Genomic DNA, 174,470 nt, shown 5'->3' on the forward strand with positions numbered 1-174,470 from the left:
CCTAATTTCGTTTTGATTAACTTAGATTCTGTTCTCATTTTTCTGACAGTTTAAAGGGTTTGACTTTAGATAGTTTGCACTTCTAAGTTAACCCAACTGTCAGATTAAGTCGGAACTACTACATTTTAGGAGATTTAAATTTCCCACTGCACTTTGTGTTTTTAGTGTTGAGGCTGCTTGCTTTATAGAAGTTAATATTTTAATTTAATTGAAGGGTTTCCCTGTCATCTGATCCACTCTGATCGATAAGCCCACTTGGAAATCCTAAAAGTTGTTGAGTTCTTATAGGTACTCAAAGGGCATTCTATCTTATTGAAAAATTATGTCATATATTAAATCGCTCGTCGGATTTACGGCATTCTTATTCCTGTTTTTAGCGCCCTCCTTGGATTTTGCACAAATCAATTCAGATACATGCAAGTGCGTTTCTAAATCTTTAGATTCAATCAAGATATTCAAAAGCAAGGGTAGGGCTAAATCAAGTGTTTTAAAGACAACCGAAAAAGGTGATGCTACTGTTTTTACTAATGAAATTGTAGTCTCCAACGACAACGACGCGCCTAATCAAGATGGAGGTGGGGTAGATATACCAATTAGTCGTTTGCTGGAGAAAATCTTTCCGGACCTGCTGTGGATTCTTTTTTGGATCCTACTGTTTTGGATTCTCAGAAGTCACATACACTCATTCTGTAAAGGAATTATTTTAAGAATGAGACAGGGTTCACGATTTAAATTTGGTGCCTTTGAAATTGATAGTATATCTGTTTCGAATAGCAGCGGAACGAGTAACCCTTTATTCGAGGTTACTAAAGATGACAATCAGCGAACTTGGGGCCACTCTCGTGATAAAATTTATGCGCAGTCTCATGGTGTAATGTTGGTTCATAGAATAATGAAATCAAATGAACCCGATCAAATTTATGATCTTATCATGTATGTTATACCCCATTCGAAAAGTACGTTGTTTGGTGTTAAAAGTGTTCAATATTTTTTTGGTGAGCATTGGGGTAGTAAGATTTATGAATCTTTCGATAGGGCAAATGGGTTTCCAATTGCGACAAGTGCGTATAAGCCATTTTTATGTTATGCAAAGCTAAATTTTAGTGATGGGGAAAGTGCAATTGTGCATAGATACATTGATTTTGAGCTTGGAGACGTGGCACCATTTTCTATTGATTCTGATGAGGGAAAGTCAAATAAAAAATAGATCTAATGATATTTATTTGCTACAGTAAAGCCGACTCTATCCGAGTATCAGCATTTGTTAAACAGCTTCTTGAAGAACAAATTTCTATTTGGTATGATAGCTATTCGATAAATCCGGGACAAGACTTTAGTAAAGAAATTCAGAATGGAATTAGTCTATGTTCATCCTTTTTGGTTTTTCAGACGTCGTCTTTGTCAGCGAATTCTACGGGAGTAAAAGTTAAGGAGATCAAGTTAGCTGTTAATAAAGCTCTTGGTGACCCGAGTTTTAAAATAATAAGGGCTTTGCTTGATGAAAACACCTTTGATCCGTTTGGTGGAATTGAACATCGTACTTTTGACTTAACTTGGTTTGACCATCGGCATCCATTATTGCAGCGTAAGAGATTAAGGGCTTTTACTGATTATTTGAGAAATTTAGATTAACGGGGTTTGCATCGCAATAGACAGTTAACTTGGCCAGCGCATGTTGCTAGGCTTTCATGGACTCAAGGGCAGTTTTCTCGACTAGAGGTTGTTATATGTTGAAATGGTTGATCCGATTTTCTTTAGTCGCCGAGACAGTTTTCTCAATCGGCGTAGAGAATAGAGATAAGCTGTATATGCAAGTCTTTTTTCGTTAATAATCCGGTCATAGTATCTTTGGCAATCTTCTAATAGAAAAATATAGTCAAGAGACCCTTGCTCTGATTTATTTGCAACGCACAATTTTCTCAGCGGTACTATTAGATGGTTGATAATATTTATCGGTTGTTGTGCATCAGCCATGCTTGCCCAATTTTGAAATAACTGATCGCAGTCGCTGTTAAATTTTGTTTTCTTTATTTGATGTTTTTTGTCTTTGGCTAGGTGAAACTCGATTTCATGCCTTTCTCTTGTGTTACGAAGGAGTTTAAAACTCTCGATGAATTCGAGGCTAAACTTATTGCGATTTGAAATGAATTTTTCGAACGTTTCGTAGAGATGAGGATTAATGAAATCAAGATAGTCAGTTTCGTCATTTAATTCCTTTAGTAATTTGGTGTTTTGAACTACTACAATTTTGTATAGGTCACCTTTGTATATCCATTTTATAGAGCTAGCATTTAAATTGGAATAAAGCGTTCTTCCGACGTTTTGCTCGTAAGGATGAGAGATTTTGAGCAGTAAAGTCTTTAAATCTTTTATCTGTTTTTCAATAGGGTCTTGAAGCTCCGTTAGACCATCAAGAAGGTATTGACGTAACTCAAGTAATTTTTTTCTTTCTGCATCTTTTATATGTGCTCTTTCTTTTAAGAAAATAGCAATGGAAACCCCCGCTGCAGCGAGAATTCCAAAGAAATTTGAAAGAAAGTCTAGAACAGAGAAACCTCCGCCAATGAATTCTCCTGTTTGAAAATAGAAATTCATGATGTTTAATTTATGGGTACAGTCCCCGGTGTTTGGGATGCGCCGAAAATTTCGATTTCAAGTTCTTTGTAGATCGTTGTTTCGGGGGTGATAAGCGGTGCTAAAGTGTCTCTTACAAAAGCACATTTATTGTTGCCCGCCTGACTTAGCCCAAGAATAGTTTTTAAGCCGACATAGATTTCACCACTTGCAGATTTTATGTCGTCAATGGAGTTTTTTCTTGTGACACTTGCATCAATTGCGTTTTTTTTTGATTTCAAGCAGTCTGGTATTAGCTTCTCTTTATTTACTGAGTGGCAAAGTTTTGTTATGATTTCATCATCGAAAAGATAGGACTCAATGTGTCTGCGTTTGGATGTCTTAATGCCTTTGCGTAGCAACTCCTGCACTTCACTAGAGCTCCTTTCGTCTAAGTCAATGAACTTGATGATTGTAGATGCTTTTAAAATATTGGAAAGCACCTTCATTGATTGGTTTTCTATGTTTTCTAACTCGGTGCTTGATCCAATGGAGATGAATTTTGTGTCGTGATACCGTTTTTCAAATATTATTCCGTAGATCTGTGCATCAAAGTCTTTGTATCTTCTTCCCTGTGACGTCCCCTCGCAAAAAACAAGTCTTTGAGGGGCTATCAATTTGGAGAAATCGGCGATGGCCAGGTCGAAGAATTTGTCCCAGACTGCCTTAGTCGTTGGTGCCGGAGTGATAACCTCGGTTAAATCGAAGTCTCTATTATCAAAGTCAAGAAAAACAACTGTACCAGGTGTCTGCTTTTCAATTTCTTCAGCTTCCCTTAGCATGCCAATTGAATGAGTTGATATCCATAGTTGGGACTTGGTAGGAATTAATTTATATAATTCTCTAAGTACGCTTGATTGAAGTCTTGTATGCATGTGTGCTTCAGGTTCGTCAATGCAAAAGATAGCGTCTGGATAGTAAACGGATTTTATAATCAGATCTAGAATTAGGTCGAAAACCGATTTTTCTCCTGCAGACAAGTTCTTGTAATGAAAATCTTTGGAAGCACCTTTTTCAAAATAGAAGCTCCCATTTGTTAACGGCTCACCTATTGAGCTTAGGTTTAGGTCATCAAAGACGTAAGAGAGAGAAGTTTTGATTTGTCCGATCAGTTCATCTCTTAGTTGAGCGACCGTTTTTGTGTCGCTAGCTGTGGTATAGACGCCTGCAATTGTTTGGGCGATAAGGCGTTGATAATTTTCGGAAACAGTTTGGTCGTTCTGAGCGAGATTTTCGCTCTTTACCTTCATGGTCGGATCGGATTGTTTATTTAAGTTGGTTACAGTGAAATCTGGTTCATTTCTATATGCAGTTCTGAAATAGAATTTTCCTTTTGAGGTGTTTGTCACTTGCGAACCATAGAACTCTACGTTGACTTTGTTTTCGTACCAGTTATCTGCCGTGCCTGCCTTTTTTTCCTTTTTCTCATAGTAATCTTGGCTTCCTATTTGATTGAATGTAGCGAGTCTATACCAATGATGAAGCGCTTCCAATAGTGAAGTTTTCCCACTGCCGTTGGGACCAACTAAGATAATTAACTTGGCGGATTCGGGGATATTTGTAACTGTTAGATCAGTGAATCTCTTCAGGTTATTGATTTTTATAGTCTTGATTTTCATAGGGTCGGTTGAGCGTTTGAATGATACTCTGGTAATGAAACTATAGTTTGAGCGTAATTTGATTTGGGTGTTTTACTTGAATCCTGGTTAAGGTGCAAAAGAATAGCGCTCTCCCGGGGAAGGAGGTTGGGTGCAACGAATCGCGTAGAATAAACAAGCCCACTGCCTAAAGCAAATAAAAAACAACTCTGGTTTAACTCCAGACTCCAAGTGGGCTGAACAACGGCAGAACGCCGTTGCTCCAAGGAATTGGTTATACTAATATAAGGATAGCATTCATAAAATCAACAGCCAGCTTCCTGCGCCTGTCGCCACCGTGCCGACTATTTTCCCAATCACCCCAACGGTTTTCCCAACATCTGTTTCAGCACATCAACAACGTTCATCGCCATCCATCCGCAAAGCGCGTGAGGGCATTTCCCTCCCAACAAACCTACCCCTCAAACTTCCGCACCACCCCACGCATAAACTCCGATATCAACGTGTTATACACGCGCTCACCCTTCTTCAATGTCTTCGCCACCGCCTGCTTCTTCGCCTCGTCTTTCACAATGGCACCAGCATAGCGCTGTGCGTTGGCGAAGTTGAATTCGCCCTTTCGTTGCTTGTCGGTGCGCTTCACTTTGCGGGTGTTGGCTTTCTGGCTCACAAAGGTGCGACCGTTGTAGTTCTTGAACACAAGGTTCCCCAGCATCCCGCTGAGTCCCCTCACAATGATGTTATTTCTGGATTCGGCCATGCAAGGAAGATACAACCCAGATGGCTTTAAGGAAAGTACCTCATTCAAATATTGTTCGTTAAATAAATGTTTACACATCGTTTATAATCCGTTTACTATTCGATTATGATTCGTATTTGGTCGATGAATAAACGAAGGATAAACGAACAATAAACGAAGAAATCAGCTTCGAGCCTACTGTGATACAGCTTCCTGGGTGCTTCCTTAGCACTAGCCCGGGGCTCCCGTTTCAGGGATCATTCCCGGCTTCCGGCCCAGTCCATATCAACCGATCGGGGAGTGCATTCGCCTGCCAGCCATGGCGTCGAAATTGGCGGGCAGGTGTTGGTGGGTGAGTTTGCCGGGTTCTTTTTTATGCGCACATGTTTTTTCTACTTTTAGACTCAAGACTCACGACTAAATACTCAAGACTAAACCCCATGATCAGACCTCGAAAAATATTCCTGCTTGTGCAATTGTCATTGTTGCCCGCGCTCACCTTTGCAGTAGTAAAAGTTGCGGGCCTTCTAAACCTGCAAGGCGACGACCGCACCCTGTTGTTGGCCGGCATTGGGGTGATGTATGTGTCGCTGATGTTGTTTTTGATTTACGACACCAACAGACGCTTCAAAGCCATTGAGTTCGGAGCGTCGCTTCGCGTGAGAGGTTTTTTCTGGCGGCTGCCAGATGTGCCGTTGGCGGAGATTGCTTTGTTTAAAGAAGAGGTCACTTCGTTGGAGTCTAAGAAGAATCGGCAGTTTAATTTGGTGCTCATCGATCGCGATGAGCGGGAGAGGTTGTCGCTTGAGTCGATGGTTTATGGTGGGGAAACGCTTGCTCGTTTAAAAGCATATCTTGTGGAGCAAGGTGTTGCTGACGCTGGTGTTGAGACTATTAAGGATCAGCTTGCGCAGATTTGGGGGGTTATTAAAAGTTTATTTAGTTCTAAATAATGTTGGTGCTGAGCGTTTGGTGAGATAGAAGCGATCCTGCTTGGAGGTTTTCTCGCATTTCATAGCCCGCTCCCGGGCCGCGGGGGCCCCGCATGCCCCTATCAGGGCTAGACCCGACCCGCACATGCCATGACCAGGCCAAAGGTCGGCTCAGGCCCAGATAGAGGCATGCTGGAGGGTGGTGTGGGTGTGTGGTGTGGGTGCGTGGTGCGTGGTGTGGGTGCGTGGTGAGTGATGTGGGTGTGTGGTGGGTGATGACTATTTTTTTTTGATGATCGCAGTTAGGACAAGCGTCTATACTTCAGGCGAAAATGCTTTACGGTATTGCCTCAATAGGATTTCTCTTTTGGAGATTTGCCGGAAACTTCTGTATGTTTGCGGCGAAAAGAAATATTGGCGTTGTGAGTAAAATGATGAGTTTGGCGTAGCATATCAATATTTCTCTTTCAAAAAATCCCCTCTTTTTTCAGAATACATATTTGGAATCGTTTGCGAACGATGTTTCAGCACATGCCTTTTTGTGTTGGTGCTAGTCGTTGTGCAAATGAGGCGGAGCATACTTCAAGTCATCATAAATTTTCAGCGTTCATGCAAGTCAGATTTAGTGTCTTTTTCTTTCTTCTCCTGGTTTTGAGAGGACATGCACAAAACATCAGTGTCGATCCCTATACGGGTGGTGCGTCCACAACGGTGCCGCTGTGGACGCTTGTGTCGGGATCGCTGTCGTATCCTATTGTGCTCACCAATACTTCGGACGGGCTAAAGGTTGGCGACTATGTGGGGGCGATTGGGATAGGGTGGCGAATTTCGACGGGGTCGATCGCACGGTCGGTGAGAGGTGTTCCCGATGATGCCTCCACGGCCACAGCGCAAGGATGGCTGGTGAACAACACAGCGGCCACCATTGGTGGTTTCGTGCCCACGGCCGATGCAAACCTGACCGATTTTGCCGATGAAACAGCAGACTATAATTTTCTGAATGCGCTTGGCGGCTTCTCCGGCACAGTTGTTCGCGACACCGAGCCGGACATGTATTACATCAACGCCGCAGGCCTGAGCGGCACCTTCACATTCGACAACGCTGGGCAGATTGCATTCCTGGAAAAATCTGATTACAGGGTGACCTATGTCAAAGATGCAGCAGGCAAGATTATTTCGTTCAGTGTTGTGAATGAGGCAGGTGTGACCTATTCTTTTGGGATGCCCATAGGCATGAACAATACAGCAACCAGTGACGATGAAAGCAAAATCAATCACTTCAAATATCAATACAACCTTCGACGGGCCTCTTCTGGCTACAATGCCAAGTGGTGTTTAACAGCCATGGAATCGGCAAACGGCGACAAGATATCGTTTGAATACTACACTCCGCTTTCCACGCTTACTTTTGATGGCGAAACCATTCTTTTGCGTTCGGGTAGTCAATCCAACAATGTGTATGCGTCTGTCTACAACACAAACTCCGGTTCGGTAGCAAATTTTAAACAATATGAAACGCGCATCATTGGCCGGCAAGACCCACAATTCAGCAAAGCCATTACCAGTTCGGGTAGGGTAGAGATACTAAACTCAAGCATAACACTTCCTTCCGGTGAATACAGCTTCACCCAACCGCTTGTGGGCGGTGTGGTGGTCTATGGCGAGCGCGTTCAAAATAAAGATGTGATGATACGGAAATTCTTGTTTTCGCAAGAAGCCATAAACGCAGAGCATATTGTGTTGAGGTCCATCACGGAAGTGGGGCCGCATCTTTCAAAGCCACCCATAGTTTTTGACTACTACGGTGTGAATTTTACTACAAAAACATTAGACATGCTTGTCAGCCCCGACGAGGCAGACGCGTTTGACCACGTGGACGAGTATGGCTACCGCAACAGCAACGGAACCGCCGATCGGAAATTAAAAACGTTCACGTATCCAGGCAAGGATGGGGCTGATAGGCATCGTAACAAACCCATTTCCAGCTATGGTCAGGAGCATTACGAAACCGGAGGTCTGTATTCAGAACAGATGGACTTAGGTAGCCTGTTAGCACTAAACATAAGCCAGGTTCAGTTGCCCACCGGTGGGGTGAAACGCATTTTTTATGAACCCAACCTCTATAGAGACGTGTTGGCGCAGCAGAATTATTACGGTGGAGGCATTCGGGTAAGTCGCCTGGAGGTCCACGACGGTATTGACGCCTCGAAAGATATAGTGACAAACTACACCTACGAAAAAGCCAACGGTGTGTCTAGTGGTGTGCTACTGCATAGACCACTGCGGGCGTTCACCATCAATTCGCACACCGACCTGGTAACAGGCGTGAAAACGTACTACGACGCACTGGTGTCGGGCGGCTTTTCAGCAGAAGAAATCGTGAAGCGTACCACAATCATAGCCAACGGTGAAGCGCTTAACAGCGACAGTCATCCGGGCTCGTGGGTTGGCTATAGCGAAGTGACCATAAGCCAGCCAGGCAATGGAAAGACCGTTTACGAATTTAACATTCCCATACCGTTTGGCACGACTACGGCCACCGACTGGGAGGCCTCGAAAACCCGCGTTGCGCGGAGTCATCCCACTGGCGAATACAGCACCACAGCACGCGATATGGGGCCGATCACAGGCTACTACGCCTATCCGTTTGCCCCCAATCCGAACAACTATGTGAATGGTCAACTTAAGACCGTTTCGGTCATTGACGAGGCGGGTAAGACCCTTCAGAAAACGGCGTACGAATATACCGTTCCACCCGCCCCAGTTAAAGTGTATGCACTTCGGTTTGACCAATATAAAAATCCCATAACCTATACGGTTGTCAAGGAAATAAATGGTGTGCCCACCAACACGTATCCTACCGGCGAGTTCCCGATGTTTTTGTATAGCCGATACGAGATCAATACAAACACCCGCTCGAGGGTAAAGAAGATAACGGTGACGAGCTATGATCAGGCGCCCGCTACCGGTTATACAGAAGACGTTAAGACATACGCCTACACCGGAGCCACACAAGATCGCCTTTCGTCGATCACGCAAACCGGAAGCGATGGCGTGGAATATGTGACCCAGTATAAATATCCTGCCGACTATACTATAACCGGTGCCTGGACACAGCAGTATAGCCGGGTGAAGGCCATCGCCAAGCTCAAAGACAAGAATATCATAGTGCCGATCGAAATCTGGAGCACGAAAAAGGAGGGAGCAGAAACACCGGCAGTTACCGGTGCCAACCTGACGACCTTTGAATACAACGCCGCCACAGACAATGTCTATGCAAAACGGGACTATGTGTTTGCTACCCGCGATGCAGTCGCCTCCTTCACCCCATCGTCGATTACCAACAACGGCACCATCACTACGTTTACGTTTGATAGCACGAAATACAACCAGTACGTTGATCATCTGCACCACGACAGTCATGGGCAGGCGGGTAGCACGTTGTCGTATACCAAGGACAAGTCGGCCGTGCACACCTATGCAAGCAATGGACTGGTACAATTGTCGATCAGCAACGCACTGGCCGATGAGGTTGTGTATTCTGACTTTGAAGGTTCAACAGGTTTTGACTTCACTACGACCAGCAGCGCTATCGCTTTGGGACGCATAGCCGGCAAGGCATTAAATTTATTGCCGGGCTCAGCGAACAAATTGACAAAGTCATTGTCGAAAGGCACAGGCTCCAGCTACATTTTCTCTTGTTGGATCAATGCCACCGCAACGGGGGCGCTCACGATTCGCATTAACGATGGTGAACACACGCAAGCCACAGGCACAATAAACTTCATCAACACCAGCGGAATTTGGACATACTACACCACCGTTATTAATACCAGTGCATTCAATAGCACCATTACGGTGGATGCAGAAACTTCGGTGGCTGTGGCGGTTGATGATGTTATGTTTTTTCCGGAAGTGTCTTCTTGCATAGCATCCTTGTATGGTGCGGGAGCCGCGAAAATAGCAGAAACAGATGTCCGTGGCGTGAGCAGGTTTTATGAATATGACGAGATCTTCCGGTTGCTGCGCGTGCGCGACAAGGATGGCAACATTGTCACATCCTATACCTATGGTGCGGGCAACCAGACGCCGGCTGTAGTTCCGAACGCCTATATAACAAATGGAACGGCGTTGAATCAGAGTGACGCCATCGTTGGCGAAGCTACCACATTCAATGTATATCCCAACTATCCGAGCTACTCGGGGGCTCAGTATAAAATCAAAATCGTTCCACTGAGCGCACACATTGCCGACAGAACGCTCGTCACGAATTTTAATTCCGATGTCATCGTTTCCAACACGTCTGTAATTTCCCATGTGTTTACTACCGCGGGAAGATATATGGTTAATGTGCAAGTGGTTTATCAAGGCACTACGCTGACATCGAAGAGCCTTCTTTCCATCACGGTCACGCCACCGCCAATCGCGGTAACCCTGTGCGCAAACCGCCCGCAGGAAATAGACCGCTGCGGCACCACGCCTTTGATCACGGGTTGTGTGAGCAACACCACTGGCCTTACGATGAAGGCAACGCCCCTAAGCGGAGCCGGACCCTACAGCTATGCGTGGGAAGGAGAGGGCATACCCATCGACAATGCCACCGCGGCAACCTATAGTTCATCCGACTACCTCACTAAGCCCATTGAATATCGTTGCAAAGTGACAGACGCGAACGGAAGCACTGGCTATGCATACTTTAAGATTCGCACCTACCTAAGCAATCCAAATTGCGCAACCACTCCAGAAAATTAGTCTGACGGAAATTATGACATCGCATCAACCTTCTATCATCAGGCTGTCTTGTACCCAAAACGAATCCGGTATGCAAAGATTTATATCGCTCATCATCACATTCACATTGTCACTGTTCACCATGGTGAACGCCTTCGCTCAGGTGGAGATTTTAGGAAGCGCGCATCCCGATACCAACGAAGCGAGCTATGCCTATACACTCTATCAACCTGAGGGGCCTACGCTTTACACGAAACCTGCCTACAGCATCACCGGCACAGGCGGCGGCACGGTGCTGAGCACAGGGCCAGGACCGGAATATGCCACCTCCATAAAGTTTACAACGCCAGGCAGTGCCACGCTGTGGTTCAAAAACGGCACCACGGTAATTGCCAGTCTCAGTCTCACCATTGTCACTGTGCCGACACCTCCAGCAATAACGCCCATCGTCTCGTGTGGATCTACCCAGGTGAATCTGCCGGCACCCGCGGGCGGCGTGACATACTATTGGCAAACGCTGGCGACAGGAAAAAGCACCACGGATACAGCTCCCTTTAAAACGGTTACAACGGCCGGCACCACGCTCTACATTCGTGGGAAATGGAATGGCTTCAACAATTGGGGCGCGTTGTCGACCGTGAACCCCACGGTATCGGTCATGCCCACGGGAACTGTAACGGGACCACAGCCTTTTTACAGCACCGGGACCGGCACATTAAGTTTGAGCATGCCAAATGGTGGTGCGGTCGAGAAATGGCAAAAACGTGCCGCTTCGCCTGCGGGTGGTGCCTGGGTGGATGTGCCCAATTCGGCCAGCCTCACGTCGTTGGCATTCTCCAGTGTGGACGAAAGCACTGAGTTTCGGGCATTGATGGGCAACGCTCCCGGGTGCACCGGCGTGCCTTCGGCGGCGTTTACGGCTACCGTTGTGCAGCAGAATTTTGAAGGAAGAATAACGGGCACCAGCCTGGTGCGCACCACGACCAACACCGGTACACTACAACTTGTAAATTGCACGGGCACCGTGGACGAGTGGCAATTCAGCGACAACGGCAGAAATTTCCAGACCGACGGTGGCGCCGGAAGCACAACACACCCATTCTCTAATTTGGCGGCGTCGCGCTACTATCGCGTGAAGGTGAGCAAGAAAGGAACACAGTCTTTCACACCCATCTTTGTGGTGAATTGGGCGCCGGCCATGACGGAAAACCTGGCCGCCGGCAACTTTGTGATAGCCGAGGCGGTGCGAGTTAAGGAAACATTCGAATCGAACATCAGCACACTGCCACCGACGAAAAAGTCAAGCTCCTACACATTCTACGACGGCGTGGGCCGCCCTGTGCAGCAGGTAGCAAAAAGTGCGAGCCCCTTGCAAAACGATGTGATCGGCTTTTCGGTCTACGACAACCTTGGTCACCAAACGAAAACTTACTTACCCTATACGGGCACTGGCAGCACGTATTATTCTCAGCCGGCAACTGCCCAAGAGGACTTCTATGATAACCCCACCAGCAAAGTGGCCATCGATGACAAACCCTTTGCTGAAACAAAATTCGACGGTTCGCCCCTTGATCGTGTCATTGAGCAAGGCCGGGCCGGAGCATCGTGGCAACTCGCAGGCGGACACACGCAACGCGTGCTGCATCGCTCCAACACCGCCAGCGAGGTGAGAATTTGGAAAGCCGATGCCACCAGTTCGGGCTACTATGCCGAAAATACGCTACGCGTAACAGAAGTTACCGATGAAAACAATACCCAAACCATTGTCTATACCGACAAGCGCGGTTTGGTGGTGAAGAAGAAAACACAGGCAGATAACAACGTCTGGCTCACCACGCTCTACATCTATGACGCAACTGGCCATGCTAAATACGTTTTGCAACCCGAGGGTGTGAAACAGTTGGGAGCAGCCACCACCATTTCGGCAACACTGCTCACACAACATGCCTTTCGCTATACCTATGACATCAAAGGAAGGGTGGCCGAAAAGCTTGCTCCCGGCGTGTCGGCCCCGGTTTATGTTGCCTACGACCCGCTTGAACGACCCGTGCTGATGCAAGACGGAAACCTGCGTGCCACCAACCAGTGGATGTTTGTGAAATATGACGGCAAAGGCCGACCAGTGATGCAAGGTCTATACACCAACGCTACGCAAACCACACAAGCTGCCATGCAGACCTTGTTGGATGGCCTCTATGCATCGGGCAATGCGACCTATCCAGCCAACGCATGGTTTGAAGAACGCGGCGCAACACTGCACGGCTACACCAACGTGAGCTTTCCCAAAACAAATGCCGACAACAGCGCCATCGCCGTGCTGACCGTGAACTTCTATGACAGCTACGACTTTGACGACGCTGACGCCACGGCCGACTTTGGCTATGTGGGCCAGTCGCTACCGAACGAAGAAACCCAACCCCAGGGCAACGCCTATGCGCTCCCCACAGGTTCAAAGCGCCTTGTGCTGGGCACAACAACGTGGCTCTACAGTTATGTGTTCTACGATCAGTATGCCCGCCCCATACAGGTGCGCACCAACAACCACCTGAATGCCACGGTCGACAACCTGGAAACGGTAGTCTATGATTTTGAAGGAAAGACCCTTTGTAAGAAAACCTTTCACAAAGCCGGAACCTCACAAACAACGGTCATCAACACGTATGAATATGACCCCGCCGGCAGGCTGCTGAAAGTGAGCCAGAGCAACAACGGCGCGGCGGATCAATTGCTGGCGCAATATGAATACAACGAGTTGGGTCAGGTGGTTGACAAAAAACTGCACAACACCGGCAGCACAAACTTTCTGCAGAGTGTGGACTACCGCTACACCATTAGCGGCACGCTGAAGTCGATCAACAATGCACAGTTGACTGCGAACAGTCAGAACGACGAAACCAATGACTATTTTGGCCTGGAGCTGCTCTATGAAACACAAGACGCAGATCTTAACAACACCGTGCTTTTTAACGGCAACGTGAGTGCCGTGAAGTGGAAGGGCATGGGGGCCGCCGAAGGCGCCGACAACCAGAAGGGCTATGTCTATAGCTACGACAAGGCGGGACGTCTGCTTGCCGCCACCTCGAAGATGTCTGCCGGAAGCACCTGGAACCAGGAAACCAATGTGCACGACGAAACGATGACCTATGATGACAATGGAAACATTAAGACGTTGAAGCGCAACCAACGCAAACACACCCTGACTGGAACCACGGCGAGCTATGTGTCGGAAATGACCGACGACCTGACCTACACCTATGCCGGCAACACCGTGAGCAAGGTAGAGGATGCTATCGCGTTTGCCGCCGGACAAACCGGGTTCAACAACGGATCAACAGTAGCCACAGAATATACCTACAACAACACCGGAAGCCTGACGGCCGATCTGAACAAGGGCATCAGCAGCATTGCCTACAACGAGCTTGGAAAACCTTCGCTGATCACCTTTGCCGACACACGCAAAGTGGCCTATACCTACGACGCCGCCGGCACAAAGCTGACGGTGAAAAACTACGCCGCAGGGTCGTCGACCCCAGCGAGTACCACCGACTATGTGGGTAGCTTTATGTACGAGAACGGCGTGCTGTCTATTTTTGGATCTCCTGAAGGCCGCGTGGTGAATAAGGCGGGTGTTTTGGAATATCAGTATGCCATCCAGGATCATCAGGGCAACACGCGTGTGGTGTTTACTTCGGCAACAAGCGCACCCGACAAAACGGCTTCGTTTGAAGGCGACACCAACGATGGCTCAGGCTCGCAATATACAGTGGATACAAATTTCATTGTTTCGTTTGTTGGAGCAAACCACACCACCGGCGGAACGAAGGTTGTGAAGATGAACCAAACCAACAAAATTGGTCCTTTGCGTAGCCTTGCGGTGTATCCTGGCGATAAAGTGGATATTGATGTGTGGGAGTATCACGAAGGCACAAGCGGGTTTGGAACGGTGAGTACGCCGGCCACCACGCTGGTGACCATGATTGCCGGTGCGTTTGGAGGCGCCCCTGGAGGCGCGGGCGAGAGCGGGCTGATCTACACCGGTGTGAACGACGCCGTAGCAGTCTTTGGCACAGCCGCCAATCCGGGCGACGCGCAACCGGCCGCTTTCCTGAACTACATTCTATTCGACAAGAATTATCACGTGCTCGACATGGGCTGGCAGCCAGCCCCGGCCACTACGTTCACCAAACAACAAATCACCTTTCCGACACTGAAAATCAAGGAAGAAGGCAAGCTTTTTGTTTATCTTAGCTATGACGACGAATCAAGTAACTGGGTGTATTTTGATGATCTCAGGGTTGCCCAAACCAAAACGAATGTAGTTCAGTACAATGAATATTATCCGTTCGGTTTGCAAGCCGGCACAAGTTGGACCAGAGCAGACAATAAAAATAACTTTTTAGGGAATGGAGGCACGGAGGTGAATGCAACGACAGGGCTGTATGATCTGGCTTATCGAAACTATGATCCAACGTTAGGCCGTTTTCATCAGGTTGATCCGTTGACGGACTCCTATCTGGATTTTTCGGGGTACAACTACGCTATGAACGATCCCGCAAACTTGAATGATCCATTGGGCGATGACCCCGGAGGATATGACAACGGCAGACCCGGTGAGAAGGCGCTGCGCAGGATTGAGAACCTGGGCGGGCACTGGAACTTTAATGGGGTGAACGGCCACCAATCGACTTCGTTTTCGGGCTCTGGGGCGAGTGATTTTAGTGGCGGCGTATATGTCGGGTCAGACCGATGGGAAGTAGACAGAGCGCAGGCGTTGTATCGACAGGATGTGCTGGCACTGGCCAAAGCGGGTAACGTCGCAGCGTTGCGAGCGTATACGGAATGGTATGGCATAGAGTATGAGAAGTGGGATCGTGTATACGAGACGACGACAGCGAGTGGCGTGAAGGACGAGGAGTATTTGTATAGCTATTGGAAGCCTGCGAGTGAGCAGGGGGCGTGGTTTCAGACACACCACACAGGCATACTATATTCAAAAAATGAAACTAAAGCATATAAAGATATTTGGAAGGATAGTTTTGATTCTAAAGGGAACGTCACTCGCGAGAACCATGCATGGATAACCGATAAGGGGGTTTTGGTTTTACCTACATACAACAATACTTACAATAAATCGGACTTCACCGTCCTTCCGACAAAGCAAATGGATGGAAAATGGTATGTTGAATACAAAAATGATTGGCTTAGAATTTTAGGGTCGATACACACCCATCCTAATAATTGGAAGAGCGGAATGAGTAACACGGATCAGTATTTGTTTTTTAAAGGACCTGCCTTTGCGTTGGATCACCAAAATCTCATGGTAGGTTGGATTGGTCCCCAAGGTGAGTTTAAGTTTGGAGACCTTATGACACATGACACATTCAAAGATTCAAATTTTTCTATCATAAGCAACCTTGCTGGAATTTTGAAAACGCTAAAGTAACTTTACATGAAAAAAATAAATTCTGTTGCGATTATTTTTATTGCTATTGTGTTGAGCGGTTGTGGCAAAAGAGATGACGTGGAGAGCGCGGGTAATTCTCTGATAGAAATTCATTTGCCAAAGCAAATGCATTTTAGAAATGCGAAAGTTATCCGTCACCTGAAAGAATACATAGAATCAGATTCTTCTAGACAATTTCCCAAGGTATATCAACTTCTGGTGGAGGAGAAGGATTTTAAAACAACCATAACTATTAACTCGACAATCTATTATGATGCCCTGGTTAGATTCTCGGTGGTTGGGTACTTCTTGCTTGATGGGAATGTTGTTGTTGTGCGGTCCAGGTTGGGAAGCCTATACGATCAAGATGCTGCGTTTCTTCAACAGCTTAAGGATTTTCTTTCTGCTAACAATATCAGTGATGCTTTTTTTGAAGAGCCAGGCTTCACTTATGATTCTCAAGTGTGGAGAGTTGAGATTGTGGATGATTCCGTTTCCTTGGAAAAAGGCGTTAGAAATCCTGACGTCCGCTATGTAGGCAAGATTGATTTTACGTTGCCTAAATAAAGCCAATGGACGAGAAAGGCTGAAAAGTGAAAGTTAAAATCATGATGTTCAGAAGAATAGCAATATTTGCGGGATGTATTTTGTTCTCAAGTTGTAATAAAGCACCCACTAGTGTCAAGGTAAATTACGTGGTTAGCAACTTGAGAGCCGATGTCAGGTTAGTTGTTGAGAGTTACATCGATTCAGTCAATTTCGAGAGGGAGCAGAATCAGAAGTATCATTTTTTTAGAATGGTGGTAAGGGAGACTGATAGCCAAACTAAATTTAGAATTTATCCTGAGATTTACTTAAGCTCGTTGGTTAAAGATCCGCCGTATCAATATCTGACTCTTGGCGATAATACGATTGTAGTGAATAGCGGAATGGAACGATTTACCGAGAACGATACGTTACTGAAGATGTTTTTAAAGAGTGATACATTGAACTTGATAAATGACCTCAACGACGATGGAGCGATAGATCCCAACTATCAACACCAAACATTTGATCCAATCACCTGGGAAATAACGGTAAACGGCGATTCAATTGCAGTAGATAAAACGCCTAACGCAATGCTTAGAGGTGTAATTTTTTTACCATCGAAATGATAAAGTTCGAGAGGCATGGGTATTTGATTTTTTGTCTAACCGCGATAGGGAATTAAACCGATGTTACAGATAATCTTTCTTTTTTTGTCTCTGGTTCCCGGGCAGGAACCACAAGAATTCAGAGCCCTAAGATTTCTTCATAGGGGGCCTAACGACGTTCCTATTTATGATATAACAATCACAGAAAGAAAACTCCCTGATTCGTCCTTCTTTGAAAGTTTTGTAGTTGTCGATAAGAAGATTTTTGACCAAGTAGAGTCTTTCTATTATAAAGAGGATACACAGTTGAAGGAATTCCAAAAAGTCGACACGTATAATTTCAGAATTGAACGAGTTTCGGGCAGAGATACAGTGTTTTACTTATTGTCAGGGCAGAAAAATTCAGTGAGGTATTTTAAGAAACTTAGATCTTGTGTCTTAAAAAAATCACCTCCTTCGGAGTTGGTTGAGGAGTTGGATGTTCTTTTGGACAGGATTGATGACAAGGGGAGGAAGAAGTAAAGCTGTTCTGGCAGGTTAATACCGGCGTATCGTGAACGAACTAGCTGAAGGAAACTAAGGGAATGTTGGAATTCAATGAATGTTGTTATGAAAAGTAGAAATGGACTTACTGTTATAAATATCAGCTTAGTCATTTGTTTGTTGGCAGCGGTGATGGTTGATTTTTGGTTATCGCGGTTTGGACAGGCGTTTATGTTTCAGGCGAAAATGCCTCGGGGGATTACGATTGAGCATGACAAGCTTCAAGGATATAAAATTTTGGAAGAAGGATTTATTCATATCCTTGACGACCGCACAATTCATGGCAAGGATACCCTTGCGGCAATCTTAGCGTATCACGCAACTGAGTCTAATGTCTTCGTAAAATCAAAAACCACCACGGGTAAGATTATATACCTAGACATCCATTTGTTGTCGTCAGCTGATCCGGAACTAAAATATGAACTAACGGAATATAAGAATACCGGCAATGAAGAGTGGATCGATATTTCGAATAAGCAAAGCATCCGACCCGTTGTGATTTTTAGAAATGCATTGGCAAGTATAACGTTCCTATTGTTCATAGGTAAACTATTCAGATGGATCAAGTCAGCATTTTTTTCGACAACACTACCTTGATGTAGTCTCTTCGGGCAAAGCCATCAAAGACCAACTCATGCACCTAGAGCCTGCCTTGAAAATCCTTTCCCCTTCGAGCTAGTCTTTCGCCAGACCGGCAAAGCACACCCCCAACGTCACACCCAACCCCCACACCCACACCTCCCTCCAGCATACCTCCATCAGGGCCTGAGCCGACCTTTGGCCTGGTCATGGCATGCGCGGGTCGGGTCTAGCCCTGATGGAGGTATGCGGGGCCACCGCGGCCCGGGAGCGGGGCTATGAAAAGCGAGAAAACCGCCAAGCAGTATCCATACTATCTAACAAAACGTTCAGAAAAAAAGAAAGCCGTCTCGAAGAGACGGCTTTATATTTCTTATTAGGTGACTAACTACTTTCCATAACCAAGCACCTTCAACATACTCTCACTACTCTGCTCCGGAGCAAACAACTCCGTAGTAATCACCCCATCCTCATCCCGATTCACAAGCACATGCTTAGGTGCAGGAATAAGACAGTGCTGAATACCCCCATAACCACCAAGCGACTCCTGATAAGCACCCGTGTGAAAGAAGCCAATATACAACGGCTCTTCATCCGTAATCATCGGAAGAAACACTTCGCCGGTGTGGGCTTCAGAATTATAGTAGTCCATGCTATCGCACGTCAACCCACCAATGTTCACTTTGTGATAAGGATCGTCCCACTTATTGAGAGCGAGAAGAATATACTTCTGGTTCAGGCCCCACGCATCGGGCAAGTGCGTAATAAACGAGCCGTCGATCATATACCACAGCTCTTTGTCGTTCTGCAGTTTCTGGTCTACCAGCGAATAGAGCACGGCGCCGCTTTCGCCAACGGTGTAGCTGCCGAACTCGGTGAAGATGTTGGGCACGGGCACGTTGTTTTTGTCGCAGATCCACTTGATGTTTTCCACGATTTGTTCAATCATGTACTTGTAGTCGTAGTGGAAGGTGAGCGATGTCTTGATGGGGAAGCCGCCACCGATGTCGATGGAGTCAAGCGAATCGCAGATCTTTTTCAGTTCGCAATATTTGAAGATGAAGCGGCTAAGTTCGCTCCAGTAGTAGGCGGTGTCTTTGATGCCGGTGTTGATGAAGAAGTGCAGCATCTTGAGCGATACTTTGTCGCTCTTCTCGATCTTTTCTTTGTAGAACGAATTGATGTCGCTGTAGCGGATGCCGAGGCGTGAGGTATAGAACTCGAACTTGGGTTCTTCGTCGGCGGCCACGCGGATGCCCACTTTGTAGGGCACTGTCACGTTCTCTTCATAGAAGTCAACTTCGCCCAGGTTGTCGAGAATGGGAATGCAGTTGTGGAAGCCGTCGTTGAGCAGTTCGCTGATGTATTGGCGATAGAGCGGCATCTTGAAGCCGTTGCAAAGAATGTAGGTGTCTTTGCTCACTTTGCCTTGTGCGTGCAGCGAGCGCACAATGGGAATGTCGAAGCTCGACGATGTTTCCATGTGCACGTCGGTGTTCTTCAGCGCCTCCTGCATAATGAAGGAGAAGTGCGAAGACTTGGTGCAATAGCAATAGGTGTATTTGGCGTTATACTTGAAACGTTCCATGGCGTTGTTGAACGTGGCCTGGACGTAGCGAATGTTTTCGCTTATGCGGGGGAGATAGGTTAGTTTAAGCGGGGTGCCATATTGTTTGATGATGTCCATCAACGGCACGTCGTTAAACAACAACTCGTGGTCGCGCACCTTAAATTCTTTCTGGGGAAACTCAAAGGTTTGCTCAATCAGCTCGCGGTAACTCTTCATTTAAATCGTGGAATCTTTATTGGTTAACCGTGAATAAAAAGTTATGTTTCTATTAATTACTCAGGTGGCTTTCTTTCTGGTGTTGCCCGTTGGGAAAGAGGTGCAATATTGTGATAAATTTGCCATCTTTGCAATACACATTCTGAACCCATGGTTAATCGTTTTTCCTTCTGCATTGTTAAACCGGTACCCGCCGGCATGCATGCTTTGCCCGACTTCTAGCGGGCTGGTGAGGAAATCTTGTGCTTTTGTTTTAAAACGAATAACCATTTCATTCAAAAACCTTAATTTATATTCCTGTGAAAGCGTTGAAGATCATCGAAGTAAAGTCAGAGATCGGTGCCGGCACCCGAGGTGCGAGCCTGGGCGTGGAGGCCATTAAGATCGCCAGCCTGGACCTGGATTCCGATTTCTTTAAGCAAAACGAGTCTGTTGAAGTTGAACACGTGAACGATCTCCTGTTCGACGGCGCCAAACACCCCCACGCCCGGTTCATAGACGGTGTGATGGTGATGGAGGAGCGCGTGTGCCTGGAAGTATATGAAACCATCTGGGAAGAATATTTTCCCATCATCCTCTCGGGCGACCACAGCACCGCCTATGGCACCATTGCCGGCATCAAAAAGGCCGATCCCAAAGCCCGCCTCGGCGTGATCTGGATCGACGCCCATGCCGACATCCAAACCCCCTTCACCTCGCCCTCGGGCAACATGCACACCATGCCCCTGGCCATGGCCTGCGGCATAGACAACCTGGAGTGCAAGGTGAACGACCCCAAAGGCGAAACCCTCGACTATTGGGAACAAATTGAAAACGTGGGCATGCCCGGCCGCAAGGTCTATCCGGAAGACATCGTGTTCATTGCCGTGCGCGACCTCGAAAAATCGGAGAACTACCTCATCAACAAATACAACGTCAACTACATCGAAGCCGAAGAGGTGAAAGCTGGCCCGGCCAAAATCGCCGAAAAGGCCCTGAAGATGCTCGACCACTGCGACCTCATCTATGTGTCGTTCGATGTGAGCGCCCTCGATCCGTCGGTGTCTACCGGAACCGGAAGCCCCGTGGCCAACGGCCTGTCGGTAGAAGAAGCCAAAATCCTGAACGTGACCCTGGCCAAAAGCCCCAAGGTGTGCGCCTGGGAAATAAGCGAAGTGAACCCCACTTTGGACACCGAAAACCGGATGGCCGAAAGTGCCTTCGAAATCCTGCAAGCCACCTCGCAAGCCGTGTTGGGCCGCCCTGTGCTGGCACAATAAGGCAAACCTGAAGAATTTATATAGCGCGAAGGCGAGCCGATGAATCGGCTCGCCTTCGGTGTTTTTAGGGGCTATTTCTTGGGCTGAGGCTCCAGCAGGGCCACATATTCTTCGATGGTGGTCATGATGTTGCTGCGGATGATGGGGTCGGTGAGGAACTTGGGGATGCCGATGGGCTTGGACAGGATTCTGTAAATCACCTTCACGTGGTTGGGTCCGATCTGCTCCAGGGTCCAGCTGCCCGACAGTTGCATGCGGGTAACGCCGTCGCGCTTGGGGGCCAGGGTTTCGTTGGGCTTTGAGTTGAAGGTGACAAAGAGCTTGCGGCCGGGTATGAGCTCCGTTAGTTTATATTCCAGGAAGTGGTCCTGGTCGCTCACGGGCCAGGGAATGTCGTGATAGGAATATTCCAGCCAGGTGGCGGTGTCGGGTTGGGGATAGACCTTAAATTCCGACACATGGCTTTGCCAGTCCTTTATTTTCTTTTCGTCCTGAATGAGGTGGAGGCCGGCAAAGATGGTGTTGTGAAAAAAGAACTCGCCCTTCACTTCGCGCGCCTTAATGGGCGGCTCCGACCCGGGGTAGGTGATCCAGCGCTCATAGATGGTGATGGTGCCATCCTTTTTCACTACCGTGAACCCTTCTTTGTCTTTGTCCTTGTCCTGTGCCGCCAGGTTGAAACTGAGGGCGAAGCATGCCGCCAGGAAAAAACCGACTGTAAAACTGTTGTGCATAGTGCGTCTTTAACTGTCCGCATGCCTGGCTGCGGATTTAAAAAAATCTGTGAAGTGAAAGCCTCTCCGCGGTTTGTTTCGAAAAAAAATCCGCGGCTGCCCAAGCCGAACGCATGGAAACGTTGTTGTTCCGCTGCTTCAGGATGGATTGTCAATATAACGACGGCCTTCCGGTTCATTGTGCAGGGAATCGACGGAGCTTTAAAAAACCTCCTTAAACTTCGGCCTTTTTCCTTAATTTCGCCCCAAAATTGAAGTTTATTCTCTATTAATACATTCCAATCATGAGCCAAAACGGACCGATTTCCACCTTTATCGAAAAGCATTATCTACACTTCAACTCCGCCGCACTGGTGGATGCAGCAAAAGGCTACAAAAAGCATATTGCCGAAGGCAAGAAAATGATGGTGACACTTGCCGGCGCCATGAGCACCGCCGAACTGGGCCTGAGCTTTGCCGAAATGATTCGCCAGGACAAAGTGCAAATCATATCGTGCACCGGCGCCAACCTCGAAGAAGACATCATGAACCTGGTGGCCCACTCGCACTACAAACGCATTCCCAACTACCGCGACCTCACCCCCGAGCAGGAGTGGGACCTGTTGCAGAACCACCTGAACCGCGTAACCGACACGTGCATTCCCGAAGAAGAAGCCTTCCGCAAATTGCAGAAGCATTTGTATAAAGTGTGGAAAGATGCCGAAGACAAAGGCGAACGTCTTTTCCCCCACGAGTTCATGTTCCGCATGCTCAACAGCGGCGACCTGAAAGAAGAATATGAAATCGATCCTAAAAACTCGTGGATGATCGCCGCCGCCGAACGCAACATGCCGATGGTGGTGCCGGGTTGGGAAGATTCGACCATGGGCAACATCTTTGCTTCATACGTGTTCACGGGCGAGCTGAAAGCCTCGACCATGAAGAGCGGCATTGAATACATGGCCTGGCTGGCCGATTGGTATATCAAAAACTCGGGCAAAGACGGCATCGGCTTCTTCCAGATTGGCGGCGGCATTGCCGGCGACTTCCCCATTTGCGTGGTGCCCATGCTGCACCAGGATCTTGAAAAAGACAACGTGCCATTCTGGAGCTACTTCTGCCAGATCAGCGACTCCACCACCAGCTACGGATCGTATTCGGGCGCGGTGCCCAACGAAAAAATAACCTGGGGCAAGCTCAGCATCGAAACACCAAAGTTCATCGTAGAAAGCGATGCCACCATTGTGGCGCCGTTGATGTTCGCCTACGTGTTGGGATGGTAAGCCACAGCAATTGACACAATCGTAATTTCATCGCAGAAGCGCGGAGGTGCAAAGAGAAAGGCGTGATAGCATTTACCTTTGCGCCTCCGCGGCTTTTACGGTAACAGCATAGACATGAATCTCGACCAAACACTTCGCACTCAAATACAAAACGCCGTCACGGCCCTGTTCAATCAGACTATCGACGCCGTGCAGGTGCAGCCCACCAACCACGAGTTTGAAGGCTCGCACACGCTGGTGTGTTTTCCCTTAACCAAACTGTCGCGCAAAGGCCCCGAAGAAACCGGCCGCCTCATTGGCGACTACCTGGTGCAACACTCGGGCATGGTGAACCGCTTCAACGTGGTGAAAGGATTTTTGAACCTGGTGCTGAACGACGCGGTGTGGGTAGAGGTGTTTCAAACTATTTTTGCCAACCCCAACTATGGTCAGCTGCCGCCCAACGGGCAGGAGATCATGATCGAATATTCGTCGCCCAACACTAACAAGCCCTTGCACCTCGGGCACTTGCGCAACAACTTTCTCGGCTACAGCGTGGCAGAGATTTATGCGGCCAACGGTTTCAACGTGCACAAGGTGCAGATCATCAACGACCGCGGCATCCACATCTGCAAGTCGATGGCGGCCTGGAAACTTTTTGGCAATGGTGAGACACCGGAGAGCACAGGCGTGAAGGGCGATCACCTGGTGGGAAAGTATTATGTGAAGTTCGACAAGGAACTTAAAGTTCAGGTCAAGCCCATCATCGAAACCATTGAAAGCGGTGTGGTGGAGGGCTTCAGCAAAACCGAAACCGACCAGCTGCTGGCCTGCAACAAGCAGATAGCTGTTCTTCAGAACAAACTTCAAACAGAAGCCGTCGCGGTTGACCGTGCGGCCATTTCGGCCCTGGGCGCGGGTGTTGAAGAATCGTTCGCGCTGGCGCTGGCAGAGAAGGCGACGTGGAAGGATGTGCTGAAAAATCTGAGTGCAGAAGACACCGGCGATGTGCCCGCAAAAGACATTGAACAAAAGCTGAAGAAGCTTCAGGCGCTGTTGAAGAATGTGATTTCTCTGGAAGAGAAAATTGCTGAACAAAAAGCCGCCATAAAAGAAATTGCTCAAAACAAAACCGCCATCATGGGCATTGCCCAGGACATGTTGCGCAAGTGGGAGCAGAAAGACGAAGAAACCGTGGCCCTCTGGAAAACCATGAACGGCTGGGTATACAACGGCTTCAGCGCCACCTACAAACGCATGGGCGTTGACTTCGAAAAGCTCTACTACGAATCGGATACTTATCTGTTGGGCAAACAGGAAGTGTTGAAGGGCGTGGAGAAAGGTTTGTTCTTCCAAAAAGAAGACGGCTCGGTGTGGGTTGACCTCACCGCCGAGGGGCTCGATCAGAAATTGTTGCTCCGCTCAGACGGCACGTCGGTGTATATGACGCAGGACATTGGCACGGCCATTCTCCGCTTCACCGACTTCCCCAAAATTATGGGACAGGTATACACCGTGGGCAACGAACAGGAGCATCACTTCAAAGTGTTGTTCATCATCCTGAGCAAGCTCGGGTTCGAATGGGCCAAGCGTTGTTTCCACTTGTCGTATGGCATGGTAGATTTGCCCACGGGCAAAATGAAATCGCGCGAAGGCACCGTAGTAGACGCCGACGACCTGATGCAGGAAATGGTTGACGAAGCCGAGGTGCTTACTCGCAAGCTGGGCAGGATCGAAGACCTGAGCGAGGACGAAGCAAAACAATTGTTCGAGATGATCGGTCTTGGTGGTTTGAAGTTTTTCTTGCTGAAAGTAGATCCGAAGAAACGCATGTTGTTCGACCCCAACGAGTCCATTCAATTGCAAGGATTCACCGGGCCGTTCATTCAATACACACACGCCCGCTGTCGCTCCATTGGGCGCAAAGCGGAGAGCATGAATCTGGTTTGTACCGAAGCCGATTTGAGGCTGGTGCACACCCTTGAACCTGAAGAGCGCGAAGCTTTGGTTGTGTTAAGTTTGTTTGAAACTAAAATCCGCGAGGCAGCCCGCGAATATTCGCCGGCGGTCATTGCCAACTATGCGTTCGATCTGGCCAAGGTTTACAACAAATTCTATCAGAACATTCCTGTCTTCAACGAGGCAGACCAGGTCAAGCTCAAATTCCGGGTTGCGTTCACCAAGGCCATTGCCGATGCCATTGGCAAGGCCATGAACCTGCTGGGCATAGCGGTGCCCGAAAAGATGTAAGGCGCAAGGGCCGCGCCTTGGGGAGCGGCGGCGTCACTTCTTCGGTTACCGTTAATTGTGATGAAAGGAATCCCGCATGTGCGGAACAAATCGTAAATTTTGCTGTTCTTATAAAAAGCACTACCCTATGAAAACCATTCTTTTTTCTATCCTACTTTTTCTTCCCACTATGGCATCTTCTGTTTATGATTTCAAGATGAATTCGATCGATGGCGATGTCATTGATTTTGCCAAGTACAAGGGCAAGACCCTGCTCATTGTGAACACGGCGTCGAAGTGCGGCTTCACCCCGCAGTATGCCGACCTGCAAAAGCTGAACGATCAGTATGGCAGCAAGGTGACCATTCTCGGTTTCCCGGCCAACAACTTTGGTTCGCAAGAGCCCGGCACCAACACCGAGATTGCATCGTTCTGCCAGAAAAACTATGGCGTCACGTTTCAGATGTTCGAAAAGGTGTCGGTGAAAGGCGACGACCAGTCGGCACTCTTCAAATTTCTGAAAGACAAGACGGGTGAAGAACCCAGCTGGAATTTTTGCAAATACCTGGTGAAACCCGACGGCACCGTGAAGTTCTTCGCCTCTAAGGTGAGCCCGTTGGACAAACAGATTTTGGATGAGATTAATTAAAGCCGGCGTTATTGTCGTTATCGGGATGGGACTTGCCGCATTTATTTCAGGAAAACTATCGTCTGGCAAACCCGGACCGGTGACAGGAACAATCTACGATTTCAAAATGACCGCCCTCGACGGACACGAAATTGATTTTTCGGTCTATAAAGGCAAGACCTTACTGATCGTGAACACCGCCTCCAAGTGCGGGTTCACGCCTCAGTATGCCGACCTCGAAAAGATTCACGAAAACTATGGCGACAAGGTGGCGGTGCTTGGCTTTCCGGCCAACAACTTCCTGTGGCAGGAGCCCGGCAGCAACGACGAGATTGCTACTTTCTGCGAAAAAAACTATGGCGTGAAGTTTCAGATGTTCGAAAAAATATCGGTGAAAGGCCGCGACAAACACCCGCTCTACAAATGGCTTGAGGCCAAGACGGGCGAAGTGCCCTCGTGGAATTTCTGCAAGTTTGTGGTGAACCCAGACGGCACCGTGGTGAAGTTCTTCCCCTCGAAAGTAAGCCCCCTCGACAAGCAGATTGTCGACGCCCTGGGGCTGTAGTCTTTCATTCGCCAATCCAGTTCAAGTTATCTACCACAACGCCCCATGCTTTCCCTTTCCATAAAAGAAGACTTGCAGCAGGCCTGCCGCCACTATGCCGAACAGCGTTTGGCCACGGCACGCCAGGCCATGGACCACGCACAGGAAGCCGCCAACGAAGAAGGCAAGAGCAGCGCCGGCGACAAATATGAAACCGGTCGGGCCATGGCGCAGATCGAGCGCGACAAGGCGGCACAGCAGGCGCACGAAGCACAGAAGCTCCTGCAAATCATAAACCAGCTCAACCCAGCCCTGCACCACGACAAGGTGGCTGCGGGCAGTGTGGTGGTCACCACGGCCCACACGTTCTATCTCGCGGTGGGCATTGGCAAACTGCTGGTTTCGGGCACCGAATTTCTGGTGCTGGCCCCGGCATCGCCCCTAGGAAAATCGCTGCTTGGGCTGGCCGTGAACGACGCGTTTACGTTCAATAACCAGCGCTACACCATTCTTCAGATTCTGTAGGGCAAAAGCCTGCGCCGCGTCGCGGGAATTGAATTATATTCGCCCCATATTTCCGAACGTCATGGATATTAAAATCTGGTTACAAGCCTTTCGCCTGCGCACGTTGCCGCTGTCGCTGTCGTGCATTGCCATGGGCGGGTTTCTTGCCGCTTCGGCAGGCGCTTTCCGCTGGAACATCTTCCTGCTCTGCGTGCTCACCACCATCTTCCTGCAAGTGCTCTCTAACCTGGCCAACGACTATGGCGACTCCGTGAACGGTGCCGACCACGCCGGTCGCAAAGGGCCGACACGTGCCGTGCAGAGTGGTGCCATCTCGGCCGGGCAAATGAAAACGGCCGTCGTCATCTTTGTGGCCTTGTGTCTTTTTAGCGGCGTCAGTTTGTTGCTGGTGTCGTTCGGGTTCAACTGGAATGCCATCCTGTTTTTCTTTGGCCTGGGCGTGCTCAGCATCCTGGCAGCCATTGCCTACACCGTAGGAAAAAGACCGTATGGCTATGTGGGCCTCGGCGACTTTTCGGTACTGATCTTTTTTGGTCTTGTGGGCGTGATGGGTTCCTACTATCTGTTCACACAACAACTCTCGTGGCGCGAAATATTGCCCGCCCTCAGTTGCGGCCTGTTCTCTATCGGCGTGCTGAACGTGAACAACATCCGCGACATTGAATCAGACAAAGCCGCAGGCAAGTTCTCTATCCCCGTGCGCATTGGCCGGAGCAATGCAGTGGCCTATCATTGGATCTTGTTGATTGGCGGACTGCTGGCGGCCACGGTCTATAGTGTGCTCACCTTTCATTCCGTATGGCAATTTCTGTTTCTTCTTAGTCTGCCGTTGTTCATTCGCAACGGCGTTGCCGTGCAGCGAAAGCCTTCCCACGAACTTGATCCTTACCTGAAACAAATGGCACTGTCCACATTAGTGTTTGTGCTGTTGTTTGGCGTAGGGTTGTTGGCGAGTTGACGATTTCGAAATGTGATGGTGTGATCGTGACCAAAACGCTCCGTTCGGGAACGATGTGCTACACATTCATCGACTATCGTACTGGCTCTATCGTACTAATAATACTTGCCCCGACCGCTTCCCTCTGAACGTTGCTGGCTCACCGGTTCTAAACACACCTTTGATCGCCCATGTATACGACCCCGGAGGCAATGCCTTTCCTTCCGACATTCCATTCCATCCTCGATCGGTTGCCTGCTCCACATCGTCGGTTTGGAAAACCCTGCTTCCCGACATATCGAAGATCACCAGGTTGATTTGCGTGAGCGCCTCGCTGCGGATGCGGAACACGTCGTTGGTGCCATCGTTGTTGGGAGAGAAGAAGGTGGGGATGAACAGATCGGAAGGTTCGTCGAGCACCGTGATGGTGAAGGTTTGCGCACCACTCACATCGATGCCGCCGCGTGCCGTGCCAACGTTGTCGCGCAGCACAACGTTGCAGGTGATGGTTCCTGAAAAGTTATCGGCCAGTGTGAAGTCAAGGTCGCCATTGGGGCGAAGGGTTGGACCGGCAGTGAAGAAGCGCGTCTCGTCGGGCGTGATGGTGAACGTGAGTGCCTGACTCGCTTCGTCAGCGGGGCCTGCGCTGATGTTGGTTGCCCAGTGGGCGAATGTATGCTGTGCTGAATTTTCTACTACCGTCATGTCTGTTCCTTTTGTGAACGAGGGTGCATCGTTCACACCAATCACAGATATTTCTGCATGCACGGGTAAGCTTTGTGTTAAGCCTCCATACACGATATACGTCAACGTACGCTTGTCGTGCAACGCAGGGCTTTCGCTGGTCGATCCAAACTGAAGCGTTCTCAGCACCCGTGTGTAGACTGCCGCCGGTGCGCTCCCGCTGAGGGTCAATTGTCCCGTGGCAGTGTTGAACGATGTCGCCAACTCTGATGCTGCAACAGACAGAACATCACCCGCCACAAATCCAGCGGTGATGGTTACTGTAACTTTTTCTACACGCCCATAACCAAGCGCAGGCACGCTGGCGACGGCAACGGGCGGTTCACCTTCCACAAATTCGGTGAGGTTGGAAACGATTTGCACGATGGGCGCAGGGTTCACCAGAACAGCCCCGCCGTGGTGTGCGCCAGCGGCAATGCTTCTCACATTTTTAATAGGCGGTGCAGGGTCAGCATCGTCGCCCCACGAAACCACGTTCCCGTTTGCCAGCAGCGCCATGTTGTTGCGCCCGAATGCCGACAAGGCAATGACGTTGTTGAGACCGGTGGGAAGCGCAGTTTCGGCTGCATCGCCCCAGGCCAGCACGGTGCCATCGGCTTGCAGTCCCAACACATGGTTGGCGCCCGACGCAATGGCTACGATGTTGGTCCACGGTGGCGAAGTGAGGTTGCCCCATGTCATCACGGTGCCGTTGTCGAGCAATGCGGCGCTGTGTGCCATGCCACCGCTGATCATTTTCACATGCTGCAATGATGCGGGCACAGTGGTTTGACCGGAATTGTTTTTACCCCAGGCCACCACGGTGCCATTGGCCAGCAACGCCAGGCTATGCGCCGTGCCACAGGCCACTGCTTTGGCGGTGGTGATAATGGAGGCGTTCAACTGCCCGTCGGCATTGGCACCCCACGTCTGCAACGTTCCATCGGCTTTCAGGGCCACGGCGTGCGCGTTGCCGCAGGCCACTTGTTTCACATTGATGAGCCCTGTGGGAACGGTGAGCGCGGGCGCGTTGCCAAACCGTTGAACGGTTCCGTCGGCGTAGAGCACCACCGTGAATTTGTCGCCTGCGGCGAGTTGGCGAATGTGGCGCTCGCTGGCGGGATAGGACTGGCTTGTAGAGTCACGCCCCCAGAGCGTGAACGCTATTTCGTTGGAGGTGAGTGCAAGCGAGGTGGCTGGCCCCGCGGCAACGGACAGGATGTGATGCAACGTGTCGGGAGTGAGCGTTTGACCAAATTCAGTTTGCATGGGCGTGTTGAAACGTACGCCACCCCAGGCCAGAACATGCCCGTCGCTTTGCAGCGCGAGCGTATGAAAATAGCCGGCGGCCAGGTCGATCACGTTGGCCAGCGCCTGGGGAATGTCGAGTTGGTTTCCCTGATAGGGCCCCCACATGGAAACCGATCCGTCGGGGCGGATTGCGGCACCAAACTGATCGCCCACTTTGGAAGCCACTATAGGGCCTAGCGTTGCCGGCGCATTTGGGGTGAACGACGGCGCGCCCCAGGTCACCACCGTCCCATCGGACTTGAGCGCAATGATGTTGGTCTGCAGTGCATCAATGGCCACCACACCCGACTGGGCTGCCAGGGGCACAGCGTAACTCACGTTGTCAGTCATCAGCACGCGGCCGTCGGCGGTTAGCACCGCCGTTACTTCTCCACCCGCTGCAATGTCTATAATGTTTTGATAGGCCGACACATCGGCTTCACCGTGCACATTGAAGTCGGAGATTGCCACGACTGTGCCGTTGGCCAGCAGCGCCAGGCGATGGATGTCGCCGATGGCGGTTTTCTTCACGTTGGCGAGCGGGCCCAGCTGCAGTCCGTTGCCCCATTCCACAAGCGTGCCGTCTGCTTTCAGAGCCATGATGCGGTCGGTGGCGAGCGACACTTGTTTGATGTCGGTGGCTTGCACGGGTATGGGCAGGATCAGGTCGCCTCCCAGCAGGCTTCCATCAAAGCCCCAGCCCGAAAGCTGCTGGCCGTTTGCCAGCGGCACAATCGCGCACAACAAAGAGAGCACGCCGAAAAACTTTGTGAGCAAGGCAAGAACAGGAATGGATCTGTTGGATTGCATGAGTGTGATGTGCAGGGCTGTTTTCATGGCGGGAACGATTTGGTTGACAGGCGCAAGGTTAGTGTGCGCCACTGCAATTATTTTGCGGTTTGTGAAATGCCCGAAAAAAAGATGGATGCTGTGGGAAGCGTTTTTCGTAGTGCGAAATAGCTTTGCATCCGTATCTTTGGTCTCATGGATCGACAGCCTTATTGGTCGGCATTTGGCGAAATTCTGCTCTACCTGATGGCAGGTGTGGTTTTCGTTCTCGTCACGTTGCTGGTGTCGCGCGCCATTCGCCCGCACCGGCCCAACGCCGAAAAATTAACCACCTACGAAAGCGGGGAGGAGCCGGTGAGTTCGCCCTGGTCGCAATTCAACCTGAGGTTCTATGTGGTGGCGCTCATCTTCCTGTTGTTTGAGGTGGAGATTGTTTTCCTGTTTCCCTGGTCAACCGTGTTTGCCAACAAAACGCTGCAAGCGGAAACCAACGGCGCGTGGGGCTGGTTTGCCATGGGAGAGATGCTGGTGTTCATTGCCGTGCTGGCCCTGGGCCTGGCCTATGCCTGGGTGAACGGACACCTCGATTGGGTGAAGCCCGAACCCACCCCCACGGCGTTTGAATCGAAGGTGCCAAAAGCACTCTACGATGCCGTGAACGAAAAATATAAGAAACACGAAAAGCCTTCCTGAGGCGACTGCGGAAAACGAGCTATGGGACTACTGGATCAACGCTTTGAACATGGTGGTGTGATTGTGACACACCTCGACGATCTGCTGAACTGGGCGCGCCTGTCGTCTATGTTTCCCATGACCTTTGGCCTGGCCTGCTGCGCCATTGAGTTTATGAGCACGGGCACCACAGTCTATGACATGGACCGCTTTGGCATGGCCCCACGCTCCAGCCCACGCCAGGCCGACGTGATGATTATTGCCGGCACCGTCACCTTCAAGATGGCCGACCGCATCAAACGTCTCTACGAACAAATGGCCGAGCCGCGCTACGTCATCTCCATGGGATCGTGCGCCAACTGTGGTGGTCCCTACTGGCAGCACGGCTATCATGTGGTGAAAGGGGTGGACCGCATCATTCCCGTTGACGTGTATGTGCCGGGTTGTCCGCCGCGTCCCGAAGCCCTCATTGGTGGCTTCCTGAAGCTGCAGGAGAAAATCAGAAACGAATCGCTGGTGGCACCCAAGGCCATCGAAAAACTATTGAAGAACGAAACTGCACATGCCAGTATCTGAGTCCATACTAACCCTGGCGCAGGCCGCCTGCCAACACACCCCTCCCGTGGTAGACGAGCAGGCATCGCCCAAGGCCCTGATCGTGGCTGCGGCCGACCTGCTGGCAGTAGCTCAGCAGTTGCATGCCTCGCCCGAAACCTATTTCGACATGCTGTCGTGCGTGACGGGCATCGACAACGGTGCGGCGGCCGGCACAATGGAGGTGGCCTACAACCTCTATTCCATTCCCTTCAACCTTCATCTCATGCTGAAGGTGGTGTTGCCCCGCGACAACGCAGAACTGCCCACCCTGACCGGCATTTGGAAAACGGCCGACTGGCAAGAGCGCGAAGTGTTCGACATGTATGGCATCCGCTTCACGGGCCACCCCGACATGCGCCGCATTTTGATGCCCGAAGATTGGGAAGGGCATCCGCTGCGAAAAGACTACAGCCACCAGGGCTACTACCGCGACATTAAAGTAGCCTACTAGCCATGCCTACCGACAACATTCAATACAAGTCGCACCCCGACAACCTCACCCGCTCGGTTCCCTACAAGTTCAACGCCGAGAACCTGCGGTCGGAAGAGATGATTGTGAACCTGGGCCCGCAGCATCCGTCCACACACGGCGTGTTGCGCCTGGAGGTGTTGATGGATGGCGAGATTGTGAAAGACGTGGTGCCCCACATCGGCTACCTGCACCGTTGCTTCGAGAAGCACGCGGAGAGCTTGCCCTACAACCAGGTGATTCCCTTTGTGGACCGCCTCGACTATGTGGCGTCTATGAACAGCGAGCATGCCTATGCCATGGGCGTGGAACGTTTGCTGGGCATTGAAGGACAATTGCCCAAACGTGTGGAATATGTTCGGGTGATGGTGGCGGAGCTGAACCGCATTGCCTCACACTTCATTGCCATTGGAACCTATGGCATGGACATTGGCGCGTTCACGCCATTTTTCTGGCTCATGCGCGACCGCGAACACATTCTGCGCATGCTCGAGTGGGCTTCGGGTGCCCGCTTGCTCTACAACTACATCTGGATTGGCGGCCTGTTCTACGATCTGCCAATTGGCTTTGAAGAACGCTGCCAGGAATTTATTACCTACATCCGCCCGAAGCTTGTGGAACTGGACACGGTGTTGTTGCAAAACAAAATCTTTGTGCAGCGCACGGCCAACGTGGGCGTGCTTCCGCTCGACCTGGCCATCAACGGCGGGGTTACCGGCCCCATGCTTCGCGCATCGGGCTTGCGTTTTGATTTGCGTCGCGTGGATGGATACTCGGTCTATCCCGAACTTGATTTTGAAGTGCCCGTGGGCGAAGGCAAGATGGGCGCCGTGGGCGATTGCTGGGACAGAACCAGCGTGCGTGTTCAGGAGATACATGAGTCGTTAAAAATTCTGGAACAGTGTGTGGCCAAACTCACCGGCGAACACAAACGCACCCGCGACTTCGACCCGCAGGCCATGGTTCCGAAAAAGATACGCCCCAAGGCACAAGACTTGTATGTGCGGGCCGAGATCCCGAAAGGAGAGCTTGGATTTTTCTTCCGCGCCGATGGCAAAAGCGACGTGCCCTTCCGGTGCAAGTGCCGCTCGTGCAGCTTCGTGAATCTGTCTGTGCTTCCCGAGATATCGAAAGGAATTTTAATAGCCGACCTCATCGCCATCATCGGTTCCATTGATGTGGTGATGGGCGAAGTGGATCGCTAAACCCAACGCTGCCATGCTGAAGATCATCACCGCGCAACAGACCAAGGCGCTGGATGCGCACACCATTGCGCACGAACCCATTGCATCCATTGACCTGATGGAACGAGCCTGCCGCGCATTTGTGACGTGGTTCACCCAACGCTTCGACAACAGCCACACCGTGGGCATTGTGTGCGGCACAGGCAACAACGGCGGCGACGGACTGGGCATTGCGCGCTTGTTGCAGGGATGGAACTATGCCGTTACGGTTTGGATTGTGCGTGGCTCGGTGGCCGAGTCTAACGACTTCAAGACAAACCTGGAACGCCTCAAAAACACACGCATCAAAATTCTGGAAATCACCGAAGCACCGGAGTGTTCTGTTTTTGCGGGCAGCGATGTGTTACTCGACGCCGTGTTTGGCTCGGGCCTGTCGCGTCCGCCCGAGGGTGTCTATGAACGGGTGATTACCTGCATCAACGCCACTGCCACACGCCGCATCGCGGTCGACATTCCTTCGGGGCTTATGGCCGACCAGCCCACCACCGGAGCGTGTGTGGAGGCGCATGCTACCGTCACGTTTCAACTTCCCAAGCTGTCGTTTCTTTTTCCTTCTTCTCATCGCTTTGTGGGCGACTGGGCGGTGGTTGATATTGGGTTGAACAAGAATTTTATTCGCGAACTGCCCGGCGACCATTTCCTTCTTCAACAAAAAGATGTGCGCAAACAGGTGAAGAAACGATCTACGTTTGATCACAAGGGCACCTATGGTCATGCCTTGCTGGTGGCTGGCGCGCGTGGAAAAATGGGGGCCGCTGTGCTGTCGTCGCGCGCGGCGTTGCGGTCGGGCGTGGGGCTGTTGACGGTGCACGTTCCGCAGACCGGTGTCGACATTTTGCAAACGGCCGTGCCCGAAGCCATGCTGAGCATTGACGCGCATTCGGATTTTTATACCGCTCTCGAAACGGCCGATCGCTTCACCGCCGTGGGCATCGGGCCGGGGCTGGGCAAAAGCCCGGAAACGGTGAAGGCTTTGAAAAAGCTTCTTGAAAACTTTCAACATCCCATGGTGCTCGATGCAGATTCATTGAACATCCTGGCCGAAAACCGCGAACTGCTGCACCTCGTTCCTCCCGGTTGCATTCTCACGCCTCATCCCAAAGAATTTGAGCGCATCGTGGGTTCGTGGCAAACTGATTTTGAGCGATTGCAGAAGCAAAAACAGCTGGCAGCGCAGCTGAACGGGGTGGTGGTGTTGAAAGGTGCGTACTCCAGTATCGTTGGACCGGACGGAAAAGTATATTTCAACCCCACAGGAAATCCCGGAATGGCGACCGGTGGTAGCGGAGATGTGCTCACTGGTATATTAACCGGGTTGCTGGCCCAGGGATATGCTACTTTAGCGGCTGCGCAGGTGGGCGTCTATCTGCACGGCCTGACCGGCGATCTGGCGGCAGGCGAGAAGGGCATGAACAGCCTGATTGCCTCCGATCTTATCGACTTTCTGCCTGAGGCCTATCGCAGGTTGGGATAAAGGCCCTAAAGAAATGGGAATTATTTTCAGGTACGTTCAAACCTTTTACCCATTCTGTGCATCTAAGACGTAATAAACCCAGAAACTTTCCGTTGCGCGGAAACTTTGGACTGAAATTTGTCGTAACAAGCATATAGAATAAACTTATACCAATGCGCGTTTTTACCCTTTTCATCGTACTCATCCTGGTAGCAGGGTCCTTTTTCGGGCACGCCCAGGCCAGCTTCGACGGAGGTGTTCCCGAACGTCAGGACCTGGCCAAGTCTATCCAGATTTTCCCCAACCCCGCAGTGGACTTCGTGCACGTTCGTTTAGAAAACGTGAACTTCAGCGAAGTGAAAGTTTCCCTTCACAACATTATCGGCAACGAAGTGTCTATCGAATCTGAAATGGTAGACGAACACGAGATCCGCATCCGTGTGAAAGACCTCGACACTGGCTACTACCTGCTCGCCCTGAAAGACGATCATGCCAAGCTGAGAGGTACTTATAAATTTCTGAAGCGCTAAGCCTGTTCAGGCCAGCAGTTCCTTCAGCTTCTTCCCAAAATTTCTGATTTCTTCTTCCGTCGTATCAAACGAACACATCAGTCGTGCTTCGGATAGTTTGTCGTTCCACACATAGAAGAAATGTTCTTCCTGCAATTTCGGAATCACCTCGGTGGGCACAATCATAAAAATGCCATTGGCGTCTACACGTTGCGTGATGATGGCCGATGTTTTCCGGATTTCGGCTTCCAGCAACTTCGCCATGGCATTGGCGTGTGATGCATTTTTCTTCCACAACTCATTCGACAACAAGGCGCTGAACTGCGCGCTGATGAAACGCATCTTCGAGTGAAGCTGCATGCTTTGTTTGCGTATGTATTTAAAGGTCGTGGCCAGTTCAGGGCGAAAGAAGATCACGGCTTCGCCAAACATCATCCCGTTTTTGGTTCCACCAAACGACAGCACATCCACACCGGCATCGCGGGTGAAGGCGCGGAAGTCGGCCTGTAGGCTGGCGGCAGCATTCGAGATGCGCGAGCCGTCCATGTGCAGGAACAGGTTGTGTTTGCGCGCCACGGCCGACAAGGCTTTCACTTCTTCGATGGAATAGACCGTGGCATATTCCGTGGTTTGCGATATGGAGATGACGCGCGCCTGCGGGTGATGCTGGTCGTCGATGCGCTGTATTTTTTCTTCTACCTGGCTTGGGTAAATTTTTCCATCTGTGGTGGGGATGGTGACCAGTTTGCACCCCATAAATTTTTCGGGCGCAGTCGATTCGTCCACGTTGATGTGGGCGAGGTCTGAACAGATGATGGAGTCGAACGAGCGCGTCATGGCGCTGAGGCCCATCACGTTTGCACCGGTGCCGTTGTAGGCAAAGAACACTTCAATGTCGTTGCCCAGCAGTGCCCTGAACTTTGCCACGGCTTCTTCGGTGAAGACGTCGGCGCCATAGGAACCCTGGTGGCCCCGGTTGGCGTTGATCAAAGCTTCCATGATGTCGGGATGAACACCGGAATAGTTGTCGCTGGCGAAAGTGTGCTTCATGGGGTCACGTTGTCGTTTTAGAATTCGGCGTTGCCGGGGTAGCGCGGGAAGGGGATCACGTCGCGGATGTTGGTCATGCCCGTCACAAACAGGATGAGGCGTTCGAAGCCCAACCCAAACCCGCTATGGGGTGCGGAACCAAACTTGCGCAGGTCCAGATACCACCAGAGATCTTTTTCGGGGAGGTTCAACTCATTCACACGTTTCAATATTCTGTCGTAGCGTTCTTCGCGTTGCGAGCCGCCGATAATTTCGCCTATGCCGGGGAAGAGCACGTCCATGGCGGCCACGGTTTTGCCGTCGTCGTTCTGGCGCATGTAGAACGATTTGATGTTGGCGGGGTAGTCGAACAGGATCACCGGTTTCTTGAAATGCTTTTCCACCAGGTAGCGTTCGTGTTCCGACTGCAGGTCCACACCCCAGCTGTCGATGAGGTATTGGAATTTCTTTTTCTTGTTGGGGTTCGAGTTCTTCAGCACGTCGATGGCCTCGGTGTAGGACAACCGTTGGAAATCGTTTTCCGCCACAAACTTCAATCGTTCCAGCAGGCTCAGTTCGCTGCGTTGGTCCTGCGGTTTGGCCTGTTCTTCTTCGAGTGCGCGTTTGTTGAGGAACTCGAGGTCGTCGGCGCAGTTGTCGAGCGCATAGCGCACCAGGTATTGCAGGAAGTCCTGCGCCAGCTGCATGTTGTCTTTCAGTTCATAGAATGCCATTTCGGGTTCTATCATCCAGAACTCGGCGAGGTGGCGCGTGGTGTTGGAGTTTTCGGCGCGGAAGGTGGGGCCAAACGTGTAGATCTCGCCCAGGGCCAGGGCATAGGTTTCGCCTTCGAGCTGGCCCGACACGGTGAGGTTAGTTTCGCGGCCAAAGAAATCTTCCTTATGGTTCACGTGGCCCTGCTCGTCGCGGGGCGGGTTGGCCTGGTCGAGCGTGGTGACGCGGAACATGGCGCCTGCGCCTTCGGCGTCGGACCCGGTGATGATGGGGGTGTGGATGTAGGAGAAGCCCCGGTCGTTGAAAAATTTATGAACGGCAAACGCCATGGCATGCCGCACGCGCATGACGGCGCCAAACGTGTTGGTGCGCGAGCGCAGGTGGGCTATTTCGCGGAGGTATTCCAGGCTTGGGCGGTTCTTGAGTTGCAGGGGATAGGCCTCGGGGTCGCAGTCGCCCAGAATTTCGAGCGATTTCACTTTCACTTCCACGGCCTGGCCTTTGCCCAGGGAGGCAATCAGTTCGCCGTCAACCGAAATGCAGGCGCCGGTGGTGAGGCGTTTTTGCGTGCTTTCGTCAAGCGCATTGAGTTCGACCACCGCTTGCAGGTTTTGGAGGGTCGAGCCGTCGTTCAGGGAAAGGAACTGACTGTTTCGAAAACTCCGTATCCAGCCGTTCACCGTGACCGATTGGCCGGTGGGGGCGGTGGCAAGCAATTCCTTGATCTTGGTGCGCTTCATGGTAAAGTAGTGTTAAGGCGTAAACTGTGAAAGGGTGCAAAAAAACGAAAAAGCAGGTGATTTTCATAGGGCTTTCCATTCGTCGGAAAGTCTGGCACGACATTCGCGACTGTGCAGTATTTTTCTAACTTTGTACAAGTACAGTAACGCAAACGATCAAACGGGGAATTTCTATTCATGCAAAAGCTTGGGTTAAACCAGTCACTACAACAAAAGCTATCGCCACAGCAGATACAATTCATCAAGCTGTTGCAGGTGCCAACCGCCGAGCTGGAAGGAAGAATCGAGGAGGAGCTTGAAATCAATCCGGCACTGGAAGAAGGCGAAGACCAGGAGAAGCCCGAAGAGAGCACCAACGAAGCCGACGAGTTTCCCGAAAGCCCCGAAGGCCCCACGTCGTCGAGCGAAGACGACGTTGATATCCAAGACTACCTGCGCGACGACGACTATAGCGGCTACAAAATGCAAGGCGACGGCGACGAAGACGAAGACAATCGCGAAATGCCCATCCCCATGTCGTCATCGCTCCACGAGCAGCTGATGAGCCAGCTCGACTTTATGGGACTGGACGAACGTCAATATGCCATCGGCAGACAATTGCTGGGCAGCATCGAAAGCGACGGCTACATCCGCCGCGACCTCGACGCCATTGTGAACGACATGGCGTTCTCGCAAGGCATTGAAACCACCGCCGAAGAAGTGGAACAGGTGCTGAAGAAAATACAAACCTTCGATCCTCCCGGCATCGCCGCGCGCAACCTGCAGGAATGCCTGCTGCTGCAACTCGACCGCATGGACAATGGCCACGACATTGATGTGGCTGTGGCCAAGAAGATCATTTCCGAGTGCTACGAAGAATTTACAAAGAAGCATTACCAGAAAATACAAAAGAAGCTCGACACCGAAGACGAAGACTTTGTGCGCGACGCCATGGAACTGATTGTGAAGCTGAACCCGAAGCCGGGTGGCGAAAGCACAAACACCGTGGTGAAAAACCAATACATCATTCCCGACTACATACTCACCAACAACAACGGCAAACTCGAGTTGTCGCTGAACAGCCGCAATGCTCCCGAGCTGCGCATCAGCCGTTCGTATACCGACATGTTTAAGGCCTACGACAAGAGCAACAAGAAAGACAAGAAGCTGAAGGAGGCTGTCACGTTTGTGAAACAAAAGCTCGATGCGGCCAAGTGGTTTATCGACGCCATCAAACAACGCCAGCAAACGTTGCTGCGCACCATGAAGGCCATCATCGATTTTCAATACGACTTTTTCCTGGAGGGCGACGAAACCAAGCTGAAGCCCATGATCCTGAAAGACATCGCCACCATGATCAGCATGGACATCTCCACGGTGTCGCGCGTGGCCAGCAGCAAGGCCATCCAAACCGAGTTTGGCATTTTTCCGCTGAAGTACTTTTTCTCCGAAGGCATTGCCACCGATTCGGGCGAGGAAGTGAGCAGCCGCGAAGTGAAACAAATCATCAAAGACATTATTGAAAGCGAAGACAAAGACAAACCTTTTTCGGACGACAAACTGGAAACCATTCTCAACGAGAAGGGCTATAACATTGCACGCCGCACGGTGGCGAAGTATCGCGAGCAACTGAACATTCCGGTGGCCCGCTTAAGAAAGGAGATGTAGTGTGAACGGCGTGGCGCGGTTTATTTCCTTTGTGTTTCATCCGTTGCTGCTGGCAACGTATATGTTCACCTTGTTTGCCCTGGTGTTGCCCTGGGCCTTCAGTCCCCTGAAAGAAGACGGTCATTTCAAATTTGTGATGCTTATTTTTTGCGTCACCTTTGTGTTGCCGTCGCTCAACATCGGGCTGTTCAAAGCATTCGGTTCCATCAAGTCGATGGCCATGGAAGATCGGCGCGATCGTGTGATACCCTTCATTTTTGTCACCATTCTCTACAGTGCCATCACCTACCTGTTTTATTCCCGCACCCGCATTGGCATTCACGACAGCTTGCTGAAGTTTCTCATCATCATCGATGTGCTCATGCTGGTGGGAACCCTGGTGACGTTGTTCTATAAAGTAAGCATCCACACGTTGGGCATGTGGGGCCTGGTGGGCATTCTGCTGCCGCTGAACAAAGTGGCGGAAGACGGCTCGTTGTTCTATCCAACCATTGCCTGCATTGCGTTGGCGGGTGTGGTGATGTCGGCACGGCTGCAACTGAACGCGCACACCCCACGCGAAGTGATGGTGGGAAGCATTCTGGGATTGGCCACCGGATGTTTGTCGGTGTTCTTCCTGTTTTAGAAGGGTTCAGATTTCACAGAGCACCGTTACAGGATATTTCTTTGCCCGAAAGGTTTCTATGTATTTTTCCTGATCATCGAAATGCCTTTCAAGTCCCTCAAAGGAGTTTTCGCCTCCCAGAGAGCCCATCCATTTCAGACCCGATACGATCCTCAATGTTCCAATGTTTTCAAATTTGTCTTTGAAGGTGAGAAGGTCTGCATGGGGAATGGAAATCAAGTGCAAGCCAAAGCCCACATAGTGTTGGGTGCCTACAAATTTCCAGATTCGTTCGATGCCGGGTTGAGCAGCTTTTGCTTGCTCGGGATCAATGCTTGAACTTATCTGGTGGCCCAGGATGTCGCAGGTTAGCACATTGTTGATACTGGGTTTGCGAACTGCGTTGTAGGTTGTGAAGGCAAATGTATAGGAACATACACCTCGGTAGTTGCTGACGGAAGAGCAGATCACCACGCGGTAGCTGCCATCACGGTGTTGAAAGGTGAGGAGGTCGTCGTCGGCGAAGCATAGGTTGGTGACCTTCCTGTACTTTTTCCGGCTCCTGATTTTTTGATTGACCTGGCTTATCTTTTTCCAAAGTCTTTCCAATTCGCGCTTCCTTGCCTTACCCAATGACGGATCTTCGCTTTCCCAATCGCGCACACCAGCGCCTTTGTCGATGACTTGCCTGACAAACTGAAGACGTGCGGTGGTCATCAGGCCAAGTTCCCAATAGGCCAGGGCACAGCTGGTCACATAGATCTCATGGTCGAAATCGTCAAAGGTGTCAGTATCATCCAGCGGAAACTCAATCGCGATTGTGTCAGCATCGGCGCCGCCATCATACCGGTCCATGATGCCCCAGTAAGTATCATGAGCAGTGTCGCCGTCTATGATTTTCACGCCGTCGGTGGCCATTGTCTTGTGGTTTTAAATTGACCTGATGTCCTTAAATCTTGGAATTTTTAGTTTAAATTCAACATCATCAGCAGGATTTTTAAGACAGACGCCAACCCAACCCGACTGCCCTATGGACTATAAATTTATTTCCTACAAACTTGATGGTGGTGTGGCCAACATTGCCCTTAACCGCCCGGAAGTCTACAACGCGTTGAACGACGAGATCACGTTCGAGCTGCAGGATGTTTTGAAGGTGGTTGCCAAAGATGCGCAAGTGCGCGTGGTGGTGCTCACCGGCGAGGGAAAAGCATTTTGTTCGGGCCAGGATTTGAAGGCCGCTGCCGCACACCCAAACCGGTCGTTCAAGGAGTCGCTCGACAAACGCTATAATCCCATCGTGAAGGCTATGCGCCAGTTGCCCAAGCCCATTGTGTGCCAGCTGAACGGTGTGGCCGCAGGAGCGGGGTGCTCGCTGGTGCTGGCGTGCGACATTATTGTGGCCGCCGAGGAAGCCACACTCATTGAGGTGTTTGTGCAAATTGGGTTGGTGCCCGACTCGGGATCGTCGTTTTTCCTGCCGCGCCTCATCGGCATGGCCAAAGCGTTTGAGTTGTGCAGCATGGGCTCGAAGGTGACGGCCAAAGAAGCCGTGGCCATGGGGCTTATCAATAAAGTTGTTCCGACCGCCGAACTGGCGGGCGCTGTGAAATTCTATACCGACTATTTTGCGAACGCGCCCACCAAAGCCATTGGCCTCATCAAGCGCATGCTCAACAAGTCGGCCACCGCATCGCTCGACGACATGCTGGAGTATGAAGCCTATTGCCAGGAGATTGCCGGCAGCACGGCCGATCATCACGAAGGCGTGAAGGCGTTTATTGAAAAACGGAAGCCGGCGTTTGTCGGAAAGTAAGAAAGAGTAAACAGTGTAGCCCTTGTGAATGGGCTTACAAATATTTTTCAACATCGCTGGCGGTGATCTCTTCGCCGCTCATGATGACCAGTCGTTCGGTCACGTTGCGCAGCTCGCGGATGTTGCCGGTCCAGTTGTGAGCCTTCAGTTTTTCGAGGGCATCGGGTTGAATGGTTTTGCGACGGGCACCATATTCTTCGGCAATGTCGTCGAGAAATTTATCGGTGAGCAGGGGAATGTCTTCGCGGCGCTCGTTTAGTGCGGGCACTTTGATGACGATGACGCTGAGGCGGTGATACAAGTCTTCGCGAAACTGGTTGGCCTCGATCTCCTTGCGCAGATCTTTGTTGGTAGCGGCGATGACGCGCACGTTCACGGATATTTCCTTGTCGCCACCCACCCGGGTGATTTTATTTTCCTGCAACGCTCTCAACACTTTTGCCTGTGCCGAAGCACTCATGTCGCCGATCTCGTCGAGAAACAAAGTGCCGCCTTCGGCCAGTTCGAATTTGCCCAGGCGTTGTTTGATGGCCGAGGTGAACGATCCTTTTTCATGACCAAAGAGTTCGCTTTCGATAAGCTCTGAGGGGATGGCCGCGCAGTTCACTTCAATGAGCGGGCCGTTGCTGCGTTTGCTCTTCTCGTGTATCCAGCGCGACACCAGTTCTTTGCCCGAGCCGTTGGGGCCGGTCACCAGCACACGCGCATCGGTCTCGGCCACTTTTTCAATCATCTCCTTCACGTGCACGATGGGTGCTGACTCGCCGATCATCTCGAAGCGTCGCGATATTTTTTTCTTCAGCGACTTGGTTTCGCGCACCAGCAACGTTTTGTCGAGCGCGTTGCGCAGTGTGATTTCCAACCGACCTAGGTCAAAGGGCTTTTGCAGAAAATCGAACGCGCCTTTTTTCACAGCTTCCACCGCCACGTCGATGGTGCCGTGCGCAGAGATGACGATGAAGTTGGTGGCGATGCCGTTTTCTTTGGCTTTCTCCAACACTTCGAGGCCATCCATTTTGGGCATCTTGATGTCGCAAAGACAGAGGTCGAAGTTGCCCTGCTCAAGCTTCTTGTAACCTTCCTGGCCGTCGCCAGCTTCTTCTACGTCGTGGTCTTTTTCTTCCAGTATTTCCTTGAGGATGGCCCGTATTTTCTGATCGTCTTCGATGATGAGTATTTTCGACATTGGTGTTTCGTTATGCGCGAGTTGTGGTTTAAAAATAGAAAAACCTGTCCGCTTTTTTGAAACGGACAGGTTTTAAAATAAAAGCAAGCCTGTAAGCCGGGTTTTGTTCCCCGACGAATCGGGGCCCTTATCATTTATCTGGTCACAACATCGCTGTCGTGATCAATCAGTCTACCCACCCCGGTTACGCCCATTGCTGAGCGAGGAACGGGCCGTTCCTACCCGGGGCCTATTTGACCTTTCAACGCGTAAGGTTTACCCTGCACCGTCTGTCGCCAGCCGGCCGGTGAGCTCTTACCTCACCTTTTCACCTTTTCCCCGACAAGTCGGGGTAGTTTGTTTTCTGTGGCACTGTCTGTCTCCGCTCCGACGAATCGAAACAAATCCTTCCCGTTAGGAAGTACGCTGCCCTGTGTTGCCCGGACTTTCCTCCCCCCAACCAAAGTCAGGAAGCGATAAGGCGGCTTGTTTTGTGTAAAGGTAGTGGTTCGGAGGGGACATAAAAAAAGGCCGACGAGTGTCGGCCTTGGTTTGTGTGATCGATGACTAGTTCATGCTTTCTTCCGGTTCTTCACTTTCTTCGTTCATAGGTTCGTCAATCGTTTCTATCGGCCCTTTGTCGTCCTTAAAGTAGTAAAGCACAAATCCTAAGATTGCGCCGCTCACCAGGCCGCCGACATGCGCGGCGTTGTCGACGCCACCGGCCAAACCCATGACGAGGTTGATGCTTACATAGATGCCAATCAGTATGAGGATGAGCCTCTTTGACCCCCGATAAGCGTCGGTCAGGAGCAGTGAAAGTATGGCGCCGTGAAGACCGAAGATCGCACCGGATGCCCCAACGCTAAGGGTGTTTGTATACCACACCATGCTGGCGATGCTGCCGGCTAAACCCGCAACGATGTAGAGCACAGCGTAGCGTCGTGGACCCAACGTGGGTTCGAGAAACGTGGCGGCAAGCACAAGACCGTAGATGTTGAGCAGCAAATGCATGATGCCACCGTGCAGAAACATGCTGGTGAGTAGCCGCCACCAGTCTCCATTCACGGTTTCATATCGCCGGTTCGCACCCCACGCCAGCAAGTCCGCACCGCTCGGGGAGAGGATGTTGACGCCCGCGAACATCATGGCGACAAAAACAAGAATGTTGAGATCGATGATGATGCTGGTGGCAAAGTGTGGTGATCGTGGAATCAAATACTGAAACATCTCTTTTACATCATCTTCTTTTGGCTTTTTGCCTTCGCGTTGCCTTTCCAGTTCCAGTTTGCTGAAGCGCGGCCACAGCAGGACGAGCAGAAATATGACGAGCCCGATGCCATACGATCCAAAAATCCACGCGAGTTTGTTTCCGGTTCTTTCGGCAAACGAATTGTGCTGGGGTTTCAGTATGATGCTGTCTTCTGCTGTCTGTGTATCTAAGGCACGGGCTACAGCGGCTTGAAAATCTTCACGGTCTTTGCTTTTGGGCAGGCGTTCGAAGTAGGTGACGTCGCTAAAGTTGTAGTTTTTTAACTCGTCCATGCACGTGGCATGAAAGTCTGTGTAGATTTTCTCTTTTTCTTCGGGTTCAAGCCGGTTGCTAATCTGTTTCCTGAACTTCACTCCATACCAACAGGAATGGTTTTTAATTTTTTGCTGCGATGAATCCTTCACGATAGGGAAAGCAAAGAACAGCGCCATATCAAAGTTTTGATTGTTTTTGCCGCTGGTGCTGAAGTCGGCATACATCCCGCCTCCAGGCACGGCGACCTCAAAATTTTTGAGTGTGTAGTATCTTTCTTTTGGCAGTCGCTCAATGTCTTCAACGGTATTCACAGACAACAATTTTCCGGTTGCTGTGGTGACGTACTCTTGCGAGATCAAAAGTGTCGCCGTCATAGTGACCCAGGCGATGAACTGAAAGAGAAATCTTCGCCGGTCCGTTTCTTTTCTGAAGATGAGCACGCGCAGTTTTGGGCGGAGCCAGATCGTTATGGGAATCCAGGGGAACGCTATAGGTGCCCAGATTGCCCATATATCTTCCTTGATCAATTCAAATTGTATGCTGGTGAAATAGTGTAGCAACGATAGGAGAACAATTGAGCCAAGGGAGATGTACAGGAATGTTGGAAGGATGTGCCTGAATTTGAGATTGTAATCTTTCATGGATTAGAAAAACGGAATGGGTACGACATGTGATGACGGCAGGGTTTTTATAAACGGCCGCGTCTGATCAATAGGGCGTTAATGTTTCAGGTGAGCGATAGTGACAAGGAGAGAAATTACAGGCCACCGCAAAATGGATTGCGATGGCCAGTGTTGTCTAGTGAATATCTTTTCCAGTTAATTTCAATTCATAATGATCTGCCAACTGTGCCACTTCCTGGATCATTTCCCTGATCTGGTCTTGCGATACGCTTGATGTGAGGCAGGATGCTTCCACTTTCAGGAAGCCCTCTTCGAGCACAAATTTGCTGAAGTCGAAATTGGCGTTTTGTTCCATGAGCAATTTGAGGTCAAGGCCGGGATTGTATTCGCATACTTTTGATGTGAAGATGGCCTGGTCTCTGCCCGACACGGCACTGACTTGCCGGATGGCAAGCACCGTTTGGTAACGACTGCCGTTGATGGGGACCACGACAACCGATTTGGTGTGATCGTAGTCGGTGAACTGGCCGCCGATTTGTTCGGCGTATTGTTGAACGTAGTTCATAATGTCCATAGTAGGCTCTGCTTTAAGTAGTATGGAAGTTATGAAAATCAGCGAAGCGGCGGAACACTCGTGCATTAATTTTATTTCCAACATCAAATCAAAACGCTAAACGCTTGCCACTCAGAAGGCGAGGGCATGAAACGACACGCCCTTGGAAGAAAACTCCAGCGTAGGCGCAGGAAGCTTGATCATGCTGGCCACAAACAGCAGGGTGTTCACCAGCTTCGACCGCGAATGGATGGCCCGCAAGTCAATGTCCAACCCAATGTAGTATTGACGGTAGGGTGGGGGGAATCCGGCCGCCACGTTTTCTTCGGTGCGGGCATAGACCATGCCTTCGGCGCCGTAGCCCGCGGCCAGGTTCAGCCACTTGGGAAACTTCATGAACTTGTCCACGTCCACAGAGAGCCAATAGGTTTGGCCGTTGTAGTCTTTCAGAATTTCGCTGGGCATGCCGTCGCCCAGGGTGTTGGGCCGAAGGGCGGCGAAATCGGTGCGGCGAAACGAGAACTTTGGAAAGATGCGTGGCTCTTTCCACAAACGCGATTGTCCCAGAAAGAAGGCAGCGCCTGCAGCGTCGGCAATGAGGTCGCCGGCCGAGGCGCCATAGGCCTGCGAAAAACCGTCGAAGATTTCGATGGGCACCATCACGCCAAAACCCACCAGGGCTCCCACAAGGTCGGCCTTCGAAGGTTTTACCTGGCACCAGCGCAGGGCGCGCGACGTGCCATAGCTAAAATAAAATGCAGAATAGAAGTGCCCCATTTTGTCGACCTGTTTCCATTCGTCGTTGTCGTCGAAGAAGCGGAACGATTGGTGGCCTGCATCCTGATACCAAAGGGCATTCAAGCCAACGAGTGTCACGCCATAACCAACGCTCGATCCAATCACAAACTGGCGCAGGCGTTTTTTGTTCACCTGCGTGGTGTCGGCCCGTTGTGCGTGGGCCACGATGGAGATGGTCAATAAAAAAAGAATAAGCCTAGTCCGTGCCATCTTCCGGTTTTAGGGCGTCCTTGTTCAGTTGGGCGTTTTCCTGTTCATTCTTTTTTCGCTTGCGCGATGAACGGAACAGGTCTCTCACTTCGTCGAAGCTTTGGGTGTGGATGAGGCTGGCGCCGGTGGTCATGGCCGTTTGGTTGTTCACCGAACTGAGAATGGGGTTGGTGTTGGTGCGGCTATACATCTTCACGCGAAGTTTGCCGTCGGCCGTGAGTTTGTAGTCCACGGTCCAGTCACCGGCCACGTTCGATGGATTGGGTTGGGTGCCGTTGGTGTTTTGGGTGGCGTTGTTAAACGTGCCGTCGCCCGTCACGCGCAGGCGGCCGTTCATGAAGGTGTAGGAGAACCGAAGCTGGAACGTGTTGAACGACTCCTGGTCCATCGAGGCAATGTCCACGTCGATCTCCAGGTTTTCATCCACCTGGCTCATCCAATAGCTGAGCTGGTTCGAGAGTAGTTCGCTGAGACTGCTCACCACCGAGCCGCTGGTGTTGAACGATTCGGGTGGCGAAAATCTACGGAGCACGATGAGGCTGAACACCTGGCGCTTCAATTCCTGTTCGTCAAGTTTATTTTTGAAGGCGGTGAACTGCAGGTTCAGGTTCACAGCGCCATTTTCGGTGATCACGTTTTGCGGAAGGTCTTTCGCTACAATATCAAAGTTGATGAGGGGTGACAACATAGGCCCAGTGAGCGCCAGCAACACCTGCACCGGATATTTGCGTCGCAGCTGTGGCGAGTTGGCCACGGATGGATCGTTGACCAGAGGCAGGAGCGAGGCCAGCTGGTTGTAGGACGCATTGATGTCCATCACCGCCTGATAGGGATCGCCAAACCACGTGATGCGGCTTCCTTTCTGAATCTCAAATTCTTTGTTAATGATGTCGTAGAGCGTGAAGTTATACCAGCCTTCGGTGAATTCGAAGGGGCCATACATGTTGAACTCGCCTTTGGTGTCCATCTGCATTCTCAACTCGCCGTTGCCGCGACCGCGAATGATGTCGCCGGCTTTCAGGTCGAAGATAATTTCACAATAGGCATCGGGTGTCACGTCAAGGTTCAGGTCGAAGGTGATGCCGGTGAGGTTCACTTTCTTGCTCACGTGTTTCTCGATCTTCTTAGTGAACGTGGTGTCGGTGAAGTTCACAAAGTTGATAAACTCTTTTTGATCGGTAGACGACGTGCCCCCAATGGGAACATACACTCGCGTGTTTTTCTCCGTCCGTGCCGACGAGGTGATTTTCAGGTTCGACAAAGGCCCGCTGAAGTTGAGGTCGCCGCTGGCATAGGCCTGGCCATAGAAGAGGGAGTTGTCTTTCAGGGTGGTGTTAAGCACCTGCAGGTTTTTGAACGTGGCATCCATGGCAATGGACATGTCGCGGAAGTCGCGGTGGCTGATGGCGCCTTTCAGCTTGCCCTTGTTCTTGAAGGCGTCGGTCAGTTCAATGTCTTTGAAGTAGATCGAGTTGTGTGTGAGGCCCACGTGGCCCGTCATGGCATAGAGGGTCTTCAGGTAGTTGATCATGATCTGGCCGTCGTGCATCGTTCCCTCACCCTCAAACACGGGCGACTCCAGCGGCCCGGTGATGGTGAAGTCGCCAGAGATGGTGCCGCCGATGTTGCTGAAGATGTCTTGCAGGAACGGCTCCACAATCTTCAGGTTTGCGTTCTCAAGTTTTGCCAGAATGTTGAGCGGCGATGTTTTATCGGAAGGTGTGTAATTGCCCGTCACGTTCAGGATGCGCTTGTCCATGCGGTCGATGAACAGGTCGATGTCGAACTTGTTTTGGGTGGTGTCCCACTGGTTGCGCCCGGTGATGTCGCCGATGAGAAATTTGTCGATGGTGAGGTCGTGGATGCTGATGCTGTTTTGCAACGACGGGTTTTTGTAGTAGTTGCTCATGTCGACCTGCGCGTCCATCACGCCCGTGAACTTGAGGTTGGTGAGCACGTTCAGCAGGGAGAGGTCGAGTTTGTCGATGCTAAGCGAAAGCAGTTTGGAAGGGTCTTCCGAAATTTTCCCATGCAGGTCTATGGACTGATCTTCGTTTTGAAGAGCGAGGTCGTGGAAGCTCCAGTCCTTGTCTTTCACCAGCACGCGGTTGTTGGGAGCGAAGTGCCACTCGCGTTCCAGCACCTTCACCACCGACGGGTCCATGGAGAGCATGGTGCTGTCTTGCAGAAAATCTACGGCGCCCTTTAATCGAACGTAGTTGCTCTGGCCTTGTTGATCGGCGTCGAGGTTGAAGTCGATGTGGCTTTTGTTCCAGATGGCTTCCAGCAACAGTGCTTTTGTTTTCAAATTTTTGTTCACCTCCTGCTCTTGCGAGTTCACGGTGGCCATGGCCAGCACGCTGGTGCTGTCGGCAATTTTGGACGCAGTGAAATCCACTTCTGTTTTCAGGAACAGAACGTCTTTGTAGCGCAGCGTGTCGAAGTGGGTGTAACCCTGGAAGATGGTGGTGTAGCCGCTGGTGAATGTGCCATCGATGGTTGTGTTTTTCGACAGCTCCAACGGAATGCGCAGCACCGGCACCAGCGGGTCGATGTCTTTGATCTTGATGTTTATTTTCGCCTGGTAGGATTTTGGGCGATAGTTTTTCTTCCGGTAATAGTTGCGCGTGGCCTGCTCGTTGTTTTTGATGTTGAGCGAAATTTCTTTCGACAGCGTTTGAATGTCGCGGTAGAGATCGGAGAAATAATAGTTGCCCCGCACTTCGGCATCGGCCAGCGATGTTTCGAGTATGAAAGAGCGTTCGTCTTTGGTGCGTTGTGCGTTGAGGTGGATGGTTTCGAGCGAAAGCGATTCGTGGTTGTAGTCGATCTGAAAGTCTTTCAGGTCGGCGGTGCCCACCAGCGAGTCGAGCGTGAGGCCCTGGATGTCGGCCACGATGTTGGCGTGAAGAAAGATGCTGTCGCGTGTGAGTTTTAGTTTATGCAGGAAGGCAGTGTCGAGCACGGCCTGCACAATGATTTGATTTTTGCCTTCGCGCAAGTCTACCGAACCACGGGCTTCGATCTGCAGATTGGGATCGTCGATCTTCACAAAGCCGTTGAATCGCTCCGACGCAAAGCGTGCGTTGGTTTGAATGTTTTTATAGTCGTAGCCACGGAAGCCGAGGTTGAATACTTTTCCATCGAGTTTGAAATCGGCGGTGTGTTGGGTCAGTCCTTTGCCGCGCACCTGCCCGTTCATGCTCACGGTTTGGAAGGTGGCCGTGTCGCGGAGGTATACGCCAAGTTTGAAACGGTCAAGCGAAAGCCGTCCGCTATATTCCGAATGGTCGATGTCGGCTTCGTTCACTTTCAAGTTGATGTCGGAGTTGATCACGCCGAGCTTGCCCGAGAATTTTCCTTTCGCCACAAAGTCGTTGGGGTAGCCGAGGAACTGTCCATCCATCACCATCTTGCCCATGGGCAGGAGGCGGTCCATGGTGTTGTCATTAAACAGGAAAGAAAAGTCGCGCGGGTCCACCAATGAATTTTTCAGGTTCACAATCATGAAGGTTTCCATGATGTTGGGCAGTCCATCCATATCCAGCGAACCGGCGAGGTGCGAGTTGCCGATGTCCACCTTCATTTGGGTGAACTTGAATTTGTTGAGCCTGCCGTTGAAGATGCCGTCGAGCAGGAACGGCTGTTGTATTCGTTCCACCCCCGGCATAAACAGCGCCAGGTCGCGCGGGTCTATGGTGGTGTTGTGCAGGTTGGCGTGAAGCCGCACGTTGTCGTCGTAGATATAGTTCAGGTCGCGCAGGGCCTTGTATTTGAAGATCACGGTGTCGCGCACGGTGCTGCGGCCGGTTTGCAGATCGAGGCCCACAAATTCCATCGATGTCTGGCAGATGCGGAAGTAGGTGGAGATCTGCTTCACAGTGAACTTGCTTTGCAGATCCTGGGCAATGAGTGTTTTCAGGTTAAACTCCGTGGTGTCGCCCAGAATGAAGAAGCCCTCCAGTTGCCCCTCGTCCACGCCCAGTGAAAAGTGATTATAGTCGAACCCCGATTTGATGCTGTCGTGGTCCTGGTTCACAAAGGTGAACTGGCTTTCGTTCACAAACGCCTCGCCGATGTTGATCTTGGGTGCTTTGCCGCCGCCCCCGCTGCCGGCATAGTGAGCGTTGATGTTGGCAATGAACACGTTGATGTTGAGGTCGCGCGACGAGTCGGACTCGTCTATTTTGGTGAGGAACACATGGGCGCTGTCGAGGTACACGCCGTCGATGTTCACGTTGCGGTCTTCAATGAGTTGGCTCAGTTTGAAGTTGATGAGGATCTGCTTGGCGCTGATCATTTTGTTGCCGGCCGGATCGTAGACGGAGACGTGCTCCAGTTCCAGGCGGTCGAACCAAAGCATGTGAAAGTTCTCGATGGTGGTGGGGAAGCCGGTCATCCGGGTGAAATCGCCCAGAAACTTGCCGATCAGGTAGTTTTGCACCGGGGGCATTTGCAGGATGAGGAAGGAAGAGATCAGGAGGAAAAGGATGGCCGTGACGGTGTAGGCCAGTATTTTCTTAATCCTATTTTTGATACCTTGCAGGTTCATTTGTCAACATATGCATCCCGTTATCCTTGCCATTGAGTCTTCTTGCGATGAGACTTCTGCCTCCGTGATACTAAACGGCAAGGTACTTAATAATATTATCGCCACCCAGGCAGTGCACCAAAAATACGGCGGTGTGGTGCCCGAGCTGGCGTCGCGTGCCCACCAGCAAAACATTGTGGCGGTGGTGGACGAAGCTCTCCAAAAATCGGGCCTCACCCAGCGCGACCTTCACGCGGTGGCGTTCACCCGCGGTCCGGGCCTGATGGGCGCGTTGCTGGTAGGTGTTTCCTTTGCCAAAGGCCTGGCCATGGCCCTCAACATTCCCCTCATCGAAGTGAACCACATGCAGGCCCACGTGCTGGCCCACTTTATTGATCCACCCCAACCCGACTTTCCGTTCCTGTGCCTCACCGTGAGCGGCGGGCACACCCAGATTGTGCTGGTGAAAAGCCATCTGGACATGACTGTGATCGGGCAAACACAAGACGACGCCGTGGGCGAGGCGTTTGATAAAGCCGCCAAAATTATGGGGCTTCCCTATCCCGGCGGCCCGCTCATCGACAAGTATGCGCAGCTGGGCAATGCAAACGCTTACAAATTCTCCGAAACCAATATGCCGGGTCTGGACTTTTCGTTCAGTGGCATCAAGACGGCGTTCCTCTATTTTCTGCGTGACGAGAAACTGAAGAACCCCCGGTTTGTGGAAGAAAATGTGAACGACATCTGCGCCAGCCTGCAACGCCACCTGGTGAACATGCTGATGACAAGGCTCGTGCAGGCCGCCGAGCAAACGGGCATCCGCGACATTGCCATTGCCGGGGGCGTGTCGGCCAACGCCGGGCTGCGGAAAACCTTGAAAGAAGTAGGAGAAAAGAAAGGTTGGCGTATTTTTATTCCCGCATTGGAGTATTGCACCGACAACGCCGCCATGATTGCCATGGCTGCACATTTTAAATACCTCGACGGCAACTTCAGCACCTTGGACGTGGCGCCCCTGGCGCGGATGCCGATTTGAAAAAGGAACAGGAGAGGGGAACGGCGCGATGCGGAATGTGACGACACGAAACAATTCAAAAAGCTGATAGTCCCTCATGCAATCACCCTTCAACATCGGCGACACGCTGCACTACCGGAAGGTGGTGACGCCCGAAGATGTGGCCGCTTTTCACGGCAAGGAAGTGCACCCGGTCTGCTCCACCTTTGCGCTGGCCCGCGACATCGAGTGGACCTCGCGGCAATTTGTGTTGCAGATGTGCGACTCCGACGAAGAAGGTGTGGGCACGATGCTGACCATAACACACCAGGGTCCGGCCTTTGTGGGCGACGAGGTGGTGTTCACAGCGCGCATCCTGCACCTCGAAGGCCACGAGTTGCGTTGCACATACGAAGCCCGGGTGGGCGATCGTTTGATTGCGACCGGCGAAACGGGTCAGAAAATTATGAAGCGCTCCCGGCTGGAAGCGCTTTTCAACAAAAGATGACGCCTGCGGGCGAACCAAAAGGTTTATGAAACAGAGATTCTCGAACGATATCAACATCAAGAACCGCCAGGCCGGGTTTGACTATGAGTTGCTGGACAAATGGGTGGCGGGCATGGTGCTGACAGGCACAGAAATAAAATCCATTCGCGAAGGCAAAGCCAATCTTCAGGACGGATATTGTTACCTTAGCAACGGAGAATTGTTTGCCAAGGGAATCAACATAACGCCCTATGCCCAAGGCACACACTATAATCACGAGGCAACGCGCGAACGCAAGCTGTTGCTGAAACGATCGGAACTTAAAAAACTGGAAGGCAAAGTGGAGGAAAAAGGCTTAACCCTTGTTCCCACCCGCTTGTTTATAAATGACCGTGGCATAGCCAAATTGGAGATCGCGCTGGCCAAGGGAAAGAAGACGCACGATAAGCGCGACAGCATCAAAGAACGCGATGCCAAACGCGAACTGCATCGGCTGAAATTGAAATGAAGTAGCAACCTAGACTCTCTCGACATACATGGAATTACTGGACTATGGCGTATGCCGTCTCAGCGTCGTGCCCGTTCGGGCCGATGCCGCCGACAAAGCCGAACAGGTAACACAACTTCTTTTTGGCGACCACTATGAGGTGCTGGAACAAACCGGCGACAAGAAGTGGCTCCGCATCCGTGTCCACTTCGATCAATACGAAGGCTGGATCGATGCCAAACAGCACCACACCATTTCGGCCGACTACTTCGAGTATCTCACCCGCGCCGAATTCAAGATCACCACCGACATCACCACCAGCATTCTCTACAACAAAAGTCCGCAGATCATTCTGATGGGCAGCATGATTCCCATCTCCAGCTCCGAGCTGTTCAAGATGGAAGAACAGTTTGCCTTTAACGGTGAAGCCAAGAACGTGGGGCAAAAACGTGAGTTCGAGTTTGTGCGCAGCGCCGCGCTGAAATACCTGAACACACCCTATCTGTGGGGCGGCAAAAATCCGTTTGGCATCGACTGCTCCGGCTTTGTGCAGATGGTGTTCAAAATCTCCGGGTTCCGCCTGTTCCGCGACAGCGGGCAGCAAGCCAACCAGGGTAAATCTGTGAAAGAACTTGGCGACAGCAAACCCGGCGACCTTGTGTTCTTCAAAAACAAAGACAACAAAATCAACCACGTGGGCATTTTGCTGGAAGAAGACAAGATCATCCACGCGTCGGGCCGTGTGCGCATCGACCACCTCAACGACGAGGGTATCCTGAACGTGGAGTCAAAAATCTACACACACCAGTTCGCGCACGTCCGCCGTATCCTTGCCGATTGATAAGGCCTGGCACTGCTTGTGGCGGCCGGTCAAATAGCACCATCCGGTCGCCTAAACTTCCCTGTCGCGTTGTTTGGTAGCAAGATTGGTTTTATCTTACCATCCTGAAGCCGGGCAAAACATGCGTTTGCGCGGTGGTGATACGGGTCCTCTACTAAACAATTTTCGCGATGAGCAGTAGGGTATTGGTGCTGAATCAAGACAACAGTCCGCTGATGGTATGCTCAGTGGAACGGGCGTTCATTCTTGTTTTTTTGAACAAAAGTGAACTGGTTCGCCCAGCAAACGGTCACCGGTTGCATACCGTGAGTCAAAGCTATCCCATGCCATCTGTCATCCGCCTGAACCGATATGTTAACGCCCCCTACAAGGGCGTTAATCTTACCCGGCAGAACATATTCAAACGCGACAACTTCGAGTGCCAGTATTGCGGCACACGGCGCGACCTCACCATCGACCACGTGGTGCCCCGCGCCAAAGGCGGTGCCGACACCTGGACCAACCTGGTGACCGCCTGTAAAAAATGCAACGCCAAAAAAGGCGACTTCACACCAGAAGGCGCCGAGATGCCCTTGCGCAAAAAGCCTTACAAACCTTCTTACGCCATCTTCCTAAAAGACCACATGAATGGTCAGGCCGGGGAGTGGGACACTTTTTTAACCGGCCCGCACAGTCTTTGAAATTTCTCTACTAACCATGTTTAATCTTCAACACAAAACCGCACTGATCACAGGCGGAGGCAGTGGCATCGGAAAAGCGATCGCCGAATTATTTGCCGCCCAAGGTGCCCATGTCTTCATTCTCGAACTGAGCCAAGCCAATGCCGACGACACCGTGAAGGCGATCGAAAGCAAAGGCGGCAAAGCCACCGCGTTCGCCGTGAACGTGGCCGACCAGGAACAACTGAAAACCGCCGCCGCCGCCATTCAAAAAATCACCGGCCGCCTCGATATTCTCGTGAACAGCGCTGGCATCTCACACATCGGCAAACTGGAAACCACGTCGGCCGAAGACATGGACCGGATTTTCCAGGTCAACATCAAAGGTGTCTACAACGCCATGTATGCCGTGGTGCCGCACATGAAACAGCAGGGTGGGGGCGTGGTCCTCAACGTAGCCTCGGTTGCCTCAGGCCTGGGGTTGGTCGACCGGTTTGCCTACTCCATGAGCAAAGGTGCCGTGGTGAGCATGACCCTGTCGGTGGCCAAAGACTACATCAAAGACAACATCCGCTGCAACTGCATTTCGCCCGCGCGCGTGCACACCGCCTTCGTAGACAACTTCCTGGCCAAAAACTATCCCGGACAGGAAACCGAAATGTTCGAAAAGCTGTCGAAAACACAACCCATTGGCCGCATGGGCAAACCCGACGAAGTGGCTTCACTCGCCCTCTACCTGTGTTCGGACGAAGCGGCATTTGTGACCGGCAGCGACTATCCCATTGACGGCGGATTTATTAGATTGAACACATAGACCGCGTGCCCCACGCGCACAGCCCTGCCGTGGTAGACATTGCCGGACATAAAAAGAACCTTGGTTCTTTGAAGACGAATACTTTTTTTTAAACCTATTTGAAAATTACAGCGATATGAAACTATTACGTTTCGGCAAACCGGGCCAGGAAAAACCCGGCGTGCTGGTGAACCACGAAATTCTTGACGCATCATCGTTCGGCGAAGATTTTGGAGAAACATTTTTTGAAAACAACGGCTTGCAGCGCTTTGCCGAATGGCTGAAGACGCACCAGGCAAACCTGCCGAAGGTGACGGCGGGTGTGCGCTTTGGAGCACCGTTCACACGCCCATCCAAAATCATTTGCATCGGTCTCAACTATGCAAAACACGCGGCTGAATCGAACATGCCGCTGCCCTCGGAACCCATCGTGTTTTTTAAAGCCACAACGGCCCTCGTTGGTCCCGACGATGACCTGGTTATTCCGCACAACAGTGTGAAGACCGACTGGGAGGTGGAGCTGGCGGTAGTGATCGGCAAGAAGGCATCATATGTGAAAGAAGCCGACGCCCTGCACTATGTAGCCGGCTATTGCCTGCACAACGACTATAGCGAACGCGAATACCAACTGGAGCGCAATGGCCAGTGGGTGAAAGGAAAAAGCTGCGACACCTTTGCGCCCCTCGGCCCTTACCTCGTCACACCCGACGAAGTGGGCGACGTGAATAGCCTGAGCATGTGGCTGAAAGTGAACGGCAAAACCATGCAGGACGGCAACACCGACGACCTCATTTTTAAAGTTCCATACCTGGTGAGTTACCTCAGCCAGTTCATGACCCTGCTCCCAGGCGACGTGATCTCCACAGGCACACCGGCCGGCGTGGGCCTTGGCTTCAAACCCCCGATCTATCTCAAGGCAGGCGATGTTGTTGAGCTGGGCATACAAGGCCTGGGCGAACAGAAACAGACCGCCCGGAACTACGTGCCACAATAAAAAAACGCCAACCCTACAACCACAACCAACCCTATGCCTATTCTCAACACCAACACCGTGCAAACGGATCAAACCCAAACGGGCAAATCGTATCTGCTACCCTTCATATTGGTGACCAGCCTCTTTTTTCTCTGGGGCCTGGCCAACAGTTTGAACGGCACGCTCATAAAACATTTCCAGACGGCCCTGAACCTGAACCGTGCCCAGGCGGGCATTGTGGATTCGGCGTTCTATATCGGTTATTTTGTGATGGCTCTTCCCGCGGGACTTCTGATGAACCGAATCGGCTATAAGAAGGGCATCCTCATCGGGTTGTTTCTCTATGCCATCGGAGCATTCCTGTTCTACCCGGCAGCAGAGATGCGCGTGTACGGCTTTTTCCTTTTTGCCTTGTTTGTGATTGCCTGCGGGCTTGCCTTCCTGGAAACAGCGGCCAACCCCTATGTCACCGTGTTGGGCAACCCGGCCACTGCCGACAGTCGCATAAACTTCTCGCAATCGTTTAATGGTCTCAGCATCATTCTTGGACCGGTAGTGGGCAGTTTGTTTATTTTTTCCACGAAAGAATATACCAACGAAATGCTGGACGCTATGCCCACAGCACACGCGGAGGCTATACGCATTGCCGAAGCACAGTCGGTGCAGTTTCCGTATCTGGTCATTGCCGGCATAGTGTTGTTTGTGGCCATCTTGTTTGCCTTCACCAAAATGCCGGAGATTTCTACGGCAGCCGAAAAGGAGGCATCGTTCAAAGGGATCTTCCGTCATCGTCACCTCGTGTTTGGGGTGGTGGCACAATTCTTTTACGTGGGCGCACAAGCATCGCTGTGGGGTTATTTTGTGGACCTGAAACTGGGCATGGCCAAGTTCGAAAACATTGCCGTGGTGGAATGGCTCTATCGCCTTTCGGGCGACATGACCCCCACGCAAATAGCGAGCTTCCACGCATCGTTTGCCCTTGTGTTGTTTATGATCGGTCGTTTTGTGGGCACATGGCTGCTCACCAAGTTTAAAGCGCACTCATTGCTGGCGGTCTATGCCGCGGCGTGTGTGGTGTTGCTTGTCTACGGCCTGCTGGGTGAGGGCATTGCGGCCATCGCGGCCATCACATGCACCTACTTCTTCATGTCTATTATGTTTCCCACCATCTTTGCACTCTCGGTTAAAAATCTGGGCGACCAGGTGAAGCTGGGGGCGGGGTTGGTGATCATGGCCATTGTGGGTGGCGCAGTGTTGCCCCCGCTCACGGGACAGCTGTCGCAAACCAACATGCAGCACGCACTCTACATTCCGTTGGTGGCCTTTATTGTGATTTTCTTTTTTGGCGTGCGCGGCTACAAGGTGAAAGCCTGACCGTGCATCGGTTTGAAAACGATCTAGAAAGGCGTAGCAGAAAACTGCTAAAAGCGTCGTGGGAAATGAAGAATCTGTCCCTATATTCAGGGATGTGATGGATATGGTACGCCTGAGGATTCTTTTTTTAATGATGGTGGTGGCCGGTGTGATGCCGGCCGCTGCCCAAACTGTTTCACCCGCCCAAAAGCTTCATGATGCAGCGCTGGCGATCCGGCAAACGGATCCCGCAAAGGCCTATGCCCGGATGAAAGAGGCAAAAGACTTTGCCCTCGCGCAGCATGACATGGACACCTACATTGTTTGTGTTTATTCGCTCTCCATCCTCGCGACCGACAACGCCAGCCAGGCCGAAGCCCTTGTGTTTTTGAAAGAAGCCCTGCGCCGCGTAGGCAGGAAACAGGATTTGCCCACGGCCAAACTTCACTATGCACTGGCCGAGCTCTATGTGGAAGCCGTGCACCAGTTCGACTCGGCACTCTATCACTATGAGCGCGCCAAAATTATCCGCAAAAACATTATGGGCGAAGCCAACGAAAGCGTGGCGGAATGTTATCACCAGCAAGGCGACGTCTACAAATATTATGTCTTCGATTTTCAGGAAGCCGAGAAGAGCTATGAAAAAGCCCTGCTCATTCGCGAACACATGGACGAGAAGGAGCGGAGCCGGCCGCTATACAACTTCGAACTGGCGCGCAACTACTACAGCCTCGCCACCACCAACCGCTCTCAACAGGACTATGAAAAAGCCATCGCCTATGGCATGAAGACCATTGAGCTGGTGAAGAAAATAAACAACCTCGATTTCCTGGAGCGTTCCTATGCCATCGTGGCCAACATCTATCGCGACCGTGGCGAGTTGAAAGAAGCGGCGGTGTATTATCAGAAGGCCATAGACCTCAATCCGAAAAGTGGCAACGGCCCCTCTGCGCTGGCCTCACACTATCGCGGCATGGGCGAGATGCTGCGCAACGACTCCGCCTTCGATCAGGCCATTGCAAAGTTTTTGAGCGCACAGGCACTCTATCACCGCATTGGCGAAACCAACTCGGTGTTGTATGTGGAATGCCTCTATCAGATGGCGATTGCCTACTATCAGAAAGGCGATTATGAACAGGCCATGAAAAACTTCCGGCGCATTCGCACCACGCTTCAACGCATGAACATGCTGAGCGGCCGCCCCGCCATGGAAGCCACCCTGGGGCAGGGCGACTACCACCGGATGATGAATCATCCCGACTCGGCGTTGTATTTCTATCAGCAGGCCATGACGTTTGCTGTGCCCGCGTTTCATTCGCGCCGCGTAGAAGACAACCCCGACGCGAAGGCCATTGGTCTGCACTATTTTGTGTATCGCGCGCTAAGCAAAAAAGCCGAGCAGCTGATGGAGCGCTACACGCAAACCAAACAGCCACAACTTCTGCAAACGGCCTTGCAATGCTGGATGCTGACGGAAGAACTGGTGAAGCAAGGAAGGAACATGCTAGACCTCGAAGAGTCGAAGTGGAAGTATACAGACTCGAACTATAACGTGTATGAACAAATTCAGGCCACGCTCTACGCGTTGATGAAGGAGAGCCCGAACGATTCGCTTCTCAATCTTTCGTTCCGCTATTTCGAGCGCAGCAAAACGCACAGCCTCAACGCCATGCTGGCCAAGGCGCGCATTGTGAGCGCCGTCAACACCACCGACAGTCTCTTCAACCGCTACAACGCACTGACCCGCGCACTCTTTAGCGCCGAAGATGCGCTGGCCCGGGAAACCGAAAAAACAAATGGCCAACGCGTGGAAGAACTTCGCCAGGAAGTGGTGGCCGTGGACCGGAGAATACAGGCGATCAAACCGATACTGGAAGAAAAATATCCCGGCTATTTTTCCGCGACAGGCGAATATCCGGTGCCGTCGCTCGACAAAGTGAAGGCCCTGGCGCGTCAGGAAAAAAGCGTGGTGCTGGAATATTTCTGGGGCAGCAAGAACGTGTATGCGCTGGCCATTGACGGCGAACAGGCCATGTTGAAAAAAATCGGCAACTCCGACAGCATTCAGACCGTCGTTAAAAAATTATTGACGCATTTTTCCACCGAGCACTCCAGCCTGAGCCCCGACGTGTTTCGGAATTTTACGGCGAGTGCCCATCAGTTGTACACCATCCTGGTTCAACCCTTTGCGTCCAGGTTGTCGCAAAAAGAACGCATTCAGGTTGTGCCCGATGGGCCGGTGAGCCAGATACCGTTTGAAGTGTTGTTGCTGGAGCCGTCGCAAAGTGTCGGTGTGGACTATCGATCATTGTCTTACCTGGTCAAGCACTATCCCGTGGGCTACACGTATTCGGCCTCGCTGCTGATCAACAGCAAAAAACGGACGGTGCACAATCCGAAAGTGTTGGCCATGGGGTTCACCGGGGGCAACCGCCTAGGTGCGCTCACCGAAAACCTGACGGAGATTGGTGGCACGGAAGATGAACTGAAGGCGTTGGAGAAACGCTTTGTGGACGGCAAATTTCTGAGCGGTCCCGAAGTGACAGAGACACGTTTCAAATTGCTGGCCCCCACGTTCGACATCATTCACCTCGCCATCCACGGCAAAGGCAACACCGACCAGAACTATTCGGCTTCCCTCTATTTCCGTTCGCGCTACGACTCCCTCGAAGACGGCGAGCTGCACGCCTATGAACTGTATGGGCTGAAACTGAAAGCCAACCTCGCCGTGCTCAGCTCGTGCGAGTCGGGCATCGGCAAAGCCTATCGCGGCGAAGGCATGATCAGCATGGCCAGCGCCTTTGTGTTTTCGGGGTGTCAGAATATTTTGATGAGCTTGTGGAAAGTGCACGACCAGGCGGCCGTGGACGTGATGGATAATTTTTATGGAAGCCTGCAAGACGGATTGCCCATAGACGGTGCGCTGCAGCATGCGAAAAAATTATATCTGGAAAAGGGAGACGAAATCACTTCCGACCCGGCCATCTGGGCGCCGCTGGTGGCCTATGGCGATTTGAACCCTGTGTTTGAAAGCAACAGGAGCAGAATCTACGTGGCGACGGCGGTCGTGCTGTTGATTCTGCTCCTGGTGTTTATAGGATTGAAACGGAGATATTAACGCATGGGATCTTTTGGATTTTTTGGGGGAGGAAGGTCGCCGTTGAAGGAGCTTGTGTAGCTGATGTTAGTGAGCGACGGGCTGTTTTGTTTGTGATATACCCTGCTGATGCGATCGCAGTCGTCCAGGTCTTCGAGCCGCTCCATGAAACTCACCATGTATTCGAAGAAACACTTCATGTGGTGAATTTTAAGAACTCTTTCTTCTTTTTCGTAGATTCTGAGGAAGGGATTCAGATCGAGTTCAAATTCGAAGGCATGATTGTGTTTGTGATTGTCATGATTTTCATGATCGTCATGTCCCTTTTGTTTTGCGTCGGCACTTTCTTTCTTAAGGGTTTCTTCACTTTTCTTCAGGGCGTTCACGTGTAAGGTAAACTCTATAAAGTCGGAAGCCCTTGAAACGTCCTGTTTGGTCATCTTCATGGGTTTAAGGGGATTTGTTTTATGGGGTTGTTAGTTCAGTTTCTCCAATAGTTCTTTCGCCTTTGATGCATACGAATTTTCTGTCCCCTCAATTTTCTTCAATAGTGTTCGTGCATGTTGCACTTCGCCCCGCTTCAGATAGCAAAGACTGAGGTACCACTGTGCGGGCACGTCCAGTCCGTCGTATTCGTGATTTAAAGTAATGAAATTATTTTCGGCTTCTGTTATATGCCCGAGCATTAAATTTGTGTTGCCCAGCAGCATGAGCACTTCCGGTTCGGGATGCTGCACATAGAGTGCTTCCAATTGTTCTGCGGCTTTTGCATAGTCTCCCTGCTCATAGGCCTGAAAGGCTTCGGCCCGTGGGGTGGTGGCTTCGGTGCCGCGCACGGTTGGCTCAAACACATTGGGGTAGGGCTTGAAATAGCTTTGAAAAAGTTGCTGCGGATCGTCGGGGCGGTTCACCAGAAACGTGACGATGGCCAGCGTGCCGGCCAGTGCTGCCGCGAGATAATACCATTTGAATGAACGCGAAGCGGGTGTTTGCTGGTCGATATTGCTTTCGAGTGTTTTCAGGAACGTCAGATTTTCGCGAAGCCCTTGATGGCGGATGGCGCGGATGAGCACCTTCTCCTGGTCGAACAATGTTTTGAATTGCACGTCCATAGCCACACGCTGCATCACCTGTTCTTTCTCCACGGCGGTGAGTTCGTCGTCGAAGTATTTTTCCACCAGGAGGATATCGTTTTCAGTAGCCATGGTTTACAACATTTTGAGGTTTTGTCATTTCGATTTCAAAGAGCTTGCGCAGGCGGGCCATACATTTGCACTTCTGATTTTTTGCCGTCTCGCCGTTTTTGTAGTGCATGGAGCTGGCGATCTCGGCGATGCTTTTCTTTTCGTAGTAGAACAACTCGATGAGTTGCTGGCAAGGTTGCCCCAGTTTGACGAGCGCTTTTTTTGCAAATTCAAAGAAGGAGTCGTCAGTGCCCTGACCGGATTCGTCGGCCACATACTCGTTCAGCCAGGTCTCCTGGTTGATGGGTGTGTAACGTTTTTCTTTTCGCATATTCTCAAGCGCTATATTTTTTCCAATGCCAAACAAATAGGTCTTCACGCTGCTCACAAGGTGTTCCAGTTTGCCTTGCCGGATGTTGTCGTAGAAAATGAGAATCGTGAGCTGGTAAATGTCCTTCCCATCGTCTGACGAGCAATGATACTCTTTGCTGATCCACTGCAGGAACTCCTTCCGGTGCTCCTCATAAATCACGCCCAGCTCGGCCTGACCACCAGACCGTATCTTTTCTATGATTTCATTTTGCAACATCGTGACGGCCTTTATGTAAAAGAAAGAAATTGGTAACCTTGGTAAGTGAATTTTTTTCCATACTTGATTCAAATGAGTTAAAAAAATCTCGTTCGCCTTTGCGGCACTACGGCCCGGGCATCACGGTAACAAGGGAAATCCATGACTACCTTCGAACCTAGTCAACTACGATACCATACGCTCCTGCAAGGTTGTATCAAAACTACGCGGTAATATAATCATAACCACGCGGCCTGCGGAAGAATAGAATGGCCTACACCCCGGCTTTGTTCCGCGTATCATCCTGTCCCTACGTTGTGTGGCATCGTCACCTTCACGAACGGACACAGATCAACAAGGGGATCATTTTGCCGGCCGGTCTCCGATTCCCGGTCCCTTGTCCGTTTCGCTAAAAAAATCCGGATAGCCTCTGGCCAGCCGAAACCAAACGTAAAATACTGACCTGTACCCACATATAAAGATATAAAATGCTCTGTATACGGTTGGATATGAAGGCTCCCGGACAAATTTCAAAATTTTTTTTGGTTGGGAGGGTTACGTCGCACCCCTTTTTTCATGAAAGGGCAAAAGAACAACCTAACCATTAAATGTCATGAGCTCCTTCACATCAAAAGAAAAAGAAGTACTGTCCCTGATCTCCATCGGTTTAACTACGAAAGAGATCGCGTCACGCCTCAACATCAGCCATCACACGGTGGAAACGCATCGCAAGAACCTGTTGCGCAAGAGCGAAGCGAAAAATTCGGCTCAACTCATTCAGAAGGCTTTCGCACAGCAAATGATCCTCGGATAATTCAAAAAACAAAAGAGACTTATAGTTTAAGTGGCTTTAATCTACCAAGACTCTGAATCGCGTTGTGTATCACCACTGTTGTGTTAACACTTTGGTTGTCTGTTAGTTCTCTAAAAAAATATCCTCTAGTTGGGCTCCCGCAGGCCTGGACGTTGAACTCCAGGCCTGCTTTTTTGGTTAATGAAAATACCGATCGGTATAATTATTGAAATTACCCGTATCTTTGCCGCCATCGGGGTGTAGGTGCCCCGAAGAAGCCGACATTTGGTCTAAAGAAGGCAGCATCGTAGTTTCGCCGTTTCTTTTTTGGAGGCCGCACGTTCGGCGCCGAGAAAGGATGGGCAATAAAAATTAATGGAAGGAGTATTAACCACATATGCATATGCAACAACGAAGAGTAGTGGTCACCGGCCTTGGCGCACTGGCCCCCCTGGGAAACACCGTTCCGGAATTTTGGAACAACCTGGTGGCAGGAAAAAGCGGCGCGGCCCTCATTACAAAATTCGACACCACCAAGTTCAAGACGAAGTTTGCCTGCGAGCTGAAAGGCTATGACCCGCTGCAACATTTCGAAAAGACCGACGTGCGCAAGATGGACCCGTTCACGCAATACGCGCTCGTGTCGACCGCCGAAGCGCTGAAAGATTCTGGACTGGAGTTGGACAAGGTAGATAAAACCCGTGTGGGTGTTATCTGGGGCTCGGGCAACGGAGGCTTTCACACCTTTCAACAGGAAATGATCGAGTTCGGCCGGGGCGACGGAACACCGCGCATCAATCCTTACTTCATTCCCAAAGTGATTGTCGACATCGCGTCGGGATGGATATCGATCAAATATGGTTTCATGGGCGTGAACTTCACCACGGTGTCGGCGTGTGCAACATCAACCACGGCCATCATCGATGCCATGAACTACATTCGCTGGAACAAGGCCGACATCATTGTGACCGGCGGCTCAGAAGCTGCTGTGAACGAAGCGGGCATTGGTGGCTTTGGCGCCATGAAAGCGTTGTCGACACGCAACGACGATCCCCAGTCGGCATCACGTCCGTTTGACGTGGGGCGCGATGGCTTTGTGATGGGCGAGGGCGCAGGCGCGCTTATTCTCGAAGAATATGAACATGCCAAACGACGCGGTGCCAGGATCTATGCCGAAGTGGCCGGCGGTGGCATGTCGGCCGATGCCTATCACCTCACAGCCACCCATCCCGAAGGGGCCGGTGCGCAGCTGGGCATGAAGTGGGCGCTGGAAGATGCCGACCTCAAACCCGAAGATGTGGACTACCTGAATCCTCACGCCACCTCAACGCCTGTGGGCGACGAGAGTGAAATGAAGGCCGTGTCGAAGTTCTTTGGCGAGCATGCTTCCAAAATGCACATCAGTGCCACCAAGTCGGCCACGGGCCATTTGCTGGGCGGCGCAGGAGCGATCGAAGCCATCATTGCCATCAAGGCTGTTCATGAGGGCGTGATTCCACCCACCATCAACACCGTGGCCGTGGACCCCGACATTCCGAAAGGGCTCAACATTGTGCTGGGACAAAAAGTGGTGAAGCCGGTGAACGTGGCCATGAGCAACACGTTCGGCTTTGGTGGTCACAACGCCACCGCGGTGTTTAGAAAAGTGTAGTCAAAACGAAAGTATCTTAAAATAAGAAACCCCGTCGCGTGTAGTGACGGGGTTATTTTTTTATAGAAGTCTGTGCAGCGATGGCTTCTGCGAACGCTATTTGCCCCGCAGGCTGTTCATCACTTTGTTGGCAAACACAAAGTCGTCGAGCTCTTTCACGCCCGAGTGTGTGATGTCGGTGTTGGCGCCTTCCCAGAGTTTCACGCCTTTGTAGAGGAACATGATTTTCTCGCCGATGCCCATCACGGAGTTCATGTCGTGTGTCACCACAATGGTGGTGATGTCGAGGTCTTCGGAGAGGTCAAGGATGAGCTCGTCGATGAGGATGGACGTCTGGGGATCGAGGCCCGAGTTGGGTTCGTCGCAGAACAGGTAGTTGGGATTGTTCACGATGGCGCGGGCAATGCCCACACGCTTCTTCATGCCCCCGCTGATTTCGGAGGGCATCTTTGAATTCACATTTTCGAGCCCCACCCGTTTCAGACAGAAGTTGACGCGTTCGAGTTTTTCTTCCTGTGGCATTTTGGTGAGCACGTCGAGGGGAAACATTACATTCTGCTCCACGTTTTTCGAATCGAACAACGCGCCGCCCTGAAAGAGCATGCCCATTTCGCGGCGTATTTCGATTTTGGTTTCGCGATCGCTACCATAGAAGTCGCGGCCGTCATAGAACACCTGGCCATAGTCGGGTTTGGTGAGACCCACGATGCTTTTCAGCAAAACACTTTTTCCGGTTCCGCTGGCGCCGATGATGAGGTTGGGCTTGCCCTTTTCGAACGTGCCGCTGATCTCGTTCAACACTACTCTTTCGCCAAACGTCTTGGTTATGCTTTGAATCTTTATCATATCGAAAGAAGGAGTTGAGCCAGTAAATAGTCTGCGATGAGCACGGCAATGACGCTGCTGGTCACGGCCTGGGTACTGGAAATACCGACTTCGAGCGCGCCGCCTTGCGTGTTATAGCCTTTGAACGAAGAGATGGACGCCACCAGGAACGCGAACACCAGCGATTTGATGAGCGCGAACACCACGGTGAATTCGTTGTAGCTGGAGCGCAGACCATACACAAAATCGTTGGGCGTGATGATGCCCGTGAGAGTGCCCACCAGGTAGCCGCCAAACAGCGCGCATACACCGGCCGTGATCACCAGCATGGGATACATAAGCACAGAGGCAATAATTTTCGGGAGCACGAGGTAGGAAATGGAGTTGATGCCCATCACTTCCAGGGCGTCTACTTGCTCGGTGATGCGCATGGTGCCCAGGCCGCTGGCCATGCTCGAGCCCACCTTGCCGGCATAGATCACGGCCATGATGGTGGGCGCCAGTTCGAGGATCACCATTTCGCGAACCACCTGCGAGATCACGTATTTCGGGATGAAGTCGCTCACCATGTTGAAGGCGGTTTGCACGGTAGTTACCGCACCAATAAACGTCGACACCAGTGCCACCAGAAAGAGGGAGCCGATGCCGATGGTCATGCACTCGTCCAGCACAAGCTTATAGTAGGTTTTGAACGATTCCCGGTTGACAAACAAGCTGCCGAGAAAAATGAAATACTTTCCAATCTCTTTAATCATAGATGCGACAAACGAAGGCAATTACTACCTTGCGAAAGATACCCAAAAATCTAACATTTAACGTTCATGAACAAACTCATCGTGGTGACCGGCGGCACGCGGGGAATAGGCCGGGCCGTGATCGAAACGTTTGCCCGTCAGGGTTTTGACGTGGCCACCTGCGCGCGTCAGCAACCGGCGCTCGACCAACTGAAACGCGACGTCGAACAAGCCCATGGTGTGACGGTCTATACGCAGCCGGCCGACCTGGCCGACCGGGCACAAGTGAAATCGTTCAGCGCATTTATCAATGCCCTGCAGCGTCCTGTGGATGTGCTGGTAAACAACGCCGGCTTCTTCGTTCCGGGCCAGATCATTGCCGAGCCCGATGGCGTGCTCGAGAGCATGATCAACGCCAACCTCTACAGTGCCTACAACATGACACGCGGATTGATCGGCAACATGCAGCAACACGCATCGGGGCACATCTTCAACCTGTGTTCCATAGCCAGCTTCATGGCCTATCCGAATGGTGGGTCGTATGCCATTTCGAAATTTGCCCTGCTGGGATTTTCGAAATGCCTGCGCGAAGAACTGAAAACCACGGGCATCCGCGTCACGGCCATCATGCCCGGTGCCACCCGCACAGAGAGCTGGGATGGAACATCGTTGCCGGACGAACGCTTCATGAAATCGGAAGATGTGGCCGAGGCGATTTATTCGGCCTATGCTCTGTCGGGACGGAGCGTGGTGGAAGAGATTATTATCCGGCCACAGTTGGGCGATTTGTAAAGTGATTTTGGAAATGGAACGTTTGAATTGAACATGGAAATCAACTATCGAAAAGGCGATGCCACGAGCCCGGTGGGCGATGGCAACAAAATAATTGTTCACGTTTGCAACGACATTGGCGGATGGGGCAAGAGTTTCGTGATGGCGTTGTCGAACCGCTGGAAAGAACCCGAAGCCGAATACCGGCAATGGGCAAAGCGCGGCGAGAATTTTGCGCTGGGTCAGGTGCAATTTGTATCGGTGGAACCCAACGTTTGGGTAGCGAATGTGATTGGTCAGCGCGATGTGAGAAAAGACAGCGAAGGCAATCCACCCGTGCGCTATGAAGCGATCGGTGCGGGCCTTCAAAAGGTGGCAGACTTTGCCAAAGCACACGCAGCGTCGGTGCACATGCCGAGAATTGGCTGTGGCCTGGCTGGCGGAACGTGGGATAGGATGGAGCCTGTGATTCGTGAGGCGCTGAGTGATGCTGGTGTGGAGGTTGTGGTGTATGATTTTGAATGAGATCATCTTCAAGCGTCTGGGCGGAAAGGCCGTTGGCAAAAAGCGAAGTTTTGTTGTCGCGTTAGGCTAATTAAAATTATTTGGAGAGAAATTGTGACGACGGCACAGTTTTGACGTTATATCCCGACATGATATTTTTCGTATGAAAACAAATTCGCTGATAGAAACGCCTTGCACCGAAGACTGGAATAAAATGAAAATCGGATTGGCGTCCCGGCACTGCGAAAGCTGTTGCAAAGACGTTTACGATTTCACTGCCATGGAGCGGGAGGAGATCATTCTTCATCTTATCAAAAATGCGGGGAGCAGGGTTTGTGGTCGTGTTCGGAAAGTTCACGTCGCTATAGCTACCAGGAGTTGAGCATCACCATCGATAGTTTGCTTGAGAAGAACAAGAATACAAACCTGGCATTCTACATTCTAACCATTGGAAGCTTGATGCTATCGGGGTGTGATGATCGAAATGAGAAGCGCATCGCCGCCGTTGCACAGGCGTCACAGCAACCGGTTAAGGCCGATAACGAAACACGGCCTCAATCATGCGCTAAGGATTCGGTGCTCGTTCGGGAGACGGAGGAAACTATGCTCGTAGGGATGATGACGGTGGTGCCCGAAGACGAAAATACAGATGAGCCCAGAACATTTGTAATGCAGATGCCCGAGTTTAAGGGTGGCATGGAAGCGTTGAATCACTTCATTCAATCCAATTTGAAATATCCGGAATGGGAACGCAAGAATGGAATTGAGGGAAACGTGTTTGTTTCGTTTGTCATAGAACGTAGCGGAAAAATATCGGACGCCAAAATAATAAAATCAGTCGCAGGCTCAAGAGGCTTTGATGCGGAGGTGTTGAGCGTCATTTCCAAAATGCCGCCATGGACACCTGGAGTTGACTATGGCAGAAAGGTTGCTGTGCGGTATGTATTGCCCATGAAGTTTGCGCTGTAGTATTTTTTTTCGAGGCTTCAATTTTTCGATGGATGTGAAATGAACGAATCGGAAAAGATGAGTGGAAATATTTCAGGATTTCGCTTTGTGTGTTTGTTCTCCATGATGGTGCTATGCTTCAGCATGCACGCGCAGGAACAAACCTGCAGTAATAAGACTCGATTCAATTGTTTAAAGATACTTAGGTAAGATAACCTCGGTTGACATTGGTGGCATGTTATTTGATTCTTGGTAACTCAATCCATTCAAGATCCAGATGCAAATTAGATTTCTCGCCGCTTTTGTTTTGTTGTTCTTTTTTTATGCATCGCATGCACAGGAAGGAGAAATTCTTGTTGATGGCGTTGCATTAGATCTTCGAGAACCTATGACCTCTTGTTTTCAATTCGCGCCGTTCAAGGCAAAACTAACTGGAGAAGGTGAAAAATATTTGGATACGTTTGCCCATTTTTATGAGGGGCAGACGGCAAAAAGCAACCAGACTATCGTTTTCGACCTTGGTGTTTCGCAGGAGGAAAGACAGCAACATCCAGACCTTGTGATGCGGCGGGCAAAGGCTGTGCGTCGCTATTTGTGGAGGAAAAATAAAATCAACTTGTTAGCGTTTAGAGTACGGATCATCGAAAAGATGACCACGACTTGCTATGCATATATCGGAGCCGAGCCCCGAGGCGAAAGACGGAAACTCAAGTGAGTGATCGTTGTGTTTTTTCGTCGCGTTGTGAAACGATGTGCACCTATCCTTCCAAACTTTTTCGAATCTCCGCATCCTTCTCCACACTATTCATCTTCTTCTTATCCATCCAATTCCACCACTTTAATTTCTCCGGGTCCTGTTTCTTATTCACCGTGTTGGCATAATACACGGCGCAACGAAACGTATAGAGCATGCAGATGTCCTGCACCTGGCCTTTTTCGTCGTTGTGTAATACGTAGAGGGCTTCAGGATTTTGGCCTTTCAGATCGGCCACCGATGTGATGCCCATGCGCCACAAATCGCCGGCCACTGCTTTGCCCACGCCCGGAATTTGTTGGAGTTCTTTGAGTGCTGTTTTCTTGTCGTTCATTGCCTGAAAAACTTTCTATTCCATCGGTGTGCAAATCTCAACCAGAAATCCGTCAAGGTCGCGCACATAGGCCACGGTTTGGCCGTGCGATTTCTCGGCCGTTTTGGCGACCAGCGTTGCGCCTGCTTTGAGGGCTTTCTGAAGAGTGCCTTCTACATCGGCTGTGGTGAAGCCGATTTCAAAGCCAAACGGTTTGTTGCCGGGGCTGCTCACTTCAAAAGGGTCGGCGAAGTTGCTTTGGGCTTGCGGGATGGAAGCGAACGACAGTGTGGTGGCACCCGTATTCAGTTCTCCGTAAGCATCGCCGACAATGAATTTGCGCGTGAGGTCAAAGGCTTTCTCGTAAAATTCAATCGACCGCGTAACGTCTTTCACATAGAGAATGGTATAGCCGAAGTGTATCATAAAAGTTTATTGTTTTAGTGAAGAACATCCCTGTCAAAGATGTTCGTGAGCTGTGCTGCAAAGGTGGCAAAGTACGTTAAAAGTCGCTTCGTAAAAATCCGACAAAATTTTAGCGGATTTCAGACAGGGTGAGGCCGGTGTATTGCTTCACGTCTTTCAGCAGGTGCGTGTGATCGTAGTAGCCGGTGTCGAACGCCACTTGTGCGAAAGTGGATTGGGGTGACGTCTTGATCTTAGCGAGGGCGTTCTGGAAGCGAACCTGCTTACAAAGTTCTTTCACGGTGCAGCCTGCGTGTTGCTGAAAATAGCGCTCGATGCTTCGTTCCGTTACATAGTGCTGTTGAGCAAGCTGCTGAATGGAAATGTTCCCGCCCGCGGCATGGATGGTGTCGATCACCGCCGGCCATCGGCCGCTGTCGAGATGCAGGCGTTGAAGAAAAAAAGTATTCAGTTTCTGAAGAGAGGCGGGTGTCACGTCGTGAATCTCCGGAAGCTTGAGCTCGTGTTCACTGAGAAACAACGATTCGTCGGATGTTCCTTTGAGGGGCATGCCGGTGAGTGTGGAGATGCCAAAGGGTTTGAAACGAATGCCGAGTAGGTGTGCGGCGGGAGCGACGCGAATTTGTTTGAAGCGGGTCATGATGCCTACCAGGTAGCGTTGTCCGTGGCGGAACACTTCATCGCCGCCTTCAACACTTGCGCCGAGGTTAAAGATGATGTCGGAGCAGCCGTCGGAGAAGATGGTGTTGGTTTGGGGTGCATCACCGTTTTGCATCGTCCAGTAACACACGATGTGCGGACGGAGCAAAGGGTGCGGTTCGAATTCGCGGTAATGCATGGCCGCAAGATAAATCTTTTTGGAAAGATGTCCGGCATGAACGGACCGACCGAATTTGGTCGCCGACCATGGGGCACCGTCATACGACCATCAAAATGACCGGCAATGTAATTTTTAGGTGAACTGTGGTGAGATAGCGTCAAATTCATAGACCCCTTCTTAGGGTTCAAAGCCTGTTCCGTCGTCTTTTCATACGATAGCGGCGCGCTCTTTTGAGTGCTCTGCTCACAGGTTTCTTCACAATCAACAACCGAAAACGATACGTATGAAAATAGTTGCCAGCTTCTTGTTAACGATGTGCATGCTCGATGTGTGTGCGCAATGGAAACTCACGCCCGCACAAGCCGCGCGGCGCGACAGCATCAACCGCATCACAGAACAAGACTATCGTCAGATGCTCGGCCAACTACACATCGATTCCACACGGCGCGGGCCGTCGGGCAACCCGCAGGCTCCCAACGCCGCCAATGTGGACGAAGCCAAGGCCACACCCTATACCACGCTTCCTGATCCGCTGATTTTTAAGAATGGAAAGAAAGTGACCACGCCAGCCCTTTGGCAAAAACGTCGTGCCGAGATTGTAGAGGATTTTGATCGGGAAGTATATGGCCGCATGCCAACGCATGTGCCAAAGGTGCGTTGGGAAGTGGTGAGCACCGTGAATGAAACGGTGGGCGGTGTTGCCGCCATCACAAAGAAGGTGGTGGGCCATGTTGACAATGCGTCGTACCCCGCATTAAGTGTAGCCATCGATCTCACGGTGACCACACCCGCCGAATCCAAAGGTCCTGTGCCGTTGATGATGGAATTCAGTTTCATTTTTCCGCCGGGCTTTCAGCCGCCACCTCCGCCGCCGGGAACACCCGTGGTGGTGGACTGGAAACAGCAAGTGTTAGAGAAGGGCTGGGGCTATGCCGTGCTCATCCCCACAAGCTATCAGGCCGACAACGGCGCCGGCCTCACGCAGGGCATCATCGGGTTGACCAACCAAGGCCAGCCGCGCAAGCCCGACGATTGGGGAGCCCTTCGCGCGTGGGCCTGGGGTGCCAGCCGCGCGCTCGACTATCTGGAGACGGACAAGGCCGTGGATGCAAAACAAGTGGGCATTGAAGGGCTTTCGCGCTATGGTAAAGCCACGATTGTGACCATGGCCTACGACCCGCGGTTTGTCATCGCCTTTGTGGGATCGTCGGGAGCGGGAGGAACAAAAATATTGCGTCGTGTTTTTGGCGAACAGGTCGAGAACCTGGCCGGCTCGGGCGAGTATCATTGGTTTGCCGGCAACTTCATTAAGTACGCTGGCCCGCTCACGCCCAACGACCTGCCTGTGGATGCACACGAGCTTGTGGCGCTGTGTGCCCCGCGGCCGGTGTTCATCAGTGTGGGGTCTCCCACGGTGGAGGGGCAGTGGGTGGATGCCCGTGGAATGTTTCTGACGGGCGTACATGCCGGACCGGTTTATACGTTGTTAGGGAAGAAAGACCTGGGAACGCTCGTCTTTCCCCCGCAGGAAACCGGGTTGCTCAGTGGCGAGCTGGCGTTTCGTCAACACGCTGGCGGGCACACCACGGCGCCCAACTGGGCCACATTTTTGAGATATGCCGATCGTTATGTGAAGAAGAAGTAGGCAGAGGTGGGCACTCAACGTATCGGCTGCGTTTACTTTTGTGATTCCCCGATGGCCGGCCGTAACCTTTGGGCAAATGCCGAGTATTTGATGGAGTTGCTGTTCTGTCCACTACAGGAAATCGCAGGTTGAATCCGGAATAGCGACAATTCGATTCTTCCGGTTCCCTCGATCCGTTTGTTAAAACTTAATTTGAGAAACCGACATCGTTAAGACGTGACCATGCCCCTAAACAAAATACCCTTATGCTGAAAAACTTCTTCACACTGGCCATCCGAAACTTGCTAAAGCGCAAACTGTATTCGTTCATCAACATTTTTGGTCTTGCCATTGGCGTGGCCGTGTGTTTGGTGATTTTGAAGTATGTTGAGTTTGAGTTGAGCTACGACAACTATCACACCAACGCTCCCAACGTCTACCGCACCACCACCTCGTCCTATCGCGCCGGCGAATATCGTGGCACCGGCGTCATCTCCGGCTATGCGCAGGGGCCGTCGTTGTTGAGCGACATTCCCGAAGTGAAGCGTTACATCCGAACGCACCCCATGTATGGCGGCGCCGTGGTGAGCTACAAACGCGACAGCGGCGACCCGTCAACGTTTCACGAAGAGCAAATGCAGTTTGTTGATTCCACGTTTCTCGACGTGTTCACCTGCACGGCCCTGGAAGGCGATCTGAACACAGCCCTCGACAAACCTGCATCGGTTGTGATCACCAAAAAGATGGCGGAAAAATATTTCAAGAAGGGTGAAGAACCGTTGGGAAAAATATTGAAAGTGTCGGGCGGATGGGCCGACGGCGAGTATGAAGTGACGGCCGTGATCAACGACGTGCCGGGCAATTCGCACTTCCTGTTCGAGTTTCTTTTTCCCATACACAACCTCTTGCTCAACGGACAATACAAACAGGACAACGGCTGGGGCTGGAACAATTTTGTGACCTACGTTGAATTGCATGCTCACACCAACGCCCAACAAGTGGAAGCGAAATTGCCCGCATTCATCGATAAATATCAGGGCAAAGACCTGGCGGAATCCAACAGCAAAAATGTGCTGAAGCTTCAACCGATCCGCGACATTCATTTGAATCCCGGTTTGGATTTTGAATCCAGTGCCACGGTGAGCGTGAACACGATTTACTTCTTTTTGGTGATTGCCATTTTTGTGATGACCATTGCGTGGATCAACTACATCAACCTGTCGACGGCGCGGGCCATGGAACGTGCCCGTGAAGTGGGCATCAAAAAATCGGTGGGCGCGCATCGCCGCCAATTGATCTATCAGTTTATTTTTGAATCCGTGTTGGTAAATTTTATCGGGGTGGTCATTGCCACGCTTATGGCCATCGGCTTGTTGCCGCTGCTGGGCGAACTGGTGGGCAAGAATCTGGTGTTTGATTTTGGTGACTACCGTTTCTGGGCGGTGCTAACGAGTTTGTTCCTGTTTGGCTCTTTGGTGTCGGGACTTTATCCGGCCATTGTGCTGTCGTCGTTCAACATCACCGAAGTATTGAAAGGAAAATCGGAGCGCGCCAAAGGCGGCTTCTCGCTGCGCAAGGTGTTGGTGGTGTTTCAGTTTGCCTCGTCGCTGGTGCTCATCGCGGGCACCTTCGCCATCTATCGCCAGATGATGTTCATGAAAAATCAGGACAAGGGTTTGACGATGGACCAGATGCTGGTGGTGAATGGCCCCAGCGTGGTGGAACAAAACACGGTGCGTGAGCGACTGAAGTCCCTCAAAAATCAATTGAAAGAATTGCCCGGTGTGCTAAACGTTGCCACCTCTGCTTCTATTCCCGGAGCAGGGCACAACTGGGGCACCGGCATGCGCCGCGACGGCACGCAACAGGAAGAAAGCAAAGACGGCAAGATCGTTTGGATTGATCCCGACTTTATAGATACCTATGGCATCACGTTGCTGGCCGGCAAAAAATTTGACCCGACCATCAGCTCCGGTATGCGGGCGGTGCTCATCAACGAAGCTGCCCTCAAAACATTTGGCCTTGGCACCGCCGAAGAGGCCATCGAAAAGCGCATGATCATTGGTGGCGACACCACCGAGATTTTGGGTGTACTAAAAAATTATCATTGGGCCTCGTTGAAGACCGAACACACGCCGTGGCTGTTCAAGGCCGACACCATTTCCGGAAAGTACTACACCATACACATCAACAGCGCCAATATGCAAACCACGGTCGCCAAGATTGAGTCACTCTATAAGGAAGCGTTTCCCGGAAATCCTTTTGATTATTATTTCCTCGACGATTTCTTCAACTCTCAATACAAAGGCGAGCAGCAGTTTGGTAAAGTGTTCAGTTTGTTTTCCATGCTGGCCATTGTCATTGCGTGTTTGGGATTGTGGGGATTGGCATCGTTCACCACGGCGCAGAAGCTGAAAGAGATTGGCATACGCAAAGTGCTGGGTGCTTCGGTGGGCAGCATCATGTCGTTGTTGTCGTGGCAGTTTTTCAAGCTGGTGCTCATTGCCAGTGTCATTGCTATACCGCTCACGTGGTATGGCATCAGTGTGTGGCTTGGTGGTTTTGCTTTCCGCATCGGGCTGCAATGGGATTTGTTTGTGGTGCCGGTTTTGATACTCAGCATCATTGCCCTGGGCACGGTTAGCCTTCAGATCTTCCGTGGGGCAAACATTAATCCTGCAAAGATCTTAAGGACGGAATAAAGAAAGTCTCATTCATGCATGGTGACGTGACGTCACTATAAAACAGAAAGTAGCGCCCCTTTTGGAAGCGCTACTTTTGTTTTGATCCTATTGTCAACGTTTGGGTTTTATCAATTCCACGTTGTCATCACTTTGATTTCTTTGGAGTCCGCACTTGTCCACGCGTTAAACCCGGTGGGGATGGATTCAAAGTTCACACGTTTGGTGATATAGGCTTGTGTGTTGAATTTTTTCTCGCGCAGCACCTTCATCACAAACTGAAAATCTTCGAGCGTGGCATTGCGGCTGCACATGAGCGTGGTTTCCTTGGCGTGGATGGACGGATGATGAAAGGCCAGTTCTCCTTTTGTCAGCCCCACAAGAATGTAATTGCCGCCATGGCGCATATAGTGTATGCCGTTTTCAATGGCTTGCTTGTTTCCCGTGGCATCAAACACGGAATGGACTAGGTTGCCGTGTGTCAGTTCTTTAATTTTTTCAACGGGTTCCTGCAGGGCATGAATGAAATGGTCTGCTTGAAACTGTGACTTCGCGATCTCCAATCGTGTTTCGTTCACGTCGATCACAAACACGGTGGCGCCGATGTATTTTGCCAGCTGAATAATGCCCAGCCCGATAGGCCCGCAGCCCATCACAACAATGCTATCGCCCGCTTTGGTTTGGGCACGACGCAAGGCATGTGCACCGATGGCCAACGGTTCGATGATGGCAATCTCATCCAGATCAAATTCATTTGCGGGCAACAACAAGCGCGAGGGAATGGATATAAATTCCTGCATGCCGCCGTCGGTGTGAACACCCAACACCTGGATGCGTTGACAGCAATTTGTTTTGCCCGCCAGGCACGCCACGCATGAACCACAATTCACATACGGAATGATGGCTACTTTATCGCCGGCGCGCAATCCCTGTGGGTTATTTTCAATCTCCACCACCTCGGCAGCCAGCTCGTGACCCAAAATTCTTGGATACGAGAAGAAAGGTTGATTACCCTTGAAGGCATGCAGATCGGTGCCACAAATGCCCACACGATTCACCTTCAAAAGCGCATTTCCGTTTTCGAAACCTGGTTTTTCTTTTGTTCCGCTTGAAAGTTGCTCAGGATTTTGGCAAATAATGTATTTCATACACTTTTTTATATATTTGGTTGTTCAAACGTTTGAACAAAAGTATTCAACCGAACGGCATTAACCAAACCACTGTGGTATGAAAGGTTTTTTGCCAGATCCTCTAACGTTGTGTTGCGTGGTGAATTTCCTGGCGTCCTCAAAAAATGAGACGACGCTTATGTAAAATATTGATAACGAACTGTTTGAACTTGTTCAAACGTTTGAATAAGATATGAAGAAAAAGGCTACCATAGTAGACATTGCAAACAAGCTGGGCATCACACCGTCGGCCGTTTCGAAGGCACTTAGCGGCCACCCGCGCATTAGCGACGAAACAAAGCTGGCGGTGATCGCGGCGGCCAAAGCGCTGGAATACACGCCCAACCATATGGCTATGGGGCTTCGCAAAGGAACGAGCGGGCTGATTGGCATTTTGGTGCCGGCCATTCACTACAGCTTTTTTGCCACCGCCATAAAAGGCGCCGAAGAGGTGTTGAGTCAGGCGGGTTATAACGTCATCATTGCCCAATCGAAAGACAACGCGGCGCTGGAGCGGAAACAACTTGAAGGATTGGTGAGAGCACAAGTGGAAGGGATCATTGCATCGATGGCTATCGAAACAAAAGACTTTAGCTTTTACCAAGAGCTTTCGTTCGACATACCACTGGTGCTCTTTGACCGCACGTTCGAAGACGACAATGTGAGCACGGTGATTGTCGATGATTTTGCAGGCGCGGTGAAAGCTGTGGATCACCTGGTGGAGATGGGCTACAGCCGCATTGCACACCTGGGAGGCTATGCGCACATTCTTCCGTTTGGAAAACGCATTGAAGGCTATAAGAGTGCCCTGGCAAAACATGGGCTTCCGTTTCGAAAAGAATATTTGTTTCAATGCGCCCCCAACAAAGACGAAGGCGCACAGGCAACGGAGCGACTGTTGCAACTGCCCGAACCACCCGATGCTATTTTTGCCGCCAGCGACTACCTGGCCTTTGGCGCCATCAAGGCCGCAAAAAAACAGGGCCTTCATGTTCCCGATGATTTGGGGCTGGTGGGCTTTAGCAACGAAGAGTTTTCGGCGCAAGTGTCGCCGTCGATCACCAGTGTCGATCAGTTCAGTGAGGCGATGGGGGCATCGGCTGCAGAGTTGCTGGTCCGGCAGATGCGCGAAGGAAAAGGAGGGAAGGAGTTTATTGCGCAAAAGCGGATTTTGTCGCCCAAGCTCATTGCACGCGAGTCGTCGCTTCGAAAGGTGAAGACAACCCTTCACACCCCCTAACATCACACACTCATGCAAAGCAGACTCATCTACGCTTATGATCTATCGGCCGGTCTTCGCACCGTCCAACACAGCGCCGGAGGCCACAACATGGAATTCTGCAAGCAGGACTGTTATCATTTCACACAGCGAATCTTTTTAAATAATTTTTATCCCGATGCAACGGTGCACGGGGCTATCTTTAGTCTATGATAAAACCTTACCCGACTCTCGTCAAGTACTTTTCTAAAAGTGTTCTTGTTGCGCTGGCGTGGCTATGTACCACCGGCGCCTTTGCGCAGTCCGATCTCAAACTGTGGTATGACGCCCCGGCCCGAAACTGGAACGAGGCGTTGCCCATTGGCAATGGCCGTTTGGGAGCAATGGTGTTTGGCACCGTGAAGGAAGAGCGCATTCAACTAAATGAAGCAACCCTCTGGTCGGGCGGCCCTGTTAACACAAATCCCAATCCGGCGGCGCCAACCTACATAGACGACATTCGCAAGGCGTTGTTCAGTGAAGACTACAAACGCGCCGAAGAGCTTACGAAAAAAGTGCAGGGACTTTTCACGGAATCGTATGAGCCCCTGGGCGATTTGATTCTCAAATACAATGTAGAAGGAGAACCAACTGCTTATTATCGTGACCTCGACATCTCCAATGCCATCGCCACCACATCATTCACCGCGAATGGCGTAAAGTATACACGCGAGGTGTTGTCGTCTGCGCCACAGCAAATCATCATCATGCACCTCACGGCCAGCCAGAAAGGTGCATTGAATTTTGAGGTGGGCACCGAAAGCCCGTTGTTCTATACCAATGAAAGCATGGGCACAAACGAGTGGGCCATGCATGGACGTGCCCCGTCGCACACCGATCCAAGCTATATGCAAACCATGGAGCAGGCTGTGATCTATAACGATCCGGAACATTGTCGTGGCATGCGCTTCGAGCTTCGCGTTAAGGTGAAGAACCTGGATGGCGAAGTGCGTTCCTCACCAACGGGCATTGTGGTGCGCAACGCCAGCGATGTTGTGTTATATGTGTCTGCAGCCACGAGCTTCAACGGCTTTGATAAATGTCCGGACAAAGAAGGAAAAGACGAGCGTAAACTTGCGGAAGAGTATTTGAATAAGGCATGGCCGTTAACGCTAGAGCAAATAAAGGCCAGTCACCGTCAGGATTATCATAGCTATTTTAATCGTGTGAGCCTCGTGCTCAACAACAATCCCGCGGTGACATTGCCCACTAACACGCGACTGGCAAAATATACCAAAGGCAATCCTGACCCGGCGTTGGAAGTGCTTTACTTTCAGTTTGCGCGCTACCTGCTGATCTCGTCGTCGCGAACCGCCGGTGTGCCGGCAAACCTGCAAGGCATTTGGAACAACCATGTGCGGCCACCGTGGAGCAGCAACTACACCACAAACATCAACACCGAGATGAACTATTGGATGGTGGAGTCGTGTAACCTGTCGGAGCTGCACGTGCCGCTGCTCGATCTTATTGAAAAACTGGCCATCACCGGCAAACAGACAGCAACCAATTTCTATCGCGCACCGGGATGGGTGTTGCACCACAACACCGACATCTGGGCGACAACCAATCCGGTGAGCGGAAGTCCGTCGTGGGCCAACTGGCCGGTGGGGAGCGCATGGCTTTGTCAACATTTATGGGAACACTATCAATTTACTGGCGATGTGGAATTCCTGAAGCAGGTGGCGTATCCGTTAATGAAGGATGCTGCCATCTTCAGTGCAAGCTGGCTGGTGGAGGATGGTCAGGGACATCTTGTGACGGCGCCATCAACATCGCCCGAAAATGAATTCGTTACCGACAAAGGCTTCAAGGGCAGCGTGTCGGTGGCAACAACGATGGACATGTCCATTATCCGCGACTTGTTCTCGAACACCATTGCCGCCACGCAGGTATTGGGAATTGACGACGATTTCCGCAAGACACTCGAAGACAAACACGCCAAACTTTTCCCGCTGCAGGTCGGCAAGAAAGGAAACCTGCAGGAGTGGTATAAAGACTGGGAAGATGCTGATGTGCACCATCGCCACATCTCGCATTTGTTTGGTCTGTTTCCCGGTCATGAGATCTCCCCCATAAAGACACCCGTGTTTGCCAATGCGGCACGCAAGACCCTGGAGCTTCGCGGCGACGGTGGCACAGGATGGTCGAAGGGCTGGAAGATCAATGTGTGGGCCCGGTTGTTAGACGGCAATCACGCACACAAATTAATCCGCGAGCAACTCACTCTCACCGGCGTTGAAGGAACAGACTATTCCAACTCGGGTGGCACCTATCCGAACTTGCTCGACGCGCACCCACCTTTTCAGATTGATGGAAATTTTGGCGGAGCGTCAGGCATAACAGAGATGCTGTTGCAAAGTCACGAGGGAACAGTGCATCTTCTGCCGGCATTACCCGACGTGTGGGCATCCGGAAAAGTGGAAGGCCTGAGAGCACGTGGCGGATTTGAAGTGACCGTAGAGTGGAGCAATCACAATCTCGCCACGGCGAATATCAAATCATTGAACGGCGGACGTTGCGCGGTTCGCACGGCGAAACCCATCAAGGTGCAGGGCGCTTCGGCAAAGTCGGAGAAGACGGCCTTCGGTTATGTGACCACGTTCGCGACACAAAAAGGAAGCATCTATAAAATCAAAGCAAACTAATGAAAACAACAGCAATGGCCCTGGCGCTCTCGGCGCTTTTCCTATCGGCAGGTCTTTCTGCGGACGCACAGTCCACGGTGTTGAAGGTGCAGGCAGGCCAGCCGAAAGCGGAAATACAATCCACCATGTGGGGAATATTTTTTGAAGACATCAACTTCGCCGCCGACGGTGGCATCTACGCGGAATTGATCAAGAACCGGTCGTTCGAGTTTTCGGATCCGTTGATGGGGTGGAAGCAATATGAGAGCGATCGTTTTTCGCGCAACAAACAATCGGGAAGCATCCTGATTATTAATCGCGTCCAAGAGAACGCAACTAATCCGCACGTTGCGCGGGTGAGTGTCAACACCGATAAAGCGTTTGTCATTTCCAATGAAGGTTTTCGCGGCATCGGCATCAAGAAGGACGCGCAGTATGATTTTTCCATCTGGGCCAGTCAGCAAGAGGGAAGTGAATCGAAATTGCTTTTCGAAGTGAACGCGCAGGGAAAAGTGATCGGGCAGGCTTCCGTTACGATTTCGGGGAAAGCATGGAAAAAATACACCGCCAGTTTCAAAGCCACAGACACAGCCGCCAAGGCCCAGGCCACCTTGCACTTCACAGGCAAGGGCGTGACCGACATCGACATGGTGTCGCTGTTTCCACAAGACACCTGGAAGCAACGCCCCGGCGGATTTCGTTCGGATCTGGTGCAACTGCTGGCCGACATGAAACCTGGCTTCATCCGTTTTCCCGGTGGCTGCATCGTGGAAGGATTTCACCTGAGCACACGCTATCAATGGAAAAAAACCATTGGCGCTCCCGAAGAACGCGAGAGCATGATCAACCGCTGGAACACCGAATTCAAACATCGTCTTGCGCCCGACTATTATCAGTCATTCGGCGTGGGCTTCTATGAATATTTTCAGTTGGCCGAAGACATTGGTGCATCGCCATTGCCGATCCTGAGTTGTGGCATGGCCTGTCAGTTCAACTCGGCAGAAGTGGCGCCGCTGGATGCGCTTGATCCTTATGTGCAGGATGCGTTGGACCTGATTGAATTTGCCAATGGCCCGATCGATTCTCCCTGGGGAAAAATACGCGCCACTATGGGCCACCCGGCCCCGTTCAACCTGAAGTTCATTGGCGTGGGCAATGAGCAGTGGGGCGAGCAGTATATTGAACGCTACAAAATTTTCACGGCGGCCATCAAATCAAAATATCCCGACATCAAAGTGGTATCGAGCGCCGGACCGTTTCCCGAAGGAGAGCTGTTTGCTTATGCATCGAACGAGTTGAAGACGTTGCATGCCGATATTGTAGATGAACACTACTACAACAATCCACAATGGTTTTTCAAAAACGCAGGCCGCTACGACAACTATGATCGCAGTGGACCAAAAATATTTGCCGGCGAATTTGCCGCGCAAAGTGTAGGCACCACCAGCCCCGAGAATAAAAACAACTGGCTTTGCGCATTGTCGGAGGCCGCCTTCATGACCGGCCTTGAACGCAACGCCGACATGGTGACGATGGCGTCGTATGCACCGCTCTTTGCCCACGCCGAAGGCTGGCAGTGGACACCCGACCTGATCTGGTTCGACAACCTGAATGCCTATGGAACCCCGAACTACTACGTGCAGAAGTTATTCAGCACCAACAAAGGAACAAACGTTTTGCCGGTGTTGCTCAACAACCAACCCGTAGAAGGTCAACAAGAGTTATATGCTTCGGCCGCGTGGGACAAGAACACGAAGGAAATTATTGTGAAGGTTGTCAATGCCGGCACGACGGCAACCAAGACCGAGTTTGTGTTGGAAGGATCAGGTAAATATGCAGCGACGGCAAAAAAGATCACACTGGTGAATGCAGACCCCAACGCCGTGAACAGCTTCGAAAGTCCAAAGCTGATTGCGCCGCAGGAAAGCACAACACCCGTGGCCGGAAAGAAAGTGAGTGTGTCGCTGGCGCCCCAGTCGTTTACCATTCTGAAAATACAAGTGAAATAGCATTTCCCGAACAACGTGGAGCATCATTGCAGCTAAATAAAATATACAGTATGAGAAAAATGCTACCCTTATTGTTGCTGTTGACAGGTTTAGTTTCTGTGAACGCGCAAACGGTTTATCAACCCACGTGGGAATCGTTGAAGCAGTATCAATGCCCGGAATGGTTTCGCGATGCCAAGTTTGGAATTTTTATTCACTGGGGTGTCTATTCCGTGCCCGCCGTGTATAACGAATGGTATGCGCGCAACATGTATGTGAAAGACACCGATGAATTTAAATACCACATTGGTAAATATGGATCGCAAGCCAAGTTCGGGTATAAAGATTTTATCCCGATGTTCAAGGCGGAGAAATTTAACGCCGATGAATGGGTGAGCATCTTCAAACGCTCGGGTGCCAAATACATCGTGCCCGTGGCCGAGCACCACGATGGCTTTGCGATGTATAACACGGCGTTGTCGCATTGGAATGCGGTTGAGATGGGACCCAAGCGCGACATCATCGGCGAATTGTCGGTGGCGGCACGAAAACAAAATCTGATCTTTGGCCTTTCGTCTCACCGCATCGAACACTGGTGGTTCATGAACGGTGGCACACGCTACGACTCCGACGTGCGCGATCCGGCGTTCAAGGATTTTTATGGACCTGCCCGCGAAGAGAGCGACACGCCCTCGCCCGAATACATGAACGATTGGCTGCTGCGGAATGTGGAACTGGTCGACAAATACAATCCACAACTTTTCTGGTTTGACTGGTGGATAGAACAACCGGCAATGGACCCCTACCGGAAGTCGTTTGCTGCTTACTACTACAACAAGGGCAATGCATGGAACAAGGGTGTGGTGATAAACTATAAGAACAATGCCTATCCCGAAGGCACGGCGGTATACGACATCGAGCGCGGCAGCAGCAAGGCCACACGCAAGTTTCCGTGGCAGACCGACACGTCTATCGGAAAAAAATCGTGGGGATACATTGAAGGTGAAGAGAACAAGGACGCCAATGAACTGATCGACGCCCTCATCGACATTGTGAGCAAGAATGGAAACCTGTTGCTCAACATCGGCCCGCGCGCCGATGGCACAATCACCGAAGGCCAGCAGAAAGTGTTGCTCGACATGGGCCAATGGCTTGAGGTGAACGGCGAAGCGATCTTTGAAACACGTCCCTGGAAACTATCGGGCGAAGGCCCAACCGAAAATCCGGACGAGCATGTACAATTCAATGAGTATGCCTTTAAGGGCTATACCCCAAGCGACATTCGCTTCACCGAAAAGAACGGAACGTTATACCTGCTTGTGATGGGCGTGCCACAAAAAAACATTGTCGCCAAGGCGCTGGGACAAGCAGCAAAAAATGGAATCGTTAAAACCATTGAACTGCTGGGGAGCAAGGAGACCGTGACCTGGAAACAAGCCGATGCAGCGTTGACGATTGTACCGGCAAAGACCTATGGCACAACGCATGCGGTGGTGTACAGAATTCAGTTTCGATGATCCGGAACAACAAGACCTCAACCCGGTGACGCGAGTTTCACCGGTTGATTGGGTTATAATTCGTTTGGTAAAAAATCCCCTTTGGAAACGAAGGGGATTTTCTTTTGCGCGCCGCGTGAAGGATGGTAGCGAAAAGCCCGAAGTGCGGTTGGTTTTGGGGCGACGGACTTGTAGCGGACAGCCTGGCCCACCGCCAACTGGCGGAGGGGCACGCCCACATACATTTCGCCTTAGAGCAATGGCTCGAGCACTTTCAGCACCGTGTTCGCGACAATTTTATGTCCTTCCACATTGGGGTGGATGCCGTCGGGGTTGTTGAGTTTTTCGTTGCCGGCCACGTCCTGGAGCAGGAATGGGATGAGCGCGGCGTTGTTTTTCTTGGCCAACGCGGGAAATATTTTTTGAAACTTGGTGGTGTAGTCAGGGCCCATGTTGGGCGGCACCATCATGCCAGCCACCACGATTTTGACGGCCGGATTTTTTGTTTTGACTTTGTCGATGATGGCCTGCAGGTTCTTCTGGGTTTGGTCGAGCGGTAATCCCCGGAGGCCATCGTTGGCGCCGAGTTCGAGCACAAAAACGTCTACGGGCTGGCGTAGCACCCAATCCAGACGGCTGATGCCCCCTGCCGAAGTTTCGCCACTGAGGCCTGCATTGATGACTTTGACGGACTTGCCTTTTTCGGTGAGTTTCTTTTGGATGATGGCCGGAAAGGCTTCTTCGACCGACAGACCGTTGCCAGCGGTGAGGCTGTCGCCATAAAAAAGAATAACTTTAGCAGGGGGAGCGGCCGAAAAGAGGGCCAGCAATGAAATAATCAGTAGCTTTTTTACGACCATATTTGTGAAACTCCGGTGGGTTTCCGTTTAAAAGTGAAACAATTTTAGCCTAATAACGCTTAACAACCAGTATTTGATCCAACAAAAATCATGTCAATCATCCTTCACGCCGAGCATTTAACAAAAGTTTATAAGTCTGTGGACCGCGAGCTGACCGTGCTCGACAACGTTTCGTTTTCCGTGAACCAGGGCGATTCGATGGCCATCATCGGTCCCTCGGGCAGCGGCAAGACAACACTGCTGGGCCTGTGCGCCGGGCTGGACACGCCCTCTTCGGGCACCATTTCGGTGATGGGCTTCAAGCTCAACGCCATGAGCGAAGACGATCGCGCCTACCTGCGCAACCAGTATGTTGGGTTTGTGTTTCAGAATTTCCAGTTGCTCTCCACGCTCACGGCACTCGAAAACGTGATGGTGCCGCTGGAGCTCCGCGGTGTGCGCGATGTGGCACCCAAGGCAAAAGAATTATTAGGCAGGGTTGGGTTGGCCGACCGCTCACATCACTACCCGGCGCAACTGTCTGGTGGTGAGCAACAGCGTGTAGCCCTGGCCCGTGCCTTCATGACCGATCCGAAAATATTATTTGCCGACGAACCTACGGGCAACCTCGACGAAGAAAATGCACGCATTGTGACCGACCTGTTGTTCACAATGAACAAAGAAAACGCGACCACGCTGGTGCTGGTGACGCACAACCTGGAACTGGCCCAGCGCACCCAGCGGATTTTGCGCATGCGCGGCGGCAAGCTGGTGGAAGAAATTCACCAGGTGCAAACGGTTTGATTCACGGTTCCTTAGACTTTCTATTTCGCCTCCATGATCGAGTATATCATTAAACTGAAACGCGACACGCGTTCTATCTTCAGAGACCGCTGGGTTTGGCTGATGGCCTGGCGCGACGCAAGGCATAACTTCTCGCGCCTCCTGCTGTTCACGGCGTCGCTGGTGACGGGTATAGCCGCCGTTGTGGCGCTGGACTCTTTCAATCACACCCTGCAAAACGACATCGATCGCAATGCAAAAGAACTGATCGGTGCCGACCTGGTAGTGAACGGCGACAAGAAATTTGACGGCAAAATCATGGCCGCGTTCGACTCCACAAAACTGGAACAAGCCAGCGAAGCCGACATGGCCTCAATGGTATTGTTTCTGAACAACGGCCAGTCGCGGTTGATACGCCTCGTGGCCCTGGACGGACCTTTTCCATTCTACGGAAACATCCAGACAAAACCAGCCGACACCTACGACAAGGTGAAAACCGGAAACTTCGCGATGATGGACGAAACGCTGGCCAGCCAATATGAAGTGAGCTCAGGCGATTCGATCCGCATTGGACAGAGCGTGTTTTCGGTGGCGGGAGTGGTCACGGAAATTCCTGGCGGCGGGGGCATCATGGCGTCGTTCACACCGTCGGTCTACATTTCGATGAAGAATCTAGACTCCACAAAGTTGGTGCAATATGGAAGTCGTGTGAACTACAAACGGTTCTTCAAAACGCATACGGAAGCCGAGACAGAGACGATCATTAAACAACTCGACCCGGTCATCAAGAAAGCAGGCTATTCCTATGAAACTGTGCAACGACGCAAGGAGGGATTAGGCCAGGGCTTCTTGTCCATCTATCGTTTTTTTTCATTGCTGGCCTTTGTCGCCTTGATTTTGGGTTGCATTGGTGTGGCCAGTTCGGTGCACATCTATGCGCGCGAGAAGCGTGAAGAGGTGGCTGTGCTGCGGTGCGTAGGATCGTCGGGATGGCAGGCGTTTAATATTTATTTCATCCAGATTTTTGTGCTGGGTATTTTGGGAAGCATTGTGGGCTCGTGCATTGGTGTGGGCATTCAACAGATACTACCTTATTTTCTGAAGGGCATCATTCCGTTCGAAGTAGGCTTCTCGCTGTCGTGGCCGTCGTTGGTGATGGGGCTGGTGATTGGCACACTGGTGTCGGTGTTGTTCTCCATACTGCCGCTCATATCGGTGCGCTTTGTGCCGCCGCTCACGGTGTTGCGCACGGCCTCTGAAGCCGCCGGCAAGTTTTCGAAGACACGCATCGTGACGCTCGTCCTGATCGCGATTTTCCCAATGGCCTTTGCGGCCTATCAAACCAAAAATATGTTGACGGGACTTTTCTTTTTCCTGGGCCTGGTGGCCGCGTTGGCGTGCCTGACGGCAGTAGCGATGGCGTTGTTGTTTCTGGTCCGGAAATTTTTTCCCGAACGCGCCGGGTTCATCCTGCGGCATTCATTGTCCAGCCTGTTCCGTCCCAATAACCAAACACGCGTGCTCATGGTGACCATTGGATTGGGGGCGTTCATCATTTCCATCCTCAACATCGTGGAGCAAAGCATGCTGGGACAGGTGGAGTTTACAGGACAGGAAAATCAATCGAACACCATTCTCTTCGACATACAACCCCAGCAAAAAGACGGTGTGTTGAAGTTGATGGAAGACAATAAATTGAAAGTGAACCAGGTGGTTCCCATCATCACGTGCCGCCTCAGCGAACTAAAAGGCAAGTCCACAGAAGTGTTGCAAACCGACACCACCGACAAGATTCCCAACTGGGCGCTCACCCGCGAATATCGCGTGACCTATCGCGACAGCCTTACACACTCCGAAGAATTGATAAAGGGAGAGCTTCAACATAAAAAGCAAGGCAACGATTCGATATGGGTCACGATATCTGAAGGCATGGAAGAATCGCTCGACGTGACGCTGAACGACTCGCTTGTGTTCGACGTGCAGGGCGTGCTCATGAAAGTGCGCATCGCAGGCATCCGCAAAGTGGACTGGCCGAAAGATCCACCCAACTTCATCTTTGTGTTTCCCAAGGGCGTGTTGGAAAATGCACCGCAGATTTTTGTGACGGCCACGCGCATCAACGAACAGCAACAGGCCAACGCCTTTCAGCAGCAGTTGGTGATGCAATACCCCAACGTGTCGCTCATAGACCTTCGCCTGATTTTGAGTACGGTAAATGGCCTGTTCGACAAGCTTGGGTTGGTGATTCGTTTCCTGGCGTTGTTCAGCATCATCACGGGGTTGATTGTGCTGGCCGGCGCGGTGGTGAACAGCAAGTTCCTGCGCATTCGCGAAAACGTGTTGTTGCGCACCATCGGCGCCCGCACATGGCAAATCACAAAAATCACGCTCATCGAATATGCCTGGCTTGGGTTGTTCTCTGCTTTGACGGGCATGATTCTGTCGCTGGGCGCGGGCTGGCTATTGACAAAATTTTTCTTCGAAATCACGTTTGCCTTCGACTGGCTTGAGCTTTCCATCATTGCCTTTGGCGTCGTTTTTCTGACGGTGGCCATCGGATGGTTCAATTCGCGCGAGGTAATCAACACGCCGCCGCTGCAGGTGTTGCGAAAGGAAGGGTGAAATCGAATGCAAAGGGCTTTGCAGCAGATCGGGGCCAGCCTAAACCGGCGCCTCGATTTAACTGCCCCAAAGCTGGCGCGGCCTTAGAATCTTTGGGCTTTAACTGTTAGCTTTGCCCCCTAAATCATAAAGTCTTGAACTATCTTTCTGCAGAGCTGATTGCCAAAACGTATAATGACCGTTGGTTATTCAAAGAAGTGTCGGTGGGCATATCCCAGGGCGAAAAGCTGGCCCTGGTGGGGAATAACGGCGTGGGCAAGTCAACCCTGCTCCGCATCCTGACCGGCGAAATCCAACCCGATGCCGGCAAAGTGAGCGTCCGCAATGGCATTCGCCTGGGCTTCCTCACCCAGCAACCGTCCGTCGACGGCCAGCTCACTGTGAAAGACGTGCTCTTCAGCGACAGCAACGAAGTGGCTAAAGTGGTGAAAGAGTATGAAGACTGCATTCATCATCCCGACACCTCGCCCGAACGCATGCAGGCCGTGCTCGAAAAAATGGAAGAGCTGAAGGCGTGGGACTATGAAAACAAGGTGCACGAAATCATCGAAAAGCTCGGCGTGCCCGACATCGATAAAAAATTCGGAGAACTGAGCGGCGGTCAAAAGAAACGTATATTCCTCGCGCAACTGCTGTTGCTCGAACCCGATCTCATCATCATGGATGAGCCCACCAACCACCTTGACCTCACGGCCATTGAGTGGCTTGAAAATTATTTGTCGGGCCAGAACATCACCCTTATCATGGTGACCCACGATCGTTACTTCCTCGACAACGTAGCAACTGAAATCATTGAACTCGACCGCGGCCAGCTGTTCCGATACAAGGGCAAGTATGCATACTTCCTCGAAAAGAAAGCCGAACGCGAAGAGATATTGAAAGTGGAAGTGACCAAAGCACGCAACCTCCTGAAGAAAGAACTGGAGTGGATGCGTCGCCAGCCTCGCGCCCGCGGAACTAAATCGAAATATCGTGTTGAAGCCTACTACGAATTGGAGAAGAAGGCCTCACAGGATTTGAAAAAAGACAAACTGGAACTCGACATCAAGGAAGCGCGCCAGGGCGGCAAGATTTTGGAAGTGGAGCACATGGCCAAGAAGTATGGCACACTCCCCATCGTGAACGATTTTTCGTATGTGTTCAAGAAGTCTGACCGCATAGGCGTGGTGGGCAAAAACGGCATTGGCAAGTCCACATTCCTCGACATGCTGATTGGCAAACAAAAACCCGACAGTGGAGAAGTGATGCCGGGGCTCACGACAAAGTTTGGATACTTCACACAGGAATCTATCGCCCTCAATCCGGCCAACCGGTTGATTGAAGAAGTGAAAGAGATTGCCGAATTCATCACGCTGGCCGATGGCTCAACCGTGTCGGCCTCAAAGTTCCTCGACATCTTTTTGTTCCCGCCCGAGAAACAATATAACTACATCAACAAACTGAGTGGGGGAGAAAAGAAACGCCTGCAGCTGTTGAAACTGTTGGTGACCAATCCCAACTTCCTCATCCTCGATGAGCCTACCAACGATTTTGACATTGACACATTGAACGTGTTGGAAGACTTCCTGGAGAAATTTTCAGGATGCCTTTTGTTGGTAAGTCACGATCGTTATTTCATGGATCACCTGGTGGATCAACTTTTTGTTTTCGAAGGTGATGGCAAGATAAGACTCTTCAACGGCAACTACTCCGACTATCGCGATTGGCTGGAAGATCAGCAAGCCGCCGCTCCGGATGCGAAACCGGCAAAGATTGAAGCCCCTGAACCAGCACCGGTTGTTACAACCGAAAAGAAAAAGGCCACCTTCAAGGAAAAGCAGGAGTATGAAAAACTGCAACAGGAAATTGAAGCGCTGGAAAAGAAAAAAGACAGCATCAACGCCCAGCTAAACGCCGGAAGCAACGACCACCAGCAATTGATTCAATGGGGCGAAGAGCTCCAGAAGACCATCGACAGCATTGAAGCAAAAACCTTTCGCTGGCTGGAGTTGGCAGAGATCATGGGATAAGAAATACAGACACGCAGGTGTTAGGAAAGGCAACGACGCGATCGTTGCCTTTTTTTGTTATAGACAGGGATGAATTATGCGAACGGACGTATGAAGGGTTGGCAACTGTTGATTTGACGGAACGTCTTCCTAAATTGTCTGTGACAGGATCGGCACGATCGGTGCCTTTAAAAATGTTTATGCTTATGAAGACAACGTCATCCATTCTTTTTATGCTGGTGTGCGCCGGATCAATGAACGCCCAACCTGGTTCAAAGCCCCCGGCCACCGCGGCGTTGCGTTTTCATAGGGTGCAGATTGCTTCTGAAAATTTTGAGTCGGCCGAAGTATTCGACGTCAACAACGACGGCCAACCCGATATTGTGTCGGGAAGCTATTGGTATAAGGGCCCTGCGTTCAAGCAAAAATTCTTCATTGGCGATGTGAGACGCGAAGGAGAATACTACGATGACTTCTCCACCATTCCCGTGGATGTGAACGAAGACGGCAAAATGGATTTTGTGACCGGTGGTTGGTGGGGCAACAACATTCGCTGGCGCGAGAACCCCGGCAACGAAGGCCCTTGGACAGAACACTCCATTGCCACCACCGGCAACGTTGAAACAACACGCGCTTGGGATGTGGACGGCGACGGCATCCTCGAACTGGTGCCCAACACACCGGGAAAACCGCTGGTCTATTATCAGAAACAAAAAGGGACAACAACATTCACAGGCCACAAAGTAGTAGACGAGCACGGTCATGGCCTCGGCTTTGGCGACGTGAACGGCGACGGCCGTGGTGACTTTGTCATCAGCACAGGTTGGGTTGAAGCTCCCGCCACCAAGGGAGGCACGTGGACGCTGCACAAAGAGTTCGACCTGACCCATGCAAGCATACCCATCCTGGTGACAGACGTGAACCACGATGGTCGCAGCGACTTGGTGGTGGGCCATGGTCATGACTACGGTCTGTTGTGGTACGAACAGAAATTGGAAAAGGGCATCCGGAAATGGATCGAACATCCCATAGACTTACTCAACTCACAATACCACACCATGCTGTGGACCGACCTCGACAACGATGGCCGTAACGAACTGGTTACCGGCAAACGCTACCGTGCGCACAACGAAAAAGATCCCGGCTCGTTCGACGATCTTGGTCTCTATTATTTTGTGTGGAATGGTGAAAACTTCACCAAGCAAGTGATAAGCTACGGACCGTTTGGCGAAGGCAAAGGCACGGGAAATTATTTTGCCGCCGCCGATGTGGATGCCAATGGATGGAAAGATATTGTAGTGGCCGGAAAGGAAGGCCTCTTCGTGTTCTACAACCAGGGTTGGAAAGACAAGTGATAGTGAATGGTTAGTCGTCCCCGATTAATCTTTCGGCTGTGCGTTGCCAAGCTGGCTGTTCTTCTTTCCATAAAAGAAATAGATCGCCAACCCGATGGCCAGCCAAACCACTAGGCGGATCCACGTGTCGCGTGGCAAAGAAACCATCATGGCCACACAAGTGATGATGCCCAGTATAGGAACAACCGGAACCCACGGGGTGCGGAAGGCGCGCGGCAACTCCGGCTGACGATAGCGCAGAATGATGATGCCCAGACAAACCATGATGAACGCGAGCAACGTGCCAATGCTGGTCATCTCACCCACCACACGAATGGGTACAAAGCCGGCAAACAAACTGATGAAGGCTCCAAGAATGATATTGCCTTTGTAGGGCGTTTGAAATTTGGGATGCACTTCCGAAAATAATTTGGGCAACAAACCATCGCGGCTCATAGAGAAGAACACACGCGACTGCCCCAGCAAGTCCACAAGGATCACAGACGTATAGCCAATGATGATGGCCAGAATAATGGCCTGGCTCATCCAGGCATAGGGCGTGTTCTCAATGGCAATAGCAACCGGCGCAGCGCTGTCTTTAAAGGCCGTGTAATGCGCAAGCCCCGTCATCACAAAACTAAACAACCCAAACAGCAACGTGCAAATCACCAGCGAGCCAATGATGCCGATGGGCATATTGCGCTGTGGGTTCTTCGCTTCCTGCGCCATGGTAGCCACAATGTCGAATCCGATAAAAACAAAAAACACCACACCCGCGCCGCGGAAAATTCCGCTGATGCCAAACTCACCAAAGGTGCCGGTGTTAGCGGGAATGTAGGGCACATAGTTATCGGGATTGATGTATGCCCATCCTAAAGCAATGAACACGATCACCACGCCGATCTTTAACGAGACCACAATGATGTTAAACAAAGCCGATCCCTTCGTGCCCCGAATGATGAGGGCCGTGATGAAAATGATGACGAGCACGGCAGGCACATTGATCCAGCCATTCACCACACTGCCGTCGGCAAGCGTCACGGTTTCGAAGGGAGAATGCACGAGCTGTGCCGGGAAGTAAAGATTATATTTGGCCAGAAAGCGCACCAGGTATTGCGACCAGCTGATGGCCACCGTGGCGGCACCAACAGAATATTCAAGTACGAGATCCCACCCGATGATCCAGGCAAACAATTCGCCGAGCGTGGCATACGAATACGTGTAGGCGCTTCCTGCCACGGGCACCATAGACGCAAATTCAGCATAACAAAGAGCACTGAAGGCGCAGCCCACCGCCGCAATGATGAACGACAACGTCACGGCCGGACCGGCGTGGTTGGCGGCGGCAATGCCCGTGAGCGAGAACAACCCTGCACCAATAATCACCCCAATGCCAATGGCAATGAGGTTCACCGGGCCAAGGCTCCGTTTCAAGGTTGATGTTCCCGTTTCGGCAGCCTCGCGCTGCAAGAGTTCAATGGATTTCCGGATCATGACGCTACAAATACCCCGTATTAGAAGGGATGCAAAAATAGTCTATAAGCTTGATAGACTTGAATCATTTCTTGCAATAGTTAGGGCAAAAACAGCAAAAACTATCACACGTCGCAACACCATACAGGTAGGTACAGGATGAAGTAAATTTCTTTAAAAAGCATATTTGATTTATAAAGTCTCGCCATACTGCGGGCTCATAAAATTTAACTATGGAAATCGACTCGATTGAGCTATTTCGTTCGGGTGGAAAGCGGGGAGCCACAATCGCCCGGAAGCACTACGCGGAGGTTGTTCAGCTCATCCTGGCCCGGATCGCCACCACCGACGACGGTGCCGTGCCGCTGTCCGACCTGATCGAACATGCACAACACAAGCTCCTCTTTGGAGGCGATATTCCCTGGTATCTCATCAACGTTAAGCAAGACCTGGAGGAAAGAGGCATCCTGAAAACCCATTGGGATCATCTGCGCATGCCCTACATCCGCCTTGGCGGACACTACAAGAAAAACATGGCGCAATGGAAGCGCGTCACGCAGATCGAATTTCCGCCGGCGTCAACGTCCTGAAGCAAGCATCACCATTAAAAATGATACCCATCGCGCGGAGAAACATTGTGCGTCACCGATCAAGGTCTGCGTTTACCGCCCATTGCCGTCGAGGTGAAAAGTGTTTTCGATTTTTTTATATTACCATCTAAATCAACAAAACGAAAATGAAGCACAGCCTGCTAATGCTTTTCCTGCTTATGACGCTGCATTCCTTTGGACAACGAATAATGCCCCTCTATGAAGGCGCGATCCCCAACAGCAAGCCCACAAAAGACGTGGAGAAAACCTCGATGAGTGGCGACATAAAAGTGGTCGATCATATCTCCATCCCAACCCTCACGATTTATTTGCCCGACGAAAGAATCGCGACCGGCACGGCCGTTATCATTTTTCCGGGTGGCGGCTATTGGGTTAACGCCATAGCACACGAGGGAACAGACGTGGCGCGAAAATTCACCGACGTGGGTGTAGCGGCGGTGGTGGTGAAATACAGAATCCCCAGCGACGAAACCATGGTGAATCGCGAAATCGGCCCACTTCAGGATGCACAGCAAGCCATGATCGTGGTGCGTCAACACGCCGACGAATGGAAGATAGATTCACACCGCATTGGCATCATGGGTTTTTCAGCCGGCGGCCACCTTGCATCCACCGCAGGAACACATTTTGAAAATCCCGTCGTAGACAATCCAGCCAAGGTCAGCCTGCGTCCTGATTTTATGATTCTTGGTTATCCCGTGGTCAGCTTTCAGGACAGCATTTGCCATCGCGGCTCCCGCGAACAATTGATTGGTAAAACGCCGACAAAGGAAAAAATAGATTTCTATTCCAACGAACTGCAAGTAACCGCCAGAACGCCGCCCACGTTTCTCGTCCATGCCAGCGACGATCAGGTTGTCGTTCCTCAGAACAGCATTGTGTTCTATGAATACCTCCTTCGTCATAAGGTGCCCGCCGAATTGCACATCTACGAAAAAGGCGGACACGGTTTTGGCCTCAACAACAAAACCACAGTCGATCTTTGGTTCGATCGTTGCAAAGCATGGATGTCTTCTAACGGCTGGCTGAATCCCAAATAGAAGTACATCGCCTTTTCTATGGAGATAGTAATAACTGACGGCCACACCCTCAACCCCGGCGACCTGGATTGGAAGGATATCCACGCGTTGGGAGAAGTGAAATACTACGACCGTACTGCCAAAACAGAAACCGTTTCGCGATGTGAAAAAGCAACGGTAATCATCACAAACAAAACCCCCATCGACGCCTCGGTGATTAACGCAGCGTCACAGTTGAAGGTCATCGCGGTAACCGCCACAGGGTATAATATTATTGATGTTGCTGCGGCAAGAGCAAAGGGCGTCGCCGTGTGCAACGTGCCGGGCTATGGCACAGACTCGGTGGCACAACATGCTATTGCATTGTTGTTGGAACTTACCAATCATGTGGGAGAGAATCAACGAAGTGTATTGCAAGGCGAATGGTCGTCGGCCACCGATTGGTGTTATTCTAAAAAGCCATTGATCGAATTGAGCGGCAAAACATTTGGTGTGGTTGGCTTTGGAAAAATTGGTCAACGCACAGCCCGTATCGCCGAAGCATTGGGCATGACGGTGATCTTTCACAACCCCACACCTCGTGCGTCGTCGTTTGCCCGGCAGGTCTCGCTGGAACAACTTTTTAAGGAGAGCGATTTTGTTTCGTTGCATTGTCCGCTCACGTCAAGCAATGAAGGTTTTGTGAACAAGGCCTTGCTGTCGGGCATGAAGTCTTCTTCCTTTCTGATCAACACGTCGCGAGGCCAACTCATCCAGGAAGCCGACCTGGCCCAAGCCTTGACGAATGGTGTACTGAAAGGCGCAGCACTCGACGTGCTCAGCACTGAGCCACCGCCCGCCAACCATCCACTAACGTCCCTTCCGCAATGCATCATCACACCCCACACGGCCTGGCTTAGTTTTGAGGCGCGCTCGCGGATATTAAACACCACGGTTGAAAACATAAAGCACTTCCTCGCGGGTTCGCCGCAACATGTGGTGTCATAAAATTCAGAGACAACTTAGAGTACAAGCGACATGATATATACCACCGTCAGTGTGGTAAGCCCCATCCATAGGGTGGCGATAGAATAGACACGGAGCATGGCGTTCATCGGAATGGCTTCGAATTTCGAGATCACCCAAAAGTAAGCGTCGTTAGCATGCGAAATCATCATTGAGCCACCACCCATGGCGAGCACGCTCAGCAGCCGACCCGTTTCCGTATCCAGCCCCAGGGCGGGCAACAAAGGTTCGACAATGGATGCGGCAGTGATGATGGCCACGGTAGACGAGCCCTGCGCCGTTTTCAAAAGAAAGGTCAGCAGGAAGGGAAACAGAATGCCAAGATGCTGAAGCGGCAACACCTCGCTAAAGTGCTCTCCGATCTTCATGGCGGCCAACACATGACCAAACGCACCACCCGCGCCAATGATAACGAGAATGCTTCCCGACTTTTCAACAGCCTCGTGTAGCCACAACGAAACCTTCGCCCGATCATTAGTTTCACGTTGAACAAAACAAAGCAGGATACCGATGAACAAGGCCAGTGATGGGTCACCAAAAAAAGAAAGAAGCTTCAACGGCACGGTGTTGGCATCCGGCGTAACAAGGAAAGATTTCAACGCAATGAGCACTAACGGAACAAACACAGGCGCGAACGACAGCGCGACGGAAGGTCCTTTGTGATGAGGCGTAACATCACGGTTTGAGTCGGGATGATCAATCTGGCTTCCTTTACCCGCATACACCGCCCACCAGTATCCGACCAGCATCGCGGGCAGTGCCACCACAACTCCGGTTAACAATAACCGTCCAAAATCAACGCCGATGATGCCCGCCGCGGCAGCAGCACCTGGATGTGGTGGAATGAGGCAGTGAACAGAATACAGCCCCGTGGCCAAACACACCGCAAGCGACGTGATGGTGAGGCCTGCCCTTCGTGCCAGCGATTGGTTGAGCCCGCTCAAAACGATGAACCCCGAGTCGCAGAAGATGGGCATGCCCACCACAAACCCTGTGAGACTCATGGCAAACGTAGCATGACGCGAGCCTACTTTCTCCAAAATGAAATTTGCCATCACCGTTGTCCTTCCCGTCTGTTCGAGCAACACGCCAAGGGTTGTGCCCAGCACGATGATGAACCCCAGCGATTTCATGATCTGCCCAAAGCCGTCTTTCATTACCGTGAGCACATCGGCCGGCGGCAGCCCGGCGCCCAGCCCCAAGGCCAGCGACACGATGAACAACGCAAAGAAGGGGTGGACTTTGAGCCGGGTGGTGAGAAACACGATGATAGCGATGCCGCCGAGCAACAGGATGATCTGAAAATAGAAGACGTGTGTCATGGTGCGAATGTGAGTACTTTAAAATAGAAGATACAATCGACATTTTGTGCATGACCGTTAAGGTTATTGCATAAAAAAAACTGGCGTAGCCGATTCCGGCTCGCCAGTTTTTTTTGTATTAGGATGAAATACTTCCCGTCAGGCGTAGCGCCATTTATACCCTTTTGTTTGGCGGTGCACGCCGCGCGCCACGAGAATGATCTCTTTCTGTCCACAGCCGGTTTTTTGAGAAGCTTCGCGAATACTTTCAAAATGCCCCATCAGTTTTCCGGCAATGGAGTATTGTTTCACGGCCAGACGACGGGTATAGCCGCCGTAGTTTTTCCATTGCGACCGGTCGGCTGTTTTTAAGTATGAATCGGCACGCTCGCGAATAAAAACACGTTGGCTCTTTTCGCTTTTGGTTACGAGTTTCAGATTTTTTACACTGTTGTTGTAGCCGTCGCCATCTTTGTTGATTACATACAAACCATCGTCTTCATAATGAATTTCGCGGACGAACGTATTGTAGATTACGCGGCGTGTATTAAAATAAAACTGCGTGCCCTCTTTCGACAACGATACGCGGAGATCAATCATCGGCTCGCCGGTTTTGATGTTCTTGTTTTTTGCGATGGACTGGCTTAGAACACGACCCGCAACAAACTGTTGCTTTAATCTCGGATGAGGTATAACGCGATCCACAGACTTTATCCTTCCCAGGCTTGAAGCCTTATAAAAACCTTCGAATCCGGGAATGTCTTTCCAACGTTCGCCTTTAATGTTGACAAGGGATTTGTCTAAGTAGGGGTATTTTTGCTTTGCCATAAATGTGATAGTGAAGTTTGAAGCTTATTAAAATGAATAGATACATCGGTGGGATCGTCGAAGACATTTATAGTCTGAGATAGAACCGGAATGCAACCTGATGACTTTTGATGTGAAGTAGAATACTGGTTTTCATAGGTATAGGATTTGGTTTTGGTTTAAAGGATTGTTGTGTTGTTGGTGGACGTTTTTGCTGAGCCGGTCCATTGGTAGTTGACGATTTCTATTTTTTTTCTGGTGTCGGTCGACACGGAGTGCTCAAGGATTTTCGTAGTGGATAACAGACCACATTTTTCATACAGACCCAATGTGCGCCGGGCTACAACGACGTTGATTTTTGTTCGCCATCGTAGCGACGACATAAGATGATCGATGGTGAAAGGCTCTTTGAATTTGAGGATGCTTTGTAAGCAAAGGATGCGTATGGGTGTGGCGCGTATTTTTTTACTCGTCAGTATTTCGTGTGGTACTAGCAGGTTTGTTTTCATAGACAGACTGTTGTTGTGCGGTGTTTTTTTAGAATTTGTTTATCCAGGCTTCCGGATAGGACGACCGCAGTTGCATGTATTTTTCCTGGATGCTGTCGGCGCTCACGTGACTTCCATATCCCACGAAGAAGAAGCCGCCACGAAACCCAATCTTGCGTACATCGTGCCCCAGAGCTTGTTGTGTTTCCACGAATTGATTTGCATTTGTTTCTTGTGTGAAGGAGCCAACAACGATGTGGTAGCCTGAAATATGTTCTTCAGAGGGCACAGTCGGTCGCGCAGTTTCCTCCGGAGCCGCCGCTGGGCTCGAAGCTGTTTCAGGCATTGGTTCAGGTAACTTTTGCTCGGCTGTTGTATTCGGAACAATATCAGCGGAGTCAGGAGAAAACACATGCATCGTTCCGGCGGTGACGGATTCATGTGTGACTTTGGGTGGCGTTATGTTGGTTCGCAGGATGAGGATGAGTGCTATGGAAGACAGCAAAAAGAGCAGCGTTGGCTTTTTGATTTTGGAGGAAGAAAGAAATTGTTTCGTCTTATCTTCTGGCGCAGGAGGAAGCACCTGTTGCGGAGCCAGTTCGTCACTCACTACGAAGTGTGGCGTAGCCGGTTTGGTATAGTCCGTTTCGAGATAAGGTGAATTGTCGTCCGGGGTTTCGCGCTCATAATGTTGATAAGAAACATCGGTGGGGTTCACCACAATGGTTGGAGAAGGGATGGGCGATCTCAACATGAAGTCCTTCTCAGACATTAGTTCCAGGCGGTTTTCAACAAGGCAGAACACGCCGATGTCGTCTATCTGAAATTTTCCATGCGTATGTACCCCTTGTTGAAGGTCGCTGATGAATTGGTCAATCAGCTGTTGCGCTTCCTCATGCGAGAGCATTTCCACCCGTGTGAGGTGATGAAGCAACAGTCCATCGTCATATTTAATAAACTGGTTGAAGAACAGCGCCTGAGAAAAGTCGTGCTGTCTGATGATAGCACCTAACGCAGGGATGTTGACCCGGCTGTTGTGTTTCAATAGTGAACGAAGAGCGTGAGTGATCATATTTTTTTATGACCCCCTTCTCAAATGAGAAGCCAAAGAAAACATTCGAATTTTCGCTGCAAATCAACTTTTGTTTTTTCGAGCCAACGATATTTCGTCGGCTCGTCGTTTTTTCGTTGGCTCTGGGGGCGCATGCTTTTGTGTCGGAAAAAGTAACCACACGTTCTGAAAACCACAGAATAGAGGGGGAGGCATAGTCGTGCCAAGTGGCCGAGATTGTTGCTTGATGTGACGGATTACTTTGGTCCTTGGAGCGCTTTCAAGGGGCAAACAGGCGTGGATGCGGGAGTGCTTTCTCTACCTCAAAAGGACACTTGTATTTTCAACGATCAGCTGAATCATTCTGATATGCAGATTTCCGTTCTGGATTCTACCGGGTCGTTTAGGATGTCGGGTAGCCGGTATAACGAATCTTATGATGATATAGTGGAAGAAGCTAACGCGATAGGAACGGGTAATGCTGCCTGGCCGACCTGTATGCCAATTCGGTTCGCCTATTTCAAAACGATATTCGTGCCTACCTCGAAGCGCACATTGCATACGATGGTGCGGATCGCGATACTGCTGAATGGCGGCTTTGGTTGCTTACGTTATGTCAGGCTCATCAACCCGGATAGAAGCAGGTCTGCGGTGATTGATCTCAGCAGTTCTAGGAAGTAGCAATTTGTCTGCTGCTGGCCGCCCGGCGTGTGTTCGTTCTCCAGAATCGATTTGCCAGCTTTCGTTGGCTGAGTTTGATGTAATGATGGACATCGTCCCTTATCAAGGAATGCTAGCGACCTTCCGGCAACGTTATTTCAAAAAAGTTTATGCAAAAATATTACTCCGCAGTGGCTTGCTTCGTTACAGTGGGTAATTTTGGAGCTTTATGGAGAATACAAGTAAGCGGGAAGAAGTGTTTCGCACACTTCGAGCCGATAGGAGAGAGGGCGTGTTGTTGGTGAAAGAGGAGTATGATGCACTCAGTTCCTTTATCCTGTCGACCATCGAAAAAGCGGAAGGCTTGTCGTTACACGACCTGCTGGAGAAGGCTCATCAGGAAATTGGGAGCCGATTGGAGGGTGACCTGGCCTGGAAAATTTTACAGGTGAAGATGGACCTTGAGGCCCGGGGCTTTTTGGAAATAGTGACACCTACGCGAAAGCGTCACGCGTTCACCATCAAGCTTACCCGCCAGGGACTTTCAAAGATCCGTTACGAAAATCAAGTGGCCGAGTGGGCTGTCAATGATCTGTGATGCATTCCGGATCATTATAACGTTTCCAGAAATTTTTTGAATTTTGGAGTGTCGAAGTTGGTTGTGCCGGTTTCTTTGGTCACGATTTTTCCTTCTGCATTCACCACTAGCGTGGTGGGAATGGATGGCACTTGCAACGGCTTGGGCAAATAGCCCGAGGGTACGAACACGGGAAACGAGTAGCCTTTGTCGTTTACGAAATTCACTACTTTCGAAAAATGTTCGCTCTTGTCCAGCGACAACATCACGAATACAACTTTATCGTTGTCCTTCATTTTTTTATAGAGCTCGTCTATAGCCGGCATTTCTACGCGGCACGGCCCGCACCAGGTGGCCCAAAGATTTAGGAATATGGTTTTGCCTTTGAATTGGTTGAAGTCAATGATGTTTCCATGGAGGTCTCTCACCTTAAAATCATAGTCGAACGTTTTCGCGACTGCCGGGGCTTCCGTGCGGGCATCGAGGGCGCCGGTTTTCAGGAGGGCGCTGCCCGTCACGAACGAAATGCCGGATAGGGCACCAGTGAACCGCAATAACAGGAACAAGGCTGCAAAAGTGACCCAGGGACGTATCGTACGCCAGATTTTTAGTAGATTTTCTTTTCCAGGTAAGTTCTTCATAGCGATAGGTGTAGTAATCGGTTCTCCAAATCTCTATATTTTGATTAATTTCGAAAGATAATATCGGCTTTAATCATGACAAAAGTAGCGTTCATCAAGTTCCTCGTCCTCCTGCTTTTTGCTTCGTCGGCCTATGGCCAGAAGGTGAAATACAAAGACATATGGGGGCTTTTGAACACCAAACAGTATGAAGCCGCTGAACCGTTTTTGAAAACGTATCTAAAAGAGAATAGCGACAATCCCAACGCCCAGCTCTATATGGGCATCATTTTCCAGGAGAAGTCTGCCAAAGACGACGTACTAAAGCAAACCCGTCGGGCTATTTCCGATATGGACTCGGCCATCTTGTATTATGACCGGGCCTATAAATCGATCACCGAAAAAGAGGTGAAACGCAACGACGAATACTATCAGGCCTATAACCGTCGCGATTTGCGGACGGGCGAGTTTGGCGTGAAACTTTCCGACATTCAATATGACCTGGAGAAAAAGATGGAAGGTCTCCGTGAGCGTATCGACCGGGTGAAGATGGTGAAGTATTACTTTGCCTTAGCAGATAGTCTATACAAAAAATCCAACGCCCTTTTCAAAACCATTCAGGCCAGTGTGCCCAGCGAAAAAGCGTTCTATCTGCGGGCGAACGAAAACACTGTGAAGAACCTTACGACTCTCGGTGTGCGTTTCGATTCGTGCATGAAGGCCTTCGATAACTATAAATCCAGCACCACGACCATTGGTCGCACAGGCTATAATCAAACGCTGGCGCTGCGCGACATTCAGGACTTTAAAAAAGATGGTGCAGCGCTCAGCAACTTCTTCCAGGACGATTTGCAGGTGTGGGATTATCGCAAGTTTGCCGACCGGGCAAAGGTGGCGATCGAGAAAGAGATTATTCCGATGCGCGATCACCTTGTGGCGTATGACATTGAGATCAACAAGCTGCGCGAAAAACTCAATCACGATTCCGTTTCCGTGAAGAATGACCTGACGTCGCTCATCGATAAACTGTTGATGGAGCAATTGAAGAAGTATGACACGGAACCCTTGCCGATGGATGTGTTCACGTTGAAAATTTCTGATCTCGAATACCGCTCGGCGTTGCTGGAAAACAAACCTGTGCGCGACTCAAGCGATGTGCATTTCCGCATCAAACTGTTGTCGAAAGAATTGAAGTATGCGAACCGTCTCGACAGCATGAGCACAAAGCTGAGCAGCGACGATGTGGACAAGCGTGCAGAAGACTATGATATGTTTGTGAAAAATACCTACAACAACATGCAGGTGCTGAAGAGCTATGTGAAGGCGTTGAAGGAATACTCAGAACGCGAAAAGAAAAAGAAAGAGAATCAACTTGCCCGGGCGCAGGCCGCATTGCAGTGGATTGTGGTGGGCACCGATTCTATTCCCGCGGTGGCAGCGTTAACGTGCGAACGTTTCAAACCACTGGTCATCCAAGACGAGAAGTTCACGTCGGGATTGCAATATGCCGACTCCTTGAACCCGACCGGATATTTTTATACCATTCGGCCGTCGCGTGTTCCGGACGTGAAGGTTACGTTCCCGGTTGATAAGCCCAGCTTCAAACTGGCGCGCCTTGGCACCAGCAAAGCGCTCACCTATTCGGATGCCAATGGACAAATTTACTTCGTGCTGATGTTTGCCGAACGTCCTTCAAAAGAAGGAAAGCATGCGGTGACGCTCGCGAAGATCTATCGTTCGGATGGATTGGCCTGGAGCATGAACTATCAGCTCGGTTATGTGCCAAAAGAAATTCTCTTCAAAGCAGACGGTGGTGAAGTGACCATCAAAGGAGAGTCACAGCAAAACACCGTAGATAAGAACGGGAAGCTTTTGAAATAATAAGATGTTAACAGGGGGGATTAGTTGCCGCCTACCAATTTTCTCCAATCCGTGAAGCGCATATCGATGCGTGTCTTCATCTTTTCGTAGTTCTCCCAGCTATCGGTCACGTGGTAGATGGAGGGTAGTGTTCTAACGAGAATTTCGTCGTAGTCGCTGCGGTATAGTCCACCGCCATAGTAATAATAGGTAAACATGTTACCCTGGCGGCTGAAGAGTTCGAAGCCGAGATATCCGTCCCAGATTTCGCTGAGGATCGTACATGAAATTTCCCGACGTTTGAAACGGAAGATCTGATTGGAGGCTTCGTCTTCGAAGTATTCTGAGTAAAGTCCGGTATCAATGATCCAACCGAGATACATGCCGATGTGTACATAGGCTTGTTCGATGGGTAATGAGTCGGGGAAGTTTCCAAGAAAGTGGCTCTTCGCGTTATCGTAGATGGTCTTTTGGATATCCGCTTTTCTTTCCATATAACAATGTTAAACGTCCAGGTTCAGTTAAACAAATAAATGTATCATTTTATATCTTAATGAAAGAACATGTAACCAACGAAAATTGCAGCTATTATCCCTCCTAAGTCAGCGATTAGTCCGGCAGTGAGTGCATACCTCGTTTTTCGCACATTTACGGACCCAAAGTACACGGCCAGGATATAGAATGTGGTTTCGGCACAGCCCCTGAAAATGCTGCTGAGGTTAGCGGCAAACGAGTCGGGGCCAAAGGTCTTGGAAATCTCGATCATCATGCCCCGGGCACTTTGCCCACTCATGGGCTTCAGGAAGGCAACAGGCAATGCTTCCACAAAGTCAGTATTAACGCCAATCAACCCAAAGCCCCAGGCAATGCCTTGAATGATGTAGTCGAGCGCTCCTGAAGAACGGAAGAATCCGATGCCCACCAACATGGCAATGAGAAAGGGAATGATCTTGATCGACGTCGTGAATCCTTCTTTTGCGCCCTCCACAAATGTCTCAAACAAGGGGATGCGTCTTCGCAACCCCAACGCCAAAAAGGAGACGATAACGGTGGTGATGATCACGCTCGTGATCAATGTGGACTGCTCCTGTAGCTGCACTTGCGACAAAGAAGCAAAGTACCATACCGCCAACAGCACAATACCACCGAGGCCAACGAGATAGCTGAGCAGTACCTTGTCGAGCAGGTTTATTTTTTGACGCGCACAGAGGTAGATCAGGCCCACAATGGTGGAGCAGAATGTTGCAATGAGCGTGGGAATGAAAATGCTTGTGGGGTTCACAGAGCCCAGCGTGGTGCGATCTGCAATGATGGCAAGTGGAATAACGGTAAGTCCCGAAGTGTTGAGCACCAGGAACATGATTTGTGCATTCGAAGCCGTGTCTTCGCTGGGGTTGATTTCCTGCAGTTCTTTCATGGCCTTCAACCCCAGCGGCGTGGCGGCGTTGTCGAGACCGAGGATGTTGGCGCTGAAGTTCATGATGATGGATCCCGCCGCCGGATGACCTTTGGGAATTTCGGGGAATAACCTGGAGAAGAATGGCCCAACCAGTCGCGATAGAATGGGGATCACCCCACCGCGTTCGCCGATCTTCATCAGCCCCAGCCATAACGACATCACACCGGTGAGCGAGATGGAGATTTCGAAGCCGGTCCTGGCCATTTCGAAGGTGGACTGCAGAAGTTTTGGAAACACTTCCACATCCTGAAACACAACCAGCTTCACAATGGCCACCACAAAGGCGATGAGGAAGAATGAAACCCAGATGTAGTTTAGAATCATGGCGTGCTCGTTTAAAAAATCACTTATGTGTTAATGAGGTTCAGCGTGTGGCAGGCAACGATGCCCGCAGTCTCTGTGCGAAGACGGCTGGGGCCGAGGTTCACTTTCTGAAATCCTTTTTGCAGACACACGTCCAGCTCTTCTTTCGAGAAATCGCCTTCCGGGCCAATCAGCACCACGTAGTTGTTGTGGGGCTTCGCGGCCTGTTGCAGGTGAATAGGATTAGTGTGGTCGACATAGGCGATGAACTTCGCGGCGTCGTCCACGCCGTTCAGAAAGTTTTGCAAAGTAGTCAAACCCGATAGCTTTGGCAGGGTCGCTTTCACGGATTGCTTCATGGCACTGACAGAAAGCTTTTCGAGGCGTTCAACTTTCAGGTGTGTGCGTTCGGTATGATCGCATTCCACGAAAGTGATGGCATCCACACCGATCTCCACAGCCTTCTCCACAAACCATTCGATACGGTCGGGATTTTTTGTGGGCGAAATGGCGATGTGGAGGTGAAAGTCTTTTTGAGGCGCAGCTGTTTTTTCAACCACGTTGAACAGGCAGCGTTGTGGATTGGGTTGGGTGATGGTGGCGGCGTAGAAAAAGCCCAGGCCGTCGGTGAGGCGAATGGTGTCGCCTTGCTTTTTGCGCAGCACTTTTGTGCAGTGCTTCGACTCGTCGGGATCGAGGTAGTAGATCCCTTCTTGGAGCAGGGGTTGATAGAACAGGTTCACGCGATCACGCGTAGCGTTGGTGGAGTGTGTCGACCAGGGTCACATATTCCTGCATGGCTTGTTCTTTGGTCTTGCCCTTCAGTTCTTCCCAGGCGTCGAATTTTGCAATGGCTTTGAAATCAAATCCTCCCGGGCGGTCGCCGGTGGCATCGCCTTCTGTGGCTTGTTTAAAGAGCCCGTAGAGTTGGAGCAGTTCTTCGTTTGTGGGGCGTTTGGTAAATGCTTTCGAGCGGTCTACGGCGGTGGCAAAGAGTTGAGCGTCCATGAGGGTTGAGGGTTTAGGAGGGAGCAGTGTGTTTGAAAATAAAAACCGCTACCGTCAGGAAGTCCTGCAGCCGGTAGCGGTTTGAAAGTATGACTATCGTTTTGTGATGTCGGAATACGATCTCAATGTGGCGCCGGTGTAGATCTGGCGTGGGCGACCGATAGGTTCTTTGTTCTCACGCATTTCTTTCCACTGTGCGATCCAGCCGGGCAGACGGCCCATAGCAAACATTACGGTGAACATGTCTACCGGAATGCCAAGGGCGCGATAGATGATGCCCGAGTAGAAGTCTACGTTGGGATAGAGCTTGCGTTCTACGAAGTAGGGATCTTTCAGGGCTGCTTCTTCCAGCTTTTGCGCGATCTCCAACACGGGGTCGTTCACGCCGAGTTTTTTCAAAACATCGTCTGCGGCCTTTTTGATGATCTTGGCGCGGGGATCGAAGTTTTTATAAACGCGGTGTCCGAAGCCCATGAGGCGGAAGCCGCTGTTTTTGTCTTTGGCTTTGTTGATCCATTTCTCGGTGTCGCCGCCGTCTTTGCGGATGTTTTCCAACATCACAATCACTTCCTGGTTGGCGCCGCCGTGAAGGGGCCCCCACAAGGCGTTGATGCCGGCGGAGATTGACGAGTAGATGCTGGCTTTGGATGAGCCTACAATTCTCACCGTGGAGGTGGAGCAGTTTTGTTCGTGATCGGCGTGGAGAATCAGGAGCTTATCCAGTGCGTTAGCAACCACAGGGTCTACTTCGTATTCGTCAGCCGGAAGTGAGAACGTCATCTTCAGGAAGCGTGAGCAATAGTCCAGTTTGTTGTCGGGATAGTTCACCGGGTGACCAACGGCATTCTTGTAGGCCCAGGCGGCAAACGTAGGCATCTTGGCAAGTGAGCGAACGATGCTGAGGTATACGCCTTCGGCCGAACGGTTGGGGTCAAGCGATTCGGGATAGAAGGCGGTCTGTGAGCAGAACAAGGAAGCCAGCACGCCCATGGGGTGCGCGGTGGAGGGGAACCCATCCAGAATTTTCTTGATGTCCTCGTGAACGAGTGTGTGTGTTTTGATGTCGTGGCTGAACTTGTCGTACTGCGGCTGTGTGGGGAGCTCGCCGAAGATGAGCAGGTGGGCTACTTCCAGGAAGTTTGATTTTTCAGCAAGTTCTTCAATGGAATAGCCGCGGTAGCGCAGAATCCCCTTGTCGCCGTCCAAAAAGGTGATGGCACTTTTGGTGGCGCCCGTATTTTTGTAGCCCAGGTCGAGGGTGATAGCCCCTGTTTTGTCCAGTAATTCGCTAATATCAATAGCGACTTCGTTCTCCGTTCCCTCTACAAGGGGCAGCACATATGACTTTCCGTCAATGATCAGTTCAGCAGTTTTAGACATGTTCTATGGATTTATAACACAAGTTTTAAATATACAGGGTTCGGCCATGTTTGAGAAAAGAATGCATTAAAAAATGTGTTTTTGTCAATTATTTCCCAGGATCAACGGCATGCCGTCGCCGCCCGAGCCAATCACGATGACCTTGGCATTCGGTGATTTCGACAATTCCAGTGTGGCTTCGATGCCTCTCATCTTCAGCAGATTGTTTGTCAAGCTATTGTTAATGATGTTGTTGGCTCTCGACTCCCCTTCGGCGGCGATGCGTTTGCGTTCGGCTTCGCTTTTTTCTTTATCCAGGCGGAACTGATAGGCCAGTGCTTCTTGTTCCTGCTGGAGTTTATTTTCAATCGCTCCCTTGATTTGCTCCGGCAGCAATATGGAACGGATGAGGACAGCGGGAGCATTAACAAAATTCTGGTGAAGGATTTTTTCGGTTTCCGTGCGGATAGCGGTTTCTACTTCAGCTCTTTTGGTGGAGTAGATTTCTTCGGCTGTGTAGCGTCCCATCACCTGACGAACCGTGGACCGGACTTCGGGAATGACCAACACGTTTACGTAGTTTTTCGTGAACTTCTCTTGTATGTAGCCCACCTTGTCGGGCATAGGATTATAGCGCACGGTGATGTCGACGTGAATGGAGAGTCCGCTCTTGTCGAGCACATCCATGTTCTCGTCGGATGACATTTCGTTGACGCTATACACATACAAGTCGTTCCAGGGAGCTTTCATGTGAAAGCCCTGCTCAATGATATTGTCTTTGTCTAGACCCACGCCGAATTTGTAGAAGATGACGGCCCGTTCGGAGGGCCCGATGGTGTAGAAGATGCTGGAGGAGATGCTCATCACCACAAACAGTGCAATGATGCCCACGACGACGTAGAGAATAACTTTTCGATTGTTCATAAGGGGTTAAGGTTTAGTGCTTAGTGTAGGAATATGCCGTTTCTGAAATTGCTTTTCAGGACACGAGAGTTTTAACAGATTCATCAAAACTACAAAATAAATTCCGCCCATACAGGAGATTTACCGGTGACACAATGGAATCCTGCCACGGCACAGGTGTCAACGGCTACGGTTAATTAATTATGGGCAACGGGGGTGATGTGTGGGCTAAATACTTTAAATTGACTGGTTAAGTTTTGGTTTTAATATTTAAGCGTGAGGCGTTTCTCAATCCTTTTGATTGGTTTGCTGTGCCTGGCCCAAGCGGTTCGCGCGCAGCCGGCTATGGACAGCCTCAAACAAGTGCTGGCCAACGCTATGAATGACAGGCAACGTACCGATGCCCTCAACAATCTCTCATCCTATATCTACGACATCGATGTGAACGAGGGGTTTCGCTATGCCTCTCAGGCCAACGACATGGCCGTTAAAGCAAACTACGAGCGTGGCCGGAAAAGAGCCCTCACACTCATGGGCTACAAGTCCACGGTGTTTGGCGAGTTTCAGAACGCCATGAAATATTACCGGGAGGCTGAAGATTTAAACAGCGAAGAAGATGATATGCTGGCCTATTGTTTCATCATGAAAGGCAACGCCTATCGTTCGCTATCCACTTACGACTCCGCCCTCATCTACTATGAAAAAGCCATTCGGGTGCTGGAGAAAAGTCCGAACGAATTGTATACCGCCTTTGCCTATAAAAGCATGGCCCGCCTGTTTGTGATACAATGGAGGAACGAAGAAGCAGAAGTGTATTTCAAAAAGGCCCTGGAGTATTACGTGCGCGTTGGTGACGAGCGAGGCATGGCCGAAGTCTGGTTTGCCTTTGCCGACATCTATCGCAACATGATCCGCTATGATCTCGCCAGGGAATACCTGGAAAAGGGGTGCGCGGTTGCCGTAAAACGGAAAAGCGAATACCTCATGCTTTCCTGCTATAAGATCCAGGCAGAAGCATTCTATGACGAGGGCGCCTACATACAAGCGCTGGAAGTACTTTTCAAATCCATGGAGATCTTGAAGCGAAAGGAGCAACCCCCGTTGCTGGCCAGTGTCTACAATCGGCTGGGCGAAGTGTATGGAGAACTCGGACAACACGATGTGGCCCTGAAGTATTACCTCGAAGCGTTGCGCATTGTGGAGCCCAGTGGCGTGCGTTTCGAAACGGCCAAACTCTATAGCGAGATCGGATGGATCTACAAAAACCAGCTGAACTTTCCGCAGGCCTATGCCTACATGGAGAAGTCTTTGAAGCTGCGACAGGAGATCAAAGACGAGCATGGCATTTCCAATAGCTACAACGTGATGGGGGTGTTGCTCTATCAACAGAAAGAATACGACGAGGCCCTTGTGCTGTTGCAAAAATCGCTGGCTATTCGCGAGCGCATCCATCACGAAGCCGGCGTGGCGGCCTGCATTTTTAACATCGCCCTGGTCTACGAAGACATCGGGCAATACGACCGTGCCATGGCCTATCAGTTGCGTGCCTTGAAGATAGACGAGCAGGCTGGCAACAAACAAGGACTTAGTATTTCCTACAACCAGATCGGTCAGCTCTACGCCAAGTCGGGACACTACAAGGAAGCGGAGGAATATTTGCAGAAAGCCAATGCGCTTGCCAAGGCCACAGGCTCGAAAGTATTGCTGATGAACAACCTGCTCTATTTTTCGTCGCTCTTCGAATCGAAGAATGACTTTAAGAAAGCCCTTGACTACCGAAAGCGCTACCAGTCCATGCACGATTCCATCTACAGCGAAAACAATGCGTTGAAGCTGGCCGAGATGCAGGCGTTGTATCAGATGGAGCAAAAGAACCAGGAGATATCCTTTTTGAACCAGGAGAAGGAAATTCAATCCAACAAAATTGAGCTGCAACGGTCGCGCATCGAACAGCAAAATATCTTTATTTTCTCGGGACTGGTGGTTGTTATCCTCATCTCCATTTTGGCCTACAAATCCTACCAGCACGCCACGCGCATCCGCAAAGCAAATTTTGAGATGCTGGAACAAAAGGAGGAGATTCAGGCCCAGTCGGAAGAGCTGATTGAAGCCAATCAAACCATTGCTCAAATCAACAAAAACCTGGAAGTTAAAATAGAGGATCGTACGTTGGCGTTGCGTCAGGCCTATAAGGAGCTCGACACGTTCTTCTACCGGTCGTCGCATGATTTTCGTCGGCCACTCACCACGTTTATGGGACTAGCCGAAGTGGCAAAAATTACGGTGAAAGATCCCAACGCGCTCGAGCTGTTTGCCAAGGTCAGAGAAACGGCCAACAACCTCGACAAGATGCTGATCAAACTGCAGTCTATCAGCGACGTGGGCGCACAGCAACTGGTATATAAGGAAGTGTTTGTTCGGGAAATCGTGAACAACGTGTGCGATAGCTTTGCCGACGAGCTGCGAACAAAAGGCATTGCCGTGTTGTGCGACGTGGACCTGAAACAATCGTTCTTCTCCTATCCGGCCATGGTGAAGATTGTGATCGAGAACCTGATCGAGAACGCCATCTTCTTTAGCATGCCTCATGAACCCTTCATCAAAGTGCGGGCACACGATGTGGACGGGCAAATTATTCTGGAAGTGGAAGACAACGGTCAGGGCATCGAGAAGCAATATGAAGGACGCATCTTCGATATGTACTTTCGCGGCAACGAACGCTCCAAGGGCAACGGGCTTGGTCTTTACATCGTGAAGAAGGCTGTGGAGAAACTCAATGGGCAGGTCGAGCTGCAAAGCGAACCGGGCAAAGGGTCGTTGTTCAAGATCACATTCCCCATCGACCAGCAACACACAGAGATAATCTGATCGCCGGCAAGGATTAGCGCAGAATTCTGTTTAGCTTTAAGAGGCTCAGAATCTCTTCATGCGTCTATTGTTTATCAGTTTTGCTTTAGGATGGCTTGTTCCGATGTTTGCTCTTGCGCAGACGTCGCGCATCACCGACCTCGAAAGCAAATTGTCGCGGGCAGAAAGCCCCGAACAAAAAGCCGAGATTCTACACGAGCTTGCCTCCGCCACTTGGGACTATGATTTTGAAAAAGCCTATGGCTATGCGCAAAAGGCCTGGTTGCTATCGCGTCAGAATCAATATGTGAAAGGGCAGGTGCAGGCGTTGACAGACATTGGACTGTATCATTACTTCTCCGGAAACTATACCCAGGCCTCGGCACGCTATCACGAGGCGGTGCGCCTGTGTGGTTCACACCGCTACGGCGCCTACCCGGCCTACACACTCACCCGCCTTGGCAACTTGTGCCGGGTGCAAGCCAAGTTCGACTCGGCCCGTTATTTTTATGATGCGTCACTGAAGCTTCTGGCCGACATGAAGAGTCCGGGCGCACTGTCGTCGGTCTACTATAACAAGGGGGCGCTTGCTCTCAGTCTTTCTGCATTCGATTCGGCGCTGGTGTTTTTCCGGCAGTCAGAGGCCATCCGAAAGCAAAGCGACACCCTCAACCTGATGGAATGTTGGCATGGCATCGGACAGGCACACCAGGGTGCAGCACGGTTTGATTCGGCCTTGTACTTCTATGACAAAGCGTTTCGCATGGCCTTGCGGCACAAGGATCGGGAGCAGCAAATGGTGTACTATACTCATAGGGGAGAGATCTATACCATCCGGGGCGACTACAAGAATGCCATCCGTGATTTTTCGCAGGCCCTCGACATTCTCAGTCGTCACCGCTTCAAGCGTTATCATGCGCTGGTGCTGCGCCACATTGCCGAAGTATACGACGCGCAGGGGGACTTCAGGCGTGCCAACGAACATTTTCTGACGGCACTGCGCATGCAGGAGGCGATGAACAACAAGCAAGAGATTGGAAAACTTTATGGCGACCTGGCGTGGCTATACATCCACGAACGCAACGACTCTGTGGCTTCTCAATATGCCGCGAACACCTTGCGTGTGATGGAGGAGATTGGCGACAAGTCGGGGATATCGTTTGCCCACAATGTGCTGGGGTTCATTCACTATTCACATCGGCGCATGGACGAAGCGCTGGAACACTACCAGAAGGCGCTGGCCCTCCGCAAGGAAATCAAAGCCATGCAATTGTATTCGGGCACGATGTTTAACATTGCGCGGGTATATGAAAAGCAAGGGGCCTATGCCCGTGCCCGGGAGTATCTGGTGCAGGCGTTGGCGTTGGATGAGCGAAGCAACGACCTGCCGGGGTTGGTAATGACCTACAACGCTCTTGGCGCGCTCTCCTCCAAAACCAAACTCGCTGCCGATGCCGAACAATATCTCAACAAGGCACAAGCCCTGGCGCGGCAAATTGGCGCGCGGAGTGAGCTCCGGAACAACTACAAGATTTTTGCCGATCACTACCGCGCCAAAGGCGACCTGACCCAGGCGCTCGTGTTTTATGATCGCTACATCGCGCTGAACGATTCGATCTTTACCCGTCAAAATGCATCGAAAATCGCAGAGATGAACGCGCTCTATGAGCTTGAGAAAAAAGAACGCGAAATACAATCGCTCAACCAGCAAAACGAAGTGAGTCAGAATGAGATTCAGCTCCAAAAAACACAGTTGAGTTTGCAGCGATCGTATCTCACGTTCACCATTGCCGGACTGGCCCTGCTGGGATTGATGGCCTACATGTTCTTTTTGAACGCTCGCCTGAAGAACAAAGCCAACCGGGATTTGAAGCGATTCAACACCGAAGTCCAGGAGCAGAAAGAAGAAATTCAAGCACAGTCGGAAGAGTTGACTGAAGCCAACAATTCACTGATGCTGCTCAACAACGAGTTGGTTGAAAAAACGGAGGAGGTACAGGCGCAGGCCGAAGAGCTTCGCGAAAGCAACGAAATGATCACGGAGATCAATCGCGACCTCGATCAGATTGTGACCAAGCGCACGTTCGAGTTGCAGGAAGCCTTTAAAGAGCTTGATACATTTTTCTACCGTTCGTCGCACGATTTCCGACGGCCGCTCACCACCTTCATGGGGTTGGCCGAAGTGGCCAAGATCACACTGAAAGATCCGGTGGCGCTAGAGCTTTTTGCGAAAGTGAATGAGACCGCGTTCAGCCTCGACAAGATGTTACTGAAACTGCAGTCCATCAGCGACGTGGGCGCCCAACAACTCATTTTTCGGGAAGTGTGGATACGTGAAATTTACGAGAGCGTGTGCACCACCTTTCGCGAAGACCTGCAACGCCTCAAGATCGGTGTTCATGCCCAGGTAAATCTTCAAACGTCGTTCATTTCTTATCCGGTGATGGTGCGGATCATTATCGAAAACCTGGTAGAGAATGCCATTCATTTTTGTACACCCGAAGACCCGTATATCTTTCTGCGCGCGCGACAGGAAGGCGACAATGCGGTGATCGAAGTGGAGGACAACGGTCAGGGTATTGATGAGCATTATTCAGACAAAATTTTCGACATGTACTTCCGGGCGAGCGAGCGTTCAAAAGGCAATGGACTCGGACTCTACATTGTCAAAAAGGCCGTGAAGAAACTGAACGGCAGCCTGGAACTTGTTACCAAAGTGGGCAAGGGATCACGCTTCATCATCACGCTCCCCATGAACAAATCTACCATCCATAAATTCTAAAAAAGGAAAGCCCTGCTGTTTTGTTCAGCAGGGCTTTCCTTTTTTACGACACCATCTTTGCTGTTTCAGGATCCCAGTTGATAATTCTTTTTTCGGCCACACTTTTATTACATGCCAATGCCGGGCCTGCGGCACGCATGCCAAACAATGCATCTTCTTTGATGGTGGTTTTTTCGCGAATGCCACGGTAGAAATTTACGTGGTGATCGAAGTTCGCGCTGTACTTGTCGGGTGCCTTATAGGTTGTGCCCGGATTGATCATTTCGGGTTTGCTCGCGGGATATTTTGCCTTATACCACTTTTCGTATTCCTTCTGTTGGGCTTCGGTGAAGGTGCCGAACGAATCCCATCCGCCATAGCCGGGAGCTTTTGGAGTTTTGTTCAGCGTCACGGTCACTTCGCTCCAGCCCATGGTGATCACGCCATCGGTGCCGATGAGGCGCAGGCGTTCACCGTCGCGGCTGCCATCGGCAAAGTTCACGCGCATTTGCAGATTGAAGGCCGGGTGCTTGTCGGAGGCTGGGTAGTCGCAGAGGCCTGTAATGAGATCGGGCACGTCGCGGCCATCTTTCCAATAGCGGAGGCCGCCGGTGGCATACACGCGGTTCGGACCTTTTGAGCTGGTCACCGTGTGCAGCCCCGAGAAGAGGTGCACAAAAAGATCGCCGGCGATGCCGGTTCCGTAATCCTGATAATTTCTCCAGCGGAAAAAGCGCATGGGGTCAAAGGGCACTTTGGGCGCGTCACCAAGGAAGCGATCCCAGTCCACGGTGTTGGTGCTGGCATCGGTTGGAATGGAATATTGCCATGCGCCCCCGCCGCCCTGGCGGTCCATCCAGGTCTCAACCAAAACCAACTCGCCGATCACGCCCGACTCAAAAATCTCGCGTGTCTTTTCCGTGGCGATGGAGCTCACGCGCTGGCTTCCAATCTGCACCACCTTTCCGGTTTTTCGTTGTGCGGCGATCACCTCGGCGCCTTCTTCCAGTTTGTGAACCATGGGTTTTTCGCAATACACATGCTTGCCTTTGTTCAGGGCTTCAATGGTGATGTGATCGTGCCAGTGATCGGAGGTGGCAATGATGACGGCATCAATATCTTTGCGGCCCAGGATCTCGTGGTAGTCTTTGGTTGTGAAAATATCTTTGCCATACAATTCTTTCGTGCGGTCGAGCCTTCCGGTGTAGAGGTCGCACGCGGCGACCAGCTTCACGCCAGGCACTTGCTGCGACGTTTCCCAGTTGTTGAAACCCATGATGCCCATACCAATCACGGCCACGTTCACCTGGTCGTTGGGGGCAAATTGTTTGGTGTATGGCACGGGTCCGGGCAGCGTCACCACCTTGCCTTTCTGTGCAATGAGCATAGAAGGTACACTGGTGAGAATAGCCCCGCCGACGGCCTTTTTAATAAAATTTCTTCGCGATTTTTGTGAAGGTGCAGGCATACATTTTCAGTTGTAGGGGTATGGTGGGGAAGTTACACTTTTTGATAAAAAAAGAAACTCCCTTTGCTGTGAGCGGCGACACTCCGTGTTTTTCGCAAGCAAGAACGGAGCTCTCTGAATTGAAATTAGAAACGGTATACCCTATCTTGCCCCGCACACAAACACACGTAGCTGATAGAATGGTGAGACTGCGCAGCGAAGACCACTACGAAGCCGCGCAGGCATAGCAGAGAAAAAGAAACCCGTAATAAAAGAGACCATGAATTTTAATTTCTTCCGAAACAAAAGCGTCGCCATCGATCTGGGCAACAACAACACGGTGGTGAGCGACATACATAAAGTGCTTTTGGCACAGCCATCTTACATCGTGTTCGACACCGAAACGCACGCCGTGAAAGCGGTGGGCAATAAGGCTTTCAGTATGTTCGAGAAAAACCATGATGAGCTGCGTCCGGTTAAACCCCTACGTGGAGGTGTGATTGCCGACTATGATTCGGCCAGCAAAATGATTCGCGAAATGCTTTCCCAGGCGTCGATGCAGTCGTCGTTCCTGGGAGGATATGACAACATGATTGCCGGCATTCCCTACTACACCACCGAGGTGGAGCGTCGTGCCCTGCGCGATGCCTTGGGACAGTTCAACTCGCGCCATTCCTACATGGTCTACGAGCCCCTGGCCGCCGCATTGGGTATTGGCCTCAACATACGCGAACCCGACGGGAAGATGCTGATCGACATCGGCGGGGGCATCACGGAGATTGTGGTGATATCGCTGTCCGGCGTGGCGGCTTTTCAATCCGTTAAAGTAGCCGGCGACACATTCGACGAACAGATTCAGGATCACTTCCGTCGCGCTTATAACATAGCCATCGGTCTGAAGACGGCCGAGCAAATCAAAATCAACGTGGGCGCGGCCATCGACAAGATTGAAGGAGCACCCAAACCCATGCTGGTGCGTGGCAAAGACCTAATCGAAGGCCTTCCGGTGACGCGCTCGATCGACCACAGTGAAGTGGCCTTTGTGCTGGAGAAATCCGTGAGCGCCATCGAACATTGCATCGTGCAAACACTCGAAACCTGCCCGCCCGAACTGGCCGCCGACATCTATCACAACGGCATTCACCTCACTGGCGGAAGCGCCATGCTCCGTGGCCTGAAGGAGCGATTCGAAGCGAAAATGAGACTGCCCGTGCACGTCGATCCGCAAGCCCTGCTGTCAGTGAGCAAAGGCATTGCCGAAACATTGAAGGATACAAAAAAATACCAGGGTATACTGCTTCAGTAGTGACTTCGGTTTTTATAGAGAAAATCAAAAAGGACCACGATGAAGTGGTCCTTTTTGATTGATTGTGTCTATGAATACTCTCTCTTACCTGCTTCTTGGCTTGCGATAGTATGCCTTGCGCTTTCTGTTGTAGAGTTTACGATCACTGTTCTCAAACAGACTCACCGGCAAATAATACTGCAGGGTTATGTTTGTAATGAAGTAGCCGTCTTTTTTATCGGGGTTGCCACGAACACCTTTGGTGTAAGGAACGTCAGCACCGATTTCGCCTCTGCGGTCAGAAAGTGCACGCGACAAGTCGCTCTGCAATGTGGCAGGATCAGGGTAACGTCGTGAACTCACATCGTCAAGGTAGTCGGTGAAGGTGATCCGGTAGCCGGCTTCTACAAGGATGTTGAAGAAGGGATTGAGCTTCACGCGTGCACCCAGGCCAAAAGGGATCACAGGCTGCACACGGCTATACTTCACACCCTCCGTTTGCAGGGGAGCAAGCGGGTAGGAGTTGCCTTCATATTTGGCTTTGGGATTGAAATACAGCACGCCGATGCCGGCGAAGGCATGCACGTTCAACTTTGACCGCTGATAGAAGCGCAGTCCCATAGGGCTGAGGTTAACCGCCCCCAAGACGCTGAATTCAATACAATTTGAAGTGAATGACAAATTTCGTTTAACGCGGTCATCGTCAGCTTTGGCATCGTCGCCCGACAATTGGAACCAGGTTAACTCAGCCCGCGCGCTGATGCGGCTGCTGAGGTAATATTCAGCACCAAGGGCAATGTTGGGTTTCAGTTTTCCGAATTCGCCCGGGTTCACCATCTCACCATAATAATTGGCCGTGCCAGAGCCAACGCTCACAAGGAAGTTTCGTTCCTGGCGGAGCAAATTGAAACTCTGAGAATACCCAAGCAAGGGCATTCCAGTAACAATAACTATAGCGAGGATAGCTAACCTTTTCATGTTGTTTTTAGAGCCAAACTTCGTGAAATATAGGAAAAATAACTTTAATGGACGAAAGAGGGCCTAAGCCAGCACTTCTTTCACCTTTTGTGCCGCGTCTTTCAAGACAATCGCTGAAAATACTTTCAATCCCGACTGCTCAATAATCTTAGCTCCTTCTTCAGCATTTGTTCCTTGCAATCTGACAATGATAGGAACGTGAATGTCGCCGATCTTCTTGTAGGCTTCTACCACACCGTTGGCTACCCGGTCGCAACGAACAATGCCGCCAAAGATGTTGATGAGAATCGCTTTTACATTGGGATCTTTCAGGATGATGCGGAAACCGGCTTCAACCGTTTCGGCATTTGCTCCACCACCCACGTCCAGGAAGTTCGCAGGTTCGCCACCAGAAATTTTAATAATGTCCATGGTGGCCATGGCCAGTCCCGCGCCGTTCACCATGCAGCCCACGTTGCCGTCGAGCTTCACATAGTTGAGGCCGGCTTTGCCTGCTTCCACTTCCAAGGGATCTTCTTCTGTGATATCTCTCAGCTCAGCCAGGTCTTTATGACGGTAGAGTGCGTTGTCGTCGAGGTTCACTTTTGCATCCACGGCCAGGATCCGGTTGTCGGAGGTCTTCAGCAGCGGGTTGATTTCGAACATGGAGGCGTCCAGGCCAAGGTAGGCACTGTAGAGGGAATGGATGAACTTCACACCTTCTTTGAACGCGTTGCCTTCCCAGCCCAGGGCGAAGGCGATTTTGCGCGCCTGGAATCCCTGTAAGCCAATAGCCGGATCAATCCATTCTTTTATGATCTTTTCGGGATGTGTCTCGGCAATTTCTTCGATGTTCATGCCGCCTTCGGTCGACGCCATGATGACGGGACGTGCTTTGGAGCGATCCAGCAGGATGCTCATATAATATTCTTTCGGTTCAGCTTCGCCGGGATAATAAACATCTTCGGCGATGAGAACCTTGTTCACTTTCTTTCCTTCGGGGCCGGTTTGGTGGGTAACCAGGGTGCCGCCCAGGATGGCTTTCACTTTATCGGGAACTTCGGTGATGTTCTTGGCCAATACCACGCCGTGCGAGCCGGTCTCCTTCACTTTGCCTTTTCCACGACCGCCAGCATGAATCTGGGATTTAATCACAAACCATTTGGTGCCTGTTTCTGCCTGTAACTCCTTGGCGGCCTGAATGGCGCTGTCTGGTGTATCGGCCACAATGCCCCGTTGAATCGTCACGCCGTATTTCTTGAGAATCTCCTTGCCCTGATATTCGTGAATGTTCATGAATTTTTTGTTTTGGGCGAAACTAGTTTATTTACAGCTTTATTTCAAGGAAACAGTTAAATCAACGATGCTCCGGGCCACGAATATTGAAAAATCATACGGCGACCTACCGGTTTTGAAGGGCATCGACCTGCAAATCAGCAAAGGCGAAGTGGTGGCCATTGTCGGGGCCTCCGGGGCGGGAAAAAGCACCCTGCTCCACATCCTGGGCACATTAGACGCTCCCGACAAGGGCAAGGTCTTCATTCACGACAAAGATGTGTTTGGCCAGAGTGCACGAAACCTGGCAGCATTTCGAAATACGTCTATTGGATTTGTTTTTCAATTTCACAACCTGCTGCCGGAGTTTTCGGCCATCGAGAACGTGATGATCCCGGGATTGATTGGTGGCCGCGAGGAACGGACCGTGAAAGAAAGAGCACTTTCGCTGCTGGATATGCTGGGATTGAAAGACCGTGTGCATCACAAACCGTCCGAGCTTTCGGGTGGCGAGCAACAGCGCATTGCCGTGGCACGGGCCATGATAAACTCACCGGCCTTGATCTTGGCAGACGAACCCAGCGGCAATCTTGATTCGAAGAATGCTGTGGAGCTGCATAATTTGTTTTTCAAGCTGCGAACGGAAATCGGACAAACGTTTGTGATCGTAACGCACAATGAACAACTGGCCGCGATGTCGGACCGGAAAATTGAATTGAAAGACGGCAGAATTAAAGTGTAGCAGCATAGCCAAAAAAGAAAGAAGAAGACCCCACTATCCTTCTCACAAATCGTGGTCTCCTTCTTTCGGCTCCCCTCATTCTCCAACAAGTCTTAACCCTAACACTAAAATCATCTAACCCTAAATGACATTACAAAAGTAATGGCTGGCGGGAGTCTGTGCTGTGGAGAAAGGGTGCTTATCGCAAGCGTGTAAGAATGCATCTGCTTCCGCAGGAATAGCCGGCGAGGGTAGGGGAAGTATGCAAGGCCACACAAAATCTTACCTTGGTGCAACCCTGAAGTTCAAGAAGAATATTTTACAAGGTCATCGCTTTAAGATTAAAAAGAACGTCCGAACGGTCGGCCATCCGTGTTTTGACGGATGCAGGGAAGTGAAAGGCATGCGATATTTCCTTTATTCTTACAACACACCACAAACATAGAACTTTTGGAAAGCGTCAATTTTCGCGCGTCGCTACACTGTCTCTGAAGGAAAGTGACATGGCCTGACGTGTGACAATAAAGAAGTATTGATGAATGCGGACTTGAATGATGCTTACTGGCTTAGTGCACGTGCACTTCGGGCATGGCCTCTTCCACTTCAACCAATCCCTTTGCCTGAATAGACAGGAGCTTCACACGCTTCACTTCATTCACCAGAATGGGATCGTATTGTGCCACTACGCGGATGTAGTTTTCGGTGAAGCCGTGCATCATGCCTTCTTCCACATCGTTTTCGAAAAGCACGGTGGCTTCGCGGCCCAGATTTTCTTCGTAGAACTTCCGTCGTTTCTTGTCAGACAAAATGTGCAGCATCTTCGAACGCTCGGCGCGAATGTGGCCAGGCACAGTGCCGTCCATCTCTGCCGCGGGCGTGTTCTCGCGCTCGGAATAGGTGAACACGTGCAGGTAGGATATGTTGAGCTCGTTGAGGAACTGATAGGTCTCTTTAAAGTCTTCGTCGGTCTCCCCTGGAAAACCAACAATTACATCAACACCAATGCAGCAATGCGGCATCAATGATTTGATGGTGTCCACCCGGTCGCTATACAACTCGCGCAGATAGCGACGCTTCATCAGTTTCAGAATCTTGTTGGAGCCCGACTGAAGTGGAATGTGAAAATGCGGAACAAAACGCTGCGACTGCGACACAAACGTGATGATCTCGTCGGTCAACAAATTGGGTTCGATAGACGAGATGCGGAAGCGGTCGATGCCCTCAACCTGATCCAGCGCTTTGATGAGGTCCACAAACCGTTCAACACGCTTGCCTTCCTGCAAACCAAAGTCGCCCGTATTCACCCCGGTGAGCACAATCTCGCGCACCTCGGTGGCGGCGATCTCCTGGGCAGTCTTTACGATGTTCACGATGCTGTCGCTGCGGCTGCTGCCACGTGCGAGGGGAATGGTGCAGAATGTGCACGAATAGTCACAGCCATCCTGAACTTTCAGGAAGGTTCGTGTGCGGTCGTGCAGGGAGTAGGAGGTGTTAAAGGTGTTTGCCTGCTCAATGTCGGAGGCAAAAACCTGGGCATTGGGTTGCCGCACAAACCCGTCGAGCAATTCTACGAGCCTGAATTTTTCGGCAGCTCCCAACACAGCGTCCACACCGGGAATTTCAGAAATCTCTTTTGGCTTCAGTTGCGCATAGCAGCCCACAATGGCCACATAGGCTTCGGGGGAGATGCCACGGGCTTCGCGCACAATTTTGTGGCACTTCTTGTCCGCATTTTCGGTGACGGAGCAGGTGTTGATAATAAAAATGTCGGGCGTATCGGTGAAATCGACCTTTTTATAGCCCTTTTCCTCGAACAACCGGGAAATGGTGGAGGTTTCGGAATAGTTGAGCTTGCACCCCAGCGTATAAAAGGCCACTTTTTTCATTGCGGGTACAAATTTAAGGAACAAATGGGATTGGGCAATGAGTCTTCAGTCTGGAGACTGGATGCATAATGGGCACGGGTCATAGACCCGCGCCAGTTCATGTGGGGGCACCCCAACGCGTCGGGACGCCAGTCCAACTTATGCGTTTGCCTTTTCTTCCACCAGTTTTATTGAGGCTGAGTTAATGCAGTAGCGAAGGCCCGAAGGGGCGGGGCCGTCGGGGAAGACGTGGCCCAGGTGGCTGTCGCACACGTTGCACATCACTTCCACGCGCACCATGCCATAGCTGTTGTCGCTTTTGTATTGGATGGCGTTGTCTTTCACGGGCACCGTGAAGCTGGGCCAGCCGGTGCCCGATTCAAATTTTTGGCGTGAGTCAAACAGCGGTGTGCCACAGCCACGGCAGGCATAGAGGCCGGGTTCGTGAGCTTCACAATACTCGCCAGTGAAGGCACGCTCCGTTCCTTTTTTGCGGAGGATGTGATATTCTTCGGGGCTTAATTCTTTTTGCCATTCGGCGTCCGATTTTTCTACGCGCTTGTCGGGGACCAGGTTCCCGTTCTTGGCCAAGGTCAATGCTTCTTTCCAGTTCATGTTTTGTCAACAAATAAAATATTGCGAATGTTCAATGCTTCGTATTTCTCGTGAGCGCGACATGTCGGTTGTCTACACCTTGCGTGTTGAATTGCGCACCAGCAAGGTGGTCTTCATTGTGGCGGTTACCGGTGTGAAGTTGTCAAGATCGTGGCTCTGTTCAAGAAACAGTTCGATGGCCTTCTTTCCCATTTCGTGCGAGGGCTGCGACACCGTGGTGAGCGAGGGTTCGATGAATGCCGACACGGGTTCGTTTGTGAAGCCCACCACCGAAATCTCTTCGGGCACGCGAATGTTTTTTTCTTTCAGCAGTTGCAGCACGGGCACGGCAATGGGATCGTTGAGGCAGAACAACGCGTCGGGCTGTTGAGTTTTGGGCAACGACAACAATCGTTTCACCTGCTCCAGCGGTTCGGTGTGAAGTTCGTGACAATGCACAATCAATTGCTCGTCGGGAATGATGTTGTGGTGCAGCAGGGCGTCGAGGTAGCCGCGTTTGCGTTGGTTGCTGATGTAGAACGTGAGCGGTCCGCCGATGTAGGCAATGCGGCGACAGCCGGTTTGGATGAGGTGCTCTGTGGCTTTGAAGGCGCCGTCGTGATCGTCTACCACCACCTTGGCCACGGGCAGTGCATCGCTCACGCGATCGAAGAGAACGACGGGAATGTTTTTGTTGATGAGGGATTGGATGTGGGCCACGTCTTTTGTTTCGCTCGACATGGAAATGAGCAGTCCGTCCACGCGGTTGGCCGCCAGCATGTGCACGTTTTGCTTCTCGGTTTCAAACGATTCGAGCGACTGGCAGATCATGATGCTGTAACCATGTTGCGCGGCTTCCTCCTGCATGCCGCTGATGGCCGACGAAAAGAAGTGAAGCGATATTTCGGGCACGATGATGCCGAGGGTGTTGGTGCGTTTGATGCGCAGACTTTGGGCCACGCGGTTGGGTTCGTAGTTCAGTTTCTCGGCCATTTCAAGCACGGCCTTTTTGGTTTCCTGGTTCACGTCGGGTGCTCCGCGCAGGGCGCGCGAAACGGTGGAAATAGAGATGTTTAGTTTAATGGCAATGTCACGAATGGTGGCCTGAGTATTTCTCATCGTTGGGTTGAAAGTGTGTGAAGGTGCCCGGCGGTTCCGGACTATGAAAAACGAGGCAAGGCAGAACGGGCTTCCTAAAGATATGAAAAATGATAACGTTGCCGGAATCGTTTTTTCGGGAATCCACGCCGCCAGCCCCTGTTTATCTCCTTCGGGTGACCGTACTTAGCATCCGCTAAATTAATAGTTTGGGTTAATTTTTAGTTTGGCCTTGATAGACTGCTCTGGCTGCGGGCCCTTTCCCTTGGCCATAGCGTCTATCTTTATTTTAAACCTAATCCTCAAATTCGTTTTTAAAACAGGTATGAACCAGACCGACGTGTTGAACGCAAAAGAATCCCTCTCCGAATTTCAACCCGCTGACCTGCGGAACAAGTTTCTTGAACTTTATCATCAGGAACCCCTTGTGGTGCGCTCGCCGGGCCGTATCAACCTCATTGGCGAACACACCGACTACAACGAAGGTTTTGTTATGCCCGCCGCCATCGACCGCGAAATCCTGGTGGGCATCAGTTCCGCCCAAGGCCCCAAAGCCACGCTCTATTCCGTGAAGCACGACGAAACCGTGACCTTCGACGTGAACAATCCCGAAAAAGTAGAAAATCCCGCGTGGGCCAACTACCTGCTGGGTGTGGTGCGTCAATTTGTGGATAAGGGATATGATCTGAAACCCTTTCACGCCATCATCGGAGGCAATGTTCCCACGGGTGCTGGTCTCTCTTCGTCGGCTGCTCTGGAGTGTGGTTTTGCATTTGCCGTTGATCAGTTGCACGGTTTCCAGGTTCCTAAGCTCGATCTCATTCACATGGCCCAATGGGCCGAGCACCACTATGTGGGGGTGAAGTGTGGCATCATGGACCAGTTCTCCAGCATGATGGGCGCGGCCGGTCAGGCCTTTGTGCTCGACTGTCGTTCGCTGAGCTACCGCTATTTTCCCGTAGACCTGAAAGACTACACCATCGTGTTGTGCGACACCATGGTGAAACACTCGCTGGCCAACTCGGCCTACAACACACGCCGCTCGGAGTGCGAAAAAGGCGTCGCCATTTTGAAAGAACATTATCCGGCTGTGCGAAGCCTGCGCGACGTCACCGCCGACATGCTCCAGGCTCACCGTGATGAATTTCCTGGAAAGGTATACGACCGTTGCATCTACATTGTGGCCGAGAACGAGCGCGTGCTCCAGGCCTCCGAAGACCTGGCCAAGGGCAACCTCAACGCCTTTGGACAACGCCTCTATGCAAGCCATGACGGGCTGTCGCGCCTCTATGAAGTGAGCTGTCTCGAACTGGATTTTCTGGTGGACGAAGCAAAAAAATTCGGAGGCGTGCTGGGCGCCCGCATGATGGGCGGCGGCTTTGGCGGCTGCACCATCAACATCGTGAAGAAAGACCGTGTCAACGAATTTATCGACACGCTCAAGGCTGCTTACCAGCACACCATTCACCGCGAAATGGTGGGCTACGTAGTGGCCCTCAAAGACGGCACCAGCATTGTTCCACTCACCGCCAAGGAACCTTCCTTGCTTTAACAAAACACCATGACGTTTGACACTTCCGAACACTCGCACCGCCGGCTCAACCCGCTGACGGGCGAGTGGGTTCAGGTATCGCCCCACCGCTCCAAGCGCCCCTGGCAGGGACAACAAGAGAAGACAGAGACCGAAAGCATTCCGGCCTTCGACCCCACATGCTATCTCTGCCCGGGCAACAAGCGCTCCAACGGAGAATACAACCCGGCCTATACCGGTCCCTTCGCATTCACCAACGACTTCTCGGCCATCATTGCCGATGGGCCCGACGGCACCATCAACGACGGCCTGTTGCAAGCCAAAACCGAGAAAGGTATTTGCCGCGTCATTTGCTTCTCGCCACGCCACGACCTCACCATCCCCGAACTGGACGTGAGCGACATCAACGCCGTGGTGGCCCTGTGGCAACAGGAATACATCACGCTGGGCAAAGAACCCTTTGTGAACTACGTACAGATATTCGAAAACAAAGGCGCCGTGATGGGCTGCTCCAACCCACACCCGCATGGACAGATCTGGAGCCAGGAGTCGGTGCCAGTGGAGCCGCTGAAAAAACAGGTTCATCAAAAAGCTTACTTCGACAAACACGGCCGCACTTTGCTGAGCGACTATTTGCAGCAGGAGTTCAAGGCACAACAGCGCATCGTGTTGGAGAATGAACATTTTGTGGTGCTCGTTCCCTTCTGGGCCACATGGCCCTTCGAAACCATGATCGTTCCCAACCGCGCCATGGCGGCCATCACCGACATGACGGCGGCCGAAAGCCAGGCGTTTGCCGACGCCTACAAGCGCATCACCACGCGCTACGACAATTTGTTTTCAATATCATTTCCCTATTCGGCCGGCATACACCAGGCACCCACCGACGGCGTGCCCCATCCCGAGTGGCATTGGCACATGGTGTTCTATCCGCCGCTGCTGCGTTCGGCCACGGTGAAAAAATTTATGGTGGGATATGAGATGTTAGCCAATCCGCAGCGCGATATTACGCCGGAATCGAGTGCAGAGCGTTTGCGCGCACTCTCCGATGTTCATTATAAAAATGTAAAATAGTAACCACAACCCCTTTACTATGAGAAAATACATGCTTTACTTGCCTTTAGGCCTCGCCGTAATGCTTATGACTGAATCGTGCAAACCCAAAACCGATGCTCCCGCCGAAACCAAGGCCGTGGACTCGGCGGCCCATGTGGCAACCGTTAGTGAATCGTCGTTTGGCACCCTGCCCGATGGCACAGCCGTAGCGTTGTATACCCTCAAAAACACGCAAGGCGTAGAGATGACCGTCACCAACTATGGTGGCCTCATCACCTCCCTGAAAACCGCCGACAAAAGCGGAACCATAGAAGATATCGTGCTGGGCTACGACTCCCTGTCGGGCTACCTCGCAAAATCTCCGTTCTTTGGTGCCCTCGTGGGTCGCTATGGCAACCGCATCGGCAACGGCAAATTCGTCCTCGATGGAAAGACCTACACCCTGGCCGTTAACAACGGTCCCAACCATCTTCACGGGGGCTTGAAGGGATTTGATAAAGTAGTGTGGGCCGCCACACCGTCAACGTCTGCCGAAGGCGCTTCGCTGAAACTTACCTACCTCAGCAAAGACATGGAAGAAGGCTACCCCGGCAACCTGCAGGTGGAAGTGGTGTACACACTGTCTAATGACAATGCACTCACGGTCGACTATACTGCCACCACCGACAAGAAGACTGTACTGAACCTCACACAACATACTTACTTCAACCTTTCGGGCAACACCAAACGCGACATCCTGGGCCACACCATCACCCTGGCCGCTTCGAAGTTTGTGCCCGTAGACAAAGGCTTGATTCCCACAGGCAAACTGCAAGAGGTGAAGGGCACACCCTTCGACTTCACCACGCCCCACACCATCGGCGAGCGCATCAATGCCGACGATCCCCAAATCAAAACCGGCGGCGGCTATGACCATTGCTGGGTGCTCGACAAAACCGACAAGAGCCTGACCTCCGCTGCCACAGCCTACGACTCCATCAGCGGTCGCACACTGGAAGTGCTCACCACCGAGCCCGGCGTTCAGTTCTACACCGGCAACTTCCTCGACGGCACCATCACCGGAAAATTCAACACCGTCTATGCCAAACGTTACGGCTTCTGCCTTGAGACCGAACACTTCCCCGACTCACCCAACCAACCTCAATTCCCCACCGTGGTGCTCAACCCCGGCGAGACCTACAAAACACAAACCGTGTTCAAGTTTGGTGTGAAGTAGGAGAGACGTTTGAAAAGATATTTTGAAAGACATCGCTGAAAGGCGATGTCTTTTTTTAGGTAAAGAAATATTGAGGTTTCGAATGCACACAAAATTCCGAAGCTTTGTATATTCAGACAATAAAAACAAAATGGTATGGATCTTCTCATCCCTTCGTTAGGCGTTATCATCCTTGTGCTGCTGGTTCCCTTCGCCCTTTGGCTATGGGCACTCATTGAAATTATCAGAAGCGATTTCAAAGAAAGCTCGCAGAAAATCATCTGGCTGCTGGTGCTTATTTTTCTTCCCTTCCTCGGCTGGCTGCTGTATGTCATCATCGGAAGAGGCCAAAGAGTGAAGCCGGAAGGACAGGCTTAGCGTGTGGCTGCATCCAGCAAGAACTTGCTAAAACTACTTTAGAGCTCAATAGTAAACCAAAAACGTTATGATGCTTTTTCTGATGGGGGTCAGTTTTCCAGGCTTGTTGCTGGTGTTGTTTTCTTTTGTTCTCTGGCTGTGGGCACTCATTGAAATTATCAGAAGCGATTTCAAAGACAGCTCCCAGAAAATCATCTGGCTACTGGTGCTTATCTTCATTCTTAAAGCTTTCTCCCTAATTCATGAATCGTTAAAACCAAAATGTTATGATGCTTTCCCTCAGCAGAGTCGCCATTGACGAACTGTTGCTTCTGTTGGTTCCCTTCGCCCTTTGGCTTTGGGCGCTCATTGAAATCATCAGAAGCGATTTCAAAAACAACAACAAAACCATCTGGCTGCTGGTGCTTATTTTTCTTCCCTTCCTCGGCTGGCTGCTCTATGTCATCATCGGAAGAGATCAAAGGGTGAAGCGATAGAACGAACACCCACGCTAACCACACCGTGTTAAGTATTGACATGACTTGGGCGTGTTCCGCCAGTTGGCGGAACCGTGCTGTCCACTCCAAGTCCTCGCCCCGCGCACAAGGTCCACGCTGCTGTGGGCTTTCCGTTACCATCACTCACGCGGTTGTCGTATCAACCACCACCCCGGTAGCGGAAAGCACAAGTTTGCCCATGTCCAATAAACAAAGTCCCCACGACTAACAAACGACTTCGCCCACACTGCGGATCGTCGGGTTCCACCCGACAATTCCAAATCGATCCCGAATTTAATTTGTGCCACGCACTCGCGGTTTCGGCGCAAGTCACGTTCATGACGCGCACACAACGTTCCCCACCACGTTTTCCATAGCGCAGAAAAATATTAATTTTGAACGTGGTGCGACTGTTCAAAATCCTTCAGGAGTCTTTTCCCTACTACCTCGACAGCGATCGGAAAAATATGGCGCTGTCGGCTGGGCTAGGCGCCTTCATGGTGGTGTTCCTGGTGGCGTTCAACCCGTTGGAGTGGGAACACTTTGTGCTGTTCCTCATCATCGGGCTGGTGATCTTTGTGACGCTCTACGTCACCATCGTGTGGTTTCCCAAAGTGTGGCCCAATGTGTTCGACTCCCTGCGGTGGACGGTAGGGAAATATATTCTGTTCACCCTTTGGCAACTCCTCATCATCGGCATCGTGGCGCCGGTGTTGCTGGAAGCGCTCGGGTTCTATCGGGGCTTGCCCATGACCGACATCCTCTGGTATTTCTTTGTGAACATGATGCTCTACGGCAGCATTTCCATCGTCATCTTCACCTTTGTGTTGCGCACGGTGATGCTGAAAAACAGTCTCCAGAACGCCCTGCACGCCAACGCGGAGCTTGCCCGCATCCGCACCCTGAAACACCATCCCACAGAAGTGGCCGAACCCCACACCACCATCACCATCCAGTCCGACACCAGCGACAGCGTGGAGCTTCACCTGCCCGACCTTCTCTACATCGAATCCAGCAATTATTATTCAACCCTGTTCTGGAACGACGGGCAGGGCGTGCAGAAAAAGATGCTGCGGGTCAACCTCAAAACCATCGAGGGCCAGCTCAACAACACCTTCATCATCAGGTGCCACCGGTCCTACATGGTCAACATCAACGCCATCACCGAGGTGGGAGGCAACACCAACGGCTACAAGCTGACCATCCGCGACAGCGACATCACCGTGCCCGTGTCGCGGAGCAAGGGGCGCGAGGTCATCGAGAAGATTGAACAGATCCGGAACCTCGCCGAATCGGCCTAGCCGTTTGCAGCAGCGGGCTTCCCGTTCACATCACAACACAGCAAAACGCATCAAATTCCGCGTCAATCACATCATTCACCCTTTCGGGGCAAACCGCGCCAGGGTTGTTTCGCGTTTCCAGACCCAAATCAAAAAATGCAATGACCCCACTATTACACACCCGCAGCACCTTGAAATTTGTGTTGTTTTCAATCCTCTTCCTCATCTATAACTCGCTGTTTGCCCAGTCCACCCAAACCCTGCGTGGCCGGGTCACCGATGGGGTGAGCAAAACTCCCCTCATCGGCGTGTCCATCCGCATGGCGGGCGACGGCCTCGCGACGTTGGGCAGCACCACCGACGAACACGGCGACTATAGAATTGACAAAGTGCCCCTGGGCCGCCAAACCCTCATCGTGTCGTATATCGGCTATGAAACCCAAACCCTGGCCAACATCCTGGTCACGGCCGGCAAAGAAGTGGTGCTGGACGTGAGCCTGCAGGAAGCCGTGAGCGAACTCACCGAAATTGTGGTGACCAGCGATTCTCACTCCGACAAAACTGCCACCAACAACGAACTTGCCCTGGTGAGCTCGCGCGCCTTCAACACCGACGAAACAAAACGTTATGCAGGGGCCCTCGGCGATCCCTCGCGCATGGCCGCCAACTTTGCCGGCGTGGTGGGTGGCAATGATGGCCGCAACGACATTGTGGTGCGCGGCAATTCGCCCACGGGCATGCTCTGGCAAATGGAAGGCCTCAACATCCCCAACCCCAACCACTTCGGCACACTGGTGAGCACCGGCGGCCCCGTGAGCATGCTCAACGCCAACACCCTGGGCAAGTCCGACTTCATGACCAGCGCCTTTCCCGCACAATATGGAAACGCCACCGCCGGTGTGTTCGACCTGGCCCTGCGCAACGGCAACAACGAGAAGACCGAGCTGATGGCACAAGCCGGCTTCAACGGTTTTGAAGTGGGCGCCGAAGGACCATTCTCAAAAAACTCCAAAGGCTCTTACCTCGTCAACTATCGCTACTCCACACTCGGTGTGTTCAAAGCCCTGGGCATTGAGTTCGGCACGGGCACGGCCACACCGTTGTATCAGGATTTGAATTTCAAAATAGCCTTGCCCTCCGGAAAGAAAGGAACGTTCACCGTGTTCGGCATGGGTGGCGCAAGCGCCATCGATCTGAAGGGAAGCGACGCCGACCTCGACAACGCAAAGTCGCTCTATGGCAGCGAGAACTACGACAGCTACCCGCGCTACAAAACGGGCGTGATCGGCGTTGCCTATGAACGCACGGTGTCGGCAAAAACTTTTGCGCGCCTGGTGGCGGGCATCAGTCACACCAACGAGCAGTTCACAAACGATTCGCTGGTGCGCGACGAGACGCAGCAAGTCATAAACAAATACCTGTCGAACGAAGGCAAGTTTGCCACCACAAAATATTCCGCGAACTTCCAGACGCGAACAAAATTTAATCGCAGAAACACACTGGTGTCGGGTGTTATGATGGACCTCTCCAACGTTGACCTCTACCAGCGCGATGTGTTTACCAATGTCGGCACCGACACAGTTCGCCTCCATGTGAAAGACAGAACAACGCTCTATCAATTCCACACCACGTGGCGACACCGGTTCAACGAACACTGGTCGGCACAAGCCGGCGCGCATGCACAGTATTACGATCTCAACAAACAATGGGCAGTGGAGCCCCGGCTTGGGTTGCAGTTCATTCCGGGCGATGGAAAGCAGTCGTTCAGCCTAGGCTATGGCATTCACAATCAGGCGCAGAACATCACCACGTCCTACGTGCAAACCCGCGTGGGCGACAAGTCGGCGCTCACCAATCTTGATCTTGGGTTCACCACCAGCCATCACTTTGTTTTCACCTACGATCGCAACATCACCGAACACCTTCGGTTCAAAGGCGAAGCCTACTATCAGGCGTTGAGCAACGTGCCGGTTGAACGCAATGCCTCTTCCTTTGCCTCCATCAATTCGGGCATTTCGTTTGGCCCCACCAACACCGACAGCCTGGTGAACAAAGGGGTAGGGAAGAACTACGGAGTAGAACTCACGCTGGAGCGCTTCTTCAACCAGGGATATTATTTTCTGGTCACCACCTCGCTATTCAACTCACGCTACGAAGGCAGCGACGGCATTGAACGCAACACGGCCTACAATGTGAAACACGTGCTGAACGTGCTCGGCGGAAAAGAATGGGCACTCCCACAAGGAAAATTCTTTTCGGTGAACCTGAAAGTAACAACCATCGGCGGTCCCTATCTCACCCCGCTTGACCTGGAAGAATCGCAAGCCCGCGGCCGCGCCGTGTATCGCGACAGCGAAGCCTACAGCGTGCGACAGAAGTCCTACTTCCGCGTCGACCTTCGCCTTTCGTACCGCCAGGAATATAAACGCAGCACACTCGAAGCCTCGCTCGATCTGCAAAATCTGACCAACAGCCAGAACATATTCTCACAGACCTACAACCCACGCACAAACTCGGTGATAACCATTTATCAGCAACCGTTCTTTCCGGTGCCGTATGTGAGGTTCACTTTTTAGTATTGAGTATTGAGTTTTGAGTATTGAGTCCTGAGTATTAAGTATCAAGCAATGTCTTTGTACTCAATACTAACTACTCAGGACTCAAGACTACTATTCAATGATTGCCTTTGTGATTTTAGATGTGCGGCCATACTGACGCGCAGTCCCCGCCTGTGGGCGGGAGACAGCACTGCGACTGGAGGTTCACGTTTTGGCATAAGCAGATGTAGACGCGTATTAAAAGAAACGTCCTCTTAATTATCAAGAAGCTTTGGTAAGGTCTTTTTCCAATCTGTTATCTGGAATTTATCAAGAATCCTTTGGTTCTGCCCGATGATATAGCATATTCTTGAACAGTATTCCTGTCGGAATTTATAGTAGGAATCTTTGTTATAGCCGTCTTCCATATTTATCGTCCATTCGTCTGATGGGTTTTTCGAAAAAGAGTCCAACCTAAGAACGTATGCATCATCCTGGTATGTTTCCCTGATTTCAACGTAGGCTTGAGAAGATTTAGTGTCGCCACCACATCCACAAGAATTCGCAATAATCAGAGGCTTATCATGTAGCAAAGAAGTGCTCATCGTATTACCGGACGTGGACTTGAATTTGAATTCGGGAGCGAGCATACCTATCTGAATACCAATTTTGTTTTCAAAATTCTTTTCCTTTATCAGCCTTACGTAGTTCCCGGCATTGCTGATGCTGTCAAACTTATAATAAACCCCATTTAGCTTAAGGTATTCTTTCATCTTGATCAGATCACGGACTTCTATGGAATCCACCTTTCCGCGTTCAGTGGTTAGCAGGGCAATTTGAGGTTCCAGTCCGTAGGTGAAAGAACCATTGCGCTGATCAATTATCCCAACATCAAAGTGTTTATCATCAATTGAAAAAGAAGCAGACAAATGTTCGTCCCTTCCGTAAATTATAGCTCCCTTCCAAAGACCAATTCTTATCCAGGAATGTCTTTGAACAGTATCTGCGTCATCGGAAACTAAAAATGTTATGGGAATGGAGTTTCGAGATGAAAACCAATCAATAGGTTGCAAAGTGAATGGTGTGTCGTCCCTAAAGGAATGATTGTTGTTTTGATCAACGATCACTACAAAATCCCCGGAAGGAAGTTGACCACTAATCAAATCGATGTAATCACGTTCAGACTCGAAGTCTACAGGGCATTTGGTACCCAATATCTTTGAAAGAGAATCAGGGTAGTCAATTGGGTAGTCAAATAAGTTCGTCGTATCCTGAAACTCCAGGGTAACTCCACCGAATTCGAAAACACCTTTTCCTTTCATTCGGGAGGCTCTGATTAGTAAAGTGTCAGCGCTTGAGGAGAATTTATTGTTCGCTTCTTGGCTATGCGTTCCTGATTTATCTTTTGAGTTGCACATAGCCAACGTCAAAAGAATTGTTACGACGGTCGGATAAGTTATCGCTTTAGTTGTCATGATTGCGTCCGTGGCCCTTGAATGTAAATTGGCCGCCAACAGTAAATATAGAACATGAAAAGCTCCAGATGCCACGTTTCCTCGCCCGCTGGTGAGCCCACGTGCCAAAACACCTCAATCCGCATTTTTCATCCTTCCCAGCATAAGCGCCGGGAACCATCCTCAAACAAGAGTATTTAGTCTTGAGTCTTGAGTATTTAGTCTTGAGTATTTAGTCTTGAGTCCAGAGTATTTAGAAACTTGAGTACCAAGCATTGTCTTTGTACTCAGGACTAAATACTCAAGACTAACTACTAAATCTAGTCTTGAGTCCAGAGTCCTGAGTATTTAGACTTGAGTATCAAGCAGTGTCTTTGTACTCAGGACTAAATACTAAATACTCAAGACTAACTACTAAATGCCCGTGTAATTGAACGGCGTGATCGCTTTCAGTTTTTCCTTCACGGCATCCTTCACATTCAAGCCATCGATGAATGTGGCGAGACTTGCCTGTGTGATCTTTTCGTTCTTACGCGTCAGCGCTTTCAACGCTTCGTAAGGGTTGGGATAACCTTCTTTGCGCAACACGGTTTGGATGGCTTCGGCCACCACGGCCCAGTTGTTGTCGAGGTCGGCGTTGATGGCGGCCTGGTTGAGTTCGAGTTTGCTCAGTCCTTTCAACAGCGATTGCAGCGCTATGTAGGTATGCGCGAGAGGCACGCCAATGTTGCGCAGCACGGTGGAATCGGTGAGGTCGCGTTGGAGGCGCGACACGGGAAGCTTGCCCGACAGGTATTCGAAGATGGCGTTGGCAAAACCGAGGTTGCCTTCGGCATTTTCGAAATCGATGGGGTTCACTTTGTGCGGCATGGCCGACGAGCCCACTTCGCCTTCTTTGATGCGTTGTTTGAAATATTCCATCGAAATGTACTGCCACATGTCGCGGCTAAAGTCGATGAGGATGGTGTTGATGCGTTTCAGGTTGTCGAACAGCGCGGCCAGGTTGTCGTAGTGTTCGATCTGTGTGGTAGGATAGCTGCGCGAAAGACCCAGGTGATGACAGAACTCGTCCGAAAACTTATTCCAGTCAATAGCAGGATAGGCGATGTGATGGGCATTGAGGTTGCCCGTGGCGCCGCCAAACTTGGCCGAGTGTGGCACTGTTTTGAGCTGCGACAATTGTTTTTCCAAACGCGCGGCAAACACCATAATCTCTTTGCCCAGTCGGGTGGGCGATGCGGGCTGGCCGTGTGTGTGGGCCAGCATGGCAATGTCTTTCCACTCTTTGGCAAAGCCGTTGAGGCGATTCACCAGGGTGTCGACCATCGAGAAATATTCGCGTTCGATAAACTCTTTCAGCAACAGCGGAATGGCCGTGTTGTTGATGTCTTGCGAGGTGAGGCCGAAGTGAATGAACTCGCGGAATGCTTCGAGCTTCAGTTTTTCGAATTCTTGCTTGATAAAATATTCGACCGCCTTCACGTCGTGGTTGGTGGTCTTTTCGATCTCTTTTATTTCGAGGGCCTGAAGCTCCGTGAAGTTCTTATAGATCTTCCGGATCTCGTTGATCTTGTGCACCGGAAAGTCTTCCAACTCCGTGATGGCGGTGGACAGCGAAATGAGATATTCAATCTCCACCTGCACGCGATAACGCATGAGGCCGAACTCAGAAAAATAGGGAGCCAACGGCTTAACCGTTTCAAAATATCGCCCGTCAACCGGCGAGATGGCAGTAAGTGGATTTAATTGCACGTCTGGATGTATTAAAGCCCAAAAGTAAGGGGCAGGACCCAGCCCGCCAAAATTAAAATCGTGGGATGTGTCTCCGGCCAACAAGCGGCCTATTTTCGCTCCGGAGAGACATAACGAGCAGCCCAGGTTAGCCGGGAACGCGTCTCACGATAAACCCACCCTATTTTTCTACCCGCCTCAACCCAAAATCATATCGCTCATCCACCACCCGTTTCAAGATCCCAATCTGCCCGCAGTGATACATGGTGTGTTTGATATTCCAATCCAACGACTCGAACTTTGTCGTGGCCACAGGGTGGGGTGTAGGCGTCGGTTCCAGCTTGCTTGTAAGTGCTTCGATGGGCAGTGACTTGATGATGCTGAGTGATTTTTGCTGCACAAGATTCAACTGTCCGAACAACGTCTCTGCATTTGTTTTCCCGATCGAAATTATTGGTGAGGCTTCTGTGAACATGGCGTCATATTCTTTCAGCGGCACCTGTTTGAGAATGTCCATCTGATGTCCCACAATGACCATGGCCGTGTGAAAGTAGTGGCTCATAATTAAGTGCCCCACTTGCCAGGTGACGGTGGTCTCCAACACGTCGGGCAGCGTGTCCCATTTTTCGAAGGGGATGCTGTTGAGGAGTTTGTTTGTCCAAGCGTAGGCGCTTTCGGTTTGGAGGGTGAGCGTTTCGATTTCGGTCATGGTTCAGCAGAGGTTCATGCGAAAATAGTGCGCGCGATCTTGTCGGTCAATAGCAATTGTTAAGACGATCAAGTCCCTAGATGGGAGACTGCCCTGCGACGAAAATCCTAAAACCTACAACCTGTTTCGGTAGGTAATTCTTAGTAAGGAATCAAATGTCTCGTCATTCAATACCCTCGTTAGTAGAGCCTTATCTGTACTTAATAGATCAAGCGTGAGATGCCCTGTTATCTTAATGACAAATGGCAATGTATGATGAGAAACATCCAGATTCTTGTATGATAAGATGTACGGATAGGTTACCAATTCACGGGCAAAATCGAACAAGTCCTCTTTGGGAAAAATTAGACATCCGGTAAATGAAATTGGAATATCGCTTTGCTTAAAAAGACTCCTCATCTTTGGCATCGTGTCGCCCTCTTTGTTAAACCACGGGAGATCTTTATCATCATGATTGATTACCCAGGGCAATCCCTGGTCGAGCCTGGATATAATTTCTTTGAAGGATATTTCCAGGCTATCGATACACTTCGTCACAATCTCCTCGGGTGTATGGTAAAGCTTTTCGTTTTTTACATCGGCTTGTTGCAAGGACACGGCATGCCAAAGGACATTTCTATTGAAAGTATTATCGTCTTCATCAAAATAAGCCCTGTATTGCAACCTGTCATAAGGGAGCCATTCACTGGTGTTTTTCTCACATCTAACCAATTCAGCAAGTGTTATTGTCCAATAAAGGTTCTATTCCTCAATCGTCATAACCGAATCACTAGCCAGGTCGTGAATAGCTCTTTTTTCGGGATTGAAATGGATGGTGACAAACGAGATCCAGCCCAGCAGCCATTTGGTGCCCCATCGTGCATAGGCGTTAAGCAGGCTGATTTTTTCCAGTGGGTTTTCGTTTCGGCCCACGCGGATGCGCATCAGCTTTTGGCCGAGGGTTCTTGAATAGGTCGTCAGCACGGGTTCGTAAGTGAGGCAGATGATGGCGGCCGAGGTCACCATGATGGGGGTTCGAAGTTCGCTATCCTGCACCAGCAGCATAATGATGATGAGCGTGGTGAACACCAGCATAAAGTCGATGAACAGGGCTTTGTATCGTCTCACCAATTGTGGATACTCGAACGCATGTTTCTCTTCGGCCGGTGTGTCGATGATCGTTTCCGCTTGCATCGGTGCCTCTTCGTCGTTGCGTTGATTCGATCGGAAAATGGCCAGGGCTTTTGATTTGTGAATATAAAAGCCAAAGAAGATATCGAATGCCCCGATTGCATACAGCACAATGTGTTCTGTGCCAGCGAGGAGCATCAATGCCCCGTAGACGATCAACAGGACTGACAAAATCCATTTCGCCCAGGCCAGCTTCTTTGAAAACAAAAGAATGAGCAACAGGAAAAAGCAAGTCTTGAAGCCCGCACCAAACACGTCGCCGTTATACACGGAAGAAACCATGTAGATGAGAATGCCTTCGGTGGAGAAAAAGATTGCGGTGAGCAGGAGCAGGATTGTTTTTCCTTGTTTCATCGGACGAGTGGTTTACGGCTAAAGTAGCTTGCGATCTTGTTGTGTGTCTTGTGCAGGGTCAGTGAGAGTGACTGGCCTGCTGCGGAGGTTACTGTTCTTAATACACAATGCGAATAACCTGCTGCAAATTTACTTCAAAAACATATTTGGGCTAATAACCCGACAAACAAAATTATGATATGTTGGTGGGGGATACACACATATCATGGCCCCATGTTGGTGTCCCTCCAACATGCCAGGGAACTTATTCCAACGGCAACACCCCTTCCCCGATTTTAATTACCTTTGCCCGTTTTTCAACCCCTCATGGCCAATCGTTTTCGCGAATTCCTCTTCAGCATCTGTGTGCTCATCCCCGGCATCGACTATGCCCAAAATGAGCCGGGCAAGGAATTGCATGTGCGCAAGGCCCACGGCGAGATTCGGCTGGACGGCAACCTGGACGAGGCCGACTGGCAAACGGCCGACATCGCCAAAGACTTCTTCCTGAACTACCCGCTCGACTCGCTGCCCCCCACATTTCAGTCGGAAGTGAAGATGACCTTCAACGACCACTTCCTCTACTTCGGCATCACCTGCTTCGACGACGACAAGCCAGACATCGTGCAGTCGCTGCGGCGCGACATGGACTGGGATCTGAACGACAACATCGGCATATACTTCGACCCGTTCAACGACTTCACCAACGGGTTCTATTTCAACGTCACCCCCATGGGTGTGCAGGCCGAAGGTGTGCTGGCCAACGGGGCCTCGAACGACAACAGCTTCAACAACAACTGGGACAACAAGTGGTATTCGCACGTGGAGCGCCTTGGCGACCGCTGGGTGGCCGAGATTGCCATTCCCTTCAAATCGATCCGCTACAACCTCACGCAGTGGAACATGACCTTTCTGCGCAACGATGTGAAGCGCAACCAGGTGAGCAGCTGGATCGCCACGCCCATTCAATACATTCCGGCGTCGTTTGCCTATTCGGGAAAAATTCTGTGGGACGATCCGCTGCCGCATCACAAGAGCAACATCTCCTTCATTCCCTATGTGGCGGGTTCCTCGACCAAAGACGAAGAGAACAGCACACCATCCGAAACCAGCGTCAACGCCGGCTTCGATGCCAAGATCGGCCTCACGCCCTCGCTCAACCTGGACCTGACCGTGAACCCCGACTTCTCGAACGTAGAGGTGGACCGCCAGGTGATAAACCTCACACGCTTCGAATTCGGTTTCCCCGAACGACGGCAATTCTTTCTGGAGAACAGCGACCTGTTTGCACAGTCGGGCTTCTTCGATTCGCGCCCGTTTTTCTCGCGCCGCATCGGGTTGGTGACCGACTCGGCCGACAACCTGCAAAAGGTGCCCATCCTATACGGTGCACGGGTAAGCGGCAAGCTGGGCAAGAACTGGCGCATCGGCATCATGAACATGCAAACGCGCAAGCGCGAAGCCCTGGGCCTGCCCGACCAGAACTATTCTGTCGCTGTGGTGCAGCGCCAGATTTTTTCGCGCTCCAACATCGGTTTCATCTTTGTGAACAAGCAGTCGCTCAACCTGGGCACCTACGACTCCACACGCTACTATCACCACAGCGTGATACGCGAAGTGATGCGCGAGGGCAAAATGCGGAAGGAGCTCAACAGCTTCAATCGTGTGTATGGCGCCGACTTCAAGCTTTTCACCAAGAGCAACAAGTGGGGAGGGAAGGTGTATTATCATCGCTCGGCCGACGCCGTTACCGAAAACAAGAACTATTCGTTTGGTGCCTTCATCAACTACAACTCACGTCACGTGTCGTTCAGTGTGGCGCAGCAGAATGTGGGAAAAAATTTCAATGCCGAAGCGGGCTTTGTGCCCAGCCTCGATGTGTATCCGGGTTTCTATGGAACCTATGCCGACGCGGGCCTGCGGTTCTATCCCGGTCGGGGCATCGCGGTCATGGGGCCGCAGGCCGACGTGAGCTACACCATCATTCCCGGCAGAACCATTACCGACAAATCGTATGGCCTGGCCTATGAAATAAATTTCCTGAACACCTCCAACCTGCGGGTGAGTGTGCGCAATACGTTTCAGATGCTGCCCGAAGATTTTAATCCCATCGATCCCCGCGGCGACTCCACGTTGCTGAAAGGGCAGTCGTTTACCTGGAACGAAGTCGGTTTCTTCTATCAGTCAAACACCCGCAAGGTTTTCAACGGCAGCGTGCAGGGGAGCTATGGCGGGTTCTATAACGGCACGCTCTTTAACCTGGGCACGGAATTGAACCTGCGCTATCAGCCTTTCGGAAGCCTGGGAGTGAAGGTGGACTACAACGACATTGCCCTGCCCGAAGCCTATGGATCGGCCCAATTCCTGCTCATTGGCCCTCGTCTCGACATGACCTTTACGGATAAGTTATTCCTCACTACTTTTGTGCAGTATAACGACCGGGACGACAATGCGAATTTAAATGCGCGTTTTCAGTGGCGCTTTAAACCAGCATCCGATTTCTTTGTTGTATATACCGAAAACTACCTGCCACACCCCGTCGAAAGCAAGAACCGGGCGCTGGTGGTGAAGATGACCTATTGGTTAAATCTTTAGTGAACAAGAGGGGGCCGTGAGGGCAACCGGGAGCAGGCTTTAAAAAAACTTTTTAACACAACAGTATGGCGTTTAGCTTTTTCAAAAAATCAGATAAGACAGAGAAGTCGAAACCGAAAGAAGAGACCCACAGCGGCCCGAAATATCACGAGCTCACGGTGAAGCAGATCATCAACGAAACACGCGACGCCATCTCCATTGCCTTTGCTCAACCTGAACCAAAGATAACGTACAAAGCCGGGCAGTTTCTCACGCTCATTGTGCCCGTGCAGGGCAAGGAAGTGCGACGCGCCTATTCGCTGTGTTCGTCGCCCTTCACCGACCAGGACCTGGTGGTGACCGTGAAGCGTGTAGACAACGGGTTGATGTCGAACTGGCTCCCCGACAACCTGAAGGCCGGCGCCAAGGTGCGCATCATGGAACCGATGGGACAATTCACCACCGAGTTTGCCGCCACCAACAAACGCCACCTCATCATGTTTGCCGGCGGCTCGGGCATCACCCCCATGATGTCCATCATCAAGAGCACCCTCACTCAGGAGCCCGACAGCATCTGCTCGCTCATCTATTGCAACCGCGACATCGACAGCATCATTTTCAAAAACGAACTCGACACCCTCCAGACAAAAGACGAAGGCCGCCTGCACGTGATCCACGTGCTCGACAACGCGCCCATGAACTGGCAGGGCTACTCGGGCTTGCTCAACCACGACATGCTCACCAAACTTTTCGAACGCATCCCCAACTGGGGCATCGAAAAAACAACCTACCTCATGTGCGGCCCCGAAGGCATGATGAAAAACGCTGAGGCCTTGCTGAGTGAACACCACATTCCCAAAGAAAAAGTGTTCAAAGAAAGTTTCGTGCAAGGCACCATCGACAAAGATGCCAAGACCGCCGAGCCAGCAACAGAAGGCGAAGCCAAAACCCGCGAAGTCACCATCCGCTACGATGGCCAGGAATACAAAGTGATGGTGCCCCCCAACAAAGCCATCCTCGAAACCGCACTGGACCAAGGCATCGATCTTCCCTATTCATGCCAAAGCGGCCTGTGCACCGCATGTCGCGGCAAAGCATTGTCGGGCAAAGTGAAGTTGGACGAGGAAGAAGGTTTGTCCAAATCTGAGCGCGAAGAGGGCTATGTGCTCACGTGTGTAGGTCACCCGTTGACGGACGATGTGGTGATTGAGATTGGATAAAAGAGAGACGTGTAGTATCAAGTTCATAGTAAAAAGAGGCTTCAGCGAAGCCTCTTTTTTATTTCCATGTGATTTTGAATATACGAGCTCCGATAGGAGCTGCCTATTTATAGAAAATGTTGTGGTTGATCAGTGAGCTCCGGCAGGAGCTACCTGTTTATAGAAAACGTTGTGGACGATCAATGAGCTCCGGCAGGAGCTACCTGCTATTGACACCTCAATGTCTCAATGTTGTTTCATATTTCATTTTGCGCTGCTATGTTTTTGAATATTTGGAGCGTGCAGGCACATATGTTCTGGGCGTGGTTTCTGAATGGCATTCGCCGTCGGGATAACAGGTGGCTCCTGCCGGAGCCGCAGCGATGTTGTGGGAGCTTCTATAAACAGGCGGCTCCTACCGGAGCCAAAGGGGTTTCGGCAGGAGCGATCTGTTTCATGAAACGATGTAAGATGATTTAGAACGGCAGTGTTGCGTTCGATGGGTTACTTCGAAAGACCTTTGGTTTACATACAACCATTACGCCGCACGTTGAATCCTACGCAGTCGCGTTCTGAACCAACGCCCGGTGTTCCTTAATCGCCATCAACCCTTTGTAGAGTCCGAACAGTGCCAACCCATGGAAAGCAAACGCCATCCACTCTTCAAAGAAGGCGAACAACACACCGTCCAGTGCATAGAGAATGCCGCCGACAATGAAGGCCCACGGTTTCAGGCGCATGGCGAAAATTCCGAAGAGCACAAACAGGAGCGACGGGATGAAGCTGGCGATCAGGTTTGTTTCGCCTGTCAGTTCCAGAAACATGCCGTCGATGAACTGGGTGATGCCCAGGCCCAGCACAAAATAACTTCCCTTGGCGATCATAAACGAATTGATGACCGAGAACACGGCGATGGCGAAAAACCAGTACGATGCCTTGCGCACACGTGCAGCAGTTTCGTCGATGTTCATTTGAATGATGTCCTGGTTGGCGGGGGCTTCGGTTACTTCGGGCGTAGTAACGGCCTCTTGTTCTGGTGTGGTTTCCATTAACGTTGGTTTAAGGTTTGGCTTCCAAAATAGGAAGAACAACAAGGATGTCAATAGCGGCGTACTTTCTTTCCGAAAATGACGCTATTTCGGGTGACGGGAAACGCCATTGTTCAATTCTGGAAACCGCCGTATCTTTGTGGCTCATCCTGAAGGATAACTCCCTTCCACACCACCATGAAAACAGTAGAACTCACCCTTCGGCCCGAAGAGGCATTCGACGAAACTATTTTTCCCGCCATCCTCTATAAGAAACTGGGATTGCCAAACGACGGCAGCGTGTTTGTTGTGCCCGTGAAGCGCTCCATCGACGCGAGGTCGCGACAAGTCATCGTGCGTTTTCAGTGCGACATCCTCAGCGCTTCGGAGCAGCGACCCGTCATCAACTACTCGAAAGCGTTGCCCGATGTTCGCCAGAAAGATCCCGTCGTTGTGGTGGGCAGCGGTCCGGCCGGATTGTTTGCTGCGCTGCGACTTATTGAACTAGGCATGAAGCCCATTGTGCTGGAGCGGGGCAAAGACGTGCAGGCACGCCGTCGCGACCTGGCGGCCATCAACAAAGAGCAAACCGTGAACCCCGAATCGAACTATTGTTTTGGTGAAGGCGGCGCCGGCACCTATTCCGACGGCAAGCTCTATACACGTTCCAAAAAACGCGGCGACGTGCGCCGCATCCTCGAGATATTGGTGGCCCATGGTGCGAAAGAAGAAATCTTATACGACGCCCACCCGCACATCGGCACAAACAAACTTCCCGTGCTGGTGGCGGCGCTGCGCGACAGCATCCGCGAAGCCGGAGGCGAAGTAATCTTCGACACCCGCGTCACCGATTTGTTGATTGAAGGCGACACACTCAAAGGCGTTGTCACCCACACGGGCGACACGCTGAAAGGCGAGGGCGTTATTCTCGCCACCGGTCACTCGGCACGCGACATCTTCGAATTGCTGCACCGCCGAAAGGTGCTCATCGAAGCCAAACCTTTTGCGTTGGGTGTGCGCGTGGAGCATCAGCAGAACCTGATTGATCGCGTGCAATACCATTGTGTTGACGATCGCGGGCCATACTTGCCAGCATCGTCGTATGCATTGGTGCATCAGGCGCATGTGAATGGAAAGGAGCGGGGGGTGTTTTCGTTTTGCATGTGTCCGGGGGGCTTCATTGTTCCGGCGGCCACGGCGCCTGGCGAGGTGGTTGTGAATGGCATGAGCCCTTCGCGACGCGATTCGGAGTTCGCCAACTCGGGCATTGTGGTGGCTGTGGAGGAAAACGATTTCAAGGACTTTCATCAGCACGGGGCCTTGGCTGGTCTCTATTTCCAGGCTTCGGTCGAGCAGCGGGCGTGTGTGGTGGGTGGCAACACCCAGCAGGCCCCGGCGCAGCGCCTCAGCGATTTTGTGGACGGCAAAGTTTCGTCGACACTGCTCGAAACATCCTATCAGCCCGGGCTCACGTCGGCCGATATGAAAGACGTTTTGCCTTCCTTCATTTTTAAAGCACTTCAGGACGGGTTCAGGAACTTTGGCACCAAGATGAAGGGTTATCTCACCAACGACGCCCAGGTGGTGGGTGTGGAAAGCCGCACGTCGTCGCCCGTGAAAATTCCGCGCGACAAAGAAACGTTGGAACATCCCCACCTGAAACGATTGTTTCCCTGTGGTGAAGGCGCCGGATTTGCCGGGGGCATCGTGTCGGCCGCCATGGACGGTGAACGTTGTGCCGAGGCGGTTGTTAATAAGGTGAAGAAGTAAACTATTAAACGATCCCATCAAGCGCATGAGCAAGAAAACCGTTATTGTGGGGGCTACCCCCAACCCCGGAAGGTATGCCTACCTCGCCGCCAGCATGCTCAAGGAATATAATCACGAGATTGTGCCCCTCAGCATCAAGACCGGCACCGTGTTCGACACCGAAATTCTTGACCTCCGGCAAAAGCCCATCATCAAAGATGTGGACACCATCACGCTCTACATCGGCCCGCAAAATCAACCCCAGTGGTACGACTACCTGCTGAGCCTGAAACCCAAACGCATCATCTTCAACCCCGGCACCGAAAATCCGGAATTCGAACAACGGGCCGAAGCCGAAGGGGTAGAAGCCATGGAAGCCTGCACGCTGGTGTTGCTAAGGTCGCGCCAGTTCTGAAAAAAGGAATTCATCAACAAAGAATAAAGAACAACCGAAACCAATTCGGATCTGTCCCTGCAGTCCGGGATAAGATTGTCGGGCATACCCCAAAAAATAAAACCCTGGCGGACAAGGCCAGGGTTTTGTTTTTTTAACCTAAAACTAGAAGAAACTAAAACCTTCTGTTTGGCAGCCAACGGGCCCGGGGCGTTCAGAAGTTCACAACGCAAACAAGACGAGAGAGAAAACCTTCCGCCCATGCTCAGTGAGCGGAAGGAGAGAGGGTCTTGTTTAGCCAACTAAAACATTAGACACTAATTTTTACCTTAAATGGTGTTGCTAAGATCGCAGGAAGCGCGGGCGGGTAGGTATAAAGAATGTTTCAAGGACTACAAGATTTCGTTCAATCGCGACGATGTGCGTTGAATTTCAGCTCTTTGTGATGTCGGAGGGAAGTTTGCCGAAATGTTCGCGAAATGTTTTGGTGAAGTACGACGGATTTTCGAACCCCACCTGGTAGGCGATCTCCGAAACATTTCCGGCACCCTGGCGCAGCAGATCGGCCGCCCGCTCGAGGCGATAGTTGCGCAGAAACTCGCTGGCCGACTGGTTGGTGAGCGCGGTGATTTTGCGATAGAGTTGCACACGGCTCAACCCCATTTCGCGGGCCAGGTCTTCCACCCCAAACCCGGAATGTTTCAGGTGTTCCTCTACCGTTTGGCGCAAACGGTTCAAAAACTTTTCGTCGGTCGACGTGGCTTTCACGGGTTGATAGAGCGACACGCTTTGTTGGGCAAACTTGCGCCGTAGCAGCTGGCGCTGCTCAATGAGGTTGGTGGCCCGCACCTTCAGCTCCTGCAGGTCGAAGGGCTTGGTCAGATAGTCGTCGGCGCCGGTTTCCAGTCCTTGCACGCGCGATTCTGTTCCGGCTTTGGCCGTGAGCAGAATCACGGGGATGTGGCTGGTCACTTCCGTGGTTTTGATGACACGGCAAAACGCAAGGCCATCCATGCCCGGCATCATCCAGTCGCTGATGATGAGGTCGGGAATTTCGGCCGTGGCCAGCGCCACACCACTTTCGCCTTCGGCCGCTTCCAGAATGCGATAACGATCGGCAAACGCCGAACGGATAAACGCACGAAGCTCTGGGTTGTCTTCCACAATAAGCAACAGCGCCTGACTGTTTTCAGCCACCGCCTGCACGGCCGTGTGGCCCACGTCGTTGTGGGCTTTGCCGTTGGTTTCCACCTCGGCAGGAGCGGCAATGATTTCGGAGGCGCTATAATATTTTTTGTCGATGGGCAGGGTTAGGGTGAATGTGGAGCCTTCGCCGGGCACGCTCTTCACGGCAATTTCGCCCTTGTGTGTTTTCACCAGTTCGCGCGTCAGGGCCAGACCAAGGCCTGTGCCTTCTACTGATGCCGTTTCGTGCACGCGATAAAAACGTTCGAAGATTTTTGTGAGCTGGTCGGGCGCTATGCCTTTGCCGGTGTCGGTCACAGACAGCATCAAATGGTCTCCGTGTTGCGCTGCCATCACACTGATTTTTCCGCCATGCGCGGTATACTTGATGGCGTTGGAAAGCAGGTTGTTCACCATCTTTTCCAGAAACGAAATGTCGGCATAGCCGCGAACGGGCTCCGAGGGAACATCGACCGACAAGGCCAGCTCTTTCTGCTGCGCCATGGAGTGAAACGCTTCGGCAAAAATTTTCAGGTAATAGGCCACGTCCACATTGCTCACTTGCAGGGGCAGGTTGCCGGCTTCGATGCGCGAGAGGTCAAGCATCTGGTTCACCAGGTTCAGCAGCGACTTGCCGTTGTTGCGAATGGTCACCAGGTCGCCCTTGCGCTGGCCGTCGGCGTCTTGCATGAGGCGTTCGGTGGGGCCGAGGATGAGCGAGAGGGGCGTGCGGAATTCGTGCGAGATGTTGGCGAAGAATTTTGATTTGAAGTCGTCCAGCTCTTTCAGCTTCTGCACTTCAATCTGGCCCAGCTGCAATTGTGTTTTCAAACGCTCGCGCTGAATGATGCCCCGTCGCGCCAGGGCCAGCACCACCAATGCGGCGAGTGCATACACCACATAGGCATACCACGTCTTCCACCACGGGGGATGGATGGTGATGGTGAGTGTGGTGCCCGTTTCATTCCACACCCCGTCGTTGTTGGCGGCTTTCACTTTCAGCGTGTAGGTGCCGGGGTCGAGGTTGGTGTAGGTGGCTGAGCGGTTGGCGGCGGTTGTGGTGATCCAGTTTTTGTCGAACCCCTCCAGCGTGTAGGCGTAGCGGTTCTTGGATGGATTGGTGAAGTCAAGCGCTGCAAATTCGAACGTGAGGTAGTTTTGGTTGTGGCGGAAGGAGAGGGCAGTGGCTTCCCATACGCTTCTGGCCAGTGTTAGCGTGTCTTTCTTTTCGGGCGCCACCGGCACTTCCTTGTTGTCGAGTTTCAGCGACGTCACAATGATAGAGGGCGGGGTTGGGTTGAGCACAATGTGCTGCGGGTCGAAGAGCGTGAGGCCGTTCACACCGCCAAACACCAGCATGCCGCGTGCTGTTTGGGCCGAGGCGTTGAAATTATATTCGTCGCTTTGCAGGCCATCGCTGGAGCGGAATTGAATGAGGTCTTCCGTTGCCGGATCGTAGCGGAACAGGCCCTGGTTGGTCGCCACCCACAAACGCCCCACACCATCTTGCTGCACGGCGTTGATGAGTTGCCCGGCCAAGGCTTTCACTTCGCGGAATGCCGGAGCTCCGTTTGCACTTTCGTTCACAAACAAGCCGTGTTCGGAGCCTGCATAGAGTTTCCCTTTCGCGCTTTGAAAGAGCGTTATGATTTTGCCGGACAGAAAATGTTGAAAGCCGTTGTTGCCGTCATAGAGGTTGAGGCCGTTTGACGTGGCCAGCCATAGGTTTTGCTGTTTGTCTTTGAAGATGGTGTTCACCCGGTTGTGACTGAGCGACGCCGGATTTTTAGGATCATTCACATACTGAACAACCGAACCCAACGCACCAAACGTTTTGTTGCCGACTATCTTGTTGGCACCGCCGCCCACCGTGACGGCCCACAGGTTTCCATCCTTGTCTTCTACCACCGCTTTCACCGTGCCGTGCGACAGTGAATTGCCGTCGCCCAGGGCGGCATAGTGCACGATGTCTTTTGTTTTTTGAAGACAGCCCGCCGCGTCGAGCGGAATGCCCACAAAGCCATTGTTGTCGGTGCCGATCCACAACCGTGTTTCACCTTTGTAAAAACAGTTGATGAGGTCAACCGATTTGCTGAGGGCTTCGGGAAAGGGATCGTATTTGGCAAAGTGCAGGTTGTTGGCCGGTTCGCGCAGCGAAGCGGTTTGCATGCCTGCGCCGTAAGCGCCCACAAACAACGTTTCCGAATCGCCGCACGGCAGCGCGACGATGGAGGTGATGAAGTTAGACGGTGTGCCCAGGTCGTCGTTTGAATAGTTGATGAAGTTGTCGTGCCCTTTGCGCAGCATGCTCACGCCACCCACCCACGTGCCGATCCACAGATTTTTAGAGCGGTCCTGCAACAGCGAAAACACGAGGTCGTTGGCCAGCGACGACGCATTGATGGCCGTGTGATTGGAAAACGTATAGACACCCGTTTCCGGATGCAGGTGAACAAGCCCGCCGCCATACGACGCCACCCAGATCGATTCGTCGGTGTCGAACAGCAGCGACGACACACGCTGCATTTGCCGTTCGCCCCGTGGCATGGGGAAATAGTTATTCACCGCGAGGTTGGCGTCTAGTGCCACCAGTCCCTTCAGTGTGCCCAGCCAGTAGCGGCCCTTGTGCTGCACAATGCGCCAGATATCGTTGGTCATGAGCAACAGCGAATCTTTTTTGGCGAGTGCGGGGCGATAGAATTTTTTGTCGGGCGAAAAAAGAAAGAGACCTCCGCCACGCGTGCCCACCAGCAGTTCGTTGCCCCCTCCCGGTGCGAGGTGCAGGATGGTGTTGAAGGGAAGATTTTGTGGAATGTCGTTGATGTAGGATGTGAGCGCGTGGGTGGCGATGTCGAAATGGAACAACCCCTGGCCTGATGTGCCGAGCCAAAGGCCTTTGTTGTTGGCCTCCAGCACAATGGTGCGCACGGTGGCCGAGCCGTCGCCGATGCGGAAGGGCTGGAAGGTGTTGAGCGCGGGGTCGTAGCACGAAATGCCGCCCTCGTGGCCAATCCAGAGTTTGCCATCGGGGGCTTCCACAATGTCCCACACAAAGTTGCCGGCAATGGTGTGTGCCGTGTCGGCCGCGTCTTTCCGGAAGATCTTGAAGGCGTAGCCATCAAAGCGGTTGAGGCCGTCTTCGGTGCCGATCCAAAGGAAACCGTGCCGATCCTGAAACATGCTCACCACGGTGCTTTGCGACAGACCTTGTGGAAGCGAGTAGTTGTCGAACTGTAGTTTCTGAGCAGAAGCGTTAACGCACAGAAACGCCAGCATCATGACCAGCCATACCCTACCCGCGAAGCTATCCTTCGTACATATCATACCATTCATTGTCGCTCCAAGTAATGAAAAATTGACGGAACAACTAAGGTAAGGAACAAAGCCCAATGATGCGCAGACTCCTCCCGCTTATCGGGGGCAGAAAAAAAGAAAAGTTTTCAGGGAGGAAAACAAACGGTGTGGACGTGCGGCGGCTGATGCTTTCCTCCTTACCTTGTGTTATAAAAAACAGCGGCGTGCATGCACGCGTCGGTGAAAAGATTCGTCTCAGGAAACAACATTGTATTTCATCAGTCTTATGGAGATAAAAAAATTCAGAGTAAAACCCGGTGAGGCCGTTAGCCTCAAAGACTACGACACCGGCTATGAAGGGAAGGACCTGAACAAAGAAAGCGCCGTTGAGCTTCTGGAAGCGAGCCGCAAGCAACTGGCCGAGGTGCAAGACAAACTCTACGCCCAAAACCGCTACAGCGTGCTCATCATCCTGCAAGCCATGGATGCTGCGGGCAAAGACAGTGCCGTGAAGCACATCATGTCCGGGTTCAACCCCTTGGGCGTGAGCGTCTACAGTTTCAAGGCGCCTACACGCCCGGAACTTGATCATCACTATTTGTGGCGCCACATGCTGGCGTTGCCAGCCCGTGGCGAGATTGCCATTCACAACCGTTCGCACTACGAGAACGTGCTGGTGACGCGCGTGCACCCGGAGTATATCCTCAGCGAAAACCTGCCGGGCATCGATTCGGTAGACAAAATCAAGAAATCGTTCTGGGAAGATCGCTTCCGCCAGATCAACGACTTCGAGAGAACCCTTAGCGAAACGGGCACCATCATTCTGAAGTTCTTTCTGCACCTGTCTAAGAAGGAACAAAAGAAGCGTTTCCTGGAACGCATCGACGATCCCACCAAAAACTGGAAGTTTGAGATGGGCGATATCCGCGAACGCGGGCATTGGTCGGACTATCAACGCTGCTATGAGGAAGCGCTTGCGGCCACGTCGCAGAAAAATGCGCCGTGGTTTATCATTCCGGCCGACGACAAATGGTATGCGCGACTGTCTATCGCATCGGTTATTGCCGATCAGTTCGACGACCTCAGCATTCACTACCCAACCGTAACCGAAACACAAAAAGCCGACCTCCAAAAAGCACGGCAACAGCTCACGAGCGAAGACTGACGCACGGTTTTTTTTAGTAAAAAAAATACCTCCGATTTGTTTGTTGATCGGGTGGTAAACGTTATTGTTATGTGGGTTAAAAACGTTATTTTTGAAGGTTCTAATAATACATCATGAGTGAAGTTAAAGACAAAGTTCCGGCTGATTATTCAGCCAATAATATCCAGGTTTTAGAAGGTTTAGAGGCGGTTCGGAAACGACCGGCCATGTATATCGGAGATGTAGGCGTAAAAGGGTTGCATCACCTTGTTTGGGAAGTAGTCGACAACTCGATCGATGAAGCACTGGGCGGCTATTGCGACGACATTAAAGTTACCGTGCTGGAAGACAATTCCATCCAGGTAGAAGACAACGGTCGCGGTATTCCCACCGACATGCACGAGAAAGAAAAACGCTCTGCCCTCGAAGTGGTGCTCACCGTGCTGCACGCCGGCGGTAAATTCGACAAGAACACCTACAAAGTATCCGGCGGTTTGCACGGCGTGGGTGTATCGTGCGTGAATGCCTTGTCTGAAATGCTCCACGTTACCGTATACCGCGAAGGCAAAACCTTCGAACAGGAATACGAGCGCGGCGGACCCAAATATTCCGTGCGCGTTATCGGCGACTCGGACCGTACGGGCACAACCGTGCACTTCCTTCCCGACAAGCAGATCTTCCCCATCACCGAATACAACTACGAAACCATCGCCACCCGCTTGCGCGAGCTTTCGTTCCTCAACCCGGGCATCAAAATCACGCTGACCGACCTGCGCGAGAAAGACGAAAAGGGCGAAGCGCGTAATGACGTGTTTCTTTCCGAAGGCGGCTTGCGCGAGTTTGTGGAATACATCGACGCCACACGCGAAAAGCTTATTGCCACCCCGATCTACATCGAAAACGACAAGGGCGAAATTCCCATCCAGGTAGCCATGAGCTACAACACCAGCTTCAGCGAAAACCTGGTGTCGTATGTAAACAACATCAACACGCACGAAGGCGGCACGCACGTGGCCGGTTTTCGCCGCGCGCTCACCCGCACGCTGAAGGCCTATGCCGACAAGTCGGGTCTGCTCGAGAAAGTGAAAATCGAAATCACCGGCGACGACTTCCGCGAAGGGCTCACCTCGGTGATCTCCGTGAAAGTGGCCGAACCCCAGTTTGAAGGTCAAACCAAAACCAAGCTCGGCAACTCCGACGTGATGGGGGCTGTAGACACGGCCGTGGCCGAAGTGCTGCAATACTATCTCGAAGAACATCCGCGTGAAGCAAAGCTCATCGTCAACAAAGTGATCCTCGCGGCGCAAGCGCGTTTCGCAGCCCGCAAGGCACGCGAAATGGTGCAACGCAAAAACGTGCTCTCCGGCACAGGACTCCCCGGCAAACTGGCCGACTGTTCCAGCGCCGATCCCAGCATCTGCGAATTGTATCTCGTAGAGGGTGACTCTGCGGGTGGTTCGGCCAAACAAGGTCGCGACCGTAATTTCCAGGCCATCCTGCCTTTGCGCGGAAAGATCCTGAACGTGGAGAAAGCACAGGAGCACCGCATCTACGAAAACGAAGAAATCAAGAACATGATCACCGCCCTCGGCGTATCGTTCGGTACTCCCGAAGACGACAAGGCGTTGAACATGAATAAACTGCGCTACCACAAAGTCATCATCATGACCGATGCCGACGTGGACGGCAGTCACATCCGCACACTCATCCTCACATTCTTCTTCCGCTATATGAAGGATCTGATCGAGAGCGGCTATGTATACATCGCCTTGCCACCGCTCTACCTGGTGAAGAAAGGACGCGAAGAGCGCTATTGCTGGACCGAAGAAGAACGCGAAGCCATTGTGAAGTCGCTGGGCGCCGGTGGCAAAGAAGACTCTGTGGGCGTGCAGCGCTACAAAGGTTTGGGAGAAATGAACCCCGAACAATTGTGGACCACCACCATGGACCCTTCGAAGCGTTCGCTCAAGCAGGTAAGCATTGAGTCCGCAGCCGAAGCCGACCACTTGTTCTCTATGCTCATGGGCGACGAAGTGGCACCGCGCCGCGATTTTATTGAGAAAAATGCGAAGTACGCCCGCATTGATATTTAGCAACCGTTTTAGCGGATTGATTTTATGGAGGATTCGATCGTAACAACCGAAAGGATTGTTCAGCAAATAGAAGAAAGCAACTACATCAGCCGCGACCTCAGCTGGCTGAAGTTCAACTATCGTGTGCTCGATCAGGTCATGCACACCGATCGCAGCATATTCGACCGGCTGAAATTCCTGTCCATCACGGCGTCAAACCTGGATGAGTTCTGCACCATCCGGTTGGGCAGCCTCTACAACTATATTGATTATGGCAAAGAGCGATTCGACTACAACGGCCTCCGCGAGGAACCCTTCCGCATGCTGTTGCTGTCGGAGACGCAGAAGTTCTACAGAGACCAGAACGAATACTACGTTGAACACCTGAAGCCCCTCTTCTCGAAGAACGGGTTTGTGATAGCACCTTATCGTGAACTGTCTATCGACAACACGGCCAAGGTGAACGACTATTTCAACAAGACCATCTTCCCCATGCTCACGCCCATGGTCTTCGACAGCTATCACACATTTCCGCTGTTGATGAACAACAGGCTGCTGTTTGGCGTGGTCACCAAAAGCCCGCTCGAAAACAACACGCAGCAGCGCGTGTCGTTCATGCAGGTGCCCCAAAACCTTCCGCGCTTTTATGAGCTGGAAGAGGATGGGCTCATCAAGTTTGTGCCCATCGAAGAAATTATACGGAACAACGTGCACAACCTGTTCCGCAATGTGGAGATCATCAGCACCAACCTGTTTCGCATTAACCGCAACGGCGACTTCACACTCGAAGAAAGCGAAGACATCGAGTCCAACTTCCTCGAAGACCTGAAACGCAAACTGAAAACCCGTCGTTCGGGTCGCGTGGTGCGGCTGGAAGTGGAGGAGGGGGCCGACCCCTGGATGATCCGCCTGCTCAAAATTCAGTGGGACCTCGACGAACACAACATTTTCTACGCACCACAGGAAAGCATGATCGAATTCTCGGGCCTGATGCAGATCATCGGCCACAAAGAATTTAAAGCCCTGCGCGTGCATCCGCACGAACCCATCAAGCCTCTCAACTTTCCCGAGCATGGCTCGCGCGATTTGTTTGAAGTGCTGAAAGAGCGCGACATCCTGTTGCACCACCCCTACAATTCTATGGAGCCGGTGCTGGAGATGGTAGAGAAAGCCGCCGACGATCCCTATGTGCTTTCGATCAAAATAACAATCTATCGCGTGGCCCGCGAATCACGCATCACCGCTGCCTTGTTGCGCGCTGCCGAAAACGGCAAGCACGTGTCGGTGTTGTTTGAAGTGAAGGCGCGCTTCGACGAAGAAAATAACTTACGCGAAGCCCAGCGCCTGCAAAAGGCGGGCTGCTTCGTGATCTATGGCGTGGGCAACCTCAAGACCCACACCAAACTCATGCTCATTGTGCGCAAAGAAGGCGAAGACAAAGTGTATCGCTATGTGCACCTTTCAAGCGGCAACTACAACGAGGCCACGTCGCGCTTCTATGTTGACATCGGCCTGCTCACCACCAAAGAAGTGTATGCCAACGACGTGTCGGAATTCTTCAACGTCATCACCGGCCACTCGCAACCGTCGGCATACCGAAACCTGATCACATCGCCGCGCGACATGCGCATACAGCTTTGCAACCTTGTGCGACGCGAAGCCGAGAACGCCCGCAACGGCATTCCGTCGGGCATTGTCATCAAACTCAATTCTTTCCAGGACAAGGAACTCATAGACGAACTCTACGAAGCTTCGAAAGCTGGCGTGCCCATCAAGCTCATCGTGCGCGGCATGTGCTGTCTCCGCCCCATGCGCAAAGGCCTCAGCGAAAACATCGAGGTCATCTCCATCGTGGGCGAGTATCTGGAACACTCGCGCATCTATTACTTCCACAATGCCGACAACCCCAAGGTATACATCGGCAGTGCCGACGCCATGGTGCGCAGCTTCGACCGCCGCGTGGAGTCATTGTTTTTGCTGGACGAAGACGTGCTGAAGAAGCAGGCCATAAACAACCTTCGCTTCAACCTGAAAGACAACGTGAATGCCTACGTTATGCAGGAAGACGGCACCTACGTGAAGAAAGAACTGAACGGCAACCCGCCGTTCAACATCCATAAAGAATTCTACACCATAACCAAAGACGTGGTGCTGGACGCCAAATTGTTTTAGTCTTTAGTATTGAGTCATTAGTCCTGAGTAGAACTCAATACTTAATACTAAAGACTCAATACTCAATACTCAATACTAAGGACTCAAGACTCAAGACTAAGGACTCAAGACTAAACTACCGGTAGTCGTAGTACTGCGGACATTCCGGATTTTTGTGCACACCACGGATGCGGGTGCGGTAGTTGATCATGAACTCGTGTGTTCCGTTCGAGAAGTTGTTGAGATCGGAACGGGTCCAGTCATAAGAATAACCGAAGTGGAATTTCTCGCTGATCTTTAAATCGATGAAGGTGATGAGTGCATCGCCCGTGCGATAGGAAACACCTGCGCTGAACACGTCATAGAAAATGAACGCGTTGTTCAGGTCCACGCTAAGGGGCTGTCCTTCCTGTGTGCGAATGAGGAACGATGGATTGATCTTCACTTTGTTGAAGCGATCTAACGGCAACACCACGCCGCTGCGCAGGAAATAGTAGCGTGATTCTTTCAGCTGACCCAGCAATCCTTCCACGGTGTTGGCAATCCGGTTGTTGATGATGAACGGAACGGAAAGGCCGATAAAGAAATTTTTCTTGCTGAAGAAAAGCCCGGCGCCGAAGTTGGGTTTCACCGTGTTCAGAATGTTGTAGAACGACGGGTCGTTGGTAGTTTGCAGATCGAGCTTGCTATAGTCTGCCCCCAGCAGGTTGATGCCGGCCTGCAACCCCATGGCCAGTGTGGCGTCATGAAAATGGATCTTGTAGGCATAGCTGGCATAGATGTGCTCGTTCTTGTAGCTACCGATTTCGTCGTGATTGATCATGAGTCCAACACCCACCTTGTTTTTGGCCAGGGCCGTGTGGCCGCTGATGTTGTACGTCTTCGGGGCACCCGGATAGTTGATCCACTGATTCCGGTACATGGCCGTCATGCTCAGTTGCACCTGGGCTCCTGCATAGGCAGGGTTGATGACCAACTCGTTGAAATAGTACTGCGTAAAAACAGGATACTGCTGTCCGTGTGCGAAGGACAGCAGCACCAGCATCGCTGCAAAAGTTGAAAAAATTCTCTTGAGAGGGGTACTCATGAGTATAGGGTTAATTAACAAGTTCCAGATATCCCGCCACCGGTTTCGAACCGTCGCGTTTGTCGATAATGTAATAGTAAGTTCCGCCGGGCAGGTTGTTGCCCATCAGGCTGATGCCTTTGTTGGACTTGCCATCGAAGAACACACCGTTGTTGTCGTAGCCTTCGGCTTCATACACCAGCGTTCCGGCGCGGTTAAAGATCTTCACGTTGTTCTGATCGAAGGCTTCGATACAGCCGATGTTGAAGATGTCGTTAGAGCCGTCGCCGTTGCGCGACACACCGTTGAAGGGGCGGATGTCCGTCTTCACCGATACAGTTTTTGTGGTCGGGCATCCGAGCAGCGATGTTACTTCCACTTCGTAGTCGCCACGGTCTATGTTGGAGGCGATGGGCCCGGTTTGAATCAGCGTGTTGCCCTGGAACCATTCGATCTTGCCTATTTCCACACTGTTGGTGATGAACAGCGCGAGGCTTCCATCGGGTGTGGGACTGTTGCTGTCAACGGCCGCGGTGCAATGTGTTTCTTTAATTTCGAAATCAAACTCCGGATACACCGGCACGAAGATAAGCTCTTCGCTCACCAGCGGCGATTTGCAACCTGTGATGATGCTGGTGGCCGTGGCCGAATAGAAACCTATGGCAAGACTGTCGTATTGATTGCCCACAAAATCGGCGGTGGCTTTTTCGACCTGGCCAATGTACCAGTCGAACACATAGTCGCTGATGTTCTGATCTACCGAAATGCTCAGTGAGCCGTTCGGATGGTCCGTGTCGCAGCTTGTTACCTGCGACAGGATTTCGATCTGCGGCATCGGGATGGCCACGGGGCTGTAGTTGATCTGGATGGTTGTGGTGTTCGAGCAACCGGTAATCTTGTCTGTAGCTTGCACGGTATAGACGGTGTTGTCTGGCGCCATGTTGGGCTTCAGGCCATCGGCTTGCACACCGCTGTAGAAGACGGGGAGTGCGGCCACGGGGGGAAGACCTTCATACCAGGTGAAATCGTAGTTGATGAAATCGCCATTCACCGAAGCGGTGGCCACACCGTTGGGTATGGTGGGATCGCAATTCGTTACCGGCATTAAAGCCTCAGCCGTAACCGGAGGGTAGACGCGTTGGTCCAGCAAGATCACATCCACCGTGTCGCTCACGCAAAGGGGAAGATTGGTTACCGGATCGGTGATGGCGTCTGAAGGATCGATGGCGTACACTTTCAACACGGTGCCCAGGTTGGCAGCGCCCAGCGGTTTTATTTCGCGCGTGGTCTGCCCGGTGCTCCACACAAAGTTGAAGGCGTTTTGATTGATGGCGTTGGGAACACCGGCGTCATCCAAGCCACCAAACAGAATCGATGCCAGGGCTGTGCCATCTTCGTTCACGCAGAAGGTGAGCGGTGTGGAGCTTGCGTCGATAAGGATCTGGTTCTTCCTGGGCGGCACGGCATAGATCTGATCCGCCACGCAGTCGTTGCTGTTGTTTTTCACCACCACTTTGAAACTCGATGTGGTGAAGGTAACGGCAGAGAAATCGAAGTGGGCGGTAGTGGCCAGGGCAGGATCGCCAGGGGCCGCCGATGCAGAATACCATTCAATGGCATAACCGGTGGTGCTGTTTCCTTTCGGAGCAATTTCAAGGAAGCCGGGCATCGGTGCCACGCAATGCACATCGTTGCGGAAGGCCAGCAGGTCCATGTCGACTGTGTTCGGTGTTTTGTCGAGAATGGCAAAGCTGGCGGTGATGTCGCAGCTGCTGGCAACGTCGGTGGCTACCACATAGTAGTTGCCCACAGCCAGCATGCTTAGTCTATCCCAACCCTGCCCGTTGCCGTCGGCATCTGCTACAGGGGTGGTGTCTTCTCTTCTGAAATCGAAGTTGTAGCCGGTAAACGGTGCGGCAATAGGACTGTTGTCTACCTGTATGTTCTGGAAGAACACCGAGCCAATAACCGCGGCCGATTTTCCGGTCACAGGGTCACAGTTCAAAACGTCGGCGGTTTGCAGATCGCCGTTGGCCATGTTCACAGAAAGATCCATGGGTTTGTTGGGCACGGTGAAGAAACGGTCCACAAAACAACCCTGGTTCACCAGGGTGTTGTAGGTGACGCGCACTTTGTAGTCGCCGGGCACCAGGTTTGAGGCCGTTTGTGTGGTCTGTCCGTTTGACCACGCATAGTCAAAGTCGGTAGGTGTGCCAGCCACGTCCACGAAGATGGAACCGTTGCCCACGTTGGTTGCAGAGGTCTTGCAGAACGTGTTGGTGGTGATGATGGATGCCGTGGGGTCGCCGTCGATCACAGGATCGGTGGTGACTTGCTTCACGGTCACGGTTTGTTGCGCGCGGCAACCCACGGTGATGGCGGCGTTAGAGATGGCCACCAGTGTATAGTCGCCCGGATCAAGCGGGGCGAGGGTTGCGTATTGATCTGTTGCGCCCACGTTGGGCAACAACGTTCCAGACGATGTTCCGGGATCTGTTGTTCCGGGGAACAGGTATACCGAATAGGCTGTGTTGGTAAAGCCAGGTTCAAGGTTGGTCAGCTCCACCACAATTTCTCCGCCTTTGCCCGGCACGCAGTTGGTGATGTCTTGTTTCGACACGAAGTCAAGCTGGTGAGAGTTTAAGGCTTTCAGGAAGAACGATGTGCTTTGAGGACATCCGGTGTCGCGGTTGGTCACCGTCACGCCGTAGGTTCCCTGTGCGAGTTTGGTGAGCGATGAGGTTGAAGATGTGCTCGAAACAGCAGCCGTGGCAGGAAGCGCGGTGCCCGGTGCTGCGCCGCCGGTGAACCAGCTAAAGTCATAGCCGTTGATGTTGGCGTTCGACACACCGATGTTCAGGATACCTTCGGTTAAGTTACAGTCCGTGGGGGGTGTGGAGCTCGTCAGGTCGATGGTGAACGGAACAATGCCATTCAGAATCTTCACCGTCTTGGCGGGGGTAGCACACTTTCTTACTTTATGAACAGCCTTCACGGTGTAGTCGCCATCGGGAATGCCGCTGAGGATGTTTGTTTTGTTGGCTGGATAATCTGACGATGCTTTTTCGGACGTGCCGTTGAACCAGAGGAACTCATAGTCGGAAGGACCGTCGAGCGAAACGGCTTTCACTTCTATGGTGCCGTTGCGTGGCGCGCAGGTTGAATTGGCTGTGAGGTCGATCGTGATGAGCGACAAAGGAATAACCTTGTCGTCGATGTGCACTTCTTCGGTGGCCTCGCATCCGGTGATTTTGCTTTTCACCTTCACGGTGTAGTATGAGTTTCCGTCCAACTGATCTACGGTAGATTGTGTGGCACCGGCAATGGCGTTCACGGTGTTCTGTCCGACATACCATTGGAAGGTAAAGTCAGCAGGGTTGCCCACAACCGTCACGGAAGCTGCGCCCGTAGGGGCAGAGGCATCGCACGAAATCTGGTCGGCAGATTTGGTTACGGTGATGTCGGGCGGAACGGTTTTGATGATGGTGATTTTCTTGGGTGCCGACTTACACTTGGTGCTCGTTTTGGTAGCCACCACCGTATAGTCGCCTTGTGCCAGGTTGTTGAAGGTGTCGCCGGTGAAGTCGGCAACGGCTTTCACAGACGAGCCACGATACCATTCAAATTTATAGCCTGCCGTAACACCATCAACCAATGCCGATGCTTTTCCGGATGTGGTGTTGGAACACAACACATCTTCTTTGGTCACGGTGAGGTTCGGCGCCACGGTGTTGTCGGGAAGGTTATAGGAATCGAAACGCTGACAGCCTGTGGCCTTCTCGATGACCAGCGCGGAGTAGGTTATCGCCACCAGGCCGGCTTTGTTTTGGGTGTTACCAATTTTGGGATCGGTCAACACATCCGTGCCCTGATACCAGGCAAAAGAATACTTGTTCAAATTGGCGCCGGTCACCACGTTGCCGCTACCGTCCAGCACCACTGCAGTGAGTTCGCCGTTGGGAGTGTCTACGCAATTGGTGAGACCGTTCACCAGGTCGATGCGGATGCTGAAGTTGCTTTGCACTTCGCCGATATCAACCTTCACGGTGTCGGAGCTACACTTCGCTGTTTTGTGAACAGCAAATACAGTATAGGTTCCTTTGGGACGGCCGGTAATGACAGCGCCCACAAAGTCGGGTGTTGGTTTAACCACCGTGCCGGCAGACCAGTAGAAATTATAGTCGGTCGAGTTGGGCACGCCAGACACGTTTATGAACGCCTTGGCCGATCCGTTGTCGGGTGTGCCGCTTCCGGAGCAGACAATGTTGTCCTGCACCTTTTGCGCGGTGAGCTTCACGGGCAGCGGCGTTACAGGCGAAGAGATGATGTTGTTGCCATAGTCGCACTCAATAAAATTGGTGTTGGGCAATTTGATGGGCGTGGGCACGGTGGTTCCACCGTCGTTCAGCACAATGTAGAGTGTGAAGTTCGAGCCGGGGCCGTTCACCGTTATGTTGGTGATGGTCTGCTCGGTTCCCACGGCGAGGTTGGTGAGTTTCACCTTTGTGGTGTTCAGCTTTTTGGCGCCCACTTTGGTGGGGTCGTTGTCGTAGAACGAAATGGGCACGTCGCCACTCAATCCGTTGTCGCCTTTGTTTTTGATTTTGAACGACACCGTGAAGTTGAGCGAAGGACATGTGGGCTGGTTCACCACCAGCGAATTGTCTACAAACGCGAGATCGGGCGACGCATATTTAGGACAGCCGAGCGAGTTCAGGAAAGGCGATTGGTTGAGGAAGCTGTTGAGGGGACGGTTCTTACCAACCGTACACACATTTTCGGAGAACGCGAGGTGATGTTTTTGCTGTATTCTGGGAATGGTGAGGTTGTCGTTCACGTTCACGTTAAAGTAGCCGTGCTGGTTCCACACGCGGCGCGCAGGCACCCAGGGTTCTGCACCCGAGCGGTACACACGCACTTGCGAAAACTCCGCCTGGTTGATGTCGCAGAAATTTGTTCTGTCGGCAGCGCCGTAGTTGGGATCGGTCGGGTCGGTAATGGTTCCGTTCAACACAAAGTCTACGGTGCGGCAGGTCACGCAAAGTTCGGTCGAGCCATCGGCGTCCACATCGGCCACAATCGGAAACTCGCGGTTGGTACGTGACACACAAGGTTGTTGCGTGAACACAGAGCCATCGGTGCCGTCTATGATGTAGATGAATTTTTCGTCGCGATAAACGATCTCCGATTTGCCGTCGCCATTAAAGTCGAAGAGGGTACAGCCTGTGTTGCCTGATGTTTCTTCAAACACGGTAACCTTGGGCCACAGCGGCACCAGCTTGGTGGCGTTGGCCGGATCGTCTTTCAGGGCATACAGATATTTTCCCGACACATAGGCCAGGTTGGGTTTGCCGTCGCCGTCGAGGTCGGCAATGTTCACGCGGCCCGTGCCCTGGTGCCATCCGTTGGCATAGTAGGCTTTGGTAGAAGGAGGGCAGGCTTGAATGGTTACGTTGCCCGCCATCGGGTCGGCGTAGGTCTTCACGTTGCCGGTCACCAGGTTCCAATAGAAGATGGTGGTGTTGCCGTCTGTTGTATTTTTTCCGGAAGCCACCACGTCAAGCGAACCATCCAGGTCAATGTCGGCCACGCTGGTGGCATCAATGTCTACGCGTTTGCCATAGTTGGCAATGGTCATTTGGCTGGTGATGGTGCCGGCGCCAATGTTCACGCTAAACACCACACCGCCGGCCACCAGTTCAAGGTTGTCGTCTTTCACAACATCGGTGGGTTTGTGTGCGGTGGCGGTTCCATCCACCAGCACGTCAACGGCCACGGGGCCGCCGTTAAAGTTCGACCAGCTTGCCGTGGGCGCTACAATGGTGGCACCTGTCTGTGCGTTGAAGATGGCGTTGCGGGCATAGATTTCTTCTTTGCCGTCGCCGTTAAAGTCGGCGATGCCAATGGTGCCGGGGTCGCCGGGAAGTTTGGTTACCCAAAGTTGTGTGAGGGTACAGTCGAAGGCATACAAACTCCAGTCTGTTCCCAAAATAAAAATCTCACCGCACTTGCCGTTCCCGTTGTCGAGGTTGGCAATGGCGATGTCTTCGTAGGCCGGCGTGAAGGTGACTGTTTTTTGAAGTTTGATTTTGTTTACGCCTACGGTGGCAGGGGGGGTGACGGTGGCCTTGCCTTCGAGGATAAAGAGTTTCTTGGAATATTTGTTCACCGTCATCATTTCCGGTGTGCCGTCGCCATCAATGTCGCCTATCACGGCACGGCCAAGGTGATTGGCGGTTCCGTCGGGCGAGGCCGATTCGAGGGCCAGGGTGAAGGCTGGGAATTGCGAGGGCTTTACTTCGCAGAGCAAGTCGTTGCCCACATAGCCGCCGGTGCAGACTGTTTTGTTGGCGCAATCTTTGTCGAAGCAATCGATGAATCCGTCGCCGTCATCATCAATACCATTGGCGCAAATTTCAGTGCCGACCTGGGCAAAAGAAGCCGTTGCACAAAAGCACATGCTCAGGCACACAGCGAACAAATAGACGTACCTTTTCATAGGTTCAGTAGGTTGAAAACAAAGCCAATATAAATTACCACCAAGGTGGGGCATTTCAATTCTTATATTTCATTTCAATCGGTGCCGTAACCTCGCATGTAAGGTTTCGCGTAGGGTTACCGTTCGGCGCGCCGCATTCAAATAAAATACCAAAAAACAGAAACCGCGGAAAACTGCATTAAAACATCATCCCAACTCACCTCAGCAGCGTTATGCTTCCCGATCTGGGCACGCTTTCTTCACCCTCGCAACGTATGATATAGTAGTAAACGCCATCCGGCAGTCGTTTTCCATTAAAGGTTCCGTCCCAATTGTTTTCATAAGGTTTCGCTTTGAACACCTTCACACCCTTGTCGTCATAGATGGTGATCTCGCATTGGGGATACTCTTCAATTTTCTCTACCGTCCAATAGGGGCTCACGGCATCGCCGTTTGGCGAGAAAAAGTTTCCGGGCTTGAGCTTGGTCACAATGGCTTCGCCTTTCACACGCAACGCCACGGTGGCGGTGCCCGTGCAGCCGTTGGTGCCGCTGCCCGTCACGGTGTAGGTGGTGGAGCTCAACGGCGTGGCTACGGGGTTAAAGATGGTGGCGTTGGAAAGTGTTTCGTTGGGTGTCCAGCTATAGTCTTCCAGGCCGTCGGCGCTAAGCTGTGCGCTTTCGCCTTCGTTAATTTCTTCGGGCACAGCCTGCGCGGTAACGGTGGGCTCGGGAAGCTCGCCAATGATCTGGTTGGCTTTTAGTTTACAGCCGTTTGTCGACACCACGTTCACACTATAGTCGCCCGGGGTGGTCACCGTGATGGTGGGCGATGTTTCGCCCGTGCTCCAGGTGTAGGAAGTGAATGTGTTGCTCACGCCCAGCACCAGGCTGGCGTTGGGACAAAGATCGAATTTGTTGAGTGCGTTGGTAATGGCAATGTCGGGCGCCGCTGTGATGCCCAGCGCCGTGGGGCTTGTCTTGGTGGCGGGGCAGGCATTGCCGGCATACGAAACCGTGAGTTTGGGAGTGAAGGAGCCGGTGGCTGTGTAGATGTGTTTGGCAATTTTATCGGTCGATGTTTTGCCGTCGCCAAAGTCCCACAGATAGTTGGGTATGGCGCGGGGGTCGCTGTCGGTCGTGGAGGCGTCGGTGAAACTCACCTCTTCGCCCTTGCAGGCCGAACCCGTGGGCAGGAATGAGAAGTCGGGCGATGGTGTGACCACCGACAGCAGCGTGACCGTGTCGGAATAGACCGGTGTGGTGCAGCTGGGGTTGGTGGAGGTGGCCGAGAAATAGTAGTCGCCCGTTACGTTGATGGAAAATGTTTTGCCCGTCACTTTTGCGCCGGTGGTTTTGTCGAACCACTGAATGTTGAAATCGGTGAGGCTCACATCCGGAAACACTTTGAACAGTTTTGCAGACGGTTGGCACACCACGCTCGAGCCGGTGTATTGCACCGAGAATTCGGGAATGGCCACAGCATCGACCGTGATGGTGTTGGTGCCCGCCACGCAGGTGCCGTCTTTCACCACCAGTGTGTAGATGCCGGTGTTGATGGGTTTGAAGGCTGTGATGGCAGCCGGGTTTGTTCCCGTGCCGGTGTAGCCATTGGGGCCGCTCCACTCATAGGTGTAGGAACCGCCCAGCGATGGGATGGAAAGGTTGAGTGTGCCGCCAATGCAAATGGGTCCTTTCGGATCGGGCACGGGCGTTACGGGTGTGCCTGCCGAGATGGTTACTTTCACAATGCCCGATGTGGTTTTGCACGCGCCACCTTCAGACGTTGCCGTCACCGAATAGTCGCCGCTAACGGTGGGCGAAAATTCGTTGGTGCCCGGTGCCGAGCTTGTGCCTGCCGTGATGTTGTTCCACACATAGGTGGTGGCGCCGCCGTTAGTGGCCGTGAGTTTTAGCGGTGCGCCGGAGCAAACGTTTAGCGGTCCTTTGGGAGTGATCTCGGGAACCATGCACGTGCGGTTTCTGAACACGGTTATTTTCGATGCGGGCACAGAGTTGTTGTTGTCGTCAACACTGGTGAAGACGATGTCTGACTTGCCGTCGTTGTCAAGATCGCCCAGGGCAATGTGGCGGCTGATGTAGGTTGTGGGCGCAGCGTCGCTGGTGAAGGTGAGGCTGCCCGGTGTGCTCTTGTTGTTGAGGATGGTGATGCCCTTGGCGAGGTCGTTGATGGAGCCGGTCACGATGTCTGTTTTGCCATCGCCATCGAGGTCGCCAAAGTCGAGGCCCCAGGGATATTTGGTGGTGGTGAAGCTTTGTGGCGAGGCAAACGAAATGGATGTGAGCGTGCTGGTGTTGCGGAATATGCCCAGGTTAGAGCCCGGTGCAAGTTGCGTGAAGGCGATGTCTGATTTGCCGTCGCCATCCAGGTCACCAACTTTCAGGTTCTTCACCGTGCCGCCAACGGGCAGGGTAGTGATGCCGCTCATCGAAATTGTGCCGGGTGTGCTTTTGTTGGCCACCACATACACGTCGCTGGTGGTCACAAACTGGTTGGTGATGATCTCGGGACGAAAGTCGCCGTTCAGATCTTCAACCGCCAAACCGTCGGTGCTCTTCGCATCGGGAAGGGTCACAACCATGGGCGCGTTGGTAACAAAGTCGAAACTGCCTGCGGCTTTACTCACCAGGATGTAGACGGCGTTGGTGGCTTGCGAGGTCACAATAATTTCGGGCTTGCCATCCTGGTCGAGGTCGGCAATTTTTACCTGGCTCAGCTTCTTGCCGGCGAGGCTCACGGTGGTTTGATTAAACGCGCCGCCGGTGTTTTCGAAAATGAAAAGCTTGTCGCCTGTTTCGGTAAGCACCATGTCGGGTTTGCCATCGCCGTTCAGGTCGCCGCAGGTTATTTGCAGTGTGCCGAGGGCTGAAGACAGTCCCTGGTTTTGCAGCGAGGGGAAGGAGATGGTGCCGGGTGTGGAAGCGTTCAATAAAAGTCTTACGGTGCCGGCAATGCCGGTGTGGGCGGTGGCCACGTCTGTTTTGCCGTCGCCGTTAAAATCGCAAAGGCACATGTCGTAGAGGCCTTGGTTGGGCACGGGCACGCCGGCCGGAAAATGTTGTTCGGGGCCCAGGTTTGTTTTGTCGAAACCGGTAGGTCCGCCAAATGAAAGGAGGAAGGGCTCGCGATAGTAGCCGGTAAATCCCGGTGTGGCCGGCTTCGACACGGAGATGTCGTGATAGGTTGCGCCAGCGGGAACGCGCACGGTCAGCAATTGTTCGGTGGCAATTTCCACTTCGCCTTGCACGGCGCCAAAAAACACCACCAGCTTTGTTTTGTCGGTGCCGAAATAATTTCCCTTAATGATCACACGTTCCGTCATGCTTGCCGACAGTTTGTTGACGGCCAGCACTTCCGGTTTCTGCGCCAGCGCCACGGTGGCAACGGCGAGCATCAAAACCAGGAGGGCAACGGACTTTCTGAACAGGGTATGAACTTGCTTCATAGTGCCATAAATGCATCGAATGCTTTAAAATGTAACCGTATCATAGGTGTATCGTAGGCCATCGTGCTATTTCGTTGTCACAATCATGACGCGTGCTTCTTTCAGTTTGGTGTATGTTTTCAGGTTCCGCACTTCTTCGTGCGCTTCGGCAGCTTTCTGCGTCTCTAACACATGCACGTAATATTTTTTATCGGCCGGATTGTAGAAGATCTCGGCGTTAAACTTGTCGTTGATGAGTTTGCGCTTGTAGCCGTCGGCGGCGGTGAAGTCGGCAAACACGCGGATCACCACGAAGTAGCGTTTCTTCGCTTCCACTTCTGTGGTCTGGTTGATCGCGTTTGGATCTTCGGTCGTTTCCTGGAAGCGCGCCGTGTGTTTTTCGGTGGGCGACTTGGTTAAGGTTGAGCGCAGCACCGGAGCGTTGCGTTTAAACTTCTTCTGCTTGCCCAGCTTCAATCCTAAAATCACTTCGTGGCTGCCTTGCGAAAAACCATCTTGTGGCTGATTGCCCGGCTCATAGCTATAGCCTATGAGAAACCGCTCGGTGCTGATGCCCACATTGCCCGTGAAACCATAAGGCAAACGGTAGGAGCCACCCACCCAAAAGTGCTGGCTCAGGTTGAGCTTGCCCAGAAACTCGAACTGACTGTTCCCAAATTTCGAATACTTGTAGTTGAAATAAAACTCCAGGGGCGCAATAGCTTCCTGGGTTTTTACATTGCGCTTCAAACCGCCTTTGCCCTTGCTCACGATGCGGCTCTCCACTTTGCGCTTGTAGTAGATGGACACAAACACATTGTCTGACGGCGACACGGTGGTGCTGGAGAAGCTGGCGTCGGCGTTGAACTTGGGTGGGAAAAGCTGTGGCAGCGACACGCCCACGTTCAGGCCCGAGCCCGCACGATAGAGAAAGCCGAAGCCCGCCGCCGGTTGAAAATTATTGGCCAGATAGTTTGCGATGGCGGGGTCGCTGGGGTCGGCAACCTTGGTGAGGTCGATGGTGTTGGAGATGCCGCCGCCGGAAAGTCCCAAAAAGAGCCAGTTTTTTTGCCCCATGGGAATTCCATAGGCATAGGAAATGGAAAAATCGGTGGTGCTGAGCAGGCCTCTTTTGTAGGACGAAATCTTGCCGCCCACACCGGCCCGCGACTCGTTCATCATGGAGGTGATGGTGACGGCGGCGAGGGTGGGGGCACCCTCAACGTTGGTCCATTGTTGCCTGTAGAGGGCATAAACCTGCGTATAATCGGTTAATGCTTCGGCCGGATTGTAGAGGAAAGGGTTGACGTAAAAACTGTTGTAGACAGGATAGTTTTGCGCATGTACAGAGTTACAGCACAGCAGGAGCAAGCCAAAACAACAGTTAAAAAAATAGCGCATTCCTTCTTTATATGGGCAGAGGCGTAAAAGTCACTCCAAAAATTAAACCGACTTCCTGTGCCAGCTAAAAAAATTGTTATTTATGCATTTCCACTGCGATAGGTAAGCAGTTGATTCACCGTAAACTCACGAATATACAACGTTTTTTGTTTTTATTGATAGCCTATGTTCAGTAACTTGAGCGCTTTGCATTAATTTTGCAGGGATTTTTTTAACTACCTGAAACACAAACCTAAAGTGAAAACTTTTTTTTCGATTGCCCTCCTGCTGGTTGGCACTTCCACATTTTCGCAGGTCTTGGTGGGACCAGAGGTGGGCGCTAACTATTCCTGGACTTCGTTTGGCGACAAAGATCTGAAGAGCGCCTACAAAGTGTCGCCAACCTTTGGCTATCATGTGGGCGGGCATCTCGGATTTAAAGTGCGCAAACGCTTCTTCCTGCACACCTCACTGCTCTATGCCACCAAGGGTCGCGTGCTGCAAGGCAAAGACGATCCCCTCACCAAAAACACATCTACCTATCGCTACATCGACATGCCCATAAGCTACACCGTAGACTTCAAGGGCAAGATCGGCAAGAGCAAAGAGTTCAAATATTTTCTCGGCGTGGGCCCCAACGTGAGCTACTGGCTCGGCGGCAAAGGCAAACTCTACACCAGCGAGCTGAAGGCAAACAACTTCGACGAAGTGCACTACAAAATCGTGTTCAAGAAAAGCCCCGACGCACAAGCCGACGACGAAATGAATGTTGACGTTCCCAACCGCCTGCAACTGGGCCTGAACCTGGTGGCCGGCGCCGTGTTTGAACCCGGCCAACGCCAACGCATCATGTTCACCATTCGCTACGAACTTGGCCACAGCTACATCGCCAAATCGAACGGCACTTTTAACCAGGACTACTTTCAAGATCCGCTGCAATCGCGCAGCCAGGGGTTTCGTGTGAGCCTTGCGTATTTGTATGATTTGAAAACGGAAGATCGCAAGAAGGGTAAGAGCACGATTGATCGGCGGAAGCCGAAGTAGTTGATAAAAAAGAAGGCTTCATTGAAACGTTGTAGGCTATTATCGAAAACCACATGTGACTTGTTTGTAAGAATCTTACTTATCGCCCTGGGCGTATTGTCTATCGGCCGGGTTCACGCTCAAGAGGAAAATATTGGAAAGTTTCTTAAGCAGCTTCGTCAGGAGAAACTCGATAGCACCATCGAGAAGACCAGTTTTTACAAGAATAAGAAATTAAAACAACGAAGGGTAACCTATCATTCTCACTACTATGTCTTTGAGATTGCGCGGGATGAGTATTTCAGGAGAACTTCTTTTTCTGTAGAGGAGCGCTTCAATCGAAAGGGAGAAATTGTTGAAAAAGATTCGTTGCTGCCAAGGGAGATGGGATGGTGCATCAGGAAGAAATTTGTGAATGGGAAGGCAACGGAACGACGTTTATACTACAAAGGCGAACATCTGGCGGGCAAAAGTACATTCAAGGATTGTTTGTGTGCTTCCTACAATGATTCGATCCCTCAATCTATTCCGGCACGGACAACCGCGCCACCACAACAGGGTGAGAAATATTACGATGTTTGGACAGTTGGCGGGACTTCTTTTCTGCGATTTGGCAGCAGCAGGTTACAAAGGCGATACGATGATGTGTGGTTGGCGAGTAGGCCAGGTTATAGCGCCGTTGAAGATTTGAAGTTGGCAACCATCGTGCAGCGGCGGCGATTTATTGAGATAACCATAAAACATCGTCCTTCGGATAAGATTGTTTGTCGGCTCAGGCTAAAGTATACTAACCCTGTATTTGTAAAATATTTTCAACAAGCAGATTCTGTTCTGGGGACAGTGGCAGACAATCGCAAAAAAATTGGGTTTGTGGTTGATAAACTCCTGCCGAACATTATAGTTTATATGCCTTCTCTTATTGTTGACTATTCCGGTCCAAAGGAAAAAGGTAAATATATCCTTAATGCTGATTTTGAAAGAATTATGCCAGAGCCGGTTCGTGATTTTCGCGTGCTGTCGCAACCTGGGAGAAATTATTTGTGGGTTTGCAGGGGAAAGTGCGGACTATACACCGCTAAGGGTAAGAACATTATCCCTCCAAAGCACGATTGGGCAGAAGCCAGAGGAGCTTTTTTGAAGGTGAAAACCGATGGAAAATATGCGTGCTACGATTATGACGGCAACATCGTGATTCCGTATGCAGAGGATTATGATGCGTTTACGGTGTCGCACAACATTGCAGTGTGTAGCTCACGTGAATATCGTGGGGAGGGTCATTCGGGGGCATTCTACGTGAACTTAATTACGAAGGACACACTCAAAGCAACCTGGGGATTTCCCTTTGAATATAATTTTGCACGGGCATCGCTGAATGATGGGTATGGCCTTATGAATACAAAAGGTGAATGGGTTATCGATCCCAATCCTGCAATTCAATATCTGAATGTTACGTCGGATAGTCTTGTTTTAATAGAACTTAACAATCCAGCATTTGAACTTGTAAGCAAGGATGATATACAATATCGCCATCAGCGGTATAATTTAAAGTTGCCGGATTCATTGACGAACAGAGCAAAGACCTATGCTCGTTTTGGTAACACACCGCCCAAGAAATACCATTACGTGTTGTATAATTTGAAGTCCAAAACCGCCGACACCATCGCGGTGAACCTAAAAGTGCTTGACGGGCTTCTGGACTATAACATTTCTTTGCAAGAAAAGCATTTTACGAATGGATTTATCAGGGTCCATGTCACCGGAAGCCCGCCATGGTTTTACACGTTTTGCTCGTCGCGTGGGGAGTTGGTGAATATTTCCCATCGTTATACAAATGCGAAAAGCCCGATGAATGAAAGAAAACAGGCTATCGTGGCAAGAAAAAAAGTGATTACCGTGAAAGGTGTAGAAAAAGAAGAAGAATTTTGGGGTGTAATCGATTCTGCCGGTAATGAAATTATTCCTTGTGATTTCCTTAGTTATTATCCGAATGAGTATGGATATATTATGTGGGATGGGCATCGCTATTCGCTTATCAATTTCTGTGGTGAGTATCTGTTTTCTGATATGTCAAGTCCGATGATGATTTCTTATGCGATTCAGTCTGCCGAAAATCCTTTTACGCGCTGATTGACTATGGTCACGCAGCGATAGCGGATGTAACGCGCGCTTCGCCTTTTCAAAAAAGGTTGCCAGTTTTTGCGGGCAACCTTTTTGTTTGATGCTGATGTCGGCTTTTTTTTGTAGGTTCAAGACATGAGCCCATCTGTTCTGCCGCGTGCAGGAGAGATGGGCTTTTTGTTTGTAATAGAAAACCTAACTACCCCCTGTTATGATGTATTCTAAAAAACGTATTTCTCCCGGCGTGCCGTGGAGCTTTTTTGTGACGATGCTAATCTTTTTTCTTGCAGACAGTGCTTGTGTATGGGCGCAGGAAACGGAAGGCGCCAAAGATTTCAGGCAGACACGACGAACGGATTTCACAACTTTGCTTGGCGGTTTCCAGGAAGGGGTGAGCCTGAGCTACAACACCGACAAAACGGTGGTGGAAGGCAAGGGCGGCTTTCAGCCGAAGGGGTGGAACGGAACGTTCTTTCAGGTGGGGGGCAATGTGGGCACCACCACAAACCTGTCGGCAGTGTTCGACCAAAAGGCTCTGCCGGTGTTTTCGTTGAACGGCACCGTGAATTTTTTGCTGGGCCCAAGCCGCTGGTTTTATGATGGCACATACACCGCCAACTTTGACGAATTGGAGAAGGGTAATTTTAGTCTCAACACCAATTCAACAAAGTTTGAATATAAAGAAGCGTTTGCTAAAAAGGTGGCAGGCAAAAGCTTTTCGAAAACCGATGTGGCCTACACGTTTAAGCGGCTCTTCTGGTTGAGCGTGACCGCGAAGCACGACAACGCCAAGTATTCGTTCTACGACGCCAACGCGGCCTTTGCCAACCAGATTACCGAACAGGCCTATGCGTCGTGGTCGGGCAAGCTCACCCTGAGCGGATATTTTTTCTGGAACAAGGAAGACTTTCGGTGGAAGCCCTTCAGACCTAATTTTATTTATGTGAACATGGGTTTGCAGCGCGGCCGCGGCAACAACATTTCGCAGCTCACCAAGAAAACGATCTACGACATTGAATCGACACAGGTAGACCCCGCCACAAACACCACGCGCGTGGTGGTGAAACCTCAAACGGCCTACCCCAATGCCTACAAACAATTTATGACCAACACCCTGTCGTTCGAAACCATTGTGGCGCCCATTCGGGCGGTGGCGTTGAATGTGTTTGGCGAGTATAACTTCATAGACAAGGCCGATCGCGATGCGTTTAAGATGGCAAACTTCGGAAGCCTGGCCGCGGGCATCTACTACTACGGCTTTGGCAACACGGCAAAGGTGAACCTGGGCGTGTACTACAAATGGACGTGGACCAACGACGCCGACAATTCGAAAGCAGAATTGTGGGGATTAAAAACCAGCATCCCGATCACACCGCTGAAGTGAACATGGGAAGACTTGCGCGAAATAAAAAAGAGGTTGTCTGATCAGGACAACCTCTTTACAACGCCAGTCAGAATTACATCACACCCATGCCCACACCCACCCTCCAGCATGTCTCCATCAGGGCCTGATTCTATCTTTGGCCTGGCAGGGGCATGTGCGGATCGAATCTAGCCCTGATGGAGACATGCGGGGCCTCCGCGGCCCCTGAGCGGGGCTATGAAATGCACGAAAACGAATAAGAAAAACTTTACTATCGCACTGAACGTGCAAAACAGGCATTTACAATACCCAATCCTTATTGATGCTCAGCCAAATCATTATACTGCCAAAGCACATTTATAATTTTCCATTCTCCATTGGTTTTTACAATGTGCATGTAGTCAATCCAGGCATCGGCTATTAATTTAACAGAGGCTGTTCGGGCAGAGATGTCAAGCAGCTTCACTTCTTTGCGGGGGTTCTTTGGGAACTTGTCTCCTTTCACGTTATAGCTCTCGGCCAGAATGATCATGTTCTCGGCGAAGAATTCGGAGACGTAGTCTTTCTTTGTTGCTTTGTTTTTGAAAACGGATCGCTTCACCAACCGGGGATGTAGCGCGTCTTGCATGAGCTTGGGGTTGGGTGTGTGTTGGGCTTCGATGTAGGCCAGGGCTACGCGTTTTATGTCGAGCGTGTCCTGGGCGGTTTGTGCCTGGAGATTTAACGTGGCGGCTAAAGCAAGTGAGAGGATTAGGAAGGACGCTTTCATGATCGAGGTGATTTTGGGTTTGGTTAGAATGTGATTCACGGCACAGAGACAATACGGCTAAATGTTCAGGGCAGTGAAGGACAGTTTGGGTATACGTCCTTTTTTGGGCAGGGTTTTGAATATCTTATTTGTGGGGTGTCAGTTTTCGGTGGCTTTGTTGGGGAGCAGGTTGGCAAAGGGCCGGGGAGACAGAGGGACCTACTGGGGTAAGGGGGCATATTTGTAAAGACCACGGAGGCAAAAACTATCGCCAGGGCCATCTAACAAACATCAAATTCTGTACATTTGATTTATGACAAAGACTGCACACATTGGCCGCAAGATCGCCCGACTGCGCGAACTCAAGGAAATAAAACAGGAAACCATGGCCGAGGCGTTGGGCATCAGCCAACAGGCCGTTTCAAAAATTGAACAAAGCGAAACTATCGAAGATGTTACCCTGGGCCGCATCGCCAAGGTTCTTGGCTTCTCGCCAGAAGTTATCCAAAATTATAATGAAGAAGCAGTGATTAATAATATTCAGAATAACTATGAGGGGTCGAACTCCCATGCAAGCGACTTTGGGCCAGGCGGCCGCGGCCCTTACCACAACTGCACATTTAATCCGTTGGATAAATTGATTGAAGCTCATGCGAAGATTGAGCAGTTGAATGAGGCGTTATTGAAAGAGAAGGATGAGAAGATTGCGTTGTTGCAGAAGATGTTGGATGGGAGATGAAATGGAATTTGGATTTATAATAGAAAAATGAGCGGCAAGAATCGAGATTTGATAAATGCAATTGTAGCAACTCCAGGGGGAGGCTCCACAATCAAACAAATGGATAATGAGGATTTTTTGGATCTGTGGAGATTTGATGCTGTCTTTAAGTCCAAAGGTGGTTATTACGATACCCATCAATTGCCAGAGCCAGCGAAACAATTTCTTGATAATATCATTAAAGGGACGAATGGACAAATTTCCGCAATCAGGAAAAATAGAGTGCATTATCCGATTCCGATCGTCCATCTTATAGCTAGTTCTAAATTGGGAGCATCGGCGGGCAAAAGTGAAGGAAAATATTTCATAGGAATTAACGTCGCGACGTCGTTTATTCTTAATGATTTGTTTTGTAGAATGCTGTCAAGTTGCAAAATTCTTAGACAATTTGGCGATCCTTCGAAGGAAGGTGAGACGCAGAAAATCAATTTTGCGGCCACGACAGAAATAAAGGAACTTGCCATTGAGAAAAATCCAAACGAGAATATAATTCCTCGTGACAGTACAAGGGCAATCCTAGCTCAGGTCCTAACTAGTTGGGCGACAAAATTTCTGTCAATGCACGAATATGCTCACATAGTGTTTGGACATGTTGATTACAAAGAGAATTTGCTTCGCGAGGGTAAATCATTGTCACCAATGAATAGTCAAACCCTTGAATATGATGCTGACTGTTATGCTGCGCAAATTGCTTTTCGTGAAATAATATTTGCTTTTGAAAATAGTACTGATGTAAAAGATGAACTGCGTCCTTTTTATGCCGATTTGGAAATAATAATTTTTGTTTGGGCTTATGCGATTTATTCAATGTACAGATTGTTTCAAGTGTCCGGTGTAGATGAATATACCCTTCATTTAAATAAATATCCTCACGTTGGGATTCGGCAGAGACTTATGATGACTATGATGTGTACATTGGTAGATAGGGAAGCAAAACGTGATACAAGATACAGTGGCACTCTTGATAGGGTTTCGGGAATTCTTAAGAGTGTTATTGAGCAGGCCGAAAAAGCATTTGATGAGATTTCAAATCAGGGTTTTTGTGATGGAAACATTCGATTTGCGTTCTTTTCACCCAAGGCCGATTCCCACTTTAAAGCGATTCACAATCATTTTGATAATGTTCGTTCTGAACTTGAAAAGTTTTCATATGGTACTTTTTCGCCTTTTACTCCTCTGCGATAGGAGACTTAGCGAGTGATTGTTACTCCGGATGTTCGTATGATTCATTATTAAGGAAGTCTACCATTGCTTGATGCGGTTATGGATGAATCCTTCCGATACTAACCGGAAATCCTAGAGAAACGATTTGCTTAATTGTCATGTTAAAACTTAATAGGCTAAAAAAAGGCAATGATTCTGCTAGACTCCTAGTGGATCGTTTTAGCACTACTAGTAAATATGCGACATCTTTGTTGATAAGTTCACGGTTTCTCCGAACAAGAATGTTTTTGTTGTAATTGCGCCTTGATGTGTTGTATATCCATGTTCGGAGACCGGGATCTTCCTTTAAGAGTTTAGCAGATACACAAGCCTGAAATAACAAGTGACTGCGTAAGCTTCCCTAAAAAGCGAAGAATTCAAAAGTAGGAATTTTTAACTTTAGGGAACATGAAAAAAAGTCGATTCACAGAGACACAGATTGTGTCAATTCTCAAACAGTATGATGGAGGAACCTCCGCCGCGGATCTTTGCCGTGAGCACGGCATCAGTACTGCAACACTTTACAATTGGAAAGCGAAGTATGGCGGACTTGAGGCGAGCCAACTCAAACGCATCA

The 174,470-nt window shown here is 51.2% G+C and carries 136 protein-coding genes and 1 other RNA gene; 80 read left to right on the top strand and 57 right to left on the bottom strand.

Annotation, left to right across the window (positions count from 1 at the left end):
* The first annotated feature begins 322 nt into the window (after positions 1-322).
* Positions 323-1,207, top strand: a complete 885-nt coding sequence (locus JI741_RS29225) for a pYEATS domain-containing protein (RefSeq protein ID WP_202015752.1) — start codon at positions 323-325, stop codon at positions 1,205-1,207.
* A 5-nt stretch (positions 1,208-1,212) separates the two neighbouring features.
* Positions 1,213-1,632, top strand: coding sequence for a toll/interleukin-1 receptor domain-containing protein (locus tag JI741_RS29230; RefSeq protein ID WP_202015753.1), 420 nt, complete (start codon positions 1,213-1,215; stop codon positions 1,630-1,632).
* A gap of 81 nt (positions 1,633-1,713) precedes the next feature.
* Here the strand turns inward: JI741_RS29230 and JI741_RS29235 are convergent, their stop codons facing one another.
* The 3 genes from JI741_RS29235 to JI741_RS29245 form a co-directional block, all read right to left on the bottom strand.
* Positions 1,714-2,595, bottom strand: a complete 882-nt coding sequence (locus tag JI741_RS29235; RefSeq protein WP_202015754.1) for a hypothetical protein — start codon at positions 2,593-2,595, stop codon at positions 1,714-1,716.
* 5 nt (positions 2,596-2,600) lie between these two features.
* Complete coding sequence (locus JI741_RS29240; RefSeq protein ID WP_202015755.1) at positions 2,601-4,232, bottom strand: AAA family ATPase; 1,632 nt, start codon at positions 4,230-4,232, stop codon at positions 2,601-2,603.
* A gap of 433 nt (positions 4,233-4,665) precedes the next feature.
* Positions 4,666-4,971: a hypothetical protein gene (locus tag JI741_RS29245; protein ID WP_202015756.1), complete on the bottom strand. Its 306-nt coding sequence runs from the start codon at positions 4,969-4,971 to the stop codon at positions 4,666-4,668.
* Positions 4,972-5,390: 419 nt separating this feature from the next.
* On the opposite strand from JI741_RS29245, the gene JI741_RS29250 reads away from it, so the two are divergent.
* The 7 genes from JI741_RS29250 (at position 5,391) to JI741_RS29280 (ending at position 18,329) form a co-directional block, all read left to right on the top strand.
* Entirely contained in the window at positions 5,391-5,903 is a 513-nt protein-coding gene (locus tag JI741_RS29250) for a hypothetical protein (RefSeq protein ID WP_202015757.1), read from the top strand.
* A 588-nt stretch (positions 5,904-6,491) separates the two neighbouring features.
* Positions 6,492-10,634 carry a hypothetical protein gene (locus JI741_RS29255; RefSeq protein WP_202015759.1) on the top strand — a complete coding sequence of 1,381 codons (4,143 nt, stop codon included), beginning with the start codon at positions 6,492-6,494 and terminating at the stop codon, positions 10,632-10,634.
* A gap of 70 nt (positions 10,635-10,704) precedes the next feature.
* On the top strand, positions 10,705-16,056 hold the full coding sequence (locus tag JI741_RS29260; protein WP_202015761.1) for a DUF6443 domain-containing protein: 5,352 nt from the start codon (positions 10,705-10,707) through the stop codon (positions 16,054-16,056).
* Between the two features lie 6 nt (positions 16,057-16,062).
* Complete coding sequence (locus tag JI741_RS29265) at positions 16,063-16,623, top strand: hypothetical protein (protein ID WP_202015763.1); 561 nt, start codon at positions 16,063-16,065, stop codon at positions 16,621-16,623.
* Between the two features lie 26 nt (positions 16,624-16,649).
* Positions 16,650-17,210, top strand: coding sequence for a hypothetical protein (locus JI741_RS29270; protein WP_202015764.1), 561 nt, complete (start codon positions 16,650-16,652; stop codon positions 17,208-17,210).
* 60 nt (positions 17,211-17,270) lie between these two features.
* On the top strand, positions 17,271-17,711 hold the full coding sequence (locus JI741_RS29275; RefSeq protein WP_202015765.1) for a hypothetical protein: 441 nt from the start codon (positions 17,271-17,273) through the stop codon (positions 17,709-17,711).
* 87 nt (positions 17,712-17,798) lie between these two features.
* The gene (locus JI741_RS29280; RefSeq protein WP_202015766.1) at positions 17,799-18,329 is read left to right on the top strand and encodes a hypothetical protein; all 531 of its coding nucleotides are present in this window, start codon (positions 17,799-17,801) and stop codon (positions 18,327-18,329) included.
* 370 nt (positions 18,330-18,699) lie between these two features.
* Here the strand turns inward: JI741_RS29280 and JI741_RS29285 are convergent, their stop codons facing one another.
* Positions 18,700-20,097: a type III PLP-dependent enzyme domain-containing protein gene (locus JI741_RS29285; RefSeq protein WP_202015767.1), complete on the bottom strand. Its 1,398-nt coding sequence runs from the start codon at positions 20,095-20,097 to the stop codon at positions 18,700-18,702.
* 60 nt (positions 20,098-20,157) lie between these two features.
* On the bottom strand, positions 20,158-20,376 hold the full coding sequence (locus JI741_RS29290; RefSeq protein ID WP_202015768.1) for a hypothetical protein: 219 nt from the start codon (positions 20,374-20,376) through the stop codon (positions 20,158-20,160).
* 20 nt (positions 20,377-20,396) lie between these two features.
* Here JI741_RS29290 and JI741_RS29295 point away from each other — a divergent pair, with 20 nt between their 5' ends.
* Positions 20,397-21,356, top strand: a complete 960-nt coding sequence (locus JI741_RS29295; RefSeq protein WP_202015769.1) for an arginase — start codon at positions 20,397-20,399, stop codon at positions 21,354-21,356.
* Positions 21,357-21,427: 71 nt separating this feature from the next.
* Here the strand turns inward: JI741_RS29295 and JI741_RS29300 are convergent, their stop codons facing one another.
* Complete coding sequence (locus JI741_RS29300; RefSeq protein WP_202015771.1) at positions 21,428-22,090, bottom strand: SRPBCC family protein; 663 nt, start codon at positions 22,088-22,090, stop codon at positions 21,428-21,430.
* Between the two features lie 284 nt (positions 22,091-22,374).
* Here JI741_RS29300 and JI741_RS29305 point away from each other — a divergent pair, with 284 nt between their 5' ends.
* The 6 genes from JI741_RS29305 (at position 22,375) to JI741_RS29330 (ending at position 28,215) form a co-directional block, all read left to right on the top strand.
* A complete protein-coding gene (locus tag JI741_RS29305; protein ID WP_202015773.1) occupies positions 22,375-23,352 on the top strand; it encodes a deoxyhypusine synthase family protein in 978 nt (325 codons plus the stop codon).
* Positions 23,353-23,466: 114 nt separating this feature from the next.
* Complete coding sequence (argS, locus tag JI741_RS29310) at positions 23,467-25,581, top strand: arginine--tRNA ligase (RefSeq protein WP_202015775.1); 2,115 nt, start codon at positions 23,467-23,469, stop codon at positions 25,579-25,581.
* A gap of 127 nt (positions 25,582-25,708) precedes the next feature.
* Positions 25,709-26,209, top strand: a complete 501-nt coding sequence (locus JI741_RS29315) for a glutathione peroxidase (RefSeq protein ID WP_202015777.1) — start codon at positions 25,709-25,711, stop codon at positions 26,207-26,209.
* A complete protein-coding gene (locus tag JI741_RS29320; RefSeq protein ID WP_202015779.1) occupies positions 26,196-26,753 on the top strand; it encodes a glutathione peroxidase in 558 nt (185 codons plus the stop codon). The genes JI741_RS29315 and JI741_RS29320 overlap by 14 nt, the downstream gene beginning before the upstream one ends.
* A gap of 45 nt (positions 26,754-26,798) precedes the next feature.
* Positions 26,799-27,257, top strand: a complete 459-nt coding sequence (locus tag JI741_RS29325) for a 3-oxoacyl-ACP synthase (protein ID WP_202015781.1) — start codon at positions 26,799-26,801, stop codon at positions 27,255-27,257.
* Between the two features lie 61 nt (positions 27,258-27,318).
* A complete protein-coding gene (locus tag JI741_RS29330) occupies positions 27,319-28,215 on the top strand; it encodes a 1,4-dihydroxy-2-naphthoate polyprenyltransferase (protein WP_202015783.1) in 897 nt (298 codons plus the stop codon).
* Between the two features lie 87 nt (positions 28,216-28,302).
* Here JI741_RS29330 and JI741_RS29335 read toward each other — a convergent pair whose 3' ends face one another.
* Positions 28,303-31,044, bottom strand: coding sequence for a T9SS type B sorting domain-containing protein (locus JI741_RS29335; protein ID WP_202015784.1), 2,742 nt, complete (start codon positions 31,042-31,044; stop codon positions 28,303-28,305).
* 147 nt (positions 31,045-31,191) lie between these two features.
* Between JI741_RS29335 and JI741_RS29340 the strand changes: the two genes are divergently transcribed.
* The 6 genes from JI741_RS29340 to JI741_RS29365 all read left to right on the top strand — a co-directional run bounded on the left by JI741_RS29340 (position 31,192) and on the right by JI741_RS29365 (position 35,961).
* Positions 31,192-31,689 (top strand): NADH-quinone oxidoreductase subunit A, encoded by a 498-nt coding sequence (locus JI741_RS29340; RefSeq protein ID WP_202015785.1) that lies wholly within the window; start codon positions 31,192-31,194, stop codon positions 31,687-31,689.
* A gap of 21 nt (positions 31,690-31,710) precedes the next feature.
* A complete protein-coding gene (locus JI741_RS29345) occupies positions 31,711-32,244 on the top strand; it encodes an NADH-quinone oxidoreductase subunit B (RefSeq protein WP_202015786.1) in 534 nt (177 codons plus the stop codon).
* The gene (locus JI741_RS29350; protein ID WP_202015787.1) at positions 32,231-32,716 is read left to right on the top strand and encodes an NADH-quinone oxidoreductase subunit C; all 486 of its coding nucleotides are present in this window, start codon (positions 32,231-32,233) and stop codon (positions 32,714-32,716) included. The genes JI741_RS29345 and JI741_RS29350 overlap by 14 nt, the downstream gene beginning before the upstream one ends.
* A 2-nt stretch (positions 32,717-32,718) precedes the next feature.
* Positions 32,719-33,939: an NADH-quinone oxidoreductase subunit D gene (locus JI741_RS29355; protein ID WP_202015788.1), complete on the top strand. Its 1,221-nt coding sequence runs from the start codon at positions 32,719-32,721 to the stop codon at positions 33,937-33,939.
* Between the two features lie 13 nt (positions 33,940-33,952).
* Positions 33,953-35,452 (top strand): NAD(P)H-hydrate dehydratase, encoded by a 1,500-nt coding sequence (locus JI741_RS29360; RefSeq protein ID WP_236676333.1) that lies wholly within the window; start codon positions 33,953-33,955, stop codon positions 35,450-35,452.
* A gap of 152 nt (positions 35,453-35,604) precedes the next feature.
* The gene (locus tag JI741_RS29365; RefSeq protein WP_202015790.1) at positions 35,605-35,961 is read left to right on the top strand and encodes a T9SS type A sorting domain-containing protein; all 357 of its coding nucleotides are present in this window, start codon (positions 35,605-35,607) and stop codon (positions 35,959-35,961) included.
* A 6-nt stretch (positions 35,962-35,967) separates the two neighbouring features.
* Here JI741_RS29365 and JI741_RS29370 read toward each other — a convergent pair whose 3' ends face one another.
* The gene (locus JI741_RS29370; RefSeq protein ID WP_202015792.1) at positions 35,968-36,990 is read right to left on the bottom strand and encodes a threonine aldolase family protein; all 1,023 of its coding nucleotides are present in this window, start codon (positions 36,988-36,990) and stop codon (positions 35,968-35,970) included.
* 17 nt (positions 36,991-37,007) lie between these two features.
* Entirely contained in the window at positions 37,008-38,444 is a 1,437-nt protein-coding gene (gene asnS, locus JI741_RS29375; RefSeq protein ID WP_202015794.1) for an asparagine--tRNA ligase, read from the bottom strand.
* A gap of 177 nt (positions 38,445-38,621) precedes the next feature.
* Between asnS and rpoN the strand changes: the two genes are divergently transcribed.
* Together rpoN and JI741_RS29385 are read left to right on the top strand one after the other, a co-directional pair.
* On the top strand, positions 38,622-40,091 hold the full coding sequence (gene rpoN, locus JI741_RS29380) for an RNA polymerase factor sigma-54 (protein WP_202015796.1): 1,470 nt from the start codon (positions 38,622-38,624) through the stop codon (positions 40,089-40,091).
* A 10-nt stretch (positions 40,092-40,101) separates the two neighbouring features.
* Positions 40,102-40,716 (top strand): hypothetical protein, encoded by a 615-nt coding sequence (locus JI741_RS29385; RefSeq protein ID WP_202015798.1) that lies wholly within the window; start codon positions 40,102-40,104, stop codon positions 40,714-40,716.
* Positions 40,717-40,722: 6 nt separating this feature from the next.
* Here the strand turns inward: JI741_RS29385 and JI741_RS29390 are convergent, their stop codons facing one another.
* Positions 40,723-41,613, bottom strand: a complete 891-nt coding sequence (locus JI741_RS29390) for a hypothetical protein (protein ID WP_202015800.1) — start codon at positions 41,611-41,613, stop codon at positions 40,723-40,725.
* 112 nt (positions 41,614-41,725) lie between these two features.
* Between JI741_RS29390 and JI741_RS29395 the strand changes: the two genes are divergently transcribed.
* Positions 41,726-42,508 carry an enoyl-CoA hydratase-related protein gene (locus tag JI741_RS29395; protein ID WP_202015802.1) on the top strand — a complete coding sequence of 261 codons (783 nt, stop codon included), beginning with the start codon at positions 41,726-41,728 and terminating at the stop codon, positions 42,506-42,508.
* A gap of 34 nt (positions 42,509-42,542) precedes the next feature.
* Here the strand turns inward: JI741_RS29395 and JI741_RS29400 are convergent, their stop codons facing one another.
* The 6 genes from JI741_RS29400 to JI741_RS29425 form a co-directional block, all read right to left on the bottom strand.
* The gene (locus JI741_RS29400) at positions 42,543-43,694 is read right to left on the bottom strand and encodes a sigma-54-dependent transcriptional regulator (protein WP_202015804.1); all 1,152 of its coding nucleotides are present in this window, start codon (positions 43,692-43,694) and stop codon (positions 42,543-42,545) included.
* Between the two features lie 76 nt (positions 43,695-43,770).
* Positions 43,771-44,166: RNase P RNA component class A (gene rnpB / locus JI741_RS29405), an RNA gene on the bottom strand.
* A gap of 74 nt (positions 44,167-44,240) precedes the next feature.
* The gene (locus JI741_RS29410; protein WP_202015806.1) at positions 44,241-45,842 is read right to left on the bottom strand and encodes a rhomboid family intramembrane serine protease; all 1,602 of its coding nucleotides are present in this window, start codon (positions 45,840-45,842) and stop codon (positions 44,241-44,243) included.
* A gap of 157 nt (positions 45,843-45,999) precedes the next feature.
* Complete coding sequence (locus JI741_RS29415) at positions 46,000-46,398, bottom strand: type III secretion system chaperone family protein (RefSeq protein ID WP_202015808.1); 399 nt, start codon at positions 46,396-46,398, stop codon at positions 46,000-46,002.
* Between the two features lie 111 nt (positions 46,399-46,509).
* Entirely contained in the window at positions 46,510-47,385 is an 876-nt protein-coding gene (locus JI741_RS29420; RefSeq protein ID WP_202015810.1) for a DUF2279 domain-containing protein, read from the bottom strand.
* Complete coding sequence (locus JI741_RS29425; protein WP_202015811.1) at positions 47,372-51,937, bottom strand: translocation/assembly module TamB domain-containing protein; 4,566 nt, start codon at positions 51,935-51,937, stop codon at positions 47,372-47,374. The genes JI741_RS29420 and JI741_RS29425 overlap by 14 nt, the downstream gene beginning before the upstream one ends.
* A 10-nt stretch (positions 51,938-51,947) precedes the next feature.
* Between JI741_RS29425 and tsaD the strand changes: the two genes are divergently transcribed.
* The 9 genes from tsaD (at position 51,948) to JI741_RS29470 (ending at position 61,621) form a co-directional block, all read left to right on the top strand.
* Positions 51,948-52,952 carry a tRNA (adenosine(37)-N6)-threonylcarbamoyltransferase complex transferase subunit TsaD gene (gene tsaD, locus JI741_RS29430; RefSeq protein ID WP_202015812.1) on the top strand — a complete coding sequence of 335 codons (1,005 nt, stop codon included), beginning with the start codon at positions 51,948-51,950 and terminating at the stop codon, positions 52,950-52,952.
* A 76-nt stretch (positions 52,953-53,028) separates the two neighbouring features.
* A complete protein-coding gene (locus JI741_RS29435; protein ID WP_202015813.1) occupies positions 53,029-53,418 on the top strand; it encodes a thioesterase family protein in 390 nt (129 codons plus the stop codon).
* Between the two features lie 25 nt (positions 53,419-53,443).
* Complete coding sequence (gene smpB / locus JI741_RS29440) at positions 53,444-53,905, top strand: SsrA-binding protein SmpB (RefSeq protein ID WP_202015814.1); 462 nt, start codon at positions 53,444-53,446, stop codon at positions 53,903-53,905.
* A gap of 28 nt (positions 53,906-53,933) precedes the next feature.
* Entirely contained in the window at positions 53,934-54,725 is a 792-nt protein-coding gene (locus JI741_RS29445) for a C40 family peptidase (protein ID WP_202015815.1), read from the top strand.
* 170 nt (positions 54,726-54,895) lie between these two features.
* The gene (locus tag JI741_RS29450) at positions 54,896-55,405 is read left to right on the top strand and encodes an HNH endonuclease (RefSeq protein WP_202015817.1); all 510 of its coding nucleotides are present in this window, start codon (positions 54,896-54,898) and stop codon (positions 55,403-55,405) included.
* 16 nt (positions 55,406-55,421) lie between these two features.
* Positions 55,422-56,198 carry an SDR family NAD(P)-dependent oxidoreductase gene (locus tag JI741_RS29455; protein ID WP_202015819.1) on the top strand — a complete coding sequence of 259 codons (777 nt, stop codon included), beginning with the start codon at positions 55,422-55,424 and terminating at the stop codon, positions 56,196-56,198.
* A 115-nt stretch (positions 56,199-56,313) separates the two neighbouring features.
* A complete protein-coding gene (locus JI741_RS29460; RefSeq protein ID WP_202015821.1) occupies positions 56,314-57,171 on the top strand; it encodes a fumarylacetoacetate hydrolase family protein in 858 nt (285 codons plus the stop codon).
* Between the two features lie 33 nt (positions 57,172-57,204).
* Entirely contained in the window at positions 57,205-58,524 is a 1,320-nt protein-coding gene (fucP, locus tag JI741_RS29465; RefSeq protein WP_202015823.1) for an L-fucose:H+ symporter permease, read from the top strand.
* A 97-nt stretch (positions 58,525-58,621) separates the two neighbouring features.
* Positions 58,622-61,621 (top strand): CHAT domain-containing protein, encoded by a 3,000-nt coding sequence (locus JI741_RS29470; protein WP_202015824.1) that lies wholly within the window; start codon positions 58,622-58,624, stop codon positions 61,619-61,621.
* Here JI741_RS29470 and JI741_RS29475 read toward each other — a convergent pair.
* Genes JI741_RS29475 through JI741_RS29485 form a run of 3 tightly spaced genes read right to left on the bottom strand, consistent with a single transcriptional unit; the run spans position 61,618 to position 63,373 of the window.
* On the bottom strand, positions 61,618-62,046 hold the full coding sequence (locus tag JI741_RS29475) for a hypothetical protein (RefSeq protein WP_202015825.1): 429 nt from the start codon (positions 62,044-62,046) through the stop codon (positions 61,618-61,620). The genes JI741_RS29470 and JI741_RS29475 overlap by 4 nt on opposite strands.
* A 30-nt stretch (positions 62,047-62,076) precedes the next feature.
* Positions 62,077-62,805 carry a tetratricopeptide repeat protein gene (locus tag JI741_RS29480; protein WP_202015826.1) on the bottom strand — a complete coding sequence of 243 codons (729 nt, stop codon included), beginning with the start codon at positions 62,803-62,805 and terminating at the stop codon, positions 62,077-62,079.
* Positions 62,795-63,373 (bottom strand): RNA polymerase sigma factor, encoded by a 579-nt coding sequence (locus tag JI741_RS29485; RefSeq protein ID WP_202015827.1) that lies wholly within the window; start codon positions 63,371-63,373, stop codon positions 62,795-62,797. Before JI741_RS29485 ends, JI741_RS29480 begins: the two co-directional genes overlap by 11 nt.
* A gap of 592 nt (positions 63,374-63,965) precedes the next feature.
* On the opposite strand from JI741_RS29485, the gene JI741_RS29490 reads away from it, so the two are divergent.
* Both JI741_RS29490 and fabF read left to right on the top strand, forming a co-directional pair.
* On the top strand, positions 63,966-64,166 hold the full coding sequence (locus JI741_RS29490; RefSeq protein ID WP_202015828.1) for a response regulator transcription factor: 201 nt from the start codon (positions 63,966-63,968) through the stop codon (positions 64,164-64,166).
* Between the two features lie 382 nt (positions 64,167-64,548).
* Positions 64,549-65,796 carry a beta-ketoacyl-ACP synthase II gene (gene fabF, locus JI741_RS29495; protein ID WP_202015829.1) on the top strand — a complete coding sequence of 416 codons (1,248 nt, stop codon included), beginning with the start codon at positions 64,549-64,551 and terminating at the stop codon, positions 65,794-65,796.
* A gap of 96 nt (positions 65,797-65,892) precedes the next feature.
* Here fabF and JI741_RS29500 read toward each other — a convergent pair whose 3' ends face one another.
* Positions 65,893-66,642: an ABC transporter ATP-binding protein gene (locus JI741_RS29500; protein WP_202015831.1), complete on the bottom strand. Its 750-nt coding sequence runs from the start codon at positions 66,640-66,642 to the stop codon at positions 65,893-65,895.
* On the bottom strand, positions 66,639-67,373 hold the full coding sequence (locus JI741_RS29505) for an MlaE family ABC transporter permease (RefSeq protein ID WP_202015945.1): 735 nt from the start codon (positions 67,371-67,373) through the stop codon (positions 66,639-66,641). The genes JI741_RS29500 and JI741_RS29505 overlap by 4 nt, the downstream gene beginning before the upstream one ends.
* Before the next feature lie 69 nt (positions 67,374-67,442).
* On the opposite strand from JI741_RS29505, the gene JI741_RS29510 reads away from it, so the two are divergent.
* The 4 genes from JI741_RS29510 (at position 67,443) to JI741_RS29525 (ending at position 70,293) form a co-directional block, all read left to right on the top strand.
* Positions 67,443-68,147, top strand: coding sequence for an SDR family NAD(P)-dependent oxidoreductase (locus JI741_RS29510; protein ID WP_202015832.1), 705 nt, complete (start codon positions 67,443-67,445; stop codon positions 68,145-68,147).
* A 33-nt stretch (positions 68,148-68,180) separates the two neighbouring features.
* Positions 68,181-68,651: a macro domain-containing protein gene (locus tag JI741_RS29515; RefSeq protein WP_202015833.1), complete on the top strand. Its 471-nt coding sequence runs from the start codon at positions 68,181-68,183 to the stop codon at positions 68,649-68,651.
* Positions 68,652-68,963: 312 nt separating this feature from the next.
* On the top strand, positions 68,964-69,599 hold the full coding sequence (locus tag JI741_RS29520) for an energy transducer TonB (RefSeq protein WP_202015834.1): 636 nt from the start codon (positions 68,964-68,966) through the stop codon (positions 69,597-69,599).
* Positions 69,600-69,855: 256 nt separating this feature from the next.
* Positions 69,856-70,293: a hypothetical protein gene (locus JI741_RS29525; protein ID WP_202015835.1), complete on the top strand. Its 438-nt coding sequence runs from the start codon at positions 69,856-69,858 to the stop codon at positions 70,291-70,293.
* Positions 70,294-70,336: 43 nt separating this feature from the next.
* On the opposite strand, the gene JI741_RS29530 is transcribed toward JI741_RS29525, so the two are convergent.
* The 3 genes from JI741_RS29530 to JI741_RS29540 all read right to left on the bottom strand — a co-directional run bounded on the left by JI741_RS29530 (position 70,337) and on the right by JI741_RS29540 (position 71,909).
* On the bottom strand, positions 70,337-70,666 hold the full coding sequence (locus JI741_RS29530; RefSeq protein WP_202015836.1) for a helix-hairpin-helix domain-containing protein: 330 nt from the start codon (positions 70,664-70,666) through the stop codon (positions 70,337-70,339).
* A gap of 15 nt (positions 70,667-70,681) precedes the next feature.
* Complete coding sequence (locus JI741_RS29535) at positions 70,682-71,071, bottom strand: VOC family protein (protein WP_202015837.1); 390 nt, start codon at positions 71,069-71,071, stop codon at positions 70,682-70,684.
* Between the two features lie 109 nt (positions 71,072-71,180).
* A complete protein-coding gene (locus tag JI741_RS29540; RefSeq protein WP_202015839.1) occupies positions 71,181-71,909 on the bottom strand; it encodes a helix-turn-helix transcriptional regulator in 729 nt (242 codons plus the stop codon).
* Between the two features lie 265 nt (positions 71,910-72,174).
* Between JI741_RS29540 and JI741_RS29545 the strand changes: the two genes are divergently transcribed.
* Together JI741_RS29545 and JI741_RS29550 are read left to right on the top strand one after the other, a co-directional pair.
* Positions 72,175-73,536: a glucuronyl esterase domain-containing protein gene (locus JI741_RS29545; protein ID WP_202015841.1), complete on the top strand. Its 1,362-nt coding sequence runs from the start codon at positions 72,175-72,177 to the stop codon at positions 73,534-73,536.
* A gap of 245 nt (positions 73,537-73,781) precedes the next feature.
* On the top strand, positions 73,782-76,217 hold the full coding sequence (locus JI741_RS29550; RefSeq protein WP_202015842.1) for an ABC transporter permease: 2,436 nt from the start codon (positions 73,782-73,784) through the stop codon (positions 76,215-76,217).
* A gap of 110 nt (positions 76,218-76,327) precedes the next feature.
* Here the strand turns inward: JI741_RS29550 and JI741_RS29555 are convergent, their stop codons facing one another.
* Positions 76,328-77,344, bottom strand: a complete 1,017-nt coding sequence (locus JI741_RS29555; protein ID WP_202015843.1) for a zinc-binding alcohol dehydrogenase family protein — start codon at positions 77,342-77,344, stop codon at positions 76,328-76,330.
* A gap of 214 nt (positions 77,345-77,558) precedes the next feature.
* On the opposite strand from JI741_RS29555, the gene JI741_RS29560 reads away from it, so the two are divergent.
* From JI741_RS29560 to JI741_RS29575, 4 genes are all read left to right on the top strand, one after another.
* Complete coding sequence (locus JI741_RS29560; protein ID WP_202015844.1) at positions 77,559-78,605, top strand: LacI family DNA-binding transcriptional regulator; 1,047 nt, start codon at positions 77,559-77,561, stop codon at positions 78,603-78,605.
* A 188-nt stretch (positions 78,606-78,793) separates the two neighbouring features.
* Entirely contained in the window at positions 78,794-81,268 is a 2,475-nt protein-coding gene (locus JI741_RS29565; RefSeq protein WP_202015845.1) for a glycoside hydrolase family 95 protein, read from the top strand.
* Positions 81,268-83,256: an alpha-L-arabinofuranosidase family protein gene (locus tag JI741_RS29570; protein ID WP_202015846.1), complete on the top strand. Its 1,989-nt coding sequence runs from the start codon at positions 81,268-81,270 to the stop codon at positions 83,254-83,256. The genes JI741_RS29565 and JI741_RS29570 overlap by 1 nt, the downstream gene beginning before the upstream one ends.
* A gap of 50 nt (positions 83,257-83,306) precedes the next feature.
* Positions 83,307-84,752 carry an alpha-L-fucosidase gene (locus tag JI741_RS29575; protein ID WP_202015847.1) on the top strand — a complete coding sequence of 482 codons (1,446 nt, stop codon included), beginning with the start codon at positions 83,307-83,309 and terminating at the stop codon, positions 84,750-84,752.
* Positions 84,753-84,982: 230 nt separating this feature from the next.
* Here JI741_RS29575 and JI741_RS29580 read toward each other — a convergent pair whose 3' ends face one another.
* Positions 84,983-85,591 (bottom strand): arylesterase, encoded by a 609-nt coding sequence (locus JI741_RS29580; protein ID WP_202015849.1) that lies wholly within the window; start codon positions 85,589-85,591, stop codon positions 84,983-84,985.
* A gap of 90 nt (positions 85,592-85,681) precedes the next feature.
* Between JI741_RS29580 and JI741_RS29585 the strand changes: the two genes are divergently transcribed.
* The 4 genes from JI741_RS29585 (at position 85,682) to JI741_RS29600 (ending at position 92,318) form a co-directional block, all read left to right on the top strand.
* Positions 85,682-86,374: an ABC transporter ATP-binding protein gene (locus JI741_RS29585; protein ID WP_202015851.1), complete on the top strand. Its 693-nt coding sequence runs from the start codon at positions 85,682-85,684 to the stop codon at positions 86,372-86,374.
* 33 nt (positions 86,375-86,407) lie between these two features.
* On the top strand, positions 86,408-88,975 hold the full coding sequence (locus tag JI741_RS29590; RefSeq protein WP_202015853.1) for an ABC transporter permease: 2,568 nt from the start codon (positions 86,408-86,410) through the stop codon (positions 88,973-88,975).
* A gap of 134 nt (positions 88,976-89,109) precedes the next feature.
* Positions 89,110-90,984 carry an ABC-F family ATP-binding cassette domain-containing protein gene (locus JI741_RS29595; RefSeq protein WP_202015854.1) on the top strand — a complete coding sequence of 625 codons (1,875 nt, stop codon included), beginning with the start codon at positions 89,110-89,112 and terminating at the stop codon, positions 90,982-90,984.
* A 185-nt stretch (positions 90,985-91,169) separates the two neighbouring features.
* Positions 91,170-92,318, top strand: a complete 1,149-nt coding sequence (locus JI741_RS29600; protein ID WP_236676335.1) for an FG-GAP repeat domain-containing protein — start codon at positions 91,170-91,172, stop codon at positions 92,316-92,318.
* Positions 92,319-92,342: 24 nt separating this feature from the next.
* Here JI741_RS29600 and JI741_RS29605 read toward each other — a convergent pair whose 3' ends face one another.
* Positions 92,343-93,791 (bottom strand): amino acid permease, encoded by a 1,449-nt coding sequence (locus tag JI741_RS29605; protein WP_202015855.1) that lies wholly within the window; start codon positions 93,789-93,791, stop codon positions 92,343-92,345.
* Between the two features lie 212 nt (positions 93,792-94,003).
* On the opposite strand from JI741_RS29605, the gene JI741_RS29610 reads away from it, so the two are divergent.
* From JI741_RS29610 to JI741_RS29620, 3 genes are all read left to right on the top strand, one after another.
* The gene (locus JI741_RS29610) at positions 94,004-94,360 is read left to right on the top strand and encodes a DUF6958 family protein (RefSeq protein WP_202015856.1); all 357 of its coding nucleotides are present in this window, start codon (positions 94,004-94,006) and stop codon (positions 94,358-94,360) included.
* A gap of 146 nt (positions 94,361-94,506) precedes the next feature.
* A complete protein-coding gene (locus tag JI741_RS29615) occupies positions 94,507-95,421 on the top strand; it encodes an alpha/beta hydrolase (RefSeq protein WP_236676336.1) in 915 nt (304 codons plus the stop codon).
* Positions 95,422-95,439: 18 nt separating this feature from the next.
* Positions 95,440-96,387 (top strand): D-2-hydroxyacid dehydrogenase, encoded by a 948-nt coding sequence (locus JI741_RS29620; protein WP_202015857.1) that lies wholly within the window; start codon positions 95,440-95,442, stop codon positions 96,385-96,387.
* A 14-nt stretch (positions 96,388-96,401) separates the two neighbouring features.
* Here JI741_RS29620 and JI741_RS29625 read toward each other — a convergent pair whose 3' ends face one another.
* The 4 genes from JI741_RS29625 to JI741_RS29640 all read right to left on the bottom strand — a co-directional run bounded on the left by JI741_RS29625 (position 96,402) and on the right by JI741_RS29640 (position 100,073).
* Complete coding sequence (locus JI741_RS29625; protein ID WP_202015858.1) at positions 96,402-97,727, bottom strand: GntP family permease; 1,326 nt, start codon at positions 97,725-97,727, stop codon at positions 96,402-96,404.
* Between the two features lie 138 nt (positions 97,728-97,865).
* The gene (locus tag JI741_RS29630; protein WP_202015859.1) at positions 97,866-98,534 is read right to left on the bottom strand and encodes an NUMOD4 domain-containing protein; all 669 of its coding nucleotides are present in this window, start codon (positions 98,532-98,534) and stop codon (positions 97,866-97,868) included.
* Positions 98,535-98,692: 158 nt separating this feature from the next.
* Positions 98,693-99,022, bottom strand: a complete 330-nt coding sequence (locus JI741_RS29635; protein ID WP_202015861.1) for a hypothetical protein — start codon at positions 99,020-99,022, stop codon at positions 98,693-98,695.
* A 28-nt stretch (positions 99,023-99,050) separates the two neighbouring features.
* The gene (locus JI741_RS29640; RefSeq protein ID WP_202015863.1) at positions 99,051-100,073 is read right to left on the bottom strand and encodes a hypothetical protein; all 1,023 of its coding nucleotides are present in this window, start codon (positions 100,071-100,073) and stop codon (positions 99,051-99,053) included.
* A gap of 868 nt (positions 100,074-100,941) precedes the next feature.
* Between JI741_RS29640 and JI741_RS29645 the strand changes: the two genes are divergently transcribed.
* Positions 100,942-101,310: a DUF6958 family protein gene (locus tag JI741_RS29645; RefSeq protein ID WP_202015865.1), complete on the top strand. Its 369-nt coding sequence runs from the start codon at positions 100,942-100,944 to the stop codon at positions 101,308-101,310.
* A 14-nt stretch (positions 101,311-101,324) separates the two neighbouring features.
* On the opposite strand, the gene JI741_RS29650 is transcribed toward JI741_RS29645, so the two are convergent.
* Positions 101,325-101,930, bottom strand: a complete 606-nt coding sequence (locus JI741_RS29650; protein WP_202015867.1) for a TlpA family protein disulfide reductase — start codon at positions 101,928-101,930, stop codon at positions 101,325-101,327.
* A 75-nt stretch (positions 101,931-102,005) separates the two neighbouring features.
* Here JI741_RS29650 and JI741_RS29655 point away from each other — a divergent pair, with 75 nt between their 5' ends.
* The gene (locus tag JI741_RS29655) at positions 102,006-103,790 is read left to right on the top strand and encodes a hypothetical protein (RefSeq protein WP_202015870.1); all 1,785 of its coding nucleotides are present in this window, start codon (positions 102,006-102,008) and stop codon (positions 103,788-103,790) included.
* 20 nt (positions 103,791-103,810) lie between these two features.
* Here JI741_RS29655 and JI741_RS29660 read toward each other — a convergent pair whose 3' ends face one another.
* The 6 genes from JI741_RS29660 to JI741_RS29685 all read right to left on the bottom strand — a co-directional run bounded on the left by JI741_RS29660 (position 103,811) and on the right by JI741_RS29685 (position 108,822).
* On the bottom strand, positions 103,811-104,263 hold the full coding sequence (locus tag JI741_RS29660) for a DUF7832 domain-containing protein (protein WP_202015872.1): 453 nt from the start codon (positions 104,261-104,263) through the stop codon (positions 103,811-103,813).
* Positions 104,264-104,319: 56 nt separating this feature from the next.
* Entirely contained in the window at positions 104,320-105,552 is a 1,233-nt protein-coding gene (locus tag JI741_RS29665; RefSeq protein WP_202015874.1) for a nucleoside recognition domain-containing protein, read from the bottom strand.
* Positions 105,553-105,575: 23 nt separating this feature from the next.
* Positions 105,576-106,274, bottom strand: a complete 699-nt coding sequence (locus JI741_RS29670; protein WP_202015875.1) for a 16S rRNA (uracil(1498)-N(3))-methyltransferase — start codon at positions 106,272-106,274, stop codon at positions 105,576-105,578.
* A gap of 4 nt (positions 106,275-106,278) precedes the next feature.
* A complete protein-coding gene (locus JI741_RS29675) occupies positions 106,279-106,539 on the bottom strand; it encodes an acyl-CoA-binding protein (RefSeq protein ID WP_202015876.1) in 261 nt (86 codons plus the stop codon).
* Between the two features lie 93 nt (positions 106,540-106,632).
* Entirely contained in the window at positions 106,633-107,919 is a 1,287-nt protein-coding gene (locus JI741_RS29680) for a citrate synthase (RefSeq protein ID WP_202015878.1), read from the bottom strand.
* 84 nt (positions 107,920-108,003) lie between these two features.
* On the bottom strand, positions 108,004-108,822 hold the full coding sequence (locus JI741_RS29685; RefSeq protein ID WP_202015879.1) for a prohibitin family protein: 819 nt from the start codon (positions 108,820-108,822) through the stop codon (positions 108,004-108,006).
* Positions 108,823-109,077: 255 nt separating this feature from the next.
* Here JI741_RS29685 and JI741_RS29690 point away from each other — a divergent pair, with 255 nt between their 5' ends.
* The gene (locus JI741_RS29690; RefSeq protein WP_202015880.1) at positions 109,078-111,669 is read left to right on the top strand and encodes a tetratricopeptide repeat protein; all 2,592 of its coding nucleotides are present in this window, start codon (positions 109,078-109,080) and stop codon (positions 111,667-111,669) included.
* Between the two features lie 58 nt (positions 111,670-111,727).
* Positions 111,728-114,430: a tetratricopeptide repeat protein gene (locus JI741_RS29695; protein ID WP_202015881.1), complete on the top strand. Its 2,703-nt coding sequence runs from the start codon at positions 111,728-111,730 to the stop codon at positions 114,428-114,430.
* 43 nt (positions 114,431-114,473) lie between these two features.
* On the opposite strand, the gene JI741_RS29700 is transcribed toward JI741_RS29695, so the two are convergent.
* Complete coding sequence (locus tag JI741_RS29700) at positions 114,474-115,877, bottom strand: Gfo/Idh/MocA family protein (protein WP_202015882.1); 1,404 nt, start codon at positions 115,875-115,877, stop codon at positions 114,474-114,476.
* A 259-nt stretch (positions 115,878-116,136) separates the two neighbouring features.
* On the opposite strand from JI741_RS29700, the gene JI741_RS29705 reads away from it, so the two are divergent.
* Positions 116,137-117,162, top strand: coding sequence for a rod shape-determining protein (locus tag JI741_RS29705; protein WP_202015883.1), 1,026 nt, complete (start codon positions 116,137-116,139; stop codon positions 117,160-117,162).
* Between the two features lie 84 nt (positions 117,163-117,246).
* On the opposite strand, the gene JI741_RS29710 is transcribed toward JI741_RS29705, so the two are convergent.
* Both JI741_RS29710 and sucC read right to left on the bottom strand, forming a co-directional pair.
* Positions 117,247-118,119, bottom strand: coding sequence for a DUF6089 family protein (locus JI741_RS29710; RefSeq protein ID WP_202015884.1), 873 nt, complete (start codon positions 118,117-118,119; stop codon positions 117,247-117,249).
* A gap of 63 nt (positions 118,120-118,182) precedes the next feature.
* Positions 118,183-119,394, bottom strand: a complete 1,212-nt coding sequence (gene sucC, locus JI741_RS29715; protein ID WP_202015885.1) for an ADP-forming succinate--CoA ligase subunit beta — start codon at positions 119,392-119,394, stop codon at positions 118,183-118,185.
* A 67-nt stretch (positions 119,395-119,461) separates the two neighbouring features.
* Here sucC and JI741_RS29720 point away from each other — a divergent pair, with 67 nt between their 5' ends.
* A complete protein-coding gene (locus tag JI741_RS29720; RefSeq protein ID WP_202015887.1) occupies positions 119,462-120,115 on the top strand; it encodes an ABC transporter ATP-binding protein in 654 nt (217 codons plus the stop codon).
* A gap of 545 nt (positions 120,116-120,660) precedes the next feature.
* On the opposite strand, the gene mtaB is transcribed toward JI741_RS29720, so the two are convergent.
* The 3 genes from mtaB to JI741_RS29735 form a co-directional block, all read right to left on the bottom strand.
* A complete protein-coding gene (mtaB, locus tag JI741_RS29725; RefSeq protein ID WP_202015889.1) occupies positions 120,661-121,980 on the bottom strand; it encodes a tRNA (N(6)-L-threonylcarbamoyladenosine(37)-C(2))-methylthiotransferase MtaB in 1,320 nt (439 codons plus the stop codon).
* A gap of 138 nt (positions 121,981-122,118) precedes the next feature.
* Entirely contained in the window at positions 122,119-122,574 is a 456-nt protein-coding gene (gene msrB, locus JI741_RS29730) for a peptide-methionine (R)-S-oxide reductase MsrB (protein WP_202015891.1), read from the bottom strand.
* A 72-nt stretch (positions 122,575-122,646) separates the two neighbouring features.
* A complete protein-coding gene (locus JI741_RS29735) occupies positions 122,647-123,672 on the bottom strand; it encodes a LacI family DNA-binding transcriptional regulator (RefSeq protein WP_202015893.1) in 1,026 nt (341 codons plus the stop codon).
* A gap of 304 nt (positions 123,673-123,976) precedes the next feature.
* Between JI741_RS29735 and galK the strand changes: the two genes are divergently transcribed.
* From galK to JI741_RS29775, 8 genes are all read left to right on the top strand, one after another.
* Entirely contained in the window at positions 123,977-125,203 is a 1,227-nt protein-coding gene (galK, locus tag JI741_RS29740) for a galactokinase (protein WP_202015894.1), read from the top strand.
* 9 nt (positions 125,204-125,212) lie between these two features.
* On the top strand, positions 125,213-126,256 hold the full coding sequence (locus tag JI741_RS29745; protein WP_202015895.1) for a UDP-glucose--hexose-1-phosphate uridylyltransferase: 1,044 nt from the start codon (positions 125,213-125,215) through the stop codon (positions 126,254-126,256).
* A gap of 19 nt (positions 126,257-126,275) precedes the next feature.
* On the top strand, positions 126,276-127,454 hold the full coding sequence (locus JI741_RS29750; RefSeq protein ID WP_202015896.1) for an aldose epimerase family protein: 1,179 nt from the start codon (positions 126,276-126,278) through the stop codon (positions 127,452-127,454).
* 135 nt (positions 127,455-127,589) lie between these two features.
* Positions 127,590-127,811, top strand: coding sequence for a PLDc N-terminal domain-containing protein (locus JI741_RS29755; RefSeq protein ID WP_202015897.1), 222 nt, complete (start codon positions 127,590-127,592; stop codon positions 127,809-127,811).
* 82 nt (positions 127,812-127,893) lie between these two features.
* Positions 127,894-128,109, top strand: coding sequence for a PLDc N-terminal domain-containing protein (locus tag JI741_RS33170; protein WP_369411890.1), 216 nt, complete (start codon positions 127,894-127,896; stop codon positions 128,107-128,109).
* Complete coding sequence (locus JI741_RS29765) at positions 128,078-128,287, top strand: PLD nuclease N-terminal domain-containing protein (protein ID WP_202015899.1); 210 nt, start codon at positions 128,078-128,080, stop codon at positions 128,285-128,287. The genes JI741_RS33170 and JI741_RS29765 overlap by 32 nt, the downstream gene beginning before the upstream one ends.
* A gap of 401 nt (positions 128,288-128,688) precedes the next feature.
* Positions 128,689-129,588 (top strand): LytR/AlgR family response regulator transcription factor, encoded by a 900-nt coding sequence (locus tag JI741_RS29770; protein ID WP_202015900.1) that lies wholly within the window; start codon positions 128,689-128,691, stop codon positions 129,586-129,588.
* A 140-nt stretch (positions 129,589-129,728) separates the two neighbouring features.
* Positions 129,729-132,143: a TonB-dependent receptor gene (locus JI741_RS29775; protein WP_202015902.1), complete on the top strand. Its 2,415-nt coding sequence runs from the start codon at positions 129,729-129,731 to the stop codon at positions 132,141-132,143.
* A gap of 236 nt (positions 132,144-132,379) precedes the next feature.
* Here the strand turns inward: JI741_RS29775 and JI741_RS29780 are convergent, their stop codons facing one another.
* The 5 genes from JI741_RS29780 to JI741_RS29800 all read right to left on the bottom strand — a co-directional run bounded on the left by JI741_RS29780 (position 132,380) and on the right by JI741_RS29800 (position 137,522).
* Positions 132,380-133,426, bottom strand: a complete 1,047-nt coding sequence (locus JI741_RS29780) for a hypothetical protein (RefSeq protein WP_202015904.1) — start codon at positions 133,424-133,426, stop codon at positions 132,380-132,382.
* A 546-nt stretch (positions 133,427-133,972) separates the two neighbouring features.
* On the bottom strand, positions 133,973-135,310 hold the full coding sequence (gene purB / locus JI741_RS29785; RefSeq protein WP_202015906.1) for an adenylosuccinate lyase: 1,338 nt from the start codon (positions 135,308-135,310) through the stop codon (positions 133,973-133,975).
* Between the two features lie 160 nt (positions 135,311-135,470).
* Entirely contained in the window at positions 135,471-135,998 is a 528-nt protein-coding gene (locus JI741_RS29790; protein WP_202015908.1) for a DinB family protein, read from the bottom strand.
* 114 nt (positions 135,999-136,112) lie between these two features.
* Complete coding sequence (locus tag JI741_RS29795; protein ID WP_202015910.1) at positions 136,113-136,709, bottom strand: hypothetical protein; 597 nt, start codon at positions 136,707-136,709, stop codon at positions 136,113-136,115.
* A 30-nt stretch (positions 136,710-136,739) separates the two neighbouring features.
* Complete coding sequence (locus tag JI741_RS29800; RefSeq protein ID WP_202015911.1) at positions 136,740-137,522, bottom strand: RDD family protein; 783 nt, start codon at positions 137,520-137,522, stop codon at positions 136,740-136,742.
* A gap of 306 nt (positions 137,523-137,828) precedes the next feature.
* Here JI741_RS29800 and JI741_RS29805 point away from each other — a divergent pair, with 306 nt between their 5' ends.
* Positions 137,829-140,096, top strand: a complete 2,268-nt coding sequence (locus JI741_RS29805; RefSeq protein ID WP_202015912.1) for a DUF5916 domain-containing protein — start codon at positions 137,829-137,831, stop codon at positions 140,094-140,096.
* 65 nt (positions 140,097-140,161) lie between these two features.
* Entirely contained in the window at positions 140,162-141,295 is a 1,134-nt protein-coding gene (locus JI741_RS29810) for a ferredoxin--NADP reductase (RefSeq protein ID WP_202015913.1), read from the top strand.
* Between the two features lie 536 nt (positions 141,296-141,831).
* Here the strand turns inward: JI741_RS29810 and JI741_RS29815 are convergent.
* Positions 141,832-142,323 carry a hypothetical protein gene (locus JI741_RS29815; RefSeq protein WP_202015914.1) on the bottom strand — a complete coding sequence of 164 codons (492 nt, stop codon included), beginning with the start codon at positions 142,321-142,323 and terminating at the stop codon, positions 141,832-141,834.
* 177 nt (positions 142,324-142,500) lie between these two features.
* Between JI741_RS29815 and JI741_RS29820 the strand changes: the two genes are divergently transcribed.
* Both JI741_RS29820 and JI741_RS29825 read left to right on the top strand, forming a co-directional pair.
* Positions 142,501-144,072 carry an NAD(P)/FAD-dependent oxidoreductase gene (locus JI741_RS29820; protein WP_202015915.1) on the top strand — a complete coding sequence of 524 codons (1,572 nt, stop codon included), beginning with the start codon at positions 142,501-142,503 and terminating at the stop codon, positions 144,070-144,072.
* Between the two features lie 25 nt (positions 144,073-144,097).
* Positions 144,098-144,466 (top strand): CoA-binding protein, encoded by a 369-nt coding sequence (locus tag JI741_RS29825; protein ID WP_202015916.1) that lies wholly within the window; start codon positions 144,098-144,100, stop codon positions 144,464-144,466.
* Between the two features lie 411 nt (positions 144,467-144,877).
* Here the strand turns inward: JI741_RS29825 and JI741_RS29830 are convergent, their stop codons facing one another.
* Entirely contained in the window at positions 144,878-148,954 is a 4,077-nt protein-coding gene (locus tag JI741_RS29830) for a hybrid sensor histidine kinase/response regulator transcription factor (protein WP_202015917.1), read from the bottom strand.
* 256 nt (positions 148,955-149,210) lie between these two features.
* Here JI741_RS29830 and JI741_RS29835 point away from each other — a divergent pair, with 256 nt between their 5' ends.
* From JI741_RS29835 to ppk1, 3 genes are all read left to right on the top strand, one after another.
* Positions 149,211-150,089 carry a polyphosphate kinase 2 family protein gene (locus JI741_RS29835; protein WP_202015919.1) on the top strand — a complete coding sequence of 293 codons (879 nt, stop codon included), beginning with the start codon at positions 149,211-149,213 and terminating at the stop codon, positions 150,087-150,089.
* 113 nt (positions 150,090-150,202) lie between these two features.
* The gene (gene gyrB, locus JI741_RS29840; protein ID WP_202015921.1) at positions 150,203-152,161 is read left to right on the top strand and encodes a DNA topoisomerase (ATP-hydrolyzing) subunit B; all 1,959 of its coding nucleotides are present in this window, start codon (positions 150,203-150,205) and stop codon (positions 152,159-152,161) included.
* A gap of 24 nt (positions 152,162-152,185) precedes the next feature.
* Complete coding sequence (gene ppk1 / locus JI741_RS29845; protein ID WP_202015923.1) at positions 152,186-154,312, top strand: polyphosphate kinase 1; 2,127 nt, start codon at positions 152,186-152,188, stop codon at positions 154,310-154,312.
* A 115-nt stretch (positions 154,313-154,427) separates the two neighbouring features.
* On the opposite strand, the gene JI741_RS29850 is transcribed toward ppk1, so the two are convergent.
* The 4 genes from JI741_RS29850 to JI741_RS29865 all read right to left on the bottom strand — a co-directional run bounded on the left by JI741_RS29850 (position 154,428) and on the right by JI741_RS29865 (position 166,681).
* Complete coding sequence (locus JI741_RS29850; RefSeq protein ID WP_202015925.1) at positions 154,428-155,378, bottom strand: PorP/SprF family type IX secretion system membrane protein; 951 nt, start codon at positions 155,376-155,378, stop codon at positions 154,428-154,430.
* 10 nt (positions 155,379-155,388) lie between these two features.
* Positions 155,389-161,856: a T9SS type B sorting domain-containing protein gene (locus JI741_RS29855; RefSeq protein ID WP_202015927.1), complete on the bottom strand. Its 6,468-nt coding sequence runs from the start codon at positions 161,854-161,856 to the stop codon at positions 155,389-155,391.
* A 196-nt stretch (positions 161,857-162,052) separates the two neighbouring features.
* A complete protein-coding gene (locus JI741_RS29860; protein WP_202015929.1) occupies positions 162,053-165,301 on the bottom strand; it encodes an FG-GAP-like repeat-containing protein in 3,249 nt (1,082 codons plus the stop codon).
* 66 nt (positions 165,302-165,367) lie between these two features.
* On the bottom strand, positions 165,368-166,681 hold the full coding sequence (locus JI741_RS29865; protein ID WP_202015931.1) for a PorP/SprF family type IX secretion system membrane protein: 1,314 nt from the start codon (positions 166,679-166,681) through the stop codon (positions 165,368-165,370).
* A gap of 237 nt (positions 166,682-166,918) precedes the next feature.
* On the opposite strand from JI741_RS29865, the gene JI741_RS29870 reads away from it, so the two are divergent.
* The 3 genes from JI741_RS29870 (at position 166,919) to JI741_RS29880 (ending at position 171,185) form a co-directional block, all read left to right on the top strand.
* A complete protein-coding gene (locus JI741_RS29870; RefSeq protein WP_202015933.1) occupies positions 166,919-167,704 on the top strand; it encodes an outer membrane beta-barrel protein in 786 nt (261 codons plus the stop codon).
* A 60-nt stretch (positions 167,705-167,764) separates the two neighbouring features.
* The gene (locus JI741_RS29875) at positions 167,765-169,810 is read left to right on the top strand and encodes a WG repeat-containing protein (RefSeq protein WP_202015935.1); all 2,046 of its coding nucleotides are present in this window, start codon (positions 167,765-167,767) and stop codon (positions 169,808-169,810) included.
* Positions 169,811-170,012: 202 nt separating this feature from the next.
* Complete coding sequence (locus JI741_RS29880; protein WP_202015936.1) at positions 170,013-171,185, top strand: hypothetical protein; 1,173 nt, start codon at positions 170,013-170,015, stop codon at positions 171,183-171,185.
* A 295-nt stretch (positions 171,186-171,480) separates the two neighbouring features.
* Here the strand turns inward: JI741_RS29880 and JI741_RS29885 are convergent, their stop codons facing one another.
* Positions 171,481-171,933, bottom strand: coding sequence for a nuclear transport factor 2 family protein (locus JI741_RS29885; RefSeq protein ID WP_202015937.1), 453 nt, complete (start codon positions 171,931-171,933; stop codon positions 171,481-171,483).
* Positions 171,934-172,225: 292 nt separating this feature from the next.
* Here JI741_RS29885 and JI741_RS29890 point away from each other — a divergent pair, with 292 nt between their 5' ends.
* Positions 172,226-172,651: a helix-turn-helix domain-containing protein gene (locus JI741_RS29890; RefSeq protein WP_202015938.1), complete on the top strand. Its 426-nt coding sequence runs from the start codon at positions 172,226-172,228 to the stop codon at positions 172,649-172,651.
* Between the two features lie 27 nt (positions 172,652-172,678).
* Positions 172,679-173,875 carry a hypothetical protein gene (locus JI741_RS29895; protein WP_202015939.1) on the top strand — a complete coding sequence of 399 codons (1,197 nt, stop codon included), beginning with the start codon at positions 172,679-172,681 and terminating at the stop codon, positions 173,873-173,875.
* Positions 173,876-173,951: 76 nt separating this feature from the next.
* Here JI741_RS29895 and JI741_RS33175 read toward each other — a convergent pair whose 3' ends face one another.
* A complete protein-coding gene (locus tag JI741_RS33175; protein WP_202015940.1) occupies positions 173,952-174,236 on the bottom strand; it encodes a TIGR04141 family sporadically distributed protein in 285 nt (94 codons plus the stop codon).
* A 65-nt stretch (positions 174,237-174,301) separates the two neighbouring features.
* Here JI741_RS33175 and JI741_RS29905 point away from each other — a divergent pair.
* Positions 174,302-174,470: transposase (locus JI741_RS29905; protein WP_202015941.1), on the top strand; the 169-nt coding region annotated here is incomplete at its 3' end.

The sequence above is a fragment of the Chryseolinea lacunae genome (assembly GCF_016735595.1).
GTDB lineage: Bacteria > Bacteroidota > Bacteroidia > Cytophagales > Cyclobacteriaceae > Chryseolinea > Chryseolinea lacunae.

Coding starts and splice junctions, on each gene's coding strand:
- JI741_RS29735 (WP_202015893.1), bottom strand. CDS start 123,672: ATGAGAAATACTCAGGCCACCATTCGTGACATTGCCATTAAACTAAAC.
- tsaD (WP_202015812.1), top strand. CDS start 51,948: ATGCATCCCGTTATCCTTGCCATTGAGTCTTCTTGCGATGAGACTTCT.
- JI741_RS29570 (WP_202015846.1), top strand. CDS start 81,268: ATGAAAACAACAGCAATGGCCCTGGCGCTCTCGGCGCTTTTCCTATCG.
- JI741_RS29560 (WP_202015844.1), top strand. CDS start 77,559: ATGAAGAAAAAGGCTACCATAGTAGACATTGCAAACAAGCTGGGCATC.
- fabF (WP_202015829.1), top strand. CDS start 64,549: ATGCAACAACGAAGAGTAGTGGTCACCGGCCTTGGCGCACTGGCCCCC.
- JI741_RS29515 (WP_202015833.1), top strand. CDS start 68,181: ATGGAAATCAACTATCGAAAAGGCGATGCCACGAGCCCGGTGGGCGAT.
- JI741_RS29355 (WP_202015788.1), top strand. CDS start 32,719: ATGCCTACCGACAACATTCAATACAAGTCGCACCCCGACAACCTCACC.
- JI741_RS29865 (WP_202015931.1), bottom strand. CDS start 166,681: ATGCGCTATTTTTTTAACTGTTGTTTTGGCTTGCTCCTGCTGTGCTGT.
- JI741_RS29315 (WP_202015777.1), top strand. CDS start 25,709: ATGAAAACCATTCTTTTTTCTATCCTACTTTTTCTTCCCACTATGGCA.
- JI741_RS29320 (WP_202015779.1), top strand. CDS start 26,196: ATGAGATTAATTAAAGCCGGCGTTATTGTCGTTATCGGGATGGGACTT.
- JI741_RS29555 (WP_202015843.1), bottom strand. CDS start 77,344: ATGAAATACATTATTTGCCAAAATCCTGAGCAACTTTCAAGCGGAACA.
- JI741_RS29255 (WP_202015759.1), top strand. CDS start 6,492: ATGCAAGTCAGATTTAGTGTCTTTTTCTTTCTTCTCCTGGTTTTGAGA.
- rpoN (WP_202015796.1), top strand. CDS start 38,622: ATGCAAAAGCTTGGGTTAAACCAGTCACTACAACAAAAGCTATCGCCA.
- JI741_RS29415 (WP_202015808.1), bottom strand. CDS start 46,398: ATGGACATTATGAACTACGTTCAACAATACGCCGAACAAATCGGCGGC.
- smpB (WP_202015814.1), top strand. CDS start 53,444: ATGAAACAGAGATTCTCGAACGATATCAACATCAAGAACCGCCAGGCC.
- JI741_RS29655 (WP_202015870.1), top strand. CDS start 102,006: ATGACAAAAGTAGCGTTCATCAAGTTCCTCGTCCTCCTGCTTTTTGCT.
- JI741_RS29775 (WP_202015902.1), top strand. CDS start 129,729: ATGACCCCACTATTACACACCCGCAGCACCTTGAAATTTGTGTTGTTT.
- JI741_RS29340 (WP_202015785.1), top strand. CDS start 31,192: ATGGATCGACAGCCTTATTGGTCGGCATTTGGCGAAATTCTGCTCTAC.
- JI741_RS29540 (WP_202015839.1), bottom strand. CDS start 71,909: ATGCATTACCGCGAATTCGAACCGCACCCTTTGCTCCGTCCGCACATC.
- JI741_RS29815 (WP_202015914.1), bottom strand. CDS start 142,323: ATGGAAACCACACCAGAACAAGAGGCCGTTACTACGCCCGAAGTAACC.
- JI741_RS29240 (WP_202015755.1), bottom strand. CDS start 4,232: ATGAAAATCAAGACTATAAAAATCAATAACCTGAAGAGATTCACTGAT.
- argS (WP_202015775.1), top strand. CDS start 23,467: ATGAATCTCGACCAAACACTTCGCACTCAAATACAAAACGCCGTCACG.
- JI741_RS29885 (WP_202015937.1), bottom strand. CDS start 171,933: ATGAAAGCGTCCTTCCTAATCCTCTCACTTGCTTTAGCCGCCACGTTA.
- JI741_RS29545 (WP_202015841.1), top strand. CDS start 72,175: ATGAAAATAGTTGCCAGCTTCTTGTTAACGATGTGCATGCTCGATGTG.
- JI741_RS29825 (WP_202015916.1), top strand. CDS start 144,098: ATGAGCAAGAAAACCGTTATTGTGGGGGCTACCCCCAACCCCGGAAGG.
- JI741_RS29500 (WP_202015831.1), bottom strand. CDS start 66,642: ATGATAAAGATTCAAAGCATAACCAAGACGTTTGGCGAAAGAGTAGTG.
- JI741_RS29890 (WP_202015938.1), top strand. CDS start 172,226: ATGACAAAGACTGCACACATTGGCCGCAAGATCGCCCGACTGCGCGAA.
- JI741_RS29485 (WP_202015827.1), bottom strand. CDS start 63,373: ATGTTGCAAAATGAAATCATAGAAAAGATACGGTCTGGTGGTCAGGCC.
- JI741_RS29810 (WP_202015913.1), top strand. CDS start 140,162: ATGGCGTTTAGCTTTTTCAAAAAATCAGATAAGACAGAGAAGTCGAAA.
- JI741_RS29335 (WP_202015784.1), bottom strand. CDS start 31,044: ATGAAAACAGCCCTGCACATCACACTCATGCAATCCAACAGATCCATT.
- JI741_RS29565 (WP_202015845.1), top strand. CDS start 78,794: ATGATAAAACCTTACCCGACTCTCGTCAAGTACTTTTCTAAAAGTGTT.
- JI741_RS29835 (WP_202015919.1), top strand. CDS start 149,211: ATGGAGATAAAAAAATTCAGAGTAAAACCCGGTGAGGCCGTTAGCCTC.
- msrB (WP_202015891.1), bottom strand. CDS start 122,574: ATGAACTGGAAAGAAGCATTGACCTTGGCCAAGAACGGGAACCTGGTC.
- JI741_RS29800 (WP_202015911.1), bottom strand. CDS start 137,522: ATGAAACAAGGAAAAACAATCCTGCTCCTGCTCACCGCAATCTTTTTC.
- JI741_RS29880 (WP_202015936.1), top strand. CDS start 170,013: ATGATGTATTCTAAAAAACGTATTTCTCCCGGCGTGCCGTGGAGCTTT.
- JI741_RS29395 (WP_202015802.1), top strand. CDS start 41,726: ATGGACTATAAATTTATTTCCTACAAACTTGATGGTGGTGTGGCCAAC.
- JI741_RS29460 (WP_202015821.1), top strand. CDS start 56,314: ATGAAACTATTACGTTTCGGCAAACCGGGCCAGGAAAAACCCGGCGTG.
- JI741_RS29390 (WP_202015800.1), bottom strand. CDS start 41,613: ATGGCCACCGACGGCGTGAAAATCATAGACGGCGACACTGCTCATGAT.
- JI741_RS29455 (WP_202015819.1), top strand. CDS start 55,422: ATGTTTAATCTTCAACACAAAACCGCACTGATCACAGGCGGAGGCAGT.
- gyrB (WP_202015921.1), top strand. CDS start 150,203: ATGAGTGAAGTTAAAGACAAAGTTCCGGCTGATTATTCAGCCAATAAT.
- JI741_RS29680 (WP_202015878.1), bottom strand. CDS start 107,919: ATGTCTAAAACTGCTGAACTGATCATTGACGGAAAGTCATATGTGCTG.
- JI741_RS29230 (WP_202015753.1), top strand. CDS start 1,213: ATGATATTTATTTGCTACAGTAAAGCCGACTCTATCCGAGTATCAGCA.
- JI741_RS29790 (WP_202015908.1), bottom strand. CDS start 135,998: ATGACCGAAATCGAAACGCTCACCCTCCAAACCGAAAGCGCCTACGCT.
- JI741_RS29445 (WP_202015815.1), top strand. CDS start 53,934: ATGGAATTACTGGACTATGGCGTATGCCGTCTCAGCGTCGTGCCCGTT.
- ppk1 (WP_202015923.1), top strand. CDS start 152,186: ATGGAGGATTCGATCGTAACAACCGAAAGGATTGTTCAGCAAATAGAA.
- JI741_RS29620 (WP_202015857.1), top strand. CDS start 95,440: ATGGAGATAGTAATAACTGACGGCCACACCCTCAACCCCGGCGACCTG.
- JI741_RS29275 (WP_202015765.1), top strand. CDS start 17,271: ATGTTACAGATAATCTTTCTTTTTTTGTCTCTGGTTCCCGGGCAGGAA.
- JI741_RS29575 (WP_202015847.1), top strand. CDS start 83,307: ATGAGAAAAATGCTACCCTTATTGTTGCTGTTGACAGGTTTAGTTTCT.
- JI741_RS29435 (WP_202015813.1), top strand. CDS start 53,029: ATGCAATCACCCTTCAACATCGGCGACACGCTGCACTACCGGAAGGTG.
- JI741_RS29650 (WP_202015867.1), bottom strand. CDS start 101,930: ATGAAGAACTTACCTGGAAAAGAAAATCTACTAAAAATCTGGCGTACG.
- JI741_RS29370 (WP_202015792.1), bottom strand. CDS start 36,990: ATGAAGCACACTTTCGCCAGCGACAACTATTCCGGTGTTCATCCCGAC.
- JI741_RS29615 (WP_236676336.1), top strand. CDS start 94,507: ATGAAGCACAGCCTGCTAATGCTTTTCCTGCTTATGACGCTGCATTCC.
- JI741_RS29265 (WP_202015763.1), top strand. CDS start 16,063: ATGAAAAAAATAAATTCTGTTGCGATTATTTTTATTGCTATTGTGTTG.
- JI741_RS29325 (WP_202015781.1), top strand. CDS start 26,799: ATGCTTTCCCTTTCCATAAAAGAAGACTTGCAGCAGGCCTGCCGCCAC.
- JI741_RS29640 (WP_202015863.1), bottom strand. CDS start 100,073: ATGATCACTCACGCTCTTCGTTCACTATTGAAACACAACAGCCGGGTC.
- JI741_RS29700 (WP_202015882.1), bottom strand. CDS start 115,877: ATGCCTGCACCTTCACAAAAATCGCGAAGAAATTTTATTAAAAAGGCC.
- JI741_RS29350 (WP_202015787.1), top strand. CDS start 32,231: ATGCCAGTATCTGAGTCCATACTAACCCTGGCGCAGGCCGCCTGCCAA.
- JI741_RS29345 (WP_202015786.1), top strand. CDS start 31,711: ATGGGACTACTGGATCAACGCTTTGAACATGGTGGTGTGATTGTGACA.
- JI741_RS29625 (WP_202015858.1), bottom strand. CDS start 97,727: ATGACACACGTCTTCTATTTTCAGATCATCCTGTTGCTCGGCGGCATC.
- JI741_RS29235 (WP_202015754.1), bottom strand. CDS start 2,595: ATGAATTTCTATTTTCAAACAGGAGAATTCATTGGCGGAGGTTTCTCT.
- JI741_RS29425 (WP_202015811.1), bottom strand. CDS start 51,937: ATGAACCTGCAAGGTATCAAAAATAGGATTAAGAAAATACTGGCCTAC.
- JI741_RS29720 (WP_202015887.1), top strand. CDS start 119,462: ATGCTCCGGGCCACGAATATTGAAAAATCATACGGCGACCTACCGGTT.
- JI741_RS29480 (WP_202015826.1), bottom strand. CDS start 62,805: ATGGCTACTGAAAACGATATCCTCCTGGTGGAAAAATACTTCGACGAC.
- galK (WP_202015894.1), top strand. CDS start 123,977: ATGAACCAGACCGACGTGTTGAACGCAAAAGAATCCCTCTCCGAATTT.
- JI741_RS29705 (WP_202015883.1), top strand. CDS start 116,137: ATGAATTTTAATTTCTTCCGAAACAAAAGCGTCGCCATCGATCTGGGC.
- mtaB (WP_202015889.1), bottom strand. CDS start 121,980: ATGAAAAAAGTGGCCTTTTATACGCTGGGGTGCAAGCTCAACTATTCC.
- JI741_RS29805 (WP_202015912.1), top strand. CDS start 137,829: ATGGCCAATCGTTTTCGCGAATTCCTCTTCAGCATCTGTGTGCTCATC.
- JI741_RS29535 (WP_202015837.1), bottom strand. CDS start 71,071: ATGATACACTTCGGCTATACCATTCTCTATGTGAAAGACGTTACGCGG.
- JI741_RS29470 (WP_202015824.1), top strand. CDS start 58,622: ATGGATATGGTACGCCTGAGGATTCTTTTTTTAATGATGGTGGTGGCC.
- JI741_RS29685 (WP_202015879.1), bottom strand. CDS start 108,822: ATGAACAATCGAAAAGTTATTCTCTACGTCGTCGTGGGCATCATTGCA.
- JI741_RS29260 (WP_202015761.1), top strand. CDS start 10,705: ATGCAAAGATTTATATCGCTCATCATCACATTCACATTGTCACTGTTC.
- JI741_RS29745 (WP_202015895.1), top strand. CDS start 125,213: ATGACGTTTGACACTTCCGAACACTCGCACCGCCGGCTCAACCCGCTG.
- JI741_RS29300 (WP_202015771.1), bottom strand. CDS start 22,090: ATGCACAACAGTTTTACAGTCGGTTTTTTCCTGGCGGCATGCTTCGCC.
- JI741_RS29420 (WP_202015810.1), bottom strand. CDS start 47,385: ATGGCACGGACTAGGCTTATTCTTTTTTTATTGACCATCTCCATCGTG.
- JI741_RS29510 (WP_202015832.1), top strand. CDS start 67,443: ATGAACAAACTCATCGTGGTGACCGGCGGCACGCGGGGAATAGGCCGG.
- JI741_RS29765 (WP_202015899.1), top strand. CDS start 128,078: ATGATGCTTTCCCTCAGCAGAGTCGCCATTGACGAACTGTTGCTTCTG.
- fucP (WP_202015823.1), top strand. CDS start 57,205: ATGCCTATTCTCAACACCAACACCGTGCAAACGGATCAAACCCAAACG.
- JI741_RS29225 (WP_202015752.1), top strand. CDS start 323: ATGTCATATATTAAATCGCTCGTCGGATTTACGGCATTCTTATTCCTG.
- JI741_RS29250 (WP_202015757.1), top strand. CDS start 5,391: ATGATCAGACCTCGAAAAATATTCCTGCTTGTGCAATTGTCATTGTTG.
- JI741_RS29365 (WP_202015790.1), top strand. CDS start 35,605: ATGCGCGTTTTTACCCTTTTCATCGTACTCATCCTGGTAGCAGGGTCC.
- JI741_RS29360 (WP_236676333.1), top strand. CDS start 33,953: ATGCTGAAGATCATCACCGCGCAACAGACCAAGGCGCTGGATGCGCAC.
- JI741_RS29860 (WP_202015929.1), bottom strand. CDS start 165,301: ATGAAGCAAGTTCATACCCTGTTCAGAAAGTCCGTTGCCCTCCTGGTT.
- JI741_RS29590 (WP_202015853.1), top strand. CDS start 86,408: ATGATCGAGTATATCATTAAACTGAAACGCGACACGCGTTCTATCTTC.
- JI741_RS29605 (WP_202015855.1), bottom strand. CDS start 93,791: ATGATCCGGAAATCCATTGAACTCTTGCAGCGCGAGGCTGCCGAAACG.
- JI741_RS29410 (WP_202015806.1), bottom strand. CDS start 45,842: ATGAAAGATTACAATCTCAAATTCAGGCACATCCTTCCAACATTCCTG.
- JI741_RS29660 (WP_202015872.1), bottom strand. CDS start 104,263: ATGGAAAGAAAAGCGGATATCCAAAAGACCATCTACGATAACGCGAAG.
- sucC (WP_202015885.1), bottom strand. CDS start 119,394: ATGAACATTCACGAATATCAGGGCAAGGAGATTCTCAAGAAATACGGC.
- JI741_RS29585 (WP_202015851.1), top strand. CDS start 85,682: ATGTCAATCATCCTTCACGCCGAGCATTTAACAAAAGTTTATAAGTCT.
- JI741_RS29695 (WP_202015881.1), top strand. CDS start 111,728: ATGCGTCTATTGTTTATCAGTTTTGCTTTAGGATGGCTTGTTCCGATG.
- JI741_RS33170 (WP_369411890.1), top strand. CDS start 127,894: ATGGGGGTCAGTTTTCCAGGCTTGTTGCTGGTGTTGTTTTCTTTTGTT.
- JI741_RS29285 (WP_202015767.1), bottom strand. CDS start 20,097: ATGAAGAGTTACCGCGAGCTGATTGAGCAAACCTTTGAGTTTCCCCAG.
- JI741_RS29330 (WP_202015783.1), top strand. CDS start 27,319: ATGGATATTAAAATCTGGTTACAAGCCTTTCGCCTGCGCACGTTGCCG.
- JI741_RS29580 (WP_202015849.1), bottom strand. CDS start 85,591: ATGGTCGTAAAAAAGCTACTGATTATTTCATTGCTGGCCCTCTTTTCG.
- JI741_RS29755 (WP_202015897.1), top strand. CDS start 127,590: ATGGATCTTCTCATCCCTTCGTTAGGCGTTATCATCCTTGTGCTGCTG.
- asnS (WP_202015794.1), bottom strand. CDS start 38,444: ATGAAGCGCACCAAGATCAAGGAATTGCTTGCCACCGCCCCCACCGGC.
- JI741_RS29610 (WP_202015856.1), top strand. CDS start 94,004: ATGGAAATCGACTCGATTGAGCTATTTCGTTCGGGTGGAAAGCGGGGA.
- JI741_RS29530 (WP_202015836.1), bottom strand. CDS start 70,666: ATGAACGACAAGAAAACAGCACTCAAAGAACTCCAACAAATTCCGGGC.
- JI741_RS29710 (WP_202015884.1), bottom strand. CDS start 118,119: ATGAAAAGGTTAGCTATCCTCGCTATAGTTATTGTTACTGGAATGCCC.
- JI741_RS29630 (WP_202015859.1), bottom strand. CDS start 98,534: ATGGCAAAGCAAAAATACCCCTACTTAGACAAATCCCTTGTCAACATT.
- JI741_RS29450 (WP_202015817.1), top strand. CDS start 54,896: ATGAGCAGTAGGGTATTGGTGCTGAATCAAGACAACAGTCCGCTGATG.
- JI741_RS29490 (WP_202015828.1), top strand. CDS start 63,966: ATGAGCTCCTTCACATCAAAAGAAAAAGAAGTACTGTCCCTGATCTCC.
- JI741_RS29635 (WP_202015861.1), bottom strand. CDS start 99,022: ATGAAAACAAACCTGCTAGTACCACACGAAATACTGACGAGTAAAAAA.
- JI741_RS29895 (WP_202015939.1), top strand. CDS start 172,679: ATGAGCGGCAAGAATCGAGATTTGATAAATGCAATTGTAGCAACTCCA.
- JI741_RS29305 (WP_202015773.1), top strand. CDS start 22,375: ATGAGCCAAAACGGACCGATTTCCACCTTTATCGAAAAGCATTATCTA.
- JI741_RS29245 (WP_202015756.1), bottom strand. CDS start 4,971: ATGGCCGAATCCAGAAATAACATCATTGTGAGGGGACTCAGCGGGATG.
- JI741_RS29675 (WP_202015876.1), bottom strand. CDS start 106,539: ATGGACGCTCAACTCTTTGCCACCGCCGTAGACCGCTCGAAAGCATTT.
- JI741_RS29280 (WP_202015766.1), top strand. CDS start 17,799: ATGAAAAGTAGAAATGGACTTACTGTTATAAATATCAGCTTAGTCATT.
- JI741_RS29600 (WP_236676335.1), top strand. CDS start 91,170: ATGAAGACAACGTCATCCATTCTTTTTATGCTGGTGTGCGCCGGATCA.
- JI741_RS29750 (WP_202015896.1), top strand. CDS start 126,276: ATGAGAAAATACATGCTTTACTTGCCTTTAGGCCTCGCCGTAATGCTT.
- JI741_RS29475 (WP_202015825.1), bottom strand. CDS start 62,046: ATGAAGATGACCAAACAGGACGTTTCAAGGGCTTCCGACTTTATAGAG.
- JI741_RS29665 (WP_202015874.1), bottom strand. CDS start 105,552: ATGATTCTAAACTACATCTGGGTTTCATTCTTCCTCATCGCCTTTGTG.
- JI741_RS29780 (WP_202015904.1), bottom strand. CDS start 133,426: ATGAAAGGAAAAGGTGTTTTCGAATTCGGTGGAGTTACCCTGGAGTTT.
- JI741_RS29820 (WP_202015915.1), top strand. CDS start 142,501: ATGAAAACAGTAGAACTCACCCTTCGGCCCGAAGAGGCATTCGACGAA.
- JI741_RS29525 (WP_202015835.1), top strand. CDS start 69,856: ATGCAAATTAGATTTCTCGCCGCTTTTGTTTTGTTGTTCTTTTTTTAT.
- JI741_RS29830 (WP_202015917.1), bottom strand. CDS start 148,954: ATGATATGTACGAAGGATAGCTTCGCGGGTAGGGTATGGCTGGTCATG.
- JI741_RS29855 (WP_202015927.1), bottom strand. CDS start 161,856: ATGAAAAGGTACGTCTATTTGTTCGCTGTGTGCCTGAGCATGTGCTTT.
- JI741_RS29850 (WP_202015925.1), bottom strand. CDS start 155,378: ATGAGTACCCCTCTCAAGAGAATTTTTTCAACTTTTGCAGCGATGCTG.
- JI741_RS29645 (WP_202015865.1), top strand. CDS start 100,942: ATGGAGAATACAAGTAAGCGGGAAGAAGTGTTTCGCACACTTCGAGCC.
- JI741_RS29400 (WP_202015804.1), bottom strand. CDS start 43,694: ATGTCGAAAATACTCATCATCGAAGACGATCAGAAAATACGGGCCATC.
- JI741_RS29550 (WP_202015842.1), top strand. CDS start 73,782: ATGCTGAAAAACTTCTTCACACTGGCCATCCGAAACTTGCTAAAGCGC.